At 69.4% G+C, this 225,631-nt stretch carries 188 protein-coding genes and 3 rRNA genes (2 of these 191 cut by a window edge); 93 read left to right on the top strand and 98 right to left on the bottom strand.

Annotated features, from left to right (window positions below; translation table 11 throughout):
* The 5 genes from BKK80_RS24700 to BKK80_RS24720 form a co-directional block, all read right to left on the bottom strand.
* Window positions 1-994, bottom strand: the 5' portion of a protein-coding gene (locus BKK80_RS24700; RefSeq protein WP_071071691.1) for a TauD/TfdA dioxygenase family protein. The gene continues 14 nt to the left of window position 1, outside the view; 994 of the gene's 1,008 nt are visible here — the first part of the coding sequence; the start codon lies at window positions 992-994; its stop codon lies off the left edge, out of view.
* 109 nt (window positions 995-1,103) lie between these two features.
* Window positions 1,104-1,943: an ABC transporter ATP-binding protein gene (locus BKK80_RS24705; protein WP_071021260.1), complete on the bottom strand. Its 840-nt coding sequence runs from the start codon at window positions 1,941-1,943 to the stop codon at window positions 1,104-1,106.
* Window positions 1,944-1,994: 51 nt separating this feature from the next.
* Window positions 1,995-2,834: an ABC transporter permease gene (locus BKK80_RS24710; protein ID WP_083384646.1), complete on the bottom strand. Its 840-nt coding sequence runs from the start codon at window positions 2,832-2,834 to the stop codon at window positions 1,995-1,997.
* A gap of 23 nt (window positions 2,835-2,857) precedes the next feature.
* The gene (locus BKK80_RS24715) at window positions 2,858-3,760 is read right to left on the bottom strand and encodes an ABC transporter permease (RefSeq protein WP_083384645.1); all 903 of its coding nucleotides are present in this window, start codon (window positions 3,758-3,760) and stop codon (window positions 2,858-2,860) included.
* A gap of 4 nt (window positions 3,761-3,764) precedes the next feature.
* Window positions 3,765-4,886: an ABC transporter substrate-binding protein gene (locus BKK80_RS24720; protein ID WP_071071693.1), complete on the bottom strand. Its 1,122-nt coding sequence runs from the start codon at window positions 4,884-4,886 to the stop codon at window positions 3,765-3,767.
* A 318-nt stretch (window positions 4,887-5,204) separates the two neighbouring features.
* On the opposite strand from BKK80_RS24720, the gene BKK80_RS24725 reads away from it, so the two are divergent.
* Window positions 5,205-6,686 carry an amidase gene (locus BKK80_RS24725; RefSeq protein WP_071073285.1) on the top strand — a complete coding sequence of 494 codons (1,482 nt, stop codon included), beginning with the start codon at window positions 5,205-5,207 and terminating at the stop codon, window positions 6,684-6,686.
* Between the two features lie 4 nt (window positions 6,687-6,690).
* On the opposite strand, the gene BKK80_RS24730 is transcribed toward BKK80_RS24725, so the two are convergent.
* From BKK80_RS24730 to BKK80_RS24740, 3 genes are all read right to left on the bottom strand, one after another.
* Window positions 6,691-7,914 (bottom strand): MFS transporter, encoded by a 1,224-nt coding sequence (locus tag BKK80_RS24730; RefSeq protein WP_071071695.1) that lies wholly within the window; start codon window positions 7,912-7,914, stop codon window positions 6,691-6,693.
* A gap of 530 nt (window positions 7,915-8,444) precedes the next feature.
* Complete coding sequence (locus tag BKK80_RS24735) at window positions 8,445-9,317, bottom strand: TauD/TfdA dioxygenase family protein (protein WP_071071698.1); 873 nt, start codon at window positions 9,315-9,317, stop codon at window positions 8,445-8,447.
* A 127-nt stretch (window positions 9,318-9,444) separates the two neighbouring features.
* Entirely contained in the window at window positions 9,445-10,365 is a 921-nt protein-coding gene (locus BKK80_RS24740; protein ID WP_084545743.1) for a tripartite tricarboxylate transporter substrate binding protein, read from the bottom strand.
* 289 nt (window positions 10,366-10,654) lie between these two features.
* Here BKK80_RS24740 and gdhA point away from each other — a divergent pair, with 289 nt between their 5' ends.
* The gene (gene gdhA / locus BKK80_RS24745; RefSeq protein ID WP_418235913.1) at window positions 10,655-12,034 is read left to right on the top strand and encodes an NADP-specific glutamate dehydrogenase; all 1,380 of its coding nucleotides are present in this window, start codon (window positions 10,655-10,657) and stop codon (window positions 12,032-12,034) included.
* Between the two features lie 99 nt (window positions 12,035-12,133).
* Here the strand turns inward: gdhA and fliD are convergent, their stop codons facing one another.
* Together fliD and BKK80_RS24755 are read right to left on the bottom strand one after the other, a co-directional pair.
* On the bottom strand, window positions 12,134-13,600 hold the full coding sequence (gene fliD, locus BKK80_RS24750) for a flagellar filament capping protein FliD (RefSeq protein ID WP_071021247.1): 1,467 nt from the start codon (window positions 13,598-13,600) through the stop codon (window positions 12,134-12,136).
* Window positions 13,601-13,983: 383 nt separating this feature from the next.
* The gene (locus BKK80_RS24755) at window positions 13,984-14,337 is read right to left on the bottom strand and encodes a lysozyme inhibitor LprI family protein (RefSeq protein ID WP_157903334.1); all 354 of its coding nucleotides are present in this window, start codon (window positions 14,335-14,337) and stop codon (window positions 13,984-13,986) included.
* Window positions 14,338-14,505: 168 nt separating this feature from the next.
* On the opposite strand from BKK80_RS24755, the gene BKK80_RS24760 reads away from it, so the two are divergent.
* Window positions 14,506-15,234 carry a haloacid dehalogenase type II gene (locus BKK80_RS24760; RefSeq protein ID WP_071021244.1) on the top strand — a complete coding sequence of 243 codons (729 nt, stop codon included), beginning with the start codon at window positions 14,506-14,508 and terminating at the stop codon, window positions 15,232-15,234.
* A gap of 34 nt (window positions 15,235-15,268) precedes the next feature.
* Here the strand turns inward: BKK80_RS24760 and BKK80_RS24765 are convergent, their stop codons facing one another.
* The 3 genes from BKK80_RS24765 to BKK80_RS24775 are packed head-to-tail and all read right to left on the bottom strand — an operon-like array spanning window position 15,269 to window position 19,246.
* Window positions 15,269-16,651, bottom strand: coding sequence for an L-serine ammonia-lyase (locus BKK80_RS24765; RefSeq protein WP_071021241.1), 1,383 nt, complete (start codon window positions 16,649-16,651; stop codon window positions 15,269-15,271).
* Window positions 16,652-16,671: 20 nt separating this feature from the next.
* Complete coding sequence (locus BKK80_RS24770; protein WP_071071700.1) at window positions 16,672-17,841, bottom strand: M20 aminoacylase family protein; 1,170 nt, start codon at window positions 17,839-17,841, stop codon at window positions 16,672-16,674.
* 55 nt (window positions 17,842-17,896) lie between these two features.
* A complete protein-coding gene (locus BKK80_RS24775; protein ID WP_071021236.1) occupies window positions 17,897-19,246 on the bottom strand; it encodes a DUF3100 domain-containing protein in 1,350 nt (449 codons plus the stop codon).
* Window positions 19,247-19,529: 283 nt separating this feature from the next.
* Here BKK80_RS24775 and BKK80_RS24780 point away from each other — a divergent pair, with 283 nt between their 5' ends.
* The gene (locus tag BKK80_RS24780; RefSeq protein ID WP_071022763.1) at window positions 19,530-20,471 is read left to right on the top strand and encodes a LysR family transcriptional regulator; all 942 of its coding nucleotides are present in this window, start codon (window positions 19,530-19,532) and stop codon (window positions 20,469-20,471) included.
* A 48-nt stretch (window positions 20,472-20,519) separates the two neighbouring features.
* On the opposite strand, the gene BKK80_RS24785 is transcribed toward BKK80_RS24780, so the two are convergent.
* On the bottom strand, window positions 20,520-21,425 hold the full coding sequence (locus BKK80_RS24785; RefSeq protein ID WP_071021233.1) for a MurR/RpiR family transcriptional regulator: 906 nt from the start codon (window positions 21,423-21,425) through the stop codon (window positions 20,520-20,522).
* Window positions 21,426-21,576: 151 nt separating this feature from the next.
* Here BKK80_RS24785 and BKK80_RS24790 point away from each other — a divergent pair, with 151 nt between their 5' ends.
* Together BKK80_RS24790 and BKK80_RS24795 are read left to right on the top strand one after the other, a co-directional pair.
* Complete coding sequence (locus BKK80_RS24790; protein WP_071022760.1) at window positions 21,577-22,722, top strand: M20 family metallopeptidase; 1,146 nt, start codon at window positions 21,577-21,579, stop codon at window positions 22,720-22,722.
* A 50-nt stretch (window positions 22,723-22,772) separates the two neighbouring features.
* Window positions 22,773-23,771 (top strand): Bug family tripartite tricarboxylate transporter substrate binding protein, encoded by a 999-nt coding sequence (locus BKK80_RS24795; RefSeq protein WP_071021230.1) that lies wholly within the window; start codon window positions 22,773-22,775, stop codon window positions 23,769-23,771.
* A 162-nt stretch (window positions 23,772-23,933) separates the two neighbouring features.
* Here the strand turns inward: BKK80_RS24795 and BKK80_RS24800 are convergent, their stop codons facing one another.
* The 3 genes from BKK80_RS24800 to BKK80_RS24810 all read right to left on the bottom strand — a co-directional run bounded on the left by BKK80_RS24800 (window position 23,934) and on the right by BKK80_RS24810 (window position 27,036).
* Entirely contained in the window at window positions 23,934-25,547 is a 1,614-nt protein-coding gene (locus BKK80_RS24800) for a M20/M25/M40 family metallo-hydrolase (RefSeq protein ID WP_084545744.1), read from the bottom strand.
* A gap of 316 nt (window positions 25,548-25,863) precedes the next feature.
* Window positions 25,864-26,616 carry a flagellar brake protein gene (locus BKK80_RS24805; protein WP_071021228.1) on the bottom strand — a complete coding sequence of 251 codons (753 nt, stop codon included), beginning with the start codon at window positions 26,614-26,616 and terminating at the stop codon, window positions 25,864-25,866.
* A gap of 192 nt (window positions 26,617-26,808) precedes the next feature.
* Window positions 26,809-27,036 carry a hypothetical protein gene (locus BKK80_RS24810; RefSeq protein WP_071021225.1) on the bottom strand — a complete coding sequence of 76 codons (228 nt, stop codon included), beginning with the start codon at window positions 27,034-27,036 and terminating at the stop codon, window positions 26,809-26,811.
* 615 nt (window positions 27,037-27,651) lie between these two features.
* On the opposite strand from BKK80_RS24810, the gene BKK80_RS24815 reads away from it, so the two are divergent.
* From BKK80_RS24815 to BKK80_RS24850, 8 genes are all read left to right on the top strand, one after another.
* Window positions 27,652-28,749 (top strand): branched-chain amino acid aminotransferase, encoded by a 1,098-nt coding sequence (locus tag BKK80_RS24815; RefSeq protein WP_071021221.1) that lies wholly within the window; start codon window positions 27,652-27,654, stop codon window positions 28,747-28,749.
* A gap of 628 nt (window positions 28,750-29,377) precedes the next feature.
* Window positions 29,378-30,909, top strand: a 16S ribosomal RNA gene (locus BKK80_RS24820).
* A 330-nt stretch (window positions 30,910-31,239) separates the two neighbouring features.
* Window positions 31,240-34,118: ribosomal RNA gene (locus BKK80_RS24825) — 23S ribosomal RNA — on the top strand.
* A 122-nt stretch (window positions 34,119-34,240) separates the two neighbouring features.
* Window positions 34,241-34,354 (top strand): 5S ribosomal RNA (gene rrf / locus BKK80_RS24830).
* The 16S, 23S and 5S rRNA genes sit together here, the layout of an rRNA operon.
* Before the next feature lie 281 nt (window positions 34,355-34,635).
* Window positions 34,636-35,118, top strand: coding sequence for a hypothetical protein (locus BKK80_RS24835; RefSeq protein ID WP_071039701.1), 483 nt, complete (start codon window positions 34,636-34,638; stop codon window positions 35,116-35,118).
* A 221-nt stretch (window positions 35,119-35,339) separates the two neighbouring features.
* A complete protein-coding gene (locus BKK80_RS24840) occupies window positions 35,340-36,665 on the top strand; it encodes a TolC family protein (protein ID WP_071039702.1) in 1,326 nt (441 codons plus the stop codon).
* Between the two features lie 2 nt (window positions 36,666-36,667).
* Complete coding sequence (locus BKK80_RS24845) at window positions 36,668-37,828, top strand: efflux RND transporter periplasmic adaptor subunit (RefSeq protein ID WP_071071702.1); 1,161 nt, start codon at window positions 36,668-36,670, stop codon at window positions 37,826-37,828.
* 6 nt (window positions 37,829-37,834) lie between these two features.
* On the top strand, window positions 37,835-40,954 hold the full coding sequence (locus BKK80_RS24850) for an efflux RND transporter permease subunit (RefSeq protein ID WP_071071704.1): 3,120 nt from the start codon (window positions 37,835-37,837) through the stop codon (window positions 40,952-40,954).
* Window positions 40,955-40,980: 26 nt separating this feature from the next.
* Here BKK80_RS24850 and BKK80_RS24855 read toward each other — a convergent pair whose 3' ends face one another.
* Complete coding sequence (locus BKK80_RS24855; RefSeq protein ID WP_071071707.1) at window positions 40,981-41,877, bottom strand: LysR family transcriptional regulator ArgP; 897 nt, start codon at window positions 41,875-41,877, stop codon at window positions 40,981-40,983.
* 73 nt (window positions 41,878-41,950) lie between these two features.
* On the opposite strand from BKK80_RS24855, the gene BKK80_RS24860 reads away from it, so the two are divergent.
* Window positions 41,951-42,607: a LysE/ArgO family amino acid transporter gene (locus BKK80_RS24860; RefSeq protein ID WP_418235914.1), complete on the top strand. Its 657-nt coding sequence runs from the start codon at window positions 41,951-41,953 to the stop codon at window positions 42,605-42,607.
* Window positions 42,608-42,633: 26 nt separating this feature from the next.
* On the opposite strand, the gene BKK80_RS24865 is transcribed toward BKK80_RS24860, so the two are convergent.
* Window positions 42,634-43,437: a BPL-N domain-containing protein gene (locus BKK80_RS24865; RefSeq protein WP_071021202.1), complete on the bottom strand. Its 804-nt coding sequence runs from the start codon at window positions 43,435-43,437 to the stop codon at window positions 42,634-42,636.
* 218 nt (window positions 43,438-43,655) lie between these two features.
* Here BKK80_RS24865 and BKK80_RS24870 point away from each other — a divergent pair, with 218 nt between their 5' ends.
* A complete protein-coding gene (locus BKK80_RS24870; protein ID WP_083384637.1) occupies window positions 43,656-44,285 on the top strand; it encodes a nitrogen fixation protein NifQ in 630 nt (209 codons plus the stop codon).
* Here BKK80_RS24870 and BKK80_RS24875 read toward each other — a convergent pair.
* Window positions 44,248-45,072 carry an EAL domain-containing protein gene (locus tag BKK80_RS24875; RefSeq protein ID WP_071071709.1) on the bottom strand — a complete coding sequence of 275 codons (825 nt, stop codon included), beginning with the start codon at window positions 45,070-45,072 and terminating at the stop codon, window positions 44,248-44,250. The genes BKK80_RS24870 and BKK80_RS24875 overlap by 38 nt on opposite strands.
* Complete coding sequence (locus tag BKK80_RS24880; protein ID WP_071021196.1) at window positions 45,069-45,959, bottom strand: EAL domain-containing protein; 891 nt, start codon at window positions 45,957-45,959, stop codon at window positions 45,069-45,071. The genes BKK80_RS24875 and BKK80_RS24880 overlap by 4 nt, the downstream gene beginning before the upstream one ends.
* A 690-nt stretch (window positions 45,960-46,649) precedes the next feature.
* On the opposite strand from BKK80_RS24880, the gene BKK80_RS24885 reads away from it, so the two are divergent.
* Window positions 46,650-47,174 (top strand): copper resistance protein CopQ, encoded by a 525-nt coding sequence (locus BKK80_RS24885; RefSeq protein ID WP_071071711.1) that lies wholly within the window; start codon window positions 46,650-46,652, stop codon window positions 47,172-47,174.
* 249 nt (window positions 47,175-47,423) lie between these two features.
* Entirely contained in the window at window positions 47,424-48,035 is a 612-nt protein-coding gene (locus BKK80_RS24890; RefSeq protein WP_071021190.1) for a TetR/AcrR family transcriptional regulator, read from the top strand.
* A gap of 140 nt (window positions 48,036-48,175) precedes the next feature.
* Here BKK80_RS24890 and BKK80_RS24895 read toward each other — a convergent pair whose 3' ends face one another.
* The 3 genes from BKK80_RS24895 to BKK80_RS24905 all read right to left on the bottom strand — a co-directional run bounded on the left by BKK80_RS24895 (window position 48,176) and on the right by BKK80_RS24905 (window position 51,675).
* On the bottom strand, window positions 48,176-48,973 hold the full coding sequence (locus tag BKK80_RS24895; RefSeq protein WP_071021188.1) for a family 1 encapsulin nanocompartment shell protein: 798 nt from the start codon (window positions 48,971-48,973) through the stop codon (window positions 48,176-48,178).
* Window positions 48,966-50,009, bottom strand: a complete 1,044-nt coding sequence (locus tag BKK80_RS24900; protein ID WP_071022753.1) for a Dyp-type peroxidase — start codon at window positions 50,007-50,009, stop codon at window positions 48,966-48,968. The genes BKK80_RS24895 and BKK80_RS24900 overlap by 8 nt, the downstream gene beginning before the upstream one ends.
* A gap of 235 nt (window positions 50,010-50,244) precedes the next feature.
* Window positions 50,245-51,675, bottom strand: a complete 1,431-nt coding sequence (locus tag BKK80_RS24905; RefSeq protein WP_071071713.1) for an APC family permease — start codon at window positions 51,673-51,675, stop codon at window positions 50,245-50,247.
* Window positions 51,676-52,063: 388 nt separating this feature from the next.
* Here BKK80_RS24905 and BKK80_RS24910 point away from each other — a divergent pair, with 388 nt between their 5' ends.
* The 3 genes from BKK80_RS24910 (at window position 52,064) to BKK80_RS24920 (ending at window position 55,915) form a co-directional block, all read left to right on the top strand.
* Window positions 52,064-53,221: an MFS transporter gene (locus BKK80_RS24910; RefSeq protein ID WP_205683752.1), complete on the top strand. Its 1,158-nt coding sequence runs from the start codon at window positions 52,064-52,066 to the stop codon at window positions 53,219-53,221.
* A gap of 182 nt (window positions 53,222-53,403) precedes the next feature.
* A complete protein-coding gene (locus BKK80_RS24915) occupies window positions 53,404-54,174 on the top strand; it encodes an SDR family NAD(P)-dependent oxidoreductase (RefSeq protein ID WP_071039710.1) in 771 nt (256 codons plus the stop codon).
* An 88-nt stretch (window positions 54,175-54,262) separates the two neighbouring features.
* On the top strand, window positions 54,263-55,915 hold the full coding sequence (locus BKK80_RS24920) for an AMP-binding protein (RefSeq protein WP_083384632.1): 1,653 nt from the start codon (window positions 54,263-54,265) through the stop codon (window positions 55,913-55,915).
* A 44-nt stretch (window positions 55,916-55,959) separates the two neighbouring features.
* Here BKK80_RS24920 and BKK80_RS24925 read toward each other — a convergent pair whose 3' ends face one another.
* A complete protein-coding gene (locus BKK80_RS24925) occupies window positions 55,960-56,589 on the bottom strand; it encodes a LysE family translocator (protein ID WP_071071717.1) in 630 nt (209 codons plus the stop codon).
* A 912-nt stretch (window positions 56,590-57,501) separates the two neighbouring features.
* Between BKK80_RS24925 and BKK80_RS37920 the strand changes: the two genes are divergently transcribed.
* Entirely contained in the window at window positions 57,502-58,587 is a 1,086-nt protein-coding gene (locus tag BKK80_RS37920) for a methyl-accepting chemotaxis protein (RefSeq protein ID WP_418235918.1), read from the top strand.
* Window positions 58,588-58,688: 101 nt separating this feature from the next.
* On the opposite strand, the gene BKK80_RS24935 is transcribed toward BKK80_RS37920, so the two are convergent.
* Entirely contained in the window at window positions 58,689-59,654 is a 966-nt protein-coding gene (locus BKK80_RS24935) for a LysR substrate-binding domain-containing protein (RefSeq protein WP_071039712.1), read from the bottom strand.
* A gap of 105 nt (window positions 59,655-59,759) precedes the next feature.
* Between BKK80_RS24935 and BKK80_RS24940 the strand changes: the two genes are divergently transcribed.
* From BKK80_RS24940 to BKK80_RS36690, 7 genes are all read left to right on the top strand, one after another.
* Window positions 59,760-60,653 carry an MBL fold metallo-hydrolase gene (locus tag BKK80_RS24940; protein WP_071071719.1) on the top strand — a complete coding sequence of 298 codons (894 nt, stop codon included), beginning with the start codon at window positions 59,760-59,762 and terminating at the stop codon, window positions 60,651-60,653.
* A gap of 495 nt (window positions 60,654-61,148) precedes the next feature.
* The gene (locus BKK80_RS24945; RefSeq protein WP_071071721.1) at window positions 61,149-62,330 is read left to right on the top strand and encodes a porin; all 1,182 of its coding nucleotides are present in this window, start codon (window positions 61,149-61,151) and stop codon (window positions 62,328-62,330) included.
* A 136-nt stretch (window positions 62,331-62,466) separates the two neighbouring features.
* Window positions 62,467-63,900: a M20 family metallopeptidase gene (locus BKK80_RS24950; RefSeq protein ID WP_071021167.1), complete on the top strand. Its 1,434-nt coding sequence runs from the start codon at window positions 62,467-62,469 to the stop codon at window positions 63,898-63,900.
* Between the two features lie 2 nt (window positions 63,901-63,902).
* Entirely contained in the window at window positions 63,903-64,619 is a 717-nt protein-coding gene (locus BKK80_RS24955) for an ABC transporter permease (RefSeq protein ID WP_157903335.1), read from the top strand.
* On the top strand, window positions 64,619-65,356 hold the full coding sequence (locus BKK80_RS24960; protein WP_071039714.1) for an ABC transporter permease: 738 nt from the start codon (window positions 64,619-64,621) through the stop codon (window positions 65,354-65,356). The genes BKK80_RS24955 and BKK80_RS24960 overlap by 1 nt, the downstream gene beginning before the upstream one ends.
* Complete coding sequence (locus BKK80_RS24965; RefSeq protein WP_071021161.1) at window positions 65,353-66,144, top strand: ABC transporter ATP-binding protein; 792 nt, start codon at window positions 65,353-65,355, stop codon at window positions 66,142-66,144. The genes BKK80_RS24960 and BKK80_RS24965 overlap by 4 nt, the downstream gene beginning before the upstream one ends.
* 34 nt (window positions 66,145-66,178) lie before the next feature.
* Window positions 66,179-67,051, top strand: coding sequence for a transporter substrate-binding domain-containing protein (locus BKK80_RS36690; RefSeq protein WP_071071723.1), 873 nt, complete (start codon window positions 66,179-66,181; stop codon window positions 67,049-67,051).
* A gap of 37 nt (window positions 67,052-67,088) precedes the next feature.
* On the opposite strand, the gene BKK80_RS24975 is transcribed toward BKK80_RS36690, so the two are convergent.
* Window positions 67,089-67,691 carry a DJ-1/PfpI family protein gene (locus BKK80_RS24975; RefSeq protein WP_071021155.1) on the bottom strand — a complete coding sequence of 201 codons (603 nt, stop codon included), beginning with the start codon at window positions 67,689-67,691 and terminating at the stop codon, window positions 67,089-67,091.
* Window positions 67,692-67,783: 92 nt separating this feature from the next.
* Between BKK80_RS24975 and BKK80_RS24980 the strand changes: the two genes are divergently transcribed.
* Entirely contained in the window at window positions 67,784-68,335 is a 552-nt protein-coding gene (locus BKK80_RS24980; protein ID WP_071071725.1) for a TetR/AcrR family transcriptional regulator, read from the top strand.
* A gap of 263 nt (window positions 68,336-68,598) precedes the next feature.
* Here the strand turns inward: BKK80_RS24980 and pstS are convergent, their stop codons facing one another.
* Window positions 68,599-69,624: a phosphate ABC transporter substrate-binding protein PstS gene (pstS, locus tag BKK80_RS24985; RefSeq protein ID WP_071021150.1), complete on the bottom strand. Its 1,026-nt coding sequence runs from the start codon at window positions 69,622-69,624 to the stop codon at window positions 68,599-68,601.
* Between the two features lie 228 nt (window positions 69,625-69,852).
* Here pstS and BKK80_RS24990 point away from each other — a divergent pair, with 228 nt between their 5' ends.
* From BKK80_RS24990 to BKK80_RS25000, 3 genes are all read left to right on the top strand, one after another.
* Complete coding sequence (locus BKK80_RS24990; protein WP_071071726.1) at window positions 69,853-70,752, top strand: EamA family transporter; 900 nt, start codon at window positions 69,853-69,855, stop codon at window positions 70,750-70,752.
* 147 nt (window positions 70,753-70,899) lie between these two features.
* Entirely contained in the window at window positions 70,900-71,352 is a 453-nt protein-coding gene (locus BKK80_RS24995; RefSeq protein WP_071071728.1) for a tautomerase, read from the top strand.
* A gap of 121 nt (window positions 71,353-71,473) precedes the next feature.
* Entirely contained in the window at window positions 71,474-72,196 is a 723-nt protein-coding gene (locus BKK80_RS25000; RefSeq protein WP_071071730.1) for an SAM-dependent methyltransferase, read from the top strand.
* A gap of 45 nt (window positions 72,197-72,241) precedes the next feature.
* Here BKK80_RS25000 and BKK80_RS25005 read toward each other — a convergent pair whose 3' ends face one another.
* Window positions 72,242-73,228 (bottom strand): LysR family transcriptional regulator, encoded by a 987-nt coding sequence (locus BKK80_RS25005; RefSeq protein WP_231908152.1) that lies wholly within the window; start codon window positions 73,226-73,228, stop codon window positions 72,242-72,244.
* 126 nt (window positions 73,229-73,354) lie between these two features.
* Between BKK80_RS25005 and BKK80_RS25010 the strand changes: the two genes are divergently transcribed.
* The 3 genes from BKK80_RS25010 to BKK80_RS25020 all read left to right on the top strand — a co-directional run bounded on the left by BKK80_RS25010 (window position 73,355) and on the right by BKK80_RS25020 (window position 76,923).
* Window positions 73,355-74,272: a ferritin family protein gene (locus BKK80_RS25010; protein WP_071021139.1), complete on the top strand. Its 918-nt coding sequence runs from the start codon at window positions 73,355-73,357 to the stop codon at window positions 74,270-74,272.
* A gap of 78 nt (window positions 74,273-74,350) precedes the next feature.
* A complete protein-coding gene (locus BKK80_RS25015) occupies window positions 74,351-75,322 on the top strand; it encodes a tripartite tricarboxylate transporter substrate binding protein (RefSeq protein WP_071039720.1) in 972 nt (323 codons plus the stop codon).
* Between the two features lie 2 nt (window positions 75,323-75,324).
* Entirely contained in the window at window positions 75,325-76,923 is a 1,599-nt protein-coding gene (locus tag BKK80_RS25020; RefSeq protein ID WP_071039721.1) for a gamma-glutamyltransferase family protein, read from the top strand.
* A 16-nt stretch (window positions 76,924-76,939) separates the two neighbouring features.
* Here the strand turns inward: BKK80_RS25020 and BKK80_RS25025 are convergent, their stop codons facing one another.
* Window positions 76,940-78,685, bottom strand: a complete 1,746-nt coding sequence (locus BKK80_RS25025; protein WP_071071732.1) for an NAD(P)H dependent flavin oxidoreductase family protein — start codon at window positions 78,683-78,685, stop codon at window positions 76,940-76,942.
* 120 nt (window positions 78,686-78,805) lie between these two features.
* On the opposite strand from BKK80_RS25025, the gene pdxR (BKK80_RS25030) reads away from it, so the two are divergent.
* Window positions 78,806-80,230, top strand: a complete 1,425-nt coding sequence (pdxR, locus tag BKK80_RS25030; RefSeq protein WP_236903956.1) for a MocR-like pyridoxine biosynthesis transcription factor PdxR — start codon at window positions 78,806-78,808, stop codon at window positions 80,228-80,230.
* 38 nt (window positions 80,231-80,268) lie between these two features.
* On the opposite strand, the gene BKK80_RS25035 is transcribed toward pdxR (BKK80_RS25030), so the two are convergent.
* The 3 genes from BKK80_RS25035 to BKK80_RS25045 all read right to left on the bottom strand — a co-directional run bounded on the left by BKK80_RS25035 (window position 80,269) and on the right by BKK80_RS25045 (window position 83,209).
* Window positions 80,269-80,697, bottom strand: coding sequence for a TOBE domain-containing protein (locus BKK80_RS25035; protein ID WP_071021125.1), 429 nt, complete (start codon window positions 80,695-80,697; stop codon window positions 80,269-80,271).
* Window positions 80,698-80,778: 81 nt separating this feature from the next.
* Entirely contained in the window at window positions 80,779-81,795 is a 1,017-nt protein-coding gene (locus BKK80_RS25040; RefSeq protein WP_071071736.1) for a serine hydrolase domain-containing protein, read from the bottom strand.
* A gap of 139 nt (window positions 81,796-81,934) precedes the next feature.
* Window positions 81,935-83,209 (bottom strand): cytochrome P450, encoded by a 1,275-nt coding sequence (locus BKK80_RS25045; RefSeq protein ID WP_071039726.1) that lies wholly within the window; start codon window positions 83,207-83,209, stop codon window positions 81,935-81,937.
* 517 nt (window positions 83,210-83,726) lie between these two features.
* On the opposite strand from BKK80_RS25045, the gene BKK80_RS25050 reads away from it, so the two are divergent.
* A complete protein-coding gene (locus BKK80_RS25050) occupies window positions 83,727-85,268 on the top strand; it encodes a methyl-accepting chemotaxis protein (RefSeq protein ID WP_071021117.1) in 1,542 nt (513 codons plus the stop codon).
* 51 nt (window positions 85,269-85,319) lie between these two features.
* Here the strand turns inward: BKK80_RS25050 and BKK80_RS25055 are convergent, their stop codons facing one another.
* From BKK80_RS25055 to vapB, 3 genes are all read right to left on the bottom strand, one after another.
* Window positions 85,320-85,688 (bottom strand): c-type cytochrome, encoded by a 369-nt coding sequence (locus tag BKK80_RS25055; protein WP_071021114.1) that lies wholly within the window; start codon window positions 85,686-85,688, stop codon window positions 85,320-85,322.
* Between the two features lie 120 nt (window positions 85,689-85,808).
* Window positions 85,809-86,210: a type II toxin-antitoxin system VapC family toxin gene (locus BKK80_RS25060; RefSeq protein ID WP_071021112.1), complete on the bottom strand. Its 402-nt coding sequence runs from the start codon at window positions 86,208-86,210 to the stop codon at window positions 85,809-85,811.
* Window positions 86,210-86,446 (bottom strand): type II toxin-antitoxin system VapB family antitoxin, encoded by a 237-nt coding sequence (gene vapB, locus BKK80_RS25065; RefSeq protein ID WP_071021111.1) that lies wholly within the window; start codon window positions 86,444-86,446, stop codon window positions 86,210-86,212. Before vapB ends, BKK80_RS25060 begins: the two co-directional genes overlap by 1 nt.
* Before the next feature lie 241 nt (window positions 86,447-86,687).
* On the opposite strand from vapB, the gene imuA reads away from it, so the two are divergent.
* The 6 genes from imuA (at window position 86,688) to BKK80_RS25095 (ending at window position 93,867) form a co-directional block, all read left to right on the top strand.
* Entirely contained in the window at window positions 86,688-87,572 is an 885-nt protein-coding gene (gene imuA, locus BKK80_RS25070; protein ID WP_418235915.1) for a translesion DNA synthesis-associated protein ImuA, read from the top strand.
* Window positions 87,573-87,600: 28 nt separating this feature from the next.
* Window positions 87,601-89,148: a Y-family DNA polymerase gene (locus BKK80_RS37240; protein ID WP_071073293.1), complete on the top strand. Its 1,548-nt coding sequence runs from the start codon at window positions 87,601-87,603 to the stop codon at window positions 89,146-89,148.
* Window positions 89,145-92,516 (top strand): error-prone DNA polymerase, encoded by a 3,372-nt coding sequence (locus tag BKK80_RS25080; RefSeq protein ID WP_084085355.1) that lies wholly within the window; start codon window positions 89,145-89,147, stop codon window positions 92,514-92,516. Before BKK80_RS37240 ends, BKK80_RS25080 begins: the two co-directional genes overlap by 4 nt.
* Window positions 92,517-92,692: 176 nt before the next feature.
* Window positions 92,693-93,001: a hypothetical protein gene (locus tag BKK80_RS25085; RefSeq protein WP_071071739.1), complete on the top strand. Its 309-nt coding sequence runs from the start codon at window positions 92,693-92,695 to the stop codon at window positions 92,999-93,001.
* A 108-nt stretch (window positions 93,002-93,109) separates the two neighbouring features.
* A complete protein-coding gene (locus BKK80_RS25090; protein WP_071021103.1) occupies window positions 93,110-93,358 on the top strand; it encodes a GlsB/YeaQ/YmgE family stress response membrane protein in 249 nt (82 codons plus the stop codon).
* 14 nt (window positions 93,359-93,372) lie between these two features.
* Window positions 93,373-93,867, top strand: a complete 495-nt coding sequence (locus BKK80_RS25095; protein ID WP_071021100.1) for a hypothetical protein — start codon at window positions 93,373-93,375, stop codon at window positions 93,865-93,867.
* Window positions 93,868-93,984: 117 nt separating this feature from the next.
* Here BKK80_RS25095 and BKK80_RS25100 read toward each other — a convergent pair whose 3' ends face one another.
* The gene (locus BKK80_RS25100; RefSeq protein WP_071071741.1) at window positions 93,985-94,995 is read right to left on the bottom strand and encodes an AraC family transcriptional regulator; all 1,011 of its coding nucleotides are present in this window, start codon (window positions 94,993-94,995) and stop codon (window positions 93,985-93,987) included.
* 152 nt (window positions 94,996-95,147) lie between these two features.
* Here BKK80_RS25100 and BKK80_RS25105 point away from each other — a divergent pair, with 152 nt between their 5' ends.
* The 3 genes from BKK80_RS25105 (at window position 95,148) to BKK80_RS25115 (ending at window position 98,746) form a co-directional block, all read left to right on the top strand.
* Window positions 95,148-96,617 (top strand): aldehyde dehydrogenase family protein, encoded by a 1,470-nt coding sequence (locus BKK80_RS25105; protein ID WP_071071743.1) that lies wholly within the window; start codon window positions 95,148-95,150, stop codon window positions 96,615-96,617.
* Window positions 96,618-96,706: 89 nt separating this feature from the next.
* The gene (locus BKK80_RS25110; protein WP_071021092.1) at window positions 96,707-97,843 is read left to right on the top strand and encodes an NAD(P)-dependent alcohol dehydrogenase; all 1,137 of its coding nucleotides are present in this window, start codon (window positions 96,707-96,709) and stop codon (window positions 97,841-97,843) included.
* 72 nt (window positions 97,844-97,915) lie between these two features.
* A complete protein-coding gene (locus BKK80_RS25115) occupies window positions 97,916-98,746 on the top strand; it encodes an alpha/beta hydrolase (protein ID WP_071071745.1) in 831 nt (276 codons plus the stop codon).
* A 699-nt stretch (window positions 98,747-99,445) separates the two neighbouring features.
* Here the strand turns inward: BKK80_RS25115 and BKK80_RS25120 are convergent.
* Window positions 99,446-99,964, bottom strand: a complete 519-nt coding sequence (locus BKK80_RS25120) for a MarR family winged helix-turn-helix transcriptional regulator (protein ID WP_071071747.1) — start codon at window positions 99,962-99,964, stop codon at window positions 99,446-99,448.
* A gap of 148 nt (window positions 99,965-100,112) precedes the next feature.
* Between BKK80_RS25120 and badH the strand changes: the two genes are divergently transcribed.
* The 4 genes from badH to aliA all read left to right on the top strand — a co-directional run bounded on the left by badH (window position 100,113) and on the right by aliA (window position 104,843).
* On the top strand, window positions 100,113-100,880 hold the full coding sequence (gene badH, locus BKK80_RS25125; protein ID WP_071039735.1) for a 2-hydroxycyclohexanecarboxyl-CoA dehydrogenase: 768 nt from the start codon (window positions 100,113-100,115) through the stop codon (window positions 100,878-100,880).
* A 106-nt stretch (window positions 100,881-100,986) separates the two neighbouring features.
* Window positions 100,987-101,769, top strand: coding sequence for a 2-ketocyclohexanecarboxyl-CoA hydrolase (gene badI, locus BKK80_RS25130; protein WP_071022734.1), 783 nt, complete (start codon window positions 100,987-100,989; stop codon window positions 101,767-101,769).
* Between the two features lie 138 nt (window positions 101,770-101,907).
* Window positions 101,908-103,059 carry a cyclohexanecarboxyl-CoA dehydrogenase gene (aliB, locus tag BKK80_RS25135; RefSeq protein ID WP_071021081.1) on the top strand — a complete coding sequence of 384 codons (1,152 nt, stop codon included), beginning with the start codon at window positions 101,908-101,910 and terminating at the stop codon, window positions 103,057-103,059.
* Between the two features lie 101 nt (window positions 103,060-103,160).
* Window positions 103,161-104,843: a cyclohexanecarboxylate-CoA ligase gene (aliA, locus tag BKK80_RS25140; RefSeq protein WP_071071749.1), complete on the top strand. Its 1,683-nt coding sequence runs from the start codon at window positions 103,161-103,163 to the stop codon at window positions 104,841-104,843.
* Window positions 104,844-104,924: 81 nt separating this feature from the next.
* Here the strand turns inward: aliA and BKK80_RS25145 are convergent, their stop codons facing one another.
* From BKK80_RS25145 to BKK80_RS25160, 4 genes are all read right to left on the bottom strand, one after another.
* Complete coding sequence (locus tag BKK80_RS25145) at window positions 104,925-105,254, bottom strand: non-heme iron oxygenase ferredoxin subunit (protein WP_071021075.1); 330 nt, start codon at window positions 105,252-105,254, stop codon at window positions 104,925-104,927.
* Window positions 105,255-105,365: 111 nt separating this feature from the next.
* The gene (locus BKK80_RS25150; RefSeq protein WP_071021073.1) at window positions 105,366-105,839 is read right to left on the bottom strand and encodes an aromatic-ring-hydroxylating dioxygenase subunit beta; all 474 of its coding nucleotides are present in this window, start codon (window positions 105,837-105,839) and stop codon (window positions 105,366-105,368) included.
* A 1-nt stretch (window position 105,840) separates the two neighbouring features.
* Complete coding sequence (locus BKK80_RS25155) at window positions 105,841-107,097, bottom strand: aromatic ring-hydroxylating dioxygenase subunit alpha (protein WP_071021070.1); 1,257 nt, start codon at window positions 107,095-107,097, stop codon at window positions 105,841-105,843.
* A gap of 119 nt (window positions 107,098-107,216) precedes the next feature.
* Window positions 107,217-108,209 (bottom strand): FAD-binding oxidoreductase, encoded by a 993-nt coding sequence (locus tag BKK80_RS25160; RefSeq protein ID WP_071039738.1) that lies wholly within the window; start codon window positions 108,207-108,209, stop codon window positions 107,217-107,219.
* 256 nt (window positions 108,210-108,465) lie between these two features.
* On the opposite strand from BKK80_RS25160, the gene BKK80_RS25165 reads away from it, so the two are divergent.
* Window positions 108,466-109,368 carry a LysR family transcriptional regulator gene (locus tag BKK80_RS25165; RefSeq protein ID WP_071039739.1) on the top strand — a complete coding sequence of 301 codons (903 nt, stop codon included), beginning with the start codon at window positions 108,466-108,468 and terminating at the stop codon, window positions 109,366-109,368.
* A gap of 21 nt (window positions 109,369-109,389) precedes the next feature.
* On the opposite strand, the gene pdxR (BKK80_RS25170) is transcribed toward BKK80_RS25165, so the two are convergent.
* Complete coding sequence (gene pdxR / locus BKK80_RS25170; RefSeq protein ID WP_071071750.1) at window positions 109,390-110,865, bottom strand: MocR-like pyridoxine biosynthesis transcription factor PdxR; 1,476 nt, start codon at window positions 110,863-110,865, stop codon at window positions 109,390-109,392.
* A 126-nt stretch (window positions 110,866-110,991) separates the two neighbouring features.
* On the opposite strand from pdxR (BKK80_RS25170), the gene BKK80_RS25175 reads away from it, so the two are divergent.
* Both BKK80_RS25175 and BKK80_RS25180 read left to right on the top strand, forming a co-directional pair.
* Window positions 110,992-111,645 (top strand): FMN-binding negative transcriptional regulator, encoded by a 654-nt coding sequence (locus BKK80_RS25175; protein ID WP_071039741.1) that lies wholly within the window; start codon window positions 110,992-110,994, stop codon window positions 111,643-111,645.
* A 255-nt stretch (window positions 111,646-111,900) separates the two neighbouring features.
* The gene (locus tag BKK80_RS25180; RefSeq protein ID WP_071071751.1) at window positions 111,901-114,360 is read left to right on the top strand and encodes a penicillin-binding protein 1A; all 2,460 of its coding nucleotides are present in this window, start codon (window positions 111,901-111,903) and stop codon (window positions 114,358-114,360) included.
* 132 nt (window positions 114,361-114,492) lie between these two features.
* On the opposite strand, the gene BKK80_RS25185 is transcribed toward BKK80_RS25180, so the two are convergent.
* Together BKK80_RS25185 and BKK80_RS25190 are read right to left on the bottom strand one after the other, a co-directional pair.
* Window positions 114,493-115,374 carry a MurR/RpiR family transcriptional regulator gene (locus tag BKK80_RS25185; RefSeq protein WP_071071753.1) on the bottom strand — a complete coding sequence of 294 codons (882 nt, stop codon included), beginning with the start codon at window positions 115,372-115,374 and terminating at the stop codon, window positions 114,493-114,495.
* Window positions 115,375-115,400: 26 nt separating this feature from the next.
* The gene (locus BKK80_RS25190) at window positions 115,401-116,750 is read right to left on the bottom strand and encodes an aspartate aminotransferase family protein (RefSeq protein ID WP_071021050.1); all 1,350 of its coding nucleotides are present in this window, start codon (window positions 116,748-116,750) and stop codon (window positions 115,401-115,403) included.
* Window positions 116,751-116,948: 198 nt separating this feature from the next.
* On the opposite strand from BKK80_RS25190, the gene BKK80_RS25195 reads away from it, so the two are divergent.
* Both BKK80_RS25195 and BKK80_RS25200 read left to right on the top strand, forming a co-directional pair.
* On the top strand, window positions 116,949-117,974 hold the full coding sequence (locus BKK80_RS25195) for a Bug family tripartite tricarboxylate transporter substrate binding protein (protein ID WP_084545747.1): 1,026 nt from the start codon (window positions 116,949-116,951) through the stop codon (window positions 117,972-117,974).
* Window positions 117,975-117,993: 19 nt separating this feature from the next.
* Window positions 117,994-119,496: a M81 family metallopeptidase gene (locus BKK80_RS25200; RefSeq protein ID WP_071071755.1), complete on the top strand. Its 1,503-nt coding sequence runs from the start codon at window positions 117,994-117,996 to the stop codon at window positions 119,494-119,496.
* A gap of 45 nt (window positions 119,497-119,541) precedes the next feature.
* Here the strand turns inward: BKK80_RS25200 and BKK80_RS25205 are convergent, their stop codons facing one another.
* The 3 genes from BKK80_RS25205 to BKK80_RS25215 form a co-directional block, all read right to left on the bottom strand.
* Window positions 119,542-121,083: a PepSY-associated TM helix domain-containing protein gene (locus BKK80_RS25205; protein ID WP_157903336.1), complete on the bottom strand. Its 1,542-nt coding sequence runs from the start codon at window positions 121,081-121,083 to the stop codon at window positions 119,542-119,544.
* Window positions 121,084-121,208: 125 nt separating this feature from the next.
* Window positions 121,209-123,668, bottom strand: a complete 2,460-nt coding sequence (locus tag BKK80_RS25210; protein WP_071071759.1) for a TonB-dependent receptor — start codon at window positions 123,666-123,668, stop codon at window positions 121,209-121,211.
* An 89-nt stretch (window positions 123,669-123,757) separates the two neighbouring features.
* Window positions 123,758-124,144 carry a DUF2946 domain-containing protein gene (locus tag BKK80_RS25215; protein WP_071021039.1) on the bottom strand — a complete coding sequence of 129 codons (387 nt, stop codon included), beginning with the start codon at window positions 124,142-124,144 and terminating at the stop codon, window positions 123,758-123,760.
* Between the two features lie 428 nt (window positions 124,145-124,572).
* Here BKK80_RS25215 and BKK80_RS25220 point away from each other — a divergent pair, with 428 nt between their 5' ends.
* Window positions 124,573-125,205, top strand: a complete 633-nt coding sequence (locus BKK80_RS25220; RefSeq protein ID WP_071071761.1) for a superoxide dismutase — start codon at window positions 124,573-124,575, stop codon at window positions 125,203-125,205.
* Between the two features lie 32 nt (window positions 125,206-125,237).
* Here BKK80_RS25220 and BKK80_RS25225 read toward each other — a convergent pair whose 3' ends face one another.
* Window positions 125,238-125,993 carry a GntR family transcriptional regulator gene (locus BKK80_RS25225; protein ID WP_071071763.1) on the bottom strand — a complete coding sequence of 252 codons (756 nt, stop codon included), beginning with the start codon at window positions 125,991-125,993 and terminating at the stop codon, window positions 125,238-125,240.
* Between the two features lie 15 nt (window positions 125,994-126,008).
* Window positions 126,009-126,998, bottom strand: a complete 990-nt coding sequence (locus BKK80_RS25230; protein WP_071021031.1) for a tripartite tricarboxylate transporter substrate binding protein — start codon at window positions 126,996-126,998, stop codon at window positions 126,009-126,011.
* Between the two features lie 122 nt (window positions 126,999-127,120).
* Between BKK80_RS25230 and BKK80_RS25235 the strand changes: the two genes are divergently transcribed.
* The 4 genes from BKK80_RS25235 (at window position 127,121) to BKK80_RS25250 (ending at window position 131,173) form a co-directional block, all read left to right on the top strand.
* Window positions 127,121-128,014, top strand: a complete 894-nt coding sequence (locus tag BKK80_RS25235; protein ID WP_071021029.1) for an isocitrate lyase/PEP mutase family protein — start codon at window positions 127,121-127,123, stop codon at window positions 128,012-128,014.
* 47 nt (window positions 128,015-128,061) lie between these two features.
* Window positions 128,062-129,468, top strand: a complete 1,407-nt coding sequence (locus tag BKK80_RS25240; RefSeq protein ID WP_071021026.1) for a 3-isopropylmalate dehydratase large subunit — start codon at window positions 128,062-128,064, stop codon at window positions 129,466-129,468.
* A 9-nt stretch (window positions 129,469-129,477) separates the two neighbouring features.
* Window positions 129,478-130,116, top strand: a complete 639-nt coding sequence (leuD, locus tag BKK80_RS25245; RefSeq protein WP_071071765.1) for a 3-isopropylmalate dehydratase small subunit — start codon at window positions 129,478-129,480, stop codon at window positions 130,114-130,116.
* A 499-nt stretch (window positions 130,117-130,615) separates the two neighbouring features.
* Window positions 130,616-131,173, top strand: a complete 558-nt coding sequence (locus tag BKK80_RS25250; RefSeq protein WP_071022729.1) for a PadR family transcriptional regulator — start codon at window positions 130,616-130,618, stop codon at window positions 131,171-131,173.
* A gap of 187 nt (window positions 131,174-131,360) precedes the next feature.
* Here the strand turns inward: BKK80_RS25250 and BKK80_RS25255 are convergent, their stop codons facing one another.
* The 5 genes from BKK80_RS25255 to BKK80_RS25270 form a co-directional block, all read right to left on the bottom strand.
* Window positions 131,361-132,371: an NAD(P)H-dependent flavin oxidoreductase gene (locus tag BKK80_RS25255; RefSeq protein ID WP_071021020.1), complete on the bottom strand. Its 1,011-nt coding sequence runs from the start codon at window positions 132,369-132,371 to the stop codon at window positions 131,361-131,363.
* Window positions 132,372-132,514: 143 nt separating this feature from the next.
* The gene (locus BKK80_RS25260; protein WP_071021016.1) at window positions 132,515-132,958 is read right to left on the bottom strand and encodes a nuclear transport factor 2 family protein; all 444 of its coding nucleotides are present in this window, start codon (window positions 132,956-132,958) and stop codon (window positions 132,515-132,517) included.
* Window positions 132,959-133,457: 499 nt separating this feature from the next.
* Window positions 133,458-133,613, bottom strand: coding sequence for a DUF2474 family protein (locus BKK80_RS36695; RefSeq protein WP_156811507.1), 156 nt, complete (start codon window positions 133,611-133,613; stop codon window positions 133,458-133,460).
* 23 nt (window positions 133,614-133,636) lie between these two features.
* Window positions 133,637-134,641, bottom strand: a complete 1,005-nt coding sequence (gene cydB, locus BKK80_RS25265) for a cytochrome d ubiquinol oxidase subunit II (RefSeq protein ID WP_071039754.1) — start codon at window positions 134,639-134,641, stop codon at window positions 133,637-133,639.
* Window positions 134,634-136,076: a cytochrome ubiquinol oxidase subunit I gene (locus BKK80_RS25270; RefSeq protein ID WP_071071767.1), complete on the bottom strand. Its 1,443-nt coding sequence runs from the start codon at window positions 136,074-136,076 to the stop codon at window positions 134,634-134,636. Before BKK80_RS25270 ends, cydB begins: the two co-directional genes overlap by 8 nt.
* Window positions 136,077-136,555: 479 nt before the next feature.
* Here BKK80_RS25270 and BKK80_RS25275 point away from each other — a divergent pair, with 479 nt between their 5' ends.
* The 3 genes from BKK80_RS25275 (at window position 136,556) to BKK80_RS25285 (ending at window position 140,501) form a co-directional block, all read left to right on the top strand.
* Window positions 136,556-136,786: a DUF3311 domain-containing protein gene (locus BKK80_RS25275; RefSeq protein WP_071021008.1), complete on the top strand. Its 231-nt coding sequence runs from the start codon at window positions 136,556-136,558 to the stop codon at window positions 136,784-136,786.
* Window positions 136,783-138,333 (top strand): monocarboxylate uptake permease MctP, encoded by a 1,551-nt coding sequence (gene mctP / locus BKK80_RS25280; protein ID WP_071021005.1) that lies wholly within the window; start codon window positions 136,783-136,785, stop codon window positions 138,331-138,333. The genes BKK80_RS25275 and mctP overlap by 4 nt, the downstream gene beginning before the upstream one ends.
* Window positions 138,334-138,863: 530 nt before the next feature.
* Entirely contained in the window at window positions 138,864-140,501 is a 1,638-nt protein-coding gene (locus BKK80_RS25285; protein ID WP_156811506.1) for an EAL domain-containing protein, read from the top strand.
* Between the two features lie 46 nt (window positions 140,502-140,547).
* Here the strand turns inward: BKK80_RS25285 and BKK80_RS25290 are convergent, their stop codons facing one another.
* The gene (locus tag BKK80_RS25290; protein WP_071071768.1) at window positions 140,548-141,480 is read right to left on the bottom strand and encodes a LysR family transcriptional regulator; all 933 of its coding nucleotides are present in this window, start codon (window positions 141,478-141,480) and stop codon (window positions 140,548-140,550) included.
* A 176-nt stretch (window positions 141,481-141,656) separates the two neighbouring features.
* Between BKK80_RS25290 and BKK80_RS25295 the strand changes: the two genes are divergently transcribed.
* Both BKK80_RS25295 and BKK80_RS25300 read left to right on the top strand, forming a co-directional pair.
* Window positions 141,657-142,628: a 3-hydroxyacyl-CoA dehydrogenase family protein gene (locus BKK80_RS25295; RefSeq protein ID WP_071071771.1), complete on the top strand. Its 972-nt coding sequence runs from the start codon at window positions 141,657-141,659 to the stop codon at window positions 142,626-142,628.
* Complete coding sequence (locus BKK80_RS25300; protein ID WP_071039757.1) at window positions 142,625-143,494, top strand: beta-keto acid cleavage family enzyme; 870 nt, start codon at window positions 142,625-142,627, stop codon at window positions 143,492-143,494. The genes BKK80_RS25295 and BKK80_RS25300 overlap by 4 nt, the downstream gene beginning before the upstream one ends.
* A 75-nt stretch (window positions 143,495-143,569) precedes the next feature.
* Here BKK80_RS25300 and BKK80_RS25305 read toward each other — a convergent pair whose 3' ends face one another.
* The 7 genes from BKK80_RS25305 to BKK80_RS25335 all read right to left on the bottom strand — a co-directional run bounded on the left by BKK80_RS25305 (window position 143,570) and on the right by BKK80_RS25335 (window position 153,081).
* Window positions 143,570-145,168: a TerC family protein gene (locus BKK80_RS25305; protein ID WP_071039758.1), complete on the bottom strand. Its 1,599-nt coding sequence runs from the start codon at window positions 145,166-145,168 to the stop codon at window positions 143,570-143,572.
* 255 nt (window positions 145,169-145,423) lie between these two features.
* Window positions 145,424-146,587: an enoyl-CoA hydratase/isomerase family protein gene (locus BKK80_RS25310; protein WP_071022726.1), complete on the bottom strand. Its 1,164-nt coding sequence runs from the start codon at window positions 146,585-146,587 to the stop codon at window positions 145,424-145,426.
* 52 nt (window positions 146,588-146,639) lie between these two features.
* On the bottom strand, window positions 146,640-147,410 hold the full coding sequence (locus BKK80_RS25315; protein WP_071022724.1) for an enoyl-CoA hydratase: 771 nt from the start codon (window positions 147,408-147,410) through the stop codon (window positions 146,640-146,642).
* On the bottom strand, window positions 147,410-148,300 hold the full coding sequence (mmsB, locus tag BKK80_RS25320) for a 3-hydroxyisobutyrate dehydrogenase (protein WP_071020990.1): 891 nt from the start codon (window positions 148,298-148,300) through the stop codon (window positions 147,410-147,412). The genes BKK80_RS25315 and mmsB overlap by 1 nt, the downstream gene beginning before the upstream one ends.
* Before the next feature lie 165 nt (window positions 148,301-148,465).
* The gene (locus tag BKK80_RS25325) at window positions 148,466-149,995 is read right to left on the bottom strand and encodes a CoA-acylating methylmalonate-semialdehyde dehydrogenase (protein WP_071039759.1); all 1,530 of its coding nucleotides are present in this window, start codon (window positions 149,993-149,995) and stop codon (window positions 148,466-148,468) included.
* A gap of 113 nt (window positions 149,996-150,108) precedes the next feature.
* Window positions 150,109-151,812, bottom strand: a complete 1,704-nt coding sequence (locus BKK80_RS25330; protein ID WP_071071773.1) for an AMP-binding protein — start codon at window positions 151,810-151,812, stop codon at window positions 150,109-150,111.
* Between the two features lie 135 nt (window positions 151,813-151,947).
* Window positions 151,948-153,081, bottom strand: coding sequence for an acyl-CoA dehydrogenase family protein (locus BKK80_RS25335; RefSeq protein ID WP_071022721.1), 1,134 nt, complete (start codon window positions 153,079-153,081; stop codon window positions 151,948-151,950).
* Window positions 153,082-153,257: 176 nt separating this feature from the next.
* Between BKK80_RS25335 and BKK80_RS25340 the strand changes: the two genes are divergently transcribed.
* Window positions 153,258-154,271 carry an AraC family transcriptional regulator gene (locus BKK80_RS25340; RefSeq protein ID WP_071039761.1) on the top strand — a complete coding sequence of 338 codons (1,014 nt, stop codon included), beginning with the start codon at window positions 153,258-153,260 and terminating at the stop codon, window positions 154,269-154,271.
* Between the two features lie 33 nt (window positions 154,272-154,304).
* Here BKK80_RS25340 and BKK80_RS25345 read toward each other — a convergent pair whose 3' ends face one another.
* From BKK80_RS25345 to BKK80_RS25365, 5 genes are all read right to left on the bottom strand, one after another.
* Window positions 154,305-155,660 (bottom strand): mechanosensitive ion channel family protein, encoded by a 1,356-nt coding sequence (locus tag BKK80_RS25345; protein ID WP_071020981.1) that lies wholly within the window; start codon window positions 155,658-155,660, stop codon window positions 154,305-154,307.
* A 145-nt stretch (window positions 155,661-155,805) separates the two neighbouring features.
* The gene (locus BKK80_RS25350) at window positions 155,806-157,023 is read right to left on the bottom strand and encodes a GGDEF domain-containing protein (RefSeq protein ID WP_071020978.1); all 1,218 of its coding nucleotides are present in this window, start codon (window positions 157,021-157,023) and stop codon (window positions 155,806-155,808) included.
* A gap of 254 nt (window positions 157,024-157,277) precedes the next feature.
* Window positions 157,278-159,698 carry a TonB-dependent siderophore receptor gene (locus BKK80_RS25355; RefSeq protein ID WP_071071775.1) on the bottom strand — a complete coding sequence of 807 codons (2,421 nt, stop codon included), beginning with the start codon at window positions 159,696-159,698 and terminating at the stop codon, window positions 157,278-157,280.
* Window positions 159,699-159,877: 179 nt separating this feature from the next.
* On the bottom strand, window positions 159,878-160,753 hold the full coding sequence (locus tag BKK80_RS25360) for a FecR family protein (RefSeq protein WP_071020973.1): 876 nt from the start codon (window positions 160,751-160,753) through the stop codon (window positions 159,878-159,880).
* A gap of 2 nt (window positions 160,754-160,755) precedes the next feature.
* On the bottom strand, window positions 160,756-161,280 hold the full coding sequence (locus tag BKK80_RS25365) for an RNA polymerase sigma factor (RefSeq protein ID WP_071071778.1): 525 nt from the start codon (window positions 161,278-161,280) through the stop codon (window positions 160,756-160,758).
* A 593-nt stretch (window positions 161,281-161,873) separates the two neighbouring features.
* Between BKK80_RS25365 and BKK80_RS36700 the strand changes: the two genes are divergently transcribed.
* From BKK80_RS36700 to BKK80_RS25400, 7 genes are all read left to right on the top strand, one after another.
* Complete coding sequence (locus BKK80_RS36700) at window positions 161,874-162,335, top strand: hypothetical protein (protein WP_071039766.1); 462 nt, start codon at window positions 161,874-161,876, stop codon at window positions 162,333-162,335.
* Window positions 162,336-162,549: 214 nt separating this feature from the next.
* The gene (locus tag BKK80_RS25375) at window positions 162,550-164,799 is read left to right on the top strand and encodes a WG repeat-containing protein (RefSeq protein WP_162287358.1); all 2,250 of its coding nucleotides are present in this window, start codon (window positions 162,550-162,552) and stop codon (window positions 164,797-164,799) included.
* Between the two features lie 376 nt (window positions 164,800-165,175).
* Entirely contained in the window at window positions 165,176-166,045 is an 870-nt protein-coding gene (locus BKK80_RS25380; protein ID WP_071071783.1) for a hypothetical protein, read from the top strand.
* Window positions 166,046-166,433: 388 nt separating this feature from the next.
* Window positions 166,434-167,699 (top strand): hypothetical protein, encoded by a 1,266-nt coding sequence (locus BKK80_RS25385; protein WP_157903337.1) that lies wholly within the window; start codon window positions 166,434-166,436, stop codon window positions 167,697-167,699.
* Window positions 167,700-167,861: 162 nt separating this feature from the next.
* Entirely contained in the window at window positions 167,862-170,849 is a 2,988-nt protein-coding gene (locus BKK80_RS25390; RefSeq protein ID WP_071071787.1) for a WG repeat-containing protein, read from the top strand.
* An 88-nt stretch (window positions 170,850-170,937) separates the two neighbouring features.
* On the top strand, window positions 170,938-171,768 hold the full coding sequence (locus BKK80_RS25395) for a VanW family protein (protein ID WP_071071789.1): 831 nt from the start codon (window positions 170,938-170,940) through the stop codon (window positions 171,766-171,768).
* A 508-nt stretch (window positions 171,769-172,276) separates the two neighbouring features.
* Window positions 172,277-173,119, top strand: a complete 843-nt coding sequence (locus BKK80_RS25400) for a substrate-binding domain-containing protein (protein WP_157903417.1) — start codon at window positions 172,277-172,279, stop codon at window positions 173,117-173,119.
* A gap of 44 nt (window positions 173,120-173,163) precedes the next feature.
* Here the strand turns inward: BKK80_RS25400 and BKK80_RS25405 are convergent, their stop codons facing one another.
* The 6 genes from BKK80_RS25405 to BKK80_RS25430 form a co-directional block, all read right to left on the bottom strand.
* Window positions 173,164-174,597 (bottom strand): FAD/NAD(P)-binding protein, encoded by a 1,434-nt coding sequence (locus BKK80_RS25405; protein ID WP_071020954.1) that lies wholly within the window; start codon window positions 174,595-174,597, stop codon window positions 173,164-173,166.
* Between the two features lie 83 nt (window positions 174,598-174,680).
* A complete protein-coding gene (locus BKK80_RS25410; RefSeq protein ID WP_157903338.1) occupies window positions 174,681-175,949 on the bottom strand; it encodes an acyl-CoA dehydrogenase family protein in 1,269 nt (422 codons plus the stop codon).
* A gap of 53 nt (window positions 175,950-176,002) precedes the next feature.
* Window positions 176,003-176,995, bottom strand: a complete 993-nt coding sequence (locus tag BKK80_RS25415) for a type 2 periplasmic-binding domain-containing protein (protein WP_157903339.1) — start codon at window positions 176,993-176,995, stop codon at window positions 176,003-176,005.
* On the bottom strand, window positions 176,992-177,804 hold the full coding sequence (locus tag BKK80_RS25420) for an ABC transporter ATP-binding protein (protein ID WP_071071793.1): 813 nt from the start codon (window positions 177,802-177,804) through the stop codon (window positions 176,992-176,994). Before BKK80_RS25420 ends, BKK80_RS25415 begins: the two co-directional genes overlap by 4 nt.
* Window positions 177,798-178,844 carry an ABC transporter permease gene (locus BKK80_RS25425; protein WP_083384607.1) on the bottom strand — a complete coding sequence of 349 codons (1,047 nt, stop codon included), beginning with the start codon at window positions 178,842-178,844 and terminating at the stop codon, window positions 177,798-177,800. The genes BKK80_RS25420 and BKK80_RS25425 overlap by 7 nt, the downstream gene beginning before the upstream one ends.
* Complete coding sequence (locus BKK80_RS25430) at window positions 178,825-179,874, bottom strand: ABC transporter substrate-binding protein (protein WP_071071796.1); 1,050 nt, start codon at window positions 179,872-179,874, stop codon at window positions 178,825-178,827. The genes BKK80_RS25425 and BKK80_RS25430 overlap by 20 nt, the downstream gene beginning before the upstream one ends.
* A gap of 251 nt (window positions 179,875-180,125) precedes the next feature.
* Here BKK80_RS25430 and BKK80_RS25435 point away from each other — a divergent pair, with 251 nt between their 5' ends.
* Window positions 180,126-181,121 (top strand): GlxA family transcriptional regulator, encoded by a 996-nt coding sequence (locus tag BKK80_RS25435; RefSeq protein WP_071020944.1) that lies wholly within the window; start codon window positions 180,126-180,128, stop codon window positions 181,119-181,121.
* A 275-nt stretch (window positions 181,122-181,396) separates the two neighbouring features.
* Here BKK80_RS25435 and BKK80_RS25440 read toward each other — a convergent pair whose 3' ends face one another.
* Window positions 181,397-182,458 carry an AraC family transcriptional regulator gene (locus tag BKK80_RS25440; RefSeq protein ID WP_071020941.1) on the bottom strand — a complete coding sequence of 354 codons (1,062 nt, stop codon included), beginning with the start codon at window positions 182,456-182,458 and terminating at the stop codon, window positions 181,397-181,399.
* Between the two features lie 132 nt (window positions 182,459-182,590).
* On the opposite strand from BKK80_RS25440, the gene BKK80_RS25445 reads away from it, so the two are divergent.
* Together BKK80_RS25445 and BKK80_RS25450 are read left to right on the top strand one after the other, a co-directional pair.
* Window positions 182,591-184,081, top strand: coding sequence for a flavin-containing monooxygenase (locus BKK80_RS25445; RefSeq protein ID WP_071071798.1), 1,491 nt, complete (start codon window positions 182,591-182,593; stop codon window positions 184,079-184,081).
* 61 nt (window positions 184,082-184,142) lie between these two features.
* On the top strand, window positions 184,143-185,084 hold the full coding sequence (locus BKK80_RS25450; RefSeq protein ID WP_071040484.1) for an alpha/beta hydrolase: 942 nt from the start codon (window positions 184,143-184,145) through the stop codon (window positions 185,082-185,084).
* Between the two features lie 337 nt (window positions 185,085-185,421).
* On the opposite strand, the gene BKK80_RS37035 is transcribed toward BKK80_RS25450, so the two are convergent.
* The 8 genes from BKK80_RS37035 to BKK80_RS25480 all read right to left on the bottom strand — a co-directional run bounded on the left by BKK80_RS37035 (window position 185,422) and on the right by BKK80_RS25480 (window position 191,209).
* Window positions 185,422-185,574: a hypothetical protein gene (locus tag BKK80_RS37035; protein WP_162287350.1), complete on the bottom strand. Its 153-nt coding sequence runs from the start codon at window positions 185,572-185,574 to the stop codon at window positions 185,422-185,424.
* Window positions 185,575-185,606: 32 nt separating this feature from the next.
* Entirely contained in the window at window positions 185,607-185,756 is a 150-nt protein-coding gene (locus BKK80_RS36705) for a hypothetical protein (RefSeq protein ID WP_156811501.1), read from the bottom strand.
* Window positions 185,757-185,879: 123 nt separating this feature from the next.
* Window positions 185,880-186,734 carry an S-formylglutathione hydrolase gene (gene fghA, locus BKK80_RS25455; protein ID WP_071073299.1) on the bottom strand — a complete coding sequence of 285 codons (855 nt, stop codon included), beginning with the start codon at window positions 186,732-186,734 and terminating at the stop codon, window positions 185,880-185,882.
* A gap of 16 nt (window positions 186,735-186,750) precedes the next feature.
* Complete coding sequence (locus BKK80_RS25460; RefSeq protein ID WP_071020936.1) at window positions 186,751-187,857, bottom strand: S-(hydroxymethyl)glutathione dehydrogenase/class III alcohol dehydrogenase; 1,107 nt, start codon at window positions 187,855-187,857, stop codon at window positions 186,751-186,753.
* A gap of 182 nt (window positions 187,858-188,039) precedes the next feature.
* Window positions 188,040-189,305 (bottom strand): esterase-like activity of phytase family protein, encoded by a 1,266-nt coding sequence (locus tag BKK80_RS25465; protein WP_084545752.1) that lies wholly within the window; start codon window positions 189,303-189,305, stop codon window positions 188,040-188,042.
* A gap of 2 nt (window positions 189,306-189,307) precedes the next feature.
* On the bottom strand, window positions 189,308-189,955 hold the full coding sequence (locus BKK80_RS25470; RefSeq protein ID WP_071020933.1) for a LysE family translocator: 648 nt from the start codon (window positions 189,953-189,955) through the stop codon (window positions 189,308-189,310).
* A 119-nt stretch (window positions 189,956-190,074) separates the two neighbouring features.
* On the bottom strand, window positions 190,075-190,638 hold the full coding sequence (locus BKK80_RS25475) for an FUSC family protein (protein WP_071020930.1): 564 nt from the start codon (window positions 190,636-190,638) through the stop codon (window positions 190,075-190,077).
* 76 nt (window positions 190,639-190,714) lie between these two features.
* Window positions 190,715-191,209 carry an Lrp/AsnC family transcriptional regulator gene (locus tag BKK80_RS25480; RefSeq protein WP_071071800.1) on the bottom strand — a complete coding sequence of 165 codons (495 nt, stop codon included), beginning with the start codon at window positions 191,207-191,209 and terminating at the stop codon, window positions 190,715-190,717.
* A 161-nt stretch (window positions 191,210-191,370) separates the two neighbouring features.
* On the opposite strand from BKK80_RS25480, the gene glmS reads away from it, so the two are divergent.
* Window positions 191,371-193,200, top strand: coding sequence for a glutamine--fructose-6-phosphate transaminase (isomerizing) (gene glmS / locus BKK80_RS25485; protein ID WP_071020924.1), 1,830 nt, complete (start codon window positions 191,371-191,373; stop codon window positions 193,198-193,200).
* A 149-nt stretch (window positions 193,201-193,349) separates the two neighbouring features.
* On the opposite strand, the gene BKK80_RS25490 is transcribed toward glmS, so the two are convergent.
* Window positions 193,350-193,751 (bottom strand): hypothetical protein, encoded by a 402-nt coding sequence (locus BKK80_RS25490; RefSeq protein ID WP_071020922.1) that lies wholly within the window; start codon window positions 193,749-193,751, stop codon window positions 193,350-193,352.
* A gap of 265 nt (window positions 193,752-194,016) precedes the next feature.
* Window positions 194,017-194,916, bottom strand: a complete 900-nt coding sequence (locus BKK80_RS25495) for a LysR substrate-binding domain-containing protein (protein WP_071071803.1) — start codon at window positions 194,914-194,916, stop codon at window positions 194,017-194,019.
* A 182-nt stretch (window positions 194,917-195,098) separates the two neighbouring features.
* On the opposite strand from BKK80_RS25495, the gene BKK80_RS25500 reads away from it, so the two are divergent.
* Genes BKK80_RS25500 through BKK80_RS25510 form a run of 3 tightly spaced genes read left to right on the top strand, consistent with a single transcriptional unit; the run spans window position 195,099 to window position 198,105 of the window.
* Window positions 195,099-196,259, top strand: coding sequence for a CaiB/BaiF CoA transferase family protein (locus BKK80_RS25500; protein ID WP_071071805.1), 1,161 nt, complete (start codon window positions 195,099-195,101; stop codon window positions 196,257-196,259).
* Window positions 196,256-197,098, top strand: a complete 843-nt coding sequence (locus tag BKK80_RS25505; RefSeq protein ID WP_071071807.1) for an HTD2 family dehydratase — start codon at window positions 196,256-196,258, stop codon at window positions 197,096-197,098. Before BKK80_RS25500 ends, BKK80_RS25505 begins: the two co-directional genes overlap by 4 nt.
* 35 nt (window positions 197,099-197,133) lie before the next feature.
* Window positions 197,134-198,105 carry a Bug family tripartite tricarboxylate transporter substrate binding protein gene (locus BKK80_RS25510; protein WP_071071809.1) on the top strand — a complete coding sequence of 324 codons (972 nt, stop codon included), beginning with the start codon at window positions 197,134-197,136 and terminating at the stop codon, window positions 198,103-198,105.
* A gap of 393 nt (window positions 198,106-198,498) precedes the next feature.
* Here BKK80_RS25510 and BKK80_RS25515 read toward each other — a convergent pair whose 3' ends face one another.
* Window positions 198,499-199,047, bottom strand: coding sequence for a flavodoxin domain-containing protein (locus BKK80_RS25515; protein ID WP_071039804.1), 549 nt, complete (start codon window positions 199,045-199,047; stop codon window positions 198,499-198,501).
* Between the two features lie 306 nt (window positions 199,048-199,353).
* Here BKK80_RS25515 and BKK80_RS25520 point away from each other — a divergent pair, with 306 nt between their 5' ends.
* The 3 genes from BKK80_RS25520 (at window position 199,354) to BKK80_RS25530 (ending at window position 204,460) form a co-directional block, all read left to right on the top strand.
* Complete coding sequence (locus tag BKK80_RS25520; protein WP_071073304.1) at window positions 199,354-201,381, top strand: 3-hydroxyacyl-CoA dehydrogenase NAD-binding domain-containing protein; 2,028 nt, start codon at window positions 199,354-199,356, stop codon at window positions 201,379-201,381.
* A 19-nt stretch (window positions 201,382-201,400) separates the two neighbouring features.
* Window positions 201,401-202,579 carry an acetyl-CoA C-acyltransferase gene (locus tag BKK80_RS25525; protein ID WP_071071811.1) on the top strand — a complete coding sequence of 393 codons (1,179 nt, stop codon included), beginning with the start codon at window positions 201,401-201,403 and terminating at the stop codon, window positions 202,577-202,579.
* A gap of 231 nt (window positions 202,580-202,810) precedes the next feature.
* On the top strand, window positions 202,811-204,460 hold the full coding sequence (locus BKK80_RS25530; protein WP_162287359.1) for an AMP-binding protein: 1,650 nt from the start codon (window positions 202,811-202,813) through the stop codon (window positions 204,458-204,460).
* 582 nt (window positions 204,461-205,042) lie between these two features.
* On the opposite strand, the gene BKK80_RS25535 is transcribed toward BKK80_RS25530, so the two are convergent.
* The 3 genes from BKK80_RS25535 to BKK80_RS25545 all read right to left on the bottom strand — a co-directional run bounded on the left by BKK80_RS25535 (window position 205,043) and on the right by BKK80_RS25545 (window position 207,854).
* Entirely contained in the window at window positions 205,043-206,146 is a 1,104-nt protein-coding gene (locus BKK80_RS25535; RefSeq protein ID WP_071071820.1) for a porin, read from the bottom strand.
* Between the two features lie 300 nt (window positions 206,147-206,446).
* Complete coding sequence (locus BKK80_RS25540; protein WP_205683743.1) at window positions 206,447-206,857, bottom strand: LIC_13387 family protein; 411 nt, start codon at window positions 206,855-206,857, stop codon at window positions 206,447-206,449.
* Window positions 206,858-207,137: 280 nt separating this feature from the next.
* Window positions 207,138-207,854: an enoyl-CoA hydratase-related protein gene (locus BKK80_RS25545; protein WP_157903340.1), complete on the bottom strand. Its 717-nt coding sequence runs from the start codon at window positions 207,852-207,854 to the stop codon at window positions 207,138-207,140.
* Between the two features lie 274 nt (window positions 207,855-208,128).
* On the opposite strand from BKK80_RS25545, the gene BKK80_RS25550 reads away from it, so the two are divergent.
* Window positions 208,129-208,590 (top strand): hypothetical protein, encoded by a 462-nt coding sequence (locus BKK80_RS25550; RefSeq protein WP_071071824.1) that lies wholly within the window; start codon window positions 208,129-208,131, stop codon window positions 208,588-208,590.
* Window positions 208,590-209,591, top strand: coding sequence for a PaaX family transcriptional regulator (locus tag BKK80_RS25555; protein WP_071071826.1), 1,002 nt, complete (start codon window positions 208,590-208,592; stop codon window positions 209,589-209,591). The genes BKK80_RS25550 and BKK80_RS25555 overlap by 1 nt, the downstream gene beginning before the upstream one ends.
* A 17-nt stretch (window positions 209,592-209,608) precedes the next feature.
* Here the strand turns inward: BKK80_RS25555 and BKK80_RS25560 are convergent, their stop codons facing one another.
* The 4 genes from BKK80_RS25560 to BKK80_RS25575 all read right to left on the bottom strand — a co-directional run bounded on the left by BKK80_RS25560 (window position 209,609) and on the right by BKK80_RS25575 (window position 213,412).
* Complete coding sequence (locus BKK80_RS25560; protein WP_071071828.1) at window positions 209,609-210,775, bottom strand: epoxide hydrolase family protein; 1,167 nt, start codon at window positions 210,773-210,775, stop codon at window positions 209,609-209,611.
* Window positions 210,772-211,728 carry an NADP-dependent oxidoreductase gene (locus BKK80_RS25565; protein ID WP_231908149.1) on the bottom strand — a complete coding sequence of 319 codons (957 nt, stop codon included), beginning with the start codon at window positions 211,726-211,728 and terminating at the stop codon, window positions 210,772-210,774. The genes BKK80_RS25560 and BKK80_RS25565 overlap by 4 nt, the downstream gene beginning before the upstream one ends.
* A gap of 68 nt (window positions 211,729-211,796) precedes the next feature.
* On the bottom strand, window positions 211,797-212,567 hold the full coding sequence (locus tag BKK80_RS25570; RefSeq protein ID WP_071071829.1) for an enoyl-CoA hydratase-related protein: 771 nt from the start codon (window positions 212,565-212,567) through the stop codon (window positions 211,797-211,799).
* Window positions 212,568-212,593: 26 nt separating this feature from the next.
* A complete protein-coding gene (locus BKK80_RS25575) occupies window positions 212,594-213,412 on the bottom strand; it encodes a Phenylacetic acid catabolic protein (protein WP_071020886.1) in 819 nt (272 codons plus the stop codon).
* Window positions 213,413-213,620: 208 nt separating this feature from the next.
* Between BKK80_RS25575 and BKK80_RS36710 the strand changes: the two genes are divergently transcribed.
* From BKK80_RS36710 to BKK80_RS25585, 3 genes are all read left to right on the top strand, one after another.
* Complete coding sequence (locus tag BKK80_RS36710; RefSeq protein WP_157903341.1) at window positions 213,621-213,950, top strand: hypothetical protein; 330 nt, start codon at window positions 213,621-213,623, stop codon at window positions 213,948-213,950.
* A gap of 160 nt (window positions 213,951-214,110) precedes the next feature.
* Complete coding sequence (locus tag BKK80_RS25580) at window positions 214,111-215,952, top strand: acyl-CoA dehydrogenase (protein ID WP_084545755.1); 1,842 nt, start codon at window positions 214,111-214,113, stop codon at window positions 215,950-215,952.
* A gap of 67 nt (window positions 215,953-216,019) precedes the next feature.
* On the top strand, window positions 216,020-216,988 hold the full coding sequence (locus BKK80_RS25585) for an NAD(P)H-dependent flavin oxidoreductase (RefSeq protein ID WP_071020881.1): 969 nt from the start codon (window positions 216,020-216,022) through the stop codon (window positions 216,986-216,988).
* A gap of 74 nt (window positions 216,989-217,062) precedes the next feature.
* On the opposite strand, the gene BKK80_RS25590 is transcribed toward BKK80_RS25585, so the two are convergent.
* The gene (locus BKK80_RS25590) at window positions 217,063-218,064 is read right to left on the bottom strand and encodes a PaaX family transcriptional regulator (protein WP_071071826.1); all 1,002 of its coding nucleotides are present in this window, start codon (window positions 218,062-218,064) and stop codon (window positions 217,063-217,065) included.
* Entirely contained in the window at window positions 218,064-218,525 is a 462-nt protein-coding gene (locus BKK80_RS25595) for a hypothetical protein (RefSeq protein ID WP_071020895.1), read from the bottom strand. Before BKK80_RS25595 ends, BKK80_RS25590 begins: the two co-directional genes overlap by 1 nt.
* A 130-nt stretch (window positions 218,526-218,655) precedes the next feature.
* Between BKK80_RS25595 and BKK80_RS25600 the strand changes: the two genes are divergently transcribed.
* From BKK80_RS25600 to BKK80_RS25615, 4 genes are all read left to right on the top strand, one after another.
* On the top strand, window positions 218,656-218,949 hold the full coding sequence (locus tag BKK80_RS25600; RefSeq protein WP_071020874.1) for a hypothetical protein: 294 nt from the start codon (window positions 218,656-218,658) through the stop codon (window positions 218,947-218,949).
* Window positions 218,950-219,038: 89 nt separating this feature from the next.
* On the top strand, window positions 219,039-220,937 hold the full coding sequence (locus tag BKK80_RS25605) for an AMP-dependent synthetase/ligase (RefSeq protein ID WP_205683744.1): 1,899 nt from the start codon (window positions 219,039-219,041) through the stop codon (window positions 220,935-220,937).
* Entirely contained in the window at window positions 220,934-221,710 is a 777-nt protein-coding gene (locus tag BKK80_RS25610) for an enoyl-CoA hydratase/isomerase family protein (protein ID WP_157903342.1), read from the top strand. Before BKK80_RS25605 ends, BKK80_RS25610 begins: the two co-directional genes overlap by 4 nt.
* Window positions 221,707-222,756: a 2Fe-2S iron-sulfur cluster-binding protein gene (locus BKK80_RS25615; RefSeq protein WP_071020871.1), complete on the top strand. Its 1,050-nt coding sequence runs from the start codon at window positions 221,707-221,709 to the stop codon at window positions 222,754-222,756. Before BKK80_RS25610 ends, BKK80_RS25615 begins: the two co-directional genes overlap by 4 nt.
* 100 nt (window positions 222,757-222,856) lie before the next feature.
* Here the strand turns inward: BKK80_RS25615 and BKK80_RS25620 are convergent, their stop codons facing one another.
* The 3 genes from BKK80_RS25620 to BKK80_RS25630 all read right to left on the bottom strand — a co-directional run.
* Window positions 222,857-223,054 carry a hypothetical protein gene (locus BKK80_RS25620; protein ID WP_071039816.1) on the bottom strand — a complete coding sequence of 66 codons (198 nt, stop codon included), beginning with the start codon at window positions 223,052-223,054 and terminating at the stop codon, window positions 222,857-222,859.
* A gap of 199 nt (window positions 223,055-223,253) precedes the next feature.
* A complete protein-coding gene (locus tag BKK80_RS25625) occupies window positions 223,254-224,858 on the bottom strand; it encodes a hypothetical protein (protein ID WP_156811499.1) in 1,605 nt (534 codons plus the stop codon).
* 186 nt (window positions 224,859-225,044) lie between these two features.
* Window positions 225,045-225,631, bottom strand: partial view of a helix-turn-helix transcriptional regulator gene (locus tag BKK80_RS25630; RefSeq protein WP_157903343.1) — the 3' portion only. The gene runs 259 nt beyond the window's last position; only the last 587 of its 846 coding nucleotides appear in the window; its start codon lies off the right edge, out of view — the gene reads right to left on this strand; its stop codon occupies window positions 225,045-225,047.

Below are 225,631 nucleotides of genomic sequence, written 5' to 3' on the forward strand. Positions count from 1 at the left end.
CCGCGTGGTCCGTGCCGTGCGCGCTGTTGGCGCTGTCGCCCTCCGCACCGGCCTGCGACGGCACCGGCTTGAGCGCCACGCTGCGGCGCCCGTCGACGCTGACCGGCACGTCCCCGGCGATGGTCACGCGCCGCACCACGCGCAGCGCGTCGCCGTAGTCGTTGATGGCGTAGTGCTGGGTGGCGCGGTTGTCCCAGATGGCGACGTCGCCCTCGCGCCAGCGCCAGCGCACCGTGTTTTCCAGCCGGTGCACATGGCCTTGCAGCACGGCGATCAGGTGTGCCGAGTCGACCGAGGTGTAGCCCAGCAGCTTCTTGACGAAGTGGCCCAGCACCAGGGTGCGCTCGCCGGTCTCGGGGTGCACGCGTACCACCGGATGCTCGGTCTCGTACAGGGTCGAGGTGAAGACCTCGCGGTAGCGGCGCAGGCCCTCGTCGTTGTGCACCAGGGTGCGGCTGGCGGCGTAGTCGTAGTCGTTGGTGTGCAGGGCCCACAGCTTGTCGGCCAGCTGCCGCAGGGGCTCGGGCAGGTCGAGGTAGGCGGCCGCGGTATTGGCCCAGACGGTGTCGCCGCCGGCGGCGGGGATGGTCACGCCGCGCAGCACCGACACTTGCGGGTAGGCCACGTCGAAGGTCACGTCGGTGTGCCAGGAGTTGGCGCGGCCGCCGTGGCGCGAGTCGAGTTCGAGCAGGAACTGCGTGCCGTCGCGGACCGGCACGGTGGGGTGGGCCACGGGGGCGCCGAAGCGCTTGCCGAAGGCTTCCTGGCTGGCGTCGTCGAGGTGCTGCTGGTCGCGGAAGAACAGCACCTTGTGGCGCAGCAGCGCGGCGCGGATGGCGGCGAAGGTGCCGGCATCGAGATCGGCGCCCAGGCGCACGCCGCGGATCTCGGCGCCGATGCGCCCGGCGACCGGGTGCAGGTCGAGCGCCGGCAGGTCGGCGGATGCGGTGCCGGGGGCGGCTTGTGCTGTTTGTGCGGCTTGTGCTTGGGTCATGACGGGTCTCCGGGTGGGGAAAGGGCGCTGGGTGCGACCGGGCCGAGGGTTCGTGCCCGGTCGCCGTGACGGGACTGGCGGCGGCGCCGGCGCACGGCGGGCGGCCGCCTCAGATGGCGAAGCGGATGGAAGGCGGCAGCCGGTCCGAAGACTGCGCCGGCTCGGGCAGCACCGGCGCTTCCGCCAGTTCGGCCAGGCGCCCCGTGAATTCGCGCAGCACGTTGTCCTTGACGGTGGCGAAGGGCAGGGCGGCACGGTCGCGCGGATGGGCCAGGCCGACCGGCACAATGCGGCGCACACGTCCGGGGCGCGGCTCCATCACCACCACGCGGTCGCCCAGGAAGACGGCTTCCTCGACGTCATGGGTGACCAGGATCATGGTGATGCCTTCGGCCTGCCAGATGCGGTGCAGTTCCTGCTGCAGGTAGGCGCGGGTCAGCGCATCGAGCGCGCCGAAGGGTTCGTCCAGCAGCAGGATCTCCGGGCGCGTCACCAGCGCGCGGGCGATCGCCACGCGCTGCGACATGCCGCCCGAGAGCTGGTGCGGGTAGGCGCTCTCGAAGCCGGCCAGCCCGACCAGCTCGATGTGCTCCTGCACGTTGCGGCGCTTGTCGGCGTCGCTGCCCGGCGTATTGAGCAGGGCCAGGCGGATGTTCTGCTCGACCGTGAGCCAGGGAAACAGGCGATGCTCCTGGAACACGATGCCGCGCTGCAGGCTGGTGCCGACCACGCGCCGGCCGTCGAGCAGGATCTCGCCCTGGTAGTCCTCCTCCAGGCCCACCACCAGGCGCAGCAGCGTCGACTTGCCGCAGCCGCTGGCGCCGACGATGCTGACGAACTCGCCCGGCGAGATGGTCAGGTGGATGTCTTCCAGCACGGGCAGGGCTTCGCCCTTGACCTGGTATTGCTTGCGCAGGTGCTGGATGCTGAGGGTGCCGGCGTGGCCCATGGATTCTCCTTGTCAGTTTGGCTGGCGTCTGGTTGGCGGCAGGCGGCGCGGTCAGAAGCCGGCCACCGAGCGCCCGCGCCAGGCCAGCAGGCGGTGCTCGATGCGGCCGGCGATCCAGTTCAGCGTGAAGCCGACCAGCCCGACCACGATCACGCCGAACAGCACCAGGTCCATCCAGAAGTTCTCGCGTCCGTCGATCATGGTGTTGCCGATGCCCTTGCCGGCCACCAGCAGGTATTCCGCGCCCAGCGTGGCGAGCCAGGCGTAGATCAGGCCCAGGTGGATGCCGGCGAAGATCGACGGCGAGGCCGCCGGCAGCACCACGCGCCACAGCAGCTGGCGCCGCGAGAACTTGAGCACACGCGCGACTTCGATCAGGTCGGCCGGCACGCCGCGGATGCCTTCGAAGGTATTGAGGACCACCGGGAAGAAGGCGGCCAGCGACAGGAATACCACCTTGGCGGTGTCGCCCAGGCCGAACCAGACCGAGATCAGCGGGATCCAGGCGAACAGCGAGATCTGCTTGACGGTATGGAAGGTCGGCCCGACCAGTTGCTCGAACAGGCGCGACAGGCCGAGCGCGGTACCGAACAGCAGGCCCAGGCTGGCGCCCAGCGCGAAGCCCGCCAGGTCGCGCCACAGGCTGGCCGCCAGGGCGGTGAACAGCGCACCGCTGCGCGCCTGGGCCACGGCGGTGTCCCAGACCTTGGCGGGCGATACCAGCAGCGGCGATTGCGACCAGCCGAAACGGAAGGCGGCCCACCACAGTGCCAGCAGCACGATCGGCAGTACCCAGCCGCGCAGGGCCGGCGGCAGCGCGGGCAGCCGGCCGCCGCCCCGGGTGCCCGGGGCGTTCCGGGCGTCGTCGCGCGAGACGATGGAATCGGACATCGGTGTCTCTCCTCGGATCGGTGTCAGAAGCCGGGCTTGCGCCAGCGCAGCACCGCGCGCTCGGCCAGCGCCAGCACCTTGTCGAGCGCGTAGCCCACGGCGCCCACCACCACCACGGCGGCGATCACCATGTCGAGCTGGAACAGCTGGCGGCCGTACACGATCATGTAGCCCAGCCCTTCCGAGGAGGCCAGCAGCTCCACTACCACCAGGGCCAGCCAGGCGTGCGTGAGGCCGTAGCGGATGCCGTTCCAGATCGGAGCCGCGGCGGCGGGAAAGACCACGCGCCACAGCAGTTGCCAGCGCGTGAAGCGCAGCACGCGCGCCACCTCGATGTAGCGCGTCGGCACGCTCTCGATGCCCTTGTAGGTGTTCATGGCGATCGGCACCAGCGCGGCCTTCGCGATCAGGATGATCTTGAGCGCTTCGTCGATGCCCACCAGCAGCATCAGCAGCGGCAGCCAGCCCAGCACCGGCACCTGGCTGAAGGCCTTGAAGGTGGGGTACACATAGTCGCGCAAACGCGGCGACAGGCCCATGGCGGCGCCCAGCGCGAGGCCGCCGATCAGGCCGACGGCGAAGCCGCCGGCCACGCGCAGCGCGCTGACCGCCAGGTTGGCCTGCAGCTCGCCGCTGTCATAGAGATCGGCCAGCGTGTGCGCCACCGACTCCGGCGTGGGCAGGACCTGCGGCGGGATCCACTCGTAGCGCGCGGCCAGGTACCAGAACGCCAGCAGCGCGAGCGGCACCGGCCACGCCAGCAGCCAGCCGGCGGCATACCGGCGCGCGGCGGGCAGCAGGCGGCGCAGGCCGCGCGCCTCGCGCGCAGTCAGCACGGGGTGCGCATCGTCGCCAGCCTGCAGCGCTGCGGATTTCGGCGCCGCAGGGGCTGCGGGTGCCGTCAGGGACAGGATCTCGGCGGCCATGGCGTCAGGCTCCGAGGATCTTGCCGTTGGGCTGGTAGACCGGCCAGTAGGTCTGCAGGCCGAGGTCGTTCAGCGCGGCCTTCAGGTAGCGCGTGTCGATCCACTGGTCGACGTCGATGCGCGCGCGGCTCAGGCGGAAGCGGTAGGCCTGCTCGGCGGCGTCCTTGTAGCGGCTGACCAGGAAGGGGTCGAAATTGGGATTGAGGCGGACCCGCAGCGGCTCGCCGTCGAAGTCTTCCTTCCAGTGGTCGTAGGGCGTGCCGGCGCGCGCCCAGGTGCGCAGCACATCTTCGCGGTGGCCCTCGTCCGAGGCCCAGCGGGCGGCTTCCACGGCGTTCTTGACCAGTTGCCGGGTGGCCTCGGGGTACTGGTCGGCGAAGGCCTCGGCCACCAGCACGTGGCTCTGCCGCGTATAGATGGGCGACTGGTTCTTGCTCGAGTAGAGGATGCGCACCGCGCCCTTGTCGCGCAGGCGCAGGATGTCCATGGCGCCGATGGCGGCGTCGATGTCGCGCGTGGTCAGCGCGGCCAGGTAGCCGGCGGTATCGAGATTGAGCAGGCGCAGGTCCTTGTCGGTGAGGCCGTTGGCCTCCAGCAGGCGCAGCGCCGGCAGATGCATATTGGTGCCCTTGAAGAGCGAGACGCGCTTGCCGCGCAGGTCGGACACGGTCTTCAGCGGCGAATCGGGCGGCACGCCGATATAGATGTTGGCGCGCACGCCGGTGGCCAGCACCAGGCGGGTCTTGAGCCCGGCGGCGCGCGCCACGATGGCCGGCAGGTCGCCCTGCAAGGCGAAGTCGAGCTGGCGGTTGGTCAGTGCCTCGTTGACGGCCGGGCCGGCGCCCTTGAAGAAATACCACTCCACACGCGTGCCGCTGGGCTTGAAGGCCTCCTCCAGCCAGCCGCGCGCATGCGCGATCGACAGCGAACTGCCGGCAAAGGTGGGCGGCTGGCCGGTGGCGGGCTGCGCCACGCCGATGCGGATCACCTCGGGGCGGGCGCCGCCGCTGGCGGCGAAGGCACTCAGGGGCGACAGCGCCGGCCAGGCGGGCAGCGCGCCGGCCAGGCCGGACAGGCCCAGGCGCTTGAGCAGGGTGCGGCGGGAGAGGGGGCGCGGCGCGGACATCGGGGGCGTTTCCTCTTGGGAGATAAAGGGACGGCTCCCAAGATACGCGGCGCCCCGGGGCGTGCAGAACGAATGTTTTTGCGCTTGCTTATCGCGCGTGTGCATATCGCGCCTGCGCATATCGCGCGAGTGCAGATGCCGGCGGCGTCGCTGGAAAGTGCGCAAACCGTACAGATGGCCGCAGGGGCGGCCGTACAGGCAGCTGCGGCCCGTGCCGGAAGGCACCCTTTGCCGCGACCGCGGCCCGGGCTCACCCGCATTGCCCTGGACGGCATGCTCGGCCAAACTGGGCAATCTCTTCCCAGCATGGATGCCAGCATGACTGCCAAGACAGCCGCTTCCGTCGCCCCGGTCGCCGTTCCCGAACTCTGCCGCCTGCCCGCGCGTGCGCTGGCGCAGCGCATCCGCGCGCGCGAGCTGTCCTCGCGCGAGGTGGTGACGGCCTTCCTCGACCACATCGCGGCGCTGAACCCGCGCTTCAATGCCATCGTCTCGATGCGCCCGCCGGAGCAGGTGCTGGCCGAGGCCGATGCGGCCGACGCCGCGGTGGCGCGCGGCGAGCCGGTGGGCGCGCTGCACGGCCTGCCGCAGGCCATCAAGGACCTGGCGCCGACCCGCGGGCTGCGCTCCACCTCCGGCTCGCCGCTGTTCGCCGAGCACGTGCCGCAGGCCGACGCCATCGTGGCGGCGCGCATGCGCGCCGCCGGCGCCATCTTCATCGGCAAGACCAATGTGCCGGAGTTCGGGCTTGGCTCGCATACCTTCAATCCCGTGTTCGGCGCCACCGGCAATGCCTGGGATCCGTCGCGCAGCGCCGGCGGCTCCAGCGGCGGCGCGGCGGTGGCGCTGGCGCTGCGCATGCTGCCGGTGGCGGACGGCAGCGACATGGGCGGCTCGCTGCGCAATCCCGCCGCCTACAACAATGTGCTGGGACTGCGTCCCTCGCAAGGGCGCGTGCCGCACTGGCCGCGCGTGGATGCCTTCATGAGCCAGCTCGCCACCGAAGGGCCGATGGCGCGCAGCGCCGACGACCTGGCCCTGCTGCTGTCGGTGCAGTCGGGCTATGACGCGCGCGTGCCGCTGTCGCTGGATGGCGCCGTGCCCGACTGGCACGACCGGCTCGACGCCGACCTGTCCGGCGCGCGCATCGCCTGGCTGGGCGACCTGGGCGGCCATCTGGCCTGCGAGCCCGGCATCCTGGCCCTGTGCGAGGCGGCGCTGGCGCGGCTCGGCGAGGCCGGCATCCGCACCGAGGCGATCGCGCCCGCCTTCGACTGGGAGCGCATCTGGCGCGCCTTCGTGGTGATGCGCCAGCTCAGCCTGGGCGCCAGCCTCGGCGGCGCCTATGCCGACCCGGTGCAGCGCGCCGGCATGAAGCCCGAGCTGCAGTGGGAACTGGAGGGCTTCCAGCGGCTCAGCGGTGCCGATGTGGCGCGCGCCGCGGTGGATCGCACCGCCTGGTACGACCTGGCGCTGCAACTGCTGGAGACGCACCGCTTCGTGGCGCTGCCGAGCGCGCAGGTCTTCCCCTTCGCCATCGAGGAGCGCTGGCCGGCCCGCATCGGCGCGCGCGAGATGGACAGCTACCACCGCTGGATGGAAGTGGTGACGCCTGGCACGCTGTCCGGCTGCCCGGTCATCAGCCTGCCGGCGGGGTGGAATGCGCAGGGCCTGCCGATGGGCGTGCAGATCATCGGCAGGCCGCGCGACGAACTGTCGCTGCTGCAGCTCGCGCATTGCCACGAGCGCATCACCGGCCTGCTGCAGGCGGAGCCGCCGGCGCTGGCGCCGGCCGGCTAGCCTGTCATGGGGTGGAGCGGGCAGCCAGGACGACGCCGGCGGCCGACAGCAGGGCCGAGGCGCCTGCCAGAACGATCGACGAGGTGTAGCTCCGGTACAGGTCGAACAGCAGGCCGGCGACGCTGCCTCCGGCCACGGCCGCGATGCCTACGGCGATGTACAGCGCGCCGAGGATGGCGCCCAGGTTGCCGGTACCGAACCACGTGCTGGCGACTGCCGGATACAGCGCAATGCAACCGCCATTGGCCGCACCGAAAAGGAGGGCGAAGGCGGCGAGCGCAAGGAAGCCCTGCGCCGAGCTCCACAGGCCGCACAGGACGGCCAGGCTCAGCGTCACGAGCACCAGGAAGCGTTGTGGTCCCATCCGGTCGCCGATCCGGCCCAGCACCAGGCGGCCGCCGATGTTGCCCACCCCGATCAGGCCGATCAGCAGGTTGGCCTGCGTGACATCCAGGCCCTGTTGTTGCGCATAGGGATTGATGTGGACGAGCGCGAGGAACAGCCCGATCGATCCGAAGAAGATGGCCGAGAAGAGCCACCAGAACCGTGCCTGGCGCGCTGCCTGGCGCAGCGTGACGCCCGTGCCTGCCGGCGCCGCTTTCCTTGAGACGGCCGCGTCGGGGCGGATGCCGTCGGGATGTTGTCCCAGTTCCTCCGGTCTTCCGCGCAGACTGGCGGCCGCGGCAAGGCCAAGCAGGGCGATGGCGCCGGCATAGACCTGCATGGTGCTTTGCCAGGACAGGTGCTGCATCAGCGCGCCGGCGGCCATCGGGCCCATGAGGGTGCCCAGGCCGGTCCCGGCCAGCGCCAGGCCGGAGGCCGAACTGCGGTGGACGATGAACCAGCGCTGGATGGTCGAGACCGCCGGCACATAGACCAGGCCGACGCCCAGCCCCACCAGGATGCAGAACGCGGCGAGGAACAGCGTGAGCGAAGACGAGAGCAAGCTGCTGGCCAGGAAGCCCAGTGAGAGCAGCAGGATGCCGGCGCTGGTCACGGTGCGCACCGGGATGCGGTCGCTCCATGCGCCCGAGAACACTCCGATCACGTAATAGATCAACGCCGTCAACGAGAAGATCGACGCCGTGGAGAAGCGGCCCGCATCGAAGTTCGTCTGCAGGACGGTGAAGAATGCGCCGAAGGAATAGGCTGCGCCGAAGATCAGCGCCAGCAGGAGATGAACCGCTCCTACCATGTACCAACCGCGGAACTGCTGCGTGTTCTCCATCAAGGTCTCCTCGTCCTCTGTGCCGCGATTCCGGATGCGGCCGAATGCCCTGCGGCGACGTCCGCGTTGACGGGCGGCTTCACCGGAGTGCCCGTGGCGTGGAGGGTTCGGCCATGCTTTAGATATCCGCCCTACCTATACCTGTATATACAGATTCGGGTGACGAGTTTGATGCAATTCGGGCCATTGCGTCAACCAGGAGGCAAGCTTTGATCCGCAGCGTTCAGGGCAGGTGGTTCTGCGGCAAGCGCCAAGAAAGCGGCAAGGCCGCGGAGACAAGCCATGGGTCCATTCATGAGCCGGTACGGCGAGGGGGCCGCGGGCGCGCCGCCAAGGCACCCCGTGCCTTCTTCCGCCTGTCTGCCTGCCGTCGAGGCCCGCTGCGCCTGCGCCAGGCCGACCGTCAACTGGGCGGCGCAGAGGCCGGGCAAGCGCTCCGACAAGGAGCGGCTCCTCGGCAGTCTGCATGGCGAGCCGTCCCAGTCGCCATGGCGGGCCGGCTGGCGCGGCAGGTCGCTGCAGCCTACCGCTCAGGCTACGCCGACCGGCCGCGTGCCGGCGATAGTAGTGCGGTGCAGCTCGCGGTCGAAGCCGTCGTAGTCGTTCATCGCCAGGTGCTGGGTACAGCGGTTGTCCCATACGGCCAGCGCGCCCGGCGTCCAGCGGAAGCGGCAGGTGAACTCGGGGCGGGCGGCGTGTTGGTGGAGGTACTGCAGCAGCGGCGCGCTTTCTTCCTCGCTCATGCCATCGAAGCGCAGGGTGTAGGTGCTGTTGACGTAGAGTGCCTTGCGGCCGGTGGCCGGGTGCACGCGTACCACCGGGTGCACGGCTTCGCGCATGGCACGCTCGTCGGTGCGCACGTCCATCTTGTGGGCGGGGTCGCCGTTGTTGACCACGGCGCCGTTGGCGCCATAGGAGCGCACCGGGCTGTGCACGGCATGCAGGCCTTCCAGCACGCTCTTGAGCGTGTCCGACAACGCGTCGTAGGCACGGTACATATTGGTCCACATGGTGTCGCCGCCGTAGGGCGGGATCACGCGCGCGTACAGGGCGGAGCCGAGCGGCGGGATCTCTGCGTAGCTCATGTCCGAATGCCACAGGCCGCCGAAATTGCGCTTGGTCTTTTCCTCCCGGCCTTTCATCACCGGCAGGATCTCCGGGTGGCCGGGCAGCGCGCGCACGAAGGGCACTTCGAGCAGCGGCCCGAAGCGCGCGCTGAAGGCCTTGTGCTGGGCGGGTGTGAGCTGCTGGTCGCGGAAGAAGATGACCAGGTGCTCATGCAGCGCAGCCTCGATCTCGGCGAAGACCGCATCGGGCAGCGGCGCGGCCAGGTCGACGCCGCGGATCTCGGCGCCGATGGTGCCGGCAATGGGTTGGATGTCCAGAATCTGGGTTTGCGACATGGGAGTCTCCTCTTCGGGGTAGGGGGCGTGCCGGATGGGCGGGGTGGAATCGGGGAGGCCGTGCGGCGCCACCGCACGGCGTTCGTTGCAGGGGAGGGCCTGGTGAGCGGTGCACACTGCGCGGTGCTCACTGCACGGTGATATGGGCGCTGCGCACGAGCTGGCCCCACTTGCGCGATTCGCTGTCGATGTAGCGGGCGAATTCCTGCGGGCCGGCACCGGACACGATGCCGCCCATCTCGTCGAGCTGGCGGCGCACCTCGGGCTGTTTCAGGATGGCCTGCAGCGCCTTGTCGAGCCTGGCTACGATCGGCCTGGGCGTGGCGGCGGGGACCAGCACGCCGAACCAGCCGGCGATCTCGTAGCCGCGCAGCCCGGACTCGGCCATGGTCGGCACCTCGGGCAACTGCGGCGAGCGCTGCGCGCTGGTGATGGCGAGCGCGCGCAGCTTGCCCGTCTTCACCAGCTGCAGCGCCGAAGGCATGTTGTCGAACATCATCGGCACATGGCCTGCCATGGTGTCGTTCAGGCCGGGCGCGCTGCCCTTGTAGGGCACGTGCGTCAACGCCACGCCCGCCATCGACGCGAACAGTTCGCCGGCCAGGTGGAGCGAGGTGCCGGCCCCCGGCGTGGCGAACCCCAGCGGCGCGGGCTGGCGCTTCGCATAGGCCAGCAGGTCCTTGACCGAATGCACTGGCAGCGCCGGGTTGACCACCAGCAGGTTGGGCACGGCCATCAGCATGGTGACCGGGGCGAGGTCCCTGACCGGGTCGTAGGGCAGGTCGCGGTACAGCGACGGGTTGATCGCGAGCGGGCCGATATTGCCCATCACCAGCGTATAGCCGTCGGCCGGCTGCTTGGCTGCGAAGTCGGTGTCGGTGTCGGTGCCGCTGCCGGCCGGCGGCTCGCGCCGGCTGTCGCTCGGCATCTCCACCGCGACGGCAGAGGCGCCGCCGGAGCGCATCGTGGCCGAGATCGTGCCGGCGCTGCAGCGGGCGGCGGCCGACGTCAGCCGCATGATCGGCCTGGCGCCGGTCTGAGTGTGCATCGGCGCGTCGGCGCGTCGGCGTGCCGGCCTTGGAGGGCCGAGCGGCGCCACCGGCGGCTATCGCCCATTCTCCCGCGCGGATCCGCTGTTTCGCTCCTTCCTTCTATTTCGCTCCGCACCGAAGTAGTGCTAATCTTCGCCCTTGCCTCAGACATTCATCCACGATCTTGAATGTCTGGACATTGGCTGGCCGGGACACGACCCCGCGCGGCCTGCCGCAGGTGTGCCGGGTTGCCTTCCCGGGGCGCGTTGCGGTGTCAACAGTGGCACGCCGTCCGCACAGGCGTCGATGGCGCGCCTCCTGCCAAGCACAAGCGAGACATCCGTGGCTTCACTCACCCTTGACACCTTCCTGGCCGGCGTCGCCCGGCGCGACCCCCATCAGCCCGAATTCCTGCAGGCCGTGAAAGAGGTGATGCTCACCCTCTGGCCCTTCGTGCAGCGTCATCCCCGTTATGCCGAGCTGGCCCTGCTGGAGCGCCTGGTCGAGCCGGAGCGGGTGATCCAGTTCCGCGTGGCCTGGACCGACGACCAGGGCCGCGTGCAGGTCAACCGCGGCTTCCGCGTCCAGCACAGTTCGGCCATCGGCCCCTACAAGGGCGGCATGCGCTTCCATCCCACCGTCAACCTGTCGGTGCTGAAGTTCCTCGGCTTCGAGCAGACCTTCAAGAACGCGCTCACCACGCTGCCCATGGGCGGCGGCAAGGGCGGCTCGGACTTCGATCCCAAGGGCAAGTCCGACGGCGAGGTGATGCGCTTCTGCCAGGCGCTGATGAGCGAGCTGCACCGCCACCTGGGCGCCGATACCGATATCCCCGCAGGCGATATCGGCGTGGGCGGCCGCGAGGTCGGCTTCATGGCCGGCATGATGAAGAAACTGTCCAACCAGTCCGCCTGCGTCTTCACCGGCAAGGGCCTGGCGTTCGGCGGCAGCCTGATGCGTCCCGAGGCCACCGGCTACGGCACGGTCTACTTCGCGCAGGAGATGCTGCACCGGCGCGGCCGCGATTTCGACGGCCTGCGCGTGCTGATCTCCGGCTCCGGCAACGTGGCGCAGTACGCCGCGCAGAAGGCGATGGAGCTGGGTGCGAAGGTACTGACCGTGTCGGATTCCGGCGGCGTGCTGCACTATCCCGAGGGCATGCGTGCCGGCCAGCTCGAGGAGCTGATGGCCTTCAAGAACGAAGAGCGCGGCCGCCTGAGCGACTTCGCCGCGCGCCACGGACTGCGCTTCGAGGCGGAGCGCACGCCCTGGCACGTGCCGGCCGACGTGGCGCTGCCGTGCGCGACGCAGAACGAGTTGAACGGCGCCGACGCCGAGCGCCTGCTGGCCAACGGCGTGTTCTGCGTGGCCGAGGGCGCGAACATGCCGTCCACGCTGGAGGCGGTCGACCGTTTCCTGGAGGCGCGCATCCTCTATGCACCGGGCAAGGCCAGCAACGCCGGCGGCGTGGCCACCTCCGGGCTGGAGATGTCGCAGAACGCGATGCGGCTGTCCTGGCACCATGCCGAGGTCGACGAGAAGCTGCACGCGATCATGAAGGATATCCACCAGAACTGCATCCACCACGGCCAGAAGGACGGCGGCTACATCAACTACGTCGAGGGCGCCAATATCGCCGGCTTCGTCAAGGTGGCCGACGCCATGCTGGCGCAAGGCGTGATCTGACGCCGGGCGGCGCGCGGCCGGCCCGCGCGCGCCAAGGTAAGAAGGGGCGCCCGCGGGCGCCCCTTCTTCGTTGCCGGCCGCGATCGACGGCCGTCCCGCTCAGTTCTTGTTGTTATTGGTGTTGTTGATGGCGTTGAACTGCTGCGTCAGGTAGCTGCTGGTCTGGTTCATCCGCTGCACCACCAGGTCCAGCTTGGCGAACTGCGCGCGATAGCGCTCCATGTTGGCATTGATGTTGTCCTGCGTCTTGGTGTAGTCCTTCTGCAGGTCCTTCAGCGACTTGTCCAGGCCGTCGGTGGCGAGCTTGAGCGCGCCCTTGTCGCCGTTGAGGTCGTCGATCGCCGTGCTGATCTGCTTGGCATAGCCATCGGCCTTGCCCTCGCCGACGAACAGGCGCGTGACGCCGCTGACATTGTCCTTGAGCGCCTTGCTCAGCTTGGTGTCGTCGATGGCGAGCGAGCCGTCCTTCTGGAACGAGAGGCCGATCTGTGCCAGGTTGCTGATGCCGCCCGCAGCGCTGCCCGCCGAGGCGTTGAGGATGTTGCGCAGCTTGGTCTGGATGCCGCGCAGCACGCCGTCGCCGGTCAGCACCGAACCCGTCTTGGTGGTGCTGTCGACGGCAGTCAGCTTGCCTGCCATGTTGTGCAGGTTGTTGAAGGCGCTGACGAAGGCCTGCACGGCCGACTTGACGTTGTCGAGGTCGCGCGTGACGCTCAGGCTGGTGGTACCCACCTTGTTGAGCGTCAGCGTCACGCCCTGCGCGGCGTCGGCGACGGTGTTGCTGGCGCTGGTGACCGCCATGCCGTTGATGGTCAGGTTGGCGTTGGTGCCGCGCACGGTTTCCCTGACCCCGCTGGGCTGGTTGGCCTGCTCCGGATCGTAGCCGAGCAGGCCCTGCAGTTCGGGCGAGCTGGCGCTGATGCGCATGGTCGTCGCCGCCCCCGTCTTGTCCGAGGTCAGCACGATGCGGTAGGGCGTGTTGCTGCCGTCGTTGGCGATGCTGGCGGTGACGCCGATGCCGGCCTTGTTGATGGCGTCGCGGATGCCCTGCAGCGTGTTGTTGCTGCTGTCGATGGTGACTTTCTTGGTGGCGTCCGCGGTGGCGCTGAAGGCGGGATTGACGTAGGTGCCGTAGGTCGGCGAAGCAGGGTCCTCGTCGTAGCCGCTGACCGAGCCGAAGTCGAACACCAGGGTGCCGGTGCCGATGGCCCGGGTCTGGCTGGCCTGGCCGGCGGCGACCAGCGACTGGGCCTGGGCCAGGCTCTTGACGTTCACGGTGTAGCTGCCCGGCGTCGCATTGGATGCGGTGGCCGCGCCCAGGATCTCCGTCGAGCCGACCGAGGCCTTGGTCACGCTGAAGGTGGCCGTGTCCGCCAGCTTCTTGGCGGACGCCTGGAAGGCGGCCAGCATGCTTTTGACGTTGCCGTAGGCCGATACCTTGGCCTGGTAGGCGGCCTGCTTGTTCTTCAACAGATCGAGCGGCTTGCTTTCCGCCGCGGACAGCTTGGTGAGCAGTGTGTTCAGGTCGAGACCCGACCCGACGCCCAGAGAGGTGATGGATGCCATCGGCGTTACCCTTCGAATTTTGAGTTCTTCACTGTGTAGCCGGCACGCCAGGACCGGACGCCGTGCGGCAATGGCGGCACGCCGGTGACTGGCACCGGCGGCCGGCTTGCGCGTTCATTGGCGGAGCCCGGCCTTCCCCCGTTGCGAGCGCCCGGACCGATCGCGGTGCCGGCTCCAGGCCGGCCGCCGCGCGGGCGCTTCCTTCCCGCCAGGCGGGGGAATGTATGACATGCGGAGAGACTTCATCTGTCTCCATCCTGCATTATCGGACGGGGCCTGGCGATCTTTAGCGGAGAAATGAGGGGGATTCCGGTGCCATGGCGGGCGACCGGGGCGATTCAGAAGGGGGCGGGGGACCGGCGGCGGTCCTGGTGGCGGGAGCCTCAGGGCGCGCGCCGGTCTGCGCGCAGCCGTGCCGCCCGCTGGTTCCATTGCGAGAACAGCGTGTCCAGGCAGGCCACCGTGGTACAGGCATCGCGCCGCGCGAGGAAGGCGTCGATCTCCGCCTGGCGGATCGCGCCGGCCTGCAGCAGGCGCTGCTGCTGGGCGCGGATGCGGCCATTGCCCATGGCCAATAGCGCGTGCTCGCAGATCAGCCGCGCGGCCGGCGTGCCGGGTGCCGCGCAGTCCGGCTCGGCGGCGCGCGCCGTGCCCGGGCTGGCGAGGGCCGCGAGGGTGGCGAGGGTGGCGAGGGTGGAGAGGCCCAGGGCGGCGCTCGGGCGGGTCAGAGGTGGCATCGGATCGGCATCGAAAATGTCCGGCGGCGTCGCGGCGAAGGTCCGGAGCGAGAGGATACACGTCCGGGCCGCGCCGGCGCGTTTCGCCGCGCACGGGTATGATCCGCGCAAGCCTGCGGGCATCGCGGCCCGCATCGGACCCTCTTCCACCACAACAGGAGAACAAGCATGGCAGGCGATCTCAGCCAGACGGTGCGCGCACTGGTGTTCGATGTGTTCGGCACGGTCGTCGACTGGCGGACCTGCGTGGCCCGCGAGGCCGCGCCCTTCCTCGCGCGGCACGGACTCGCGGTGGAGCCGGAGGCCTTCGCCGACGCCTGGCGGCGCGAATATGTGCCGGCGATGGCCGAGGTGCGCAGCGGCCGGCGCGGTTTCGTGCGGCTCGATGTGCTGCACCGGGAGAACCTGGTGCGTGCGCTGGCCGGCCTCGGCGCCGACGTGGCGCGCATCCCGGGCGCGGAGCTCGATGCGCTCAACCTGGCCTGGCACCGCCTCGATCCGTGGCCGGACAGCCGCGAGGGCCTGCAACGGCTCAAGCAGCGCTTCATCATCGCGCCGCTGTCGAACGGCAACATCCGCCTGATGGTGGACATCGCCAAACGCGCCGGCCTGCCCTGGGACGCCATCCTCGGCGCCGAGGTGGTGCGCGACTACAAGCCTTCGCCGGCGGTCTACCTGCAGACCGCGGAGATCCTGGGACTGGCGCCGGCCGAACTGTGCCTGGTCGCCGCGCACAACGGCGATCTCGCCGCGGCACGCGCCTGCGGCCTGTCCACGGCCTTCGTGGCGCGTCCGCGCGAGCATGGCCCGGCCCAGTCCACCGACCTGGCCGCCGAGCAGGACTGGGACGTGGTCGCGGCGGACTTCGGCGAGCTGGCGCAGCGCTTCGGTTGCTGAGCGCGCCGCGCCGGGAGCGCGCGGGCGCCCGCCGTCAGCACTCGACCACGTTGACGGCCAGGCCGCCGAGCGAGGTTTCCTTGTAGATGGCCTTCATGTCCTCGCCGGTCTGCTTCATGGTACGGATCACGGTGTCGAGCGAGACGTAGTGGCTGCCGTCGCCGCGCAGCGCCATGCGCGCCGCGTTGATGGCCTTGACCGCGCCCATGGCGTTGCGCTCGACGCAGGGGATCTGCACCATGCCGCCGACCGGATCGCAGGTCAGGCCCAGGTTGTGTTCCATACCGATCTCGGCGGCATTCTCCACCTGCTGCGGCGTGCCGCCCTGGGCGGCCGCCAGCCCCGCGGCCGCCATCGAGCAGGCCACGCCGACCTCGCCCTGGCAGCCGACCTCGGCCCCGGAGATGGACGCATTGGTCTTGTAGAGGATGCCGATGGCCGCGGCGGTCAGCAGGAAGTCCACCATGCCTTCCTCGTCGGCCCCTGGCACGAAGCGCATGTAGTAGTGCAGGACCGCCGGCACGATGCCGGCCGCGCCGTTGGTCGGCGCCGTGACCACGCGCCCGCCGGCGGCGTTCTCCTCGTTGACCGCCATGGCCCAGGCATTGACCCAGTCGAGCGCCGCCATCGGATCGGCGCCGGCGGCGCCGCCCTGCGCCAGCGCGCGGTAGAGCTCGGGGGCGCGGCGCCGCATGCGCAGCGCGCCGGGCAGGGTCTGCGGTGCCGCGCCGCGCAGGCCGAGGCCGCGCTGCACGCATGCCTGCATGACCTGCCAGATCTCCCGCAGCCCTTCGCGCACCTTGGCCGCCGGCTGCCAGGCGCATTCGCGCGCCAGCATCAGGGCGGCGATGCTGCGGCGGCGTGCCAGCGCCAGCGCGATCAGTTCATCGCCGCTGTGGAACACGCAGGGCGGCACGGGCCGCGCGTCTGCACCGCCTGGCGCGGCGCCCTGCTCGATGACGAAGCCGCCGCCGACCGAGTAGTACTCGGCCTCGCGCAGTGCCGTGCCGCCGGCGTCGAAGGCGGCCAGGCGCATCGCGTTGGGGTGTGCGGGCAGCACGCGCTCGCCGCGGAAGGCGAGGTCGCGGCGGACGTCGAAGGCAATCCGGTGCGTGCCGAGCAGGGGCAGGCTGCCGTCGTGGCGCACCGCCGCCACGCGCGTGGCCACGGCGTCGGGATCGACCGTCTCCGGCGCCTCGCCCATCAGGCCGAGCAGCACGCCGGTATCGGTGGCGTGCCCGCGCCCGGTCGCGCCCAGCGAGCCGTACAGGTCCACCTGCAGCCGCGCCACCGCGGGCAGCAGGTCCTGCGCGTGCAAGGCGCGCGCGAACAGCAGGGCGGCGCGCATCGGTCCCACCGTGTGCGAGCTGGACGGGCCGATGCCGATCTTGAAGATGTCGAAGACGGACAGGAACATGGCTTGAGGAGGATCCGGCTTCAGGCCAGCGGCAGCTGCCGCTCGACCAGCCTGGCCCAGTAGGCGGCGCCCAGCGGCAGGATGCGGTCGTTGAAGTCGTAGTAGGGGTTGTGCAACGGCGGATCGTCGGGCCCTTCGCCGGCGCCGATGCCGATATACGCGCCAGGGCGCTGCTCCAGCATGAAGGCGAAGTCCTCCGAGCCCATGGCCGGCTTGACGTCGGTCTTGACGTTGCCGGTACCGACCAGGCTGGCCGCCGCGGCGACCGCCGCCGCGGTCTCCTCCGGCGTGTTGACCACGCCCGGGTAGCCGGGGCGGAAATCCAGCGCGATGCGTGCGCCGTGCGTCAGCGCCACGCCGGTGCAGATCTGCTGCATGGCCTGCTGGGTGCGCTCGCGCACGGCCGGGTCGAGCGAGCGCGTGGTGCCGCGCAGCACCACGGATTCGGGAATCACGTTCCAGGTGTCGCCGCCGTGGATCTGCGTGATGCTGACCACCACCGCGTCGTTGGCGTCGGTGCGGCGGCTGGCGATGGTCTGCAGCGCCATCACCAGCTGGGCCGAGACCACCACGGGGTCGATGCCGTGGTGCGGCTGGGCGCCGTGCGAGCCCTTGCCGGTGATGGTGATCTCGAAGTTGTCGAGGAAGGCGGTCATGGTGCCGGGGCGGATGGCGAACTTGCCGCGCGGCAGCTGGGGGAAGTTGTGCATGCCGTAGACGGCGTCGGCGGGGAACTTGTCGAACAGGCCCTCCTGCACCATCACGCGGCCGCCGCCCTCGTTCTCCTCGGCGGGCTGGAAGACGAAGTGCACGGTGCCGCGGAAAGGCTTGTGGCGCGCCAGGTGGGCGGCCGCGCCGAGCAGCATGGCGGTGTGGCCGTCGTGCCCGCAGGCGTGCATCTTGCCGGCGCAGGTGGAGGCGTGCGCAGCGCTGCCGAGCTCCTGCATATTGAGCGCGTCGAGGTCGGCGCGCAGCGCGATGCTGGGGCCCTCGCCGTGGCGCAGGGTGCCGACCACGCCGGTGGTGGCCAGGCCGCGGTGGACCTCGATCCCCATCAGTTCGAGCGCATGCGCCACGATATTGGCGGTGCGGTGCTCCTCGAAGGCGGTTTCGGGCGAGGCGTGGATGTCGCGCCGCCAGTCCACCATGCTCTGGCGGATGTCGTCGGCGATGTCAGGGTCGCGGTACATGGCTGCTCGGGCTCCTGGAAGTCTTGGTGTGTTGAAGTCTTGACGTCGATGCGGGTCAGTGGAAGCACTCGGCGATCAGCGTCGCGCCGAGGAAGGTGCCGGCGGTGGCGGTCAGCGAGACCACCACGATGCGCCAGCCGAGCTGGCGGAAGATGGGCAGGTCCTTGGCCACGGAGAAGCCGGCCAGCGCCAGCACGGGCGTGGTGAAGGTCATGAAGTTGAGCTTGTCGGCCAGCGCGACGAGCGCATCGGAGAAGGGGAACAGGCCCGGCACGCCGGCCAGCGTGGCGGCGATGGACAGCATCAGCAGCAGCGGCAGGCGCGGCAGCAGGCGCTTGGCCAGGTGGCACGCCGCCACCAGCGCGACGACGGCCAGCACGCCTTCCAGCGAGACCAGCACCGGCACCTGGTAGGAGAGGCGGTTGCCGACCAGCACGCCTGCGCCGACCACTGCCCAGCCGAGCATGGTATCGGCGCCGGACAGGCCGTGCGCGGGCAGCACGGCGGCGCCCAGGCTGGCGCTGCCGGTGGCGGCCTGGCGCGGCGAGAGGCGGCCCAGCACCGGTTCGAGCTTGCCGTACAGCCAGGAGCACAGCGGCAGCGACAGGAACAGCGTGAAATAGAAGCCGGCCACCGAGGTCAGCAGGTTGGAGGCGGCGGCGATGGCGGTGATGTCGGCCGCGTGCTCGGCGGGGTGCTGGGCCAGGATGGCGCCCACGGCGGCCGCCATCAGGCTGCCCGAACCGACGCCCGCGCCCATGGCCAGCGAGCGCGGGTCGAACACGTGCAGGCTGCTGAGGAAGCCGGCCAGGATGGCGATGAAGAGCGCGCCCAGCACCGTGCCGGTGATGTACTCCGCCAGCACGCCGCGGCCTTCGGGCGAATCCATGCCGTACTTCTCGCTGATGATGGCGATATTGCCCTCGCGCCCCACCGAGAAGGTGGCGCCGACCGCCTCCCGCTTGAGGCCGAGCAGCAGCGCGAGCGGCAGGCCCAGGGCCAGGGTGCCGAGTGCATGGCCGAACTCCTGGAACAGCAGGGCCCAGCCCGCCGCCCTGACCTTGGGCAGCGCCACGCCGACGGTGAGGCCGAGCTTGACCACGAACAGCAGCAGCCCCGCATTGAGCAGGCCGGTGGCCAGCGCCTGCAGGCCGGGGCCGACCGACAGCGGGCGCGGCAGGCGCCGGCTGGCGATGCCGAGGGCGGCGGCCATCAGCAGCGACCACATCATCGGCATCAGCACCACGCGGCCGGGACCGAGCTTGAACTGGAGCGGGCCGATGGCTTCGGCCAGCGCCACCACCGCGAGGGTGACGGCGAACAGGCGGAACTTGGCGAAGGCGGTGACGGCGCCGAGGCCGGGCGCGGACGGCGCGGCGGCGCCGGGGGACAGGGAGTGGGTCATGGCATGTCTCGCTAAGGGGCCCGGCGGGCCGCGGCGGGCGGACTCACGGTCATCGCGGTCCGTGAGCGGACCGCCAGCCGGCGGGCAGTGCACAAGTATTCCGAGCCACGGGCGTTTCATCAATGATCGGGATATGGGAAACTTGTTGCATTCAATGCAACACTCGCGCAGCCGGCGCGACCGGCCCGCGGCACGTGCCGTGCCCGCCGCGCCGGCCGCGCTCGAGAAGACCGCATGACCGCATGACCGGAAGACCCGAAGACGGAGACTTGCCATGACGCTGATGGACGATCGGCTCGACACGCGCCGCGTGCGCTACTTCATGCAGGTGCTGGAGAGCGGTTCGGTGCGCGGCGCGGCCGAGGTGCTGGACATGGATCCGTCGGCGGTGAGCCGGGCCATCGGCGTGCTGGAGAAGGAGTGCGGCACGCGCCTGCTGGAGCGCCATGGGCGCGGCGTGATGGCCACCGAGGCCGGCCACCTGCTGGCGGCCTATGCGCGCAGCCAGCAGGGGCAGCAACAGCAACTGCTGGCCGAGATGGACAGCATCGAGAAGGTGGCGCGCGGGCATATCGACATCGTCGCCGGCGAGGGCTTCGTCGAGTGGATGATGCACCATAGCCTGCGCACTTTCATGCAGGCCCATCCCGGCATCACCGTGGACCTCGACGTGGCCAGCACCGACGACATCGTGCGCCGCATCGTCGACGGCACCGCCCACATCGGCATGGTGTTCCAGCCGCCGCACGATGCGCGGCTGCGCGCTCACCATGTCTATGCCCAGCCGATCGAAGCCCAGGTGCTGGCCTCCCACCCGCTGGCGCGGCAGCGCGGCCCGCTGCGGCTGCAGGATCTGTTGCCCTATGCGGGGGCCACGCTGCACCGCACCTTCGGCGTGCGCCAGCATATCGAGGCCGCCGAGATCAGCGAAGGCGTGCGCCTGCCGTCGATGCTGACCACCTCCTCGTTCAGCGCGCTCGGGCACTTCGTCATGGGCGGGCTTGGCTACGCGCTGTGCACGCGCATCGCGCAATGGTCGTCCTATGGCGACGAGCGGCTGGTGTCGCTGCCGATGGGCAACCCGCTGCTGTCGCAGGGGCAGGTCCAGGTGGTGTCGCGCCAGGGCCGGGCGCTGACGCCGGCCGCGGCCAGCCTGCTGCGGCAGATCGTGGCCGACATGCCAAGGTGGCTGCGGCGGGATGCCGGCCGGTGTTCCGACGCTTGAAGCCCTGATTCAGGACACCGGGCGCCGGTGCGACCGGCGGGTTTCCACTCAGCCTTTGCGCGTGCTTTCGACCAGGTCCGAGGCGAAGGCTTCCCACAGCGCGTCGCGGCGCTGCAGCGCATCGATGGTGGCGGGTTTGCGCAGCTGCACCACCGCCGACACCAGCGCATTGCAGAGAAAGAACGCCGCCGTGTAGGAATCGAAGGGCGAGGCATTGGCGGTGCGCACCAGCAGGTGGTGGTCCGCCAGCGGCACCAGCGGCGCGGCCGGACTGTCGCACAGGGCGACGACGCGGGCGCCCTGTGCGCGGAAGACGCGCGCGATGCTGACCGGAGCGCGCGAATAGCGCCGGATGCTGAAGGCGAGCAGCACGTCGTCCGGCTTGAGCCAGAGCACGCCGTCGGTCGGCGTGACCGCACCGGCGCCGAGCTCGTGCACGTCGGGCCGGCACATGTTCAGGTGCAGCGCCAGCCATGCGCTGACCGGCGCGCTGTTCTTCTGCGCCAGCACGAAGATGCGGCCCTTGGCCGTGGCGAGCAGGTGCGCGATGGCCTCGAAGGCCGCAAGATCCAGCGATTCATGGGTGGCGGCGAGATTGTGCTGGTCGTGGCGCAGGGCATCGTCCAGGCAGTCGCGCAGCGTGCGCTTGGCGCCGATGGCGGCGGGCGCGCGCAGGCCGGCGGTGGGCAGCGCCGCCGTCACGCTGGCGCGCGCTTCGCGCTGCGCGTCGGCATAGCTGGCGTAGCCCAGCTTGGCAAACAGCCTGACCACGGTCGAGGCGCTGGTGCCGTGCTGCGCGGCCAGCGCGGTGGCCGATTCCAGCAGCACATGCGGATAGCCCTGGCCCAGCGCGGCCGCCAGTTCGCGTTCCCGCGCCGTCAGCGTGGCCGCCTCGCGGGCCAGTCGGTCCAGCAGGGTGGCGTCGTCCGGCGTGGCCGGCTTGGAGGATTTCATCGGCTTGACATGTTTGCAATACGTATTGCATGATCGTATCACGTTTGCAATGGTCGAATCATCGACGGGACCCGCCGTCCGGAGCACAAGCCGCATGCAAGAGAACGAAGAGAACGAAGTGAACGAGTTCGTACCGGCCAGGGACAGTGGCATGGATAAAGATGAGGAAGCGGTGCTGGCCTGGCTGGCCGGCCGCGAGTCGGCCATGCAGGCGCTGCTGCAGCGCATCGTCGACATCGACAGCGGCAGCCGCCAGGAGGCTGGCGTGACGGCGGTGGCCGAGGTCCTGGGCGCGCACCTGCGCGAGGCCGGCATGGCCGTGGCCTTCCATGCCGTGCCCGGCTTCGGCGTCTGCCTCGACGCCGGGCTGCCCGGTTCCGGCCAGGGGCGCCCGATCCTGCTGATGGGCCATATGGATACGGTCTACCCGGCCGGCACCGTCGCACGCAGGCCCTTCCGCATCGAGGCGGGGCGCGCCTACGGGCCGGGCGTGGCCGACATGAAGTCGGGCCTGGTGATGAACGTCTTCGTGGCCGAGGCGCTGGCGCGCCTGGGCCGCCAGGCGCCGCCGCTGCGCCTGTTCTTCTCCTGCGACGAGGAGATCGGCTCGGGCGCCACGCGCGAGCGCATCATGGAGGTGGCGCGCGGCGTGCGCACCGTGTTCAACGCCGAGCCGGGCCGCGTCAGCGGCAACCTCGTCACCGGCCGCAAGGGCTCGATGGTGGTGGCGTTCGAGGTGGAAGGGGTGGCGGCGCACGCCGGCATCAATCCGGCGCAGGGTGCGAGTGCGATCGACGCGCTGGCGCGCAAGATCGTCGCGCTGCATGCCCTCACCGACGCCGGGCAGGGCATCACCACCAATGTCGGCTGCGTGCAGGGCGGCATCGTGCCGAACATGGTGGCGCCGCAGGCGCAGGCCCAGCTCGACGTGCGCTTCACCGCCGAGACCGACGTGGAGGCCCTGGTCGAGCGCATCCGTGCCATCGTCGAGGAAGAGTCCATCCCGCGCACGCGCGGCCGCATCACCGAACTGCGCCGCACCATGCCGATGGCGCGTACCCCGGACGCGCTGCTGGCGCTGTACCAGGGCAATGCCGAGCGGCTCGGCTTCCGCGTCGAAGGCGAATTCACCGGCGGCGCGGCCGACAGCGGCCTGACCGCCTCGGTCGGCACGCCCACGCTGTGCGGCACCGGCCCGGTGGGCGGCCACGCACATACCGAACGCGAGTACTGCGAGCTGTCGACCTTCGTGCCGCGCGCGCAGGCGCTGGCACTGACCATCCTCGGCCTGCGTTGAACGGCTGGATCCGGCCTTCCCCCAAGTTTCCTGGCTCTTCCTAATCTCCCATGCAGAAGCTGATCTCTACCCGTCGCCACTTCCTCCGCCTGGGCCTGGGCGCCGTGGCGCTCGCGGCCGCGCCGGCCGCCGTGCTGGCCCAGGGCGCCTGGCCTGCCAAGCCCATCACGCTGGTCGTGCCGTTCCCGCCGGGCGGCTCGGTCGACATCATGGCGCGCCAGTACGCCGACCCGCTGGCGCGCATCCTCGGCGTGCCGGTGGTGGTCGACAATCGGCCGGGCGCCGGCGGTTCGGTCGCCACGCAGTCGGTGGCGCGCAGCAAGCCCGACGGCTACACGCTGGTGGTGTCCTCGCAGAGCAGCCACCTGGCCAATCCGCTGACGCAGCCGCGCATCGGCTACGACCCGATCAAGGATTTCGAGAACATCGCCATCCTGGGGCGCCAGCCCAATGCGCTGGTGGTCCATGCCAGCCTGCCGGTGCGCACCTTCGCCGAGTTCCTCGCCTATGCGAAGAAGAACCCCGGCAAGCTCGACTACGGCAGCGGCGGCGCCGGCAGCATGGGGCAGCTCAATGTGGAGATGCTCAAGGCCAATACCGGCATCTATGCCACGCACATCCCCTATCGCGGCGGCTCGCAGCTCATCACGGCGGTGCTGAGCAATGAGGTGCAGTTCATCCTGGACAACCTGGTCATCATGCTGCCGCATATCAAGGACGGCAAGGTGCGCGCGCTGGCGGTGGCGTCCGAGCAGCGCCTGCCGCAGCTGCCCGACGTGCCGACCTTCGCCGAACTGGGCTATCCGCAGCTCAACCTGAGTTCCTGGACCGGCATCGCCGCGCCTGCCGGCACGCCGGAGCCGGTGGTGCAGAAGCTGTACCAGGCGGTGCGCCAGGCCGCCAGCGATCCCGCCATGCAGGCGGCGCTGCGCTCGCGCGGCGTGGTGCCGCCGGAGGACATGCCGCCGGCCGCCTTCGAGAAGATGATGGCCGAGCGGCTGCAGCGCTACGGCGAGGTGGTCAAGCGCGCCAAGATCTCGGCGGAATAAACGGGAGGACCCCGCCGGGCCATGGCGCGGTAGCGTATGGCGGGGGTGTGGCATCGACGGGCGGCGGCCGGCACGGGAAACCGTGGCCTGCCGCCTTCGCATGGCGCGGCCGGCAAGGCGACGCCGGCGGTGCGCCGGCGATCGGGTCTCAGCGACAGGGTGTCAGCGGTAGGGCGTCTGCAGGATGCCCATCACCGTGCGGATGCCGTCGCGGTAGTTGCCCAGCCGCATGTTCTCGTCGTAGCTGTGCTGGTTGTTGTCGGCATTGACCAGCGGCACGATGACGAAGGGCGACTGCAGCGCCTGCACCGCGGCGCCGGTGGGTACCGTGCCGCCCATCATGCGGATCTGCACCGGCGCCTGGCCGTAGGTGGACTGCATGGCCTGCTGCAGCCAGCGGCTGACCGGGGCGTCGAGCGGTGTCCGCGCCGCCGAACTGGAGGCCGACACCTCGCCGGCGCTGAGCGAAGCCAGCTTGGGATAGCGCGCCCGCTCCTCCGCGCTCGGCTCGCCCTCGACCAGGTGGTAGCCCTGCTTCTGCACGTGTTCCTTGAGGCGGGCGAACAGGTATTCCGGGCTGGTCTCGGGCACCGTGCGGATGTCGATCTCCGCCAGCGCCGACGAGGGCACCACGGTGCGCGCCTTGGCGCCGACGTCGCCGGCGGCCATGCCGCGCACGTTCAGGCTCGGATACTGCATGGCTTCCTGGTAGTTGGCGCCGACCCGCTCGGCCGCGGCGATGCCCAGGCGGCGGCGCAGCGCCGCCTCGTCGTCCGGCACGGCGCTCATGATGCGGCGCGCTTCGTCGTCGAGCCTGACCGGGCTGTAGTAGCCCGGGATGGTGACGCGGCCCTCTTCGTCCTTCATGCTGGCCAGCAGGCTGGCCAGGCGCTGGGCGGGATTGGCCGAGTAGTTGCCATAGTGGCCGCTGTGCAGCTCCTGGCCGGCGCCGAATACCTTGAGCTTGACCAGCAGCACGCCGCGGTTGCCGAACACCAGCGTGGGCCGGTTGCTCTGGTGCATGGGGCCGTCGAAGATCACCATGCCATCGTTGCGCAGCAGCGCCAGGTTCTGGCCGATCACCTTGCCCAGCGAAGGCGAGCCCTTTTCCTCTTCCGAATCGAGCAGGACCTTGATGTCCACGGCCGGCTCGGCGCCGGCGGCCTTGAGTGCGTCGACGGCCGCCAGGAACATCACGATGGGGCCTTTGTCGTCCGAGGACGAGCGCGCGAACAGCCGCCACTCGGGATCGACCCGCTCGCCGTAGAGGTGCTCCAGCGGCAGCGCCTCCCACTTGCCGTCGGCCTGGCGCGCCTTCAGCACCGCCTCCCAGGGACTGCGCTGCGCCCACTGCGACGGCGTCACCGACTGGCCGTCGAAATGCATGTAGAACAGCACCGTCTTGCGCGGCGCCGCGCCGGCCGCCGCCGGCGCCTTGAGCTCGGCGTAGACCATCGGCTTGCCCTCGTTGGGCAGCTCGCGCGCGTTGAAGCCGCGCCGCGCGAAGGCCTGCACCAGCCAGGCGGCATTCTTCTGGATGTCGGCCGGCACGTTGGCGTCGTTCGGCATGGCCAGCAGTTCCACCCACTCGCGGTAGCTGCCGGCGGCGGCTCGCATGGCCGCCTGTTCCAGCGCGGCGCCGTCGAGCGTGGCGGCGCCGGCACCGGTGGCCAGCAGGGCCGCGCCCAGGGCGGCGGCCAGGGGCCAGGCGAGCGGGCGGCGCAGGGCGCGCGGGCGCTGGCGGTCGGTGCGGGGGGCTCGTATCGGGTCGTTCATCGTGTCCTCGTGGATCCAGGTCGGCTGCTGTGGTGCCTTGGTCTTGTCATCGGCCGGCAGGGTGGCCGGTGCAGCGCTCAGATGGTAGCGCGTCCCTTGCCTGCCGGGCGGCCGTTTCCGCGCCGGACGGCCTTCGACGGCGCCGCCGCGGGCGCCTCCACCGGTTGCGCGACGCCTGTGCATTGCGCGACGGCGATGCGCCCCGCTATCACGGCAAGGGCGTGCATCGCGCGGGGGCCGGGGATGGCCGCGCGCCATGCCGGCAGCGATGCCGCGCATCCGCTGCGGCGCGGGGCTTGAGGCCGCGCGCGGGACGTCAGGCGGGCGGGGTTTCCAGCGGGGCTTCCAGCGGGATTTCCGGCGCGACTTCGAGCGCGAACACCAGGCGCTGCAGTTGCCGCCGAGTGCCGGCGTCGAGATCGACGAAGACGCAGCCGACCTTGCGCCGAGCGTCCGCCTGCGGGGTGGCGGGGCCGTGCCGTACCACGCGCAGGCTGGCCTGCACGATGCCGAAAGGGCCGAAGTCCAGCGTGCAGTCCGGCAGCAGCCGTCCGGGCGCGAAGACGGCCAGCAAGCCGAGCGGCACGCGCAGGCCGACGCCGCTCAGCGACAGGTCGCGGATGTCCAGGCTCAGCGGCGGGCCACCAGCCTCATCTTCCCGCCGGCAGCGGAAGCCGCGCGCCGCCGCCAGGCGGACGCGGAAATGCCTGCGCGCCTGCAGGTACTGCAGGCGCGCAGGCAAGGGAATGTGGAAGGCGGGCGTATTGCCCAGGCGGGTCACCTCGGGCGTGCCGGCGGCGAAGCGGATGGGCGTACCGCCCAGCGAGCCGCGCAGGCTCAGGCCGGTGGCGTTCAGCAGCCGTTCCAGTTCGCGCCCGTTGCGGCACCATTCGAGCACGCAGGCGCGCCGGTCCTCGTCGGCCAGCAGCAGGCGGGTCGGGATGCCGGCCGGCTCGAACAGCAGCGGCGTGCGCGTGCGGGCCAGTTCACGCAGCACACGGGCGATGCTTGCCGGCTCGTCGAGCCAGAAGTCGTCCTGCGCGGTGGCCGGCTGCACGGTCGGTGACATGGGGCGGATCGTAAACCATCATTTCGAGGGGATACGGGATTATCGCCTGCCTGTTGGCGGCATGGCGTGGCTGCCAGGCAACGTGCGCGGCGGCGCGTGCGGCGAGGTGCCGGAAGCGGCACTGGAACGGCGGGGAACGGTGGCGCGGCAAGGCCGCGCCCATCCGGCTCGGGCGGGGGTGCCCGTCGGCGCTCAGTGGGGGAAGCGGTCGTCGCCGTTGGCGATGTAGTGGCTGGCTTCCTCGCCCCAGTGGGTCATCTGGCGGGCGCGCGGCTTGATGGCGCCATCGACGTAGACATCGCGCTGGCCGGCATGGGCGGCCGAGTCGAAGGGGCGGGGGCCTTGCTGGGCGAAGACGGGGGTCGACAGCGCGCCGAGGGTGGCGGCCAGGGCCAGGAAGGAGAGTGCGGCTTTCTTCATTTTATTATCGGCGTCAGCGGATTCATGGGTTCGTGACGCCAGCATGTCATCAGGAGTGGCGGCATTATAGGGGTTTTCCCTAGACCGTGCAGGGCGAGTTTGCGGCGGCGCAATAATCCCCGCCAAGGACACCTTGGCTGTGACTCAAAGGCAGCTTTCCATGCGATCAGGGTCGTTCCGGGCGGCCGGGATCGGCCACAGGTGCTGCCATCGCCCTGGTGGGGGGGGGGTGTCTCCGCGCGAGACTTCCGGGCCTCAAAAAAAAGAGAGCCCGCGGGGCGGGCTCTGCGAAGGACCATCGTCACGGTCACTCACGCACGGCATGTCATGCGCTTGACATGGATAGCGGCAGTGCGGGCCTCGCCTTTTCCCCCACCGTAGCGGGGGGGAGGGCGCTAGTCCGGGCGCCGGGTTTGCCCTGGTGTCTTGTCAGGCTCTCGCGCGAAGGGTGGAGTGCCACGGCAGTGCGTTGCGATGGCCGTTTCCACCGTCGATTGTGCGGTGCTGCCCGCCGTCCGCTGCTGCCGGCACCAATACAGCGCCTCAATCTGCCTGCATTGGCGCACAATATCGGTCTCGGGCGTGTGTGAGCGCCTTGCATATTTGGGAGCCGGTATGAGCAGCAATGTCGAAGCAGTCTTTTCCATCGAACCCAGCCAACACCCCGTGGCCGCCGCGGAGCGTGCGCGTTTGCTGGAGAATCCCGCCTTCGGCAGGGTGTTCTCCGATCACATGGCGACCATCCGCTACACCGAGGGCAAGGGCTGGCACGACGCCAGGATCGCCGCGCGCGGCCCCTTCGAGTGCGATCCGGCCATGCAGGTGTTCCACTACGCACAAGAGATTTTCGAGGGGATGAAGGCCTATCGCCTGCCCGATGGCGGTGGTGCGCTGTTCCGCCCTGACGCCAATGCGCGCCGCTTCCGCAACTCGGCCCGCCGCCTGGCCATGCCGGAGCTGCCCGAGGCACTGTTCCTGGAGTCCGTGCGCGAACTGGTGCGCCTGGACCGCGAGTGGATTCCCACCGTGCAGGGCGGTTCGCTGTATCTGCGCCCTTTCATGATGGCTACCGAGGTGGCGCTGGGCGTCAAGCCGGCGGCCGAATACCTGTATTGCGTGACGGCCTGCCCGGTGGGCGCGTACTTCAAGGGCAGCAACCCGGCGGTCACCATCTGGGTGTCGGACAACTACACGCGTGCCGCGCCTGGCGGCACGGGCGAGGCCAAGTGCGGCGGTAACTATGCGGCCAGCCTGCTGGCGCAGGCCGAGGCCTCGCGCGAGGGCTGCGACCAGGTGGTCTTCCTCGACGCGGTCGAGCGGCGCTGGGTGGAAGAACTCGGCGGCATGAATGTCTTCTTCGTCTTCGACGATGGCTCGCTGCAGACGCCGCCGCTCACCGGCACCATCCTGCCCGGTATCACGCGCGAGTCGCTCATCGTCCTGGCCCGAGACATGGGCCTGACGGTACGTGAAGAGCCGTACTCGATCGACCAATGGCAGGCCGATGCCCGGAGCGGCCGCCTGCGCGAAGCCTTTGCCTGCGGCACGGCCGCCGTGGTGACGCCCATCGGCACGGTGAAGGGCCACAAGCACAACTTCACGATCGGCGATGGCGGCGCCGGCAACCTGACGATGCGCCTGAAGAACGCGCTGGTCGACCTGCAGCAGGGCCGCGCGGCAGATCCGCATGGCTGGATGGACCGCCTGTTCTAAGCCAGCTCCGGCCCGCGATCCGCTCGAGGGTTCCCCGTCCTGGTGCTGCGGCCGGCGCGCAAGGCGAGGCGGGGCCGCGGGGAGGGCTTCTGTTCCCGGATAGCCTGGGCCGGTCCAGGGTTCACCAGGGTATGAGCGGAGATGGCAAGCGGATAGAAGAGGCGCTTGGGATTTTTTTCTGAAAAGCCTTGCCAATTGGTTATCGAGGCATTAGTATTCGCCTCCCCGTTCGCAGCGCACCGCGTGACGGGGAGGGAATGGCAGGATTGGAGCGGCTCGAATGAGTGCGGCGTCCGAATAAAAGAAATTCTAGAAATCGCTTGATTGATCTCGAAAAATTCTTTATAGTCTCGTTCCTTCGCTGCAGACATAACGCAGCGGCAACGCAAACCGGCAAAGCCGGATGCGGCCCGAGAGGGTGGTTCTTTAACAAACAAACACCGATAAGTGTGGGTGCTTGATAATGAATGCGGAAGACCCTGGTCTTCTAGCTTGCAAGTTATCAGTGCTCGCACAGTAAACATGTTTGGTTTCGTCTTCGGACGGAGCCAGTCAGTTTTCTGAGAGTGAGCGACCGCTCGAAAGAGCGAGGTTTCAGCAGGCAACTGCGCGGAACCACACAGAGATTGAACTGAAGAGTTTGATCCTGGCTCAGATTGAACGCTGGCGGCATGCCTTACACATGCAAGTCGAACGGCAGCGCGGACTTCGGTCTGGCGGCGAGTGGCGAACGGGTGAGTAATACATCGGAACGTGCCCTGTTGTGGGGGATAACTAGTCGAAAGATTAGCTAATACCGCATACGACCTGAGGGTGAAAGCGGGGGACCGCAAGGCCTCGCGCAATAGGAGCGGCCGATGTCTGATTAGCTAGTTGGTGAGGTAAAGGCTCACCAAGGCGACGATCAGTAGCTGGTCTGAGAGGACGATCAGCCACACTGGGACTGAGACACGGCCCAGACTCCTACGGGAGGCAGCAGTGGGGAATTTTGGACAATGGGGGCAACCCTGATCCAGCAATGCCGCGTGTGTGAAGAAGGCCTTCGGGTTGTAAAGCACTTTTGTCCGGAAAGAAATCCTTTGGGCTAATACCCCGGAGGGATGACGGTACCGGAAGAATAAGCACCGGCTAACTACGTGCCAGCAGCCGCGGTAATACGTAGGGTGCGAGCGTTAATCGGAATTACTGGGCGTAAAGCGTGCGCAGGCGGTTTTGTAAGACAGGCGTGAAATCCCCGGGCTCAACCTGGGAATGGCGCTTGTGACTGCAAGGCTAGAGTGCGTCAGAGGGGGGTAGAATTCCACGTGTAGCAGTGAAATGCGTAGAGATGTGGAGGAATACCGATGGCGAAGGCAGCCCCCTGGGACGTGACTGACGCTCATGCACGAAAGCGTGGGGAGCAAACAGGATTAGATACCCTGGTAGTCCACGCCCTAAACGATGTCAACTAGTTGTTGGGGATTCATTTCTTCAGTAACGAAGCTAACGCGTGAAGTTGACCGCCTGGGGAGTACGGTCGCAAGATTAAAACTCAAAGGAATTGACGGGGACCCGCACAAGCGGTGGATGATGTGGATTAATTCGATGCAACGCGAAAAACCTTACCTACCCTTGACATGCCACTAACGAAGCAGAGATGCATCAGGTGCCCGAAAGGGAAAGTGGACACAGGTGCTGCATGGCTGTCGTCAGCTCGTGTCGTGAGATGTTGGGTTAAGTCCCGCAACGAGCGCAACCCTTGTCTCTAGTTGCTACGAAAGGGCACTCTAGAGAGACTGCCGGTGACAAACCGGAGGAAGGTGGGGATGACGTCAAGTCCTCATGGCCCTTATGGGTAGGGCTTCACACGTCATACAATGGTGCGTACAGAGGGTTGCCAACCCGCGAGGGGGAGCTAATCCCAGAAAACGCATCGTAGTCCGGATCGTAGTCTGCAACTCGACTACGTGAAGCTGGAATCGCTAGTAATCGCGGATCAGCATGCCGCGGTGAATACGTTCCCGGGTCTTGTACACACCGCCCGTCACACCATGGGAGTGGGTTTTGCCAGAAGTAGTTAGCCTAACCGCAAGGAGGGCGATTACCACGGCAGGGTTCATGACTGGGGTGAAGTCGTAACAAGGTAGCCGTACCGGAAGGTGCGGCTGGATCACCTCCTTTCCAGAGCGTGCATTCCGAGTCGAGCACTCACACTTATCGGTTGTTTGTTGTTGCGGCCAGGACATGGCCAAATGCAAGTGCTTGATATCGAGCGCTTGCATTTGGCATTGCCAAGCGAGGAAATTCGGCTGTTCTTTAACAATATGGGATGTAGTAAAGGTGTCACGGCGTGTTGATGAGACGCGCAGTAGTTTAACGTGATACCGGGTTGTGATTGTATCAACCAAAGTATTTAAGTGATCGAAAGATGACTTGGAATACGGCACAAATGCGAGAACTCAACCTGTAATGAAGCGTTTCAAGCGCGAGCTTGAGACACACTCGTTATAGGGTCAAGCGAACAAGTGCATGTGGTGGATGCCTTGGCGATCACAGGCGATGAAGGACGCGGTAGCCTGCGAAAAGCTTCGGGGAGCTGGCAAACGAGCTTTGATCCGGAGATGTCCGAATGGGGAAACCCGGCCCGTATGGGTCATCCCTTGCTGAATACATAGGCAAGGGAAGCGAACGCGGCGAACTGAAACATCTAAGTAGCTGCAGGAACAGAAATCAACCGAGATTCCCAGAGTAGTGGCGAACGAAATGGGAACAGCCTTGTACTCTTTAGCAGCATTGTTAGCAGAACGGGATGGAAAGCCCGGCCATAGCAGGTGATAGCCCTGTATGCGAAAACAGCGTTGTGGAACTAGGTGTACGACAAGTAGGGCGGGACACGTGAAATCCTGTCTGAAGATGGGGGGACCATCCTCCAAGGCTAAATACTCGTGATCGACCGATAGTGAACCAGTACCGTGAGGGAAAGGCGAAAAGAACCCCGGGAGGGGAGTGAAATAGATCCTGAAACCGCATGCATACAAACAGTCGGAGCCTGGAAACGGGTGACGGCGTACCTTTTGTATAATGGGTCAGCGACTTACATTCAGTGGCAAGCTTAACCGATTAGGGCAGGCGTAGCGAAAGCGAGTCCGAACAGGGCGTTCAGTCGCTGGGTGTAGACCCGAAACCAGATGATCTATCCATGGCCAGGTTGAAGGTGCGGTAACACGTACTGGAGGACCGAACCCACTAGTGTTGAAAAACTAGGGGATGAGCTGTGGATAGGGGTGAAAGGCTAAACAAATCTGGAAATAGCTGGTTCTCTCCGAAAACTATTTAGGTAGTGCCTCGTGTCTCACCTTCGGGGGTAGAGCACTGTCATGGTTGGGGGGTCTATTGCTGATTACCCCGCCATAGCAAACTCCGAATACCGAAGAGTGCAATCACGGGAGACAGACATCGGGTGCTAACGTCCGGTGTCAAGAGGGAAACAACCCAGACCGCCAGCTAAGGTCCCAAAGATTGGCTAAGTGGGAAACGAAGTGGGAAGGCTAAAACAGTCAGGAGGTTGGCTTAGAAGCAGCCACCCTTTAAAGAAAGCGTAATAGCTCACTGATCGAGTCGTCCTGCGCGGAAGATGTAACGGGGCTAAGCCAGTCACCGAAGCTGCGGACGCGCGCAAGCGCGTGGTAGGAGAGCGTTCTGTAAGCCTGTGAAGGTGTCTTGTAAAGGATGCTGGAGGTATCAGAAGTGCGAATGCTGACATGAGTAGCGATAAAGGGGGTGAAAGGCCCCCTCGCCGTAAGCCCAAGGTTTCCTACGCAACGTTCATCGGCGTAGGGTGAGTCGGCCCCTAAGGCGAGGCAGAGATGCGTAGCTGATGGGAAGCAGGTTAATATTCCTGCACCGTCGTATGATGCGATGGGGGGACGGATCGCGGAAGGTTGTCCGGGTGTTGGAAGTCCCGGTCCCTGCAGTGGAGAAGGCGCTTAGGCAAATCCGGGCGCGGGATTCAAGGCTGTGGGGCGAGCGACCATGCGTCGCGAAGCAATCGGAAGTGGTTCCAAGAAAAGCCTCTAAGCTTCAGTCATACGAGACCGTACCGCAAACCGACACAGGTGGGCGAGATGAGTATTCTAAGGCGCTTGAGAGAACTCGGGAGAAGGAACTCGGCAAATTGGTACCGTAACTTCGGGATAAGGTACGCCCTGGTAGCTTGACTGGCCTGCGCCAGAAGGGTGAAGGGGTTGCAATAAACTGGTGGCTGCGACTGTTTAATAAAAACACAGCACTCTGCAAACACGAAAGTGGACGTATAGGGTGTGACGCCTGCCCGGTGCCGGAAGATTAAATGATGGGGTGCAAGCTCTTGATTGAAGTCCCGGTAAACGGCGGCCGTAACTATAACGGTCCTAAGGTAGCGAAATTCCTTGTCGGGTAAGTTCCGACCTGCACGAATGGCGTAACGATGGCCACACTGTCTCCTCCCGAGACTCAGCGAAGTTGAAGTGTTTGTGATGATGCAATCTCCCCGCGGCTAGACGGAAAGACCCCATGAACCTTTACTGTAGCTTTGCATTGGACTTTGAACCGATCTGTGTAGGATAGGTGGGAGGCTTTGAAACCGGGACGCTAGTTCCGGTGGAGCCGTCCTTGAAATACCACCCTGGTTTGTTTGAGGTTCTAACCTTGGCCCGTGAATCCGGGTCGGGGACAGTGCATGGTAGGCAGTTTGACTGGGGCGGTCTCCTCCCAAAGTGTAACGGAGGAGTTCGAAGGTACGCTTGGTACGGTCGGACATCGTACCTAAAGTGCAATGGCAAAAGCGTGCTTAACTGCGAGACCGACAAGTCGAGCAGGTGCGAAAGCAGGACATAGTGATCCGGTGGTTCTGTATGGAAGGGCCATCGCTCAACGGATAAAAGGTACTCTGGGGATAACAGGCTGATACCGCCCAAGAGTTCATATCGACGGCGGTGTTTGGCACCTCGATGTCGGCTCATCTCATCCTGGGGCTGTAGCCGGTCCCAAGGGTATGGCTGTTCGCCATTTAAAGAGGTACGTGAGCTGGGTTTAAAACGTCGTGAGACAGTTTGGTCCCTATCTGCCGTGGGCGTTGGAATCTTGACGGGGGCTGCTCCTAGTACGAGAGGACCGGAGTGGACGTACCGCTGGTGTACCTGTTGTCTCGCCAGAGGCATCGCAGGGTAGCTATGTACGGAAGAGATAACCGCTGAAAGCATCTAAGCGGGAAACTCGCCTGAAGATGAGGATTCCCTGGAGGCTTGACCTCCTTGAAGGGTCGTTCGAGACCAGGACGTTGATAGGCTGGGTGTGGAAGCGCAGTAATGCGTTAAGCTAACCAGTACTAATTGCCCGTAAGGCTTGATCCTATAACCAGTGTGTTTCACTGGTTGACGTATCGCGTGTGCCCAGAACGGTGCCGATACCTCACAACCAAGACTACATCCCTATTCGCTGCGACGGCTCAACCCCGGCGCAGCAACCCCTTATGCCTGGTGACCATAGCGAGTCGGAACCACCCCTTCCCATCCCGAACAGGACCGTGAAACGACTTTGCGCCGATGATAGTGCGGACTACCCGTGTGAAAGTAGGTCATCGCCAGGCTCTCTCTCCCGCAAAACCCCTCGACAGCAAACGCTGCGAGGGGTTTTGTCTTTGCGGCGCGCCGGAACGTCGAGATGTCATGACAGTCGTGACCCTGCATGGACGCCTGCCGGGATTGCTCAGGACTCCCTGGGGGCTGACGCGAACGGCAGGCATTGTCGCTTTCCAAGGAACGCAGAAGGGCTAGCGATGGTCTATGCCTTGCATTCCGTTACAATGTTGTCCTGCAGCAAGACGCCATCCCAAGTTCGTCGCAACGTCGGCTGCACCGTCTCTCCTCCATGCGCGCCCTCTACCTGCTGTTCGCCGTCGCCTGCCTTTGCCTGTTGTCTTTCGGGACGACGGTGCCGGCGCACGCTGCCGGCGGGGCCTGCCCGGCTGGCGGCGCGCATGCAGCGACCCGGCCGGCGCTGCCTGAGCCGACCGTCGAGCGGACGGCGGAGCGTGCCATCGACCGCACTGTCGAGCGCGTAGCGCAGGGCAGCATGCTCGAACTGGTGCTCGACGACGAGGATTTTCCCGACTTCGGTGAGCCCGAGATGGCGGCCTCCGACGAGCCGCCGCCCGGTTACTGTGATATCTGGGCGGCCGACCTGCTCGATCCGCTCGACGTCCTCGACGAAATCGAGGAATCCGGTGCGCTGTTCGTGCTGCCCCAGGTCAGCCTGGCACAGGCGCCCGATTTTCCCCCGTCTTCTTGCCCGGGCCGCGCTGACGCGCTGGCTGCGGCCTGCTTCAAGCCTCCCCGAAGCCTTTCCGCCTGAGGCGCCTCGCCGGCGCCGCGCGCTCGGCACCTGCGCGTGCCGCGCGTACCCGCTATTCCCATTCGACTGATTCCGCCGCACGGCCTGAGCGCTTGACCGCCTGAGGCCAGGCCCGTCCGCCCGTCCGCCTGTTCGCCAGTCGGCGAGGGCGGGAGCCGGCTTGCCGTCGCCCCTGGGGCGACGGTGGCTGGCGCACGGCCGTGCGGCCTGTTTGCCTGTCCATGAAGACCACCACCACGCTAGTCTTGACCGCGTCGCTCGCGTTCGCCTTGCCGCCGGCGCAGGCTGGGACGGCCGCCGCCAGCGCGCCCTCCGCGGCGGCTGCTGCCGCCCCGCCGGCCGCCGCGCGCTCCCCCGCCGACACCTTCTCCCTGTCCCGGCTCCTGGCGCTGGCGCAGTCGACCAACCAGGGGGCGCTCGCCGCCCAGGCCGGCGTCGACGCCGCCAGCGCGGCCGTCACCAGTGCCCGCGCCTATCCGAACCCGCAGGTCGAGGTGCTGTACGGCCGCCTGTCGGGGCGCACGGCCGGTGTGGCGAGCGGCAGCGCGCCCACCTATGCCATCACGCAGAAGTTCGACTACCCGCGGCAGCGCAGCCTGCGCGAAGAGATCGCGCGGCGCCAGCTCGATGCCACCCAGGCCGGCCGCCAGGCCTGGCGCGCGGACCTGTCGGCGCGCGTCAAGCAGTCCTTCTATGAGACCCTGCGCCGCGAGAGCGAGCTGGCCGCGGCACGCGAGGACCTGAGCATGATGCGGCAGATCCATGCCCGCGCCCGCCTGCGTGTCGACGTGGGCGAGGCGCCGCGCTATGAGCTGATCAAGGCCGAGACCGAACTGCTGACCGCGCAGAAGACCAGGCAGGCGGCGCAACTGCGCGTGGAGCAGGCGCGCGCCGCGCTGCGCCAGCACGTGGGCGGTGCCATGCCGGCCGATTTCGCACTCAGCGGCTCGCTGGGCGATGCCGTGGCGCTGCCGCCGCTGCCGCGCCTGCGCGAGCAGCTCGGCAGCGAGAGCGCCGAGCTGGCGCAGCGCCGCATGGAGCTGGAACGGGCGCGGTTGGCGGTCGACTACCAGCGCTCGCTGCGCCTGCCCGAAGTGTCGCTGCGCGCGAGCACGGAGCGGCAGCCTGACAACACGGTCACCCAGGTCGGCCTGGTGCTGACCATTCCGCTGTGGGATCGCCGCAGCGGGCCGGTCAACGAGGCCGTGGCGCAGGCCGCCCAGGCGCGCAGCACGCTGGAGGCGCGCGAATTCGAGCTGAGCCAGGAACTGGAGACGGCCTATCACCAGATGGAGGCGGCCCAGGCCCAGGTCACGGCGCTGGAGTCCGGCATCGTGCGCCAGGCCGAGTCCGCGCTGGCCGTGGCGGAGTCCGCTTACCGCTTCGGCGAGCGCGGCATCCTCGACTACATCGACGCGCAGCGCGTGCTGCGCAGCGCCCGCGGCGAATTGATCGCCGCTCAGTACGAGCTGCAGCTCGCCGCCATCCAGATCGAGAAACTGCTGTCGACGGTGCCGTCGACGCCCGCATCCACCGGACTCCAATGACCATGCGCCCGACCTTTTCCCTTTCGCTGCTGGCTTGCGCCGCGGCCTTCGCCGCGCTGACCGGCTGCTCCGACCAAGCGGCCCCGGCGGCCGAGCCGGCCAGGCTGCCGCCGGGCATCGTCAAGCCCGAAGAGACACTGCAGAAGACGCTGAAGGTGGCGCCGGCCGCCACCAGCGCCTTCAGCGAGATGCTGCGCGTGGCCGGCCGCATCGATTTCGACGAGCAGCGCGTGGCGCGCATCGGCGCCAGTGTGACCGGCCGCGTCACCGACCTGTATGCCATGCTCGGCCAGGAAGTGAGGGCCGGCCAGGTGCTGGCGCGCCTGCACAGCAGCGAGCTGGGCACCGCGCAGATGGCCTTCCTCAAGGCCGAGGCGCAGACCGAGCTGCAGGCGCGCAACGCCGAGCGCGCGCGCCAGCTGTACGCCGCCGACGTGATCGGGCGCGGCGAGCTGCAGCGGCGCGAGAGCGAGTATGCGATCGCCTCGGCCGAGATGCGCGCCTACCGCGACCAGTTGCGCGTGCTGGGTATGTCGCAGGGTGCCGTCGCCGAGCTGGCCCGCAGCGGCAGCATCGACTCTTATTCACCGGTGTTCTCCAGTGTCAGCGGCACCGTGGTCGAGCGCAACGTGGCCCAGGGCCAGGTGGTGCAGCCGGCCGACGCGCTCTATACGGTGGCCGACCTGTCGCGCGTCTGGGTCGTGGCCGAAGTGCCGGAGCAGCAGGCCGCGCTGGTGGCGGAAGGGCAGAGCGTGGACATCGAGGTGCCGTCGCTGGCCAATGGCGCCGGTCACGACCGCATCACCGGCAAGCTGATCTACGTCGGCCGGGTGGTCAATCCGCAGTCGCGCACGGTGCTGGTGCGCACCGAGCTGGAGAACAAGGAAGGACGGCTCAAGCCGGCCATGCTGGCCAGCATGCTGATCGCCAGCATGGCGGTGGACCAGCTGGTGGTGCCCGAGTCGGCCATCGTGCGCGACGGCGGCGATGAACTGGTCTACGTGGAGCAGCCTGGCGGACAGTATCGCCTGACCAAGGTCAAGCTCGGCGCCGAGAGCGATGGCATGCGCGTGGTGCAGGGCGGTATCCGCGCCGGCGACCGCATCGTGGTCGAGGGGGCCTTCCACCTCGACAACGAGCGCAAGCGACTCGAACAGGGGTAAGCCGCCATGATCCGATCCCTAGTACAGGCCGCCATCAAGCAGCGGCTGGTGGTGTGCGTGCTCGCCGTGGTGCTGTTCGCGTTCGGCCTGGGCGCGGCCAAGAAGCTGTCGGTGGACGCTTTCCCCGACGTGACCAATGTGCAGGTGCAGATTGCCACCGAGGCGATCGGCCGCTCGCCCGAAGAGGTCGAGCGCTTCGTCACGGTGCCGGTCGAGATGGCGATGACCGGTCTGCCGGGCCTGCAGGAAATGCGCTCGCTGAACAAGCCCGGGCTGTCGCTGATCACCCTGGTCTTCACCGATGCGACCGACGTCTACTTCGCCCGGCAACTGGTGATGGAGCGGCTGATCGAGGTGGGCGGGCGCATGCCGGAAGGCGTGGCACCGGTGCTGGGCCCGGTCTCGACCGGCCTCGGCGAGGTCTACCAGTACACGCTCGACCATGCCGATGACGGCGAGCGCGAGCTGACCCAGGAAGAACTGGCCGAGCGCCGCATCGCCCAGGACTGGGTGGTGCGCCCGCTGCTGCGCTCGATCCCCGGCGTCGCCGAGATCAACTCGCAGGGCGGCTACGTGCGCCAGTACCAGGCGCTGGTCAATCCCGACCGCATGCGCCACTACCAGGTCTCGGTGCAGCAGGTCTACCAGGCGCTGGCGCGCAACAATGCCAACTCCGGCGGCGGCGTGCTGCCGCACTACGCGGAGCAGTACCTGATCCGCGGCGTGGGCCTGGTGCGCGGCCTCGACGATATCGGCAGCATCGTGCTCAAGGAGATCGACGGCACGCCGGTCTACGTGCGCGACGTGGCCGAGGTCAAGATCGGGCACGAGGTGCGCCAGGGCGCGCTGATCAAGGACGGGCGGACCGAGGCGGTCGGCGGCATCGTGATGATGACGCGCGGGGGCAACGCCAAGGAGGTGGTGAGCCGGGTCAAGGCGCGCGTGGCCGAGATCAACGCGCGCGGCATGCTGCCGGGCAAGCTGCAGATCGTGCCTTACTACGACCGCAGCGAGCTGGTGGACGCCGCGCTGTGGACGGTGACCAAGGTGCTGCTCGAAGGGGTGGTGCTGGTGGTGATCGTGCTGTTCCTGTTCCTGGGCGACGTGCGCTCCTCGGTGGTGGTGCTGGCGACGCTGGTGCTGACGCCCCTGTTGACCTTCATGGTGATGAACCAGGTGGGGCTGTCGGCCAACCTGATGTCGCTGGGGGGGCTGGCGATCGCCATCGGCCTGATGGTGGACGGCTCGGTGGTGGTGGTGGAGAACGCCTTCGAGCGGCTCGGCCATCGCGACAAAGCCGGCATGAGCAAGACCGAGATCCTGGTCAAGGCGGTCGGCGAGGTGGCCACGCCGGTGATCGTCGGCGTCGGCATCATCATCCTGGTGTTCCTGCCGCTGATGACGCTGTCCGGCATGGAAGGCAAGATGTTCGCGCCGCTGGCCTTCACCATCTCGATCGCGCTGGCGATCTCGCTGATCCTGTCGCTGACGCTGTCGCCGGTGCTGTCGTCCTACCTGCTCAAGGGCGGGGCCGAGCACGACACCCGCGTGATCGCCTTCCTCAAGCGCCACTACCTGCGCCTGCTGCACTGGGCGCTGGCCAACAGCCGCAAGACTGTTATCTGCGCGGTGGGCGCCTTCGCCGCCGCCATCGCGGTGGTGCCGCTGCTGGGTACTTCCTTCATCCCCGAGATGAAGGAGGGTTCGATCGTGCCGGCGCTGGATCGCGTGCCGAACATTTCGCTGGAGGAGTCGATCAAGCTGGAGAGGGAGGCCAACAAGCTGGCCTTGTCGGTGCCGGGCGTGAAATCGGTGGTGTCCGGCGTGGGCCGTGGCGAAAGCCCGGCTGACCCGCAGGGCCAGAACGAGTCGACGCCGATCGCCAGCCTGAAGGACCGCGACGAGTGGCCCGACGGCTGGACCCAGGACGATATCGCCAATGCCATCCGCGATAAGCTCAAGGCCATTCCCGGCGCGCAGATCGTGATGGCGCAGCCGATCTCCGACCGTGTCGACGAGATGGTCAGCGGCGTGCGCTCCGACGTGGCGGTCAAGGTCTTCGGCGACGACCTCGGCAAGCTGCGCGAGCTGGCCGGCGAGATCGCGCGCGTGGCCGGGGGCATCGCGGGGGCGCAGGATATCCGCATCGAGCGTGTCACCGGGCAGCAGTACCTGTCGATCGAGATCGACCGCCAGGCCATTGCGCGCTACGGGCTGAACGTATCCGATATCCACGACCTGATCGAGATCGCCATCGGTGGCAAGCGCGCCACCGACGTCTTCGAGGGCGAGCGCCGCTTCAGCGCGGCGGTGCGCCTGCCCGAGGCCTTCCGCGGCAATGTGCAGGCGATCCGCCAGTTGCTGGTGACGGCGCCCGACGGCGTGCAGGTGCCGTTGCAGAGCGTGGCGAAGATCGAGGTCAACGACGGTCCGGCGCAGATCAGCCGCGAGATGGGCAAGCGCCGCGTGGTGGTGATGATCAACGTCAACGGACGCGACCTGGGCGGCTTTGTCGGCGAGCTGCAGCAGGCCGCATCCGCCAAGGTCAAGCTGCCGGACGGCTACTATCTCGAGTGGGGCGGCCAGTTCCAGAACATGGAACGTGCCATGGGCCACCTGAAGATCATCGTGCCGGTCACCATCGCCGCGATCTTCTTCCTGCTGTTCCTGCTGTTCAACTCGCTGCGCCTGGCCACGCTGATCATCACCGTGCTGCCGTTCGCCTCGATCGGCGGCGTGATCGGCCTGTTCGTCACCGGCGAGTACCTGTCGGTGCCGGCCTCGGTGGGTTTTATCGCCCTGTGGGGCATGGCGGTGCTGAACGGCGTGGTGCTGGTGTCCTACATCCGCTCGCAGCGCGAAGCCGGCGTGCCGGTGGCCGAGGCCGTGGCACTGGGCGCGACCCAGCGCTTCCGCCCGGTGATGATGACGGCCACCATCGCCATGCTGGGCCTGGTGCCCTTCTTGTTCTCCAACGGCCCGGGCTCCGAGGTCCAGCGCCCGCTGGCGGTGGTGGTGATCGGCGGCCTGATCACCTCGACGCTGCTGACGCTGGTGATGGTGCCGGTGCTGTATCGCTGGTTCGACGACAAGAAGGCGGATCCGGTGCGGGACGCGCCCGTGTAAGCGCAGCCGCCAGCCCTGATTTCCGCTCAGGCCGGCAGCAGCGCGGCACGCGCCGCCGCCAGCACCTCCTCGCTCAAGCGCTCCAGCAGGCCGGACGCCGCGCGTGCGTATTGCCAGTGCAGCGGCACGTCCAGCGGCGTGTCCGGCACCAGTTCGACCAGCGAGCCGTCGGCGAGATGGGGGGCGATCAGCCCCAGCGGATGCAGGCCCCAGCCCATGCCGGCCAGCGCTGCGGTGACGAAGGCCTGCGACGAGGGCAGGGCGTGGCGCGGCAGCTCGACGTGCCGGTGGCACAGGCGCCGCGCCCAGTGCGCTTGCAAGGCGTCCTTGCTGTTGAACACCAGGCTGGGCGCCCTGGCCAGCGTACCGGCGCCGACGCCGCTGGCGAAATGGTGGCGCACGAAGGCGGGGCTGGCCGCCGCCAGGTAGCGCATGGCGCCCAGCGGGCGGCTGTTGCACCCGGCGGCCGGGTGCGCGGTGGCCGTCACCGCGGCCAGCACGGCGCCGCTGCGCAGCCACTCGGTGGTGTGGTCCTGGTCGTCCACCGTCACGTCCATCAGCACGGGGTGCGCCGCCGCGAAGGTGGCGATGGCCGGCGCGGCCCAGGTCGCCAGGCTGTCGGCGTTCACCGCCACCGGCAAGGTCACGCGCGCCAGCCCCTGCGGGGCGAGCGCCGGCAGTGCCCCCTGCAGTTCTTGCTCGAGCAGGCGCACGCGGTCGACGTGCTGGCACAGCCGCCGTCCCGTTTCCGTGGCCCGGCAGGGTTGCTCGCGCACCACCAGCGGGCAGCCGACGCGCTCCTCCAGCTGCCGGATGCGCTGCGAGATGGCCGATGGTGTCACATGCAGCGCGCGCGCCGCCCGCTCGAAGCTTCCTTCCCGAACCACGGCAACCGATGCCGCCAGCGCCGAGTAATCCAGCATCGATGAAGTTCCGCTAATGTTGATGTAGGAAAGATAGTTTGGCTTCATCCATGGAGGCTGGCAAGCTGGCGCCATGATGAGCCTTCCACTTTCCACCACCGCTCCGCTTGCCATGTCCGTCGTGCTGCAGGGCCTTGCCCTCGGCCTCGGGCTGATCGTCGCCATCGGCGCGCAGAATGCCTTCGTGCTGCGCCAGGGCCTGCGCCGCGAGCATGTCGGCAGCGTGGTGCTGTTCTGTGCGCTGGCGGATGCCTTGCTCATCTGCGCGGGTGTGATGGGCATGGCCCAGGCCCTGGGAGAGCGTCCCGGCCTGGCGCGCGTGCTGGCGCTGGCCGGCGCGGTCTTCCTGGCCGTCTATGGCTTGCAGGCCTGGCGGCGTGCGCTGCAGTCCCACCGGCTGCAGGCCGCGGCGGGCGGCATCGGGGCCGGCCGGGGCGCGGTGCTGGCCCAGGCGGCGGCGTTCACCTTGCTCAATCCGCACGTCTATCTCGATACGGTGCTGCTGGTCGGCAGCATGGGCGCGCAGCAGCCGGCGGCGCTGCGCGGCTGGTTCGTGGCGGGCGCGAGCGGGGCCAGCCTGCTCTGGTTCGGACTGCTGGGCTTCGGCGCGCGCCGGCTGGCACCGTGGTTCGCCCGGCCGAAGGCCTGGCAGGTGCTGGATGCGTTGATCGGCGCGACCATGTTCGCGCTGTCTGCGCTGCTGGTGCGCCATGTGGTGCTGGGCTTCTGAGGCGGGGCGCGCGGCGCGCGCGGTGCTCAGCCCAGCTTGAGCCCGCCGTGCGCCAGCAGCTGGCGGAACACCGCCAGACGCGCGTCGCCGGTCTGCGCCAGCCGCTGGCAGACGTGCGCGTGGCTGGCCTTGTCGCTGTGTCCCTGCAGCGCTTCCTGGCACTCCAGCTCCGAGATTTCCAGGTGGACGCCGCTCAGGATCGCGCGGCCCTTGCCGACGCGCGCACTGACGATGGCGGGGGGCGTGCCGCCGAGATCCGCATAGACCGCCAGCACCTGCGTGCCGGCGCCGGGCGCCGCGTCGAAATCGAAACGGCAGCCGCCGTGGTAGTGCGTATACAGCGCCAGCGGTGCCGGCGACAGGTGGTCCGTGGTGCGCAGCGTCACCGCTGCGGTGGTGCGCGGCGTGCCGTCGTAGAGGAGGCCTCCGGTCAGTTCCGGCAGCGAACCCACCGCGACCGCGTCGACGAAGCTCAGCTCGCGCGGGCCGCAGATCGCGCCGCGGGTGCCTGCATGGAAGGCCAGCTCCCGGCAGGCATAGTAGGCCCCCGCGCAGATGCCGAGATAGGTGCCGCCGGCTTCGACGAAACGCCGGATACGCGCGTTGGGCGCGCCATTGAGCGCTGCGCAGTAAGGCAGGTCGGCGCCGCCCGGCATCACGAACATGACCGCGTGGTCGAACAAGGTCGGGTCCAGCCGGATATCGGCGGCCATCACCGTGCGCATCTCATATTCGCCGGGATGCAGCTGCTGTCCGATGGTCCGCATCAGGCAGGCGGTCCAGTCGGATGCGCCGGCGTCGATGTAGGTAAGGATCTGGGGTTTCGGCATGCGGATTCCGGAGCGATCGTGGCGTTGCGGCGCCGGGGTTCCTGCGCAGTCTAAGCCAGATTCCGCCGGCCCGGGCTGCGTCGACACGGCATCGGCGTGTCCGCGCCCTGCACAGGGTTTTGACCCTCGTTATATACCTCTATATATTTCGATCTGTGCTTGCGGTGCGGCGGCCCGGCCCGCCGCACCGCTCCCGCCGTTCCTGCCGCCCGTACCCCATGAACCGTTCGCTGCTGATTCTCGACGCCTTTGCCGCCCATCCGGGCGATCTCGTCGCGCGCGCGCTCGCCGGCGTGCTGGAGAGCGCCGCAAGCGGGCGCCTGCCCGCGTTCGCGCAATGGCTGGGCCTGCCCAGCCAAGAGTTCCGCGTCTTGCTCGACCGGTACTTTCCCGGCGCGGCGGCGGCGGGCTGGGCCCCCGATGCGCCGAACGTGGATGCCGCGGCGCTGCCCTGCGAATTCGCCGACCTGGTGGACATGCTGTGGGACGGGCGCAGTCCCGGCCGCGACGGCGTGGCGGTGCGCTGGACCGCCCATGCGCTGGCATCCGGCTGCTTCGGCGGAGGACATCTGTGGGAGGACATGGGGCTGGGCGGACGCGATGATGTCTCGGACCTGCTGCGCACCCGGTTCGCGCCGGTGTTCGCCGCCAACACCACCGATATGAAGTGGAAGAAGTTCTTCTACCATCGCGTCTGCGCCCGCCTGGACCTGCATCCCTGTCCCGAGCCGTCCTGCAGCCGTTGCGACCACTATGCGCAATGTCACGGCCCGGAAGGCCGGGCGGGGGCCGTGCCGATCCACGGCCCGGCTAGCCAAGCCAGCGCTGCCGCGCCAGCAGTTCGGTAAAGCCCGCCACGCTGAGCGGGCGCGACAGGTAGTAGCCCTGCACCTGGTCGCACCCCATCAGCGCCAGCGCGCGCAGCTGGCGCGCGTTCTCCACACCTTCCGCGACCACCTGGATGCGCAGCCGCTTGGCAAGCCGGATCAGCGCCAGCAGCAGGCGATGCGCCCGCGTGTCCTCGCTCTCCAGCGCGCTGATGAAGACCCGGTCGATCTTGATCTGGTCCACGTCCAGCTCGTGGAGATGGAGCAGGTTGGAGTAGCCGGTGCCGAAGTCGTCGATGGCGACGCCGACGCCGATCGCGCGCAGATGGCCGAGCAGGCCCTTCATATGCGTGGACGCGCCGATGCGGGTGGACTCGGTGACCTCCAGCATCAGGCTGGCGGCCGCCAGGCCATGCCGCGCCAGGGCTTCGTGCAGGCAGCCGGCGAGGTCGCCTTCGCTCAGGTGGCTGAGCGAGATATTGACCGCCAGCGGGGGCGGCGAGAAGCCGGCCTGGCGCCATGCGGCCAGTTGCCGGCAGGCCTCATGGATGACCCAGCCGGTCAGCGGCGCGATCTGGCCGCCGGCCTCGGCGACCGGGATGAACTCGTCCGGCGGGATGTTGCCCAGGCGCGGGTGGCGCCAGCGCAGCAGGCATTCGGCACCGGTCAGCTCGCCCAAGGCCGTGCCGAACTTGGGCTGGAACATCAGGTGCAGTTCGTCCAGCTGCATGGCGCGCGCGAGGCCGGCCTCGATCATGCCCGCGCGTGAGGCGCCGTGCCTGCCGTCGTAGCCTTTGCCGGCGCTCATGGCGCGTAGTACGTGTGGCGGGTTTCGCGCGGCGGATCGGCAGGCGCGGTGCGATCGCCACTCTCGTGCCATGCCGGCGCAGGTTCACCGAGCAGGCGGCGCAGGAAGGCATCCGGCACCAGCGGGGGCGCGATGGCGTCGCCCTGCAGCGCATCGCAGCCGAGCGTGCGCAATGCGACCCGCTGCGGGCGGCTGTCGACGCCGCGCGCGCCGATCTCGAGGTCGAGGGCCCGCGCCACCTCGATTGCCGCCGACACGATCGCCATGCCGCGCGGCTCGGGCAAGGCGAGGGTGCCGACCAGCCGCGGATCGATCCACAGTTCATCGATGGGCATCTCGCGCAGCAGTCCCAGCGTGGAGTAACCATTGCCGAAGCCGGCCAGCGCGATACGTGCGCCGAGCGCGCGCAGGCTGGCGAATCCGGGCTGGCACTGTTCCGCTGCCTGCGCGACCACGCTTTCCGGCAGCGCCAGTACCAGGCGGCCCGCGCCGATGCCGTGCTGGCGCAGCGCGTCGAGCACGCGCTTCTGGGCATGTGGCACGGACAGTTCGCCTAGCGAGGCGCGCAGGTGGATGCGGAATGGTTGCGGGGCCAGGTGGCTCCAGCGCTTCAGGTCGGCCAGCACGGTGTCGAGCAGCCAGTCGCCCAGGGCGGCGCGCATGCCGCAGTGGCGTGCCACGCGCGCCAGCAACGGGGGCGGCAGCACCCCATACAGCGGGTGCTGCCAGACCGGCTCCACCTCCGCCGCGCACCAGCGGCCGTTGCGTCCGGCGACGATGGGCCGCAGCCGCAGCGCCAGTTCTCCTCGCCGCATCGCTGCGGGCAATTCCCGCCCCAGCAGCGTTTCATCGGGCGGCGGCGCGTGGTCTTTCGGCGCATCCTTCATGGCCGGGACGCCTTCCTGTTGGCCACGGCCAGGCCGGAGCGGCAGGTCCGCGCAAGCAGGGTGGACCCGCTCGGTGCGAGGAACGGGACATGCGGGGCGGCGGGGCCGGCAAGGCGGCTGGCGGGAAATGGGCGGAACAATGTCATCGCGCTGGCGATGCAGTGGCAGGAAGCGGTATCGACGTGGATCCGGTTCGCAGACTAAGAGAGGCGGGCGCTTGAACATGCCCCCGGAACGGAGGGATCGTCGGTGCGGCATCTCTCCCGGGCGCCGTGGCGGCGAATACACCCCGCGCGCGAGGGGAGTGTCGAGGCGGTCGGGGAGCGTCCGGGCTGACACATGCACAGCATATGGGCCCATGAGACAGCAGGCGTGTCCGGCACGACACGTGGAGCGGTCGATGGCGGAGGCAGCGTCCTGCTTCTTGTTGCGGCAGCGCAAAAAATTCCTTGACTATCTATCTACCAGTAGATACCATGTGTTCATGGATCGCTGCTTCCCCTCCGCCACCGGCGGCAGGAAAGAAAAAGAGGATCCAGCGCGACATCGGGGATTTCCCCGTTTTTTCAGGACCGGTTCTCTATCTACAAGTAGATGCAAGTAGATACCTAACCGGCCCGGCATCAAGCGCCGCGCCGCAGACCAACCGGATCCCGATCGCGTGGATTCTTGCTAGACAAGGAGAGCATCATGAGCACCAACAAGACCTTCACCAAGACCCTGATCACCGCCGCCGTGCTGGCTGCCGCCGTGCTGGGCGGCCAGGCCTACGCCTCGGGCCCGAAGGACAGCGGCATCTCGGGCGACCGCTACGGCTACGTGTTCCGCGGCAATGACGCGCGCAGCGTCTACACGGACGGGGCCAAGGCGGGCAAGGCCGATCCGTACACGGACGGCGCCAAGGTCGGCAAGTTCGACCCCTACACCGACGGCGCCCGCATCGTGGCGGGCCTGGACCGCAGCGGCGTGTCGTCCGAGCCGGCCCGCAAGTTCGACCCGTACACCGACGGTGCCCGCATCGTGGCAGGCCTGGACCGCAGCGGCGTGTCGTCGGAGCCGGCCCGCAAGTTCGATCCGTACACGGACGGTGCCAAGGTCGGCAAGTTCGACCCGTACACCGACGGTGCCCGCATCGTGGCAGGCCTGGACCGCAGCGGCGTGTCGTCGGAGCCGGCCCGCAAGGCCGACCCGTACACCGACGGCGCGCTGGCCTGATGTGGATGGCGGGGTGGCGGCGGCCCGTGGCCGGCGCCGCCCCGCGTTAGCAGGTGAGTGGAGAAGCGATCATGAGACTGCGGGATAGCGTTCTGATCCTGGCCGGCTGGGTGTTCCTGTGCCTGGCCAGCGGCTCGCTGGTGACCCTGGCGGCGCAAGTGCTGCCGGCGTGAGCGCGGTGCGGGCTGTATGTGCGGATGCACATAGGATATGCTTGAGACTCTATCGATAGATAGATAAGATCGCACCATGAAAACCCAAACCGTCCGTGAACAACTGCTCGAGCACACGCTGGTGCTGATCCGCCGCCGCGGCGTGAACGGCTTCAGCTATCGGGACCTGGCCGAACTGGTCGGGGTCAAGACCTCGAGCATCCACTATTACTTCCCCTCCAAGGACGACCTGGTGCTGGAGGCGGTCAAGGAATACAGCGCCCGCGTGCTGGAGCGCATGAAGGCCGTGGATGCGCTGGAGTCGCCTCAGGAGCAGGCGCGCGCCTATCTCGAGGCCCTGCGCACGGCGGCTTGCGGCAGCGACCAGATCTGCCTGGCGGGCATGCTGGCGAACGAGGCCCTGAGCCTGTCGGACGACGCACAGTCGGTGATCCGCGAATTCTTCCGTACCCAGGAACTCCGCCTGGCGAAGATGCTGGAGCGCGCGCAGCAGCAGTACGGCAAGGTACTGCCGGTGCCGCCGCTGGCCCTGGCGCAGGTGATCTACGCCGCCTTGCAGAGCGCGGTGGTGTCGAACCGCCTGTTCGGTTCGCCGGAGCGGCTGGAGGCAGCGGGCAAGCTGCTGGTGGCCTACGCTTCGCCGGATCCGGTCCAGGTGGCGCGCGCGGAAGTGGCGACGGCATCCTGATCCGCGGCACGCCTGCGCGCGCGGCAATGCGGTGCAAGCCAGAATGAAAGCAACAAAAAGCCGGCCCTGAAAAGGGCCGGCTTTTTGTTTGCCCGGGCGGCACGCGGCAAGGCGGTGGCGCCGCGCGCGCGAGCGGGACCTCAGGGCATGACCGCCACCGCCGCTTCAGGAGTCTGCAGCAGGAAGGTCAGCGTTTCCTGCAGATAGAGGCTGACGGTCGTGTCGTCATGGCGCTGGTAGCCGATCGACAGGTCCTGGCCGAGATGCAGGTCGAAGTCGCCGCCGCGCGTGGAGAGCACGCAGCCGCCACGGATGGCCGGCGCCCAGATGATCTCGCCGTTGACGATGCGTTCGATGTGCTCGCGCACCGGATAGCCGCCGTCGCTGGCCTCGCTCAACGCGGTGTAGGCATCGGCGCCGAGCAGCACCGAGTAGGGGCCGTCCACGCCGGCCAGGCGCAGCTGGCTCAGCGCCTGTGCGATGGCGGCGGGATAGTCGGCCACCTTGGCCGGCAACGGCACCGGCTGGTTCGAACTGCCCGCGCGGATACCGACGATGGCGGCGGCCGCATAGCCGTCGAAGATGGCGCTGTCTTCCGCCAGCGCCATGCGCGTGGCCGCATCCTTGGCGGGTTGCCAGTCGGCATCGTTGGCGCCGTGCTCGACGGCGTCGATCGCATCGCGCGACAAAGTGAAAGGCACGCGCAGTTCGACCACGGCCTTGACCTCGCGCTGCCTGGCCTGCACGCCCTCGCGCGGCGCGGCGATGGCGGCCTGGCGGCCGGTGGCGACGGCACCGAAGGCATTGCCGTTGGGGCCCTTGACGTCGACCACGCGGCGCCCGGCGAGCGCGCGCTTGAAGGTGCGCGCCACTTCTTCCTCGATCTGCGCCCAGGCCTCGCTCGAGATCGGGGCCAGTTCGCGATGCAGGTTATTCATGCTGGGAAGCTCCTTTGAGTGAGCCGATGCGCAGCGAGCCATCGCCGGCGGGCGCGGCCAGCGCATCGGAGGCCGGCAGCGGGGCCGGCGCGGTGGCGGCTTCGCGCTCGGCGAGCGCTTCCAGCAGCGGCGCCGAAGGCACGAAGAACAGGCCGCCGGTCACCGCCGTGCTGAAATCGAGCAGCCGGTCGTAGTTGCCGGGCGGATTGCCGACGAACATGTTCTCCAGCATCGTCTCGGTGGGCGCCGGCGAACGCGCGTAGCCGATGAAGTAGGTGCCGAACTCGCCCGCGCCGGGGCGTCCGAAGGGCATGTTGTCGCGCAGGATCTTGACCTCCGCGCCATTTTCCTCGAGCGTGGTCAGCGAGCTGTGCGACCAGCTCGGCTTCACGCCCTCGGCCAGTTCGATGTCCGACAGCTTGGTACGGCCGATGATGCGCTCCTGCATTTCCACCGGCAGCGCATTCCATGCGGTCATGTCGTGCAGGTATTTCTGCACGATCACATAGCTGCCGCCGGCGAAGTCCGCATCCTCGGCGCCGACCAGGGTGAAGTCGAGCGCTTCCTCGCCTTCCGGGTTCTCGGTGCCATCGACGAAGCCGACCATGCTGCGCTGGTCGAAGTAGCGGAAGCCATGCACCTCGTCGGCGGTGGCGACCGCGCTGCCCAGCCGGGTCATGATCTGCGCGGCGAGCTCGAAGCACAGGTCCATCTGCTCGGCACGGATGTGCAACAGCACGTCGCCGGGCGTGGCCGGCGCTACGCGCGGCGGCTGGCCGACCGCGCGGAAGGGGTGCAGGCCGGCCGGGCGCGGGGCGCCGAACAGCGTATCCCAGGCGTCGGAGCCGAAGCCGCACACGCACGACAGGCGGCCGGCGGGCACCCGCTTGCCGACCGAGCGCACCAGCGCGGCCAGGTCGGCGCACAGCGCGCGCACGGCGGCGTGGCTGGCGGCATCGGGTTGGAGGGTAAGGACGAGGAAGATGGCGGAGCGCGTGATGGGCGCATTGACCGCCTGCGGGGTGCTGCCGTTCATCTGCCGCGTCCCCCGGCTGGCGCGGCGGGCCGCGTGGTGTGTCGGGTGGCGCTGCGGCCGGCGGCGGCTCGCGGCCGGCGGAGCGACCATTTCATGCGCGTCGAATCCATACATTTCCTTGGTGGGCGACGCAGGATATGTAACCCGAACCACGCGCAAAAGGCAAGATACAGCGGGCAAGGTACAGCGCTCACGGCACCGGGCCCTCCACCCTTTGCCCTCCGCCCTCTACCCACTACCCGGTGTCCGCCGCATCCCGCTGCCTCTCGTCCCCCGCGGCGGTGCGCGCGAGACGGCGCCGGCGCCGTCCCAGCAGCAGCGGCACCACGCCGATGGCGATGCCGCCGACGGCGATCACGCGCGCAGTGAAATCGAAGGCCGGCATGCTGTACAGCGCGACGGCCCACAGGAAGGCCGCGCTCGCCGCGGGCCAGGCCACCATCAGCGCCAGATCGGCAGTGCCCGCGGCCGCGCGGTAACTGCGCCAGGCGCAGGCGAAGCCGACCAGGCCGTAGTAGAAGGCCACCTGGAAACTGATGGCGTTGACCGAGTCCTGGATGATCTCGCCGACGCTGTCGAAGGTGGCGGCGGCCAGCAGCAACAGCAGTCCGCAGCCGGAGATCACCAGCGTGGCCACCCACGGCGTGCGCCAGACCGGATGCAGGCGCGCGTAGCGCCCGTGCAGCAGGCCGTCGCGGCCGCTGGCATAGAGCGTGCGGCTGAACTGCAGGATCGACGTCTCCAGCGTGCCGACGGTGCTGAGCATCACTGCCAGCACGGCCAGGTAGTCCCACGGGCGGGGGAACAGCCGCGAGGCGAGCGCGAAGACCACGTTGGTGCCGGCCTGCCGGATCTCGGTATCCGACAGCACCAGCAGGCAGGCAGCGACGAAGGCGATGAACAGCGCCAGCACGATGCCCATGGCGAGCAGCGCGCCACGGCCGGGCACGCGTGAGGGATCGCGCGTCTCCTCGGTCAGGTTGGCGGTCACGTCCCAGCCCCAGAAGAAGAACAGCGCCACCAGCGCCCCGTTGGCGAACAGGTGGGGCGTGAAGTGCCAGGGCGACAGCGCGGACAGCGCGGACAGCGAGGACAGCGCCAGCGCATGCGGCGCGTGCCGCGTGGCATGGGCGAGGGCGGCCACCGAGACCGCCACCAGCACGGCCAGCTCCACCACCGTCATCGCGACCTGGGTGTAGCTGGTGAGCTTGATGCCCTTGATCACCACCGCGCTCACCAGCAGCAGCCAGCCGGCGGCCACCAGGGTCACCAGTGCCGGCCGCGCGGCCAGCGCCGGATCGAGCAGCAGCAGCGTCGCGGTGGCGGCGGGGATGGTGCCGGAAACCATGAACACCGCCGAGGCGACCAGCAGCGCCCAGCCGGCGAGGAAGCCCAGCACGGGATGGAAGGCCGTGCCGACCCAGGCATAGCAGGCCCCCGCGTCCGGCTGCAGGCGGTTGAGCTGGCGGTAGGCCAGGGTCACGCCGAACATGATCAGGCCGCAGTACAGCAGGCTGGCCGGCGCCAGGGTGTGGACGGTGGCGATCAGCGTGGCGGTGGTCGCCGCCAGGCTGAAGGCCGGCGCCGTGCCGGCTACGCCCATCACGACCGATTCGCCCAGTCCGAGCGCGCCCGCCTCCAGCCCTCCTTGCGCCTTCGCCTCCATGGTGGCCCTCCCTTCCGGGACGCTGCCCGGCCCGCTGCGGGGCCCCGGCTCAGGACGGTCGGCCCCCGGCGAACCCGCTCGCTGGAACGGGCCTGATCGCACCGTCTCCAGTTTGGGTCAGGACCCGGCGCGCAACAAGGCGCGCGTATCCGAGCGCCACAACCGAGGGTGACGACGGTGCCGCGTGCGGCTACCAGCTTGCCTGGCCGTCCGGGCTGCCCTCGCTCAGCGGGATCCCTGACGGCACTTCATATGGTTGCAAATTAAAACCGCATTCATTACACTGCGGCGTCACATGGTTTTAATTTGAAACTAAGGAGCGCCCATGCTTCCATCCCGTGTCGCCGCACGGCCCGATGGCCTGCCGCCGTCCGCCCGGCCCGTGCCGATGCCGGCTTCCCTGGTGCGGCTGCTCGCGGTCGCCTGTGCGCTCAGCGTCGCCAACGTCTACTACGCGCAGCCCCTGCTCGATGCCGTCGCCCGGGACTTCGGCATTCCGCCTGCCACGGTGGGCGGCATCATCACCGCGACCCAGGCCGGCTGTGCCCTCGCACTGGTCACGCTGGTGCCCCTGGGCGACCGCTTGGAGCGCAGGCGCCTGCTGGCGCTGCAACTGGTGCTGCTGGCCGTGACCGCGCTGGCGGTCGCCGCCGCGCCCACGCCCGCGCTGCTGCTGGCGGGCATGCTGGGCATGGGCCTGTTCGGCACCGCGATGACGCAGGGGCTGATCGCCTATGCGGCCACGCTGGCCGAGCCGGGCGAGCGCGGACGCGTGGTGGGCGCGGCCCAGGGCGGGGTGGTGATCGGGCTGCTGCTGGCTCGGACCCTGGCCGGACTGGTGGCCGACGCGGCCGGCTGGCGCGCCGTTTATCTCGCTTCCGCGCTGCTGGCCGGCGGCATGCTGGTGTGGCTGGGGCGGCGCCTCCCGGCGGTGGCCGCGCCGCCCCGGCCGCCAAGCTACGCGGCCCTGCTGCGCTCCATGCTGGCGCTGCTGGCGCAGGAGCGCACGCTGCAGGTGCGCGGCATGATCGGTCTGCTGATGTTCGCCGCCTTCAGCGCGTTCTGGAGCGCGCTGGTACTGCCGCTGTCGGCGCCGCCCTTCTCGATGTCGCATGCCGGCATCGGCGCCTTCGGCCTGGTCGGCGCGGTGGGCGCGCTGGCGGCGGCGCGCGCGGGCCGCCTGGCCGATCGCGGCCTGGGGCAGCGCGCTACCGGGTTGGCGCTGCTATGCCTGGCGGTGAGCTGGCTGCCGATCGGCATGCTGCCCACTTCGATGGCGGCGCTGGTGGCCGGCATCGTGCTGCTGGACCTGGGCGGGCAGGCGGTCCACGTGATCAACCAGGCCATGATCCTGCAGGCCCGGCCGCAGGCGCAGGGCCGCCTGGTGGGCTGCTACATGCTGTTCTACGCGGCGGGCAGCGGCTTCGGCGCGCTGGCATCGACGCTGGCCTACGACCGGGCCGGCTGGAGCGGGGTCTGCCTGCTCGGCTTCTCCCTGAGCCTGCTGGCGGCCCTGTTCTGGGCCGCGACCCTGCCGCGCCGGTAACGCCGCACGGCCGTGACCGAAGCGGTCACGGCCGATTCGTCGTTTCGGACGACGCGCTGCCGCGGGGCGTTCGCGACACTGGAACGCACCGTTCGCCAGGGTGCGCCGGCATCGACCTTGGCGCCAGACAGGGCGCCAAACAGGGCGCCAAACAGGGCGACGAACACGGAGAGAGGAGACACATGACCTATCAGGCATTCGATCTGAGCGGCAAGGTAGCGCTGGTCACCGGGGGCAACGGTGGCATCGGGCTCGGCATGGCGGAAGGCCTGGCCCAGGCTGGCGCGGACATCGCGATCTGGGGCACCAGCGCGGACAAGAACGCGGCGGCCGTCGAGCGGCTGGCGCGCCATGGCCGGCGCGTGCACGCGGTGCGCTGCGACGTCGGCGACGAGGCAGCGGTGGACGCGGCCTTCGCCGAAACGGTGGAGGCGCTGGGACGCATCGACGGCTGTTTCGCCAATGCCGGCATCGGCGCGCGCGGCGGCCGCTTCGAGGACATGCGCAGCGAGGACTGGCACCGCGTGCTGCGCGTCAATCTCGACGGCGCCTTCTTCACCCTGCGCGGTGCCGCGCGCCAGATGCTCAAGCAGGGCGACGGCGGCGTGCTGATCGGCACGGCCTCGGTGGCCGCCATCGAGGGGGCGCCGCGCAACGAGCACTATGCCGCGACCAAGGGTGGCCTGATCTCGATGATGCGCGCGCTGGCGGTCGAGTACGCGCGCCACGGCGTGCGCGCCCATTCCATCCTGCCGGGCTGGATCGCCACCGACATGACGGCGCGCGGCCAGGCCGACGCCGCCTTCCAGGAGATGGTCGGCAAGCGCGTGCCGATGCGGCGCTGGGGCGAGCCGGCCGACTTCGCCGGCATCGCCATCTACCTGATGAGCGATGCCTCGCGCTACCACACCGGCGATACGCTGGTGATCGACGGCGGCTACACGCTGTTCTGAGCGCGGTGCCGTGGCGACCGCGCCGCGGCACGCACCGACCGATGACCGCGGCAGCCGGCGCGCCGGCCCGCACCGACAGGCAAGTCCCATGACCGACAGCGCTGCCGCCAGTTCCCCTGCGGACACTTCCCTTGCACCTTCCGGCCAGCCCATCGCGCATTCCATCGCGCCCCCCTTCCCGCATGCCTTCGTGCATCCGTTCGCCGGCTGCGATATCCGTACCCTGATCGATGCCCAGGCCGCGCGCCGCGGCGACCATCCCTTCCTGATCTGGGAGCCCTTCGAAGGCGAGGGCCGGCGCTGGAGCTATGCCGGCTTCGCCACGGCGGTGCGCCGCTTCGCCGCGGGCCTGCAGGCGCGCGGCGTGCGCCCCGCCGAACGCGTGCTGGTGCACCTCGACAACTGTCCCGAAAGCGTCATCGCCTGGCTCGGCTGCGCCTATGCCGGCGCCGTGGCGGTGACCACCAATGCCCGCTCCAGCGCCGACGAACTGGCCTATTTCGCCAGCCACAGCGGCGCGGTGGGTGCCATCACCCAGCCGCGCTTCGCGCAACTGGTGGCCGCTGCCGCGCCCGCGCTGGGCTGGCTGGCGGTGACCGCCACCGACAGCGGCGCCGCGCCGCCGGCCGCGTCCGGCCCCGGCGAGCCCTTCGCCGCCATCGACGCCGATCCGGACGGCCTGGCCGTGCGCGCGCACGACCCGATGGCGCCGTTCGGCATCCAGTACACCTCGGGCACCACCGCGCGGCCCAAGGCCGTGCTGTGGACCCACGGCAATGCTCTGTGGGGCGCGCGCGAGTGCGCCCTGCACGAGGACCTGCGTGCCGAGGACGTGCACCTGGTCCACCTGCCGCTGTTCCACACCAATGCCCAGGTCTACTCGGTGGCGGCCGCGCTATGGGTGGGCGCCACGGTGGTGCTGCAGCCGCGCTTCTCCGCCTCGCGCTTCTGGCCGGTGTCGCTACGGCACCGCTGCACCTGGACCTCGGTGGTGCCGTTCTGCGTGCGTGCGCTGCTGACGGTGCCGCGGCCGGAACATCACCACTACCGCTTCTGGGGCAGTGCCGTGTGCGAACCGCCGACCGATGCCCACTTCGGCGTCAAGACCATCGGCTGGTGGGGCATGACGGAGACCATCACGCATGGCACCGTCGGCTCGGCGCACCTGCCCGATGCGCCGCTGTCGATGGGGCGTCCCGCCAACGGCTACACCATCCACGTGCTCGACGGCGACGGCCGGCCGGTCGCGCCCGGCGCGACCGGCGAACTCTACGTCGGCGGCGTGCGCGGGCTGTCGCTGTTCCTCGAATACGCGGGCGACCCGGCCGCCACGGCGGCAGCCTTCCGCGCCGATGGACTGTTCGCCACCGGCGACCGCGTGCGCCTGGGCGAAGACGGCTTCCTCTACTTCTCGGACCGCGCCAAGGACATGCTGAAGGTGGGCGGCGAGAATGTCGCCGCCTCAGAGATCGAACGCGTGATCGCGCTGGTGCCCGGCGTGGCCGAGGTGGCGGTGGTCGCCCGCAGGCATCCGATGCTGGAAGAGGTGCCGGTGGCCTTCGTGATCCCCGCCGCCGGGGCCGATGCCGCGCTGGACGAGCGCGTGCTCGCCGCCTGCGCGGGGCAACTCGCTGACTTCAAGCGGCCGCACGAGGTCAGGCTGGTCGACAGCCTGCCGCGCTCGACGCTGGAGAAGGTGGCCAAGGCGCAGTTGCGCGCCTTGCTGGCGCAGGCCGGCTGAGGTGCGCCGTGGGCCGGGGGCCCGGCCCCCGGCGTTTCGCCCCGTCAGCGGGTCTGGGCGGCCACGCGCAGGCCCAGCGCGATGAACAGCAGGCCGATGAGCTTGTTCTGCCAGCGCACCAGCCAGCCCAGGCGCCGCGCGAAGCGGCCCAGCGGGCGCACGCTCAGCACCAGCAGCGTGGTGTAGAGCGCGCTCATGCCCACGAAGACCAGGCCCAGCACGGCGAACTGGCCGAAGGACGAGCCATGGCCCGGGTGGACGAACTGCGGCAGGAAGGCCAGGAGGAACAGGGCCGTCTTCGGGTTCAGCACCTCGGCCGGAATGGCCTGCAGGAAGGCCTTGGCGGGCGTCACCGCGGGCAGTTGCGGCAAGCGCGGGTCGTCCTGCGGCGGTTGCCGCAGGGCGCGGATGCCGAGGTAGAGCAGATAGGCCGCACCGAGGTACTTGACCGCGTTGAACGCCAGCGCGGACGTCATCAGCAGCGCCGACAGCCCGACGGCCGCGCACAGCGTATGGATGAAGTCCCCGGCGGCCACCCCCAGGCCGGTCAGGATGCCGGCCTTGCGCCCGCCATGCACGGTGCGCGTCAAAACCAGCAGCACAGCAGGCCCCGGAATCAGGAACAGGCCCAGCACCACGACGACGAACGCTCCCAGGGTAGACAGGTCTGGCATGTTGTTTCCTTGCGGTTCGGTCCGAGAGGCGCCGCACGGCCGGTGGCGCGGGCGCGGGCCTTGCGGCGCGGCCCGCGGGACATTATCGGCGTTTTCATGCCGTTTCGCTCAAGGTCCGCCGAGCGCTGCCGTTGACCATGGATTGAGACGCTGAAGCCGGGAAGTCCGGCCCGCATCCGCCTGGGCCTGCCCGCTTTGCGTGCCGATCGATACATCGCCGTGGCCGGCCCTGCAGGGTGGTGGACCACCGGCGCGAGCGATGGTCGGCGTCAAGCGGGAAGATCAATAGGACAAGGCGGCCGGTCCGGGTTTCCGGCCGGCCGGCGCGGCGCCCGAATCCGTCGCCGCACGGCAGGGAATTCCACAAACAAGAGGGAAGGGGGAGCACGTATGTCGATCGAGAACCTGAGAATCCGCACGCGCCTGGCGATCGGCTTCGGGCTGGTGGCGCTGCTCGCGCTGGCGCTGGCCGCTGTCGGCGCGCTGCGCCTGCAGGACGTCGCGGACGGCGCGCAGCGCATCGCCGCGGTAACTTGGGGCAAGGCAGACGCCGCCGCCGCCGTGGCGACCGCAGCGCGGGCCGACGCCGCGCGCATGACGGCGCGGCTGCTGGGGGTGCAGGCCGGGTTGCCTGACAGCGGCGGCCAGCTCGCGCCCGGCAAGGTGTTCGAGGAGGCGACCGGCGGGTTGCCCGACGCGGCTGCCTCGGACGAGGACAAGGCCGCGCTGGCGCGCCTGCGCGACGCGCAGGGCAAGTACGCCGCCGCCTCGGGACGGGCCGCGGCGCTGCTGCAGCAGGGCGCGCGCGACGAGGCGGTGCGTGTCTTCGCCGTGGAGGTGCTGCCGGCGCTGGACGACGTGCAGGCGCAGGCGGCCGCGCTGGCCGGCCGCTACAAGGCCGAGGCCGGCACCATCGCCGCGCAGACGGCCGCACAGGCGGCTTCCGCGCGCGCCTGGCTGGCCGGGCTGGCGCTGGCCATCGTGGTGCTCGGCATGATCTATGTCTACCGCCTCACGCGCAGCATCGAGCAGCCGCTGGGCGAAGCGGTCCATATCGCCGAGACGGTGGCGTCCGGCGACCTGAGCCAGGAGTTCGCCACCGAGCGTGGCGGCGAGTTCGGGCGCCTGCTGAGCGGGCTGGGCGAGATGGAGGACATGCTGACCGACCTGGTCGGCCGCATCAAGGAATCGAGCGATGCCATCGGCGGTGCTTCGCGGCAGATCGCCGACGGCAACCTGGACCTGTCCCAGCGCACCGAAGAACAGGCCGCCACGCTGCAGCAGACCGCGACGCGCATGAGCGAACTGACCGGCATGGTGCGCAGCAACGCCGAACGCGCCCATGCCGCCAACGAACTGGCGGCCGGCGCCTCGGGCGTGGCCGCGCGCGGCGGAGCGGTGGTGGGCCAGGTGGTGCAGACCATGGAAGCCATCAGCGGCAGCTCGCGCAAGGTGGCCGATATCATCGACGTGATCGAAGGCATCGCCTTCCAGACCAATATCCTGGCGCTGAACGCGGCGGTGGAGGCGGCGCGCGCGGGCGAGCAGGGCCGCGGATTCGCCGTGGTGGCGGGCGAGGTGCGCAGCCTGGCCCAGCGCAGCGCCAATGCGGCCAAGGAGATCAAGACCCTGATCGGCGACTCCGCCGCCCAGGTCGAAAGCGGTTCGGCGCTGGTCGGCCAGGCGGGCGAGACCATGCAGGAGATCATGCAGTCGGTGCGCCAGGTGGCCGGCCTGCTGGACGAGATCGCGCAGGCTTCCGGGCAGCAGAGCCAGGGCATCGAACAGGTCAACCTCGCGGTCGCGCAGATGGACGCCGTCACGCAGCAGAACGCGGCCCTGGTCGAGCAGGCCGCCGCCGCCTCCGCCGCGCTGGCCGAGCAGGCGCAGCACCTGCAGCAGGCGGTCGGTGAGTTCAAGCTGGAGGACGAGGCACCGGGTGGGGCGCAGCAAGCGGTGTCGGCGCCGGCCGCAGGTCTGGCGCTGGCGCGCGGCTAGTGTCCTGAGGCAGTGCATGGCCGAGGCGGGACAGCGGCTATCAGGGGAGAGTGCGGTCGCCGCCCGTGCTCCGTGCTTCGCGTGCCGACACACGACGAAGGCTAGCGCGCCGCCGTCGCTTTCAGTCCCCGTGCCACCGCCCGGAGTGTCGATAGGAAGGATGCAAAGGCCGGCGATTCCGACGCCTCGGCACGCATCGCGATCCCGACCGGAGGCAAACTCCAGTCGGGACGGAAGCGCAGGATCGCGAGCCGGTCGAGCGCCGCATGGTAGCGCGCCATGGTCAGCGGCATGGCGGCGATCATGTCGGTGTCGCGCATCAGCACGGCGTTGGTCATCACCGATACCGATTCGATGCCGGCCTTCGGCAGCGGCAGGCGATGGGCGATGAAATAGTGCTCGATCGTCTGCCGCAGCGGCGCTTCGCGGGGTGGCAGGATCCACTCCTGGCGCGCCAGGCATTCCGGCGTCATCTTGCGCATCCTGGCCAGGGGATGCCCGACCCGGGCGACGAGGCACACCGGCTCGTCATACAGCACCTCCCAGCGGAAACCGCCGGACTCCATCTGCCACGTCATCCGCCCCAGCACGCAATCGAGTTCGCCCCGTCCGAGCGCCGCCAGCAGGACGTCGCTCGCCCCCTCCTGCACCAGCATCGTGATCCCGGGTTGTTCAGCGCGCAGGCGGGCGAGCGTCCGTGGCACCAGCTCCGGCAGGGCGACCTGCAGGGCACCGAGTCGGACGTGGCCCGCTCCGCCGCGTGCCAGGCTTTCGATCTCATCGCGCGCGCCGTCCAGGTCCGCGAGCAGCAGCGAGGCCTTGCTGAACAGGGCGGTGCCGAATGCGGTCGGCGTGATGCCCCTGCGCGATCGCAGGAAAAGCGGTACGCCGAACATTGCCTCGATCTCCCGCAGCAGCTTGCTGGCGGCGGACTGGGTCATGTTCATGCGTTCCCCCGCCTTGTGCAGGCTGCGCAGGTCGTCGAGCGCCAGCAGCAGTTCCAGATGGCGGATACGCAAGGTCGAGCGGATGCGCCGGGCCGGCGGGACCTCGAATTCTGCAGCCATTCGGTGATTCCTCCTGGTGTTCACTGAGCCACGAAACTTCATCAATTGCTCATGGATGCCAGAACTATACTGGGCGTCACCTAAAACGCAGAACCCGGAGACGCCATGAAGATCACGATGCTGGGGACAGGCGCCGCGCTGCCCGACCCGGACCGCGCGCAGTCGGCAATCCTGCTGACGCTGAACAATGGACGCCACTTCCTGTTCGATTGCGGCGAAGGGGCGACCCGGCAGATGGTGCGTGCCAATGTCGATCCGGCATCCGTGGGTTTCGTAGTTCTGACGCACCTGCATCACGACCATATCTGCGACTATCCCTATTTCGTGATCTCGGGCTGGATGCTCAACAAGACCGGTGCGCCGCTGGTGCTGGGGCCGAAGGGAACCCGGCACTTCGTCGAGCATCTGTTCGAGCATGGCGCCTACCAGGCCGACTTCCGGGCGCGCGGCGCCTACCCGATCCGGCAGCAGAATCTCGAGGCGATACGTCCCGAGGTGCGCGAAATCAGCCCGGGCGTGGTGTTCCAGGACGACGACGTGAAGATCTCGGTCGACTGGGTCGAGCATATCCCGCGCGAGGTATGCGAGTGCTTCGGCGTGCGGGTCGAGGCGGAAGGGAAGGTGATCGCGTTCAGTGGCGACACCGCGCCCTGCGAAGCGATGGTGCGCCTGGCGCGCGATGCCGATCTGCTGATCCATGAATGCACCTTCCCGGAGTCCTTCATCGCGCACCGCGCCAAGACCGGCGTGGGAACCTTCTCGCATACCAGTCCGACCGAGCTGGGCAGGATTGCGGCGCGCGCCGAGGTCAAGAGTCTTGTCGCCACGCACTTCGGTCACTTCGATTCGACCAGCCCGGTACTGAAACGCGCGGCCGCCAAGCACCTTCCGGTGGAGCTGATGGGGCCGCACCTGCTGGACGAGGTCGTGACCGATATCCGCAAGCACTACGGCGGCCCGCTGCGGCTGGCGCATGACTTGATGCGGATCGACTTGTAGGGCGACGCCTCGCGGCGCGCGGGCGCCGTTATTCACCATCATGCCGGCGGGCGGAGCGTCTGCTTTGCTCTGCGCCGCCGCCGGATGCCGGTGCCACCTGGATCGGGAGCTTGTGGGGGTGTTCTCTCGACGACGAGCGCATCTGGTGCGCTTGGTGCAATCCGGGACTCCTGCGGCAGCGTCCGGCGCCAAGCCTTGCCACGGCCGCCTTCGTGAGGGCGTGCAGGAGCGGGTCGCCGAAGCCGATTGATCCGGTCGGGCCCTGCTTGCCGATCGACGCGGCAGGCCTGCCTCCGCGTCTTCCTGCCGGAGTTGCCGGATCGGCGAGCCACAGCCGGCCGGTAAGCGCAGTCTTCACCTCCGCGATGGCGTGTCCCCTTCGACGCCAGGATGGTGATTTTTCTGGTCTATCAATATTAAAAGTCGGAGCTTATTTTTTGCGGATCTAATTAGTATTTTTTAAATAAAAAAATAAAAAACCAACGGAGACAATCGATGAGAAAAGGATCGCTATATGCCGTCGCCGCGCTGGGCGCATTGTCCGATGTGGCACATGCCCAGAGCAGCGTGGCGCTGTACGGTGTCGTCGACGAAGGCTTGAACTACAACTCCAATGCCGGTGGTTCCCGCCTGTACAACCTGACGAGCGGCGGCCTGCAGGGCAGCCGCTGGGGCCTGCGCGGCAGGGAGGACCTCGGCGGCGGCCTGGCGGCGCTCTTCGCGCTGGAAAGCGGTTTCAATGCAAGCAACGGCAAAGCGGGACAAGGCGGTCTCGCGTTCGGGCGCCAGGCCCTGGTCGGCCTGGCGGGGGACTTCGGCACCGTGACGCTGGGCCGTCAATACGATGCCCTCGTCGACTCGGTGGGCGCATTTGCCGCCGCCGGACAGTGGGGCACGGCGATGTCCGCTCACGCTGGCGACATCGACAACTTCAACAATTCATACCGGGCCAACCATACCGTCAAATACAGGAGCGCGGCCCATGCCGGCCTGACGTTCACGGGTACGTACAGCCTGGGCGGGGTCGCGGGAGACGTCGCGGCAAACCAGGTCTGGTCGCTGGGCGCGCGCTATGGCGGCGGGCCGCTGGCGTTCGGTATGGCCTACCTGAACGCCCGTACGCCGGCCGCGAACGCCGGCAGCCTGTTTGGCAACAATACCTCTACCGGCACGCCGTCCGCTGTCACGTCGCCGGTCTATCGCGGATTCACGTCGGCCAACACCTACCAGGTGATCGGCATCGGCGCCGCCTATGCCATCGGCGCGGCAACCATCGGTGCGACGTACTCGAATATCCGGTTCATGCATCTCGGGGCGGTTCCCGGCCTGAACGCCATGCGCTATGCGGGCACCGTGGCATTCGACAACGCCGAGATCAACGTCAAGTATCAGGTGACGCCGGCCCTGCTGTTGGGGGCGGCTTTCAGCTACACGAAGGGCAGCCCGGTCCGTGACACGAGTGGCGCGAGCCGCTCGGGCGCGAACTATCTCCAGGTGGCCGTGGGCGCGGATTACTTCCTGTCGAAGCGTACCGACGTGTATCTGGCCGGCGTTCATCAGAAGGCTTCCGGCACCGACTCGACCGGCGGCCCGGCCGTCGCGGCGATCCGGGCATTGCCGGCTTCGAACAGCAATCGCCAGACCATGGTTCGCGTCGGGATCCGACATCGGTTCTGAGGTTCGGCGGTGCCGGCGTGGCATCGGCATGCCGCGCATCCATTCCGTCGCCGTGCGTTGCGTGGCCGCGCGCGGGCAGAAAGAGGCAATGGCGGCGCGTCGACGGTAGTCAACCCATCCAGGCAAGGAGCGTGTCATGCAAGTGAACGAGGTGGAGACGATGCGGGACGTGTGGGCACGCATCGATGCGATGCGGGATCAGTTCACCGCATTGAGCAACGCGGTCTGGGAGACACCCGAACTCAACTACGAGGAATACCAGTCCGCCGCGGCGCATGAACAACTGCTGCGCAAGCTGGGGTTCCGCGTCGAGACGGGCATCGCCGGCATTCCTACTGCGATGGTGGGAGAGGCCGGCGAAGGCGGGCCGGTCATCGCCATTCTCGGCGAGTACGACGCGCTGCCGGGCCTTTCGCAGAAGGCCGGCGTGGATGAACGGGACCCGGTACACGAAGGCGGCAGCGGACATGGCTGCGGGCACAACCTTCTCGGCGCCGGGTCGATGCACGCCGCCGCGGCAGTCAAGAGCTACCTGGAAGCACACGGCCTGCCGGGCCGGATCCGCTACTACGGCTGCCCGGCCGAGGAGGGCGGTGCCGGCAAGGGCTTCATGGTCCGGGCCGGTGTGTTCGACGATGTCGACGCGGCGATCTGCTGGCATCCCGCGGCATTCTCCGGCGTCGCCAATCCCGTCTCGCTCGCCTGCAACGAGATCAACTATCACTTCTCCGGCGTCGCGTCGCATGCTTCCTCGGCGCCGCATCTCGGCCGCAGTGCGCTCGATGCGGTGGAACTGATGAACGTTGGCGTCAACTACATGCGGGAGCACATGCCTGCGAGTGCACGCATCCACTATGCGGTGACCGATAGCGGCGGTATTGCGCCGAACGTGGTGCAGGCGCGCGCCACCGTGAGATATCTGGTCAGGGCCGCGGACCTGGACGGTCTCCGTACCCTGCGCGCCTGGGTGGACGACATCGCCCGGGGCGCCGCGCTGATGACCCAGACGACCGTGCGTTCGCAGATCGTCAGCGGCGATGCGAACGTGGTCGGCAATACGCCGCTCGAGGACCTGATGCAAGCACAGTTCGCCGAACTCGGGCCGCCGGACTTCGACGACGCCGATCGCGCGCTGGCCGCCCGCTTCCAGGCTACGGTCGGCGAGGAAGCCGTTCTGTCCGCATTCCGCCGTGCCGGCCTCAAGAGGGCAGAGGGCCTCGTCCTGTGCAATGCCATTGCGCCCCGGTACGCCGGGGATGAATCGCAGCTTGCGTCCACCGACGTGGGAAGCGTCAGCTGGGTGACGCCCACGGTGCAGGCGCGCGGGGCCACCTACGCGATCGGTACGCCGGGCCATTCCTGGCAGCTGGTGGCCCAGGGGAAGTCGAGCATCGCCCACAAGGGCATGGTGCACACGGCCAAGATCATGGCCAGCACGGCCGTCCACCTCTACCTGCGCCCGGACATCCTGGAAATGGCAAAGGCCGAGCATCGCGCACGCGTGGGGGACGGGCCCTTCCAGAACCCGATCCCCGACGACGTGCGGGTTCCGCTCCCTGCCTCGCATTGATCATGGAACCGTCCATCTTCGACGTTTTCGGCTTTTCGAGCCAAGGGTGGGGGCCGCTGCTCATGGCCAGTGCCGCAACGACGTTCGCCGTCGCCGTCTGCGGCCTGCTGGCCGGTGGCGTGTTCGGTGCGCTTGGCTGCTGGGCCAAGGTCGGCGGGCGCCAACCGCTACCGGCGCTGGCGACGGCGTACACCACAGTGCTGAGGGGGATTCCCGAACTGCTGGTCATCTACCTGTTCTATTTCGGCGGCAGCGCGGCCTTGACCCGGATCGGAACGTGGATGGGCGCCGGCGGTTTCGTCGGCATCCCGGGAGCCGTCGCAGGCGTGCTGGCGATCGGGATCACGTCGGGCGCCCAGCTGACGGAAGTCTTCCGCGGCGCCTGCAGCGCCGTGAGCCGGGGCGAGCTCGAAGCGGCGGTGGCATGCGGCATGCCGCGCCTGCTGCGTCTGCGCCGGATCCTGGTCCCGCTGACCTTGCGCCACGCCATGCCGGGCATCGGCAATGTCTGGCAGATGGTGCTGAAGGCCTCGGCGCTGATTTCGGTCACCGGCGTGGCCGATCTGCTGGGCCGGGCGCAGGTCGGCGCCAACGCCACCGGCATGCCCTTCGATTTCTTCTTCGCGGCGGCGCTGCTGTTCCTCCTGATCTCCGCATGTACCGGACGCGCGCTCCGCGCCACGGAACGTTTCTATGCGCGCGGAGTGAGGCAGAGATAATGGACGTTCCATTCATCCATGACAGCCTGGCCGCGCTGCTCGAGGGCGTGCCGCTGACCTTGCAGCTCGCCTCGCTCAGCCTGGCCGCCGGGCTGGTGCTTGCCGTGGTGCTCGCGGCCATGCGCGTCTCGGGGAACGTTGCGCTGAACGCACTGGCCAGCGCCTATATCTTCGTCTTCCGCGGTACGCCCCTGCTGGTGCAGATCTTCCTGATCTACTACGGACCGGGGCAGTTTCCATGGATACAGGAGAGCATTCTCTGGCCCTTTCTGCGCGAACCGTACTACTGCGCGCTGCTCTCGCTCAGCCTGTGCACCGCTGCCTATTCCGGCGAGATCCTTCGCGGCGGACTGCTGTCGGTACCGCATGGACAGGTCGAGGCGGCTCAGGCGTGCGGCATGCCGTTCCTGCTCCGATGGCGCCGCATCGTGCTGCCGCTGGCCTTGCGCCAGGCCTTGCCGGCATACGGAAACGAGGTCGTGGCGATGGTCAAGTCGACCTCGCTCGCCTCCGTCATCACGTTGATGGAGGTCACCGGCATCGCCGCGCGCCTGATCGGCGAGACCTACCGGACGCTGGACGTGTTCGTCATTGCCGGTGCGATCTACCTCACATTGAATCTGCTGCTGACCGCGCTGATCGCGCGTCTCGAGATGGCACTGCGCCCGGATTCTCGGCCGGCGCGCCATTCCCCCAACCAGGCGGCCGCGGTCGCGAAACCGGAGAAGCGAGCATGAACGGGACATCGACCAGGGAGGCGGCGCAGGTGGCGCTGCGTGTCGATCAACTGAAGAAGAGCTTTGGCGGACACGAGGTCCTGAAAGGCGTCTCGATGGATGCCCGCGAAGGCGAAGTCATCTCGATCCTGGGTTCCTCCGGATCCGGCAAGTCCACCTTGCTGCGGTGTATCAATCTGCTCGAGATGCCGGATCAGGGACGGATCACCGTCGGCGGCGAGTTGATCCGCATGCGCCAGGTTCCCGGCAAGCCGCTTCGGCCCCTGGACCAGCGCCAGGTCGACCGTATCCGGGCGTCCCTCGGCATGGTGTTCCAGGGCTTCCATCTGTGGTCGCACAAGACGATTCTGCAGAACGTCATGGAAGCGCCGATCCATGTGCTGAAGCGACCGCGTGCCGAGTGCGAGGACGAAGCCCTGGCGCTGCTCAGGAAGGTCGGGATCGTGGAAAAGCGCGACTGCTATCCCTCGCAGCTGTCGGGGGGGCAGCAGCAGCGGGCGGCCATCGCGCGCGCCCTGGCGATGCGGCCGAAGGTCATGCTGTTCGACGAGCCGACGTCGGCGCTCGATCCGGAGCTGGTGGGCGAGGTCCTGAAGGTCATGCGCGAGCTGGCCGCGGAGGGGCGCACGATGCTCGTCGTCACGCACGAGATGGGATTCGCGCGCGAGGTCTCCGATCGCGTGATCTTCCTGCATCAGGGTGGCATCGACGACGAAGGCGCGCCCGAGCAGTTGTTCCGGCACAGCCAATCCGCGCGCTTCCGGCAGTTCATCTCCAGCCACCGATAGCCGGTGGTCCATCCGCCCGCAGAGAGGACGTTACATGAAAGCGAAAGCGACATTTGCCGCCGCGGCATCCTTGCTGGCCGCCGCGCTGTTCAACCCTTCCACTGCTGCCTTCGCATCGGCCGACGGCCATGGCGGGAAGACCATCACGATCGCCACGGAAGGGGCATTCAGGCCATACAACTTCACCAACCCGGACGGCTCGCTGGCCGGGTACGAGATCGATTACTACAAGATCCTGTGCGCGAGGATGAAGGTCGAGTGCAAGCTGGTCGTCATCCCGTTCAACAGCCTGATTCCTTCGCTACTCTCCGGGAAGGTGGACGTGCTGATGTCCGGCTTGTCAGCGACGCCGAAGCGGCGCGAGACCATCGCCTTCTCGGCGCCCTACAGCGCGGTCGGAAGCCGGTTCGTCACCTTGAAGTCCAGTCCGCTGGCGAAACTGCCGGGAGAAGGAAGCGTCCTCTGGCTGGACAAGGACGCGGCGGGCCTGCAGCGATTCATCGCGGCAATCAAGCCGCAGCTCGCTGGCAAGGTCATCGGCGTGCAGACGGCCTCGGTGGCGAGCGCCTTCATCGACAAGTACCTGAAGGGTGTCGCCACCGTTCGCGAGTACAAGACCCCGGAGGAAGCCGACCTGGATCTGCTGTCCGGGCGCATCGACATCACGCTGGTGTCGATGAGCTATATGCAGGGCGCGAGCCGGAAGCCCGCGAACGCCCGCCTGGCGATGGCCGGGCCGCAGTTGTCCGGAGGGGTATTCGGAGCGGGTGCCTCCCTCGGATTGCGCAAAGGCGATACGGCCCTGCTGGAGCGCTTCGACCAGGCGATCAAGGCGACCATTGCCGAAGGCGTGACCCGGCAGCTGTCCCTGCAATGGATAGGATTCGATACGACTCCGGCGCCGTGAAGCGATGGCAGGGTGAAGGCACCCGGCACGCCCTGCCTTACGCTCCGCCCTCCACCAGGCTCGCCTCGACCAGCCGCCCGAACAGGGCTTCCTGCCCCGCCGGCAGCAATTCCCGCAGGACCTCGCGATGCCGGCCGCTGCCCAGCAGCCGCTCGGCGATCCATGCGACCAGGTACAGGGCCGACAGGCAGCCGCCCGCGGTGGCGACGTTGCCGTCGCAGACGAAGGGACGTTCGTCGCTTGTCACGCCCATGGCGCTCAAGGCGGCGCGGGCGTCGGGATGGGTGGTGGCCCGGTTGTGCGGGAGCAGGCCGAGCCTGGCGAGGAAGAAGGAGCCGGCGCAGATGGAGCCGATCAGCTGGCGTCGCGGGTCCAGGCGGAAGCTGCCGAGGAAGGCGGCATCGGCCAGCGCCGCCGGCACGCCTTGCTTGCCGCTGGCGAACAGTACGGCATCGGCATGGTTGGCTTCGTCCAGCCGACCGTGGGGCCGCAGCGCCAGGCCGTTGGCGGAGCGCAGTTCCGGCTGGCTGCCGAGGATGCGGACCTGCCAGTGCTGGCGCTGGCGGCCGAGGATGTCCCACATCAGGAAGAGATCGATGTCGGTGAACTGCTCGAAGGCGATGAGTGCGATGGTCTTCATGGCGTCGTCGGGTGGCTATGCGAGAATCGCACTCTAGCGACGCAAGGGAGGCCATACACAGCCTGTATGGCGGCAAGCATGGCGGCAGACGCATGGCGGCATTGACACGGGACCGGTGGATCCGGGCGGGGCTCGAGGCACTGGACCAGGAGGGATTCCAGGCCGTGTCCGCCGAGCGCCTGGCGCGCCGGCTGAACGTCACGCGCGGGTCCTTCTACCATCATTTCGACAGCCGGGAGGCCTTCGTGCGCGCGCTGCTGGCCGAGTGGGAGGCCGACTACACCGGGCGCATGCTCGCCCACGCCGCGCAGGGGCGCGGCGCGCAGGATATCCTCGCGCGCTACCTGGAGATCGCGGCGCAGAAACGGCCGGGGCGCGAGGTCGCGATCCGCGCCTGGGCGCTGCAGGACCCGCTGGTGGCCGAATTCCAGGACCGCGTCGACCGCACGCGGCTGTCCTTCGCGCTGTCCGTGTGCCGCCCGCTGGTGCGCAGCGAAGCCGAAGCCGAGCGGATCGCCCGGGCGGTGCATCTCTGCCTGATCGGCGGCCAGCAGGCGGGCGACCGCCGCGATCCCGCCGCCTTCGGCGCGCTGCTGCAAGGCGTGGCGGCGCTGGTCGGCGCCGGCCTGGATCCCCGGGACTAGCTTCCCCGCAGCGGTCACCACAGGGCAGGGCCCTCACCACACCTCACCACACCCGGTACACGCGCCCGCTCTGCACCTTCGTCGAATTCCTGCTGGAGCAGGCGGCGCCGCTGCTGGCTTGAGCGGCGGCCTGGCAACAAAGAAAACGGGGCAACCTTGCGGTTGCCCCGTGGCTTGGCCGCCGCCGGCCTCACGCACCGGCCGGGCGGCCGGGCGTCAGGCGTGCACGGCGCGCGTCAGGCTTGCCTCAGCGCGGTGCCGGCTCAGCGCATCACCGGCTTGCCGGCTTCGTCCTTGATCTTCGCGGCCCATTGCGCGCGGATCTCCGCGACCACCGACTTCGGCAGCGAGATGTAGTCGAGCTCCTGCGCGGCCTGTTCGCCGTTCTTGAAGGCCCAGTCGAAGAACTTGAGCGTTTCCGCGCCTTGCTCGGCCTTGTCCTGCTTGGTGTGCAGCAGCACGAAGGTCGCGCCGACCACCGGCCAGGCGTCCTTGCCGGGTTCGTTGGTCAGGATCTGGTAGAAGGTCTTCGACCAGTTGGCGCCGGCGGCGGCGGCCTTGAAGGTCTCCGTCCTGGGCTCGACCACGGTGCCGGTGGCGTTCTTCATGGCCGTATAGACCATGTTGTTCTGCTTGGCGTAGGCCCACTCGACGTAGCCGATGGCGCCCGGCAGGCGCTGCACGAAGGCGGCCACGCCGTCGTTGCCCTTGCCGCCGGTGCCGGTCGGCCAGTTGACGGTGGTGCCTTCACCGATCTTCGACTTCCACTCCGGGCTGACCTTGGACAGGTAGTTGGTCCAGATGAAGCTGGTGCCCGAGCCGTCGGCGCGGCGCACCACGGCGATGTCGAGGTCCGGCAGCTTGGCCTTCGGGTTCAGCGCGGCGATCTCGGCGTCATTCCACTTCTTGATCTTGCCGAGGTAGATGTCGGCCAGCACCGGGCCCGACAGCGTCAGCTCGCCCGACTTCACGCCCGGCACATTGATCGCCGCCACCACGCCGCCGACCACCGTGGGGAACTGGAACAGGCCTTCCTTGGCAAGTTCCTCGTCCTTCAGCGGGGCGTCCGAGCCGGCGAAGTCGACCGTCTTCGCGATGATCTGCTTGATGCCGCCCGAGGAGCCGATGCCCTGGTAGTTTACCTGGGCGCCGTTGGCCTTCTGGAACGAAGTGGCCCACTTGTTGTAGATGGGGGCGGCGAACGTGCTGCCGGCGCCGGTGATGTCGGCGGCTTGGGCGGCACTGCTCAGCAGCGCGACGGCGAGGGCGGCGATGGTCGTGAACTTCATGTCTTGTTTTCTCCGGAATGAGACCCGTTGGGACGGGTGACGGCACGATAGAGGCGCACGATGACGGAAACATGACGGACACGGCGCCGGCATCACATGCGCACCGGGAATATCCGCGTCCGCGCTGCGGCATTCTGTCGCAGCGCATCCGGCCGGCCGGGCCGGCTGGTGATAGGCTTGCGCCTTTGCCCGGCCCCCGTCGCGTCTCGTCTCGTTTCGTCTCCCGCCATGCAAGCCAAGGATCGTCTGCTCGCCCTCGCCATCGTCCTCGTCTGGGGAATCAATTTCGTCGTCATCAAGGTGGGGCTGGCCGGCATGCCGCCGATGCTGCTGGGCACGCTGCGTTTCCTGCTGGTGGCCTTCCCGGCGGTGCTGTTCGTGCCCAGGCCGCGCCTCCCGCTGCGCCTGCTGCTGGCCTACGGGGCCACCATCAGCCTGGGGCAGTTCGCCTTCCTCTTCTACGCCATGGCGGTGGGCATGCCGGCCGGGCTGGCGTCGCTGGTGCTGCAGGCCCAGGCCTTTTTCACGCTGGCCATCGCCGCCTGGCTGGGCGAGCCGCTGCGCTGGTTCAACCTCGCCGGCATGGCCATTGCCGCCGCGGGACTGGCGCTGATCGGCACGGGCGCGGCGACGGCGTCCGGCGGAGCGCATGGCGCCATGAGCGTGGCCGGCTTCGTGCTGACCCTGTGCGCGGCGGCGTGCTGGGCCACCGGCAATATCGTCAGCAAGCGCATCGGTCCGGTCGACCTGGTCGGGCTGGTGGTGTGGGGCGCGCTGGTGCCGATCGTGCCGTTCGCACTGTTGTCGCTGGCCTTCGAAGGGCCGGCACGCATCGCCGCGAGCCTGTCGCAGGTGTCCGGCGCGGCCGTGTTCGCGGTGTGCTACCTGGCCTTCGTGGCGACGCTGTTCGGCTATTCGATGTGGGGCCGGCTGCTGACGCGCTACGCGGCCAGCAAGGTGGCGCCGCTGACGCTGCTGGTGCCGGTGGTGGGCCTGGTCTCGGCCCATTGGCTGCTGGGCGAGGACCTGGCACCGGCGCAATGGGCGGGCGCGGCGGTGGTGATGGCGGGGCTGCTGGTCAATGTGTCCGGCGCGCGGCTGGGGCTGCGCGCCGCGAAGCGGGCCTGAGCAAGGCAGGGCGGCAGGGCCGGGAGGCCAGCGGCTGCCCGGCTTGGCCGGATCGGCTGGAAATCTGTCGGCTCGGGCGCTGCCAGGCGGCACCGCGCTGCGCTGTAATGTCCACCTGATCCACAGCGCAGCGCGCGAGGCCGGTCCATGCCCAATCTCCTGATCCGCATTCCCCAAGGCACCTTTCCCGGCACCCATCGCGCCGACCTGGGCCGCTTGCTGAGCGACGCCGCGGCCACCGCCGAACGGATTCCCGATGACCCGCGCCGGCGCGCCCTGTGCTGGGTGCAGGTCGAGGAGGTGGCGGCGGGCGGCTGGACCTGCGGCGGCGCCGATCCCGGGGCCGGCCTGCTGCCCTGCGTGGTGCAGGCCTGCGTCCCGGCGGGCGTGCTCGACGACGCGGCACGCGCGGAGTTCGTGCGCCTGGTGCACGAAGCGGTCCAGGCGGCGCGGCCGGCCGGTGACACGCGGCCGCTGGTCACCTCGGTGCTGCTGCAGGAAGTGCCCGACGGCACCTGGGGGGTGAACGGGCGCATCTGGCGCCTGGCGGACTTCGCCGCGGCGGCCGGCTACGCACACCTGCAGCAAACGTCGAGCTAGCACTCAGCATGGCAGTCCGGATACCAGGATGGTTTGCCAACTGGATCTCCCCGCCGGCGTCCCTAGAATGGCCGCAGGCGGCAAGCCTGCCGCATCGCCCGCAGACAAGGAGACCTCACCGATGCCATCCCGCGCGACCGACGCCGTGCAGAAATTCGATTCCTCCCGTGCCGCCGAGTACGGCGAGCAGAGCCGCATCGCGCTGGCTGGCTACGATGCCTGCCATGAACTGGCGGCGTGCATGCTGGCCGCACGGCTCGGCAGTGGCGGCGCGGCCAGCATCCTGGTGGCCGGGGCCGGCGGCACCGGCCAGGAGGTGCTGACGGCGGCCCGGCTCGAACCCGGCTGGACCTTCACCGCTGTCGATCCGTCGCCCGAGATGCTGGCGCTGACCTCGGCGCAGGTGGCGCAGGCCGGGCTGTCCGGGCGCGTGCGCAGCGTGCCTGGCTATGTGGCGGACCTCGACCCCCTTGAACGCTTCGACGCGGCGACCTTGATCGGGGTGCTGCACCACCTCCCGGGCGAGGCGGACAAGGCCGCGCTGCTGGCCGGCATCGCGGCACGCCTGCCCGCCGGCGCGCCGCTGATCCTGGCCTGCAACTACCGGCCCTACGCCTCGCAGCCGCTGTTGCTGAAGGCATGGGGAGAGCGCTGGCGCATGCAGGGCGCGGACGCGGCCACGGTGGCGGCCAAGCTGGGGCGCATCCAGCAGGGCGCCGAGCCGCCGGCATCGGAGCAGGTGGTGGCCGATCTGCTCGGGGAGGCCGGCTTCGAGGCGCCGCTGCGCTTCTTTTCCAGTTTGTTCTGGGGCGCCTGGATCGCCTGCCGGCGGGCGCCGGACTGAGGCGCACGCCGCCGCCGGCGCGCGTGAGGCCGCGCGCGGCTGGCGTCAGGCCGCCGCGCCGCCGCTCCTGCCGTCCTTGCCGCGCAGCCCCGCCAGGGTGCGGCGCGCCACCGCCACGAAGGCACCGACCAGGGCGTTGTCGGTGGCGGCCAGCGAGGCCAGCACCAGCGGATAGCGCAGCGTGGTGCGCGCTTGCGCCACCTCCACGTAGACCACGCCGCGGGCCTGCACGCGCGTCATCGCGCGCGGCACGATGGCCACGCCGAGATGGCCGGCCACGAGCGTGACGATGGACTGCATCTGCGCGGCTTCCTGCACCACGCGCGGGAAGAAGCCGGCGCGCTGGCAGGCGGCCAGGATCACGCCCGAGTAGCCGGGCCCTTCGGCGAACGGGAAGGCGACGAAGGCTTCCGCGCGCAGCTCCTCCAGCCGCACCCGCTTGCGGCGCGCGAGCGGGTGCTCGGCCGGCACCGCCAGCACCAGTTCCTCTTCGCACAGGATGTCCAGGCTGAGGTCGCGGGCCTCGTAGACCGGCGGCACCACCAGCGCCAGGTCGGTGTCGCCGCGGCGCAGCAGTTCGAGCTGGCGGCCGCTGGTCTCGCCGCTGAGGATCAGCTTGACCGCCGGGTACTCGCGCTGGAAGGTGCGCAGCACCTCGGGCAGCAGGTCCAGCGCCGCGCTCGGCACGAAGGACAGGCGCAGCGTGCCGAACATGCCGCTGGCGGCCCGGCGCGCGGATTCGATGGCGATCTCGGCCTGCGCGATGGCGCGCCGGGCCTCCACCAGGAAGACCTCGCCGGCCGGTGTCAGGCGCACCGTGTGGCGGTTGCGGTCCAGCAGGCGCGTGCCGATGGTCTCTTCCAGCTTCTGGATGGCCACCGTCAGCGGCGGCTGGGACATGTGCAGGACCTCGGCCGCGCGGCGGAAGCTCAGCAGCTCGGCCACGGCGATGAATTGCTGGAACTGGCGCAGGTCGGTCATGGTGCGGGGCAGGGCGGTGGCGCGCGCCGGGGTCCGCGCGCCGTGATTCATTACATGTATTACGAATGCACACGAATAGTATTTGGAATATCACGGCCCGGCAATCTAGAGTAAGCAAAACGCCAGCCGGCCCGGTCCTTGCGCCGAGGCCTGCCGCCTGCCCCCACGGAGAACCCGATGCGCCCCTCGCTGCTGGAAGAACTGACCCCGGTCCCCAATCCCTATCCCATCGTCTCGACCCTGGCCTACCAGGATATCTGGGGCCTGTGCGAACAGGCGCGCGCGCTGGCCTGGGATCCGGCCCGGATCGACTATTCCGACCTGGAGCGCGCCGACCTCCCGGCCGAGGTGCGCGAGGCCGGCGCCGAGTGGTGGAGCCTGCGCGCCTGGATGGAGCATGGGGCGATCCCCTACGGCGCGGAGCGCCTGCTCGATGCCATCTTTTCCCACCAGCCCTTCGAGGTGAAGCAGCACGTGGTCAACTTCATCGCCGAGGAACTGCGCCACCACGAGGCCTCCTTCCGCGTGGCGGGCGCCATCGGCGGCTACCAGCCGTCGCCGCGCTCGGACTACTTCCGTTCGGTGATCCCGCGCTTCCACGACGAGCGCGAGGAGAAGCAGATGAGCTTCTTCGCCGGGCTCGCGGTCAACACCCTGTTCGAACAGTTGTCGGGCGAACTGCTGCAGGCCCGCTACGAGAATGCGCGCTTCGAGTCGATCCGCACCGCCTGCCGGCTGATCCTGCGCGACGAAGCGCGCCACATCCAGTTCGGCCGCATCATCATGCGGCGTTTCTTTGCCGAGATCTCGGCGGACGACAAGGCCATGCTGGGCCAGAAGTTCGCCAAGAAGCTGCGCGGCAGCCTGCTCAACGGTGTCTATGCAGTGGTCAACCTGCCGCCCGACGAGCAGCGGCGCGCGGCGCGCGCGCGCGCCCTCGCCGCCGAGCACGGCCTCGGCGCCACGCATCCGGAGGAGGAGATGGCGATCATCCGCCGCGCCTTGAACGAGATCCGCGAGGATGTCGGCGCCCACGGCGTGGAGATCCCGCCGATCGCCGAGGTGGACGAGGAGCGGGCTCCGCTGCTGTCCTGAGCGGGGCCGTCGCCTGCCTCCACGCTGTGCGCCGCCGCCGCGGCGGCGCTTCCGCACCCGACTCCGCACCCGCCCAGCATGCCCTCCCTTTTCTCCCGCCTGTGCGCCGGCCTGGCCGCCGCGCTGCTGCTGTCAGTACCCGTGGCCGCACAGGTCTTTCCTAACCGGCCGCTGCATCTGGTGGTGCCCTATCCGCCGGGCGGCACCGCCGACGTGCTGGCGCGCCTGCTCGGCCAGCGTTTGTCGGAGCGCCTGGGCACCCCGGTGGTGGTCGACAACCGCGCCGGGGCGGGCACCGCCATCGGCAGCAAGTACGTGGCCCAGGCCGCGCCGGACGGCTACACGCTGCTGCTCGGCACGGTCAGCTCGCACGCGATGAATCCGGCGCTGACGCCGGTGGGGTACGACCCCGTGCAGGATTTCACGCCGATCACGCGCGTGGCCTCGGTGCCCTTCGTGGTGCTGGTCAATCCGGCCCTGCCGGTGAAGACCATGGGCGAGCTGGTCGCGCTGGCCAAGGCGCGCCCGGGGCAGATCACCTATGCCTCGGCCGGCACCGGCACCTCCAACCACCTGGCGGGCGAGCTGCTGGCGAAATCGGCCGGCATCCAGCTGCTGCACGTGCCCTACAAGGGCAGCGCGCCGGCGCTGGCCGACCTGCTGGGCGGCCAGGTCAGCCTGATGTTCGACCTGCAGGTCACGGCCAAGGCGCAGATCGAGGCCGGCACCGTGCGCGCGCTGGCCGTCACCGGGGCGCACCGCAGCAGCCTGCTGCCCAGGCTGCCCACCGTGGCCGAGTCCGGCCTGCCGGGCTTCGAGGTCAGCGCCTGGTTCGGCATCTTCGGCCCGGCCCGGCTGCCGCCCGCGGTGGTGGAGACACTGAACCGCAACCTGGTGGCGATCCTGAAGTCGCCGGAGATCCAGCAGCGTTTCAGTGCGCAGGGTGCCGAGGTGGAGTGGAGCAGCCCCGAGGCCTTCCGCACCTTCGTGCAGGCCGAGCACGCCAAGTGGGCCGGCCTGATCCAAGGCCAGAAGCTGGCCGCGCAGTAGCCATGGCGACGTCATTCCAAGCAATCGCCCCGGCACGCTGCCCGGCGGCCCGGGCCACCGTCCACGGCGACGAGATGGTGGTCGCCTCGCAACCGCTGGCGGCCCAGGCCGGCCTGGAGATGCTGGTGCTGGGCGGCAATGCCGCCGACGCCGCGATCGCTGCGGCGGCCGCCATCGCCGTGGTCGAGCCGACCAATAACTCGCTGGGCGGGGATGCCTTCGCGCAGGTCTGCCACGGCGGCCGCCTGCATGGCCTGAACGCCAGCGGCCGCGCCCCGCTCGCGCTCGACACCGCGCGGCTGGCCGGCCTGGCGGCGATGCCGCAGCGCGGCTGGGACAGCGTGACCGTGCCCGGCGCCGTGTCGGCCTGGAGCGCGCTGGCGCGCCGCTTCGGCCGGCTGCCGCTGTCGACGGTGCTGCTGCCGGCCATCCGCTATGCGCGCGACGGCTTCCCGGTGTCGCCGGGGGTGGCGCAGAAATGGCGCGAGCAGGTGGCCAAGCTGCAGGACCAGCCGGGCTTCGCCGCCTGCTACCTGCCCGGCGGGCGCGCGCCCGTCGCGGGCGAGCGTTTCGCCTTGCCGGCGCTGGCCGCCACGCTCGAGCGCATCGGCCGCAGCGGCGGCGAGGACTTCTACCGCGGCGAGACCGCATCCCTGCTCGACGCGCATGCGCGCGCGACCGGCGGCAGTCTGCGCCTGGCCGACCTGCACGCGCACCAGGCCGAGTGGGTCGAGCCATTGCAGGCACGTTACCGGGCGCTGTCGCTGGCCGAGCTGCCGCCCAACGGACAGGGCGCGGTGGCCTTGTTCGCGCTGGGCGTGCTGGCGCATCACGATCTCGCGCGGCATGGGCCGGACTCGGTCGCCTCCCTGCACCTGCAGATCGAGGCCATCAAGCTGGCCTTCGCGGAAATCGGCCCGCTGATCGGCGACGGCCCGGCGGCGCTGGCGGCCGTGCAGGCCGGTCTCGCGCCGGCGCGCCTGGCGGCGGCGGCCGCGCGCCTCCGCAGCGACGCCGCCGCCGATACCGGCCACCGTTTCGGCCCGCTGGCGGGCACGGTGTACCTGGCGGCCGGCGACCGCGACGGCATGATGGTGTCGCTGATCCAGTCCAACTACATGGGCTTCGGCTCGGGCGTGGCGGTGCCGGCGGCCGGCGTGTCGCTGCAGAACCGTGGCGCCTGCTTCAGCACCGATCCCGCCTCGCCGGCCTTCATCCGCGCCGGCGCGCGGCCCTTCCACACCATCCTGCCGGGCTTCGCTTTCGACGCGGACGGCCAGCCCATGGCCTTCGGCGCCACCGGCGGCACCTTCCAGCCCCAGGGGCATGTCCAGATGATGGTGCGGCTGCAGGACCATGGCCAGGACCTGCAGGCCATCGTCGACGCGCCGCGCTTCAAGGTCGGCGCCGGGCGCGCGGTGCACCTCGAGCCCGGCTTTCCGCCCGGTGTGGCGCAAGGGCTGGCCGCGCTCGGCCACGACGTGGTGGAGATGGACCGCAGCACCTGGGACTTCGGCGGCATGCAGATGCTGCGCCGCGCCGGCAATGCCTACGCCGGCGCCTGCGACGCCCGCCGCGACAGCCACGCGGCGGTGCGCTGAGCGCAGGGAGCATCCCTCAGGCGCGCACCAGCACATCCTCGAAGAAGGCGCCGATCGGCCGGGCGCGGTCGCGCACCTGGATCTCCAGCACCCAGATGCCGTCGTCCGGCACGAACTCGACGTCGGCCAGGCGGTGCTTGCCGTACAGCGCGTGCGGGAATTCCGAGACGCGGTGGCCGGGCACGTCCGCCACCAGTTCGCAGCCGTGCGCGTGCGCGAGCGTCTCGGCGTAGGCATACAGCGCCTTGCCGCTCATGCCGCCGAGCCAGGCCTGGCGCGCCGCGTCGAACACCGCGCGCGCGGCCTGCGCGCAGCGCCGGTGGTCGGCATCCTCGCCGAGCACGAAGGTGTCGCCATAGTCGCCTTCGTAGCCATCCCAGACCGGGCCCACGTCGATGACCACGATGTCGTCCGCGCGCAGGCGCCGCTCGCGTTGCGAGGGTTGGTGCCAGGTGTTGACCGAGTCGGCGCCGAAGCGCACATAGGTGGGATGCCAGTTGTAGGCGGAGCCCATGGCCTGCAGTTGCCGGTCGATCATGGCGATCGCTTCGCCGGTGGTGATGCCGGGGCGCAGCATGGCGGCGGCGGCATTGACCGCCTCGATCGAACGGCGCCGCGCCTCCAGCAGGGCCGTCATGCTGAAGCGCGGCCCGACCCGTTCCCAGGGATGGCGCGGCGCCGCCGCCGGCACGAAGGCCTCGGCGTGGAAGCGTGCCGGCGGCAGCCCGGCGGCGTGCAGGGCGGCACGCGCGTCGCGCACCATGCCGGGATGGCCGCAGGCGTAGACCCGTGCGCGCGCCCAGTCGTGGCGCCCGGCCAGGGCGGCATCCTGGACCCGTCCCGGCGTGGCGGCGCCGGCGGACAGCACCGGCTGCCAGCGCAAGGCGGGGTGTTGTGCCTGCAGCCGGTCGAGCCAGTCGGCGGCGTAGCAGTCCTCCGCCTCGCGGTTGCCCCAGTAGAGCGTGACCGAGCGGCAGGCGCCGCTGGCCAGGGCGGTCAGCAGGATGGGGCGCACGCCCGCGAAGCCGGTGCCGGTGGCGAGCAGGACGAGGTCTTGCCCGGCGTCGGCGCCATTCCTGGCTTCCCTGTCCGCCGCCTGCGGGGCAGGCCAGACGCAGTCGCCCTCGGGGCCTTCGAGGTGCAGCGTGTCGCCGGGCGCCAGCGTGCCGAGCGCGCGGTCGGTGAAGGCCCCGCTGGGAAGGCGGCGGATGTGGAATTCCAGCCGGCGCTTGCCTGCCGGTTCGCCAGCCGACTCACTCGCCGACTCACTCGCCGGTTCGCCCGGCACGTTGGCGATGGAAAAGCAGCGCAGGCTGCCGGGTTCCAGGCCGAGCCGCACATGCTGGCCGGCCTGCCAGTCGAACGGCGTCCCGCCCTGCACCTCGACCACCAGCCGCGCGATGGTGCGCGCCACGTACTCCAGCGAGACGACGCGGGCCGTGCGCGGCGCAGCCGCTGCGGCCGGCGCCTGCCAGTGCGGGAAGCGCAGCGTCAGGTCGCTGAGCGCGCGGCACTGGCACAGCAGCAGTTCCTGCTCCTGCACCGGATACGCGTACTCCGAGGGCGGGGCGATCCGTTCGTGCTGTCCGGCCATGACCTGCGCGCGGCACGAGCCGCATTCGCCGCGGCGGCAGGAGAAGGGCACGGCGAGGCCGGCGGCCAGCGCGGCATCCAGCAGGCTGGACTGGCTGTCGGCCGGGAAGCGGCGCGCGTCGGGCGCCAGGGTGCAGAGGAAGGCAGGACGGGTTGGCGAGTTGGCCATGCTTGACTCCGGTGGGGTTCGCGATGGCGCTCAATGTAGGGATAATGTGGACTTGTCAGAAGATCCATATTACAGAAATTGACCAGTCCACTTTCCCGGCGGACGCGCGGTGTCTCCAGCGTGGACCTCGCCACTGACGGGCCGCATCCGGGCGAGGTGAAGCAAGCCTGGGTCTACCGGCAGATCCGTGACGGCATCCTCGGCGGCGCGCTGCCGGCGGGCGCGCGCCTGCCGTCCACGCGCAGCCTCGCCGAGCGCTGGCAGCTGGCGCGCATGACGGTCGAGGCGGCCTACGACCAGTTGCGCGGCGAGGGCTACCTGGTCAGCGCGGTCGGTTCGGGCACCTATGTGAGCACGACGCTGCCGGACCGCTTCGTCACAGCCGCCGCCGCGTGCCCGCCGGCGCGCAGCGGCACGGCCGCTCCCGCTCCCGCTTCCGCCGCAGAGGCGCCGCGCGCGGCGCCGTTCGGCGCGCGGCTGGCGGATGCCGCCCTGTTCCCGCTGGACGAATGGCGCCGCCTGCTGGCCGGCTGCGCGCGCCGCATCACGCCAGCGCAGCTGTCGGCCGACGAGCCGCTCGGTGCCTGGCCGCTGCGCGAGCAGATCGCGCACTACCTGGGTACGGCGCGCGGTATCGCCTGCGACGCCGGGCAGGTGATCGTGCTCAGCGGCATCCGCCATGCGCTGGACCTGAGCGCGCGCCTGCTGCTGTCGGCGGGCGACCAGGTGCTGATCGAGGATCCCGCCTACATGAACGCCGAGCCGATCTTCCGCCAGTACGCCGCGCGCGTGGTGCCGCTGCCGGTCGACCAGGACGGCTTCGCGCCCGCCGCGGCGCGGCGCTACCGGCGCGCGCGCCTGGCCTACGTGACGCCGGCCCACCAGTCGCCGCTGGGCATGGCCATGCCCGCGGCGCGCCGCATGGCGCTGCTCGACTGGGCCGGGCAGAACGACTGCTGGATCCTGGAGGACGACTACGACAGCGAGTTCAACTATGAACGCCTGCCGCTGCCGGCGCTGAAGTCACTGGACGAGGGCGATCGCGTGATCCACTGCGGCAGCTTCAACAAGACGCTGTTCGCCGCGCTGCGCATCGGCTATGCGGTGCTGCCGCGCCGGCTGGTGCCGGCCTTCTCGGAGCTGCGCCGCATCACCGGGCGCTCGAACAGCGTGATCGAGCAACTGGCCCTGGCCGAGTTCCTGCGCAGTGGGGCCTTCGCGCGCCACCTGCGCCGCGCCCGCGCGGCCTACCAGCAGCGGCGCGACCGCGTGCTGCAGTGCCTGCGCGAGGCGGTGGGCGAGGCGGCCTTGCGTGTCAGCGGCGAGCAGGCGGGCTTCCATTTCGTCTGGTGGCTGCCGCCGGGCCTCGACGAGGCGGCCGTGCTGGCCGCCGCGCGGGCGCACGGCCTGCGTCTCGAGTCCCTGTCCGCCTTGTGCCACCGCGTGTCCCTGCCGCCCGGCGTGCTGGTCGGCTTCAGCGCATGGCAGGACGAGGAGGTGGTCCGCCTGGGCGAGATGCTGCACGGCTTGCTGCGCCGGCGCTGAGGTCCCGACCGGCCGGGCGGGAATTTCCCGGGCGCGGATCAGGTCCGCACCGCCAGCAGGACGCTGGAGGCCTTGAAGATGGCCACGGCGGCGCTGCCGGCGGCCAGGCCCAGGCTGGCTACGCTGTCGTTGGTGATGATGGCGACGACCTCGCCGCCCTGGGGCAGGGCGATGCGCACCTCGCTGTTGACCGCTCCGGTGGCGACATGGCTGACGGTGCCGGCGAGCTGGTTGCGGGCCGACAGCAGCATGCCCGGATCGGGCACGCCGACGATCACCGACGATGCTTTGACCAGGGCCACCACGTCCTTGCCCGTGGCCAGCCCGAGGCGCTCGGTGCTGCTGCGGGTGATGGTGGCGACGATGCGTGCGCCGCCGGGGATCTCGACCTCGATCTCGTCGTGGACCGCGCCCTGGTGCAAGGCGGCGACCTTGCCGTCCCACTGGTTTCTTGCGCTGGTTTTCATCTGGCTTGTCTCCGCAGGGTAGGGGCGCCGCATGGCGCGGCACGGTCAACGATAGCAGAGGAGGGGGGTGGCACCCCACGTTCATTCGCTGACGCAGGCCTGCAGCCAGCGCACCGCCGCATGCTCGCCGGGCAGTATCCATTGCGCTGCATCGTGCATCAGGCGCAGTCCGCGGTTACTGTTGCTCAGCAGCACCACGGCACGCCGCTCGGCCGGGCTGCCCATGACGAAGGCGCGCACGCCCGGCATCTTGCCCCACTGGAAGAAGGCGCCGCGCGCCGTCTCGATGCCCCAGCCCAGCCCCCAGCCGATGCCGGAGCCGGCAGTGGGCGCCGCTTCCGTCTCGAGCGACAGCACGCTGTCGCGCGGCGCCGGCAGGACCGGCTCCAGCCATTGCCGGTGCGTGGCCGGGCGCAGGCGCTCGCCACGCAGCGCCGCCTGCACGAAGCGCGCATAGTCGTGCGCCGTGGTGTGCAGCGAGTACGAGGCATGCGCGCCCGGCGGGTAGTGCTTGGCGGTGCGCTTGTCGTGCTCGTGCGGATGGACGAAGTTGCCGGCGAAGCGCGGCTGCCATTCCAGGCTGGACGAAGCCATGCCGAGCGGGGCGAACACCAGGCGCCGCGCCAGGGCTTCGAGCGGCTCGCCGGTGACGGCTTCGAGCGCGGACTGCAGGTAGCCGAAGCCGACGCTGGAATAGCTGAAGCGCTCGCCCGGGGCGAAATAGGTGCGCAGCGGCTCGCTGCCGCGCAGGTTGGGCAGGCCGCCGGTGTGGCTCAGCACGTGGCGGGCGGTGATGGCCGCGGCGCGCGCATCGCCGGCGACCAGCGGGGGCGTGAAGGCCGCCAGCGGCGCATCGAGGTCCAGCACCCCGGCGTCGGCCAGCTGCAGCACCGCGTAGGACACCAGGGGCTTGGTCAGCGAGGCCACGTCGAACACGGTGCCGGCATCGACCGGCGTGCCGTCGTTGCGGTCGCGCACGCCGCCGCAGGCCAGCAGGATGTCGTCGTCGCGGATGCAGGACAGCGCGGCGCCGGCCACGCCGGTCTCGTGCAGACGGTGGTTCAGGCGGTCCTGCAGGACGGTGGCGGTGAGGGTCATCGGGAGGGGACGGGAACGTGGTGCGGGGCGGCCAGGGCGTGGCGGATAGCGGGACGGAAGCCTGCGGCGGGCCGGGGCGGCCGCCGCCGAAGGCTGGCATGGGACGCGGCGGCAGGGCGCTGGCGCGCCCCGTGCCGGCTCAGCCCGGGATCCGCACCGGCAGGTGCGAGAAGCCGTGCACGAAGGACGAGCGCACCCGCGTCGGCGGGCCCATCACCTCGATCACCGGGAAGCGCGGCAGCAGTTCTTCCCACAGGACCTTGAGCTGCAGCTCGGCGATGCGGCTGCCCACGCAGCGGTGGATGCCGAAGCCGAAGGACAGGTGCTGGCGGGCCCGCTCGCGGTCGACCAGGAAGCGGTCGGGCTCGGCGATCATGCTGTCGTCGCGGTTGGCCGACAGGTACCACATGGCCAGCTTGTCGCCCTTGCGGATGGTCTTGCCGCCCAGCTCGGTGTCCTCGGTGGCGGTGCGGCGCATATAGGCCAGCGGCGTCTGCCAGCGGATGATCTCGGGCACCAGGCTGTCCACCAGGTTGGGATCGGCGCGCAGCTTGGCCATTTCCTGCGGGTTCTGGTGCAGGGCCAGCAGGCCGCCGGTCATGGAGTTGCGCGTGGTGTCGTTGCCGCCGACGATCAGCAGCGCCAGGTTGCCCATGAATTCCATCGGGCCCATCGCGCGCGTGGCCGGGCTGTGGGCCAGCATCGATACCAGGTTCATGCTGGGCGGCGCGTTGACGCGCTCGTTCCACAGGCGCGTGAAATAGGCCAGCATCTTGTGCAGCTCGGCCATGCGCACCTCGGGATCGGGCGCATCGGGGTTGGTGCGCTTGTTGGAAGTGATCATGTCCGACCAGTGCGTCAGCAGGCGGCGGTCCTCCAGCGGGAAGTCGAACAGGGTGGCCAGCATCAGCGTGGTCAGCTCGACCGAGACCCGCTCCACCCAGTTGAAGGTTTCATTGCGCGGCAGGCTGTCCAGCACGCGGCAGGTGCGCTCGCGGATCAGGCTTTCCCAGGCGCCCAGGTTGCCCGGCGAGGCGATCGGGCTGACCACCTTGCGTTCTTCGTCGTGCTTGGGCGGGTCCATGGCGATGAACATCTGCAGGCGCTCCTCGCCCGGCGGGAAATCCATCAGCGTGATGCCGCCGCGTGTCCAGTCGGACGAGAACAGCTCGTGGTGGGTTTCCACGTGCATGATGTCGCGGTAGCGCGTCACCGACCAGTAGTGGCCGATGCCCTCGATCGGGCTGCAGGAGCGGTGGACCGGATCCTCGCGGCGCAGGCGCGCGAAGATGTCGCCGATGGTGTCGTCCACGAACCATTGCGGATCGGCCGGATCGATGCCGTCGAGCGGCATGGTTGCGATGTGCGCGCGTGCATCCTGCGCGGCGGGGTCGGACAGCAGGTTTCCCGTCATGGGCTGGTTCCTCGTGTCAACCTGGATCGATGGCTCCCCCGCTGCAGGATGGTCGAGCCGAAGCCTGGCCGGGAGCCGCCTTGTGCTGCGCCTGCAATTGCGATGGCCGGAGGCGACGCGCGCCGTTCCTGTCCGCCGTTGTTGTCCGCCGTTGTTGTCCGTTCTGGTCGATGGCAGGGATGCGCGGGGGCCGGACCGCCAGCCAGAATCTTCCGGCCCGCATCTCTTGTCAAGGCGGGCAAGTGCGGACGGGGGCCGCCTGCCGGCATCGGCAGGCGGCGCGTCGCGCTGCGTCCAGGCGGCTGATTTCGTTAGGCTTCCCGCACTTTGTGCATACATTTTCAGCAATATATCGGGGCTAACCCCTAAGGTATTCCCCGGATTCGTCGTTAACCCTGATGCGCCGTAGGCACGCCCATGAGACTGCCTGCCGCGGCCGGGGGAACGGGCGGAAGGCGGCCTCGCCGATCTTCGCAGCCCGTCGCTGTCAATGTTCGGGTAAGAAGGTAAGAAGAAAATGAAGAATCTTGGAATAGGCGTGCGTCTCGGTATCGGCTTCGGTGTCGTCCTGCTGTTGTCGATGCTGATGACCGGCCTGGGCATCTTCCGACTGCACCAGGTGGCACGGCACACGGAAGAGATGATGCAGGTGCCGCTCGCCAAGGAGCGCATCGTCAGCGACTGGTACCGGCTGATGTACGCCAGCGTGCGCCGCACCACCGCGGTGGCGCGCAGTTCCGACCCGGCGCTGGGCGCGTTCTTCGCCGACGAGACGAAGTTCTCCGCCGACTCCATGGCCAAGCTGCGCGACCAGCTGGGGCCGATGCTGTCGACGGACGATGAGAAGGCCGCACTGGCCAGGATCGTCGAAGTGCGCAATCCCTACAACGCTTCGCGCGACAAGATCACCAAGCTGAAGGAAGCGGGCCAGGCCGACGCCGCCAACGAAGTGCTCGCCAAGGAATTCGTGCCGGCCGGCGAGGCCTACCTGGGCGCGCTGGAAAAGCTGCTGGACATCCAGCGCCGCAGCATCGACGCGACCGCGCGCGACATCAACGGTATCTACGAGTCGGCGCGCAACGGCCTGATCGTGCTGGGCGTCTTCGTGCTGGCCATCGGCGCCGCGCTCTCGGCCTGGCTGACGCGCGGCATCGTGCGGCCGCTGCATCGCGCGGTCGGCGTGGCGCGCACCGTGGCCGCGGGCGACCTGACCAGCCGCATCGAAGCCGAAGGCAAGGACGAGACCGCCCAGCTGCTGCACGCGCTCGGCGACATGAACGAGAACCTGCTGCGCATCGTGCATCAGGTGCGCAGCTGCACGGACTCGATCGCCACCGGCACCGGCCAGATCGCCGCCGGCAATACCGACCTGTCGCAGCGCACCGAGGAGCAGGCCTCGTCGCTGCAGCAGACCGCCGCCAGCATGGAAGAGCTGACCGGCATCGTGCGCCAGAACGCCGACAACGCGCGCCAGGCCAGCGGCCTCGCCGTCAATGCCTCGCAGATCGCCGTGCGCGGCGGCGAGGTGGTGGGCGAGGTGGTCGACACCATGGACCAGATCAACGGCGCCTCGAAGAAGGTGGTGGACATCATCGCCGTGATCGAGGGCATTGCCTTCCAGACCAATATCCTGGCGCTGAACGCGGCGGTGGAAGCGGCGCGCGCGGGCGAGCAGGGCCGCGGCTTCGCCGTGGTGGCGGGCGAGGTGCGCAGCCTGGCCCAGCGCAGCGCCACCGCGGCCAAGGAGATCAAGGCCCTGATCGGCGATTCGGCCGAGCGCGTGGAAAAGGGTTCGCAGCTGGTGGCGCAGGCCGGCCAGACCATGGCCGGTATCGTCGACGCGGTCAAGCGCGTGACCGACATCATGGGCGAGATCAGCGCCGCCTCGCATGAGCAGAGCGCCGGCATCGAGCAGGTCAACCAGGCCGTCACGCAGATGGACACCGTCACCCAGCAGAACGCCGCGCTGGTGGAGCAGGCCGCCGCGGCCGCGGGCTCGCTCGAAGAGCAGGCCAGCCGGCTGACCCAGGCCGTATCGTCGTTCCGCCTGGCCGCCTGAGGCCGGGGCAGGCAGGGCGGGCCGCCCGCAGCGCGTGCCCGCCCGCCAGGGCTAGCGGAAGGTCCGCAGGTAGGCCAGCAGGTTCTCGATCTGCTGCGCGTTGCCGATGCCCCAGAAACGCATGCGCGTGCCCGGCACCACCTTGTCCGGCGACTGGATGAACGCGCTCAGCGTGGCATCCGTCCACACGATGCCCGAGGCCTTCATGGCCGCCGAGTACTGGTAGTCGGTGGTCGAGCCCGCATGCCGGCCGAACAGGCCGTTGAGCTGCGGGCCGAAGGCGCCGCGCGCCGAAGGGCCCACGCTGTGGCAGGAGGCGCAGCGGGTGGTGAACAGGGCTTTGCCGGCCAGCGCGTCGCCGGCGGCGTGCGCGGCGGGCGGCAGGGCCAGGATCAGGGCGCAGAGGAGCGCGTGTCTCATGTGACGGAGAGGAGGAAGGCAGGGGATCACGCGCCGTATTGTAGACGGGCGTGGCCGGGCGGCTTCCCGTCGCCATCCCCGTCGCCATCCCCGTCGCCATCGTCGTCGCCATCTCCGTCGCTATCCCTGCAACCAGTTCTCCAGCCGCAGGCCCGGATAGTGCGCGAAGTCTCTTTCGTTGTTGGTGACCAGGACCAGGTCCAGTGCCAGCGCATGGGCTGCGATCAGCTTGTCCAGATGGTCCTTCCTGCGCTCGCGCGTCGCCTGCCGGACGGGGCCGTAGGCCCGCGCCGCGGCCGCCTCGAAGGGCATCACCGGAATGTCCTCGACCAGCGAGGCGAGGTGCAGGCGTTCCCGGGCGGGGTCGGCCGACACGGCGACGCCGTATTCCAGTTCGGCATAGGTGATGGCAGACATCACCACGTCACCGACATAGCATTGCGCAAAGCGTCTCGCCACCTGCTCGGGCTGGTCCCGCATCAGGTAGATGCACATATTGGTGTCGAGCATGAAGCGCGGCATCAGAGGGCCTCGCGCTCGTCCTGGCCGTGCTCGTCGCGGCCCTCGGCCATGAAGTCCGGGCCGAATTTCGCGAACTTCTCCAGAACCCCGGCCAGCGGCCGGCGCGCCGGGCGGATGCGGATCTCGTCGCCGATGCGCTCGATCTCCAGTTCCACGTCGGTGCGGTCGTAGGCCAGGTCGGCCGGAATACGCACGGCCTGCGAGTTGCCGTTCTTGAAGAGGCGTGTGGTGTGCATGGGATGCCTGCTCACGGATGTGCGGTGGATGTACTGGATGTACTATAGGCCGCCGCCTGCCTGATGTAAATCCATGTGTGTACATTGAGGCGGCCGAGCCGGCAGGGACGACGGGCGAACGACGAGCATGCGCGCGTGAGCCCGGCCTGGCCCCCGCTTGCCTCTATCCAGAAATACTGTATAAATATACAGTATCGGATTTTTCCAGCCACCGGCATCAGACAGGTGGCGCACAGCAGACATGATTTCGCCATCGCACGCCATGCCGGCCACCGCCGTCCCCACGCCGGCGCCGGCGCAGGAGGACTGGCTCTCCGCGCCGCCACGGCCGTCGCTCCCATCGCCATCGCTTTCCCCGGCGCAGCGGATGCAGGCGCTGGACGCGCTGGAACGGCGCTATCCCGGCCTGTGGCGGGCCGGGCAGCTCGGCCAGGCCGCCCGCCTGCCGGTCTGCCCCTGCGGCCATGCCGCGCTGGCGGCCGAGCTGCCCGGTGGCGGCTGGCCGCTCGGTGCCTTGAGCGAGTTGCTGCTGGCCGAGAGCGGGGTGGGGGAACTGCGCCTGCTGCGGCCGGCGCTGCAGGCGCTGGCGGCGCAAGGACGCGCGCTGGCGCTGGTGGGGGCGCCGCACGTGCCCAATGCGGCCGGGCTGGCAGCCTGGGGCCTGCCGGCGCAGCGCCTGTACTGGGTGCGCGCCGGGCGCGGCGCCGACCTGACCTGGGCGGCCGAGCAGATCCTGCGCAGCCAGGCTTTCGGCGGCGTGCTGCTGTGGTTGCCCGGCGCGCGGCCCGAGACCATCCGCCGGCTGCAGGTGCTGGCGCAGGCGGGCGATGCGGCGGTGTGGGTGATGCGGCCGGCCGCGGCACAGCGCGAATCGTCGCCGGCGGTGCTGCGGCTGCTGCTGTCGCCGCTGCCGGGCAATGCCTTGTCGATCGCCTTCCACAAGCGGCGCGGACCGTTGCGCGAGGCGCCGCTGGTGCTGCCGCTGGGCGGCATGGAGGCGGTGCCGTCCGGGCTCGCCGCGGCGCTCGCGGAGGCCGCGCCGGGCCAGCCGGAGGCAGCGGCCGAGCCGGGCGCGCCGGCGCCGGCTGTCGTGCGGCAGGGCGCGGTGCCGGCCGCGGTCGCGTGAGAGCCGGTCGATGTCGCCGATGTCGTCGATGCCGTTCTGGATCGCGGTGCACCTGCCGCGCCTGCCCCTGGATGCCTTGCAGCCGGCCTGGCCCGGCGCGCAGGTGCGGGCCTTGCCCGGCCTGCTGGAGCAGGCCGCGCCGGTGGCCGTGCTGGAGCAGGAGCGGGTCGTGCTGGCCAACGCCGCGGCCATGGCGCTGGGCGTGCGCTACGGCATGCGGCGCGGCGGCGTGCAGGCGCTGTCGGCCGAGGTCGTGCAGCTCGAGCGCGAGCCGGCCGCCGAAGCCGAGCTGATGGCGGCGGCGGCGCTGGCGCTGCTGCGCTTCACGCCGCAGGTGGCCTGCGATGACGAGGGCGCCACCCTGATGCTCGACGTCAGCGCCAGCCTGCGCCTGTTCGGCGGCCATCGCGCGCTGTGCCGCGCGGTGCGGGCCTGCGTGCGGCGGCTGGGCGCGGTGCCCCAGCTCGGCTGCGGCAGCAGCGCGCGGGGCGCGGCCTGGCTGGCCGCGCAGCCGCTGCGGCGCGGCCGGCACGGCGCCGTGGTGCGGCCGCCGCGGCGCGCGCTGCGTCCCGCCCGCATGGCGCGGCTGCTGGACCGGCTGCCGGTCGAGGCCCTGTACCGGCTGGCCGATCCCGCCTGGCTCGACGGCATCGGCTGCCGCACCGTGGGCGAGGTGCGCGCGCTGCCACGCGCCGCGCTCAAGCGGCGCGTTGGGCCGGGCCTGCTGGAGGGGCTGGACCAGGCGTATGGCGAGGCGCCGGACAGCCTGCCCTGGTTCGTCGCGCCGCCGGTCTTCGCCCGCCGCATGGACCTGCCGGGCCGCATCGAAGGTGCCGAGGGCGTGCTGGCCGGCGCGCAGCGGCTGCTGCTGGCGATGGCCGGCTGGCTGGCCGGGCAGCAGGCGGGCGCGACCCGTTTCGTGCTGGTGCTGGAGCACGAGCGCTACCGCGCCGGCGAGGCGCCGCAGGGCACGCCGGTGGAGGTGGCGCTGGCCCAGCCCAGCCGCGATCCCGAACACCTGTCGAAGCTGCTGCAGGAGCGCCTGGGCCAGTTGCGCTTCGGTGCGCCGGTGGTCGGCCTGGGTCTGAAGGTGGAAGCGATGCAGGAGAGCCTGCCGCGCAGCGCCTCGCTGTTCCCCGAGCCCGGCGCCGAGGCGGCCGCGCTGGGGCGTGTGCTCGACACGCTGGTGGCGCGGCTGGGCCGCGACGGCGTGCTGCAGCCGCGGCCGCTGGCCGACCACCGTCCCGAACGCGCCAGCCGCTGGTGCGCGCTGGACGAGGACGCGCCGGGGCCGGCGCTGCCGGCCGGCATCCCGCTGCCCGAGCGGCCGCTGTGGCTGCTGGCCGAGCCGGTGCCGCTGGCGGCGCGGCAGGAGCGGCCCTGCCATGGCGGTCCGATGCGGCTGCTGACCCGCCCCGAGCGCATCGAGTCCGGCTGGTGGGACGGCGCGCTGGCCTCGCGCGACTACTACATCGCCGAGCGTAGCGACGGCGTGCGCTGCTGGGTCTATTGCGTGTACCTCGGCCACGGCGCGGACGTCACCGCGCACTGGTACCTGCACGGCCTCTTCGCATGACGACCGCCGGCGCGCGCGGGGCCGGCGGCCCCGCATCCCCTGCATGGCCCGGCATCGCCGCCGGCGCCGGCGCGGTGGTGGCGCTGCCCGACTACGTCGAGCTGCACTGCCTCTCCAATTTCACCTTCCTGACCGGCGCCTCCCATCCCGCCGAACTGCTCGAACGCGCCTTCGCGCTCGGCTACCGCGGGCTGGCGCTGACCGACGAATGCTCGGTGGCCGGCACCGCGCGCGCCTACCAGGCGCTCAAGGACCTGCGCCGGCGCGAGCAGGAACGGGCGGAAGCCGGCGAGGCGGCGGAGGCCGGGCGCGCGGCCGCCTTCCAGTTGCTGATCGGCAGCCGCTTCACGCTGACCCCGCCTGCGGGCGCGCCGGACGATGGCGGTATGCCGGCGCTGCGCCTGGTGCTGCTGGCGACGGATCGCGCCGGCTTCGGCAACCTGTGCGAACTGATCACGCTGGGCCGCCGCCGCGCGGACAAGGGCAGCTACCGGCTGCACCCGCAGGACCTGGCCGCGTCGGTGGAAGGCGCGGCGGAGGGGGCGGCGGAGGAGGGGGCGGCGGACTGGCAGCACGGTTTGCGCGGCATGCCCGGCTGCCTGGCGCTGTTGCTGCCCGACTACTGCGCCGACCCCGAACGGCTGCTGGCGCAGGCGCAATGGTGCCGCGCGCAGTTCGGCGCGCGCGCCTGGATGGCGCTGGAACTGCACCAGGGCCATGCCGACAACCTGCACCGCGAGCGGGTGCTGGCGGCGGCCGCGCGCAGCGGGCTGCCGCTGGCGGCCAGCGGCGCGGTCACCATGCACGTGCGCTCGCGCAAGCCGCTGGCCGACGTGCTGACCGCGATCCGCCTGCGCCAGCCGCTGTCGGCCTGCGGCCTGGCGCTGGCGCCGAATGCCGAGGCGCGCCTGCGCCAGCGCCAGCGGCTCGGGCGCCTCTACCCGCTGGAGGCGCTGGCGCAGACGGTGCATATCGCCTCGCTGTGCCATTTCTCGCTGGGCGACCTGCGCTACGAGTACCCGGAGGAGCTGGTGCCCGAGGGCCGGACGGCCATCGATTACCTGCGCGAGGAGGTGGACAAGGGCCGGCGGCAGCGTTTTCCCGAGGGGATGCAGGAGTCGTGGGCGAAGCAGCTCGAGGAAGAGCTCAAGCTGATCGAGGCCAAGCAGTACGAGCATTTCTTCCTGACCGTGCATGACATCGTGCGCCAGGCGCGCCACCTGGGCATCCTGTGCCAGGGGCGCGGCTCGGCGGCCAACTCGCTGGTCTGCTACTGCCTCTATATCACCGAGGTCCATCCCGAGCAGACGCAGATGCTGTTCGGCCGCTTCCTCTCGGCCGAGCGCGACGAGCCGCCCGATATCGACGTCGACTTCGAGCACCAGCGGCGCGAGGAGGTGATCCAGTACATCTACAGCAAGTACGGCCGCGACCGTGCCGCGCTGGCCGCCTCGCTGATCACCTACCGCTCGCGCAGCGCGCTGCGCGACGTGGGGCGCGCGCTCGGCATCGACGCCGGCGTGGTCGAGCAGGTGGTCAAGGGCCAGGCCTGGTGGGACGGCGACCAGGCCTTCCTGGAGCGCATCGCGCGCCACGGGCTCGACCCCGGGTCGCCGGCGGTGCGGTCGTGGGCCGAACTCGCCGGGCAGCTGCGCGGCTTCCCGCGCCACCTGTCGCAGCACGTGGGCGGCTTCGTGATCGCGCGCGGCCGGCTGTCGCGGCTGGTGCCGATCGAGAACGCCGCCATGCCGGACCGCAGCGTGATCCAGTGGGACAAGGACGACCTGGAGTCGCTGGGCCTGCTCAAGGTGGACGTGCTGGCGCTGGGCATGCTGTCGGCGATCCGGCGCGCGCTGGCCATGATCCAGGACTACAGCGGCGCGCACGGGCGCATGGAAGAGCTGCCGCGCGAGGACACGGCAACCTACGACATGATCTGCCGTGCCGAGACCATCGGCGTGTTCCAGGTCGAGTCGCGCGCGCAGCAGACCATGCTGCCGCGCCTGCGGCCGCGCAATTTCTACGACCTGGTGGTGGAGGTGGCCATCGTGCGCCCCGGCCCCATCCAGGGCGGCATGGTCCATCCCTACCTGAAGCAGCGCGAGGCGGCGCGCCGTAACGGCAAGCCGCCGCACTACCTCAACGCGGTCATCGAAAAGGTGCTGGGGCGCACGCTGGGCGTGCCCATCTTCCAGGAGCAGGTGATGCAGCTCGCCATCGATGCGGCCGATTTCACGCCGGGCGAGGCCGACCTGCTGCGCCGCTCGATGGCGGCCTGGCGGCGCAAGGGCGACCTCAAGCGCCACCAGGACAAGCTGGTCGCGGGCTTCGTCCGGAACGGCTACCCCGAAGCGTTCGCGCAGCGCATCTGCAAGCAGATCGAGGGCTTCGGCGAGTACGGTTTCCCCGAGAGCCATGCGGCCAGCTTCGCCAAGCTGGTCTATGTCAGCGCCTGGATCAAGCGCCACCATCCGGCGGCCTTCCTGTGCGCGCTGCTCAACAGCCAGCCGATGGGCTTCTATTCGCCGTCGCAGCTGGTGCAGGATGCCGGCCGCAACGGCGTGCGCGTGCTGCCGGTGGACGTCGGCGAGAGCTGCTGGGACAGCACGCTAGTCCTGCGCGACGGGCAGCCGTGGCGGGAGGGCGCGCCGCCGCCGGACGTGCGGCTCGGCCTGGGGCGGGTCAAGGGCATGCGCAAGGAGGCCGCCGCGCGCATCGAGGCGGCGCGCGCCGCGCGCCCCTTCGCCAGCGTGGAGGACCTGGCCCTGCGCGCCGCGCTGGACCGCCACGACATCGACGCGCTGGCCGCCGCCGACGCACTGGCCAGCCTCGCCGGCCACCGCCGCCAGGCGCGCTGGCAGGCGCGCGCGGCCGCGCTGCAGTCGGCCCACCGCGACCTGCTCTACGAAGCGCCGCCGGCCGAGTCGGCGCTGGCGCTGCCGGCGCCGCGCCTGGGCGAGGAGGTGGCGGCCGACTACACCAGCCTGGGCCTGTCGCTCAAGGCCCATCCGCTGGCGCTGCTGCGCCGCCGCCTGCAGGCCATGCGCTTCGCCACCGCGCGCGAGCTGGCCGACTGCCCCGACGGCCGCCGCGTGCGTGCCTGCGGCATCGTCACCGTGCGCCAGCGGCCGGCCACCGCCAGCGGCACCATCTTCACCTCCATCGAGGACGAGACCGGCGCCGTCAACGTGATCCTGTGGCCGGACCTGATCGAGCGCGAGCGCAAGACCGTGCTGGGGGCCCGGCTGCTCGGCGTCAGCGGGACCTGGCAGCGCCAGGGCGAGGTCCGCCACCTGGTGGCCGAGCAGCTGGTGGACCTGAGCGGGCTGCTCGGGCGGCTGGCGGTCAGCAGCCGCGATTTCCACTGAGCGCCGGCCTTATCGATTGCAAACGATTGTCAGCGGCCGCGCGGCTCACCCCGGCATGGACCAGTCCGCCGATACGAACTGTTACACCGATGTGGGCGTTCCGGGTCAACACGCTCTGCAATCCGGCCGTTCTGGCAGATAACGCGCAAGCAAGCGCGTACAACCTGGAGCCTGACATGAAGAAAGCACTCGCCACCCTGACCACCCTGAGCCTTGGCCTGTTCGCCGCCGGCGCTTTCGCGCAGGCACCCGCCACGCCCGCAGCGCCGGCCGCACCCGCAGCGCCCGCGGCAGCCGCCGCACCGGCCACGCCCGCGACAGCGGACAAGACCGCCACGAAGACGGCAAAGCCTGCCCACAAGGCGCACGCCAGCCACACCAAGCACACCAAGCACGCCAAGCCGATGACGCCGGCGAAGGCGGCGGCACCGGCACCGGCGCCGGCCGCAGCCACGCCGGCCGCACCGGCCAAGCCTGCCCAGTAAGCCGCGAAGCAATGAAGCAATGAAGCAGTGAAGCAGTGAAGCAGTGCGCGACACGATAGACCGGGGCGTGCCAGGCGGCACGCCCGACCTTGCTAGCGAGATTCTTCCATGCACCTGATATGGACCATCCTGATTGGCTTCATCGCCGGCCTTGTCGCGCGGGCCATCACGCCGGGGCGCGGCCCGAGCGGCTTCTTTCTCACCGCCGCGCTGGGCATCGGCGGCGCGCTTGCCGCCACCTTCATCGGGCAGGCGCTGCGCTGGTACCGGCCCGGTCAGTCGGCCGGCTTTCTCGGCGCGGTGGTCGGCGCGGTGCTGCTGCTCGTTCTCTATCACCTCTTCAACAAGAAAGACTGAGCCAGGAACACACGATGGGATGGACAGATCTGTTGCAGCAGGCCGCGGGCGCGCTCGGCGTCGACGGCGGCCAGTCATTCGAGCAGGCAGCGCGCGAGGCGGCGCCCGGTGCGCTGGGGCAGGGCCTGGCCGATGCCTTCCGCTCCGGCCAGACCGCGCCATTCTCCGAGATGGTCGGCCAGTTGTTCGGGCAGTCCAACGGCACCCAGCAGGCCGGCATGCTCAATGAACTGCTGGCCCTGGTGGGGCCGGCCGTGCTGTCGCAGGCCGCCGGCGGCGCGCTGGGCAGCGTGATGGCGCCGGGTGCCACGCAGGTGAGTGCCGAGCAGGCCGGCCAGCTCACGCCGGAACAGGTGCAGGCCATTGCTGCCCATGCCGAGCAGGCGCACCCGGGCGTGGTCGAGCGGCTGGGGCATTTCTATGCCGAGCATCCGACCCTGGTCAAGACGCTGGGCAGCGCCGCGCTGGCCATCGCACTGGCCAGGCTGAAGGAGCGCCAGCAGGGCTGACGCCGACACGATGCCACAGGAAGTGGAGTCCCGGCCCCCGCAAGGCCGGGGGCTCCGTTCGCAACGGTGCCCGGGGGCACCGTTTTTTTTGCCCTGTCTTGCTCTGTCGCCGCGCACTCAGCGTCGCGCGCGCGTGTCCGACGGCCGTTCGCCGAATGCCTGCCGGTAGTCCGCGGCGAATTGTCCGAGATGGCCGAAGCCCCAGCGTGCCGCGATCTCCGTGACCGAAGCGGGATCATCCGGCGCCTGCAGCGCCGCCCTTGCGCGCTGCAGGCGGACCTCCTTCAGGTAGCGCATCACGCCGATGCCGCGCCATTGGTGAAACGCGCGCTGCAGCGTACGCGCGCTGCAGCGCGCGGCGGTCGCGATGGCCGAGACCGTCAGCGGCTGGCCGGCGCATTCGTCGATGAAGGCGGCCGCGCGCTTCACGCAGGCAGGCGCGATGCCGCCGCCCGCGGGCATCGCCTCGGCGAGCTGTTCGCCGAACAGGCTCATGATCAGCATCTCTTCCGCCAGCGGCAACTGCATCGCCTTCAGCGCCGGTGGTGTGTCGGGATGCAGGAGCTGCCGGAGCGCCTGCACCGACGCAAGCCAGCGCTCACGGCGCCGCGCTTCCAGCAGCGCGCACGATGACAGCGCGCCCGGCGGCTCGCGGCCACACACGCGGCGCCACAGTTCGGCGATCCGCTGCGTGTCGATGCGCACGCCCATCTGCACGTTGTCTTCGCTGTAGTGGAATTGCGCGCGTTCGTTCGAGGCGACCAGCACGGTCGAACCGGGGCCACCCGCGTGCGCGAGCCCGCCGCTACGGATGTCCGCATGCCCGGCCAGCGTGGTGAGCACGAGCACGAAACTGCCGAAGATCTCGGGCCGGATGGTGATCTCCGTCCCGTACGCGAACCACGAGAGCGCGCTGCTGTCGCCCTCCAGGTTGAACAGGGTGGCCGGCTTCGCGCGGTGGCGCGCCGCGGTGAAGCGATAGGGGCGGTAGATCCTGCCGATCTCGCGGCGGGCGTGTTCCAGATCGTCCGATTCGAACAGCAGCGCGCCGGGAGGGATGTCGCTGGCAGACAGCAGCGGTGCAAATGGCAGTGGGGGCATGCCGGAGCGGGAGAGCAGGTCGTTCACGTTTGTCCCTCCTGGCGGAAGCAGGCACGGGCAGCGGCGGTGCGATGAAAAACGGCGCGTTTCGGATGCCCGTGGCACGGAATCGATAGCTGCCCGGAAACGCGCCGGCGATCATGGAGCCGTGTTGAACCTTGGACGGAGCGTGCGCAGCCATGAAACTTTCGATAGGCAGGAATTATACGGCGTACATCAACGGCGGCTTCGCGCGGCAGGGCGGCGCGACCTTCGCCGCGCTCAACCCTGCGACGGGGGAACACCTGGCGGATATCGCGCGATGCGGTGCCGCCGATGTCGCCGCGGCGGTCGAGGCCGCGCGACGGGCATTTCCCGCCTGGAAGGCGACGAGCTACGAAACGCGGGCCGCGCTGCTGAACCGGCTGGCCGATGCACTGGAGCAGGCGCTGCCGCGCCTCGCGACGATCGACGCGATGGATATCGGCCGGCGTATCGCCGAAACACGTCTCGATCACGAAAAAGCCATTGCTCAATACCGATATTTCGCCGGAGCGATTCTGACGCATGAAGGCTACGGAAGGCCGATTCCCGACGGCTACCTGATCGCGAAGCGTGAGCCGATTGGCGTCGTCGGCCAGATCATTCCCTGGAACGTGCCGGCATTGATGGTTGCCCTGAAGGTGGCGCCGGCCGTGGCGGCGGGCAACACCGTGGTGCTCAAGCCGGATGAGAACGCCTCGCTGTCGACGCTGGCGTTCGCGGAAATCGCCGGCAGCATTTTCCCGCCGGGCGTGATCAATGTCGTGCCGGGGTTTGGCGACGAGGTCGGTGCCGCGCTGACTTCGCATCCGGGCGTGGCGAAACTTGCCTTCACCGGCAGTCCGGAGGTCGGGCGGATCATCGGCCGCGCCGGCGCCGACCGACTCGTGCCGGTATCGCTGGAGCTGGGCGGAAAGAGTCCCAACATCGTGTTCCCGGACGTGGGCAATCTCGACGCGGTCGTCGACGACGCGCTGTTCGCGGCGATGTACTGCAACGGGCAGTCGTGCCTCGCCGGCACGCGGCTCTTCGTGCATGACGACATCTATGCCGCCTTCGTCGACAAGCTGGCGGCCGCCGCGGCAAGCATGAAGGTCGGCGCTCCGCTCGACGAGACGGTTCACCTGAGTTGCCTCGTGTCCGCGAAGCAGGGCGAGCGGGTACTTGACTACATCCGCATCGGCAGGGAAGAGGGCGCGAAGGTGCTGTTCGGCGGCGAGCGCGTGCAGGTGGCCGATTGCGATGCCGGTTACTTCATCGCGCCGACCTTGCTGGAAGTGCGCAACAGCATGCGTGTCGCGCAGGAAGAGATCTTCGGCCCCGTGCTGAGCATCATCCGCTGGAGCGATGTCGACCGCATGCTGGCGGAGGCGAACGACGTGCCGTACGGGCTCGCCGCCGGAATCTACACCACGGATCTCGAACAGGCGATGCGGACAGCCGATGCGCTGGAGGCGGGCTCGGTGTGGATCAACCAGTATTTCAACCTCGCGAGCGGGGTGCCGTTCGGCGGCATCAAGGAGAGCGGGATCGGGGTCGAGCATTGCCACGAAACCCTCAAGCTCTATTCGCAGCTGAAATCCATCACGATCCGCAACCGCATCGGCGAACCGTGGTTCGTCGCCTAGCTTGTTTGTGATGTGACACAGGACGCCAACGACAGACGCGGCCCGTTCCTCCGGTTCAGGGTCGCGCAGATCACTGAGGAGACACGCCAATGAACACGCCCCCTTATCGCGAAATCGTCGCCGCCGTCACCCGTTCCAAGGGTGCGCCATTCCTGCTGGAACCGGCCCGCCTGCGCGCGCCGGTGGACGACGAGGTGCTGGTACGTATCGTCGCGGCGGGCATGTGCCATACCGACCTGATCATCCGCGACCAGTACTATCCGGTGCCGCTGCCCGCCGTGCTGGGGCACGAAGGCGCGGGCGTCGTCGAAGCCGTCGGCCCTGGGGTCAGGTCGCTGGTGCCAGGCGATCACGTGGTGCTCAGCTACGGCCATTGCGGACATTGCCTGACCTGCGCAGCGGGACGGACGTCGTATTGCGCGGACTTCTACGCGCAGAATTTCGGCGGTGGCGGGCAGGATGGGCGCGGCGCGATCACGGCGCCGGACGGGACGCCGATCCACGACCACTTCTTCTCCCAATCCTCGTTCGCGACGTTCGCGCTGAGCCGTGAACGCAGCGCAATCAAGGTGCCCAGGCATGCGCCGCTGCAATTGCTGGGGCCGCTCGGCTGCGGGATACAGACGGGCGCCGGCGCGGTCATCCATTCACTGAAAGTGACGCCGGGCAGCCGCTTTCTCGTGCTTGGCGCTGGCGCGGTCGGGATGTCCGCGGTGCTCGCCGCCCGGCTCGCCGGCGCCGCAACCATCATCGCGCTCGACATCGTGCCCGGCCGCCTGGCGCTCGCACGCGAGATCGGCGCGACGCATGCGCTCAATAGCCGCGACTCCGGCTGGGTCGATGCCGTTCGCGCCATCACCGGTGGCGGCGTCGATTTCGCGCTCGAGTCAACCGGGCGGCCGGAGATCCTCGCGCAAGGCGTCTCGGCGCTCGCGCCGCTGGGCGTGCTCGGCGTCGTCGGCGCCTCCCCGCTAGGGACCAAGGCGGGATTCGACCTCAACGAGCTGATGATCGCCGGCAAGCGCATTCAAGGCATCTGCGAGGGAGATAGCGTACCCCTCAGATTCATTCCCGAGCTGGTGGAGCTGCATCTGCAAGGCCGCTTCGCCTTCGACAAGCTGGTAACGTTCTACCCGTTCAACGACATCAACCGGGCCGCGGCGGACAGCGAAGCCGGCACGGCGCTGAAGCCGATCCTGCTCATGGATAGCGCCGCCGAGCTTTGAAGCTTTGAGGCCCTGAAGCTCGGGCGCCGGGCAGCACGCTCTTTTCTTGCAAGCAACGATACGCATCCAAACATGACGACCACACTCTATCGCGGCATGGACCGCCCCGCTCTCGACGCCGCCTACGACAACACCAAGGCCATCCCCGACTTTCCCGCCGTGCTGGCGGACTTCCGGGCGCGCAGCGCGGCGCTCTACGCGGCCGCGCCGTGCCGGCGCGACCTGCGCTACGGCGATCGTCCCCGCGAGCGCTACGACTGGATCGCCTGCGGCCAGCCCGACGCGCCGACCTTCGTCTTCATCCATGGTGGCTACTGGCAGAACTGTGACAAGGAGGACTTCGCCTTTATCGCCGGCGGGCCGCTCGCGCGGGGCTTCAACGTGGTCCTGGTCGAGTACACGCTCGCGCCCGAGGCATCGATGACGCGGATCGTCGGCGAGATCGGCCGCCTGCTCGACCACCTGGCGGCGGATCGCGATGGTCTCGGCACCGCTGGCCGCCCGCTCGTGCTGAGCGGGCATTCGGCGGGCGGGCACCTGACGGCGCAGTTCCGCGCGCATCCGGCCGTGACGGCCGCGCTGCCGATCAGCGCCCTGGTCGACCTGGAGCCGATCGCGCTGTCGTGGCTCGATGACAAGCTGAGGCTGTCGGCGCAGGAGGTCGATGCCTACAGCCCGCTGCGCCATGTCGGCAAGGGCGCGCCGACCGTGGTCGCGGTCGGCGGCGCGGAGCTGCCCGAGCTCGTGCGTCATTCGGACGAGTATGCGGCAGCCTGTGCCACGGCCGGCGAAGCGGTCGAACTGATCCACTTGCCGCATTGCACGCACTTTTCGGTACTCGACGACCTGGCGCGTCCCGACGGCCGCTTGCTGCAGGCGCTGTCGGCACGCCGGGTGGAGTGAAGGATGGCGTGATCGGTGCCGGGCGCCACCGGGCGCCACCGGGGTGAACGCCGTGCCGGCAGGGCCGGCGCTGCTGCAATGCGATGGACGGCAGGTGGAACGCCGGCCATGGCAAGGCCGGCGATTCCGTTCGGAACGGTGCCCGTGGGCACCGTTTTTTTCTTGCATACTCGCCAGGCGGACTTCGCGGCACGCACGAGAGACGCTGTGTGTGCCGCGCGCCCGTCCTGGCGCGCCGCCGGTGCCGATGGCCGGCAGCCGGCGGCGCGGGGGCTCAGCCTGGTGCCGGGTCAGAACGCATAGCGCACGCCCAGGGTGCCCTGCAGCGAGTGACCGCTGCCGCCGAACACCTGCATCGGCCGGATGCAAGGCGGTGGCGGCGGAAGGGGAAGGGAAGGGCATGGACATCGCGGAAACTCTGGAGCGGGTGTTGGACGGAGATGCCTGCGGGGGCAGGAGCGGTCCTGGGGACGGCGCGTACGCGCCAAGCCGGACCTGGCGGGAAAGTCCGGCACGCCGCGCGGCTTCGTCGGTCGCCGCCCGTTTCTCTCGCGCCGGGCGGGGTTTCCCCCCGGCTTTGCGCGCGTCGGCTGCCGTGCGTGGACGCGCGCGCATGCCGCCTTCAGTCAGCCAGAAAGTCAGCCAGGGCGGGATGGCCCGCCCGCGCCATCGGCCCCGCCCGCTTCGCCTACGTGGGTCCTACTCCGCATCGGCCTCCGCCGTCTCGGCTGCTCCCGTCTCGCCGTCGATCCGCTTCATGTTGTCCAGGATCTTCAGCAGGTAGTGCAGGGCGTGCGTCAAGTCCTCCGTCGAGAAGCCCACCAGCAGTTCGCGGTAGAAGTCGGCGATCTTGGGCTGGGCCAGCACCAGCCAGACGTGACGCCCGGACTCGGTCATGGTCACGATGCGCGAGCGCCGGTCGGCCGGGTCCGGCGCGATGCCGACATGGCCATCGCGCTCCATGCGGCTGATCAGTCCGGACAGGTTCTGGCGGCTGACCATCAGGTAGCGCGCCAGGTCGCCGATGCTCATGCCCGCCTTCGCCTTGTCGCGCGAGAGCGCGCCGAGCACCGCCCACTGCTGGGTGGTCAGTCCTTCCTCTTCGACGGCACGCGATCCGGTTTTATGCAACATATTTGCACATTGGTAGAGCCGGAAGAACAGGTTGTTGGCCAGCGTCAGCTTAGCGTCTAGCGTCAATTTATTAGGGTTATCCATGGGAATTCCAAAGGCGAGCGACTTGCAATCGGGCGTGGCTATGCCTAATATACGTCAACATATTTACGTTAATGGCTTATCTCACCGACCTGCGATGACGCGCAGGCCGGATCACATCCAGCAATCCGACAAGTCACAAGGAGGCATCATGCAACGATTCGAGGGCAAGACGGTAGTGGTTACCGGCGGTGGCGGAGGCATCGGCGGCGCCACCTGCCGCCGCTTCGGCCGGGAGGGCGCGCGCGTGGCAGTGTTCGACCGCAACGCCGAGACCGCCGAGAGCGTGGCGGCGGCGATCCGCATGGACGGCGGCAGCGCCGAGGCCTTCGCCTGCGACATCACCGACCGCGCCAGCGTGGATGCCGCCGTGGCGGCGACCGCCTCGCGCCTGGGCCCCATCGACGTGCTGGTCAACAACGCCGGCTGGGACGTGTTCAAGCCCTTCACCAAGACCGTGCCGGCCGAGTGGGAGCGCCTGATCGCCATCAACCTGGTCGGCGCGCTGCACATGCATCACGCGGTACTGCCCGGCATGGTGGAACGCAGGTCCGGCCGCATCGTCAACATCGCCTCCGACGCCGCCCGCGTGGGCTCCTCGGGCGAGGCCGTGTATGCAGCCTGCAAGGGCGGCCTGGTGTCCCTGTCCAAGACCCTGGCGCGCGAGCATGCGCGCCACGGCATCACCGTCAACGTGGTCTGCCCGGGCCCGACCGACACCGCGCTGTTCGCCGAGTTCAAGGAGGGCGCGGGCGACCCCGACAAGCTGGTGGCGGCCTTCGCGCGCTCGATCCCGCTGGGCCGCATCGGCCAGCCCGACGACCTGCCCGGCGCCATCCTGTTCTTCGCCGGCGACGATGCCGCCTTCGTCACCGGCCAGGTCCTGAGCGTGTCCGGCGGCCTGACCATGAACGGCTGAGGGCCGCACGCGCCCCCAACGCCATCCCGACTCCATCCGCAAGCCATCCGCGCGTAACCCAGCACAAACCGAAGCCACCGCAGGCAAGGAGACGACCATGAGCACCATTCCCTTCGAAGACATCCTGTACGAGGTCCGCAACGGCGTGGCCTGGATCACCATCAACCGGCCGGAGAAGATGAACTCCTTCCGCGGCCAGACCTGCGATGAACTGATCCGGGCCCTGAACAAGGCCGGCTATGACAAGAGCGTCGGCGCCATCGTGCTGGCCGGCGCCGGCGAGCGCGCCTTCTGCACCGGCGGCGACCAGTCGGCGCACGACGGCAACTACGACGGCCGGGGCACCATCGGCCTGCCGATGGAGGAGCTGCACGACGCCATCCGCAACGTGCCCAAGCCCGTGATCGCGCGCGTGCAGGGCTTCGCCATCGGCGGCGGCAATGTGCTGTGCACGATCTGCGACCTGACCATCTGTTCGGAGAAGGCGATCTTCGGCCAGGTGGGGCCCAAGATGGGGTCGGTCGATCCCGGCTATGGCACGGCCTTCCTCGCACGGGTGGTCGGCGAGAAGAAGGCCCGTGAGATCTGGTACCTGTGCCGCCGCTATTCGGGACAGGAAGCCGTGGCGATGGGCCTCGCCAATGCCTGCGTGCCGCACGAGCAGCTCGACGCCGAAGTGCAGAAGTGGGGCGAGGAGCTGTGCGAGCGCAGCCCGACCGCGCTGGCCATCGCCAAGCGCAGCTTCAATATGGACACCGCGCACCAGAGCGGCATCGCCGGCATGGGCATGTACGCGCTGAAGCTGTACTACGACACCGAGGAATCGCGCGAAGGCGTGGCGGCGCTCAAGGAGAAGCGCAAGCCCGAGTTCCGCAAGTACGCGAAGTAGGCGTCGATACAGGCGCCGATACAAGCAGCGGAACCAGCGCCCGAGCCGGCGCGACCGCTGCCCGGATCTCACCATGCGGCGCGGCGCGTCCCCGCGCGCCCGCTCCTTTGTGCCCCGCCTTGCCCAGGAGACAAGCCGATGAACCCCTATCTCAATGAAGACCTCGTCACGCTGGGCGACCACGCCCGGCGTTTCGCCACCGAGCGCATCGCGCCGGGCTACCAGGAGCGCGACGACACGCGCGTACTCGACCGTACCCTGATGCGGGAGATGGGCGAGATGGGTTTCATCGCCCCGGAACTGCCGGAAGCGTATGGCGGCCAGGGCCTGGGCTGCCTTGCCGCCGGCGTGATCCACGAGGAGGTGGCCCGGGCCGACCTGAGCCTGTCCTATATCAACCTGCTGGCTTCGCTCAACGGGCAGATCCTGGCGCACCACGGCAGGCCGGAGGTGGTGCGCCCCTGGCTGACGCGGCTCACGCGCGGCGAAGTGCTGCTGGCGATCGCGCTGACCGAACCGCGCGGCGGCTCCGATGCCGCCAACCTGCGGCTGCGGGTCGAGCGCGTCGGCGACGAGTACGTCATCAACGGCGAGAAGACCTCGATCTCGGCGGCCGACCAGGCCGATGCGGCGGTGGTGTTCGGCCGCACCGGCAGCATCGAATCCGCGGCGCACGGCGTGACCGCGCTGCTGGTGCCGATGGACCTGCCCGGCATCACGACCAGCCGCTTCGACTGCCACGGCCAGCGCGCCATCGGGCGCGGCTCGATCTTCTTCGAGAACGTGCGCGTGCCGCTCGACCACCGTCTCGGTGACGAGAACAAAGGCTTCGTGCAGGTGATGCAGGGCTTCGACTTCTCGCGCGCCCTGATCGGCCTGCAGGTGCTGGCGGTGGCGCGCGTGGCGCTGGAGGAGACCTGGGCCTACGTGGCCGAACGGCAGGCGTTCGGCAAGCCGCTGTCGGCCTTCCAGGGCGTTTCGCATCCGCTGGCCGATTTCGACACCCAGGTGGTGGCGGCACGCCTGCTGTGCCTGCAGGCGCTGTGGCTGAAGGACAACGGCGCGCCGCACAGCGCGGAGGCCGCCATGTGCAAGTGGTGGGCCCCGAAGCTGGCCTACGACGTGGTCCACCAGTGCCTGCTGATGCACGGGCATGGCGGCTATGACCGCGGCCTGATGGAGCAGCGCCTGCGCGATGTGCTGGGCTTCCAGATCGGCGACGGCACCGCGCAGATCATGAAGACCATCATCGCCCGCGACCGCGCCGGCCGCGCCGCGGTGCCGGCCTGAGCCGGCGCGCGTTCCCGCGCGGCCTGGCGCGGCCTGACCACGTCATCCCGCCACCCGCCGACACGCGCCACCAAGCCACCACACAAGAAGGGAGACAACACATGGAATTCGATGCCGTCCTGCTGCCGCCGCGCCGTGCCGCGAGCATTGCCCGGGGGGAGTGGCTCGACCGCACCATCAACGACGCGCTCGACGCCTGCGTGCGCGACTGCCCGGACCAGCGCGCGCTGTGCGCGGTCAGCCTCGACCGCGGCGAGACGCGCGCCTTCACCTACCGCGAGCTGGCGGCCCTGGCCGACCGCATCGCCGTGGGCCTGGCACGGCTGGGCGTGGGCCGCAACGACGTGGTGGCCATGCAGCTGCCCAACGGCTGGCACTTCACGCTGCTCTACCTGGCCTGCTCGCGCCTCGGCGCCGTGCTCAACCCGCTGATGCCGATCTTCCGCCAACGCGAGCTGTCCTTCATGCTGCGCCATGGCGAGGCCAAGGTGCTGGTGGTGCCGCGCCGCTTCCGCGGCTTCGACCATGAAGCCATGGCGCGCGCCCTGCTGCCGGAGCTGCCGGCGCTGCGCCGGCTCGTGGTGGTGGATGGGGAGGGCGCCGACAGCTTCGATGCGCTGCTGGCGGCGCCCGCCTGGGAGCGCGAGCCCGACGCGGCCGCTATCCTCGCCGCCGGCCGGCCCGGCCCGGACGACATCACCCAGCTCATCTACACCTCGGGCACCACCGGCGAGCCGAAGGGGGTGATGCACTCGGCCAATACCCTGTTCTCGAACATCGCGGCCTATGCGCAGCGGCTGCATCTCGGCCGCGACGACGTGATCCTGATGGCCTCGCCGATGGCGCACCAGACCGGCTTCATGTACGGGCTGATGATGCCGATCCTGCTGCAGGCCGGCGTGGTGCTGCAGGACATCTGGGACCCGGTCCGGGCGGCGGCGCTGATCCGCGCGCATGGCATCACCTTCACCATGGCGTCGACGCCTTTCCTGACCGACCTGACCCGCACCGTGCGCGAGGGGGGCAGTGAAGGCGGTGAAGGCGATGAAGGCGATGAAGGCGCCAAGGGCCTGCCCAGCCTGCGCACCTTCCTGTGCGCCGGCGCGCCCATTCCCGGCCCGCTGGTGGAGCAGGCGCGCCGGGCGCTGGGCGCGAAGATCGTCTCGGCCTGGGGCATGAGCGAGAACGGCGCCGTCACGCTGACCCGTCCCGAGGACGACGACGTGCGGGCCTCGACCACCGATGGCTGCCCGCTGCCCGGGGTGGAAGTGGCGGTGGTCGACGCCGCCGGCGAGCGCCTGCCGCCCGGCGAGGCGGGCCGGCTGCTGGTGCGCGCCTGCTCGAACTTCGGCGGCTACCTCAAGCGGCCGCAGTGGAACGCCACCGATGCCGACGGCTGGTTCGACACCGGCGACCTCGCCCGCCTGGATGCCGAGGGCTACCTGCGCATCAGCGGGCGCAGCAAGGACGTGATCATCCGTGGCGGCGAGAACATCCCGGTGTTCGAGATCGAGGCCCTGTTGTACCGGCACGAGGCGGTCGCGCAGGTCGCCATCGTCGGCTATGCCGACGAGCGCCTGGGCGAGCGCGCCTGCGCCGTGGTGGTGCCGAAGGCCGGCTGCCGGCTCGACTTCGCCGGGATGGTGGATTTCCTCAAGGCGCAGAAGGTGGCCATCCAGTACATCCCGGAGCGGCTGGTGCTGTGCGAGGCGATGCCGGCCACGCCCGCGGGGAAGATCCAGAAGTTCCGCCTGCGCGACATGCTGCGCGATGGCACCCTGTAGCGCCGCGCCGGCCCGCCGCCCGCGGCGGCCGGCGATCTGCAACGCGTATCACGGCGCAGTGAAGTCGGGGCGGCCGCCCGTCTAGGCCCGGCCTTCCAGCGCCACGAACACGCTGCCGTCCTCGATACGGATGGGGAAGGTGCGCAGGTCCTCGCTGAGCGGCGCGCACATGGCCTTGCCGCTGCGCACGTCGAAGCGTCCCTGGTGCAGCGGGCATTCGATCTCGTGGCCTTCGAGGAAGCCGTCGCACAGCCTGGCGTTGCCGTGCGTGCACAGGTTGTCGGTGACGTAGACGGCGCCGTCCACGCCGTAGACGGCCAGTTCGCGGCCGCCGGCCTGCACCGCGACGACATCGTCGGCGGGCACGGCGGCGAGTTCGATCAGCCTGGTCCATTGGGTTGTCGTAGTCATGGCGATTTCCGCGGGTGCGGTGGGTGATGGATGGTGGGTGGCAATCCGGTGCGGGGCGGTCCGGGGCGGGACGGCGCGCTTGCGGCCGCCACGCGTCCCGGCGCGGCGGCTTCAGATCGGGTAGATCAGCGAGTTGGGGATCAGCTCGCTGTCGAACACGCACAGGCGCGCCGCGAACTTCAGGCCGGCCCCGGTGCGCACGATGGTGTCGAGATAGCGTCCCACGTTGAACACGGTGGTCAGCGCGTCCGGCTTGGTGCGGAACACCGCGTAATTGGCCTCGGCGCGGATGCGCTCGCCGTCGTCGGCGAGGATGCGCGGCACGCCGACCACATGGCGCTGGTAGTAGGGGTCATGGAAGATGGTCTCGGTGGCGCCGTAGACCCGGTCCTTGAGCATGCCCTTGCTCTCGAAGGCGAGGGTGGCCAGCGGCAGGCCGCGCTCGTGGTTCTCGCGCGGCTGGACCCGGTAGACGCAGTCCTCGGTGAAGAACTCCGGCCACTGGTCCCAGTCGCCGTTGTCGAGCGCGGCGGCGTAGTCGGCGTAGAGGGCGAGCAATTGCTGGTAGGTGGGGAAGTCGAGCATCTCAGGCCTCCATCACGCGGCGCCAGTAGGCGTACATGGAACGGATCAGGGTTTCGGTGACCATGTGGTCGGCCTCGGCGCTGTCGCGCCCGCCCAGTTCGGCGACGGTGCGGTGCCAGGGCTTCTGCGCGAAGCCTTCCTGCGAGAACTCGATCACCTCGCCGTCGTCGGCGGAGACGAAGCCGGCCGGGCCGAACAGGTTGGCCTGGCGCAGGCGGCGGCGCGTCATGGCCTCGTCGTCGCCGGCAAAGCCGAAGTGGGTCCAGACGAAGTCGAAGGAGCCGTGCCCGTCGGGCTGGATGTGGCGGGTCGAGACCGAATTGACCTGCTGCTGGAGGATGACGCTGGGAAACAGCGTCATCATCACCGCGGTGGGGCCGCCCCACCAGTCCTCCTGCACCACGTCGAGGAAGCGGTCGTCATGCAGCCGCATCTGGTCCTTGAAGCTGGACACGCCGCTGGTCACTTCGCCCTGGCCGCCGCTGCCGCGCGTGGAGATCATGGCGGCGTGGCGGCCGTGCCCGTCCATCTTCAGCGCGGAGCGGTTGTCGGCGCGCCACAGGCCGAAGGTGACGAACCAGGTATGCAGCAGGCCGGGATGGTAGGGGTCCTTGATGTTCTCCTGCATCAGCTTCCAGTTGCCGGGAATGCGCTGCCGGCTGTAGCCGAGGATGGTGAGCGCGCGGCCGTCGAAGACGCGGTCGAAGTAGTGCAGCATGGTGGGGCCGAGGTAGTCCTCCAGCGGCGGTACCGTGTGGTCGAAGGAGGCGAACACCACGCCGTGGCGCGTCGCCACCTTGAGCCGGGTCAGGCCGTGCTCCTTGGGGTCGAAGTCGGCCGGCATGCCGCCGTTGACCTTGCCGTCGAGCTTGACGCCGCGGCGGAACGGCACGCCGACCAGGTTGCCCTTGAGGTCGTAGTTCCACTGGTGGTAGGGGCAGGTGAAATCCTTGCGGTTGCCGAAGCGCTCGCGGCAGAAGCGCACGCCGCGGTGGGCGCAGACGTTTTCCACCACGTGGATTTCGCCGTCGGCAGCGCGCGTGACGATGACCGAGCGCTCGCCGACGACGGTGCGCTTGAAGTCGCCCGGATGGGGAATCTCGGCCTCCAGCGCCACGTAGCACCAGTGGCCGGCATAGAAGAAGCGCTCCAGTTCGCGCTGGTGGATGGCCTCGTCCGTGTAGGCCTGGAAGGGCACGCGGCTGGAGCCGTCGCCTTCCCAGGCGGGCGGGTGGAAGCGCAGCGGGGCTTCGTTCATGTGTGTCTCCTGTGGTCGGCCCGCGTCATGGCAAGGCGTGCGGGCGGGATCGCGAAAGGGAAGGGGAACAAGGCAAACGGGAACGGGACACGCGGCGGGCGGGCCCCGGCCCCGGGCGTTCAGTCGCCGCTGGCGTGGAAGGCGTCGGCGTGGATGCTGGCCGGCGCCACCCCCTTGCGCTGCAGCAGCGCGCTGGCCGCCTCGACCATCGCGGGCGCACCGGCGAGATAGGCGGTCCAGCCCGGCAGCGCCGGCCAGTCGTCGTCGACGGCCTGCGTGACCAGGCCGCCGCGATAGCCGTCGCCGGGTGCCGGCGCGCCGTCGGCGACCACCACGTGGCAGGCCAGGCCGGGCAGTTCGCGCCGCAGCGCCTGCAGCCATGGCTGGCCGTAGACATCGCGTTGCGAGCGCGCGCCGAAGTAGACGTGGACATCGTTGTCCATGCCGGCCTCGGCCATGCCGCGCAGGATGGACAGCACCGGCGCCAGGCCGGTGCCGCCGGCCACGCACAGGATCGGGCCGGTGGTCTTGCGGCGCAGGTAGGCGGTGCCGAGCGGCCCGCCGACGCGCACCGCGTCGCCCACCTTCAGCGCGCCGGCGATGTAGGCGGTGACGCGGCCGCCGGGCACCAGGCGCACGTGGAACTCGATCTCATCCGGGTTCGGCGTGACCGCCATCGAGTAGGGGCGCGCGTGCTGCGGGGTGAACTGCAGCATGGCGTACTGGCCCGGCGAGAAGGCGAAGGGTTTGTTCAGCCGCAGGCGCAGCCGCCTGATGTCGTGCGTCAGTGCCTCGATGGCCGTCACCGTGGCCTTGAGCAGGCGGGCAGGGTGGACCACCACCTCGTCGATCTCGGGCAGCTCGACGGCGCAGTCTTCGACCAGGGTGGCCTGGCAGGCCAGGATCTGCTGTCCGGCGCATATCTCGGCCGCCGCGCCGGCGCCATCGGCCACGCGCACCTTGCCGGCGGCGAGGCGGCAGCGGCAGGTGCCGCAGCGGCCGGCCATGCAGCTATAGGAAACGGGGATCTCGTGGGCGCGCAGGGCCTCGAGCAGGTTGGTCCCGGCGGGAACCTCGAGGGCGCGCTGCAGGGGCTGCAGGGTCAATCGCATGCCAGTGTCTCCGGTCTGGTCTTGGGTGGGGGCTGCCGCGCCGGCGCTTGCCGCCGTGCGCCACCGGGCACAGCCACATGCCGTGACGTGCCGCGATGCGTTGCTATGTGTCGCTATGTGTCGCTATGGTGCCGCGCCCTGGGATATAAATAAATCGAAGATCATTGATACGTCATATCACCAGGAGTGATAATGCGAAGCCGCCGGGCACCGCCGGGCACCGCCGACAACCGCCGGCAACCTGAAGGAGGGCAGCATGGAACTGCAGGATGTCGACCTGAACCTGCTGGTGGTATTCCACGAACTGCTGCGCCGGCGCCGCGTGTCGGCGGTGGCGCAGGCGCTGGGCATGTCGCAGCCGGCCGTCAGCAATGCGCTGAACCGCCTGCGCCGCCTGCTCGGCGACGAGCTGTTCCTGCGTACCGCCAAGGGCATGATCCCGACGCCGCTGGCCGAGCGCCTGGCCAGCCCGATCGGTGAGTCGCTCGATGCCATCCACCACACGCTCAATGCCAGCGCCGGCTTCGAGCCGGCGGCGAGCCAGCGCGCCTTCACCGTGGCCATGACCGATATCGGCGAGATCTATTTCCTGCCGGCCCTGATGCAGAAACTCGGCGAGGTGGCGCCGGGCGTGACCCTCAGCACGGTGCGCAACCAGGGCGACACGCTGCAGGGCGAGATGGAGAGCGGCCGGGTCGACCTGGCGATCGGCTTCCTGCCCGACCTGCAGAGCGGCTTCTTCCAGCGCCGCCTGTTCCGCCAGCGCTATGTCTGCCTGTTCCGCCAGGGACATCCGCTCGAGGCCGGCGGCATCACGCTGGCGGCCTTCCGCGCCGCCGAGCACGTCTCCATCGTGGCCGAGGGCACCGGCCACGGCATGGTCGACCAGGCCATCCAGCGCGCCGGCGTGGCGCGCCACGTGCGGCTGCGCGTGCCGCATTTCGTCGCGGTCGGGCACATCCTGCAGACCACCGACCTGATCGCGGTGGTGCCGGAGGCCTACGCGCAGCGCACGCTGGCGCCGTTCGGCCTGCAGACGGCGCCTTGCCCGGTGCGCATTCCCGACATCGCCATCCATGTGCTGTGGCACGCCAAGAACCATCGCGAGCCCGGCAACCAGTGGCTGCGGCAACTGGTGGTGGAGACCTTCGCGCGCTGAGCGCGGCCTGGGCGGCGCCGCTCAGCCTGGCTGTTCGAGCACGGCGCGCAGCTTGCGTACGCCCGCTTCCAGCGCTTCGGCGGGGAAGCCGCCGAAGCCCAGCACCAGGCCGGGCCGCCCCGGCCGGCTGCCGTACATCGGCGAGACCGGCCGCACGGCCACGCCGGCCGCCAGCGCGCGGCTGGCGACGGCGACGTCGTCGCGGCCGTGCGGCAGCCACAGCAACAGGTGCATGCCCTGGTCGCTGGGCTGCAGCGTGGCCAGCCCGCCGAGCTGGTCGCCGATGGCGCGCACCAGCGCCGCCCGGCGCTCGCCATAGAGCGCGCGGATGCGGCGCAGGTGCAGGTCGAACGCGCCCTCGCGCAGGTAGGCGGCCACCACGTGCTGGTCGGCCGTGGGAGCGTGCCGGTCGAGGATGGTGCGCGCGCCGGCGAAGGCATCGGCCAGCGGCGGTGGCACGATGGCATAGCCGAGCCGCAGCGCGGGAAAGAGCACCTTGCTGAAGGTGCCGAGATAGATCACGCGGGACGGATCCAGGCCCTGCAGCGAAGGAAAGGGATGGCCGGCGTAGCGCAGCTCGCTGTCGTAGTCGTCCTCGACGATCCAGGCTTCCTGCTCGCGCGCCCAGGCCAGCAGGGCGAGCCGGCGCGGCATGCTCATCGGCATGCCGAGCGGATACTGGTGCGAGGGCGTGACGAAGGCCGCGCGGGCCGCCGGGCAGTCGGCGGCGGCGCGCGCGACGTCGAGGCCGCCGTCGTCGAGCGCGGCGCGGTGCACGCGCACGCCGGCATCGTCCAGCACCGCGCTCAGGCCAGGGTAGGCCGGATCCTCGGCCCGCACCGTGTCGCCGGGTTCCAGCAGCACCCGTGCCGCCAGGTAGAGTCCCTGCTGGGTGCCGGCGGTGACGATGACCTGCTCCGGTGCGCAGGCGACCGCGCGCGCCTTGCGCACATGTTCGGCGATGGCCTGGCGCAAGGCCGCCACGCCGCGCGGGTCGCCATAGCCGGCCGCTCCGCCCTCGAGCGCGCGCACGCGCCGGCTCAGGCGCCGCCAGCCCTCGTCCGGCGCGGCGGCCGCGTCCGGCGTGCCGATGGCGAAGGGCGCCGGCGGCAGCGGTGCCAGGGCGCGCGCGATGGCGGCGTAGCGTTGCGCCCGCGCCCCCGCAAGCGGTGCGGCGGCCGGCGCGCGCGCCGGCTGTGGCGGGACGGCGTCGGCCGCATGGCCGGCCAGCAGCCGCGCCACGCGCGTGCCGGCGCCGACGCGCGCTTCCAGGTAGCCTTCCGCCGCGAGCTGCTCGAACACCTCGGTGACCGTGCCGCGCGCGATGCCCAGCCCGGCCGCCAGCGCGCGGGTCGAGGGCAGGCGTTCGCCGGCCTGGAGCGCGCCCCGGGCGATGGCCTCGCGCAGCAGGCGGGCCAGTTGCTGGCCGACGCGGCCGGCGTTGCGGTCGAGGGCGCCCAGCGCCGGCAGGTCGAGGGTGGTGCGTTGCCTGGGCATTGGAAAGTGGTCCACATCCGGTGGTGTAAATGGACCTCAAATATAGGCCACTTCTGCGCGAGAATGGCGTCTGCGGCAGGGCCGGAGCGGCCCGCCCGAGACGATTCCACCCCACAGGAGTGCCTTATGTACCGCCCGGCCATGTTCCGCGAGGACCGCCCCGAGATCCTGCACGCGCTGATGCGCGCCCATCCGCTCGCCACCCTGGTGACGGCGGGCAGCCAGGGGCTGGAGGCCAACCTGCTGCCCTTCCTGCTGGCCGAGGTGGACGGTGCCTGGGTGCTGCGCGCACACCTGGCCCGCGCCAACGGGCAGCTCGCCGCGCTGCGTGAGGGCGGGCCGGCGCTGGTGATCTTCCAGGGGCCGGATGCCTATGTCAGTCCGGCCTGGTATCCGTCCAAGGCCGAGCACGGCAAGGTGGTGCCGACCTGGAACTACGCCACGGTGCAGGCACGCGGCACGCCGCGCGTGATCGAGGACGCCGCCTGGCTGCGCGCCCAGATCGAGGCGCTGACCGGCCAGCAGGAGGCCGGGCGCGAGGCGCCGTGGCAGGTCGGCGATGCTCCGCAGGATTTCATCGAAGCCACGATGCGCGCCATCATCGGCCTGGAGATTCCCATCGACAGCCTCGAAGGCAAGTGGAAGGTCAGCCAGAACCGTGGCGAAGCCGACCGGGCCGGCGTGGTGGCCGGGCTGCGCCGCGAAGGCGCGCGCACGGGAGACGGCGAAGCGATGGCGATGCTGGTGACCCAGGGCGGCGGCGCGGCGCCGGCGGCCTGAGGCGTTCCGGCCCGGCGCCTGGGAGCCGGGTCGCCGGCAAGCCGGGAAGGCTGCGCGCCGGGTCAAGCGTTTTACCGGCCGCGGGCGCCGCAAGCGGCGCTGGCGTGGCGCTTGGGCGACAGAGCGGGCGGCGCGGGCGCCACCGGCACGGCGGCGGCCCGCCAGCACGGTCGGTTTTGGTAGCATTCAGGGTTTTCCGCTACCCGGCGCCGCACGGGGTGCCGCCCGGCATCCAGGTTCGGCGGCGCCAGTGCCATGACTCCGGCCCAGATCAAGACCTTTTTCGCCGCCCGGCTGCAGCGCCTGCGGCGTCCCACCCGCCGTGAACTGGCCCTGGGCATCGCCGCCGTGCCGGCGCTGTTCCTGCTCTATGTGCTGGTGCTGATCCCGTTCACGCCGGGCATCAGCGACATCCGCAAGGCCAAGCAGGACCGGCCCGCGCAGATCCTGTCGGCGGATGGCAAGGAGCTGGCGCTGTTCAAGTGGGCCAACCGCGAATGGGTGCCGCTCGACGAGATCTCGCCCGAGGTGGTCAAGGCCCTGGTCGCCACCGAGGACCACCGCTTCTACCAGCACCACGGCATCGACTGGCGCCGCCTCGCCTCGGCCGCCCTGCGCACCGCCTCGGGCGACCGCCAGGGTGGCTCCACCATCACCCAGCAGCTGGCCCGCAATCTCTATCCGGACGAGATCGGGCGCGCGCCGACGCTGACGCGCAAGCTCAAGGAAGCCATCACCGCGCTCAAGATCGAGGCGCTGTACAGCAAGAACGAGATCCTCGAGACCTACCTGAACACGGTCCCCTTCCTGTACAACGCCTTCGGCATCGAGATGGCGGCGCGCACCTATTTCGGCAAGTCGGCCGACAAGCTCGACGTGCTGGAGAGCGCCACGCTGATCGGCATGCTCAAGGGCAACAGCTACTACAACCCGGTGATCAACCCCGAGCGCTCGCTGCAGCGGCGCAACACGGTGCTGGCGCAGATGGTCAAGCGCGGCGTGCTGGACCCGGCCAGGTATGCGCAACTGCAGAAGCGCCCGCTGCGCATCGACTTCGAGCGCCAGGACGAGGAGCCCGGCCCGGCGCCCCATTTCGCCCAGCAGCTGCGCAAGTGGCTGATCGGCTGGGCCGACCGCAACGACTACAACATCTACACCGACGGCCTGGTGGTGCGCACCACCATCGACTCGCGCCTGCAGGCCTTCGCCAACCAGGCGCTGGCGCGCCAGACGCGCCAGCTGCAAGGCATCGCCGACGCGGCCTGGAACGGCCGCACCGGCTGGCGTCCCGAGCAGGAGCTGGTGCGCGCCTTCGTGCGCGAGACGCCGCAGTACCGCGCCGCGCGCGATGCCGGCGCCAGCGCCGACGATGCGCTCAAGCACCTGCTGGCCGACCGCGCCTTCATGCAGGACCTGCGCCAGCAGAAGACCATGATCCAGGCCGGCTTCATCGCCATCGATCCGCGCGACGGCGCCATCAAGGCCTGGGTGGGCAGCCGCGACTTCGCCCTCGACGCCTTCGACCATGTCCAGCAGGCGCGGCGCCAGCCCGGCTCCACCTTCAAGCCCTTCGTCTACGGCGCAGCCTTCGCCCAGGGCGCGCGGCCGGAGGACACCTATCCCGACCAGGCGGTGTCCATCCCCATGCCCGGCGGCGAGGTCTGGAGCCCGAGCGACGAGTCGCCGCCCACCGGCATGCCGATCTCCCTGCGCGATGCCCTGGCGCAGTCGCGCAACCGCATCACCGCGCAATTGATGCAGAGCGTCGGCCCCGACCGGGTGGCGCGGCTGGCGCGCGCCATGGGCGTGCGCCAGAGCCCGCTGGAAGCGGTGCCGTCGCTGGCGCTGGGCACCAGTCCGGTGAGCCTCAAGGAGATGGTGTCGGCCTATGCCACCATCGCCGACGGCGGCGAGTACATCGCGCCGATGATGGTGACCCGCATCGAGGACGCCAAGGGCGAGGTGCTGGCCGAATTCCAGCCGGCGCGCGCGGAGCGGGCGCTGTCCTTCGATGCCACGCAGACCCTGCTCGACGTCATGCGCGGCGTGGTCGACCGTGGCACCGGTACCGCCATCCGTACGCGCTTCGGCATCCGTGCCGACGTGGCCGGCAAGACCGGCACCACGCAGGACAATGCCGACGGCTGGTTCATCCTGATGCATCCGGAACTGGTGGCGGGGGCCTGGGTCGGCTTCAACGACAGCCGCGTGACGCTGCGCAGCGACTACTGGGGGCAGGGAGCGCACAGCGCGCTGCCCATCGTCGGCGATGTCTTCCAGCGCGCGTTGCGCACGCGCCTGGTCGACGCCCGCGTGCGCTTCCCCGAGGAGCAGGAGCCCGGCTTGTTCGGCGCCTGGTTCGCCAAGCTGCGCGAGCGCCTGCGCCAGCTGTTCGCGCCGGCCCCGGCGCCCGAGGCAGCCGCGCCACGCGCGGCGCGGCCAGCGCGCAGCGCGCCGGCCGAAACGCCGGTCCAGGCCGCCAGCGAGGCCGCTTCGGCGCCCGTTGCCGGGCCGGCGCCGGCGCCGGCATCCGATGCCGCGGCCACCGATGCCGGCCAGCCGGGCCCGGCGGCCGGTGCCATCGCGGCAAGTGCCGCCGCCGCCGCGCCGCCCCAGGCGCCGCCTGCCGTGACCACCGCACCGCCGCCTGGCGCGGGCGCCACCATGCCGGCGCCGGCGGGGACGCCGGCATCGGCTCCGGCTTCGATGCTCTAGGACCTAGGACCTAGGCCCCAGGACCTAGGCTCCGGGCGCCGGCTTTCAGGCTTTCCGGCTTCCGGTCCCAGGTTCAACACCAGCCGGCGCCGCGGCGCTCCCCGCGCCCGGACGGGTAGGGCGACGGTCGCGTCAGGCGGGCCGCCGGCCCGCTGCATAGACGTGGAAGCGTTCCAGCTGCGCCTCGCTGTCGGCGATGGCGCGCGTGCCGGCCGCGCCGCTATGCTTGACCAGCAAGGCCGCCAGCGTCTGCGCCACCGCGAGGGCGGGCACCACGGAGGGCAGCAGCGATGGCGTGGCGGTGGCGGCCAGGACCAGCGCGGCGGTGCCGGGCGCGATCGGCGAGACCGGGCTGTCGGTGATGGCGACCACTTGCGCGCCCCGTTCGCGGGCGAACTCGACCGCCGTCACGGCGGCCTGCGCATAGGGCGCGAAGCTGAACGCGGCCAGCGCATCGTCGGGGCCGATCCGCCGCAGTTCGTCGGCCAGCGTGCCGCCCACGCCTGACAGCAGGGTGACGTTGTCCAGGCACATGCCGCAGGCGTAGCTGAAGTAGTAGGCCACCGGATACAGGCTGCGCAGTCCCAGCACGTAGATACGGCGAGCGCGCGCCAGCGCCGCGTGCGCGCGCTTCAGCGCGGGCAGCGCCGCGGCGCCCAGGGTCTGCTCGAGGTTGCCGGCCTCGGCTTCGAGCAGCTGTGCCAGCAGGCCGGCATCGCTGTCGTCGCGCGCCTGCGCCCGCAGCGCGGTGGCGCGGCGCGAGAAGCCGGGCTCGCCGGCGGCCAGCCAGCGGCGGTAGGGCTCGCGGAACGCCTCGTAGCTGTCGAATCCCAGCTGGCGCGCCAGCCGCAGCATGACGCCCGACTGCAGCGCGGCCTTGGCCGCCACCGCGCGCATCGACAACAGGGCGATGTCCTGGGGATGGTCGATGGCATGGCGCGCCGCCTGCTGCAGCTTGGGGGGGAGTTGAGCGAACTGCTGTTCGATCCGTTGGTCGATGTCGGCCTTTTCCATCAGGGCTCCGTGGCTGTCGCGGCAGATTATGGCCGATCGCGCGGCGCCAGCGCCCCGGCCACGGCCAGGTCGATGGCGCGCGCCAGCGTGGCGACGGCCTGTTCCAGCTGTTCCGGGCTGCTGAGATAGGGCGGTGCCAGCAGCACGTGGTCGCCGTGTTCGCCATCGATGGTGCCGCCGCCCGGATAGCACAGCAGGCCGAGCTGCTGCGCCTGGTGCTTGACCGCGGCATGCAGCCGCAGCGCCGGCGCGAAGGGCGTGGCGCCGTGGCGCTCGCGCACCAGTTCCACGGCCCAGAACAGCCCGCGGCCGCGCACGTCCGCCACATGCGGATGGCCGTCGAATTGCCGCGCCAGCAGCGCGCCGAGCGTGTCGCCCAGCCTGGCCACCCGTTCCACCAGGCCGTCGCGCGCGACGATGCGCTGCACCGCCAGCGCGGCCGCGCAGGCGACCGGATGCCCCACATAGGTGAAGCCGTGCTGGAAGGCACCGGAGCCCGCCCGGATGGCCTCGACCACGCGGTCGTGCGCCAGCACCGCACCGATCGGCTGGTAGCCGCCACCCAGGCCCTTGGCCAGCGTGAGGAGGTCGGGCTGCACGCCTTCCTGCTCGAAGGCGTGATAGCTGCCGGTCCGGCCCAGCCCGCACATCACCTCGTCCAGCAGCAACAGCACGCCGTGGCGATCGCACACCTGGCGGATCTTGCGGAAGTACCCGGGCACCGCCGCCACGGCACCCGCCGTGGCGCCCACCACCGTTTCCGCCACGAAAGCCGCCACCGTGTGCGGGCCGAGGCGCTGCAGCGTGGCCTCCAGCTCCGCGCCCAGGCGGTCCCCGTAGGCGGCGTCGGTCTCGCCGGGCTGCCGGTGGCGGAAGGGGAAGCAGGGCGAGACATGATGGCTCTCGATCAGCACGGGTTCGTACCAGGCGCGCCGCGCGGCATTGCCGCCGATCGCCAGCGCCGCCAGCGTGTTGCCGTGGTAGCTCTGGCGCCGGGCGATGTAGCGGTAGCGCTGCGGCTCGCCCCGCTCGACATGGTATTGGCGGGCCAGCTTGAGCGCGGTCTCGATCGCCTCGGAGCCGCCCGCGACGAAGTAGGCGTTGCCCAGCCCGGGCGGGCTGCGCTCGGCCAGCAGCGCGGCGAGGGACTCGGCCGCCTCGGTGGTGAAGAAGCTGGTGTGGGCATATTCGAGCCGGTCCATCTGTTCCCGCACGGCGGCGCGCACTTCGGCGTGGGCGTGGCCCAGGCAGGACACGGCGGCGCCGCCGGAGGCGTCGAAGTAGCGCTTGCCGTCGCGGTCGACGATATAGGCCCCGTCGCCGTACGCGGCCAGCGGCAGGGGCGAGCGGGGATTGCGGTGGATGATGTGGGTCATGGCGGTGGCGGTGGCGGTGGCGGTGGCGGAAAGGGGAGGCGGCTGGACTCGCGGAAAGATCAAATGGTATATTTTGTGTGTAAATAGATCAAATGGTCTTTCTGGGGGCGGCAGGCCATGCGCATCATCAGAATGCGCAGCACCCTTTCCCCCTTTCTGCCCTTCCCCTTCCAACCTTGGGATTGCTGGAGACTTGCCATGCCTGGATCGAAGCTTCTGCGCTGCCTCGCGGTCGGCGCCCGACTGGGGCGCGCGCTGGCGCGGCCGCTGCAGGTGGCGCTGCTTGCGTCAGCGTTGCCGTTGTCGGCGGGCGCCGCACCGCCGCCGGCCTGGCCCGAGCGCCCGTTGCGGCTGGTGGTGCCGTTCGCCGCCGGGGGCACCACGGACCTGCTGGGGCGCCTGGTCGCGGAAGGGCTGCGCCAGCAGCTGGGCCAGAGCGTGGTGGTGGCCAACAAGGCCGGCGCCGGCGGCAGCCTCGGCGCGGCCGAGGTCGCGCGGGCCGCGCCGGACGGCTATACCTTGCTGCTGGGCACGCCCGGCACGCAGGTCATCAATGCCCTGGTCTACAAGCACGTCGGCTATGACCCGCGCAAGGACTTCGTTCCGGTGGCCTGGCTGGCGGATGTGCCGAACGTCGTGCTGACCCGGCCCGGTTCCGGCCTGGACAGCATGGATGCGCTGCTGCGGGTGGCGCGGGCCCGGCCCGGCGCTTTGCACTGGGGCTCTCCCGGCATCGGCAGCTCCGGCCACCTGGCGCTGGAAATGGTCAAGCGCATGGGCGGGGTGGAGATCGCCCATGTCCCGTACAAGGGCGCGAGCCAGGCCACTGGCGACCTGCTGGGCGGACAGATCGAACTGTCCGCCGACAACCTGCCGACCGCGCTGCCGCTGATCCGCTCCGGCCAGCTGGTGGCGCTGGGCGTGACCAGCCGGGCCGCGGTGCCGGCGGCACCGGGCGTGCCGCCCGTCGCGGCGACCTTGCCCGGCTTCGAGCAGACTTCGTGGTTCGTGCTGATGGCGCCGGCCGGGACGCCGGCGCCGGTGGTGGCCGCACTCAATGCGGCGGCCGAGCGGGTGCTGCGCGATGCGCGCATGCAGCGGCGCCTGGCGGACCTGGCGGCGCAGCCGGTCGGCGGCCCGCCCGAGGCGCTGGCGCGCCACCTGCAGGCCGAGCAGGACAAGTACCGGAAGATCGTCGAAGGCGCCGGCATCCAGCCCGAGTGAGCGTCCAGGGGAGCCGATCATGCCGCAGGAAAAACGCCGCCGCCTGGCCGTGGCCAGGTTCTGGTACGAAGGCAATGCCTTCAGCCCCCTGCCGTGCCGGCAGGCGGATTTCGACCGGCGCGAATGGGCGGCCGGGGACAGCGCGCTGGACGCGGCGCGCGGGACGGCGACGGAACTGGGCGCCGTGGCCGCTTTCGCCGAGGACCGGCCTGACTGGCAGGTGGTGGTGCTGCGCTGTGCCTCGGCCGTGCCGGGGGGGCCGATCGACGACGCCGTCTATCGCGCCTTCTTCGACGAAGTGATGGCGGCCCTGCGCGCGCAGGGCCCGTGGGACGCGGTCTATCTGTCGCTGCACGGCGCGGCCATCACCAGCCGGCGCCAGGCGCCGGACCTGGAGTTCGTGCGGGCCGTGCGCGAGGCGCTGCCCGGCGTGCCCCTGGGCGCCAGCTTCGACCTGCATGCCAACCTCAGCCCGCAACTGGGCCCGCTGCTCGACTATGCCAGCGGCTACAAGACCTATCCGCACATCGACATGCGCGAGGCGGCGCAGCGGGTGCTGCAGGGGCTGAGCGATATCGTCGAGCGCGGGCGGCGCAGCCGCGTCACCGTGGCCAGGCCGGGACTGGTCCTGCCGAGCTTCAATATGCGCACGGACGCGGGGCCCATGCGCACCCTGCAGGAACTGGCCGCGGCCCAGGCCGGCGCCGCCATCCTCGAGGCATCCGTGTTCGGCGGCTTCCCCTATGCCGACACGCCGGATACCGGGGCCGCCGTGGTCGTCGTCAGCGATGCCCGCGCCGATGGCGGGGGCGCAGCGGCCCGGCGCGCCTGCGAGATCCTGCTGGCGGCGCTGCGCGAGCACGCGCCGGCGTTCGCGGCCAGCTTGCCGGCGCCGGCGCAGGGGCTGGCGCAGGCCCTGGCGATCGCCGCGCGCACGCCGGGGCTGGTGGCGGTCACCGATCCGGGCGACAACCCGCTGTCGGGCGGCGCCTGCGATACGCCGGGGCTGTTCGCGGCCTTGCTGCAAGCGCGGCCGTCGGTGCCCACCGTGTTTGCCAGCTTTGCCGATGTGCCGGCCGTGCGCCTGGCGCACGAGGTCGGCGTGGGCGGCGTCTGCGCGCTGGCCCTCGGGGCACGCTGGTCGGACCGTTTCGGCGCGCCGGTGGCGGTGAAGGTGCGGGTGGAGCGGCTGACCGATGGCGTCTTCGTCAACAGCGGGCCGATGGAAACGGGCAGGGTCACGCGCTGCGGCCGCACCGCCCTGCTGACGGTGCTGGGACAGCACGACGTCCGGGTGATCGTGACAGAGGCGGTGGCGCCGGCCAACGACCCGGCCTTCTTCGCCTTGCACGGCATCGACCTCGACGCCTTGCGCCTGCTGTGCGTCAAGGCCAAGAACCACTTCCGCGCGGCCTTCCTGCCACGCTGCGCCGCCATCATCGACGTCGACGCGCCGGGACCGGCCAGCCTCGATCTGCGCCTGCTGCCCTTCCGCCATGTCCGGCTGGCCGGGCCGGACTGACGTCAGGCGCCGGCGGGGCCGGCCGCACCGGTCGCGCAGGGGGGCTCAGTCCGCGCGCAGGGTGCCCGCAGGCCCGTGCTGCCTGCCGGCCCGGGCGATCACCAGGCGGTCGAGCCCCCACACCGCGACCAGGGTGGCGCCCATCAGCGGGAACACCAGTCCCAGCAGGCCCAGGCCCACGGCCCAGGCGCGCATCGGCGGTACCGCGCGCGGCAGCGCGGGCGCGCCCAGCGTGCCGGCGCGCCGGCGCTTGAGCCACATCAGCAGGCCGCTCACGGCGAGCGCCATCAGGCCCAGCGAGATGGCCGCGCACAGGATCTGGTTGGCCAGCCCGAAGTAGCGGCCCATGTGCAGCGAGGTGCCGTAGGAGATGGCCTTGGCCACCGGGCCGTAGTCGCGGTAGCCGGTGTCGCGCAGGACCTGGCCGCCGTACTGGTCGAGATGCAGGGTGCGCTCGCCGGTGGGGTCGGCGGGATAGACGGAGGCGGTGAAGACGCCGCTCGGCGAATTCGGCAGTACAAGCTGGTAGCCGCCGGCGATGCCGCGCGCGGCGATCGCTGCGACGACGCGGTCGAGGTCGGCGGGGGGCGACGGTACCCGCGGCGCCTGGCCCGATGGCACGGGCGCCAGGCCGGCCGCCCAGGGCACGTCGGCCAGCGGCAGCGACTCCATGGTTGCTGCCGGGGCGGCCGCCGCGGCTTGATGGTCGCCATGGCCGCCATGGCCGCCATGTCCCTCGTGTTCCGCACGTTCCGCATGGTCTTCGTGGCCCGGCATGGCGGCGGCCTCCCCGGGCGCCGCCGCCATGCCGCCGGGCGGCAGCGAGCGCGGCGGCGCGCCCTTGCGCGGCGCCCCGAGGTCGGCGGCGGTGGCGAGCGCCTTGAACTGGCGTCCCCAGGAGGCGGTCCAGGGCAGGCCGGAGAGCACGAAGACGAGCGCGCCCAGCGCCAGCCAGGCGCCCAGGAAGCGGTGCAGTGCCTTCCAGCGTCCGCGCGCGCCGCTGCCGCGGCCGAGGCGCAGGGCGGCGGCGCCGCGCTCGCGCCAGTGCGGCCACCACATGGCCAGGCCGGTGGCGATCATCACCAGCGTCCAGCAGGCCGCCAGCTCCATCAGCAGTTCGCCCGGCTTGCCCAGCATCAGCGCGCGATGCAGCCGGCGCACCTGCTTCATCAGGCGGTCTTCCACGCTCAGGCTGCCGAGGTAGTCGCCCGTGTACGGATCCAGGTAGAGGCTCTCGCTCTTGCCCGAGGCGAGGCGGAAGACGAACTCGGCGCTGGCCGCCGGCGCGCTGTTGACTGTGTAGGTGGTGGCCGTGGCGCCCGCCGGCGCGGCGGCGCGCGCGCGCTCCAGCAGCGCCTGCGCCGGCAGCCGCGCCGGCCCGGGGGCGACGCGCAGCAGCTCCGGATAGAGCAGCGGCTCGATCTGCGGCTGGAAGCAGTACAGCGTGCCGGTGACCGCCAGCACGATCAGCCAGGGCATGACGAACAGGCCGGCATAGAAGTGCCAGCGCCACAGCATGCGGTAGGCCGCGGCGGATGGCGGGCCCGCCGGCGTGGCGGGGCGGGACGGGGAGGGTTGTGGTGCCATGGTGGGTCGTTCCTGCATGAGCGGGACAGGTGCCGGGGCGCGCCCGGAAGCGCCCGCCCCGCGCGCGGGGGGGCACGGCGGACGGGGCGCGCCGGCCCGGGCCGAGCGGGCTCGGATGGTGTACCTCAGATGGTGTACTTCAGGCCCAGGTAGAAGGTGCGCTGCGGGAAGGGGTGGTAGAGGAAATACTTGCGGTTGTTGAGGTTGTCCACGCCCAGCGACGCGCTCCAGTGCTGGTCGATCTGGCAGTTCACGCGCGCATCCATCACGAAGAAGCCCTGGAAACCCTGGTAGGTGGCCGGATTGATGTCGGTGTTGTCGACGGTGGCGTAGACGCGGCCGCTGTAGCGCGCGGCCAGCGTATAGGCCCAGCGGTTGTCCGGCCGGTAGGTGGCGGCCAGCGTGCCGCGCCAGGCCGGCACGTAGGGCACGCGCTTGCCGACCGCGCTGGCGCCCGGCGTGGTGGCCACGTAGCCAGGGTCGGACAGGATGGTCGCGTCGACGTAGGTGACGTTGCCCGACAGCGTCAGGCCGCGGATGCCCACATTGTCCTGCTGGCCCGCCAGTTCGACGCCGAGCTGGCGCGTCTTGCCCACGTTCTGGGTGAACGAGACCGGCGTGGCGAAGCCCGGGATGGTGGAGGTCTGCGAGATCAGCGCGTTGCTCACGTACTCGTTGAACAACGACAGGCGCAGCTTGCCGCTATCGGTGTGGCGCTCCAGCGCCAGCTCGCCCGCGAGAACGCTCTCCGGCTCCAGGTAGGGGTTGGCCTGCAGGTAGGTGGCACCCGTCTGCACGCTCTGGTACAGCTCGCCCACGGTGGGGAAGCGCAGCGCCTTGCCGAAGGAGCCGGTCAGCGACCACATCGGGGTGGCATCCCAGGTCAGCGAGGCCTTGGGCGAGAAGCCGGACTTGTCGATGCCCGGCTGGTGGATCGCCACGCCGGCGCCGTTGCTGCCGAGGTTGTAGTTGTAGCCGTCGTAGGCGCGCCAGGTCTCGTAGCGGCCGCCCAGCGTGGCCTGCAGGCGCGGGGCGAAGCGCCACACGTCCTGCAGCCACAGCGCGGTGGTCCGGGTCTTGCCCAGCGAGTTGCTGTACAGCGCGCCCGCGCCGCCCGAGAGCCAGTCGCCGGTGTTGTAGGTGGGGCTGTTCAGCTTGTACTGGTCGAAGTGGGCGCCGAAGCTGGCGATGTGCGCGCCGGCCACGCCCTGCGGGCGCCAGGTGCCCTTGAGGTCGAGCGTGGTCCAGCCGGTGCCGCCCATGTCGGTGATGCGGCCGGCGCCGCCGCCGATGGCGGCCGGGTAGAGGCCGGTCGACTGGCGGTTCTGGTCCTGCAGGTAGTAGAAGTTGCTGAGCACCGCTTCCCAGTCGAACACGCCCTGGGTATGCGTCTCCACCTTCAGGCTCTGCATCAGGTGCTGCTGCTCGACATGGCTGCTGGAGAACTGGCCGGCGATGGTGCCGGCGCTGTAGCTGTAGCCGCCGATGTTGACGTTGCCGCTCGCGGCGCCGTAGTAGGGGGTGCCGGCGGCCGTGCTGAGGTAGCTCTGCGCGCCGGCCTTGGCGCTGTTCTGCCAGTAGCCGAGCGCATAGGTGGCGCGCAGCACGGGGGTGAAGTCATAGGCCAGCTTGAGCGCGGCGTTGTCCTGCAGCGTGTGCACGAAGTTGCCGGCGCCGATCACCTGGATCGCGCCGCCGCTGCGGTTGCGGTCGGCGAAGGCACCGCCGATGACCGGCAGGCCGGGCCCGGCGACGGTGGTCGACTGGCTGAGCGTGCCGAAGGTGATGGGCTGGCTGAAGCTGTTGAGGTGGCCGGCGTTGAACCACCAGGACAGCTTGCCGACGCGGTCGCCCAGCGTGACGGCATATTGCTGCGACGGCTCGGTGTCGCTGGTGCCGTACAGCTTGAAGCGCTGGATGGCGGCATTCATCTCGATGCTGCCCTCGAACTTCTGCGGCATGCGCGTGGTGATCTGCGCCACCGCGCCGTAGGAGTTGCCCGGGTACTGGGCCGCGAAGGGGCCGTACATCACGTCGACGCGCTCGATCTGCTGCGGCGCCACCATGAACCACTGCGGCGAGCCGTTGCCGTTGTTGTTGTTGACGAGGGTCGACAGCAGCACGTCGTCGGCGTAGATCAGGCTGCGCGCGCTGGCGTTGACGCCGGTGGTGCGGGTCGCCATCGGCGCCTGCGTGTCGCCGATGTAGCGCTTGCGCACCAGCACGTCGGGCAGGTACTTGAGCGTGTCCTCGGCGTTCATCACGTTGATGGTGGCGGTGGCCTCCTCGCGCGTGATGCCGGCGGTGGTCTGCGGCAGCAGCTGCTTCTCGGCGAAGCTGCGGGTCTGCGTCACCGAGACGGCCGGCAGGCTCGGCGCGTCCTGGCCATCCTGGCCGGGCGCGGCGGCCCGGCTGCCATCGGTGCCGGTCTCGTTTGCCTTGTTTGCCTCGCTTATCTCGTTGGCGCCGCCGGCGGCATGGGCAATGCCGCCGATGCCCATCAGGGCCAGGGTGAGCAGGGTGGGAGCGAAGGCGGGTGCGGCCTCGCGCAGGGCGGCCGCGCCCTTGTTCAACATCGTTCGCATCGGAAGAAGTGCCTCGTGGACAGGCCCGCCGCGCGGCGCCCGTCGGTCAACGTCCGGCCGCGGCGGCAACGCGTGCGCGCAGCGGCAGTTCAACAGGAAAGAGAGAAAGGGACGGAACGAGGCGAGGCGGGCGGGCCCCTGGGGCGGCCCGAAGGGAAGGCGCCGAGCGGCACCGGGGCGAGCGGCGGCAGCATGACCGCGGCAAACAGCAGCACCAGCGCCAGCACCGGCAGCGCGGCCGGCAGCGGCGGCGCCGCGGCATGGCCCGCGAGCAGGTCGCAATAGCCACAGGCCGACAGCGGCGCGTGCTGGCCGCTGCCATCCGCCTCCGGCTGGGCGGCCGAACAGATGAAGCCGGACGGGTCCGCGGCATGGCGGGCGGCCACCCACTGGCTCACCAGCGGCGCGAGCACGAGCAGGCACATGGCGAGCAGGCCAAGCCAAGCGGTGCGGTGGTTGCGTTGCCGGGAAGTCATGGTGGGGTGCGGGGTAGCGTTGCAGTCTAACCGACGTGCCCAATCCGCCGGATGCGCGGGGGTGCGGCATTTTGACGCGCGGGGTGGCGGGAACCGCTGGGCGGTGGCGCCGGCGCCGCACCGGCGCGGTCAAGCGCGGTCAAGCGTGGCCACGTGCGGTCAAGCGCCGCCTGCGCGGCCGGCGCCGCTATGATGAAGAACGAGGCATGGGAAGTCCCTGCGCGGACGCATGCTCCGCGCCTTGCCCCGGGGCCGTGCCGCCCCGCGCCGCGCCGGCGGCTGTTTCCCGCGCCCGGCCGGCTGGCCGTGGGCATGCCCGCCTTCGCTTACTCCCACCAGGAGGTCCTATGGCACTCCAGCAAGCTCCCGGTCGACGGGCATTCCTCGGGACGGCGGCCGGCGCGGCCCTCTGGCTGGCGCTGGGTGGCATGCCTGTCCGCGCGCGCGCCGCTCAGCCGGCGCCCGCCTTCGTCCTGCCGCCGCTTCCCTATGCCGAGAATGCGCTGGAACCGGTGATCTCGGCCAGCACCATGGGCTACCACTACGGCAAGCATCACCGCGCCTATATCGACAACCTGAACCGGCTGGCGGCGGGCACCGGACTGGCTGGCCTGCCGCTGGAAAAGATCATCGCGGCGAGCGCCGACCGCGCCGATGCGGTGGCGATCTTCAACAACGCGGCTCAGGCCTGGAACCATGCCTTCTACTGGCACAGCCTGCGCCCGGGCGGCGGCGGCGCCCCGCCGGCGGCGCTGCGGCCGCACATCGAAGCCGCCTTCGGCTCGGTCGATGCTTGCAGGAAGTCGCTCGCCGCCGCCGCCGCCACCGGCCAGTTCGGCAGCGGCTGGGCCTGGCTGGTGATGGACGGCGGCAAGCTGCGCGTGGTCAAGACCACGAACGCCGACCTGCCGCTCACCAAGGGCATGCAGCCCTTGCTGACCATCGACGTGTGGGAGCACGCCTACTACCTCGACTACCAGAACCGCCGCGCGGACTACGTCGAGGCCGTGATCGACAAGCTGCTCAATTGGGACTTCGCCGCGCAGAACGCGCGGCTGTGAAGGCTGTCGCCGCGGCGATGCCGCCGCGCGGCTCAGCCGAACACGGCGTGTCCGGCGCGCACGGCGAGGCCCGCGGCATCGGAAGGCCCCGCGCCGAGCGCGCGCACCAGCACGTCGCGATTGGTCAGGATGTGTTCGCGCATCAGCGCCTCGGCGCGCCCGACTTCGCGCTGCGCCAGCGCGTCGACGATGCGGTAGTGCTCGGCGAGCGCCTGGCGGCTGTGGTCGCGCTGGAAGAGCAGCGCCAGCGCAGCCTGGTCGTGCGGGCGCGACTTGCTGTCGAAGATGATCGGCAACTGGCGCGCGCGCCGCACCGCGTCGGTGAGCCAGTCGTTGTCGGCCAGCTCCAGCAGGGTGTAGTGGAAGTCCAGGTTCATGTCCTGCCAGCGCAGCGCCTGCTGCGCGTCCCACTCCTGCTCGTGCAGCACCTGCCGCTGCGCCTCGAGCTGCGCGGCCAGCCGTTCCTGCTCGGGGTGCAGCAGGCCGCGTTCGCCGATCAGGCGGCAGCCCAGGCTTTCCAGCGCGGCCCGCACCGTGAAGGCATCGCGCACGTCCTTGGGCTGGAAGCGGCGCACCAGGAAGCCCCGGTTGGGCTGGTAGGTCAGCAGTCCTTCGTCGGCCAGCCGTGCCAGCGCATCGCGTACCGGCGTGCGCGACACCCCCAGCTCCTGCGCCAGCGTGACCTCCATCAGGTGGGAGCCCGGCGGGATCTCGCCGTCGAAGATGCGGTTGCGCAGCACGTCGGCGACGGAGAGCGCGCGCGTGCGGGAAGACTCGGGGGATGCCATGGCTCGTTACGGGGTTCAGTCAGCGTGGATGTGGCGGCTGCGGATGAGATTACCCCATAAAGTCCGCTCGTCCGCAAGGAAGCGCGCCGTCTGCGCGGGCGGGGGCGAGAAGGTCTCGGCGCCGCTGGCGGCGATGGCCTGCGCCAGGCGCGGGTCGTCGAGCGCCCTGGCCAGCGCCGCGCGCAGCCGCGCGGCGAGGTCCGGCGCGGTGCCCGCGCGCGTGAACAGGCAGGTCCAGCTGTAGATCTCCACCGGCACGCCGGACTCCGCCAGGGTGGGCACGTCCGGCAGGGCCGCGACGCGCGTGCGTGAGGTCACCGCCAGCGCGCGCAGCGCGCCGCTGCGGATGTGTGGCAGCACCGTGGCCGGGTTGGAAAACATCATCTGCACCTGGCCGCCGATGGTGTCCGCGATGGCCGGCGCGTTGCCGCGATAGGGAATGTGCGTCAGCGCGATCCCGGCCGTCTGCGCGAACAGCTCGCCCGACAGGTGGGAGGTATTGCCGTTGCCCGCGCTGGCGAAGTTGATCTGCGCCGGCCGCGCGCGCGCCAGGCGCAGCAGCTCGGCCACGTTGTGCGCGGGCAGCGACGGGTTGACCACCAGCACATTGGGCCCGCGGCTGACGCAGCCGACCGGGCTGAAGTCGCGCGCCGCGTCATAGGGCGGGCGCGACAGCATCAGCGGGGCATTGATCTGGTCGGCCGGCGTGCCCAGCAGCAGGGTATAGCCGTCGGCCGGCGCGCGCAGCACCTGCGCCGCGCCGAGCGTGCCGCCGGCGCCGCTCTTGTTTTCCACGATCACCGACTGGCCCAGCTGGCGCGACAGATTGTTCGAGAGCAGGCGGGCGATGGTGTCGGTGGTGCCGCCCGCGGGAAAGGGCACCACCAGCGTGAGCGGCCGCGCGGGCCAGGTTTCGGCATATGCGCAGGGGCCGAAGGTGAATGCGGCGGCCATGCCGAGCAGCAGGCAACGGGTGGCGCGGCGGGCTTTTCCAAACGGATGCATCACAGGTCTCCTTTGTCTGTATGCATGCATGATAGCCTTAAACTGGCATAAAACACGAATTATCCGATTGTAAATTCCCAATCATGTATGCATACTGTTCGCAGTTCGATCAGGAGACGGAAATGCGAAAGACCACCAGGTTGTCCCAACTCATCCATGCCCCGGAGCTGCTCGTGATGCCGGGTGCATTCGATGCGCTCTCGGCGCGCATCGTCCAGGAGGCCGGCTTCGCGGCCGTGCAGTGTTCCGGCTTCGGTATTTCGGTGAGCCGGCTGGGCCTGCCGGATTACAGCTTCCTGGCCTTCTCGGACATGGTCGAGGCCACCCGCCGCATCGTCGATGCGGTCGAGCTGCCGGTCATGGCCGACGGCGATACCGGCTTCGGCAATGCGGTCAACGCCTGGTACGCGGTGCGCGCCTTCGAGCGCATCGGCTGTGCCGGCGTCAACATCGAAGACCAGCTCATGCCCAAGCGCTGCGGCCACCTGGAGGGCAAGTCGCTGATCCCGCTCGACGAGGCCGTGCAGAAGATCCGCGCCTGCGCCGAGGCGCGCACCGATGCCGATTTCGTCATCAATGCGCGCACTGACGCGCTTGCCGTGGGCGGCATCGGCGAAGTGATCCGGCGCGGCAATGCCTACCTGGAGGCGGGCGCCACCATGGTCTTCATCGACGGCATGACGTCCAAGGCGCTGGCGCGCGAGGCGGTGGCCGGCATCCGCGGCCCGGTGGCGATCAATGTGGTGGAGGGCGGCAAATCGCCCGAGGCCTTCACTTTTGCCGAGATGGAGGCGATGGGCATCGCGCGCGTGAGCCTGCCGGGCACGCTGATGCTGGCCGCGATCCAGGGCATGCGCGATGCCCTGGCGGCGGTGCGCGCCAACGGCTATGCCGGCGGCCCCGGGGCGCGGCTGGCGGATTTCCGCGCGCAGCTCGACCTGGTCGGCTTCGCCGAGGTGTTCGCGCTGGAGCAGCGCTACCTGTCCGCGCTGGCGGCGCCGGCCGCGGTGCAATGAAGGCGCCGCGCGCGCTGGCTGACCGGCACCCGCCGAGGAGGAATCCCATGCAGGCAAGACCCCGCAACATCATCGAGAAGATCTGGGAGCAGCACGTGGTGGCCGAGCTCGAACACGAGCAGGCGCTGCTGCACGTCGACCGCATCCTGCTGCACGACCGCGCCGGCCCGCGCGTGCTGGCGGCGCTGCGCGAGGCGGGCCGCGCCGTGGCCCGGCCCGGCCTGGTGTTCGGCACCATGGACCATATCATCGACACCCAGCCCGGGCGCGGCGACGACACGCTGGTGCCCGGCGGCCGGGCCTTCATCGAAGGGCTGCGCGCCGAGGCGCGCGGCGCCGGCATCCGGCTGTTCGACCTGGGCGATCCGCAACAGGGCATCGCCCACGTGATCTCGCCCGAGCTGGGCATCGCGCTGCCCGGCACCACGCTGGTCTGCTGCGACAGCCATACCTGCACCGTCGGCGGCATCGGCGCGCTGGCCTGGGGCATCGGCACGACCGAGGGCGAGCATGCGGTGGCCACCCAGTGCCTGGTGCGCGCCCGTCCGCGCACGCTGCGCGTGACGTTGCACGGCCGCCCCGGGCCCGGCGTCTCGGCCAAGGACATGGTGCTGGCGCTGATCGCCCGCTTCGGCGTGCGCGGCGGCGACGGCCACGCCATCGAGTTCGACGGCGAGGCCGTGCGCGCGCTGGAGGTGGAGGGCCGGCTGACGCTGTGCAATATGGCGGTCGAATTCGGCGCCTGGACCGGGCTGGTGGCGCCCGATGCGCGCACCGTCGAATGGCTGGCCGGGCGCCCCTACGCGCCGGCCGGCGCGGACTGGGAGGCGGCCGTGGCGGACTGGGAGGCGCTGCGCTCGGACGAGGGCGCGCACTGGGACCGCGTCCTCGAACTCGACTGCGCAGGGCTGGCGCCGCAGGTCAGCTGGGGGACCAATCCCGGCCAGGCCGGCGCCATCGACGCGGCGGTGCCGCAGCCGGCCGACGCCGACGCGCGGCGCGCGCTGGACTACATGGCCGTGCAGCCGGGCCGGCCGCTGCAGGGCATCCCGATCGACGCGGCCTTCATCGGCTCCTGTACCAACAGCCGCCTGCCCGACCTGCGCGCGGCCGCTGCCGTCGTGCGCGGCCGCCGCGTCGCGCCGGGGGTCAAGGCCATCGTGGTGCCGGGCTCCAGCGGGGTCAAGCGCGCGGCCGAGGCCGAAGGGCTGGACCACGTCTTCCGCGCGGCCGGTTTCGAATGGCGCGAGAGCGGCTGTTCACTGTGCTTCTTCGCCGGCGGCGACCACTTCGACCAGCCGGACCGGCCGGGGCGGCGCGTGATCACCAGCACCAACCGCAATTTCGAGGGCCGCCAGGGGCCCGGCGTGCGCTCGCACCTGGCCAGCCCCGCCACGGTGGCGGCGTCGGCCCTCGCCGGCTGCATCGCCGACCCGCGTCCGCTGCTGTCCTGAGGAGACATCATGGAACCTTTCGTCACACTGCGCGGGCTGGCCGCGCCGCTGCTGCGCGCCAATATCGATACCGACCTGATCATCCCCTCGCGCGAGATCACCTCGCCCGGGGCCGATGGTTACGGCGACAAGCTGCTGTCGCCGTGGCGCTACCAGACCGGCGCGGACGGGCAGCGCCGCGAGCGCCCGGAGTTCGTGCTCAACCGCGCGCCGTTCCGGCAGGCCACCATCCTGCTGAGCGGCGAGAACTTCGGCAGCGGCTCCTCGCGCGAGGCGGCGGTATGGGCGGTGCGCCAGTTCGGCTTCCGCTGCGTCATCGCACCCTCGTTCGGCGCCATCTTCCAGAACAACTGCTACCGCAACGGGGTGCTGCCGGTGGTGCTGGCGGCCGATGTGGTCGGCGCGCTGGCGCAGGAGGCCGAGGGCGGCGCGCTGTGGCTGGAGGTGGACCTGCGGGCCTGCCAGGTGCGGCATGCCGACGGGCGCGGCTGGACCTTCGCGGTGCCCGCCAGCGAGCGCGCCATGCTGTTGGAGGGGCTGGACGCGATCGGGCTGACGCTCAAGCGCCATGCGCAGATCGAGGCCTACCAGGCCGCGACACGCGCCGCGCGGCCGTGGATCTGGGCCGTCGAGGCGCGCGGGCGGTGAGGTGATGCGACGCAGGCGGGCGGATGCCGGGCGCGGCTCTCGCGCAGGCCGATGCCGAAGGCGATCGCGCCGCTGCCGCCGCCGCTGACCTGGTGGTCCGGATGGCGGACCGCCCTCCATCCACTGCAAGCGGCAGCGGCATTCGCTCGGCCCGCTCGGCCCGCTCGGCCGGCAAAAAAAAATGCGCCAGGCGGGTTGGCCTGGCGCGAGTCGGGAGGATTGCCATCGAGGGGTAGGTTCGATGGTGTGTGAAGCCTAAGGCATCGGCACCGGGCCTGTGTTTCAGAATGTAAGGCGCAGCGCCGGCGTGCGGATGCCCGTGCGCGCACCAGCGTCGCTGGTGGCGTGGGGAACGCGCTCGCATCGGGTTCGCCAAAAATGACAAGAAATGTTACGAAGATAAAAAATACTGAATTCAGCAATGCATGGCATCGATGGCCGCCTGCCGCCCGGCCACGGCGCATATCCAGGGACCAAGGCCTCAGGTATATTTCGGCGCATGTCCGTCCAACATGCCCTCCTTACCTCGCTGCTGGAACAGCCGTCCTCCGGTTATGACCTGGCCCGTCGCTTCGACCGCTCCATCGGCTATTTCTGGCAGGCCACGCATCAGCAGATCTATCGCGAACTCGGCCGCATGGCCGAAGCCGGCTGGGTCGCGGCGGAGGACGATGAAGAGGGCGCGGGCCGCCGCAAGAAGGTCTATCACGTGCTGCCCGCCGGCCGCGCGGAACTGGCGCGCTGGGTGCTGGAGCCGGCCGCGCCGGGCGAAGGCCGGCGCGCGCTGCTGGTCAAGCTGCGCGCCGAGGCGGCCATCGGCCCGCTCGGCCTGGACCAGGAGATGGAGCGCCAGATCGCCGAGCACCGCGCAACGCTGGAGCTGTACCTGGCCATCGAACAGCGCGACTTCTCCGCGCCGGACCTGAGCGTGCCGCAGCGACTGCAGCATGCCGTGCTGCGCTCGGGCATCCTGGGCGAGCAGGTCTGGCTGCAATGGGCGCACGAGGTGCTGCCGCTGCTGCGCCGGGCGGCGCCGCAGGAGGGCGGCGCCGCCTAGTCCACTGCGCTTTTTCTGATGCAGTGGTGCTCTGACGCAGTGGATTCGTGCCCTGAATTCAAGGCCCCGGGGCGCTGGCGGGCGCGCCACAACGAAAGCGAAAACGAAAACAGGCCGCTGCCTGTCCGGCGCGGCCTGTCGGCCGCCACGGCGCGGCCGTGGCGGGTCATGCGTGTGCGGCGTGCCGTCAGGCCTGCGCCGCGGCCGTGCGGCCGGTGCTGCGCGTGGTGCCGGCAGCCAGGCCCAGCCGATGCCGCGCGGCTTCGTACTCCTCGCTGAAACGCTGCACCAGTTCTCCTGCCGGCACGATGCGCTTGATCGCGCCGATGCCCTGGCCGGCGCCCCAGATATCGCGCCAGGCCTTGGCCTTGGTGTTGCCGCCCGAACCGAAGTTCATCTTCGACGGATCCGACACCGGCAGGTCGTCGGGATCGAGGCCGGCGTTGACGATGCTCTGGCGCAGGTAGTTGCCGTGCACGCCGGTGAACAGGTTGGAGTAGACGATATCGCCCGCGCCGCTGTCGACGATCATCTGCTTGTAGCCCTGCGCCGCGTTGGCTTCCTCGGTGGCGATGAAGGCCGAGCCGATGTAGGCCAGGTCCGCGCCGGCCGCCTGCGCCGCCAGGATGGCGTTGCCGTTGCCGATGGCGCCCGACAGCAGCAGCGGGCCGTCGAACCACTCGCGGATCTCATGCAGCAGCGGGAAGGGCGACTGCACGCCGGCGTGTCCGCCGGCACCGGCCGCCACCGCGATCAGGCCGTCCGCGCCTTTCTCGATCGCCTTCTTGGCGAACTTGTTGTTGATGACGTCGTGCAGCACGATGCCGCCGTAGCTGTGCACCTGCTGGTTGACCTCCTCGCGCGCCCCCAGCGAGGTGATGGTGATGGGCACCTTGAACCTGGCGCAGACCTCCAGGTCGTGTTCCAGCCGGTCGTTGGACTTGTGCACGATCTGGTTGACCGCGAAGGGCGCGGCCGGGCGGTCGGGATGCTTGGCGTTGTGTTCGGCCAGTTCGGTGGTGATGCGGTCCAGCCACTCTTCCAGCACCGGTGCCGGGCGCGCGTTCAGCGCCGGGAAGGAGCCGACCACGCCGGCCTTGCACTGGGCGATCACCAGGTCGGGATTGGAAATGATGAACAGGGGCGAGCAGACCACGGGCAGCGACAGGCGGCCTTCGAGGATGGCGGGCAGGGACATCGGGTTCTCCGGTAAGGCTGGGCGGACCGTCGACGACGGTCGGCAGAAGTCAACAATCAACAGCGGTCAAAAACGAACTGCAGTCGGAAGCAGATGGGGAAGCCAGGTGGCAAGCGCGGGCGCCCCCGCTCGCCTGCCCGGCATCATGCGGCGGGCGCGGCGCCGGCGAGCAGGTCCTTGTACTGGGCGAGGCGGGCGCCCATTTCGGCGCCCAGCGCCTGCAGGCCGCTCATGGGCCGCACCATGACCTCGAATTCCTCGATGAGACCCGCCTCGTCGAGGCGCAGCATGTCGATGCCCTTGAGGGCCTTGCCGGCGACGTTGGCGCTGAATTCCAGCACGATGCTGCGGCCGTCCTCGCTGACGAAGCTGCGGTGGTAGCGGAAATCCTGGAACACCGTGTTGACGGTCTTCAGCACCAGCTTGATGGCGGCGCGGCCGGGATAGGGGGTGTGAGCCACCGGCGAGCGGAACACGATCTTGTCGGACAGCAGCGGATCGAGCTCTTCCATGGCATTGCGCTCGAGGATCTTGTGCCAGGCGGCCAGGGTGCGCTGCGCGGCGTCCGACAGGGGTTTGGCTTGCATGCGGGTCTCCATTTCCGGCGGTGCGGCGGCTTGCCGCGCCGTGTCCTTGATGTCGCGTCTTGCGATGAGGATATGCAACGCGTTGCATAAGAATAGCAGCGGCCTTTTTGATATGCAACTGGTTGCATGCCCACTGCATGGTCGCCGCGTGATCAGGCGCGCGAGGTCATCCGGGAGGGGAGGCCGCCTGAGACGTCGCCTTCAGGGCTCGTGGGTGACGTAAATAGCCCTTTCGGGTTCGGGAGATGGCGCTGGCAAGAGCGGGAAGAGGCAGGGAAGAGGCAGGGAAGAGGCAGGGAAGAGGCAGGGAAGAGGCAGGGAAGAGGCAGGGAAGAGGCAGGGAAGGGGCAGGGAAGGGGCAGGGAAGGGGCAGGGAAGGGGCAGGGAAGGGGCAGGGAAGAGGCAGGGAAGGGGCAGGGAAGGGGCGGCAGCGGTGGCTTTCTCCTGGACGGCAGGGGGGAAGGGGACCTTCCCCCCCGCCCGGGAGCCTTGGCGCCGCTCAGCGCACGAACCGCATCGCGCAGCGCATCAGCGTGGCGAGCAGGCCCAGCGACAGCACGCCGGCCAGCCACAGGCCGGCAAACCACAGCGCCTGGCGCAGCCGGCCGGGCCTGGCGGCCGCCGGGCCGGCGGCGGGCGAATCCTGACAGGACATGATGGTGCTCCGTGCTGCCGTTTTCAGTGGTAGCCCGCGTCGCCCGCGCGCACCTTGCCGCGGAACACCCAGTAGCCCAGCGCGGTGTAGGCGAGGATCACGGGGAGGATGAGCAGCGCGCCGACCAGGGCGAAGGCCTGGCTGCTGGCCGGTGCCGCCGCCTGCCACAGCGTGACCGAGGGCGGGATCATGTGCGGCCAGATACTGATCAGGAAGCCGGCGTAGCCGAGCGCGGTGATCGCCAGCGCGAGGAAATAGGGCGCGCGCTCGCGGCGCTGCGCCACCGCGGCGCAGATGCGCCAGGCGCACAGCGCCACCGCCGCCGGCACCGGCAGGAACCAGAACAGGTTGGGCAGGCGGAACCAGCGCTGCGCGATGGCCGGGTCGACCAGCGGCGTCCACAGGCTGACCACCGCGATCATCGCCAGCAGCAGGCCGGTCAGCGGCCGCATCAGCGCGAACATGCGGCGCTGCAGTTCGCCTTCGGTCTTGATCAGCAGCCAGCCGCAGCCCAGCGTGGCATAGGTCGCCAGCAGGCCGAGGCCGGTGAACAGGCTGAAGGGGCTCAGCCAGTCGAAGCCGCCGCCGGCGAACTCGCGCCCGGACACCGGGATGCCCTGGATATAGCCGCCCAGCGCCACGCCCTGGAAGAAGGTCGCGGTGGCCGAGCCGGCGATGAAGGCCAGGTCCCACAGATGGCGCGTGCGCCTGGCCTTGGCGCGGATCTCGAAGGCCACGCCGCGGAAGATCAGGCCGACCAGCATCAGCGTCAGCGGCAGGTAGAGGGCGGACAGCACCGCGCCGTAGACCACCGGGAAGGCGGCGAACAGTCCCGCGCCGCCCAGCACCAGCCAGGTCTCGTTACCGTCCCAGACGGGGGCGACCGTGTTCATCATCACATCGCGGTCCTGCTCACCGGGGAAGAAGGGGAAGAGCAGGCCGATGCCGAGGTCGAAACCATCCAGCATCACGTAGAGGAACACGCCCAGGGCGATGATGGCGGCCCAGATCAGCGACAGGTCAAGCATGGCCGGCCTCCTCGGCAGGGGTGGAATCGATGCGGTCGTCCGCGCCCGCGAGCGGACGGCGGCCGGAATAGGTGGTGAGCGTGCCGAGCGTCTCGCGCATGCCGGGCGGCGAGTGCTCGCCGGCATGGGGCCCCTTGCGCAGCAACTTCAGCAGGTAGTGGATGCCGGTGCCGAACACCAGCAGGTAGACCACGACGAAGATCAGCAGCGAGACGCCGACCTGCTGCCGGCTGACCGGCGAGGCGGCTTCGGCGGTGCGCAGCAGGCCGTACACCACCCAGGGCTGGCGGCCCGCCTCGGTGGTGATCCAGCCGGCCAGCAGCGCGACGAAGCCGGCGGGACTCATGGCCACGCAGAAGCGGTGGAACCAGCCGGCCTCGTACAGCCGCCGGCGCCGCTGCAGCAGCAATGCCAGCGCGGCCAGCAGGATCATCAGCAGGCCCAGGCCCACCATCACGCGGAAGGACCAGAACACGACCCGCGCATCGGGGCGGTCCTGCGGCGGAAAGTCCTTCAGGCCGCGGATCTCGCCGTCCCAGCTATGGGTCAGGATCAGGCTGCCGAGGTGAGGCACCGAGAGCGTGTAGCGGGTCGTCTCGGCCGCCATGTCCGGGATGCCGAACAGCTTGAGCGCGGTGCCGCCGGCCTCCGTTTCCCACAGGCCCTCGATGGCGGCGATCTTGGCCGGCTGGTAGCGCAGGGTATTGAGGCCGTGCGCGTCGCCCACCAGCGCCTGCAGCGGGGCGAGCACCGCCAGCATGCCGAGCGCCATGGCGAAGCTGGTCCGGATGGCCGGGTCGCGGCGCCGCCGCAGCAGGTGCCAGGCGGCCGTGCCCGCCACCAGCAGCGCGGTGCAGAGGAAGGCCGCCAGCGCCATGTGCGCCAGGCGGTAAGGGAAGGACGGGTTGAAGACGATGGCGAACCAGTCGGTCGGCACCACGCGGCCGTCGACGATGGCATAGCCGGTGGGCGTCTGCATCCAGCTGTTGGAGGACAGGATCCAGAACATCGAGATCAGCGTGCCGACCGCGACCATCACGGTGGCGCCGAAGTGGGCGCGCCGGCCCACCTTGTCCCAGCCGAACAGCATGATGCCGAGGAAGCCCGCCTCCAGGAAGAAGGCGGTCAGCACCTCGTAGGCGAGCAGGGGGCCGGTCACGCTGCCGGCGAAATTCGAGAAGGCGCTCCAGTTGGTGCCGAACTGGTAGCTCATCACCACGCCGGACACCACGCCCATGCCGAAGGCGACGGCGAAGACGCGCGACCAGAAGCGGCACAGGTCGAGGTAGACCTGGCGGCCGGTCTTCAGCCACAGCCCTTCGAGCACGGCGATGAAGCTGGCCAGGCCGATGCTGAGGGCGGGAAAGATGATGTGGAAGGATACGGTGAAGGCGAACTGGATGCGGGCCAGCGCGACGGCGGAGAGGGCTTCCATCTAGCGCTCCCGCCGGGCGCCGGCCAGGCTGGCGGCGCAGGGTGGACGGGTGGCGACGGCGGCGCGCGCGGGCGCTTCGGCAGCGGACGGATACATGGCAAGACACATGGCAAGACACGGGCTGGTGACGATGCAGTCAGTGTGCGCTGCAACACAAATGCATAACAGCATCAGAAATGGACAGTTTTTGCGTATCAGTTTGGCGGGGTGGGAAATCCCGGTCCACGCTGGCGGCAAGGGTCCTGCCCGAACGGGGTGGAGTGCGCCACAGTGCGCACGCAGGCAGGACGGGCCACCCCCGGCCTGCCATCGGCTGCACGCCGGCGTGCCCTTTGCAGCCGTAGCGCGGCGACTGCGTGTGCAGCGACATCCCCGCCTTGACCCTGCAATATGCGGTCCTATACTCGCGATGGACGGATTGCGACAGATGCGTCGCCCGCGCCGCCCGCGCCGGACAGGTGACGGGACAGGAGACAGCCATGACGGATCGCGACGCCCCGCGACGGGGCAACAGGCACTGGTTGTGGCTGCTGGTGCTGCCCTGGATCGCCATGCTGTGGGTGCCTTCCTACAACGCCGCCGAGCCGGCGTTGTTCGGTTTCCCCTTCTTCTACTGGTACCAGCTGCTCTGGGTGCTGCTCAGCGCGGTGATCACCGCGCTGGTCTACTTCAAGACCCGGGGCGTGCATGGCGCAGGAGGGCCGCAATGAACCCCGTCGCCACCACGGTCTTCGTCTTCTTCTTCGCCCTGGTGACCGTGCTGGGCTTCGTTGCCGCGCACTGGCGCAAGGGCGATCTCAACCATCTCGACGAATGGGGCCTGGGAGGGCGGCGCTTCGGCACCATCGTGACCTGGTTCCTGCTCGGCGGCGACCTGTACACGGCCTACACCTTCGTCGCCGTGCCGGCGCTGGTGTTCGGCGCGGGGGCGACCGGCTTCTTCGCGCTGCCTTACACCATCCTGATCTATCCCTTCGCCTTCGTGGTGTTCCCCAAGCTGTGGAGCGTGGCCAAGCGGCACGGCTACGTGACCGCGTCCGACTTCGTGCGCGCGCGCTACGACAGCCGCGCGCTGGCGCTGGCGGTGGCCGTGACCGGCATCGTGGCCACGCTGCCCTACATCGCGCTGCAACTGGTCGGCCTCGAAGTGGTGATCGGCGGGCTCGGCTTCAACACCACCGGACTGGTGGGCGATCTGCCGCTGGTCATCGCCTTCGCCATCCTGGCCGCCTACACCTATACCTCCGGCCTGCGCGCGCCCGCCATGATCGCCGTGGTCAAGGACCTGCTGATCTACATCACCATCGCCGTGGCCATCGTGGTGATCCCGCTGCAGCTCGGCGGCTTCGGCCATATCTTCGGCACGGTGCCGCCGGCCAAGCTGCTGCTCAAGGCTCCCGACGCCACCAGCCTGAACGGCTACAGCGCCTATGCCACGCTGGCGCTGGGCTCGGCGCTGGCGCTGTTCCTCTACCCGCATTCGGTCACCGCCATCCTTTCCTCGTCGTCGGGCAACACCATCCGGCGCAATATGGCGCTGCTGCCGGCCTATTCGCTGGTGCTCGGCCTGCTGGCCCTGCTCGGCTACATGGCGCTGGCGGCGGGTGTCAAGGACATGCCGGAGTTCGCGCCGTACTTCAAGGCCTACGGCGCCAATTTCGCCGTGCCGGCGCTGTTCCTGCATTTCTTCCCCCCCTGGTTCGTCGGGCTCGCCTTCGCCGCCATCGGCATCGGCGCGCTGGTGCCGGCGGCGATCATGTCGATCGCGGCGGCCAACCTGTACACGCGCAACATCCACAAGGAGTTCATCAACCCGGGCATGACGCACAGCGAGGAGACCGCAGTGGCCAAGCTGGTGTCGCTGGTGGTCAAGCTGGGCGCCGTCGCCTTCGTGCTGGGCCTGCCGCTGACCTACGCCATCCAGCTGCAGCTGCTGGGCGGCATCTGGATCATCCAGACGCTGCCGGCGGTGGTGCTGGGACTCTACACGCGGCTGCTCGATCCGCGCGGGCTGCTGCTCGGCTGGGTTGCCGGCATCGCCGCCGGCACCTGGATGGCGGCCTCCCTCAAGCTGGCCAGCTCGATCTTCCCGATCCATCTCGGCGGCCTGGCGGTGCCGGGCTACGCGGCGGTGTGGGCGCTGCTGGTCAACCTGGCCGTGTCGATCGTGGTCAGCGCCGTGCTGCGCATGCTCGGCATGGCCGACGCCGCCGACCAGACCCGGCCCTCGGACTACCTGGACGTGGTGGAAGGCTAGCTAGACCAATTGCGTCAGAGAATGCGCACCCGAGCGGCGGAGCCTTTCGCATGACGCCTGACAACTCGTGCTCTGCATCACAAGTCGTGCAATGCGTCGTCACGACTGCCCGCAAGGCTCCAGTCTTGCTGCGCTTCGCTCCTGGCCTCGCACGACTTCCCGGCAGACTGAGTGATTCCACGAATTGAAGAATCAGGACACCAGGTGGTCCGCTGCGTCGCCAAGGCGTCGCCCCGGGCCGCCGGGAAGCCGCGCGCCCGCTTCTTTCCCGGCTGGCTTACCTTCTGAACGGATTCCAGGCTCGGGACAGCAGGCGGTTGCCGTGACGCTTCGCGCCGGCGGCGCACCAGGCGGGTGGCTTTGCCGAAGCACGGCAAGGGCAGGTACTATCTCGTCTCAGAAGCGGTGGCAGTTGCGCCGCACAACTGGGTCAAGAATTCTCTCCCGCCCGCGCAAGCGTGCGCGAGACCGGATGCCGGGACGGGAAGGTGTGTCCGGCGGCGCCGCGAGGTGGCGGTCAGGAGTATCCATTGGGTAGTCGATTCCTGCGTGCCAGGACCTTGCTCCTGCACGCCTTGCTCGTGCTGCTGGCGGCCTTGCTGCCGGTTGCCATCGCGCTGCTGCTGATCCGGGCGGAGGCGGACCAGCTCGCGCACGAGAGCAGTGACGAGGCCGCGCAGGTGGTGATCCGGCAAGCGGACGCCATCCTGGCGCAGGCCATGGCCGTGTCGGACCACCTGCTGCCGCTGGCGGGGCGGCCGTGCGCCGAGACCGCGCCCAGGCTGCGCGAGACCAGCGGCCTGCTGCCGCACCTGCACGCCGTCCTGATCGCCCCCGCGCATCCCTACTATTGCTCCGGCCAGGGCGCCATGCCGCGCGCACCGCTGGATGCGCTGCTGCACGACGCGCTGCCGGCGGAGAGCGATGGCCATGCCTTGCTGGTGGTGCAGGATTCGCCCATCGTGCCGGGGCAGCCTGCCCTGCTGGTCGTGCGCAGCCAGGCCGACGGGCGCCGCGTGCTGGTCGCGCTCGACGGCCGCTACCTGCTCAACTTCCTCGGCGCCGCGGCGCCGGCCGAACGCTACCGCTTGGCGGTCACGGCGCGCGGGCATGACGGCGCGCTGCGGCGCGGCACCGGCGGCGCAGAGGCGGCAGGCACGAGGGGGCGCCTTGCCTATGTGGCAACGATCGATTCCCAGCGCTTTCCCTATGCGGTCCAGGTCGGCGTGCGCGCGTCCTTGCTGGCCGAGCGCAGCGCGCGGCTGCTGCACAGCTACGCGCCGGTGATCGTCCTGTGCTCGTTGGGCCTGGGCCTGCTGATGCGCCGCGTGCTCAAGCGGCAGCTGTCGATGGCCGCCGAGATCCGCCGCGGCATCGCGCGCGGCGAGTTCCACGTGCAGTACCAGCCAGTGGTGGCGCTGGACTCGGGCCGCTGCGTCGGCGTGGAGGCGCTGATGCGCTGGAACCGGGCCGGCATGAGCGCGGTCCGGCCCGATATCTTCTTCTCCGTTGCCGAGACCAACCATCTGGCCGTGCCGCTGACGCGCCACCTGTTCGAGCTGGTCGCGCGCGACCTGCACGGGCGCTGGCTGCCGCTGGATTTCCACGTCGGTGTCAACATCACGTCGGAACACCTGGAGAGCCCCGAGATCCTGGACGACGTCGCGCGCCTGTCGCAGGCACTGGCGCTGCAGGCGCCCCGGCTGACCCTGGAGGTGACGGAACGCCAGGTGCTGCCCGGTACGCCGGCCGTGCTGGAGCATATGCGACGGCTGCGCGCCGCCGGGGTGCGGCTGGCGATCGACGATTTCGGCACCGGCCACAGCGCGCTGGCCTACCTGGAGCGTTTTCCGGTCGACTACCTGAAGATCGACCGCCTGTTCGTCTCGGCCATCGGCACCGGCGCCGTCAATGCGCCGGTGCTCGATCTGATCATCGCGCTGGCCGCGCGCCTGGGCGTGGCCCTGGTGGCGGAAGGCATCGAGGATGCGTCGCAGGCCGCCTACCTGCGCGCCGAAGGGGTCGGCTTCGGACAGGGCTTCCTGTTCGCGCCGCCGATGCCGGCCGACGCCCTGGTCGCGTGGCTGGAATCGCAGGCCGCGGCCAGCGGTGGCGCGGCGCCGCCGGGACACGCGACCGGGCCGGCGGTGGTCCCGCCGCTGGCCTGAAATAGCGGGGCGGCAGGGCGTCGCCCCGGTGCTCCGGCCGGCGGCGTCAGCCGGCCCCGGCGGGGGCGGCCGCCTCGCCGGCCGCCGCCAGGTGGCGGCGTACCGCCTCGGCCAGTTCGGCCGCCGCCGGCGACAGGCTGCGGTGGCGCAGCGTGACCAGGCCGATCGAGCGTTCCGCCACCGGGCCGGTCAGCAACCGCTCGACGATGCCCGGCTGGCGCACCGTGCCGGCCGCGATCTCCGGCAGCGCGGCCACGCCGAAGCCGCACTCGACCATGGCGGCGATGGTGGCCAGGTGCTCGGCCTCGAACACCGGCTGGAAGCGGATGCGGTTCTGCAGGAAGGCCCATTCGGCGTACTGGCGCACGCTGCTCGGATGGGTCATCGAGACATGCGGCGCGTTGGCCGTGTCGCTCCAGCGCAGCGGGCCGACGGCGCGCGCCAGCGGGTGCCCGGCCGGGATCAGCAGCACGAAGCGGTCCGACAGCAGCGGCTCGTAGTGCAGGTCGGCCTGCTGCGGATCGGCCGCCGTCAGGGCGAAATCCACCTCGCCGGCGCGCACCAGGTCGAAGGCCGGCCCCGACAGCGTGTCGAAGACCTTGAGCGCCACCTCCGGGCGCTCGCGCCGGAAAGCCATCAGCACGCGCGGCAGGATGCGCGCGGCCAGCGAAGGCAGCGCCGCCACCGCCACCTGCCCGCGCTCCGCGCTGGCGATGCCGCCGACCGCGTCGATGGCGTCGCGGAAGGCCGACTGCAGCAGCGCCGCCTGTTGCAGGAAGACCTTGCCGGCAGCGGTCAGCCGCACCGTGCGCGTGGTGCGGTCGAACAGGCGCACACCCAGCGTTTCCTCGATGCGCAGCACCTGGGTGGACAGCGCCGACTGCGACAGGTGGAGCTGGCCGGCGGCCTGGCGGAAGTTGAGCGTGCGGCCGAGCACCAGGACGGTCTCGATGTCGCGCATGGACAGGTTGATCTTCATGGCGGGGGGCTCACAGGGCCCAGGGTGCGGGCGATTGATCTGGTTTGTCGATCATTCTATAGAGAAAATCGACTTCCTCTATCAAAGCGCCTTCTCTACACTGCGCCGGTCATCGCGTCGCCGCCGCCGTCTCCGCCTTGCCGGCCGGCGCCGCGCCCCTTACCCGAGGAGACTTCATGCAGAACCCGAATCCGGCCGCCGCCGTGCTGGCCCGCCCCGGCGCCGCGCACGCGGTGGTGGTGGGTGGCGGCACCATGGGCGCCGACGTGGCCGTGGTGCTGACGCGCGCCTTGTGCCGTACCACCGTGGTGGAACCCGACGCGGCGCGCGCCGCCGCGCTGCCGGCGCGCGTCGCCGCAAACCTGGCCGCGATCGGCCGCGAGGATGGTGCCGCGGCGCTGCAGGTGGCCGCGGACCTGGACCAGATCGACTGGAGCACGGTCGACCTCGTCATCGAGTGCATTCCCGAGCGGCTCGACCTCAAGCAGGCCCTCTTTGCCGAACTGGTGCGCCGCGCGCGGCCCGATGCGGTGCTGGCCAGCAACAGTTCCAGCTTTCCCATCAGCGCCATCGGCGCCGGCCTCGACACGCGCGCGCGCATGCTCGGCCTGCATTTCTTCATGCCGGCGCACCTGGTGCCGCTGGTCGAGGTGGTGATGGGCGAAGGCAGCAGCGAGGACGGCGCCGACGCGCTGATCGCCTTCATGCGGCGCTGCGGCATGGTGCCGGTCAAGGTGCGCCAGGACCTGCCCGGCTTCCTCGCCAACCGGCTGCAGCATGCGTTGTCGCGCGAGGCCTTCAGCCTGATCGACCGCGGCATCGCTTCGCCCGGGGACGTGGACGCGGCGGTGCGCTTCGGCTTCGGCTTCCGCTTCCTGGCGGCCGGCCCGGTGCTGCAGCGCGACCACGCCGGCATCGACGTGCACGCTGCCGCCGGCGCCACCATGTACCCGAGCTTCTGCAACGACGCCGAGCCCGCGCGCTGCCTGGCCGAGCGGGCCGCCGACGGCCGCCACGGCATGAAGCGCGGCGAGGGCTTCTATGCCTGGACGCCCGAAACCATCGCCGCCGAGCGTGCCCGCTACGACCGCCTGCTGCGCGCCGGCCTCGACCTGATCGCCACCGAACTGCCCGCCATCGAACCATGAACCCGACCGAGCAAGCCCCCGCCGCGGCCCGCCCCGCGGCGCTGGCAGAATCCCCGCTGATCGTCACGGTGGCGCCCAACGGCGCCTACAAGCGTGCCGCCGACCACCCGGCGGTGCCGCTGACGCCGGCGGCGCTGGCGGCCGAGGCCAAGGCCTGCCTCGATGCCGGCGCGGCCATGATGCATATGCATGTGCGCCATCCCGACGGCAGCCATTCCCTCGACGTCGAGGCCTACCGCGCGGCGCTGGCCGCGGTCCGCCAGGCGGTGGGCGAGGCCCTGCTGGTGCAGGTGACCAGCGAGGCCGCCGGCGTCTACCGTGCTCCCGAGCAGATGGCCATGGTGCGCGAGCTGCGTCCCGAGGCGGTCTCGATCGGCCTGCGCGAGATCGCCGTGCCCGAGATCCCGGAGGGCGAGCTGGCGGCCTTCCTGGCCTGGCTGGCGCGCGAGCGCATCCTGACGCAGATCATCCTGTACGACGCGGCCGATGTGTCGCGCTGGCAGTCGCTGCGCGCGCGCGGACTGGTGCCGCCGGGCGCCTGGTCCGAACTCTATGTGCTCGGCCGCTACGCGGCCGGCCAGCAGTCCTCGCCGCACGACCTGCTGCCCTTCCTGGACCTCGCCGACGGCTCGCTGCCGTGGGCGGTGTGCGCGTTCGGGCGGGAAGAGAATGCCTGCGTGACGGCGGCGGCGGCCTTCGGCGGCCACGTCCGCGTCGGCTTCGAGAACAACCTGCTGCTGCGCGACGGCAGCACGGCGCCGGGCAATGCGGCGCTGGTGGCCCAGGCCGTGCAGGGTGGCCTCACGCTGGGCCGGCCGCTGGCCGACGCGGCCGCGGCGCGCCGCATCTACGGCGCGGTGCGCTGAGGCGGGGGCCGCCGGGAGCGGCACCCGGGTAGCGTGGAGGTCGTGCCGAGGCAGCAGGCAGCGCCCAGGTAGTGCTCAGGCACTGCCGCCGGTGGCCGCCGTCGCCTGGGCGTCGCCGTGATCCGCCGCTGCCGCGCCGGTGGCGATGCGGCGTACCTCGACCCGCTCGATGCGCCGCTCGGAGACCTCGCTCACGGTGAAGCGGAAGCCGGCCAGTGCCAGCGCGGCGCCAACCTGCGGCAGCGCGCCGAAATGCGCCAGCAGCAGCCCGCCGAGCGTGGCGTAGGGGCGCTCGGGCCCGGCCAGTTCCAGGCTCGCGTCGAGCGCTTGCTCCACGCTGTGCAGGTCGGCCGCGCCGTCCATCAGCCAGTGGCCGGGGCCGGCCGTCACGATGTCCGGGGTTTCGTCCTCGTCGGGGAACTCGCCCGCGATGGCTTCCAGGATGTCCACCGGCGTGACCACGCCGAGGATGGCGCCATACTCGTCGCTGACCAGCACGAGCTGCCCGCGTGAGGCGCGCAGGGTGTCCATCAGGCGCAGGATGCCGATCGATTCCGGCACGATGATGGGCGGGCGCAGGCTGGCCGGATCGATCGCGCCCCGGTCGGTCAGGTCGAGGATCAGGTCCTTGGCGCGGCCGACGCCGGCGATCTCGTCGAGCTGGCCGCGGCAGACCGGGAAGAGGCTGTGCGGCGCGGCCAGCAGGCGCTCGCGCTGCGCCTGCGGCGGCTCGTCCAGGTCGACCCAGGACAGCTCGGTGCGGTTGGTCATGACCGAGCGCACCGAGCGCTCGGCCAGCTTCAGCACGCCGCTGACCATATTGCGCTCCAGCGGCGCGAAGGCCGGGGTGCCGGCGGCGGGCGACGGCGCCTGGTCCTGCCCGTCGTCGGCGGCGCGGCGCGCGCCCAGCAGGCGCAGCACGGCGTCGGCCGTGCGCTCGCGCCGCGGGCGCCGGGCCTCATGGCGCAGGGCATTGCGCTGCGCCACCTGGTTGAAGAACTCGATCAGGACGGAGAAGCCGATGGCGGCGTAGATGTAGCCCTTCGGGATATGGAAGCCCAGGCCTTCGCATACCAGGCTCAGGCCGATCATCAGCAGGAAGCTCAGGCACAGCACCACCACGGTCTGGTGGGCATTGACGAAGCGCGTCAGCGGCTTGGAAGCGAACAGCATCACGCCGATCGAGATCACCACCGCCGCCATCATCACGCCCAGGTGGTTGACCATGCCGACCGCCGTGATGACCGAATCCAGCGAGAACACCGCGTCGAGGATGACGATCTGGGCCACCACGGTCCAGAATCCGGCGTGCGCGCCCTTGTTGCCGCCGGCGTGCGGCAGACCCTCCATGCGCTCGTGCAGTTCCATGGTGGCCTTGAACAGCAGGAACAGGCCGCCTGTCAGCAGGATCAGGTCGCGCGCCGACAGTGATAGCGGTCCGAGCGTGAACAGCGGGCGGGTCAGCGTGATCAGCCACGAGATGATGGACAGCAGGGCCAGCCGCATCAGCAGCGCCAGCGACAGTCCCAGCACGCGCGCCTTGTCGCGCTGGGCCGGCGGCAGCTTGTCGGCCAGGATGGCGATGAAGATCAGGTTGTCGATGCCGAGCACGATCTCGAGCACCACCAGCGTCGCCAGGCCGATCCAGATCGACGGGTCAGTCAGCCATTCCATGGTCGGGTTCCGGTTGGGGAGAGGGGGCGGGCCGGCGCGGCCGTTGGCGATGAGAGGCCACCGGCGCCGGCGGTCCGGCTACTTTACCGGAAAGCAGGTCGCCGCCGGCCATGCATCGGCGCACGGCGGCGGGCAGGAGAGGGGTGGCAGAGCCGGGGAAGAGGGAGGAGGGAGGCCGAAGGCAGAAGAGAGAGAAAGAGAGAGAACAACCGGCGCCGGCGGCATCGCCGCCGCGCCGGCGTCGCTACGCTTGCCTCAGGCCGGCTTGCCGAGATCGGCCAGCGGATCGGCGCCAGCGGCCCAGGGTGCGTCGAAGAAGCGCTGCACCGCCGCCGGATCGACCGCGTCGGCGCCGGCCACGCGCCAGCGTGGCGCATTGTCCTTGTCGACGATCAGCGCGCGCACGCCTTCGATGAAGTCGCCGTCGGTGAAAGCATGCGAGACGGCCACCAGCTCCATGCGGAAGCAGTCGGCCAGGTCGAGCCGGCGTCCGCGCAGCAGCAGTTCGCGCGTCACCGCGGTCATCAGCGGCGAGCGGCTGCGCAGGGTGTCGAGGGTGCGCGCGGCCCAGGCGCCGGCCTCGCTGTCCGTGGCGGCTTCGGCCGCCAGGCTGTCCAGCAGCTGCGGCAGCGTGCGGTCGGCGCGGAAATGCCGCAGCAGCGCGGGCAGGGCCGGCAGCAGCGGCGCCTCGGCGGCGCCCAGCGTGGCCTGCGGCGCGAGCGCGGCGCGCAGCGCGTCCAGCGGCGCGCGCGCGCCATCGTCCCAGCGGATCGCGGCGAGCCGCTGGCCGGCGTCGGCCAGGGTCGCGCTCTCCACCGCGACGTCCGCCAGGCCGCACAGCAGGGTGTCGGCCGCGCCCAGCGAGACGCCCGTCAGGCCGACGTAAAGCGCCAGTTCCACCGGCATCTTCGACAGGAAATGGCTGGCGCCGACGTCCGGCACCAGGCCGATGCCGGTCTCGGGCATGGCGATGCGCGAGCGTTCGGTGACGATGCGCAGGTGCGCCGCCTGGGCCAGGCCCATGCCGCCGCCCATGACGATGCCGTCCATCAGCGCCACCACCGGCTTGGGGTAGCGGTGCAGCGCGTAGTCGAGGCGGTATTCGTCGACGAAGAAGCGCTGGCGCAGCGGCGTGCCGGCGTGGAAGCTGTCGTACAGTGCGCGGATGTCGCCGCCGGCGCAGAAGGCCTTGGGGCCGGCGCCGCGCAGCAGCACGGCGGCGATGTCGCCGCGTCCGGCCCATTCGCGCAGGCGGGCCTCCAGCAGGCCGATCATCGGATAGGAGAGCGCGTTGAGCTGGCGCGGACGGTTCAGCGTGATCACGCCGACCCGGTTGATTTCCTCGAACAGCACCTCCGGTTCGGCGCCGGACGCGCCGGCATCGCCCGCGGCGGGGGCATTATCGGTCTGGTTTCGCATGGTCATGATTGGCTGGGACGGGCGCGGCAGCGGCGCCGCCGCGCCCGTCCGGTCAGTCTCCGCGCCACTGGGGCGCGCGTTTCTGCAGGAAGGCGCTGACACCCTCGCGCTGGTCCTCGCCGTCGAACAGGTCGACGAAGCGCTCACGCTCCAGCGCCAGCGCCGGCGCGCGCGCCACGCCCTCGCGCGCCAGGTGCACCAGGCGCTTGCTGTCAGCGGCCGCGCGCGGGCGCAGCGTGGCGGCACGCTCGGCCAGGCGCAGCGCGGCCTGCAGCGACTGTCCCGCCGGCACCACTTCTTCCACCAGGCCGATGCGCAGCGCGGTGGCGGCATCCACGCGCTCGTTGGTCAGGATCATGCGCTTGGCCCAGCCCTCGCCCACCAGCCAGGGCAGCGTCTGCGTGCCGCAGCCGCAGGGCAGCAGGCCCACGGCGGCCTCGGGCAGCGCCATCTGGGCATGCTCCTCGGCGATGCGGATATCGCAGGCCAGCGCGCATTCGAGCCCGCCGCCCATGGCATAGCCGTTGATGGCGGCGATCACCACCGGGCGGGCGTTCTGCAGGGCCTCGAAGGCCGCGCCGAAGCGCTGCGCCATATGGCGCGCGTTGGCGCGGTCGCCGTCGGCGAAGCCGTTCAGGTCGGCGCCGGCGCTGAAGAACTTGGGGCCGTCGCCGGTGATGACGATGGCGCGCACGCGCGCATCGTCGTTCAGCGTGGCGACGAGCTGGCGCAGCTGCTCCAGCCCTTCGGCATGGAAGGCGTTGGCCGGTGGCCGCTTGAGGGTGAGACGGGCGGTGTGCCCGTCGATGAGGTGTTCGATCATCATGCCTGCTTGCCGCGGTACTGGCGGATCACGCCGGAGAAGTCGAGCGCGCCCTCGCCGAGCTGGGTCATGGACTGGTAGACCTGCTGGGCCTGGGCGCCGAGGAAGAGCGGCTGGCCCACGCTGCGCGCCGCGTCGGCGGCGAGGCCGAGGTCCTTGAGCATCAGCGCCGCGCCGAAGCCGCCGCTGTAGCCGCGTCCGGCCGGCGCGGTCTCGATCACGCCAGGGAAGGGGTTGCAGGTGTCGGATGCCCAGCAGCGGCCGGTGGAGGTATTGACGATGCCCGCCAGCACCTTGGGATCGATGCCCAGCTTCTCGCCCAGGGCCATGGCCTCGGCCACGCCCACCATGGAGATGCCGAGGATCAGGTTGTTGCAGATCTTGGCCACCTGGCCGGTGCCGGTGCCGCCGCAGTGGACCACGTTGCGGCCCATGCCCGCCAGCACCGGCTTGATCTGCTCGAACAGCGCCGCTTCGGCGCCCACCATGAAGGTCAGGGTGCCCGCCTGGGCGCCGCCGGTGCCGCCGGAAACCGGGGCGTCGGCCATCGGGTTGCCTTGCGCCGCCGCGGTCTTGGCCAGTTCGCGGATGGTGGCGGGATCGATGGTGGACGAATCCACCAGCGGCACGCCGGCGCGCACGCCGGCGAGCACGCCGTCGCTGCCCAGGTAGGCGCTGCGCACGTGCGCGGCCGCGGGCAGCATGGTGATGACGAAGTCCGCCTCGGCGGCGGCCGCGCGGGCGCTGGCCGCGCTGGCAGCGCCGGCGTCGCGCAGGTCGGCGACGGCCTGCGCGTTGAGGTCGAACACGGTCAGGGCATGGCCGGCCTTGAGCAGGTTGCGCGCCATGGGCGCGCCCATGTTGCCGAGGCCGATGAAGGCGATGTGCATGGGGTCTCCTCTTTCGGGGGTGTCAGGTTTCGGCGCAGGCTGGCGGCCTTGCCGTGCGGGATGGATGGTGGCGGGGAGGGCAGCTTGTCGCGCCGGCGGATGCCATGGCGACGCCCTGCCGTTGCCCGCGGGAGCATGGGCATCATCCGCCGCCGCCTTGCGTCCTTACTTCAGGCTGATCGTCGTATTCACCCCGTCGTTCACCGTGGCATCGTCGAACCAGCGCGCGGTGACCGTCTTGGTCTGGGTGTAGAACTGCACCACCTGCTTGCCGTAGGGGCCGAGGTCGCCCAGCTTGGAGCCGCGCGAGCCGGTGAAGCTGAAGTAGGGCACCGGCACCGGGATGGGAATGTTGATGCCGACCTGGCCGACGTCGATCTCGGTCTGGAACTTGCGCGCGGCGGCGCCGCTCTGCGTGAACACGCCGGTGCCGTTGCCGAAGGGGTTGCGGTTGACCAGGGCGATGGCCTCGTCGAGCGTGTCGACGCCGATCACCAGCAGCACCGGGCCGAAGATCTCATTGGTATAGATGCTCATCTCGGTGCCCACGTCGGTGAACACGGTCGGGCCGATGAAGTTGCCCTGCGCATAGCCCGGCACCTGCACGCCGCGCCCGTCCAGCGCCAGCGTGGCGCCTTCGCGCTCGCCGGCGGCGATCAGGCCCAGGATGCGCTCCTTGGCCGCCACCGATACCACCGGGCCGACGTCGGTGCCCGGCTCGGCGCCGGCGCCCACCTTCAGCGTGCGGGCCTTGGCAATCAGCTCCGGCACCCACTCGCGCGCCGCGCCCACCAGCACCGCCACCGAGGTCGCCATGCAGCGCTGGCCGGCGGCGCCGAAGCCGGCGCCCACCAGCGCGTTCAGCGTCTGTTCCTTGTGCGCGTCGGGCAGCACCACGGCATGGTTCTTGGCGCCCATCATCGATTGCACGCGCTTGCCGTGCGCGCCGGCCAGGTTGTACACGTGGGTGCCCACCGCGGTCGAGCCGACGAAGGAGACCGCCTTGATGTCAGGGTGGGTGCAAAGGGCGTCGACCACGTCCTTGGCGCCATGCACCACGTTCAGCACGCCGGCCGGGATGCCGGCCTCGATGGCCAGCTTGACCAGCTCCATGGTGGACAGCGGATCCTGCTCGGAGGGCTTGAGGACGAAGGTGTTGCCGCACACGATGGCCATCGGGAACATCCACAGCGGGATCATGGCCGGGAAGTTGAACGGCGTGATGCCGGCGCAGACGCCGATCGGCTGCTGCAGCGTGTAGGTGTCGACGGTGGCCGCCACGTTCTCGGCGAAGCCGCCCTGCTGCAGGGTGCCGATCGAGCAGGCGTGCTCCACCACCTCCAGGCCGCGGAAGATGTCGCCCTCGGCGTCGGCCAGGGTCTTGCCCTGCTCGGCGGTCAGGATGGCGGCGATGCGCTTGCTGTGCTCGCGGATCAGTGCCTGGTAGCGCAGCATGATGCGCAGGCGCGCGCCGATCGGCGTGTGGCGCCAGGTGGCGAAGGCCTGCTGGGCGGCGCCGACGGCCGCGTTGACCTCGGCAGCGGTGGCCAGCGGCACGCGCGCCAGCACTTCCTGCGTGGCCGGGTTGACGACCTGGCGGAACTCGGTGGCGGCGGACTCGACCCACTCGCCGTTGATCAGCAGCTTGACGGTCGGCGCCGGCTGGCCGGCGGCGGGGGTGGTGGTGGCGTTCATCTGGCTTGTCTCCTTCGATGGGCGATGGGTCGTATCGGAATCGATATCGGGATCGGATTCGGTGCGGATTCGGTGCGGATTCAGGGGGCGGTGCCGGCGGCGGGCCCGGGGGCTCAGGGCTTGAGGTCGGCGAAGTCCTCTTCCCAGTATTCGCCGGGCATGCGCTGCGCGGTCTCGTCGCCGCGCGCCATCTCCTGGCGCCGCAGCTCCACGCGGCGGATCTTGCCGGAGATGGTCTTGGGCAGCTCGGCGAACTGCAGCCGGCGGATGCGCTTGTACGGCGCCAGCCGCTCGCGCGAGAAGCGGAAGATCTCGCGCGCCAGCTCGGCGCTGGCGACGTGGCCCTGGCGCAGCGAGACATAGGCCTTGGGCACCGACAGTCGCACCGGGTCGGGGCTGGGCACCACCGCCGCCTCGGCGATGGCGGCGTGCTCGATCATCACGCTTTCCAGCTCGAACGGGCTCAGGCGGTAGTCGGAAGACTTGAAGACGTCGTCGGCGCGGCCGACGTAGACGTAGTAGCCGTCCTCGCGCCGCAGCGCGATGTCGGAGGTGCGGTAGTGGCCGTCGCGCATGGCGTGCGCGGTGGCGTCCGGGTTATTGGCATAGCCGCGCATCAGGCCGGCCGGGCGCGTGGCGCCGCCGTCCAGCGGCAGCGCGATCTCGCCTTCCTCGGCCGGCTTGCCGTCGGGGTCGAGCAGGGCGATGCGGTAGCCCGGCAGCGGCCGGCCCATCGAGCCCGGCACCACCGGCTGCCCGGGCGGGTTGCCGATCATGCAGGTGGTCTCGGTCTGGCCGTAGCCGTCGCGGATGGTGATGCCCCAGGCGTGGCGCACGCGCTCGATGATCTCGGGGTTGAGCGGCTCGCCGGCGCCGACGATCTCGCGCAGCGCGGTGCGGTAGTCGGCCAGCGGCTGCTGCACCAGCATGCGCCACACCGTGGGCGGCGCGCACAGGGTGGTGACGCCGCAGCGCACCAGCGTGTCGAGCACCGCCTGCGGCTCGAAGCGGGCGTAGTTGTAGGCGAACACGCAGGCCTGGGCGTTCCAGGGCGCGTAGAAGCAGCTCCAGGCATGCTTGGCCCAGCCCGGCGAGCTGATGTTCCAGTGCACGTCGCCGGGTTGCAGGCCCACCCAGTACATGGTCGACAGGCTGCCGACCGGGTAGGTCCGGTGGGTGTGCTCGACCAGCTTGGGCTTGGAGGTGGTGCCCGAGGTGAAGTAGAGCAGCATCGGGTCGTCGGCGTCGGTGGCGCCGTCCGGCACGAAGTCGGCGGGCGCGGCGTAGCCGTCGCCGAAGGTGTGCCAGCCGGGGCGCGGCGCGCCGGCCACGAAGCGGGTCAGCGGCAGCTCCAGGCCGTCGAACTTGGCGGCCTCGTTCTCGTCGACGATGGCGAAGCGCGCGCCGCCGAGCTGCACGCGGTCGCGCACGTCCTCGGCCGACAGCTGCGTGGTGGCGGGCAGCACCACCGCGCCCAGCTTCATCGCCGCCAGCATGGCGTCCCACAGCTCGACGCGGTTGGGCAGCATCAGCAGGATGCGGTCGCCGCGGCCGACGCCGGCGCCGCGCAGGTGGTTGGCGACGCGCGCCGAGCGCTCGGACATCTGCGCGAAGGAGTACTGCGTGCCCGCGCCGCCCTCGGCGCCGACGATCCACAGCGCAGGCTTGTCGTTGCCGCGCGCGATGGCGTCGAAGTAGTCGAGCGCCCAGTTGAAGGCGCCGAGCTGCGGCCAGCGGAAATCGCGGCAGGCGGTGTCGTAGTCGGTACGGTGGCGCTGCAGGAAGTCGCGCGCCGCGAGGAATGCCTGTGCAGTCATGGTGTCGTCTCCATCCGTTCTGCGGCCGGGCGGCCGCGGCAGCGCGTGCCGCTCACCGGTGCATTGCCGGTGCGTCGTCGGGGTATCGTGGGGAATCGCCGGTGAACCGTCGCTGTTACGCTTGCGCGCGGCGCATCACAACTGCCGCGCGATCACCATCCTCTGCACTTCGCTGGTCCCCTCGTAGATCTGCGTGATCCGGGCGTCGCGGTAGTGGCGCTCGACGTCGTAGTCGGCGAGATAGCCATAGCCGCCATGGATCTGGATCGCATCCGAGCATACCGCTTCGGCCATCTCGGAGGCAAACAGCTTGGCCTGGGAGGCCTCCGACAGGCAGGGGCGGCCGGCGCTGCGCAGCCGCGCCGCGTGGTGCACCAGCAGGCGCGCGGCGTTCAGGCGGGTGGCCATGTCGGCCAGCTTCTGCGCGATCGCCTGGTGCTCCATCAGCGGCTTGCCGAACTGGGTGCGCTCGGTGGCGTAGACCTTCGCCTTCTCGAACGCGGCGCGGGCGATGCCGACCGCCTGCGCGGCGATGCCGATGCGTCCGCCCTCCAGGTTGGACAGGGCGATGCGCAGGCCGTCGCCGCGCGCGCCGAGCAGGGCGTCCTCGGGGATCGCGCACTGGTCCAGGGTGATCGGACAGGTATCGGAGGCGCGGATGCCCATCTTGTTCTCGGGCTTGCCGACCACGAAGCCCGGCGTGTCGGTCGGCACCAGGAAGGCCGACAGGCCGCGCTTGCCGGCCTCGGGGTCGGTCACGGCGAAGACCACGGCCAGGCCGGCGCGCGCGCCGTTGGTGACGAACTGCTTGCTGCCGTCGAGCACCCAGCGGCCGTCCTGCAGGCGGGCGCGGGTGCGCAGGTTGTGCGCCTCGGAGCCGGCCTGCGGCTCGGTCAGGCAGAAGGCGCCGACCAGTTCGCCGCGCGCCAGGCGGCCCAGGTAGCGGTCCTTCTGCGCTTCGGTGCCGTAGTGCAGGATGGGACCGCAGCCTACCGAGTTGTGCACGCTCATCAGCGTGGCGCAGGCCGCGCAGCCGGCGGCGATCTCCTCGATGGCGAGCGCGTAGGCCACGTAGTCGGTATAGGTGCCGCCCCACTCCTCGGGCACGATCATGCCCAGCAGGCCGAGCGCGCCCATCTCCTGCACCACCTCCGGCGGCAGCGCGCCCGCCTCGTCCCACTGCGCGGCGCCGGCGGCCAGCCGCTCGCTGGCAAAGGCGCGCGCGGTGTCGCGGATCATGATCTGTTCTTCGGTGTAGTCGTGGGGCATGGTGGAGCGCTGGGCAGGTTGGCGCGCGGCGGCGCGCATCGATACGGGGCAGTGTAGGAAGCGTGGCCTGCCGCTCCTATGCCAAAATCCGCCAATCTTGCTGAACTCCCAAGCCACTGCCCCGCGCCCGGCCGCCTCCGCCGGGCGGCGGCCGGCCCGGCTCTGCTCCGCCACCCATGGAAAAAGGCACCGTTGCCATCTGTTTCGTCCATCAAGCCATCGCCGGCCTGCGCGCGCGCGGGCTGCCGCCCGAGCCCGTGCTGCGGGCCGCCGGGATCGCCCCGGCCCTGCTGGAGGCGCCCCAGGCGCGCGTGTCGGCCGACAGCTACAGCGCCCTCTGGCTGGAAGTGGCGCGCGTGCTCGACGATGAATTCTTCGGCCAGGACTCGCGCCGGATGAAATGCGGCAGCTTCACCATGCTGTGCCACGCCGTGGCCGGCAGCCAGACGCTGGGACAGGGGCTGGAGCGCGTGGCGCGTTTCTTCGGCCTGCTGCTGGACGATATCGGCGTGCGCCTGGAGCGGCCGAGTGCGGCGGCAGGCGCGGCCGCGCTGGTGCTGACCACGCCTTCGGCGCGCCGGCCGGGCGTGTTCGCCCAGGAGACGCTGCTGATCATGCTGCACGGGCTGATGAGCTGGCTGGCGCGCCGGCGCGTGCCGATCCAGCAGGCCAGCTTCGCCTACCCGGAACCGGACTACAGCGCCGAGTACCGGGTCATGTACTCGCGCCGCCTGGCCTTCGGCGAACCGAGCACGGCGCTGTGGTTCGATGCGGCCTGGCTGGCGCACCCGGTGCGCCACGACGAGCGCAGCCTCAAGGTGTTCCTGCGTGCTGCGCCGCACAACCTGGTGGTCAAGTACTCGGACCGCGCCGGCATCGTGGCGCGCATCCGCCGCTTGCTGCGACAGTCGCGCCCGGAGGCCTGGCCGACCTTCGAGCAGCTCGCGCAGGACATGCACCTGTCGGCCTCCTCGCTGCGGCGCCGGCTGATGGACGAGGGGGCGACCTACCAGCAGCTCAAGGACGAACTGCGCCGCGACCTCGCCATCGAGGCGCTCAGCCATTCGACGCAGCCCATCGTGGCCATCGCGGCCGAGCTGGGCTTCGCCGAGCCGGGCGCCTTCCACCGCGCCTTCCGCCGCTGGACCGGCTCGCGGCCGGGGGCCTATCGGGCGGTACCGGCGCCGTAGCGGCACCGTAGCGGCGCGGCGCCAGCCCTGCCGCTACAGCGGCGGCCGGCCGGCGGGCTCGGGGAAGGCCGGAGAGGCCGGGGAGGCCGGGGAGGCCGGAGAGGGGGACGGCCGCGGCGACGCCTGCTGCGCGGCGGCGTCGGCCAGCCACTGCGACCGCATGCCGCCCAGGTCGGCGCCGGACGGCGCCTGGTACAGGCGCAGGCCCATCTCCGGCAGGATCGCCAGCAGGTGGTCGAAGATGTCGCCCTGGATGCGCTCGTACTCCATCCACGCCGTCACCGCGGTGAAGCAGTAGACCTCGACCGGCACCCCCTCGGAACCCGGCTCCATCATGCGCACGTTGAGCAGCAGGTCGTGGCGGATCTCGGCATGCTGGCGCAGGTAGGCCATGGCATAGGCGCGGAAGGTGCCGAGATTGGTCAGGCGGCGCCGGTTGACCGGCTCGTCGGCCGAGGCGCCCAGTTCGCGGTTGGTGCGCTCCACCTCGGCCTGCTTTTCTTCCAGGTAGTCGTGCAGCAGGCGCAAGCGCATCAGGCCGGCGATCTCGTCGTCGCGCAGGAAGCGCACGCCGCTGGCGTCGATGCGCAGGGTGCGCTTGATGCGGCGCGCGCCCGACTCGAACATCTGGCGGTAATTGCGGTAGCTCTCCGAGAACAGCTTGTAGGTGGGCACCGTGGTGACGGTGTTGTCCCAGTTGCGCACCTTGACCGTGTGCAGCGCGATGTCCTGCACGAAGCCGTCGGCATTGGACTGCGGCATCTCGATCCAGTCGCCGATGCGCAGCATGTCGTTGGACGTGAGCTGGGTGCTGGCCACCAGCGACAGCAGCGTGTCCTTGAACACCAGCAGCAGCACCGCCGACAGCGCGCCCAGGCCGGACAGCATCCACAGCGGCGAGCGGTCGAGCAGGATGGACAGCACCAGCACGCCGCAGATCAGGGCGAGCGCCAGCTTGCCCATCTGGATATAACCCTTGATGGAACGGGTCTGGGCCCGCGTGCTGCCGGAGTAGACGTCCTGCCAGGCGCTCAGCAGGCTGTGCAGCGCCATGAAGACGCAGATCCAGGCGCCGGCATGCGCCACGCGCTCGATCAGGTGGGCGCTGTGGTCGAGGTGAGGTACCTCGCCGATGCCCAGCGCCACCACTGCGAACGGCGTGGCGAACCACAGCCGGTGGTAGGCGCGGTGGCGCAGCAGCGCCACGTTCCAGGCGCCGTGGCCGCTCAGGTCGAGCAGGCGGTGGGCCAGGTAGAGGATGGTGCGCGTCACCACCCATTGGGCCAGCACGGCGGCCAGCGCCAGCAGGCCGAGGTTGAGCGCGAGTTGGGCCCACGGATGGCGGGGCACCAGGTTCGTCAGGGTATCGAGCAGGACTTCCGGATTCATTGACCTTGCGAAGGAACGGCGGAGATGGCGGGAAGGGCCGGGCCGGCACGCGCCGGTGGCGCACGAGGTGCAGCGGGCGCGCAAGGCACGCCAGGCGCACCCCGGGATTCTAGCCGGTGGCGGCAGCCGCCCTCCGCCGGGCAGCTCAGTGGGGCTGCGGCGTGCGCGGCTGCGCCGGCGCGGAGCCCGCCGTGGCCGGGCGGGCCGCCGCCGGCGTGGCGCTCGCCAGCATGCGGTTGCGGCCGGCCAGCTTGGCGGCGTAGAGCGCCGCATCGGCGCGCCCGGTCAGGCGCGCCAGCGACTCGCCCGGCAGCCAATGCGCCACGCCGCCGCTGATGGTGTAGTGCAGCGAGCCGAAGCTGCCGTCGACGCGGCCGGCCTCCGCGCGCGCGCGCAGCCGCTCCGCCACCAGCAGGGCGTCTTCGAGCGCGGTGGCCGGCAGCAGCACGGCGAACTCTTCCCCGCCCAGGCGGCCGATGCGGTCGCCGGGGCGGACGGCATCGCGCGCCATGGCGGTGAAGGCGCGCAGCACCTCGTCGCCGGCGGCGTGGCCGTGGTTGTCGTTGACCGCCTTGAAGCGGTCGATGTCGAGCAGCAGCAGCGCCGGCGCGCTGTCGCCGCGGGCGGCGCGCGCCAGCTGGCGCGTGGCTTCGTCCTCGAAGGCCTTGCGCGACAGCACGCCGGTCAGGAAGTCGGTGTTGGCGATGAGTTCGAGCCGGTGCACCAGGCGGTCGTGGACCATCAGCACCGCGCCCATGGTCAGCGCCGGCACCGCCAGCGCGCCAAGCAGCAGGAACAGGATGTGCATGCCCGGCGGGCTGGCGCCGGGCGGGCCCTGCAGGGCCGCCTGCAGCGACAGCGCGCCGCGCAGCGCATGCGCCGCGGCGAAGAACAGGGCGAAGACGGCGGTGGTGACATAGTGGCCGCCGGCCCGCCCCGGCAGGCGCGCGCGCAGCAGGGTCCATCCGCAGGCGGCGCACAGGGCCGCGTGGAAGACCGAGACGATCGCCACCCGCACGTTGAAATCGTCGAAGTGGAAGTGCCACAGCGCCACCGCGGCAGCCAGCGCCAGCACGCCCGCGACCAGCGCGCGCCAGGGTGGCGCGCGGCCGCAGAAGCGCTGCACGCCTGCGTACATCTGCGCCATCGCCCACGCCAGCAGGGGATTGCCGAGGCCGATCACCAGCCCGTCGGGCAGCCGCCCGCGCAGCGCGAACAGCACCAGCGCCAGCGCGGCGGCCAGGTTGGCGTAGAACCAGTGCCCCACCCCGGGCAGGCCGCAGCGCCGCAGCGACCAGATGATGGCCAGCATCATGGCGCCGAGTGCGGCGGTGACGATCTGCATGGCAAGCGCGGCTTGCATCGGCGCGGGGATTCTCCGGATGGGGCGCGGGCGGCCGCGCGGCGGGACAGGGAAGCGGCGGGCGCGCGGCGGCGCATCGCCGGGCTCCATGATACGGCGCGGCCCGGCGATGCGCGAGCGGCCGGGGGATTGACGGGCGGTAAAAGGACCGCCGCGGTGGGGGGAAAGAAGAGGGGTAAGGCAGAGGGGATGCCGCGCGGGGCCGGCTGGCCGGCCCGCTGCACGCATGCCCCCTGGCGTGGTCCGCCGCGCGCTTACCAGCTGTAGCGCGCGCTCGCGATCACGGTGCGGCCGTTGCCGTAGATGCAGCGCGTGGCGTCGTAGCAGCCCGAGATGTACTCGCGGTTGCCGAGGTTGGTGCCGTTGAGGGCGAAGCGCCAGTGCGGGATGCGGTAGGTGATGGCGGCATCGAACAGCGCGTAGCCGGGCACGTGCAGCGAGTTGTCCGGGGCGCCGGCGGTCGGGCTCACGTAGCGCACGCCGGCACCGAAGCCCAGGCCCGCCAGCGGCCCGCCGCGCAGCCGGTAGTCGGCCCACAGCGCGGCCATCTCGCGCGGGATGGGAATGGCGATCGGCCACTTGTTGAGCGTGTCATCGTTGGCCTTGGTGTTGCGCACGTCCTGGTAGGTGTAGCTGGCGATCAGGTTCAGCCCCGGCACCACCTCGGCGATGGCCTCCAGTTCGACGCCCTGGGAGCGCACTTCGCCCGCCTGCGTGCTGTGCGCGCCGGTGGGATCGGCCAGATCCGGGGTCAGCACGTTGCGCTGGTGGATCTGGAACAGCGAGGCGGTCACCGAGAGCTTGCCGTCCGGGCGCGTGTACTTGACGCCGGCCTCGACCTGCCGGCCCTGGGTGGGCTTGAAGGCCTGGCCGTTGCGGTCGGTGCCGGAGGTGGGATTGAAGGAGGTCGAATAGCTGAGGTAGGGCGCGAAGCCGGACGGCATCAGGTAGACCAGGCCGACGCGGCCGGTGAAGGCGCTGTCGCGCTGGCTGCTGGAGCTGCCGGCGAGCTGGTCGGTGGTGCGGGTCTCGGTCCAGTCCTGGCGTCCGCCCAGCGTGACCACCCAGCGCTCGGCCAGCTTGATCTGGTCCTGCAGGTAGAGGCCGACCTGGCTCTGCGTCTGGCGCACGTCCTGCGGATAGGCGCCCGCGCCGGTGAAGATGGACAGGTCGGTGGGGGCGTAGACCGGGTGGTAGAGGTCGAGCGAGGAGGTCAGCGCGTAGTTTTCCGGGTCGAGCGTGCGCTGGCGCTGGTAGTCGAGGCCCAGCAGCAGGGTGTGGCGCAGCGCTCCGGTGTCGAATTTCGCCTGGGCCTGGGTATCGACGTCGAAGCGACCGTAGCTGGGCTGGGCGATGCCGGCATAGCGCAGCATGGTGCGCTGGGTCGGGTCGGACGGGTCGAGGCCGACGCCGTAGCTCATGCGGTCATCCAGGCGCAGGTGGTTGTAGCGCAGGTTTTGCCGCACCGTCCAGGTATCGTTGAAGCGGTGTTCGAACTGGTAGCCGAACGAGTACTGTGTTTTCTCGTAGCTGTCGAAGTCGGGCGAGCCGGTGAACAGGCGCGACGAGATGTGTCCGTTCGGATTGGGCAGGATGGTGCCCTGGGCGGGCAGGAAGTTGTCCGAGGAATTGGTCTTGTCGCGCAGGTAGCTCGCCATCAGCGTCAGCGAGGTGTCGGCATCGGGGCGCCAGGTGAGCGAGGGCGCCACCATCAGCCGCTGGTCCTTGAAGGGGCCGAAGGGGAGGTTGCCGTCGCGCGCGAGCGCGGTCAGGCGGTAGGAGAACTTGCCGTCCTCGTCCAGCTTGCCGCCGAAGTCGCCGGCGATCTGCTTACGCGCGTGGGTGCCGTACTGGACCTCGAGCTCGCGCACCGGCTCCAGCGTGGGCAGCTTGGAGACCATGTTGATGGTGCCGCCCGGATCGCCCTGGCCGTACAGCACCGAGGCCGGCCCGCGCAGCAGCTCGACCCGTTCCAGCTGCCAGGGGTCGACGCGCCAGCTGGCGAGATTGATGGTGTTGGGCAGTTGCAGCCCGTCCAGGTAGGTGCTGGGCACGAAGCCGCGCACCGCGGTGTACCAGTCCGAGCGCGTGCCGGCGCCGTACGACGATACCGAGGCGGTATAGCGCAGGGCCTCGTTGACGCTCTGCGCGCCCTGGGCCTCGAAGCGGTCGCGCGTGACCACGCTGATGGACTGCGGCACTTCGTCGAGCGACGCATCGGTCTTGCTGCCGGTGGCGCTGCGCGTGGCGATGTAGCCGATCACCGGGCCGTTGGCGGTCTCGCGCTGGGCCGCGGCGCTGACCGTCACCACCGGCAGTTCGGCCTCGCTGCGCGGTGCCTCGGCCGGGCCGATGGTGAAAACGTGGTCGGCCTGCCGGCGCGCGGCCAGGCCGCTGCCGGCCAGCAGGCGGTCGAGTGCCTCGCCGACGGTGAAGTTGCCGTGCAGGCGCGGGGCCTGCTTGCCGTCGGTGATGGCGCTGGCGAAGACGATCTGGGTGCCGGACTGGCGGGCCAGCGTCTTCAGCGCCTGCTCCAGCGGCGCCGCCGGCAGGTCGAGCGCGACCTGCCCGCCCTGCGCCAGCGCCGCGCCGGCCAGCAGCATGGCGGCGGCCAGGGCGGACAGGCGCGCCAGCGGCCGCAGCGCGGTGCGCCGGGGCCCGCTTGCGGCGGGCATGCCGGTGCGCCTGGCGGCGTGGTGTGTCGATCGATGTGTCGTGTCGTGCTGCGTTGCGTCCGTGGCGGCGCCCGCGCGGTGGCTGCGATTCACTGCGTCACTCCCCTTCATTGTGTGTGGCTGTCGAAGGGAATGACGAGCGGGCGCGGCAGGTCCCCTACCTCGCCACGCAAAAAAGTTCAGGGTTCGGCGCGGGCGCGCACCGTGACCGTGTCGTCGGGCGCGCGTGCCACGGTGACCGGCAGGATGGCGGGCAGCAGGTCGAGCAGGACGTCGGTGCCGGCGCTGTCGAACACGCCGGAAATGCGCAGGTCCGCCAGGCGCGCATCGGCCAGCGTGACCGGTGCGCGCCGGTAGCGGGCGATTTCCGCCAGCGCCTCGGCGAGCGGGGTTTGCGTGAAGACCAGCTTGCCGTCCTTCCATGCCAGGCGGCTGGCGGCCTGCTCGGCGCCGACCGCGGCGACGGGCTCCAGGCGCCCGGGCGCGGCCCAGGTCGCCTCGCCGGCGCCCAGCAGCACCGAGTGGCCGCCCTCGCTGACCTGCACGCGTCCGCGCAGCACGGTGACGCCGACGCGCTCGCGCTCGCGCCGCACGTCGAAGGCGGTGCCCACCACGCGGATGGCGGTGCTGCCGGCCTGCACCAGGAAAGGCCGCCAGGCGGCGTGGGCGACGTCGAACAGCACCTCGCCCTCCTGCAGCGCCACGCGGCGCGAACGCAGGTGCCAGCCGACCTCCAGCGCGCTGCGCGTATTGAGCACGAGCTGGCTGCCGTCGGGCAGCGTGACGGTCTTGCGCGCGCCGGCGGCGGTGGCGTAGCGGGCGCTGTGCAGCGGCGGATCCAGCCACAGCAGGCCGGCGGCCAGCGCGACGGCGAGGCCGGACAGGCCCGCCAGCGTGGCGGCGCGCGCGCGGCGCGGCCGGCGCGGCGGCGCGCCGGCGCCGGGGCGCGCGAAGCGTTGTTGCAGCGCCGCGCGGTGGCGGGCCAGCGCGTCTTCCTCGCGCTGGAAATCGTCTTGCTGGCTGTCGGGCTGAACGTTCTGCTGGGGAGGGGACATGCTCAGGATCCGAGCTCGCGCTGCAGGGCCGCCCGGCAGGCGGCCAGGCCCAGGCGGACATGCTTCTCCACCGCCTTGCGCGAAATGCCCAATGTTAACGCCACCTCGGCCTGCGGCAGTTCGTGGACCTTGTGCAGGACGAAGACTTCGCGGCAGCGCGGCGGCAGCGTCTCGATGGCCGCCGCCAGGCGCTCGAACTCGCGCGCCGCGTCGAGCCGGCGCGCCTGGCCGGGCGCCTCGCTGACACCGTCCGGCAACTCATCCATGGACAGCACCCAGGCCGCGCGCGCGCGTTCCACGCGATGGCGGTCGATGGCCAGGTTCAGCGTGGCGCGCCGCAGGTAGGCGATCGGGGTCAGCACCGGCTGGCGCGGCGGCTCGGCGAGCAGGTTGACGCAGACATCGTGGACCACGTCGCGCGCGAAGCCGCGGTCGGCGCCGAAGCGCCGGCGCAGGTGCTCGACCAGCTCGTCGTAGTGGCGCACCAGGGCGGCTATCAGGGGCGGGTAAGTCTGCTCGCGGGGCACCGGTCGTCGCCTTGGCCGGGATCCGGCAACGGGTTGGGAGATGAAAGTGTTGAATTGTAAATGAGAATGATTGGTATTTGCAATAATAGAGAGAGTACCAGGGCCGGCGAGCCCATTCGCCTCGGCCCCCACGCCTGCTCATCCATCGGGCTTAGGGCCATGCCGGCATTGCGTCCCGCCTCGAACCGTGCGGCGCCGAGCCTTGAAGAGGGGGGCCGGGTTCAGCGGCTGCTACCGCGTCGAGAGCATCTGGCCTTGGATCTTGGCCAGGTGGTCCGGTCATCGTCCTGATGCCCCTGAGGCGGTCCTCTGACGGGCACGTTGAGCGCCTTTCCTGCAGAAAGACCGGAAACCTCCTGTATCACCGGCAAGGGCGGCCATGCAATATGAAGAGGTAGCAAGTCCAGGGAAGTCCGCAGCGATTGCTGGAGGGGCCGCACCATGCGTCGTTTGCACAGAGATTTCCAGCCTGCTAAAAAGGAGAAGCGTCACTTGGATCTGGCCATCGGCGGGTTTATCGCATCTAGCATTGCCATACTGGCAATTTTCTCCAATCCTCGACGCCAATTTCGGCAGATTCGTCGGGGGGCGTGATGGCTGACAATGTCTCGTCCCCGGTCTCGACTGCTCTCGAGTTCTACGCCGACCGTCTAGCCAAGAAAATGATCGGAATTGGCTGCGCGCTCATCGTGGTGGCGCTTGTGCCAGCGCTCAAATTCGGCGGAGTCGGTCTGGGCGGCGGCGTATTCTCGGCATCTCTCATGCTCATTGCGACGGGAAAATCCAGGCGGTCAAACGCTTATCTCCGGTTCGATGCGGGCCACTTCGAAACGAAGCTGACGCTTGCTTCCGGGCGGCAGAAGGTGCTTTACAGCGCAGTCACCAGCTGTGATGTGAGCGATAAGCTGGTTGTCGTTCACTATCGCGAGCACGGCCAACCCGCCGGTTCGAAGCCGAAACGAATCTACATCCCTCTTGGCGAACTTCGCGCCGACGATCGTCCCTTGTGTATCGATGCGTTTCGTACGCGTTTGCGGTCGGCCTCATCCGCCTGACGTGTGTCCGATGAACGGGGTGGGTCCAGATCTGACATGGTGGCGGATCAGGAAGTCGAGTTGGTTGGTCCTCGCAGGCACCTGCCGGCGCGTGCTGCCAGGACGGAGCGCTTCGGCCGCATTGCTCTGGCTGGCGCTGGCCAGCGGCCCTGCACGGGCGGAGTCTTGCGAGGCGCCATTGAGCGATCATTCGGCCGTCCAATACTCATGCGACATGCATGAAGGCATGGCGCGCTTCAGGATCGATGGCGCATGGGGTTTCATCGACAAGTTCGGCAAGCTGGCGGGGGCGCCTCCATTCGACCATGCGGATGACTTTTCGGAAGGCTTGGCCGCCGTCAAGTTGGGGGAGCACTGGGGCTTCGTCGACAAGACCGGTGAACTGGTCATTCCTCCCAGGTTCGGCTCCGTCCATCGCTTCTCCGCCGGCCTGGCCGCCGCAATGGGGGAAGGCGGCAACTGGGGCTACATCGACCGCCATGGCCAGTGGGTGATCGCGCCGGCCTACGAGCAAGCCGGCCGCTTTCAAGATCGGACCGCGATGGTCAGGGAACGTCGCCAGGGCTCTCTGCTGATCGACCGGCGTGGACAGGTGGTCAAGCGTTTCGAGGCCGGCCTGTCGGTCGACCTGGACCCGGATGCCCGGGGGCTCTACAGGGCCGAGCGCCAAGGCGCGCGCTGGCTCTGGCATCGCGAAGGCGGGCTGTTCCCGATGCCGGAGGCGTTGCAACGCTACGTGCAGATCGACGGCGACGGCCTGATTCCAGTCAGCCACGAGTCGAACGGCGGCGATGTGCTGTGGGGGGCGATGGATATCCAGGGGCGCTGGGCCGTGCCCGCGCGCTTCGCATCGATCGGGCCGTTTCAAGCGGGTCTGGCTGTCGCACAGCCGGCAGAACCAGCTGGCGGGGATGTCGAAGGCGGCAGCCTGGCGGGACGTCGCCTCGGACTGATCGACCGGCAGGGCCGGTTCGTAGTCCCCCCGCAGTATGAGCGGATCACGCGGCAAGCCTGGGGCGGCTACCAGGCCACCCACGCGGGAGAGGCTGGCAGCGACATCATTGGCCGGGACGGACGGGTGCTGTTGGCCGCCGCCACGTGTCCAGGCTTGCGCGAGGTGTTGGTCGCCCTGTCGGTGGAGAAGGCGCAGTGGAGCGTCGTGGCGGGTTGCGGGCGGAGCTGGGCATTTCATGCCCGTGCGGGCATGGTCCGCAGCCGTATCGCGAAGCCCGCGGCCTATGCCACCGGCACCCATCTCATGCTCGAGGGCGCCCTCAGTGGTACGCAAGCGCCGCTGCCTTTTGACATTTTCGACGCGGCGGGCCGCCGGGTGGTTTCGAGCGAAGACCGGGCGTTACAAGGCGATCAGGCATTGACGCGCGGGGATCTGGTGCTCCTCGTGCCGTCTGGCGAGGCCACTGCCGAGCACAGCCGCCTGGATCTGCTGCCTCTGGCCGTGGTGGTACGGAAGCGCAACGAGACGCAGATCATCACCCGGGACGGCAAGCTCATTTCCAATCCCGGCTGGCACTATCGCGCCGAAATGAACCAGGGTCACTTTGTCTTGAGCGGGCCCGGCGGTCCTGGCGGCAAGCCGCTCGACGGGCCGCTGGTGATGTCCACCCCTGGCGAACCGTTCGATGAGCCGTCTGTGTGGCTCTTCTCGGGTGACGCCCCGCCGGACCGCACCCGCTGGGGCGCCATCGACGGGCGGGGGCGGTGGGTCGTCCAGCCACAGCATGGCCACTATCTATCTTCTTTCCGGGATGGCGCAGTGGTTGACTGGGACGGCACGCAACCGATGGTGGTGGAGCGCGATGGCAAGCGCCACCTATGGCCCCAGGATGTGCAGCGAATCACGCGCGTGAGCCAGCGTGCTTTCATCGGCTCACCCCGCGATCCCGGGGACCCGCTTGTGCGCCTGGAACTGGGTACCGGGAACATAACCCGGATCACTTTCCCCGCCAAGGTGAACCTCGAGGATTTCCACGATGGCCTGGTCAGCGCCGGTGATCCGGAGGGCCTGCGGTGGGGGCTGCTGGACGACCAGGGCGAATGGGCCGTGCCGCCACGTTTCGACAGTCGCCTCGATCCGGTCCGGGACGTGCAGGGCCGTCTGCTCGGCTGGCGAAGCGCCAGCAGGTTTTTCGACGGCGACAGCTCCCGCCTCCGGCTCGGCTGGCTCGACGCGGAAGGCCGGGAACTGGTGGCGCCCGGCTACAGCGCTATCGAGTATGACGCCAAGCACGGCATGTTGCTGCTGACCAAGGATGAAGAGTATAAGGGGCTGATGGCGCCGGACGGCCAGGTCCTGCTTCCCGTGCAGTACGAGGACATTCGGCAGTTGGGGGAAATCTTCGTGGTGAAAGAGCCCACGCAGTACGGCCTGCTCGATGCCCGGGGAGAGTGGTCCGCACCGCTGGCACCGCCGGTAAGGCCGCGGGGGGGATGGCCTGTCCCATGAGGAGACGCGCTCAGGCGCGGAGCGCGTGCTGGCCGGCCTCCGCGGCGCTCCATGGCCGGCGCGCAGTTGCCGCTTGCCATTGCGCATGAAGATCCGTCGCAACGCTGGCGACCCACGCACCGAGGCCCCGGGGGGGCGTCACGTTCTACGGCTGCGACTTCAAGGAGCGCGTGCGTCTTCAATGTGCGCAGCGCTCCGCCAACCGCGGAAGCCCTGGCAAGCGCAAGGCATCGCAACGTCCCGCTAAGCGAATTCATTGCTTATGAATCAACGTCCTATCCCTTGGGCCGAACTCAGCCTGTTCGCCAGACGCGTTGCCGCGTTGCACGCAAGTGATCCTCCCTTGGGCGTTGAGCCTGCCGCGGATAACAACGTGATGAAGGTCACCGACGACTGCCTGTTCATGCGGACATCCTCGGGCAGAGCGTGGGGCGGAAGAGGTAGTTGGAGCTGGATATGCACGCTGGCGATGCCTCTTGTCTTCGCTCTACTCTCCCTTGTCGAAGATTCGACCCGCATGGACGATTGTGAGCACAGGGGAGACGCCGCCGGAGCCCTGGCGCACTATCTGGAGCACCTCGGCAATGCGCTGGGCATGACCGCTGTGCTCTTCCTGGGTTCCGCCTGGACCTTCTTCCTCTGGCGACTGCAACTGCCCATCATCTTCAACCGCAAGACGCGTAAGGTCGCCTGCATCCTCCAGGGAAAATGGGTCTACCAGTCGTGGGATCACCTGCAAGCCTCGATCGAGGACCGAATCCGTTTTGCAGCAGGTCGCGCACCGGCAGTCGATATCGAGCTGACACTGCTTCTGCCCTATGCCAATCCCGACCGCCCGTATGCCGATGGCCGCCTGCGCATCGGCATCGCCGCCACCCGGGATCACCCGGATGCCATCGCCAGGCCGGGTATTTATGGCGCGGCCCAGGTCTGGGAGTACATCCGCTTGTATATGCAAGAGGGGGCCGCGGCATTGCCGCCGAACAGTTCACGCCGGCCATATCGCCTATCTCGGGTAGGCGAGGCTGTACGCTACTTCAACCCCTTGAAGGCGCTGAAGGTCAGCCACCCGGCCTGGCTCCTGCTTGCCGTTCCCTTCTTCGTACTCGTCGCGTTGCCGGTTGCGCCGCTGCTGATGCTGGGCGACGTCTTTTACATGGGACTGGAGCGCATTCTGCCCCGCCGCAGATGGCCGAAGGAACTCATCGACGCTTGCGATGGCATATGGGACGGGAGGGAGGATTGAGTCAATCCCGGTAGTGCTGCGCCGGCAGCAGAGGTCTTGGTAAATATCGGCATTCTTTTCAGATTCCTCTCATAGGGAGACTGGCGAGGCGGGCCCTACACTGCGGCGGGTCTGCAGGTTGCCGCGCATTACTCTGCGGCGCCGATGGGCATGGCGCCGATCCGCCGCACTGTCCGCCGGCCGCAGGATGCATTGCGCAGATGCATCGCAGATGCCATCCCCACGCGAAGATCGGGCGGCTGGACGACCGGCTGACATCCCACGTGCCAGGTGCCAGGTGCCAGGTGCCAGGTGCCAGGTGCCAGGTGCCAAGTGCCAGGTGCCAAGTGCCAGGTGCCAGGTGCCAGGTGCCTGGGACCTGACGAGACGAAGTGAACTGCTCCAAGCTATGAAAAGCACCCTCCGACGCTGGCTGACAGCAAGCAGCCTGCTGGCACTGATATGGGGCCCCAACGCGGCAGCCGGCGAGACGGATTGGCTCCACTTCCCGATGTACGCGAGGGATACGGCGCACGCGGTGGATCTGCAGGCGCTGCGGTGGCGGCCCGATGGCCTGCTGGCGTCGGCGACACGCTACCCGCGCCATTCCGGGGAGCCATGGACCGAAGAGGAGTCCAGCCGCGGCTGGTACAACTACGAACGGCGGCTGATCGACTGCAGCCTGGGCTTCTATGTGTCGACAGACATTCAGTTGCTCGCGCGCGACGGCACCGTGATCGCCTCGCGTTCCTATGCACCTGCGGAGTGGGTCGACCGTCTGGAGGGACAGTTGCTCGAGAGCCGGCAGAATTCCTGGCCGCAAGGCAACGAGATCCTGCTCGCCTGCGCGGCGGCGTCGAGCCCCGACTTGAAGGCGCGGCGTGCCAGGATGGCGCGCAAAGTGTCGCCGCTGATCACGTTCAAGCCCATCACGCAGGATCTTGCCGCGGAAAGCGCGGACCTGATGGGCCTGGCGCGTCCAAACCTCACCCGCGAGGCGTTGCGCCTGAAGCCGGGCATGACGGCGGCAGCCCTGTTCGACCGCATGCGCCGGCAGTATGCCGACTGGCGGCGCTCGGTTGCCGGGCCGCATGCAGGGCCGGCAGATCCGACGACTGCGCGCCGCAGCGAGGTCGAGCGCCTGTTCGGCAGCTATCTGCAGCAAGCGACGGCTGGCCGCATCAGCGCCATGCGCCTGCTGCCTTCCGACGTCCTGGAGTATTCGCGGGCGCTTTCCTTCTACGAGTTTCCCGAATTGCGTCCCGGCGAGGCGGTACGTGTCGGCGACGCGTACCGTGTGGCACGGACCGAGCGCCTGGATTGCCAGAGTGGCGTGGTGCTGCCCGTGGCATGGGTCTGGCGAGGCCGTGACGAGCAGGTGCTGCTCACAAGACGCGCTTCGGCCGAAGAGGCGTTCGGCCCGATTGGCGCTGGTTACCGCGATGCCGGCGGCGGGTGGGACTTGCGCTGGGGGGGCTGGAGCGATGCGACATTGCCGGGTGCGCTCTGTCAGGCGCTGTTCCGCCTGAAGGCTGGCAGGGAGCCCGCTGGTGAGCCCACCGAGGAGCGGACGTCAGCCCCGTTCGGGCTGACGGCGCAACGTCTCATGCAGCAGGGCACGCCCGAGGCGATGCTGCTGGCGATCCGTGCCGCCTGGCGCGCGGACTTGCCTTGACCATCGGCCGGCCTGCCGCAGGCTCGTTTTCACATTCCCCGGATACCTATGTGTATGACCTCATCGCGATCTTCATGGCTGGCTCTCCTGCGTGTCTGTCATAGCCACCGTATCCGTCGTATCCGTCGTAGCCGCCCTGGCCGTCGGCGTGCGGGGGCTTCGATGGCGCTGTTCTGGCTGGCGCTGGCCGGTGGCGTGGCGCAGGCGGCGCCGTGCGAGATGCCGTCGAGCGATGACTCGGCCATCCAAGCCTTGTGCGCCGTGCAAGAGGGCATGGCGCGCTTCGAGATCGGCGGCGGGTGGGGCTTCTTGGATAAGTCCGGAAAACTGGCCGGCGAGCCGCGTTTCGATGATGCGCGTGATTTTTCGGAAGGTTTGGCGGCAGTCAAGCTGGAAGGGCTCTGGGGCTTCGTCGACAAGACCGGCGAACTGGTCATTCCTCCCAGGTTCAGCTACGTCCACGATTTCTCCGGCGGCTCAGCCGCTGCCATGGGGGAGGACGATGCCTGGGGCTACATCGGCCGCCACGGCCAATGGGTCATCGCGCCGGCCTACGAGCAGGCAGGGCCCTTCCGGGGGGAAACGGCCGTGGTCAGCGAGCGTGGCCAAGGCTACCTGCTGATCGATCGGCAGGGACAGGTCGTCAAGCGCTTCGAGGCCGGCCTGGAGGTCGACTTGTTTCCGGATGCCCGGGGTCTCTACCGGGCCAAGCGCGAAGGTGCGGGCTGGATCTGGCGTCGCGATGAAGGGCGGTTGCCGGTGCCGCAGGCCATGCGTGCCTTCTACGACGAAGGCGAGGACCTTTTTCCCGCGGCGCAGCCTGGACAGAGCGGCGCCGATGCGCTCTGGGGCGCGGTGGACATCCAGGGACGCTGGGTGGTGCCCGCGCGTTTCGCCGCGATCGGGGCGTTTCAGGATGGCCTGGCCATCGCACAGGCAGCCGCCCCGGCGCACGCGGGGGCCGATGGCAGCAGCCAGTCCAGGCCAAGCGTCGGGCTGATCGACCGGCATGGCCGCTTCGTACTGCCCCCGAAGTACGAGCAGATCACGCGGGACACCTGGGGCGGCTTCCAGGCCAGCTATGCCGAGGAGGGCGGCAGCGACATCATCGGCCAGGACGGACGGGTACTGTTGTCGGCCGCCACCTGCCCGCGCCTGCAGGCGGTGCAGGTCCAGTTCCCCGTGGGGCCGATGCAATGGCATGTCGTGGCGGGCTGCGACCGGAGCTGGGCATTCCATGCCGCGGCGGGCATGGTTCGCAGCCGTATCGCCATGCCGGCTGCGTATGCATCGGGCACGCATCTCCTGTTGGTCGAGAAGGTGTCCGAAGACGAGTCGGCCGCCACGGACGAGGACGACAAGCGCGCGCCGCTGCAATTCGAAATCTTCGACACGGCAGGCCAGCTGGTCTTTTCCAGCGAAGCCCCCGCCTTGCAAGGCGATCAGGCGCTGACGGGGCGGTATGACCGCGTGTTCCTGATGGCTTCCGGCAAGGCGGCGACAGCAACAGACGGCAGCCGACCCGAACTGTTGCCTCTGGCCCTGGTGGTCAGGGGCTACAGCGAAATCCAGGTCATCACCCGGGACGGCAAGCTCGTTTCCGATCCCGAGTGGACCTACGACAGCGATGTGCTCGATTACCGCCAGCCTTCCTCGGGAGGCGAGGGGGTCGAGGGGCCGCTGGTGATGTACACGATGGGAGGGTGGGGTGCCATCGACGGGCGCGGCCAGTGGGTCGTCCCGCCGCAGTATCGCCGCCTGTCCCCGTTTCACGATGGCGCCGCGCTCGCCCGCGAGGGCGAGCGGCTGGTCGTGGTGGAAGACGATGGCAAGCGCCACCTCTTGCCCGAGGATGTACAGGGAGTCAGGCGAGCGAGCCAAGGTGTCTTCCTGGGGCAGGCCGGCCATGACGACGACGGGCTTGTCCGCTTGGATCTGGCGACTGGCGAGATCACCCGGATCACCATGGCCGGCGTGGCGGAACTCAAGGATTTTCATGATGGCCTGGCCAGCGCTCGCGCTCCGGACGCCCGACGCTGGGGGCTGTTGGACGACAAGGGCGGGTGGGTCGTGCCTCCGCGTTTCGACAACCGCCTGGAGCCGGTCCTCGACACCGACGGCCGCCTGGTCGGCTGGCGTAGCGAGGCCAACTTCACGGATGGCGAAACCCACGGTCGCCTGTTCGGTTGGCTGGACCCGAAAGGCCGGGAGCTGCTGGCGCCCGGCTACAGTGCCATCGAGTACGACGACGAGCACGGCATGCTGCGCTTGACCCAGGATGAAAAGTACAAGGGGCTGATGGCGCCGGACGGCCAGATGCTGCTTGCGGCGCAATACGAAGAGATTCGGCCCGCGGGAAAGATGTTCACGGTAGTCGAGCCCGCGCAGTACGGCCTGCTCGATGCCCGGGGCGAGTGGTCGTCGCCACTGGCAACGCTGGTGCTGTCGGGGGAGGGGGATTTGCCCTACGAGCAGACGCGTTCGGGGGCGGAGCGCGTGCTGGTCGACATCCACGGGCGCCGTTCGACGGCCAGCGCGCCGCTGCCGCTCGCTATCGCGCACGATGATCCATCGCAATGGTGGTGGTCGCGTACCGAGAACGCGTACCTGGACGATGAAGTCACCGTGTTCTACGGCTTTGACTTCAAGGAGCGGATACGCCTGCCCGGCCAGGTGCCTTGGTACAGCCGTTTTTCCGAGGACGTCATCACTTTCACGCCCCGCAACGCCCGGGAGAAGAATGCGGTCGCCCTGGCCGATCGATTCGGCAACGTGCTGGGTCAGTATCCCTACAAGAAGATTGACGCCATGAGCGAAGGCCTTGCCGCGTTCGAGCAGGTGGCTGGCCGCCATCCGTCGGAGCGGCGCAATCGCGCGCGACAGGGAGACGATGCGGAAGACCCGCCGATCCGGATGGGCTTCCTGGACCGCCGGGGCAAGGTCGCCATCCCGCCGGTGTTCGAGCAGGTGCAGGCTTTCTCTGAGGGACGGGCGGTCGTGCTGCGCCAAGGCAATATCGGCCTGATCGACACGCGCGGCAAGCTGGTCGCGCACAGTGCCTGGCTATGCGGGCGCGTGCCTGTGATTCTCGACGCCGGCGGCCGCGTGCAGTGGCCTGCCGCCGCAGTGAAGATCCGGAAGTGTGGTTAGCGCGCGATGGAGGGCACAGGCATCCGCGCACGGCGCGCTTGTGGCGGGCGCGCGCCGTCCGCAGGTCGCACCGGCACCAGGAAAGTCCATGCGTAAGCCCCTGTCTCTATACCATCCCGCCTTGTACGCGCTGCGCGTCTGGCAGCGGAGACTCTTCCGCACCTTTGGCTGGCATGTTTCCCGGCGCCGCTACGCCCGGCTGGGAGCCTGCCGGGAACACCTGCCGTACCGCCACATCAAGCACACCTCCAAGCTGATTCGCCGCCTCGGCGACAGCGACCTGGCCCTGCAGTACAACAAGGTCGTGAACCTGCGCCTGGCTGTCGCCTGCATGGATGGTGTGACCATTGCGCCAGGCGAGTATTTTTCCTTCTGTCGCCTGCTCGGCCGGCCGAGCAGGGCGCGCGGCTTCGTCGACGGCATGGAACTTTCGTTCGGCAAGGCACGCCAGGGCGTCGGCGGCGGCATCTGCCAGTTGAGCAACCTGATCCACTGGATGGCGCTGCATTCTCCCCTCCAGCTGGTCGAACGGGCCAATCACAGCTTCGACCCGTTTCCCGACGAAGGACGGGTGCTGCCCTTCGGTTCCGGCGCAGCCATCTTCTACAACTTCGTCGACCTGGTGCTCTACAACCCGACGCAGGCATCCTTCCAATTGCGGCTCAAGGTGGCCGAGCATCAACTGGAGGGCGAATTGCTATCGGACACGGAGCGGGCCGTGCGTTATCACGTCTACCAGAAGCATCACCGCTTCGTGCGCGAAGGCGGCGAGGTGCTGCGTATCAACGAGATCTGGCGCGATATTCGTGAGAAGGGACATCAGGGAGCGCTGCTTGTCGCCCAATGTCTTTATCGCAATCGGGTCCGGGTGATGTATCCCGTGGCAGAAGCGCAGATCGAGGAGCCCTGTGCGCCATGACACAAGGAAATCCCAACGCCATGACGCCGGTCCCGGTCGCCGGCAGATCGCCGATTCTTGCACCGCGCATGCGCCGGCAGCGTCGCTCTCGCTGCGGCTTATCACGATCTTCTTGAAGGCGACCATAGTGTGTGGCTGGCCGCGCAGCAGACCTTCTTTCGGGCGATGTGAGCGCGGCCGGCATGATGCTCAGTCCCCCGCCTCTCGGTGATTTACCATCGGACCAGCGTCGGCGAGCTTTCGCTGCCGGGCTCTTCCTTGCCGGCCTGGCGGTCGAGCATCCCGATCGTGTCCCGGCCCCGTCACGCGCCTGGGGCGCACCGTTTTCCCTTAGGCTGGCGGCATCGGTCGGCGGGTTCACCGTGTACGTCTTCTGTGCATCGTGTTGCTGGCGGCCGGCGGCCAGTCGTGGCACGATAGACGGCTTCGCTGCGAGTGCCGCCGCGGCGTTCCGCGCGTCCTTGCGCGCCGATACCAAGACCAAAGCCAACACGGAGACAAGATGACAATGCCGACCACCCGCGCAGGGCAATGCCGCCATGACACGATCCCCTCCCGCGCGCGGCGTACCGCCGTGGCCGCCCTTGCCGCGCTGGCTGCCGCCGCGGCGCTGGGCCTGCCGGCCGGCGCGGCCCGGGCAGGGGAGGTCAAGGTGATGAACTCCGGCGGCTTCACCGCCGCCTACAAGGCGCTGGCGCCGAAGTTCGAGCAGGCCAGCGGTGACAAGCTGGTGACCGAGTGGGGACCGTCCATGGGCCAGTCACCCCAGGCCATCCCCAACCGCCTGGCGCGCGGCGAGAAGGCCGATGTGGTGATCATGGTGGGCGAGGCGCTGGACGACCTGATCCGCGCCGGCAAGGTCGAGCCGGGCAGCAAGGTGGACCTGGCCGATTCCCGCATCGGCCTGGCGGTGCGCGCCGGAGCGCCGCGGCCAGACATCGGCACGGTGGATGCGCTGCGCGACACCTTGCTGCGCGCCCGCTCGATCGCCTATTCGGACAGCGCCAGCGGTGTCTACGTGGAGCGCGAGCTGTTCAAGCGGCTCGGCATCGAGGACCAGGTCAAGGGCCGCGCGCACAAGATCGAGCGCATTCCGGTGGCCAGCGTGGTGGCCAGCGGCGACTACGAGGTCGGCCTGCAGCAGGTCAGCGAGATCCTGCCGGTGGCCGGCGCGCAGTATGTCGGCAAGATCCCGGAGGCGGTGCAGAAGGTGACCACCTTCTCCGCCGGCATCCCGGTCGGCGCCGAGCATCCCGAGGCCGGGCGCGCGTTGATCCGCTTCCTCGCCTCGCCCGAGGCGCGCGCCGATATCGAGCGCAGCGGCATCGACCCGCGCGCGCCGGCGCGCTGAGGCTGGGGCGCCGGGGCGCCCCGGGTCTTCTGCCCTGCCATCCTTCAGGCCGCCTGCGCCTCGTCGGCGCCGGCATGCAGCTGCAGTTCCCGCGCCAGCCGCGCGGCCAGCGCGGCGGCCTGGTTGCGCACGTCGATGATGGTGCCGGACTCCCACAGCGCGCCGCGCAGCGGCGCGCCGATGGCGCTGAGGCCGGGCACGATGCGTCCGCCACGGTCGAACACATGGCCGTGCGCGTCGCCATCGATGCCGGTGCCGGCCGCCGCCTGGCGCACCAGGCCGCCGGCCAGCAGCTGGCGCACCAGCGGGCGCGGGCTGGCGGCATTCCAGCCATAGTCGGCGCCGGTGCAGTTGACCGCCGCGTCGACCGCCGGCGGCGCGTCGGCGAGCGGACGCGACAGCGCCAGGCCGACGCCGCCGTCGCGCTCGGCGAGCGCGCTGACCCGCGCCGGGTGCAGGTGCAGCCGGCCTTGCGCGCGCACCTGTTCCAGCACCGCATGGGTGGGCGCGGCGGCGCGATGCAGCAGGTTGTCCCAGAAGGGCCGCACGTGGCGCAGGAAGCGGCGCCGCTCATCGGGCGAAGCCGCCGCCCACAATGGCGCGATATGGTTGCGCAGGGCGCCGGGAATGGCCTGCCAGTCTTCGCCGCGCGCCACCAGCGCGTCGCGCTGGCGCCGCACGCGCCGCACCAGGTCGCGCGCACGCGGGGCCGCCAGGGCCGCCGCGCCGGCCGCGGCGAGGAAGTCCTCGCCGGGACCGACCGGATGGCGCAGCCAGGGCAGCAGGGCGCGCCGCGAAAAGGCATGGTACTGGCCGCGGAAGCCGTGGCGTTCCAGGGTCGCCACCACGTCCAGCATGGTCAGGCTGCTGCCCAGCAGGGCGACGCTGCGCGCCGCCGCCAGCCGCGCCAGCGCGGCCGGCTGCCAGGGATCGGGCACGTAGCGGCCGTCGGCGGCGAGCGTCTCGCCGTCGCCGAGCCGGGGGCGGGCCGGATGAATGCCAGTGGCCAGCACGATATGGTCGGCCTCCCAGGCGCGGCCATCCACCGCCTGCACGCGATGGGGGGCGCCGATGGCGATGCCGCCGATCTCGGCGCGCACATGCTCGAAGCTGGCGTTGCCGGCGGCACGGGCGCTGGCGCGCGCCAGCATGTCGCGGATGTAGTCGCCATAGGCATGGCGCGGCACGAAGGCATCGGCGGCGCCGGCGGCGTCGGCCAGTCCGCGCTGCACCAGCCACTGCGCGAAGTGCTCCAGGTGCTCGGGATACAGGCTGAAGTTTTGCGCCGGCCCGTTCAGGTAGTGGGCCGGGTCGGTGGTGCCGTAGGCCAGGCCGCGCCCGGCTTCGGCACGCGGCTCGAACAGGCGGATGGCCAGCGCGGCCTGGCTGGTCTCGAGCAGGCGGATGGCGGTCAGGGTGCCGGCCATGCCGCCGCCGATGATGGCGACGCGGCGTGGCGTGTTGGGATGCAGGCTCATGTTGGTCCTCGCAGGGTATCGGTGACGGGCGGGGTGGCAGGCGGAGGCTGGCGGGGGCTGGCGGGGTGGCCGGCGCCGCGCCTTCAGGCCGCCCGCGCGGCGGCGCGCTCGCGCAGGGCCTGGGCGCCGGCGGTGGTCAGGATGACGTCGTTCTGCGGCGTATGGATGCGGCTGCACAGCACGTCGCGGTAGTGGCGCTCGAGCGGGTTGCCGCGCGCCAGCGCCGGATTGCCGGCCAGCCTGACCGCCAGCTCGACGGCGGCGATGGCGTTGTCGGTCACGTTCAGCTTGAGCAGGTGGCCCTGGGCCAGCGGCGGCGGCTCGCCGCGGTCGGTGTCGGCGGCGCAGCGTTCCAGCAGCAGGCGGCTGGCGAGCTGCCAGCCGTCGATGCGGCCCACCGCTTCCTGGAAGCGCGGCAGCGTCGCCAGCGGCGCGCCCAGGCTGGCCGGAGCGCGCTGGTTGAGCCAGTCGACGAACCAGTCGCGGGCATTGCCGGCCACGGCGTGATAGAGCGTGCCCAGCAGGGTGGCGGTCCAGGCAGCGTGCACCGGATCCTGGTGCGCGGCCCAGGCGGCCGGGGCGCGCAGGTCGACCGCCGCATCGGCGTCGAGCGGCGTCGCCTCGAACAGCACGTCGTGGCTGCCGGTGGCGCGCATGCCGAGGTGGTCCCAGGTCGGCACCACGCGCACGCCCGGCGCCTCGCGCGGCACCAGGAAGACGCCGGTGCGCGGCTGTGCTTCGTCGGTGCGGGCCCACACCGCCAGCCAGCGCAGGGCCGGGATGCCGGTGGCGTAGATCTTGTGGCCGTCGAGCCGCCAGCCGCCGCCGGTGCGGCGGGCCACGGTGGCGGGCAGGCCGCCGCGCGAGGGCGAGCCCAGCTCCGGCTCCACCCGCAGCGAGTTGATCAGGGCGCCCGCGCTGACGGCGCTGCGCTGCACCTGCTCGCGCTGCGCGGCCGGCCAGTGCGTGTCGCGCGCCAGGCCGTGATGGCTGAGCAGTTGCATCACCAGCACCAGGGCGGTGGCGGCGTCGCCGCCGGCCACGTGGTGGACCACGCGGCGCGCATCGTCCAGGCCGGCGCCCGCGCCGCCCAGCGCGCGCGGCACCGTCAGCGCCAGCAGGCCGTGCCGGTGCAGGTCGGCGAAGTTCTCGTGCGGGAAGCTGCCCTCGCGGTCATGGGTGGCGGCGCGGCGGGCGAAACGCGCCGCCAGCTCGCGCAGCGTGTGCTCGGACGGGATGGCAGCGGGCGGCGTGCCGATGGCGCCGGCCGTGCCGGGGGCGGCCGGCGGCGCGGCAGGGTGGCCGTAGGCGGAAGCGGGCGAGGACGCCGGGGCTGGGGAATGGCGGGTCATGGGTGGCGAAGGTTTCCTGTGGAGTCGGAGGGCGGCGGGTTGGCGCGCCGCGTTCAATGGCAGATCAAGCCGCTCTCGACCAGCATCACCTGGAAGGCGGTGTCGGCCGCGCCGTCGCGTGCCAGCGCCGCCAGCCGGCCGCTGCGGGCCAGTTCCTGCAGGCGGGCTTCCAGGTAGCGCACCGAGCCGGCATCGGGCGCGCGCAGGCGCAGCGGCACCGGCGGCGCGCTCAGCAGCAGCGGGGCGGCGCGGAACACGCGCCATTCCGGCAAGGCCAGCAGCCGCCGCGCCAGCGCGCCGTCTTCGGCCGCCACCGCGCACTCGCCGCGGCGGAAGGCGAGCAGCGCCTGCAGTGGCGAGGGATAGCGCCGCAGCGTGGCACCGGCGTCCTGCAGCAGCGTGGCGTAGGGACTGGCGTGCGCCACGCAGGCGGTCTTGCCGGCCAGCGCGTCGAGCCGGAGCACGGGGGCGAAACGCAAGGACAGCAGTGCCCCGCGTGCGCGGCCGGGCGGAGTCGCCAGGGTGGCGCGCGGCGGCGCCGCGCCTGCCGCCGGGGGCGGCCCGCCCAGCACCAGGTCGACGCCGGGCGGCAGGGACTCGCCACCGGCGTGGCGCCCGGCGGTGGCAGAGGCCGGCATGGCGCGCAACTCCAGGCGTACCCCCAGCGCGCCGGCCAGCCATGCCGCCAGCGTGGCCTGGCGGGGGTCGGGTTCGGGCGCGAGCGGTTGGCCGGGCGGCACGGGGCGCGGATAGGCCGGCACGCCCACCACCAGCACGCCACGTGCCTGCGCCTGCCGCAGCAGGGGACCAGGGCCCGGCAGGCGCGGCGGCGGCGCGACGGTGGCAGCGTGCGCGGCCCGGCCTCGGCTTTGGTCTCGGCCCGGGTCCGCCAGGCCGCGCGGCGGCAGCCAGGCCAGTGCGGCGAGGCAGGCCAGCATGGCGACGGCGGCCAGCGCCAGGCGCGCGTCGGCCGGCCAGGCAGCCGCCGGGCGGCTCAGGCGCGCGCTCATGCGCATCGCGGCGTGCATGCCCGGACCATGGCTCACCAGCCCCGCTGCAGGCCGAGCAGGCCCAGGATCTCGCGCCGCAGCCGGATCAGCTCGGGATCGTCGCGGTGGCGCGGGTAGGGCTGCGGCACCGGCAGTTCGGCGGTGACGCGGGCCGGCCGCTCGCTGAAGACGATCACGCGCGTGGCCAGCAGCAGCGCTTCTTCCACGTCGTGGGTGACCAGCAGCGCGGTGAAGCCGGCGCGTTGCCACAAGGCCAGCAGCTCGCCCTGCATGCTGAGGCGGGTCAGCGAATCGAGCTTGCCGAGCGGCTCGTCCAGGATCAGCAGGCGCGGCTCGTTGACCAGGGCGCGGGCCAGCGCCGCGCGCTGGGCCATGCCGCCGGAGAGCTGGCGCGGGTAGGCGCGCGCGAAGTCGGACAGGCCCACGCGCGCCAGCGCGGCATCGACGCGCTCGCGCTGGCTGGCCAGCAGCCCGCGTGCTTCGAGGCCCAGCGCCGCGTTGTCCCAGACCGTGCGCCACGGATAGAGGGTCGGGTCCTGGAATACCACCACGCGGCTCGGATCGGGGCCGTCGATCGGCGCGCCGTCCACCTTGAGGCTGCCGCGGCGCGGCGCTTCCAGTCCGGCCACCAGCCGCAGCAGCGTGGACTTGCCGCAGCCGGAGGGGCCGAGCAGGGCGACGAATTCGCCGGGCTGCGCGCTCAGGCTGACACGGTTGAGCACCGGCAGCACCTGGCTGCCGAGGGCGAAATGATGGCTGACCTGCTCGATGTCGAGACGCACGCCGGCCTGGGCGGGCGCGGTGTCCTGCCGCGCGGCGGCCGTGGCGGAGGCGGTGCTCACCATTTGACCACTCCCTTCTGCCAGGCCAGCAGGCGGTCGCGCGAGCGGAACAGCAGCGTGATCAGGCCTGAGAACAGCACCGCCATCACCAGCAGCGCGGCGTACATGCTGGCGTAGGCGGCCCAGCCCTGGGCCCACTGCAGGTACCAGCCGAGGCCGGATTTCACGCCCAGCATCTCGGCCACCACCAGCACCGAAAAGGAGGCGCCCAGGCCCATGAAGAGGCCGACGAAGACGCTCGGCAGCGCCGCCGGCACGGCCACCTTGAGCACCAGGAAGCGGCCCTTGGCGCCCAGCGTGCGGGCCACGTCGTAGTAGGCCGGGTCGACCGCCGCCACGCCGGACCAGGTCAGCACCGTGACCGGGAACCAGGTCGCCAGCGCCACCAGGAAGGTGGCCGCGCTGGCGCTGCTGGGAAAGGCGAAGAAGACGATCGGCAGCCAGGCGGTGGCGGGCAGCGGCCCGAGCAGGCGCAGCACCGGATGGACCCAGTAGCCGGCGCGGCTCGACCAGCCGATCGAGACCCCGGTCAGGAAGCCCGCCAGCGCGCCGAGCAGGTAGCCGCTGGCGAGCAGCCGCAGCGAATGCGCCACCGCCTCGGCCAGGCGGCCGTAGTCCTCGCCGAAGACCTCCAGCAGCGATTGCGGCGGCGCGAAGAAGGGACGGGGCAGCAGCAACAGCTTGGCGGTGACGATCTCCCAGGCGATGGTCAGCGCGGCCAGCGCCACCAGCCACGGGCCGGCGCGCCGCAGCGCGGCGCCGAGCGCGCCCAGGTGCTGGTGGGCGACGGCCAGCACCAGCAGCGCCAGCGCGAAGGCGGCGAACAGCAGCGCGGTCTCCTGCGTCAGCGGCCAGTCTTCCGGCTCCGGCCAGTAGCGCACCACGGCGGCGGCGGCCAGCCAGGCCGCGCCGGCGAGCAGGCCGCCGCGCCACAGTCGCGGCACCGGCGGCGCGTCGGCGGCGGCGCTGGCCGGGAAGTCGTCGAGGCCGTCCAGCGGCACGGTGCGGCTGGCCGCCAGGGCGTCAGCTGAGAACGTCGGCATAGATGCGCTCCGCGAACTTGGTGGAATCGGTGCCGGGGCGGATCACGGAGACCAGCTTGAGTTCGTCCGTGTACAGCGCCAGCTCCTTCTTCAGGTCGCCGCCCACCGGGTGGTGGCCGTGCGTATGGCTCTTCAGCATGGCGACCACGTCGGCCTGGCTGGTCTTGGCGAACTCGGCGAAGTGCCGCGCCGCGCCCTCGGGATTGGCCACGGTCCAGTCCTGGGCCTGCAGGACCGCATGCGTCAGCGCGGCGGCGGTGGCCTTGTCCTCGCGCACCAGGCTGCCGCGGATGCCGAGCACGCAGCAGGCGCGCCTGGCGTACTCGTCCGACAGGTTGGTCGCCACTTCGACCAGGCTGCGCTCCTTGCGCAGCAGGTAGGTGCGGGGATCGCCGTCGGCCGCGGCCTGCGCCTCGCCCTTCTCCAGCGCGATGCCGAGCAGGTCGGCCGGATATTGGCGCCACTGCACGTCGCGGACCGGGTCGATGCCGCGCTTGGCCAGCAGGATGGAGAAGAAATTCTTGGCCGGGCTGGCCATGTCGCTGACCGCCACCGTCTTGCCCCTCAGGCTCTTGAGGTCGGTCACGCCCGAGTTGCGCGTGGTCAGCAGGCGCATGCAGCCGCCGTGCGTGGCCGCGGTGAGCTTGACGTCGAAACCCTGTTCCAGCGGCTTGAGCCAGCGCAGCGCCATGCCCACGCCAGCGTCCGCCTTGCGCGTGGCGATGGCTTCCAGCAACTGGTCGGTCGAGCCGCCGAAGTTGATCAGCTCGACGTCGAGCCCGTGGTTGCGGAAGATGCCCTCCTTGAGAGCCGACGCCACCGGCGACAGGCACACCGAGCTGGCGTTCCAGGCCAGCTTGATGGGCTTGGGCTGGCCGCTGGCGGCGCGCGCCCCGGAGCTCAGCACGAAGGGCGCGGCGCCGCCGGCCAGGGCCAGCGCGCCGGCGGCGCGCAGCCAGCCGCGGCGGCTGGTGCCGGCGGGCGGGGATGGTGGTGGCGGGGCGGCAGCGGTGTCGGCATCGTCATGCATGGCAGTCCTCGATCGTCGGGGTGGGCTGGTGTCCTGAATCACGAATTCCAGGACACCAGAGTGGTGGCAGCGGAGGGCGATGCACCATGCTAAGAACTGGCCGAGGCCGATTGAACGAATTGTTTGGTACAAGCTTGCACGCGGTCCGACTAAGGCGCTGGGCGCATAAGAACCGGCGGCGATGGCGGGGCGGTGGCGGGGGTGGGGACGCCGCTGCGGTAAACTCGCCCGGTTTCCTTCCGCTCAGATCGATGCAAGCCCAGGCAGAAACCGCGCTCCGGCGCGTGGACATCGTGGTGTACCCCGGCTTCAAGGCCATGGAGGCGGTCGGCCCGATGACGGTGTTCGACTACGCCAACCTCCAGCTGGCGCGGCGCGGCCTGCCGCCGGCCTATGCCGTGCGCGTGGTCTCGCTCGAGACCGGTCCGGTGCGCTCCGACACCTTGATGACGCTGGAGGCGACCGGCCGGCTCGATACCGTGCTGCTGCCGGATATCGCGCTGATCGTCGGCGCGCGCGACATCGAGCGCGCGCTGGCGCAGGCGCCCGCCATCGTGCCTTGGGCGCGTGCCGTCGCGCCGCGCATCGGGCGCCTGATCGCGCTCTGCTCCGGCACCTTCTTCCTGGCCGCGGCGGGACTGCTGGACGGGCGCCGCGCGACCACGCACTGGAGCGTCGCCGGCCTGCTGCACCAGCGCTTTCCCGCCGTCGAGGTCGATGCCGACGCCATCTTCATCCGCCAGGGCAACCTGTGGACCTCGGCGGGCGTCACCGCCGGCATCGACCTCGCCCTGGCCGTGGTGGAAGAGGACCTCGGCCGCGAGATCGCCCTGGACCTGGCGCGCGAGCTGGTGGTGTTCCTCAAGCGGCCCGGCGGGCAGTCCCAGTTCAGCGTGCACCTGGCCAGCCAGGCTACCGCCCATGGCGGCATCCGCGGCGTGCAGGACTGGATCCTGGCCAACCTCGGGCGCGATTTCACGCTGGCCGAGCTGGCGGCGCGCGCCGCCATGAGCGAGCGCAACTTCCGCCGCGTGTTCACCCGCGAGACCGGCAGCAGCCCGGCCGCCTTCATCGAGGCAGCCCGCGTGGAAGCCGCGCGGCGCCTGCTGGAACAGGGCGGCATGGCGCTCAAGGGCATCGCCGCGCAGGCGGGCTTCGGTTCGGACGAGGCGCTGCGGCGTGCTTTCGTCCGCCAGGTCGGCGTGACGCCGCGCGAGTACCGGGAGCGCTTCGGCGCCGGGCGCTGAGGGGCTGGTGCCTGCCGGCCTTCCTGCCGACGCGGGCGATCCGGGGGTAAGCACCGCCCGCTCCAGGCGTGCCAGGTGCTTCAGGTGCTTCAGGTGCTTCAGGTGCTTCAGGTGCTTCCAGCGCTTCGCCGTACCGCCGCCGGGCCGGCGTTCCCAGCGCGATGCCCGCGAGGAACATCGTCATCGCCGGCCGCAGCGTGCCGTCCGGGCGCTCGCCCGATACGGGCCGGGCGCGGCCGCGGGGTTCGACCGGGCTGTGTTTCGCATGGCGGCCATTACCTGGTGAGGGACGCCGCCCCCTGGCGCAAGCGCCTGGGGGCGGCGCCGAACCAGCGCCGGCAGGCGCGCGTGAGCACCGATTGGTCCGAGAATCCCAGCAATTGCGCGATATGCGGTAGCTTGAGACCGGGCTGGGCCAGCAACTGGCGCGCCCACACCATCCTGGCCGCGTCCCGCAACTGCTCGAACTGCACGCCTTCGGCATGCAGCCTGCGCTGCAGGGTCCTGGGGTGCTGTCCCACCGCGCGCGCGACGGTCGCCAGGTCTGTCATGCCGATGCGGACCAGGTTGCCCAGCACATTGCCGACCTGTTCGGCGACCGAAGCCTCCTGGCCGGACGACGGTCCGAGCAGGAAACGCTCGACGAAGTCCTGCAACAGCCGGTTGTGCCGCGGCAGTTTCTGGCGCCAGGCGAGGGGATCGATCGAGATGCCGTCGAACTCGGCGTGGAAGCGCGGGACCTGGCCCAGGTGCTGCCGATAGCGGGCGCTGCCGGCGATCGGGCCATGGCGGAAATGGATCGCGGCGGGCTGCAGCTTGCCATCGGACAGCATGGCGATCAGGCGGCACTGGTAGGCCACGCAGATCTCCGTGACCTGCGGCAACTCCGGCAGCTCCGGCAACTCCGGCAGGCCCGGCTGGGCCTGCATGCGCTGGAACACCTCCACGCATTCCAGCCCGCTGGCCGGATCCATGAAGATCCGGTACCCCAGCCCGGCGTTGTGGAAGTGGACGTACTTGGCGCCCAGCATGAGTCCCTCGCGCACGCTGGAGGCGGATTGCATGATCAGCACCAGCAGGCCCAGGGCCTCCAGCTCCTGCGCGGCCGACAGGCGCAGGCCGAAATCGCCCACGCCCAGCGTGGTGGCAGCGGCTTCGATCGCCTGCGCCACATGGCGGCCGGGGAGGTAGCGGTCGGGATCGGCGAGGTCGCGCGGATCCAGCGCGCAAGCGCGCAGGATGGCGTCGGGATCACCGCCGAGATCGCGGACCAGCCGCTGGAAGCCGGCCAGCGCGGCCGCGCGGACGAGATTGGCGTGTGGCGAATCAGGGGCCATCGCGGGATGCCTGTCGTGGAACATCAAAATCTTGTCGCGTAAAGCCAAAATCGACCAGAGGTTTAACCCTAGCATTGGCTCGGTCGGCAGCGCTCGACACAGAACAGACAGACCAGACAGGAGACAGATCGCATGGACACGCAAACCGGCCGGCAGGATGCCGCGGAGCACTTCGACTTCCTTATCATCGGCGCCGGCATCTCAGGCATCGGCGCCGCCTGGCACCTGCGCCGGCGCTTTCCCGCAAGCCGCTTTGCCGTGCTGGACGCCATGGACGGGTTTGGCGGGACCTGGTGGACGCATCGCTATCCGGGCGCCCGCTCGGACAGCGACCTCTATACCTACGGCTATGGCTTCAAGCCCTGGCGCGGCCGCTCCATCGCCACGGCCGAGGAGATCCGCCGCTACCTGGGCGAAGTGATCGAGGAAAACGAGCTGGCGCCGCACATCCGCTACGGGCACAAGGTCACGGCGGCGGACTGGTCGTCGCAGCAGCGGCGCTGGACGCTGGAGGTCGCGCGCAAGGCCGCGGGGGACACGGTGACGATCACCGCGGGCATGCTCTGGATGTGCTCGGGTTACTACGACCATGGCAAGGGCCACACGCCGCAATGGCCGGGCATGCAGGACTTCAAGGGCCAGGTGGTGCACCCGCAGCACTGGCCGCAGGACCTGGACTGCACCGGCAAGCGGGTGGTCGTGATCGGCTCGGGTGCCACCGCGGCCACGCTGATTCCCGCCCTTGCCGATGACGCAGCGCACGTGACCATGCTGCAGCGCTCGCCGACCTTCTTCTCGGCCGAGCCGTGGTCCCACCCGCTGGAAGCGCCGCTGCGGGCGCTGGACCTGCCCGAGGACTGGATGCATGAAATCCTGCGGCGCGCGCATATTGCCAAGTCCGCCGAGGTGGTGCGCATGTCGTTCGAGCAGCCCGAAGACCTGCGCCAGTTCCTGCTCGAGCAGGCCCGCAGCCGCCTGCCCGGCGATTTCGACGTGGACAAGCATTTCAACCCGCGCTACCGCCCCTGGCAGCAGCGCGTGGCCGTGGTGCCGGACGGCGACCTGTTCACGGCGATCGGTGGCGGCAAGGCGTCGGTGGTCACCGATACCATCGAATGCTTCGACGACACCGGCATCCGGCTGAGCAGCGGCGAGCACCTCGATGCCGACATCGTCGTCACCGCCACGGGCTTCAATATGCGCTTCTTCGGCGGCGTGCCCTTCCGCGTCGACGGCGCGCCGGTGGACTTCACGCAGCGCGTCACCTATCGGGGCCTGATGATCGAGGGCGTTCCCAATATGGTCTACACCCTGGGCTACTTCCGCGCGAGCTGGACCTTGCGCTCGGACCTGGTCTGCGACCTGGTGTGCCGGGTGATCGCGCACATGCGGCAGCATGGCCTGACCATGGTCGAGCCCGCGCTGCGCGCCAGCGACGCCGGCATGCCGCGCCTGCCCTGGATGGACGCCACCAACTTCAATGCCGGCTACGTCATGCGGGCGCAGCACCACCTGTTCCGCCAAGGCGACCGCGCCCCGTGGACGCACCAGATGGAGTACGCCGAAGAGCGTTCCATCCTGCCCGCGGTGCAGCCCGACGACGAAGCGCTGAGGTATCGTTGAGCGCCGCTGCGCCTGCTTTTCCTTCCCCAGAAAAACCATCCGATCCAAGGAGACAATGACCATGGCCCTCGATCCCCACCTCGCCGGCGCCCTGCAGATGATGACCGGCGCAGGCGCCAGGCCCCTGCACGAAGGCTCGCCCGAAGAAGGGCGCGCCGCCTACCTGGCGCTGACCATCGGCACGCGCACGCCCGAGCAGCTGGTGCCGGTCGGCAGCGTGCAGGACACCACCGTCGACGGCGCCGCCGGCCCGCTGAAGGCGCGTATCTATCGCCCCGAGGGCGCCGGCCCGTTTCCCACCGTCGCTTTCTTCCATGGCGGCGGCTTTGTCATCGGCGACCTCGACACACATGACAATATGTGCCGCGACATCTGCCGGGGCGCACGCGCGGTGGTGGTGGCGGTGGACTACCGCCTCGCGCCCGAGCATCCGTTCCCCGCCGGCATCGAGGACGCGCTGGCTGCCGCCCGGTGGGTCGTGTCCCACGCCGCCGACCTCGGCGGCAGCAGCACCGTCGGCGTGGCGGGCGACAGCGCGGGCGGCAACTTCTCGGCCGTGGTGGCGCAGCAGCTGCGTGACCAGGGCATCCGGCTGGCCGCGCAGTTCCTCATCTATCCGGCGGTGGACCACGTCGGCGCGGTCTACCCCAGCATGGAGCGGAACGCCAAGGGCTACTTCCTCGAAGCCGACACCATGGCCTGGTTCTACGGCCACTATGCGGGCGGCTTTGGCCAGACCCTGGATCCGCGCCTGGCACCGTTGCAGGCCGCGAGCCTGGCCGGCTTGCCGCCGGCCGTGGTAGTGACGGCCGAGTTCGATCCCCTGCGCGATTCGGGGGCCGCCTACGCCGAGGCCCTGCGGGCCGCCGGTGTCGAGGCCGACTACATCGCCGGCCCCGGCATGATCCACGGCTTCTTCGACATGGGGCGCTGGTCGCCCGGCGCGCAGGCCATCATCCAGCACGCCGTCCGCCGCTTCGGCGAGGTGCTGCGCGGCGACTGAGGGTTGCGCGGCCGTCGCCGGGGCGGCAGACGTCCTGATGAAGCGAAGGCGCCTCCGGCGGCGGTGCGGCGGGAGACGTTGGCATCACCTCCGGGGCCGGCGCGTACGCGCGAGCGTGGCGGTGTACGGCGGGGGCATGGACTTCGCCGCGCGCCGCGTCCGACCGTCCGCGCGCGATTTTCGTCACGCCATCGCACCAGTATCCGAGCGGCGTGCCGATGCCGGTGGCGCGCCGGCACGCCCTGCTGCGCCGCACGGCTTCTTCCTGGGCCTCGGGCCAGGGCCGGAACCAGGGCGGGGACTAGGGCGGGGACTAGGGCGGGGACTAGGGCGGGGACTAGGGCAGGTCCTGTGCAACCCGCCGCGCCCACCAGTAGCGCAGCGGATGGTCGAGGTCGGGGTAGAGCACGGGCTGGCTGAAGCAGCCGGCCTGCACCATCAGGCGGTGGGCGCCGAGGATGGTTGCGGCGTAGACGATCACTTCGAGCATGGCGGCCACCGTGAAGCGCGTGCGTGGCGGCGCTACTGCCTGTGATGGATCAGCCGGTTCCACCAGTAGCGGACGGGGTGCTCGTGCTCGGGATAGAGCAGGGACTTGTGGAAGAACTCGGCCCGGATGGCGAACACGTAGAGCGCGACGATGACCGCCGCAAGAACGAGCGCGGTAAGCATGGCGGTCTCCTGTACGAGCGACCATTTTCATTCTAGGCACGCGCGCGCCCAACCGCCAGGCGGGTGCCTGGCGGATGGGCGATCAGGATCGGGATCCGGGGCCGGCGCCCGCGCCGGCCGGGCTCAGGCGGCGAGCTGCGCCGCGTGGTGGCGCAGGTGGTCGTCGATGAAGGTCTCGATGAAGTAGTAGCCGTGGTCGTAGCCCGCATGGCGGCGCAGCGTCAGCGGCTGCCCGGCCGCGGCGCAGGCGGCCTCGAAGGCCTCGGGATGCAGCTGCTCGGCGAGGAATCTGTCGGCCAGGCCCTGGTCGACCAGGATGCCGAGCGGGAAGGGCGCCGCCGGCTGCGCCTGCATCAGCGCGCTGGCATCGTGCCGGGCCCAGCGCGCGCGGTCGGCGCCGAGGTAGCCGGTGAAGGCCTTCTCGCCCCAGGGGCAGCGCGACGGCGCCGCGATCGGCGCGAAGGCCGACACCGAGCGGAAGCGCTGCGGATGGCGTTGCGCCAGCACCAGTGCGCCGTGTCCGCCCATCGAGTGGCCGCACAGGCCCACGCGCTCGCGGTCGGCCGGCAGCACGGTGGTGGCCAGCGCGAACAACTCGTCCACGATATAGCTTTCCATGCGCCAGTGGCGCGACCAGGGCGCCTCGCTGGCATCGAGGTAAAAGCCAGCGCCCACGCCGAAATCCCAGCTGTCGGCCTCGCCCGGCACGCCGGCGCCGCGCGGGCTGGTGTCGGGCGCCACCAGCATCAGGCCCAGCTCGGCGGCCAGGCGCTGGGCGCCGGCCTTGATGGCGAAGGTCTCTTCGGTGCAGGTCAGGCCGGCCAGGTAGAACAGCGCCGGCACGCGCGGCGCGCCGGCGGCGAGCGCCTGCGGCGGCAGGAAGACCGAGAAGCGCATCGGCAGTCCGATGGTCTCCGCGTCATGCCGGTAGAAGCGCTGCACGCCTCCGTGGCAGCCGTGCTCCGAGATCAGTTCCAGTGCCACGGCGGCCTCCTCAGTACAGCACCACCGAACGGATCGATTCGCCGCGCTTCATCAGGTCGAAGCCTTCGTTGATGCGTTCCAGCGGCAGCGTATGGGTGATCAGGTCGTCGATGTTCAGCTTGCCTTCCATGTACCAGTCGACGATCTTCGGCACGTCGGTGCGGCCACGCGCGCCGCCGAAGGCCGAGCCTTTCCACTCGCGTCCGGTCACCAGCTGGAAGGGGCGGGTGGAGATCTCGGCGCCGGCCTCGGCCACGCCGATGATGATGGACTTGCCCCAGCCCTTGTGGCAGCACTCCAGCGCCTGGCGCATGACCTGGGTGTTGCCGATGCACTCGAAGGAGTAGTCGGCGCCGCCGTCGGTCAGCTGCACGATGTGGTCGACCACGTTGTCGACTTCCTTCGGGTTGACGAAGTGGGTCATGCCGAACCGGCGCGCCATGGCTTCGCGCCCCGGGTTGATGTCGACGCCGATGATCTTGTCCGCGCCCACCATCTTCGCGGCCTGGATCACGTTCAGGCCGATGCCGCCCAGGCCGAACACGACCACGTTGGCGCCCGCCTCGACCTTGGCGGTGAAGATCACGGCGCCGACGCCGGTGGTCACGCCGCAGCCGATGTAGCAGACCTTGTCGAAGGGGGCATCGGGGCGGATCCTGGCCAGCGCGATCTCCGGCACCACGATGTGGTTGGCGAAGGTGGAGGTGCCCATGTAGTGGAAGATGGGCTTGCCGTCGAGCGAGAAGCGCGAGGTGCCGTCGGGCATCAGGCCCTTGCCCTGGGTGGCGCGGATGGCCTGGCACAGGTTGGTCTTGCGCGACAGGCAGAACTTGCACTGGCGGCACTCGGGCGTGTAGAGCGGGATCACGTGGTCGCCCGGCTTGAGCGAGGTCACGCCCGGGCCCACGTCGGTGACGATGCCGGCGCCTTCGTGGCCGAGGATGGCGGGGAAGATGCCTTCGGGATCGGCGCCGGACAGCGTGTAGTAGTCGGTGTGGCAGATGCCGGTGGCCTTGATCTCGACCAGCACCTCGCCGGCGCGCGGGCCGTCCAGGTCGACGTCTTCGATGGTCAGCGGGGCGCCGGCTTTCCAGGCGATGGCGGCTTTGGTCTTCATCTCGGGCTCCTTCGGGGGTAGGGCGGCACGCCGGCGGCGCGCAATGGACTAGGACTATACGCGCGTGCCGCCGCGCCGGGACCGCCGCGGCGCCGACATTGGCCCGGCCTGCGGCAAAGTTGGCCGGCCGCGCGGGCCGGCCGCGCCGATGCCCGGATGCCCGGATGCCCGGATTGCCGGCGCTAGCGCGGTGCAGCCGGTGCGCCGGCGCGGCACAGTCCGCTGGCCGGCAGTACATCGAAGGCCAGCAACTGCGTCACCTGGGCCGGGTTGAAGTTGTCGTCGGAGACCAGTACAAGGGTGGCGCAGCCGTCGCCCACGCGCGGTCCCCAGGCCATGCCCTCCAGGTTGTCCAGCCGCGCCAGCGGCAGCTCCGACAGGTCGAGCACCAGCCGCTTGCGCACCGGCCGGTAGGCGGCGCCCTGCAGGGCGGGCAGTGCCTGGATGTCGCTGGCCTCGCGCAGGTCGAGCTCGTACAGGCGCAGCGACATCAGGTAGCGGCCATCGGGCTGCCGCACCGCGGCGCGTTCGAGCGTGAGCAGGTGGTCGTCGTCGACGGCCAGGATCTCGCTGACGCCGTTGACGGCGGACGGGTCTTCGGCCGGTGTGTCGGGCAGCGCGTCGAGCGGGTAGGCCACCTGGCGCAGCACACCGCCGGCGCGCGTGAACTGCGTCAGCCGCGTGACGCTGCCCTGGCCGCGCGCCGGCACCGGGCCGTCCTGCCACAGCGGGCCTTCCATCGACACCCACAGCGAACGGCCGTCGCGCGCGAACGTCAGGCCTTCGAAGGCCAGGTTGTCGCGCGTGCCGGTGCCGGCGCGGCGGCACAGGTCGAACATGGCCGGGCCTTCGAAGCGCGACAGCGTGCGGCCGTCGCGCGCCAGGTGCAGCAGCGCGGGATTCTCGCGCACCGCGCAGCCGCCCTCGCTGCCGATCCACAGGCTGCCGTCGGCGGGATCGATCCGGATCGACTCGAAGTCGGGCACCTCGCCGCCGCGCGCCGCCTGCTGGCGGCGATCGGGAAAGAGGCTGCCGTCGGGCTGGCGCAGCAGGGTGACGCCCTCCAGCCGCAGCCCCGTGAAACCGTGGCTGCCGTAGTCGAGCGTGGCGGTGTAGAAGCGCGCCGGGGAGAACACCGAGCGGTCGTCGCTGACCATGACCCAGGTGCCGCTGCGCGCATCGTAGTCGATGCCGGACAGGCCACCGACGACGGTGTCGCCGAAGGCCTGGCGCCAGGCGAGGCGCTGTTCGCCGAGCAGGCGCAGGCCGCCGCGCTCGGGCGCCGGACCCTGCTGCGCGCCGGCGCAGGCACCGAGCAGCAGCGCGGCCGCCAGGGCGGCGAGGGGGGCGATCGAACGGGCGATCGAACGGGCGATCGAACGGGCGACCCAGGGGCTGATCAGGCGGGACCAAGCGCGCGCCGGCGCGCCGGCCAGGCGGCGGCCCATGTTCAGGCCTGCGCGCGGCGGAACAGGGCGAGCGAGGCGGCCAGGCCGATCAGGGCCGCGCCGGAGATACGGTTCAGCCAGCGCATGCCGCTGGCGCGCAGCCGGCGCATCATGTGCGCGCCCAGCATGGCGTAGCCCAGCATCGCCAGCACATTGAGCAGGGCCAGCAGGCCCATGATCAGCGCGTACTGCGGCAGCAGCGCGGCGCGCGTGTCGATGAACTGCGGCAGGAAGGCCGACATGAACAGCAGGGCCTTGGGATTGGTCGCCGCCACCAGGAAGCTGCGCAGGAACAGCGCATGCGCGCGGGCGCCGTCGCGGGCCTCCGCCAGGCCCGGCTGCGGCGCCAGGGCGCCGGCCTCCGGCGCGGGGGCGCGCAGCAGTTTCCAGCCGACATAGGCCAGGTAGGCCGCACCCGCCCACTTCAGCGCGCGGAAGGCGAACTCGGAGGCCGCCAGCAGCACGCCCAGGCCGGCCGCCGTGATGGTTACCAGCATCACGTCGGCGGCGACCGCGCCGGCCATGCCCCAGCAGGCCGCACGCACGCCATAGCGCGAACCGTTGTTGAGCGCGAGCAGGACGGTGGGGCCGGGCGTCACGATGGCGAGCGCGGAGGCGAGCACGAACAGCAGCAGGGTGGAGAGCGTCATGATGGGTCGTGAGTCGTGGAGCGTGGAGTGGGCAGCGGCGGTCCGGGCGGGGCAGCGCGGCCGGCGGGCACAGCATGCCGGCCAGCCGGATGTGGCGCCGGCGTGGCACGGACGTGACGCTATTGTTGGGCCAGCAGCCGCTTTTCCGCAAGGCCGATCAGCCAGCTCACGGCCAGCGCGGAGAGCGTGCCCAGCGTGACCTGGCCCAGCCGCAGCAGCGCGATCTCCCAGGCCGGGCCGGCGCTCGGCACCAGCAGCATGATGGTCGCGGTGACCCCGCCCAGGCGCGCCGCGCTGCCGATATTGATGATCCAGCAGATCAGGATGGCGGCGGCCACCGCCGCCCCGTAGGCCAGCAGGCTGCCATGGCCCAGCACGGTGGCGCCGAGTCCGCAGAAGGCCCCGATCATGGCGCCGACGAACTGGTCGCGCGACAGGTGGCGGGTATCGGCATAGTGGTGCTGGGACACCGCGATGGCCGTGATGGCCGCCCAGAATGCCTGCTCCGTGTGCAGGTAACTGCCGACCTGGTAGGCGAGGCTGGCCCCGCCCACCGCCTGCAGGGCCATGATGCCGCCCTCGGCGAGGCGGTCGTGCAGCGGCAGGGACTTGAACAGGTCGAGCAGCGTGGTCGCCGCCGCCGTACGGCGCTGGCGCTGTGCCTGGCTGTCCGGTGTGGGCATGGCGCGGGATCTCCTGGTAACGGGTCGGCGCCCATTCTGTCGGCGCGTGCCGCACGGCGCAAGCGGCGGGCCGCCCTCAGTCCGGCGCACCGCGTCCGGCAACCGGCGCATTGCCTTCGAACTTGGCGCGGTGGGTGGAAAAGAAGGTGCGCACATTGCGCACATTGGCCATGGCAGTGAACAGCCGGCGCGCCAGCGCATCGTAGGCCGGCATGTCGGCCAGTTCGGCCATCACCACGAAGTCCGGCCCCGGCGAGACCCGGTAGCACTGCGTCACCGCCGACTCGGCGCAGATATAGGCTTCGAAGGCGGCGTAGTCCTCCGCCGCCTGGCGGTCCAGCGTGATCTCGATGATGGCGGTCAGCGTGGCGCCGAGGCGGGCGGCGTCGAGCAGCGCGATCTGGCGCTGGATCAGGCCAGCCTCGCGCAGCCGGCGCACGCGCCGCAGGCAGGTCGGCGCGGAGGCATGCACGTGCTCGGCCAGCGCCGCGTTGGACAGTGAGGCGTCGTGCTGCAAGGTGCGCAGGATGCGCAGGTCGAGGTCGTCGAGCGGGAATGCCGGCTGGCTCATGGCAATCGGGAGTGGCGTCGATGTAGTGAAAGAAAATTTCACTGCAGTTCGGATGGTACCAATGATTTCATGAATAAAAGAATAATGAAAGAAAATATCATCTGGTCGCACATAAGATCCTCGCAACGCCCCAAGCCCGGGGCCATCGAGAGGAAAGAACCATGTGTGGAATCGTCGGTGCGGTCGCGCAGCGGGACATCGTCCCGGACCTGGTCAATGGCCTGAAGCGGCTGGAGTACCGTGGCTATGACTCCTGCGGCGTGGCCGTGCACCAGGACCGGAGCCTGGCGCGGGCCCGCAGCGTGGGGCGCGTGGCGGGGCTGCAGCAGGACGTCGCCGCGCGCGCCCTGGCGGGCGCCACCGGCATCGCGCACACGCGCTGGGCCACCCACGGCAAGCCCGTCACCGACAACGCCCATCCCCACTTCTCGCCGCGCGAGACGGGCGCGCGCATCGCCCTGTCGCACAACGGCATCATCGAGAACTATGAGGAACTGCGCGCCGGCCTGGAGCGCAGCGGCTATGTGTTCGCCAGCCAGACCGACAGCGAGGCCATCGCCCACCTGATCGACCACCTCTACGAGGGCGACCTGTTCGAGGCCGTGCGCGCCGCGGTGGCACGCCTGCGCGGCAGCTTCGCCATCGCCGTGCTGTGCCGCGACGAGCCCCACCGGCTGGTCGGCGCGCGCGACGGCATGCCGCTGGTGGTCGGCGTCGGCGCCGGCGAGAACTTCCTCGCCTCCGACGCCATCGCCCTGGCCGGCGTGACCGACCGCATCGCCTACCTGGAGAACGGCGACGTGGTCGACGTGCAACTGCACCGGCACTGGATCGTCGACGCCGCCGGGCAGCGCGTCGAACGGCCGGTGCAGCAGGTAGCCGCGCACGGCGCCAGCGCTGAACTGGGCCCCTACCGCTACTACATGCAGAAGGAGATCTTCGAGCAGCCGCGCGCGGTCGCCGACACCCTGCAGGACGTCACCGCGGTGATGCCCGAACTGTTCGGCGACACCGCCTGGCGCGTCTTCGACGCCTGCGACCGCGTGCTGCTGCTGGCCTGCGGCGGCAGCTACCACGCCGCGCTCACGGCCAAGCACTGGATCGAAAGCCTGGCGGGCGTGCCTGCCGCCGTCGAGATCGCCAGCGAATTCCGCTACCGCGAAGGCGTGGCCGACCCGCGCACGCTGGTGGTGGCGGTGTCGCAGAGCGGCGAGACGGCCGACGTGCTGGGCGCGGTGGCCGAGGCCAGGCGGCAAGGCATGGCCCACACCCTGGCCATCTGCAACGTGCCCACCAGCGCCCTGGTGCGCGAATGCGCGCTGCAGTTCATCACGCGCGCCGGCGTGGAGATCGGCGTGGCCTCGACCAAGGCCTTCACCACGCAACTGGTCGCGCTCTTCCTGCTGGCCCTGGCGCTGGCCCAGCAGCGCGGCCGTCTCGACGAAGCCAGCGAGCAGGAACACCTGCGCGCGCTGCGCCACCTGCCCGACGCCATGCGCCAGGTGCTGGCGCTGGAACCGCAGATCATCGACTGGTCGGAGCGGCTGACGCGGCGCGAGAACATCCTCTTCCTCGGACGCGGCATGCACTACCCGGTGGCGATGGAGGGCGCGCTGAAGATGAAGGAGATCTCCTACATCCACGCCGAAGCCTATGCCGCCGGCGAACTCAAGCACGGACCGCTGGCGCTGGTCAGCGACGCCATGCCGGTGGTGGCCGTCGCCCCCAACGACCGCCTGCTGGAAAAGCTCAAGAGCAATATGCACGAAGTCAGCGCGCGCGGCGGCCAGCTCTTCGTCTTCGCCGACAGCGACTGCGGCATCGCCCCCAGCGCGGGCGTGGAGGTGCTGCGCATGACCGAATACTACGGGCCGCTCTCACCCATCCTGCACACGCTGCCGATGCAGTTGCTGGCCTACCACGCGGCGCTGGCGCGCGGCACGGACATCGACAAGCCGCGCAACCTGGCGAAGTCGGTGACGGTGGAGTAGGGGTGATCCCTGGTTGTGCCGCCGCGCAGGTGCTTCACATGACGGGCGTCGCTTCGGCAAGGGTGGGGCAGAAACTGACGTTGCCGACCTACTGCCCTGTATGCGCTCGCCTCGCCGTGGGAACTCGATAGGAAGATGCCGTAGGGCGACTACTCCGAAAGCGGCGCATCGACGAGAACCCGGTTCCTCAGCCTGCGGATGCGCGGGTCGACGAAGTATCCTCCGCCTTCCACGTAGCGCAAGTACACCCGCCCGCAAGTGCGGCACTGCCACACGGTGCATCGATTGCAGGGATAGTAGCGCGGTGCAATCGGTGCCTCGACGGACCAGAGGCCGGTGTCCTGCGGGTGGTATTCCTCGAATGTCGCCTCGGTGTAGAGGTCGCGAACAAGGGTGCCGAGTTCGCTGAGCTGCTGCTCGGGGAAGGAAACCGGCAGGCTCGTCCAGGCATCCAAGGTGGGCGCGCTGCAGGCGCAGTCGGTGGTGACGGCATCCGTCTGACGGGCAAGGGCCTGCAATGCGTCAAACGAGAGGTAGGCGTTGTCTTCCATGGTGTTTCGAGGTCTTGGCGCGGGCTCGCGGCCGGATGTACCGCATCTTACAGAGGCGGCCGTGAGCCGGCCACCCGGAGCGCTGGCCACGCTCGGCGCGGTGACAAAGGTCTCGATCCGCCGCCACATTGCCACCGGATCGAGGTCCATCGGGGAGTGGGCGCAGTCGCTGGTTTCGGCGAGTTCCGTAACAGTGAACAACGGCGAAGAACGGCGAAGAACGAGCGGACGGTCATGGCCGAGACCGGTACCGGTACCGGCCCCGCTACACCTTGCCGGCATCGGCGAGCAATGCCACGAGATGGTCGCGGATGATGTTCGGCACGACGGGATCGCGCTGGATGCAGATATGCAGATGGCGCATCGACCAGGGTTCGTCGATGGTGACGGCCGCCAGCTCGCTGAGGTCGTCAGGCTGCAGTGCCGAGCGCGGCACGATGCCGATGCCTGCGCCGGAAGCCACCAGCCTGGCGATCGCGCGATAGCCCGAGACCTGGATCATGACATCCAGGCGGCCGCCCAGGGCCGTTGCATGGTTCATCAGGAAGGTATGCAAGGCCGCGCCGTGCCGGAGGCTGATGAAGGGCTGTTTGAGGCAGGCGGAAAAATGGGCACTTTTCTGCCTGGATAGCTCGGTGCCCAGCGGGGCGAGGATGATGAGTTCGTCATCGCGGTAGGGGATGAACTCGAGGTCCGTGTGCCGCGGTGCGTCCACCGCGACGATGCCGATATCCGCGCGTCCGGCGGCGACGGCTCCGATGATGTCATGGCTCATTCTTTCCTCGAGCGTCACCCGCGCGTTCGGATGTGCCTGGAAGAACCTGGACAGGTCATCGGGCAGGAAAGAGCTGATCGCATTGTTGTTCGCAAAGAGCGTGACGTGGCTCGGCAGGCCGTTGCCAAAGGGCAGCAGGTCCGCGTGCATCTGCTCAAGGTGTGCGAGACAGCGCCTGCAGTGTTCAAGCAAGACCTGCCCTGCGGGGGTGATTCCCACGCCACGCGCCTGGCGCGTCAAGAGCGGGGCGCCAATGGTGCCCTCGAGCGCCTTGATGCGCAGGCTGACGGACGACGGGGCGAGATGGACCCTGGCGGCGCCGCGGGTCAGGTTACCTTCCTCGGCCACCGCGAGAAAGACCCGAAGGTCGGTGAGGTCGTAGTGAAACATCGTTGCAGGTTGACAAAGTCTTGCTAATTCTAGCCCGCATCAGGGCCGGATTCCGGCCAGAAGTGCCGTCGCTCCCCGATCTTCGTTTGTAGCAGGCAAACGGTAAGTTCGGGACATCTCAATTCTCCAGGGGGCGCCCCTTGGCCATACTGCCCGGCATCGAAGGCAAGCAACGAAGGGCTATGGAAACGGTTGAAGAGACGAAAAAGCCGCTGGAGGGCATCCTGGTGGTGGCAATCGAGCAAGCGCTGGCCGCGCCGCTCTGCACGAACAGGCTCGCGGAGATGGGGGCCCGCGTCATCAAGGTGGAAAGGGCGGAGGGCGACTTTGCGCGAGGCTACGACAGCGCAGCGAACGGGGAGTCTTCCTATTTCGTCTGGACCAACCGTGGCAAGGAATCCATCGTCATCGATTTCAAGCAGCCAGACGATGCGGCGCTGCTCCATCGCATCATCGGCGCGGCCGACATCTTCATCCAGAATCTGGCGCCCGGGGCATTGAAACGTGCCGGATTCTCTAGTGCTTCGCTTCGCGAGCGCAATCCGCGCTTGATCACCTGCGACATCAGCGGCTACGGTGAAGGGGCCGAGGTCAGCCATCTCAAAGCCTATGACATGCTGGTGCAGTGCGAGAGCGGGCTGGCGGCCATCAGTGGCGCCCCCGAAGCCTACGGCCGCATCGGCGTATCCATCTGCGATATCGGCGCCGGCATGAACGCCACGATCGGAGTATTGAGCGCTCTCGCGCAGCGTGAACGCACGGGCCAGGGACTGGGTATCGAGGTCTCGCTCTTCGACGGCGCCGCCGACTGGATGACGATTCCCTACCTGCACGAGACAGTTGGCGCGGGGGCTCCGACGCGGCAAGGCCTGCGCCATCCCTCGATTGCGCCCTACGGGGCCTTCGCCACGGCGGACGGCGGTGAGATTGTCATCAGTATCCAGAACGAGCGCGAGTGGACGGCTTTCTGCCGGGTCTTCCTGCGACAGCCCGAACTCGCAAGCTGCGCAGAGTTTTCCAGTAACAACGCGCGTGTCAGGAACCGGGACGCGTTGGAAAGCAGGATTGGCCAGGTTTTCGGTGCGCTCAGCACCGAGCAAGCGCTGCAACGGCTGGCCGAGGCCCAGACGGCTTTCGGACAGGTACGGAGCGTGGCTGAGTTCGGGGCGCATCCGGCGCTTCGCACCTGGCCGATGCCTGTGAACGGCAGGATGCTGGAGATGATTGCTCCTGCCGTACGCACGCCGTGGGACGAAGGATTCTTCCGCGGCGCCCCCGCACTCGGTAGCGATACCGCTCGCATTGCGGCCGAGTTTGCCGCTGCCACAGAGGAGACAGCATGACCCAGCTTGATCTGGCCCACCTGGAACAGTGGATTGGCAAAGTGCAGAAGGACCAGGACCTGCTGTCCGCTCGCCACGCGAGGTTGATGGCCGCCACGGTCGGCATTCCCGGCGAGGGGCTTGTCGGTGGCGCACCACTTCCCCCGTTGTGGCACTGGATTTTCTTCCTGGAAGGCCAGCCGCCACAATCGCTCGGCCGTGACGGTCATCCGGCCCGCGGTGGATTCTTGCCACCGGTGCCCCTGTCCAACCGGATGTGGGCGGGAGGGCGTCTCGAATTCCATGAGCCTTTGCGCATCGACTGCGTTGTCGAGAAGACGTCGCAGGTCGTCTCGATCCAGCACAAGCAAGGTCGCAGCGGTGACCTGGTCTTCGTCAGCGTTCTGCACGAACTGAGCGCGGGCGGCAAGCTGGCCATTCGTGAGATACACGACATTGTCTATAAAGAGGCGACCCCGCCCGGCGCGAAGAAGGAGAAGCTGATTGCGCCGGGAATCGCGACGCACAGCCGCCGGTTCAAGCCCGACTCCACGACACTGTTTCGCTATTCCGCATTGACCTTCAACGGTCACCGTATCCATTACGACGCCGACTACTGCCGGCAAGTCGAAGGCTATCCGGACCTGGTTATCCATGGGCCGCTTCACGCCACGCTTCTCGCGAACTACGCGGAGGAGGTGGCGGGCAAAGCGCTGAAGCGGTTCGAATACCGCGGGCTGCAGCCCAGTTTCCTGGGCGAGCAACTCTCCATCAACGCCCGACCTGGCGACGAGGGCCTGCTGCTCTGGACGGCGCTGGCCGACGGTCAACCGGCAATGAAAGCCGAGGCCAGCTTCTAAGCATCCGCGGACTATTCAAAACCAGGAGACATGCAATGTGGGGAAAAGGCATCACCGTGGCCGCTGCCATGCTCATCGGGACCGGCGCGTCGCCGGTCAACGCTCAGTCATATCCGTCAAAGCCCATCACGCTGGTTGTGCCTTTCGCCTCCGGAGGGACGACCGACATCGTCGGGCGAATCGTCGCGGATGGACTTGGCAAAAGGCTTGGCCAGCCGGTCATCATCGACAACCGCGGCGGTGCGGGCGGCAATATCGGTGCCGCGCTCGTCGCCAATGCCAAGCCAGACGGCTACACCCTGCTGATGGGCTACAACGGCACCAACGCGGTCAATCCCTCTCTGTACAAGCACCTGGCCTGGGACCCGGTCAAGAGCTTCGACCCCATTGGCATGGTCGCTCGCGTCAACAATGTCGTGGTCGTGAACCCGTCCCTGCCGGTCAAGACGCTGCCAGAACTCGCAGCGTATGCAAAGGCGCATCCGAACCAGCTGAACTACGGGTCTGCAGGGCCAGGCAGCATCTTCCACCTCGCTGGCGAACTGTTCGCCAGTCAGGCGGATGTCAAGATGTCGCACGTGCCTTACAAGGGGGCGGCGCCGGCGCTCAGTGACCTGATGGCTGGCCAGGTCCAGCTCATGTTCTCCACCATTCCCACCGCATTGCCGTTCATCAAGGCCGGGAAGTTGCGCGCCATCGCGGTGACCGGCTCCGAGCGTTCGCCGGTCTTCCCGCAGCTTCCAACGGCCAAGGAGGCGGGTTATCCCGGGATGGTGGTCGACTCGTGGTTCGGTGTGTTCGGTCCGAGGGGCGTCCCCGCCGAAGTGCGAGCCCGGTTGGAAAAGGCCGTGAAGGACGTCGTCAACGACCCATCGGTGGCAGACCGGCTGCGCGCCCAGGGTGCGGAACCGAGGAGTTCCACCTCCGGCGAGCTTGGGGCAACGCTGGCGGCGGATCTGCGCAACTGGAACAAGGTGATCGCTGCCGCCAAGGTCAGCCTGGAGTAGGGCTTCCGGTTTCCGTTGCCTGCCGGCTCAGCGGCCCCCGAGTTTCCCGGTGTCGAATCCCGTCACGAAGAAGTCAATGAGGCCATAGCCGAAGATCCACTGGTTCCGCTCAAAGAAGACCTGCCGTGGCGCCTCGCCGCCTTTGACGCCCTTCGTCGTCTTCGCCTGTTCAATGAACGCGGGACCCCTCCAGAAACTACCGAAGGCCGCCGACTGCCCGCCGGTTGCCGCTTGAGGTAGCCGAGCGCAACGGCGTCTTCTTTTGAGATCCCCTGCCTGGCCTCGTGGCCCATGGCGCCGAGGGTGCGTTGCGTTGGCGCGCTCTCCAATGTGTGCCGGCCCCGTTCATCGACGAACGGGGCCAGCCTTGTGCCGGTGGGCGGTGCTCGCCGTTCAGGCCTGGATCGCCACAGGACTGCCAATGCTCCCAGGCGGATCGCTCTGGCTTAGCGCGCCTGTCGCTGTGCCTTGCGCCGTGCCTTGCGCCGCAGTCAGCAATGCCGGTACCCACTCTTCAAGCCAGGCCAGGGCTGGCTCGTCAGGGAAGGACGTTCTGGATGCATCGATCTCCAGGCGGCTTCCGATTCGCACGGCCCCCTTCGCCGCCAGCGCTTCGTCGATCCTGCGGCCTCCCCCGCAGAACGTCTCAGCATAGGTCCGGTCGCCCAGCGCAATCACGCCGTAACGCATGTGGCCCAGCTCAATGGTGGCGTCCAGCAACTGTGCGTAGAAGCTGCGAATGGGATCCGGTACATCGCCCGCGCCGTGGGTGGCGCAACAGACGAGCAGGGCCGAGGCCTGGGCAAGGATAAGGGGGGTGTCCCGCTGGGGATCGACGAAGTGGCTGGCCAGGCCGAGCTCCTGTAGCCGCTCCGCGGCGAGGTCGGCAACGAGGGAAGCGTTGCCGGATTGAGAGCCTGCAAGGATGAGAACGCCTGCCATGGGTGAGGTTCCGTAGTTCACTGAGTTCTTGCAATGTAATACAAAAACAGATAACGTGGAACTTAAATATGTATTGCATTATCGGGTCGATCGATTGGGGGAGGCAGATGGAATCACGAAGCCATGCCGTGCCGGGGCTCGCGTTGTCGGCCGTCCTGCCATGCGTCGGTCGATCTCGGCATATGCGACGAATGGTACGGGAGTGCCGTGTGTGATCTATCTGCTAACGCATTGAGAAAGGAGCGCGTGCCTGTGTTGAAAGAAATCCTGGATGGGGTGGCTATCGTCGAGTTGGACAATCCGCCGATGAACAGTCTCAACCTTGCGTTGAGGCGCCGGCTGATCGAAACGATCGGGCGTATCGCCGGCATGCCGGAGGTGTCGGCAATCGTTCTGGTTGGCGCGGGAGGCGTGTTCAGTGCCGGCGCGGACATCGGCGAGTTCGATACGCAGCAGGCCTTCGTGGAGCCGTCGATCCATGCCGTGATGGCAGCTGTCGAGTCCAGCACCAAGCCTGTGATAGCGGGTATCGAAGGGCTGGCCATGGGCGGTGGGCTGGAACTGGCCATGGCCGCGCACTGCCGCGTGGCGATGGCGGGGAGCCGTATCGCGCTGCCGGAGATCAAGCTCGGTCTGATTCCCGGCGCCGGCGGCACGCAACGCCTTCCGCGTGCGATCGGCCTTGAGGCGGCCGCGCGGATGATCTGCAACGGGGATCCCGTCAGGGCCGATGCGCCGAGCCTGGCCGGCCTGTTCGACCTGGTGGTCGAGCAGGATCTGCTGGAGGCTTGCCTGGGCCTGGCGCAGCGGATCGTGCGCGATGGCATGAAAGCGTCTTTGTTGCGCGACCGCGCCATGCCGGCGCCGGCGTCGCCGCTGTTCTATCAGGAGTTGGAGCAGCGGGCCGGCAGCAAAGGACAGTGGCCCACGGCCGTGAATGCGTGTATCGCCTGCCTGCGGGCGGCGGAGGCCATGCCAGTGGAGGCTGGCCTGGCATTCGAACGCGAAGCGTTCATGAAGCTGTTCGACAGCCCGGTTTCCGGCGCACTCAGGCATGCGTTCATCGCCGAGCGGACGGCCGCGAAGATTGCCGGCCTGCCGGCGCAGACCGGGATCCGCCCGCTTCGCGCGGCAGCCGTCGTGGGCGCCGGCACCATGGGCGCGGGTATTGCCATGACGTTTGCCAACGCCGGCATTCCGGTCCGTCTGCTGGAGATGAAGGAAGACGCGCTGGAGCGCGGATTGGCGGTGATCCGTGCGAACTATGAAGGGTCGGTACGGCGCGGCAAGCTCTCGCGGGCCGATTGCGACCAGCGCCTGGCGCTGATCCGGCCCACGCTGTCCTATGAAGAACTGCGCGATGCCGACGTGGTGGTGGAAGCTGTCTACGAAGACATGGATGCAAAAGCCGGTGTCTTCCGGCAGCTGGATACGTTTTGCAAGCCTGGTGCCATTCTTGCCAGCAATACTTCGACGCTGAACCTCGACAAGCTCGCCGCGGTAACGTCGCGGCCGGCCGACGTGGTGGGCATGCACTTCTTCGTGCCAGCGAACGTGATGCCCCTGTTGGAGGTAGTCAAGGCAAGGGAGACCTCGGCGGAGGTCCTGGCGTCAGTGATGAAGCTCGCCAAGCGTCTGAAGAAGACAGGGGTCGTGTCCGGCGTCTGCGACGGCTTCATTGGCAACCGGATGATCGACCCGTATCTGCGCCAAGCCTATTTCCTGCTGGAGGAAGGGGCGCTGCCCGAGCAGATTGACCGCGCGCTCGAAGCCTGGGGGATGGCAATGGGACCGTTCCGCGCAGGTGACCTGACCGGCTTGGACGTGTTGTGGAGTGTACGCAAGCGCCGCTACGTCGAGGTGCCCGGCGTGGTGTATTCCCGCTTGCCGGATCGCCTGTGCGAGCTGGGGCGTTTCGGCCAGAAGACCGGGGCTGGCTATTACCGCTACGAGCCGGGCGCCCGGGAAGGCAAGCCGGACGACGCTGTCCGCGCACTGGTGGAGGGTTACTCCGCGGAGATCGGCAGGGCCCGCAGGCAGATCTCCGACGAGGAGATCGTCTCGCGTTGCATGCTTGCGCTCGTCAATGAAGGCGCGGCGATCCTGGACGAACGCATCGCGCAGCGGGCTTCGGACATCGATGCCGTCTATCTGCTCGGATACGGATTCCCGGCATTCCGCGGTGGCCCCATGTACTACGCGGACACGCTGGGCCTGCGCGAAGTCATCGCATCGATGGCGCGATTCCAGGAACAGGCCGGCTCGGACCCGGCGTTCTGGCAGCCGCACCGCTTGCTGCTCGAATTGGCCGAAAGCAACGGCACTTTTAACTAAACGAAGGGAGACAGTGAACATGAAGGATGCAGTGATCGTTTCGACCGCACGCACGGGTTGGGGAAAGGCATGGCGCGGCGCTTTCAATATGACGCACGGCGCGACCATGGGCGGGCACGTGGTCAGGCACGCAGTGGAGCGCGCCGGTCTCGACCCGGAGGAAGTGGAAGACCTGGTTCTCGGATGCGGCAATCCGGAGGCTGCCAACGGCCTCAATATCGCACGGCAAAGCGCGCTGCGCGCGGGCTTGCCGGTCACGGCCAGCGGCGTCACGGTCAACCGCTTCTGCTCCTCCGGCTTGCAGGCCATTGCGATGGCCGCGCAGGGCATCGTGACCGATGGCGTACCGGTGATCGTGGCGGGGGGCGTCGAATCGATCTCTTGCGTGCAGAACCAGTTGAATACGCACATGCTGCACGAAGCGTGGATCGCGGAGCACAGGCCGTCGGCCTATCTCTCCATGCTGCAGACCGCGGAGATCGTGGCGAAGCGATACGGCATCTCGCGCCAGCGCCAGGATGAGTATGGTGTCAGCAGCCAGCTCCGCGCCGCCGCCGCGCAGCGGGCTGGAAAGTTCGCCGACGAGATTGTCCCCATGACAACCGTCAAGCAGCTGACCGACAAGGACACTGGAGAAACGGAGCAAGAGTCGGTCACGATCTCGGCCGACGAGGGCATCCGTCCGGATACCACCTATGCCAGCGTTTCCGGTATCAAGCCGGCCTTCGAGGGGGGCGTCGTGGCGGCAGGGAACGCCAGCCAGTTTTCCGATGGCGCCTCAGCGTGCGTGATGATGGACGGGGTGCTGGCGCAGAGAAAGGGCCTTGAACCGCTAGGTATCTACCGCGGCTTCGCAGTCGCGGGGTGCGAACCTGACGAAATGGGGATCGGGCCAGTGTTCGCCGTGCCGCGCCTGCTCCAGCGTGCGGGCCTCAAGATGGACGACATCGGCCTGTGGGAGTTGAACGAAGCGTTTGCGGTTCAGGTGCTGTATTGCCAGGATCGACTTGGCATTCCGGAGGAGCGCCTGAACGTCAATGGTGGCTCGATCGCCATCGGCCATCCCTATGGCGCCACGGGCGCGCGCCAGGTCGGGCATGCGCTGATTGAAGGCAAACGACGTGGCGTGAAGTATGTCGTCGTCACCATGTGCGTCGGCATGGGCATGGGTGCCGCGGGTCTTTTCGAAGTCTGCTGACCGCGCAAGGCAAGGCACCGGGCCGGGCTCAGCACAGGAGACGTGGAGCGCCTCCGCAGGCTGATGGGACGGAAAGGCCGCTGCAATGCGAAAGAAAAGCCATGGGCCGCGGCAACGACGGATCGGCGGATTGCCGACTCGCACCGGCCGGAAGCGGAGGCATGAGTTTGCGCGTGGTCCCATGGCTTCATGAGAGCGGGAATGGAAAAGTAAAAAATGGAGACATCGCAAATGGAACAGAATGCCTGGAACAGGTACTATCCAGCCGGCGCCTTGGCGTCCTATCGGGAGGAAGCAGGATCGCCGGTGACATTGTTCACCCGTTCGGCGAGCCGGTATCCGGAGCGGAACTGCCTGAGCTTCGGCGGTCTCACCCTAAGCTATGCGCAAACGCTGGATCTCGTGCAGCGCGCGGCGGCAGGGCTGCAAGCGCATGGCCTGCGCAAGGCCGACCGGATCGCCCTGCTGCTGCCTAATCATCCAGGTTTTGTGATCGGATACTACGCCGCGCTTCAGATAGGGGCGGTAGCGGTAGCGATCAATCCGCTTTATCCCACGCGCATGATCGCTACGCAGCTGCACAATAGCGGCGCGCGCGTCCTGGTCGTGGCGGATCTTCCCGGCTTGCTCGAGACGGCCTCGGCGTGCCTGGAGCAGGGCGTGGTCGAATCGGTGATCGTTGTCCGCATGGATGCTTCGGATCTGCGGTCCGGTGCCGACTCGCCAGCGCCCGCCTTGGCGCCGCGCATGGTCTCGCTGGCTTCGATCCTGGCGAACGCAGGCCATCCGCAAGCCGTTGCGATCGATCCGCTGGAAGACCTTGCCGCCTTGCAGGCAACCGGAGGCACCACCGGAACGCCGAAGTTCGCGATGCTGACGCACAACAACTTCTGGATCAATACCCAGCAGGCCAGGCTGATGATGAGCGGGCTGAGAGAGGGCAAGGAGGTCTTCCTTGTCCCGCTGCCGCTTTTTCATATCACCGGCACGACCTTGCTGATGCATCTCGGCCTCGCGGTTGCCGCCGAGCTGGTGCTGATGCCGAAGTTCGATATCGGCGCGGCCATCACGCTATGCATCGAGCGCGGTGTGACCAATCTCGCGGCCGTCCCGACTATCTATACGGCTTTCCTGGATCACCCCGACGCGGACAAGGTCAACTGGCGCGGGATGACCCAGGTGATGGCGGGCGGTGGTCCACTTCCGCCCGAAACAGGCGTGCGCTTCCTGGAGCGCTTCGGTGTGCGTATCCGCCAAGGTTACGGCCTGAGCGAATGCAGTCCAGGCCTGACGATGATGCCTGACTGCGCAGATGGCCCGGTGAACTCCATCGGGATTCCGATTCCGGGCACGCAGATCCAGATCCGCGATCCTGCCGATCCTGCGCGAGTGCTGCCAGCGGGGGAGGCAGGTGAGATCTGCGCCACAGGGCCGCAGGTCATGAAGGGCTACTGGAATCTTCCGGAGGAGACGCAGGCAGTGATGACAGCGGACGGATTCCTGCGCACGGGCGACATCGGCAAGATGGATGCCAATGGATTCATCGAGATTGTCGACCGGTTGAAAGACGTCATTATCGCTAGCGGCTACAAGCTGTTTCCTACCGCGATCGAAGCCGCGGTCTGCGAGCATCCGGCGGTGAGCGAGGTGGCCGTGATCGGCGTTCCCGATCCCTATCGCGGCGAAACCGCAAAGGCGTTCTATAGCTTGCGTCCCGGGGCGGCGCTGGATGCCGACGAATTACGTATCTTCCTGTCCGGCCGCCTGTCGCCGATGGAAATGCCGAAGCTCTTCGAGATGCGGGAGGCCTTGCCGAAGACCGCCGCAGGGAAGATCTCCCGTCTTGCCCTGCGCGAGGAGGAGCGGGAGAAGGCCAGGTAAGCAGCCAGGTAAGCACGTTGCCCGTCAAGTGCAACGCCACGCAGGCGGCGACGGCGCGTTGTCGCCTGCTTTCCACGTTTGCCATCATTCGGGCGCGGCCGCGCGCTGCGGCATACGCGGTCGACCGGCAGGAAGCTGCGGGCCGGCAGCCGACGTCTGCGAACTGCTGAGCCGGTTAAACGTGCTCGGGCAATTCTTGCCGTGGGCTCGCCGGGCGAGCCGGCGGGACCAAAGGCCGCACGCGCCTGACCGAGCCGGCAGCAGCGCTGCCGGCGGCAATCACCCAGGGCATGGCGGAGGAGCATTCTGGCTTCCAGGCCGCGGACGTGCGCCCTTTTTCCATCGATCCGTGCCATTTCCTGCGCGTCATTCCCTGTGTGTCATTCCCTGCGTGCCGATGGCGACGTCGTGAAGACAGGCTCTCCCAAGTAGCACGCTGCGCCCTCGGTCAGATGACGTGGGTGGCCGGTCCGCCGCAGCGTAGCGAATCCGGAGCCGGCACGCCTGCCGGATGACGGAAATGGCCACCCGAAAGGCTGCGCCGAGGACGGGCGCAGGCGAGTCGGGCAGCCATCCCTGCCGTCAGAATTGGTGCTTGATACCGGCGTAGTACATGCGCACCCGTGCGCCGGCGTCCTGCAAGGGCAAGGGAGACGAGCCGTTGAGCCCGCCCAGCCAGAAGTTGTAACGGCCATTGCTCTGGTTGCGCAGCTCAACCGCTGTCACATCCAGCCAGGTGCGCTTGCTCAGGGTGTATTGATAGCTGACCGACAACATGCGCGCGCCGGTTTCGGCCAAGGTGCTGCCGTTCTGGTGCACCGGCAGCGCCTGTCCGTATGTCAGGGAGAACAGATGCGGGCCTGTCGCGTAGCTAAGCGGAACCGCGAAGGCAATGCGATCCTGCCTGCTGCCGGTCACTTTATCGTCGACGCGATTGCGATCCACCACGGCCCCGAGGCGCAAGCCGTTGTATGTGTAGCCAAAGGCGAGCTTGTCGGCCATCTGGTCGAGCGATCCCACGGTTTGCAAGGGCAGGATGCCCTGGCTGTTTCGCTGCATATGGTAGAAGCCGATATTCAAGGGGCCTTTGGTGTAGCTGGGGCTGAGGTACCAGGTACGATTGCGGCCCGCGCCGGGCTGCTCGGCATCGAACGAGTACGATGCCATCACCGCGAAGCCGCCGAAATCCGGCGTTTCGTAGCGTACGGTGTTGTTGAGGTAGTTGCCCGCGAAGTTGGCGCCATTGATGGAGCCGATCACATTCAATGAGTTGGCGGCGCTGGGCGCCGCGTCGAATGCGCCGTGGGTGTCGGTAATGAACCAGTGATGGCTGAAGTACACCGACTGCCGGCCTAACTGCAGACGTCCGAACGTTGCGCTATCCACGCCGACATAGAAGGCCCGGCCCGCGCCCTGCGCGCCGGTGTCGGCGGAGAAGTCCCATTCGAGATGGTAGAGCGCTCTCGCGCCGTTGCCGAGATCTTCCTTTCCGTCGAGAAAGAAGAAGCTGGTCTGGTTGCTTTCCCGGAATACGCGCGACGCCGTGCCGCCGGGATTTGCCGCTCCGCTTACCGACGTGGCATCCAGCCCCAATTTGATCTGACCGCCTAGCAGGACATTCTGGGCGTGGGCGAGGGCAGGGGTGCACAGCGCGGCCGACGCGCAGATTCGTGCAAGGATTCTCATGGTCTCCTCCGTCATTTGTATGATCGATTTCTGGTTGAAAGACTTGGAGCAAGGCGCGCACTCTGTTGTCAGGAAAGTGTTCGCGATGCGCCTGTGCGGATCCGTCGCCTGGTTGTCGCGAGCGTTCGGGGGCGCTCCGAAGCGGGTCTGCTATGGAGGCTGATCGGTCATTCCCTGGTGGGGAACCGGCGTGTCTGCGCGGCGGTCGCAGCGCAGTGGACACATTGCATGACGAGCGCCGGCGGACCGCCGCAGGCGCTGCCCGAGAGAACGGATCCGCGCGTGCCGAGTTGCGTCGGCTTATGACGCCAGCGCAATCGCGCCAGCGAGATACAGGGAAAAGGCGAGCAGTATGCCGAGCAGTGGCGTACGGAACCAGTAGCGCTGGGCGACGGCGGCATAGGCCGCCAAGGCCGATGCGCCGAGCAGCTGGAGAAACAGGGATGCCCTCAGTAGCCCGGGAGCAGCCTGCGCCAGGTACAGGTAGAACAATCCGAACAGGATCGCGCCGAAGCTATGGCTGGCGTTGAATCCGATCCATGCATTCCACATGGTTGTCCGGCCGGAGATGACCGGAGAGGAAGCCTGCATCTTTGCGGCCGCGTCCTGTTCTTTGGGGTGGAGTTTACGTGAGGCGAAGGTGTATGCCAGGTGCACGGCGCCGAGCGCCAGCATGATCGAGGCACTGACAGAGATCAGTATTGCTCCCAAGATGTCTCCTTTCAACGAATGGCTGGATTGCCGCAGTGCCGGATCTGACGCCGCGCCGGTGTCCTGATTCTTGAATTCGTGGAATCACTGAGTCTGTCGAGAAACCGAGCGAGGCGAGGCGCGAAGCCGGGCAGGGCTGGGACCTTGCGAGCATTCGTGACGACGCGTCGTGCGGACCATCGGCGGACTCAGGACGGATCCAGGGCGGACTTGGTCCACGAACTCGTGATCCAGGACACTGGAGGGCTTCCGCTGCGGGACACCGAAAGCGTGTGGCGCATCAGGCCGTGCGGGCGCGTTGTTGAAAAGCGCGGAATCTGTCCTGTGCGTCCGCGCTTTTCATGAGGCGCTGGAACTCCTTTGCTTCCGCGGCGAGGGCTGCCTTGACAGCTGGTGCGGCATGGCTTTTAACGAGCTTCTTCGTGGCCATGGCGGCTTGCAGCGGGAGCGACGCCAGCCTGGCGGCCAATGCCTTCGCGGTTGCGAGCAAGGCGTCGTCATCCACCACCTTGTAAACCAGACCGGCTTCGGCCAGCTGCGTAGCGGACATGCTTTCACCAAGCAGAAAGCTCGCCATCGCGCGCTGGTGCCCCAGCGCTGCTGGCAGCAAATAGCTGGAGGCGGCTTCGGGGCAGAGACCAAGCTGCACAAAAGGCACGCTTGCCCGGATCGACGGCGCCGCCAGCACAAGGTCGCAATGCAGCAGGAAGGTCATGCCAACGCCAATCACATGTCCCTGCGCCGCGGCCAGCAATGGCTTCGGAAATGTGCTGATCGCGTCCAGGAAGGCAAATGCGGGTGAGGTGGCCAGGTCTTCCGGCGCGTCGATAAAGTCGGCGAGGTCATTGCCGGCAGAGAACGAGGTGCCGGCGCCGGTCACCAGCACCGCGGCTATCTCCGCGCTGTTTGCCGCGTGCTTCAGATGCTCTGCGATGGCGATGTACATCTGCCTTGTCAGCGCATTCTTCTTTTCCGGGCGATTCAAGGTGATGTGCATTACCCGATCCGATACCGCAACTGTGATGTGAGATGTCTCGACTGCCATGATTGCTAGCTCACCTTTGATGGTTGACCGCGGGGACGCATGCCCCTTCGGGTCGTTTCAGGAGGGAATGCCTGCTCAGGTCTGCTGTGCCACGCCTCCGCGTTGCCGGGCATCTGGAGCCGCGGATGGCGGTCAGGCCGGCGCAGAGAGTACGCAAAGTGCGCGCCCCCAGTATAATACGAATTCTACTTCTTAAAACAATCTATTTGTATTGCATGGAGACGGCATGAACCACCCAGGCTGGAACGAACACGGACGTCGGCAGCAACTGGCGCGCTTCGGCTACCGCACCGATGCGCAGGCGCCGGCGCCACTCGCCTTCGACGCCGAATGGAGTCGCCTGCAGGCGGACTTCCCTTGCCCCCCCGGGCAGCGCGTGCCCACCTATGCGGCCCTCGACACCGCCGCCGCCGAACTCGCCAGGCAGTACATGCGCGACCGCTTCCAGCTCGACAGCCTGCTCAACCAATGCGACGCCATCCATGCCGACATCGTTGCCCTGGGGCCGCACCCGGAGGTGGTCGAACGCTACGCCAGCGCGCGCGACGCCTTCGAGGACGCGGTCGAGCGCTTCGGTGTGCTGCGGGGCCGGCTGCAGTCGGCTCTGGCCGCCGCAGCCACCGCCGGTGACGCGCCTGGCGCCGGTGCGCCGGCCGATATAATCCGCCCATCCAAGGAGGATTCGTGATGGCGAAGGCGGCAACGACCAAGGCCCGGCAAGTCAGCTGGGAAGAGTTGAGCGCAGGGCTGGCCGGGCAGGTTCCCTTCTCGCCGAAGGCGATCATCAGCACGGTGTTCGGCGACATGCTCTCGCCCGGGCGCGGGTCGGTCTGGCTGAGCAGCATCGTGCAGCTGGTGAGCGCGTTCGGACTGGAAGCGTCCCACGTGCGCACCGCCGCGCTCAGGCTGGTGTACGACGGCTGGCTCGATGCGGTACGCAGTGGCAAGTACAGCTACTACTCGCTCAGCAAGGAAACGTTCGAGAACACCCGGGACTACTTCGAACGCGTCTATGGTGAGCCCAGGTCCGCCTGGGACGGCAGCTGGCAGATCGTGCTGTTCGAACCCGACAACCTTGACAAGCGTGTCGTGGCCGATCTCAAGCTGCGACTGCAATGGCTCGGCTTCGGGCCGTTCGCGCCCAATCTCTACGCGGCGCCGGGTAACGACCCCGGCGCCTGCCAGCACCTGGTGCGCGAGCTGAAGATCGAGGGCAAGGTGCAGATACTGAGCGCGACGCCGGCAAGCCAGATGGCGCCGGCGCCCATGGAGGCCACCATCCGCAAGGCCTGGCGCCTGGACGCGGTGGAGGCCGGGTACCGGGACTTCATCGCGCTGTTCGGACCGGTGCAGGCGGCGCTGTCGGACGGGGCGATTCCCCCGGCAGCCGCTTTCCAGGTGCGCACCCTGCTGGTGCTGGCCTATCGCCGCATCGTCTTGCAGGATCCCAAGCTGCCGCTGCAGCTGCTGCCCTCCTCATGGGCCGGCACCGAAGCCCATGCGCTGTGCCGCGCGCTGTATTTCCAGCTCCTGCCGCCCTCCGAAGTGTTTCTCGCCGAGACGGTGCAGACCAGCGAAGGCGTTCTCGCCCCCGTCTCGGACGAGGTATTGCGGCGCTTCGGCGGCGCGCCGTCCGCGGCGCCGGTCTTGCAGGGCCGGCGCCGGGCCGCAAAGGCGCCTGCGGCGTAGCTGGCACAGTGGCAACTTCAGGTATTCAGCGCAATAGTGAAACGCTGGAGTTCATCCGCCAGTGCCGCGCTTGCCATCCACCCCGGAAAGTGTCCGCCAACCGGATGCTCGTTGCGATAGATCAGCCGGTGCGCCCGTTCGATCCAGCGGCTGGGCGGAGGCGGGAAGAAGCCGCCGCCGAAGCCGGAGTATCCGGTAGGGACCACGCAGCGCTCGCCGCCAGCCAGCGCTTGCGGCGCGTGGCGGTCGGCCCAGTAGATCCACGCGGCGGAGCCCAGGCTGCCGGTCAGCCAGTAGCTGGATGCAAGGGTCAGGATTGCCGACTGGAGACGCTCGGGATCCTGCTGCGCAGCGGGGCCGGACCACTGGTGCAGCTTTTCGGCGATCCATGCCAGCACGAATGCTGGCGAGTCGGCCAGCCCCACCGACAGCGTGGATGGCCGGCTGGCCTGCAGTTCGCGGTAACCGCCATCCACGGCAAGCCGTTTCTGGGTGTGGCGAATCCAGGAGCGCTCGGCGTCGTCAAGCGGGTCTGACGCGTCGATATCCGGCTTCAACCCCATCATCGTCAAGTGCAGGCCTGCAACCCGTTCCGGTGCATCGACCGCCAGCCAGCTGGAGACCACGGCACCCCAGTCGCCGCCGTGCGCAATCACGGGACCGAGTTCAAGCCCTTCGTCGATCAGCAGCCGCCATAGGCGAGCGATGTCCCGGGCATGCATCGGCCTGGACGGCGCAGACGACCAGCCGAACCCGGGCAGCGAGGGGGCCACCAGCGTAGGGCTTCCCCTGCCGCCGCCGTGGCGCTCCCGCGCCCGCAACTGCTCGATGACCGGGACGTACTCGACCGGCAGGCTTGGCCAGCCATGCGTCATCAGGATGGGCCGGGCATCACCGCTGCCGCCGGCAACGAAGGCATGGACGTGCAAGGTGCCGAATCCTTCCGTCTCGACCTCGAAGAACACGGAAGGCACGGCGTTCAGCGCCTTCTCCAGCAGGGCGAAGCCGTCCCCGGCTTCCCACCGGGCAGACAGGGCGCGCAACCACTCCTGGTCCACGCCGAAGGACCACCCCGCGCCCGGGCTGGCCACCGGCCAGCTGGTGGTGCGCAAGCGCGCCCGCAACGCCTCCAGGCGCGCTGCCGGCACGGTGAGCGCAGAGGCATACCGTCTGATGATTCTCACGACTCTCCTCCTGTCGCGCCATGCAGCCGCAGCAGTTGCTTGCCGGTGTTGCTGCCCTCGAACACGCGCGCGATCGCCTGCAGTGCATGCTCGATCCCGTCGACGATGTCGACACGCTGGCGTAGCGCTCCGGAACGATGCCAGTCCCAGAGCCGGTGCTCCGCCATGGCAAACTGAGACTCATAGTCGAAATAGACGAAGCCGCGCATGGTGGCGCGCTGCCCGATCAGTGCAAGGTAGTTGGCGGGTCCGACCGGCTTGCGTGCGTTGTATTGCGAAATGCCGCCGCACAGCACGACGCGCCCGCCGGTATTGATCCGCTTCAGTGCCGCGTCGAGCACCGCGCCACCGACGTTGTCGAAGTAGATATCGATGCCCTGCCTGCACAGGGCCTTCAGCCGCTGGTCGACATCGCCGCCGGTGTAGTCAACCACCTCGTGCGCGCCATCGCCGAGCACCGCTTCGCGGCGCCGGGAACTCGCCACTCCAATCACGTGGCATCCGGCCAGTCGCCCCAACTGCACGACGGCCGAGCCCACCGAGCCCGCCGCTGCCGACACCACAAGCGTATCCCCGGGGGCCGGGCGGCCGACGTCGAACAAACCGAAGTAGGCGGTCATTCCCGCCAGACCGCAAGTGCCGAGCGCGACCTCATCCGGGATATCGTCCGGAATGCGGCGCACGCCGACACCTTCCATAAGCCCATCCGACAGCGCATGCTCGCGCAAGCCGAACAGGCCGGTAACCCGCGTGCCTTCCGGGAACTCCGCGTGGCGGGATGCGATGACGACGCCCGCCGAGATTGCCCGCATCGGCTGGCCGAGCGCCACCGGCGGGATGTAGGAGCGCAACGGGCTCATCCATCCCCGCATGGCAGGATCAATCGACACGGTGGTCACGCGAACAAGGAACTGCCCTCGGTCCGGCATGCCGATCTGGCTGTCGTGAAGCACGAGGTCTGTGGAGGAGACCGCTCCTTCCGGCCGACGCTCCAGGCGCCACTCTCTATTTCGCATCATGTTCACCGATGAAGGAAGACAGGTTTGCGCCGGTCAGCGAAAGCGCGCATGGCTTCCTTCTGGTCATCCAGAGCAAAGGTCGCGTGCAGAAGGCGGCGCTCGAAGCGAAGGCCGCCGCTGAGGCCCGTATCGAAGGCCGCGTTGACGCTTTCCTTGATCATCTCGACAATGGGTAGCGAGTATCCGGCGATACGCGCCGCCATTTCCAGGGCTGTCCGGATATGGTCCCCGGCTGGAACCAGGATCGAGACGATGCCGATGCGCTCCGCCTCATCCGCGCCAAGCAGCCGCCCCGTCAGGCAGAGCTCCATCGCTTTTGCCTTGCCAATGGAGCGGGCCAGGCGCTGAGTGCCACCGCCGCCGGGAATGGTGCCGACCGAGACCTCCGGCTGCCCGAAGCGCGCGCTAGCGTCGGCCACCACGATATCGCTCATCAGCGCGAACTCGCAGCCGCCACCAATGGCGTAGCCGGCAACCGCCGCGATGACGGGCTTGCGGCAATACGACAGCACTTCCCAATCACGGCTGACGAAATTCCGCACATAGGCTTCGGCGAATGTCTTCTCGGTCATCTCCTTGATATCGGCGCCCACGCTGAAGCAGGATTCGCCGCCGGTCACGACGATCGCACCGATTTCCGGGTCTTCGTCGAGGGCACACACAATGCGGCTAAGCTCGAGAACCAGTGCTTCGTTCAGCGCGTTCTTTGCTTCGGGCCGGTTCAACGTGACCAGCCCGACGCGCCCGATGCGCTCAGACAATACCAATGACATCTTTGCTCCTTTCGGGTTCTCTCGTCTTACTCAGCGGCAAGCCGTGAATCGAGTTCCTGATCGTCCATCGCATAGCCCATGCGCTGGTCATAGTCCGGCTGAACGTCGTCGACCCACTCGAGGCCGGCCTCCTGAATGCGCTTTCTGACGAGTTCAAGGTACTGTGCCTGGCACGCTTCCGGCCGCAGGATCTTCAGACCCATGTCGTAGTAGCGCTCGAAATTGGCAGACTGCGTTTCCCCTGCCAGGGAAGGACGGCCGTACATGCCCATCCCCATCGCCAGAAACTTTGGCACGCGCCGTTGCAGCCGCTCCCACGCTTGCGAGCCGCCGAATTCGATCGCACGTTTGACGGCCCACAGGCCGAAGCCCATGTGCCCCACCTCCTCGCGCGCGATCCGTTCCGAGGCGCGGGCCCAGGGGAGGTAAGAGCATTTCGTGTACTGCCCCAGGAAGATCACCGCGCCAGGGGTTGCGACGCACGACATCATCGCCACGTCCTCCCAGCACTGGAACTGGTCGCGCCAGTAGGACCGGCGAAACCCGTTGATCACGTTGACCCGCGCCGGGTCGGGGTTCTCAGGATGGTCGCGCAGTTCCGCAAGCCTGGGCTTTACGTCGATGCCAAGGTCCTCCAGCACGGTCCACAGATAGAAAGCATGGCCGTATTCCTCCATCGTCTTCTTGGCGAGCCGATAGGCCTCCTCCGGCCGCGGCGCGAAGCAGAGGTTCTCGCCGACCCGCTGGGCGCCGGCATACTCGGAATCCGCCTGGAAGCTGAGCAAATGGATCAAGGCTTTCCGATAGTCCGCAGGAAGGGTATCTCCCTTGTCGTAGTACTTCATGTTGTTCTCCTGTTGAAAAAAAAGAAGGGGCAGATCGCAGGTCTACGGCGCGTTGTCTGCCGGTTTGGCAGACTGGGTTCGGCTTGGAGTCAAAGCGGATCGGCGCCAGGCTCGGACGCTCTGGCGTCATGCGGAAGATCGCTGGATCCCGGCGCGCATGCCACTTGCCGCGTCACGGTTGGTCCACCACCGGTATCCGGCAACCACCATGCACCTGCTGAAGAATCAGTTGGCGGGTACCGGTGTGCCTGCCTTGACCGAAGCCGGGGCGCGGACCGCCGGACGGATCGCGCCCCCTCGCATCGACCTCGACCAAGCCCAGACGCACGGCATTCGCGCTGGTGCTTCTCCAGGAAGCACCGATGCCGCTGAGAGCACCGTAGCCGCCCAGCGCAATCTCTTTGTCCGATACACCTCTTACCTGCGTCCTCCCAACGCATGGCAGCAATGCGCGGAACGCAGGCCACCGTGCGACCAGGCCTCGTGGTTTCATCTGGCTCCTCCAGTCGATGCGCTCGACTTGGTAATACAAATTTAAGATGTAAGTTAGATGATTTTGTATTACATTGCAAGAGCTCAGTGAGCGACGAAATCTCACTTCCGGCGGGCATCCGCATCCTCGCAGGCACCCGTTCCTGCATTGCGGGCTGGACAGCGCCGAGGGGTACCCGCCGAGTCAACCCAGAAAGGGAAGAAGAATGAAGAACGGAATGACACCCTATGTAGCCCCGCTTGAAGCGCTCGCCTTTGCCGTTGCCACCGCGACGAATGGCAACCCGCGATTGGCAGTAAAGGAAGACCTGGATTGGGAGACGTTCCAGGGCATCCTTGCCGCAAACGCCCGCCTGACCGAAGACATCCTGCTGCCGTTGAGCCGCCATTCGGACACCACGCATCCCGTACTGCACGCCGACGGGAAGGTCACCACCTCCGAAGCCGCGCGCAGCGCGTACAAGCAATTCATCGACGGTGGCTGGCCGGGCGCCCCGCTTCCCGTTGAGCTTGGCGGCTTGGGACTTACGCGCCTGGCGTGGGCGCCTCTTGCCGAAATGTGGAATGCAGCCAATCCCGCTTTCGCGCTGTGCCCGGTGGGCAACGTCGGCGCGGTCGACGCACTGCTTGCCTCGGCGTCGGCCACGATCATCGAACGGTATGCGTCGAAGATGGTGACGGGAACCTGGCCGGGCACCATGAACATCACGGAGCCGCAAGCGGGCTCGGATCTATCGCTGATCCGCGCGAGGGCCATCCCGGACCCCAGCCGTGGTCCCGGGCATTACAGGATTTCCGGGCAGAAGATCTTCATCACATTTGGCGAGCATGATCTCGCCGAGAACATCGTCCACCTTGTACTTGCCCGTTTGCCGGATGCGCCCGCCGGTGTGAAAGGCCTATCCTTGTTCCTCGTGCCGAAGTTCCTGGTCGGCGGCAGCGGGGCGATCGGCGAGCGAAACGATGTCAGATGCGTAGCGCTGGAGAACAAACTCGGCATTCACGGCAGCCCTACGGCGGTGATGGTCTACGGCGAGATGGGCGGGGCCCAGGGCTTCTTGATCGGCGAAGAGAATCAGGGCCTCAATGCGATGTTCGTGATGATGAATCTGGCGCGCTTCAGTCTCGGCCTGCAGGGCACGGGCATAGCCGAACGTGCCAGCCAGGCGGCCTTCTCCTACGCCGCCACCCGCATCCAGGGGCGCCATAAGGCATCCGGCGGGAAAGCAGTCGCGATCATCCATCATCCGGGAGTCAGGCGCGCGCTGCTGAATCTACAGGCCAATACTCATGCCGCACGCAATCTGACCTACTACAGCGCTTCGCTGATCGATGCGCTCGGCTCCCCCGCGTCAACCGCTGAACAGCAGGAGGCACAGCGCTTGCTCGGTTTCCTGACCCCCATCGTAAAGGGCTGGATTTCGGAAATGGCGGTCGACTCCACCAATGCCGCGCTGCAGATCTTCGGCGGGGCCGGGTATATCGAGGACACCGGCGTAGCACAGCTGGTACGCGATGCACGGATCACCACCATCTACGAGGGAACCACCACCATACAAGCGAACGATCTGGTGCATCGCAAGGTAATAGGAGATGGGGGAGCGGCATTCGCACTGATGGCCAGAAAGGTAATGGATACCGCCTCACGCCTGCAAGCTTCGCCAGCGCCGCGCCTGTGCCGTGCCGGCGCCCAGCTTGCCGCGGCGCTGTCGCAGGTCACCGCAGCCACGGACTGGATCGTCAGGCAGGGCGAAGACCGGAACGAGAGCGCGCTCGCGGTGGCCGAAGCCTATCTCGAGGCCTGCGGCAGGCTCTTCGGTGGTTGGCGCTTGCTTCATGCCGCGTTACTCGCCCAAAGCGGCACGGCTGCGTTCCGGTGCCCGCCCTCGCTGGCCGACGAACTGGAAGCCTGTTCGTCCTACTTTGCCGACTGGCAGCTGAGTCAGGTCGAAGGCCTGAGCTCGGCTGTCATGCGGGCCGGTGCCAGCGTGACCGATGCAGACTCCCTGTTCGAGGAAGCCGTCCGCAGACTCGGCCCTGCCGCATGAAGCCGACCGCAGCAGACCTCCAGCCTTGAAACCGTTGATATCGATCATCCCCAAGGAAACAGAGCCCATGGCCCTTCCCTCAATCCTGCAGAATCTGGCGTTGCCCGTGATGGCCTCTCCCATGTTCATCGTCAGCTATCCGGAACTGGTTCTCGCACAATGCAAGGCGGGCATCGTCGGCGCCTTTCCGACGCTCAACGCACGCCACCCGGAGTTGCTCGACGAATGGTTGACCCGCATCGCCGAGGAACTGAGCGCCTTCAGAGCGGCTAACCCTGGCCAGCCCGTCGGGCCGCTCGCGGTCAATCAGATCGTGCACCAGTCGAATACCAGGCTGGAACGTGACGTGCGCGTCTGCATCGATCACAAAGTGCCGATCTTCATCACCAGCTTGCAGGCACCGGTAAAGGAGATCCTCGACGCGGTGCATGGCTACGGGGGCATCGTCCTGCACGATGTCATCAGCGTACGCCATGCGCGGAAGGCGCTGGAAGCCGGAGTGGATGGTCTCATCGTGGTGGCTGCCGGCGCAGGCGGCCACGCGGGGACCCTGTCCCCCTTCGCACTGGTCGGCGAAGTCCGGAAATTCTTCGACGGCCCGCTGGTGCTGTCGGGCGCGATTGCCAACGGTGAAGCCATCCTCGCCGCGCGCGCCATGGGCGCCGATCTCGCGTACATCGGCACGCGTTTCATTGCCTCGCAGGAAAGCAATGCCGCCGAGGGCTACAAGCAGGCCATCGTGGGGGCCAATGCTGCCGATATCGTCTATACCAACCTGTTTTCCGGTGTCCACGGCAACTATATGCGGCAGAGCATTCTGAACGCCGGGCTGGATCCGGACAACCTGCCGCTATCCGACAAGAGCAAGATGGATCTCTCGGGCGGCGCGAGCAAGATCAAGGCGTGGAAGGATATCTGGGGGGCCGGACAGGGCGTCGGGTTGATGGATGAGATTCGGCCGACAGCGCGGATCGTTGCGCAACTGCAGGCCGAGTATCAGGCCGCGCGTCACCGGCTGCTGGCGCAAGACGCTTGACGAACCTTCCGGACTTTAGCGGATCGGCGCCAGTGCGGCCCGCGCATGGACCGCACTGGCGACGCCATATTGCGCTACGCCGCAGGCGCCTTTGCGGCCCGGCGCCGGCCCTGCAAGACCGGCGCCGCGGACGGCGCGCCGCCGAAGCGCCGCAATACCTCGTCCGAGACGGGGGCGAGAACGCCTTCGCTGGTCTGCACCGTCTCGGCGAGAAACACTTCGGAGGGCGGCAGGAGCTGGAAATACAGCGCGCGGCACAGCGCATGGGCTTCGGTGCCGGCCCATGAGGAGGGCAGCAGCTGCAGCGGCAGCTTGGGATCCTGCAAGACGATGCGGCGATAGGCCAGCACCAGCAGGGTGCGCACCTGGAAGGCGGCTGCCGGGGGAATCGCCCCGTCCGACAGCGCCGCCTGCACCGGTCCGAACAGCGCGATGAAGTCCCGGTACCCGGCCTCCACCGCGTCCAGGCGCCAGGCCTTGCGGATGGTGGCCTCCATGGGCGCCGGCGCCATCTGGCTTGCCGGCGTCGCGCTCAGTATCTGCACCTTGCCCTCGATCTTCAGCTCGCGCACCAGGTGCTGGCAGGCGCCGGGGTCGTTACCCGGCGCCGCGTAGAGATTGGGCGCGAACGGCCCGAAGCCGAGCCATTGCAGTCGCAGCTTGAGATCGGCCACGACACGCTTGTCAAGGTTGTCGGGTTCGAACAGCACGATCTGCCAGCTGCCGTCCCAGGCGGACCTGGGCTCACCATAGACGCGTTCGAAGTAGTCCCGGGTGTTCTCGAACGTTTCCTTGCTGAGCGAGTAGTAGCTGTACTTGCCACTGCGTACCGCATCGAGCCAGCCGTCGTACACCAGCCTGAGCGCGGCGGTGCGCACGTGGGACGCTTCCAGTCCGAACGCGCTCACCAGCTGCACGATGCTGCTCAGCCAGACCGACCCGCGCCCGGGCGAGAGCATGTCGCCGAACACCGTGCTGATGATCGCCTTCGGCGAGAAGGGAACCTGCCCGGCCAGCCCTGCGCTCAACTCTTCCCAGCTGACTTGCCGGGCCTTGGTCGTTGCCGCCTTCGCCATCACGAATCCTCCTTGGATGGGCGGATTATATCGGCCGGCGCACCGGCGCCAGGCGCGTCACCGGCGGTGGCTGCGGCGGCCAGAGCCGACTGCAGCCGGCCGCGCAGCACACCGAAGCGCTCGACCGCGTCCTCGAAGGCGTCGCGCGCGCTGGCGTAGCGTTCGACCACCTCCGGGTGCGGCCCCAGGGCAACGATGTCGGCATGGATGGCGTCGCATTGGTTGAGCAGGCTGTCGAGCTGGAAGCGGTCGCGCATGTACTGCCTGGCGAGTTCGGCGGCGGCGGTGTCGAGGGCCGCATAGGTGGGCACGCGCTGCCCGGGGGGGCAAGGGAAGTCCGCCTGCAGGCGACTCCATTCGGCGTCGAAGGCGAGTGGCGCCGGCGCCTGCGCATCGGTGCGGTAGCCGAAGCGCGCCAGTTGCTGCCGACGCCCGTGTTCGTTCCAGTCCGGGTGGTTCATGCCGTCTCCATGCAATACAAATAGATTGTTTTACGAAGTCGAATTCGTATTATACTGGGGACGCGCACTTTGCAGGACAGAGAACTACAGAGAACTACGGAGACGTGTGCGTAGAGGAAGGAGACAACTCATGTCGATCCGGTCCCGGTTCATCTTCGCGGGAAATTCGGTCGGCAGTATCCACGGCCTGATGGGGTTGCCGGGCTTGAGACTGGCCGCCACCTGTCTTGCCGTTACCGCGCTCGCCTTTGCAGGGATTGTCGAGCAGTTGATCAGCAAGATGGAGTCGGTGACGGGCAGATTCAACGGCCTTGTGGTGCTCCGGCGTCTGCATGGTTGTGCTCGCGGCCTTCGCTGGCTGGGTGTGGCCGGGTGTCGGCATCCTGCGCTCACCGCTTGGACGAGCACTACGCGCGAAGCGTGAACATATCGGGGATTTCTATCTGGGAGCGCAGGATGTCATGGCGAGGGAAGGCTGGGGCTGGAAACGCAGGCAGATATGGGGATAGCGAATTGAGCACTCTCACCTTAGTCCCCGGCGAGGGAACGCCGGAGAGACAGCGGCAGGACTACCGCCTCCAGAAGGAGGAGATTCGTCGGGACGCCAGCATCGGTTCGACGGTTGCCACGATGTTCCAGGCTCTGGTTGGCAAGTGGGGCGATCGCGTAGCGTTGCGCCGCAAGCAGGGCGGGACCTGGGAAGACATAAGCTGGCGGCAATTCGGCGACGCCGCACGCCAGGTTGCGGCGTCCCTGGCGGCTAGCGGATTCCGTGGCGGCGAGTCTGCCTGCATTCTCAGCAGCACGCGTCCGGAATGGATGTACTGCGACATGGGACTGCTCGGCATCGGGATGGTGGTCGCGGGCATCTATCCGACTGATTCCAGCAGCCAGGTGGCCTACCTGGCGGGAGACTGCAATGCCTCCATCATCTTTGTCGAGAACGACGCGCAACTCGACAAGGTACTGGCGATCAGGGAGACGTTGCCCGCATTGAGACTCATTGTTGTCTTCGACTTGGCAGGGCTGCGCGACCTTGCCGACGACATGGTCTGCAGCTTTGCCGATTTCCTGCTCCGCGGCGCCGCGTTCTCGCGTGCCCAGCCAGACTGGTTCGCGCGCCAGACAGGGAAGGTCCTTCCGGATTCGCTGGCAATTCTGGTGTACACCTCGGGCACCACAGGTCCGCCGAAAGGGGCAATGGTCAGCCATGCCAACCTGGTGTTCCAGGTGGTCAACAGCGCTCCGCTCTGGGAGATGCATGAGGGCGATGACCGTCTCGCGTTCCTTCCCCTGTGCCATATCGCAGAGCGGTATTTCACCTACTTTTCCATGTACCGCGGTGTTGTCTCCAACTTCGTGGAGAGTCCTGCGACGGTCCTTGATGATGTCCGTGAAGTTCAGCCGGAATTCATGCTGGCGGTTCCGCGCATCTGGGAGAAGCTGTACTCACAGGTAGACATGTGGTTGAAGGAAGGCACGCGCTTGCGGCGTTGGGCTTTTGGTTGTGCGATGGCGCTAGGCATGCGTCGGGAAAGGCTGGCTGCGAAGGGGGTTTCCCCTCCAGCGTGGCTGAAACTTGCGCTCTCCATTGCGGATCCGGTGGTGCTGCGTGGCGTCCGAACCAGCATGGGACTTGAGCGGGCGCGTTCGATTGCAAGCGGCGGCGCGCCCATCTCGCCGGAGCTCGTGCAGTGGTACGGGGCGCTTGGCATTGTCTTGCTCGAGCTTTACGGCATGACCGAATGCGGCACGATTTCGGCGAACCTGCGGCATGCCCGGCGCCTGGGCTCGGTAGGCCGCCCTGCGGGAGGCTGCCGGGTTCGCATTGCTGAGAATGGCGAGATTCTGGTTCGCGGGGCCAATGTCTTCGTGGGCTATCTGAATCAGGAGTCCAAGACAGCCGAGGTACTACGGGATGGCTGGCTCCATACAGGCGATGTGGGCCGCTTCGACGATGATGGCTATCTCTATATCACCGATCGTCTCAAGGACATCCTGATCACATCCGGCGGCAAGAATATTACGCCAAGCGAAATTCAGAACGCCCTCAAGTTCTCGTCGTATATCAGTGATGCGCTGGTCATCGGCGACCGGCGGAAGTACCTGACGGCCATCATCATGATCGACCGGGAGAACGTCGAGAAGTTTGCGCAAGAGGCGCAGCTTGCATATACGGATTTCGCCAGTCTTGTGGCCGTGCCTCAGATCCGCATGCTCATCGGCAAGGTGGTCGAAGCCGTCAATGCAAAGTTTGCCCGCGTCGAGTCGATCAAGGATTTTCGCATCCTGCCGGTCGAACTGACGCCGGCCCATGAGGAGGTCACGCCAACCATGAAGCTCAAGCGGCGCGTGATCGAGCGCAAGTGGGAATCCCTGATCGAGAGCATGTACGAAGGAGCATCATTGTGAGCGAGTTGGAAGTTGTCGAAGTCGGCGGGGTGCTGAGTGTTACCCTGGCCCGCCCTGCCAAGCGCAACGCCTTGACGACGCAGATGGTGCGGGCGCTGCGCACGGTTCTTGATGAAGCCGGCCGGAGCCGCTCCGTGCGAACGGTGCTGCTGCGCGCGCAGGGCGCCGCGTTTTGCGCGGGGCGTGATCTTTCGGACGCCGTGGCGGGCGAGGATGCTGCGGCCATCTTGCACGAAGAGATCAATCCGCTTATCGAATCCTTGAGCAAGGTTCCGCAGCCGACCATCGCTGCAGTGGGCGGCGCGGCGATGGGCGTGGGCCTCGGCCTGGCTCTCGCTTGTGATCTCGTGATGGCCAGTCCGTCTGCAGCCTTCGCTTCGCCATTCGCGCGCCTTGGCGGCATCCTGGATTCCGGTGGGCATTGGCTTCTGGCGCGGCGCATCGGCGGGAGCCGGACGTTTCGCTTGATTGCGACTGCCGAGCAGATCGGCGGGGAGGATGCCTATGACTGGGGGCTGGCCGATCTGCTCGTGCCCGACGAGGAACTCGATACGCGCGCGCGCGCGCTGGCGGAAGTGCTCGCCAACGGGCCGCAGGATGCGCTGCGCGAGGAGAAGCGGTTGCTTGCGGCAGCCATGACTTCGACGTTGGCGCAAACGCTGGCACTCGAGGCTACGGCCCAGGGCTGGGCGGCGGGTACTGCCGATTACCGCGAGGGGATCGCAGCGTTCAAGGAGAAGCGCCGACCGGCATTTCGCCTGGAGCGGCCATGAGCTATGCGGTAACGCTGGAGCCGGGCGGCGCTATGTTCTTCGCGGAGGCCGGAGAGATGTTGCTGGATGCCGCCCTGCGGCAGGGTGTAGCACTTGCGCACAGTTGCCGCCAGGGCATATGCGGGGCTTGCCGGGTCCAATTGATTTCCGGGCAGATCGATCGAAGCGCGGAGGAGCCTGTGGCAATGGATGGCGCCGAGTCCGGCGAGGTCCTGTGCTGCAGGGCGAGCGCGCGCAGTGACCTGGTGCTGTCGAGCACATTACCCACGGGCAGGCAACCACTGCCGGTCCGCAAGCTGCTCGGGCGCGTTGCCGGGATTCGGCGGACAGGGGCGGCGGATGTACTGATCCTCAGCATCAAGCTGCCGCGCGAGGCGGAGCTTGATTTCCGCCCGGGGCAGTACGTCGATCTGACGACCAGGGAGGGCGTTCGCCGCAGCTACTCCATCGCGCAGGCTTCAGGCAGGGGAGATTGCCTGGAGTTTCACATCCGGCATTGCCCAGGCGGCCGCTTTACCGATGGCCTGTTCAATGAGCGGGAGTCGCGGCCCGGCACCGGCCACATCGTGCAGGTGGAGGGGCCGTACGGCAGTATGTGGTTGCGGGAGGCGGATGCGCCGGTCATCCTGCTGGCAAGTGGCACTGGATTCGCCCCTATCAAGGCCATGGTCGAGGAGGCCATGCGTCTTGGTATCCACCGGCCGATGCGCCTGTATTGGGGGGGGCGTCGACCCGCTGACCTGTACATGGATGCGCTTTGCCGGCATTGGGCAGCGGCATGGGACGGATTTTCCTATATCCCTGTCGTGTCGGACGCTTGCGATGCGGATGCCTGGCAGGGGCGCACCGGATGGGTCCATCGCGCAGTGATGGAGGACATCGCCGATCTGGCGGCCTACCACGTCTATGCTTGCGGTGCGCCGATCGTGGTGGAGAGCGCCCGACAGGACTTCTCCCGGATCTGCGGCTTGCCGCGCGGCAGCTTCTTTGCCGATGCATTCGTTACGGCGAAGGATCTGTCAAGCGGGGTATGCGCTGCGGCTTGATGGCGCGTGCTTGAAGCGGGTAGCTGGCGGCGGGCCGTCGCGGCGCCGTCGGTACCGCGTTCATCGGGAGTCGCCGCTTGCGTGAACAATCGCGTCGAGCTCATTCGTCAGCCGGCCGCGAACGGGGGCGGCGGCGAAGCAGCAGGAATGCAGCGGGAATCAAGAACAAGGAGAGCAGTGGCGCTGTGACCATGCCGCCGACCATGGGAGCGGCGATCGCCTCCAAGCCGGTGCCGCCTGTCCTCATGATGGGCAGCAGGCCCGCCAGGATGACGGCGTTCGAGTCGAGGCCACCCATCAGGCGTAGGCCGGCGCTGCCCGGCTGGTCGACTGGATGCAGGCATGGTGGACGTTGCTACGGTGGGAAGGTCAAGGGGAAATGTGCGGGGCCGCACTGTCGATCTCCTGGACGCTTGCCTCGCGGTGCGACTCCCTCTTATCGAGAGCCGCACCGGACCTGCCAGCGCCGCCCGCGCGTGCGGGCCGGCATCGCCCGCCTACATGCCGCAGAGGGTCTCGCGCAACGGCGCTGCCTTGCGCGTGAAGTGGCGCAGCGTCGCGGACGGGTTCCAATCGTCGCCGTCGATGCTGTAGCTCTCGTCGAACGGCTTGGCATTATTGGTCTGCGCGTACAGCGGCGTGGTGTACGGCGCCACCACCATCAGGTGCATGGTGCCGTCCGGGCCGAATGCCAGCCCTTCGGCTTCGGTGCGGTTCGGCTCGTCGTAGGTCAGCAGCTCGATCACGCTGCCGCTGACCGTGTCGACCTTGTAGATGCGCTTGCGCTTGAGGCCGTTGACGGTGTCCTTGGTATCGGCGGAGGCGTACAGCATGCCCTGGTAGATCTTCGCCCCTTGCACCCGCTTGCCATTGAACGAGGTCTGCAGCGGCACTGAGCGGATCAGCTTGAAGGTCTCCAGGTCGAAGACATTGAGCTTGTCGGCCGCCGCCGTGCTCCACGTGACGGTATAGAACTGCTTGCGTGGCGCGTCCACCGCCACCCAGGGCACGCCGTCGGCATGCTCGGCGAGCGGCAGCGCGTGCTTGACGCCGGTGTACTGCAGGGTCTTGGCGTCGAACACGGCGATATAGGATTGCTGGGACGAATCGTCTTCGTCTTCGATCGGTGCGTAGAGTTTGCCGTCGGCGATATCGATGTCGCCGATATGGCCCATGTGCGGCCCGCCCGGGGATGCGCCGTAGATGGCCTGGATATCGGCCGGCAGCGCCAGCGGCCGGTTCAGCGCGGGCGCATAGCCGGCGTCGGTGCGCTGCAGGCCGTAGCGCCAGGAGAACACCGGCGTGGCGCCGTCGAAGGCCAGGCCCTGGCTTTTCAGCGTGGCGGGGATGCTGGCCGCCTGCTCGTCGGTGAGGTAGGAGAATCCGGTCAAGGTCTTGGCGTCCAGCGCCAGCTGCGTCAGCACGCGGTCCAGGTATTGCTGCAGCACCGACATGTCGTTGACGAAGGAGGTGCGTTGCGCCGTGGCTTCCGACCAGGTTTCCTGGTCCAGTGCGCTGTTGACGGCGCGCAGGGCCGCCACGACCGGCATGCTGCGGCCGACCAGCCTGGTTTCCAGCGCCAGCAGATCGGCTTCGGACAGCGCGGCGAGCTTGACGCCCGCGGCGGATGCGGTGAGCGGTGGAATGGAAATACCGTTGCCGGGATCCTGGTCGGAGTCGAGGCTGAGCAGCAGGCTGGCCAGCTTGCCCAGAGCCGGCGTGCTCTGGCAGTTGCGCTCGGGCTGCAGGTCGAAGAGGGTGATGACGGGCTTGGGCTTGATCGCCGCCAGTTCGATGCCGGCGACTTCCAGCGTCAGTGTGCTGGCGCTGTTGACGGAGAAAGTGCCGTTGTCGGTCTTGACCGGCAGGCCGTCGGCCTTCACCGTCAGTCCGCTCAGCCCGGGCCAGCCGGCCAGCTTGACCTGCATGATGGTCGCGGCGGGCGACGTGGCCGGAGGCGGCTGCACAGAGCTGCCTGCTGCGGGAGTGGCGGGGCTTTCCGCGCCATCGCCACCGCAAGCGGCAAGGGAGCCGACGACGACGGCAAGCAGCGGGATGGCGTAGCGGTGGGTAACCGGCAGGGCGGGACGGCGAATCTTCATGATTCCGGAGCGGACGTACTGCGGTGGGCAGCCCGAGTGGGAGCACTCAGGGACGGGAGCGGGCGGTGATTGCCGCCCGCCGGAGCCCCGCATTGTTGGCCCGCCGTGTGGCACGCCTGTGACGCAATGTCATGACATCAAGGCATGGCAATGCGCCATCGCCCGCCTCGCACCGGCGAGGCGCTCTTACGTCGACGTCAACGCATTCGCCGGCGGCCTGGCGCGCAACGCCGTCGGTTCGATGCCGAACATGCGCTTGTGTGTCCGGGTCAGGTGCGCGGAATCCGCGAAGCCCGCCAGATGCGCGGCCTCGGTCCAGGTCGCGCCGGACAGCGCGGCTTCGACGGCGAGGTTGATGCGCAGCCAGAGCACGTAGGCGCGGAAGGAACTGCCGGTCTCGGCGACGAACAGGTGCCGGAAGCGGCTTTCCGACAGCGCGACCGCGGCCGCCACGTCACGCAGCTGGACGGTATCGGCGAGATGCGCGCGGATGTAGTCCAGCGCCGGGCCCAGGCGCGGGTCGGGCTGCCGTTCGAGGCCGGGCGTGCTGCCGCTCAGTTCCGCGATGGCGGCCGTGGCGGCACCGGCCAATGCCCTGGCGCCGTGGCCCGCCTGCAGGCCCTGGCGCAGCAGCCGCGCGGCGGCGCGGACAGCATCCGGCGGCAGTTCGGCCACGGCAGGGGTCGGATAGCGTGCCGTCAGCGCACGTCCGGCGCTGCTCTCGGGTTCGACGAAGAGGTGGGCCACGGTGGCGCTGCCGTCGATCTCGAACT

This window comes from Cupriavidus malaysiensis, assembly GCF_001854325.1.
GTDB classification, from domain to species: Bacteria; Pseudomonadota; Gammaproteobacteria; order Burkholderiales; family Burkholderiaceae; genus Cupriavidus; species Cupriavidus malaysiensis.

What these genes read in the sequence shown, in the direction of transcription:
- BKK80_RS24705 (WP_071021260.1), bottom strand. Translation starts at nt 1,943, where the DNA reads ATGGGCCACGCCGGCACCCTCAGCATCCAGCACCTGCGCAAGCAATAC.
- BKK80_RS24710 (WP_083384646.1), bottom strand. Translation starts at nt 2,834, where the DNA reads ATGTCCGATTCCATCGTCTCGCGCGACGACGCCCGGAACGCCCCGGGC.
- BKK80_RS24715 (WP_083384645.1), bottom strand. Translation starts at nt 3,760, where the DNA reads ATGGCCGCCGAGATCCTGTCCCTGACGGCACCCGCAGCCCCTGCGGCG.
- BKK80_RS24720 (WP_071071693.1), bottom strand. Translation starts at nt 4,886, where the DNA reads ATGTCCGCGCCGCGCCCCCTCTCCCGCCGCACCCTGCTCAAGCGCCTG.
- BKK80_RS24725 (WP_071073285.1), top strand. Translation starts at nt 5,205, where the DNA reads ATGACTGCCAAGACAGCCGCTTCCGTCGCCCCGGTCGCCGTTCCCGAA.
- BKK80_RS24730 (WP_071071695.1), bottom strand. Translation starts at nt 7,914, where the DNA reads ATGGAGAACACGCAGCAGTTCCGCGGTTGGTACATGGTAGGAGCGGTT.
- BKK80_RS24735 (WP_071071698.1), bottom strand. Translation starts at nt 9,317, where the DNA reads ATGTCGCAAACCCAGATTCTGGACATCCAACCCATTGCCGGCACCATC.
- BKK80_RS24740 (WP_084545743.1), bottom strand. Translation starts at nt 10,365, where the DNA reads ATGCACACTCAGACCGGCGCCAGGCCGATCATGCGGCTGACGTCGGCC.
- gdhA (WP_418235913.1), top strand. Translation starts at nt 10,655, where the DNA reads ATGGCGCGCCTCCTGCCAAGCACAAGCGAGACATCCGTGGCTTCACTC.
- fliD (WP_071021247.1), bottom strand. Translation starts at nt 13,600, where the DNA reads ATGGCATCCATCACCTCTCTGGGCGTCGGGTCGGGTCTCGACCTGAAC.
- BKK80_RS24755 (WP_157903334.1), bottom strand. Translation starts at nt 14,337, where the DNA reads ATGCCACCTCTGACCCGCCCGAGCGCCGCCCTGGGCCTCTCCACCCTC.
- BKK80_RS24760 (WP_071021244.1), top strand. Translation starts at nt 14,506, where the DNA reads ATGGCAGGCGATCTCAGCCAGACGGTGCGCGCACTGGTGTTCGATGTG.
- BKK80_RS24765 (WP_071021241.1), bottom strand. Translation starts at nt 16,651, where the DNA reads ATGTTCCTGTCCGTCTTCGACATCTTCAAGATCGGCATCGGCCCGTCC.
- BKK80_RS24770 (WP_071071700.1), bottom strand. Translation starts at nt 17,841, where the DNA reads ATGTACCGCGACCCTGACATCGCCGACGACATCCGCCAGAGCATGGTG.
- BKK80_RS24775 (WP_071021236.1), bottom strand. Translation starts at nt 19,246, where the DNA reads ATGACCCACTCCCTGTCCCCCGGCGCCGCCGCGCCGTCCGCGCCCGGC.
- BKK80_RS24780 (WP_071022763.1), top strand. Translation starts at nt 19,530, where the DNA reads ATGGACGATCGGCTCGACACGCGCCGCGTGCGCTACTTCATGCAGGTG.
- BKK80_RS24785 (WP_071021233.1), bottom strand. Translation starts at nt 21,425, where the DNA reads ATGAAATCCTCCAAGCCGGCCACGCCGGACGACGCCACCCTGCTGGAC.
- BKK80_RS24790 (WP_071022760.1), top strand. Translation starts at nt 21,577, where the DNA reads ATGGATAAAGATGAGGAAGCGGTGCTGGCCTGGCTGGCCGGCCGCGAG.
- BKK80_RS24795 (WP_071021230.1), top strand. Translation starts at nt 22,773, where the DNA reads ATGCAGAAGCTGATCTCTACCCGTCGCCACTTCCTCCGCCTGGGCCTG.
- BKK80_RS24800 (WP_084545744.1), bottom strand. Translation starts at nt 25,547, where the DNA reads ATGAACGACCCGATACGAGCCCCCCGCACCGACCGCCAGCGCCCGCGC.
- BKK80_RS24805 (WP_071021228.1), bottom strand. Translation starts at nt 26,616, where the DNA reads ATGTCACCGACCGTGCAGCCGGCCACCGCGCAGGACGACTTCTGGCTC.
- BKK80_RS24810 (WP_071021225.1), bottom strand. Translation starts at nt 27,036, where the DNA reads ATGAAGAAAGCCGCACTCTCCTTCCTGGCCCTGGCCGCCACCCTCGGC.
- BKK80_RS24815 (WP_071021221.1), top strand. Translation starts at nt 27,652, where the DNA reads ATGAGCAGCAATGTCGAAGCAGTCTTTTCCATCGAACCCAGCCAACAC.
- BKK80_RS24835 (WP_071039701.1), top strand. Translation starts at nt 34,636, where the DNA reads ATGCGCGCCCTCTACCTGCTGTTCGCCGTCGCCTGCCTTTGCCTGTTG.
- BKK80_RS24840 (WP_071039702.1), top strand. Translation starts at nt 35,340, where the DNA reads ATGAAGACCACCACCACGCTAGTCTTGACCGCGTCGCTCGCGTTCGCC.
- BKK80_RS24845 (WP_071071702.1), top strand. Translation starts at nt 36,668, where the DNA reads ATGCGCCCGACCTTTTCCCTTTCGCTGCTGGCTTGCGCCGCGGCCTTC.
- BKK80_RS24850 (WP_071071704.1), top strand. Translation starts at nt 37,835, where the DNA reads ATGATCCGATCCCTAGTACAGGCCGCCATCAAGCAGCGGCTGGTGGTG.
- BKK80_RS24855 (WP_071071707.1), bottom strand. Translation starts at nt 41,877, where the DNA reads ATGCTGGATTACTCGGCGCTGGCGGCATCGGTTGCCGTGGTTCGGGAA.
- BKK80_RS24860 (WP_418235914.1), top strand. Translation starts at nt 41,951, where the DNA reads ATGATGAGCCTTCCACTTTCCACCACCGCTCCGCTTGCCATGTCCGTC.
- BKK80_RS24865 (WP_071021202.1), bottom strand. Translation starts at nt 43,437, where the DNA reads ATGCCGAAACCCCAGATCCTTACCTACATCGACGCCGGCGCATCCGAC.
- BKK80_RS24870 (WP_083384637.1), top strand. Translation starts at nt 43,656, where the DNA reads ATGAACCGTTCGCTGCTGATTCTCGACGCCTTTGCCGCCCATCCGGGC.
- BKK80_RS24875 (WP_071071709.1), bottom strand. Translation starts at nt 45,072, where the DNA reads ATGAGCGCCGGCAAAGGCTACGACGGCAGGCACGGCGCCTCACGCGCG.
- BKK80_RS24880 (WP_071021196.1), bottom strand. Translation starts at nt 45,959, where the DNA reads ATGAAGGATGCGCCGAAAGACCACGCGCCGCCGCCCGATGAAACGCTG.
- BKK80_RS24885 (WP_071071711.1), top strand. Translation starts at nt 46,650, where the DNA reads ATGAGCACCAACAAGACCTTCACCAAGACCCTGATCACCGCCGCCGTG.
- BKK80_RS24890 (WP_071021190.1), top strand. Translation starts at nt 47,424, where the DNA reads ATGAAAACCCAAACCGTCCGTGAACAACTGCTCGAGCACACGCTGGTG.
- BKK80_RS24895 (WP_071021188.1), bottom strand. Translation starts at nt 48,973, where the DNA reads ATGAATAACCTGCATCGCGAACTGGCCCCGATCTCGAGCGAGGCCTGG.
- BKK80_RS24900 (WP_071022753.1), bottom strand. Translation starts at nt 50,009, where the DNA reads ATGAACGGCAGCACCCCGCAGGCGGTCAATGCGCCCATCACGCGCTCC.
- BKK80_RS24905 (WP_071071713.1), bottom strand. Translation starts at nt 51,675, where the DNA reads ATGGAGGCGAAGGCGCAAGGAGGGCTGGAGGCGGGCGCGCTCGGACTG.
- BKK80_RS24910 (WP_205683752.1), top strand. Translation starts at nt 52,064, where the DNA reads ATGCCGGCTTCCCTGGTGCGGCTGCTCGCGGTCGCCTGTGCGCTCAGC.
- BKK80_RS24915 (WP_071039710.1), top strand. Translation starts at nt 53,404, where the DNA reads ATGACCTATCAGGCATTCGATCTGAGCGGCAAGGTAGCGCTGGTCACC.
- BKK80_RS24920 (WP_083384632.1), top strand. Translation starts at nt 54,263, where the DNA reads ATGACCGACAGCGCTGCCGCCAGTTCCCCTGCGGACACTTCCCTTGCA.
- BKK80_RS24925 (WP_071071717.1), bottom strand. Translation starts at nt 56,589, where the DNA reads ATGCCAGACCTGTCTACCCTGGGAGCGTTCGTCGTCGTGGTGCTGGGC.
- BKK80_RS24935 (WP_071039712.1), bottom strand. Translation starts at nt 59,654, where the DNA reads ATGGCTGCAGAATTCGAGGTCCCGCCGGCCCGGCGCATCCGCTCGACC.
- BKK80_RS24940 (WP_071071719.1), top strand. Translation starts at nt 59,760, where the DNA reads ATGAAGATCACGATGCTGGGGACAGGCGCCGCGCTGCCCGACCCGGAC.
- BKK80_RS24945 (WP_071071721.1), top strand. Translation starts at nt 61,149, where the DNA reads ATGAGAAAAGGATCGCTATATGCCGTCGCCGCGCTGGGCGCATTGTCC.
- BKK80_RS24950 (WP_071021167.1), top strand. Translation starts at nt 62,467, where the DNA reads ATGCAAGTGAACGAGGTGGAGACGATGCGGGACGTGTGGGCACGCATC.
- BKK80_RS24955 (WP_157903335.1), top strand. Translation starts at nt 63,903, where the DNA reads ATGGAACCGTCCATCTTCGACGTTTTCGGCTTTTCGAGCCAAGGGTGG.
- BKK80_RS24960 (WP_071039714.1), top strand. Translation starts at nt 64,619, where the DNA reads ATGGACGTTCCATTCATCCATGACAGCCTGGCCGCGCTGCTCGAGGGC.
- BKK80_RS24965 (WP_071021161.1), top strand. Translation starts at nt 65,353, where the DNA reads ATGAACGGGACATCGACCAGGGAGGCGGCGCAGGTGGCGCTGCGTGTC.
- BKK80_RS36690 (WP_071071723.1), top strand. Translation starts at nt 66,179, where the DNA reads ATGAAAGCGAAAGCGACATTTGCCGCCGCGGCATCCTTGCTGGCCGCC.
- BKK80_RS24975 (WP_071021155.1), bottom strand. Translation starts at nt 67,691, where the DNA reads ATGAAGACCATCGCACTCATCGCCTTCGAGCAGTTCACCGACATCGAT.
- BKK80_RS24980 (WP_071071725.1), top strand. Translation starts at nt 67,784, where the DNA reads ATGGCGGCATTGACACGGGACCGGTGGATCCGGGCGGGGCTCGAGGCA.
- pstS (WP_071021150.1), bottom strand. Translation starts at nt 69,624, where the DNA reads ATGAAGTTCACGACCATCGCCGCCCTCGCCGTCGCGCTGCTGAGCAGT.
- BKK80_RS24990 (WP_071071726.1), top strand. Translation starts at nt 69,853, where the DNA reads ATGCAAGCCAAGGATCGTCTGCTCGCCCTCGCCATCGTCCTCGTCTGG.
- BKK80_RS24995 (WP_071071728.1), top strand. Translation starts at nt 70,900, where the DNA reads ATGCCCAATCTCCTGATCCGCATTCCCCAAGGCACCTTTCCCGGCACC.
- BKK80_RS25000 (WP_071071730.1), top strand. Translation starts at nt 71,474, where the DNA reads ATGCCATCCCGCGCGACCGACGCCGTGCAGAAATTCGATTCCTCCCGT.
- BKK80_RS25005 (WP_231908152.1), bottom strand. Translation starts at nt 73,228, where the DNA reads ATGAATCACGGCGCGCGGACCCCGGCGCGCGCCACCGCCCTGCCCCGC.
- BKK80_RS25010 (WP_071021139.1), top strand. Translation starts at nt 73,355, where the DNA reads ATGCGCCCCTCGCTGCTGGAAGAACTGACCCCGGTCCCCAATCCCTAT.
- BKK80_RS25015 (WP_071039720.1), top strand. Translation starts at nt 74,351, where the DNA reads ATGCCCTCCCTTTTCTCCCGCCTGTGCGCCGGCCTGGCCGCCGCGCTG.
- BKK80_RS25020 (WP_071039721.1), top strand. Translation starts at nt 75,325, where the DNA reads ATGGCGACGTCATTCCAAGCAATCGCCCCGGCACGCTGCCCGGCGGCC.
- BKK80_RS25025 (WP_071071732.1), bottom strand. Translation starts at nt 78,685, where the DNA reads ATGGCCAACTCGCCAACCCGTCCTGCCTTCCTCTGCACCCTGGCGCCC.
- BKK80_RS25035 (WP_071021125.1), bottom strand. Translation starts at nt 80,697, where the DNA reads ATGAAAACCAGCGCAAGAAACCAGTGGGACGGCAAGGTCGCCGCCTTG.
- BKK80_RS25040 (WP_071071736.1), bottom strand. Translation starts at nt 81,795, where the DNA reads ATGACCCTCACCGCCACCGTCCTGCAGGACCGCCTGAACCACCGTCTG.
- BKK80_RS25045 (WP_071039726.1), bottom strand. Translation starts at nt 83,209, where the DNA reads ATGACGGGAAACCTGCTGTCCGACCCCGCCGCGCAGGATGCACGCGCG.
- BKK80_RS25050 (WP_071021117.1), top strand. Translation starts at nt 83,727, where the DNA reads ATGAAGAATCTTGGAATAGGCGTGCGTCTCGGTATCGGCTTCGGTGTC.
- BKK80_RS25055 (WP_071021114.1), bottom strand. Translation starts at nt 85,688, where the DNA reads ATGAGACACGCGCTCCTCTGCGCCCTGATCCTGGCCCTGCCGCCCGCC.
- BKK80_RS25060 (WP_071021112.1), bottom strand. Translation starts at nt 86,210, where the DNA reads ATGCCGCGCTTCATGCTCGACACCAATATGTGCATCTACCTGATGCGG.
- vapB (WP_071021111.1), bottom strand. Translation starts at nt 86,446, where the DNA reads ATGCACACCACACGCCTCTTCAAGAACGGCAACTCGCAGGCCGTGCGT.
- imuA (WP_418235915.1), top strand. Translation starts at nt 86,688, where the DNA reads ATGATTTCGCCATCGCACGCCATGCCGGCCACCGCCGTCCCCACGCCG.
- BKK80_RS37240 (WP_071073293.1), top strand. Translation starts at nt 87,601, where the DNA reads ATGCCGTTCTGGATCGCGGTGCACCTGCCGCGCCTGCCCCTGGATGCC.
- BKK80_RS25080 (WP_084085355.1), top strand. Translation starts at nt 89,145, where the DNA reads ATGACGACCGCCGGCGCGCGCGGGGCCGGCGGCCCCGCATCCCCTGCA.
- BKK80_RS25085 (WP_071071739.1), top strand. Translation starts at nt 92,693, where the DNA reads ATGAAGAAAGCACTCGCCACCCTGACCACCCTGAGCCTTGGCCTGTTC.
- BKK80_RS25090 (WP_071021103.1), top strand. Translation starts at nt 93,110, where the DNA reads ATGCACCTGATATGGACCATCCTGATTGGCTTCATCGCCGGCCTTGTC.
- BKK80_RS25095 (WP_071021100.1), top strand. Translation starts at nt 93,373, where the DNA reads ATGGGATGGACAGATCTGTTGCAGCAGGCCGCGGGCGCGCTCGGCGTC.
- BKK80_RS25105 (WP_071071743.1), top strand. Translation starts at nt 95,148, where the DNA reads ATGAAACTTTCGATAGGCAGGAATTATACGGCGTACATCAACGGCGGC.
- BKK80_RS25110 (WP_071021092.1), top strand. Translation starts at nt 96,707, where the DNA reads ATGAACACGCCCCCTTATCGCGAAATCGTCGCCGCCGTCACCCGTTCC.
- BKK80_RS25115 (WP_071071745.1), top strand. Translation starts at nt 97,916, where the DNA reads ATGACGACCACACTCTATCGCGGCATGGACCGCCCCGCTCTCGACGCC.
- BKK80_RS25120 (WP_071071747.1), bottom strand. Translation starts at nt 99,964, where the DNA reads ATGGATAACCCTAATAAATTGACGCTAGACGCTAAGCTGACGCTGGCC.
- badH (WP_071039735.1), top strand. Translation starts at nt 100,113, where the DNA reads ATGCAACGATTCGAGGGCAAGACGGTAGTGGTTACCGGCGGTGGCGGA.
- aliB (WP_071021081.1), top strand. Translation starts at nt 101,908, where the DNA reads ATGAACCCCTATCTCAATGAAGACCTCGTCACGCTGGGCGACCACGCC.
- aliA (WP_071071749.1), top strand. Translation starts at nt 103,161, where the DNA reads ATGGAATTCGATGCCGTCCTGCTGCCGCCGCGCCGTGCCGCGAGCATT.
- BKK80_RS25145 (WP_071021075.1), bottom strand. Translation starts at nt 105,254, where the DNA reads ATGACTACGACAACCCAATGGACCAGGCTGATCGAACTCGCCGCCGTG.
- BKK80_RS25150 (WP_071021073.1), bottom strand. Translation starts at nt 105,839, where the DNA reads ATGCTCGACTTCCCCACCTACCAGCAATTGCTCGCCCTCTACGCCGAC.
- BKK80_RS25155 (WP_071021070.1), bottom strand. Translation starts at nt 107,097, where the DNA reads ATGAACGAAGCCCCGCTGCGCTTCCACCCGCCCGCCTGGGAAGGCGAC.
- BKK80_RS25160 (WP_071039738.1), bottom strand. Translation starts at nt 108,209, where the DNA reads ATGCGATTGACCCTGCAGCCCCTGCAGCGCGCCCTCGAGGTTCCCGCC.
- BKK80_RS25165 (WP_071039739.1), top strand. Translation starts at nt 108,466, where the DNA reads ATGGAACTGCAGGATGTCGACCTGAACCTGCTGGTGGTATTCCACGAA.
- pdxR (WP_071071750.1), bottom strand. Translation starts at nt 110,865, where the DNA reads ATGCCCAGGCAACGCACCACCCTCGACCTGCCGGCGCTGGGCGCCCTC.
- BKK80_RS25175 (WP_071039741.1), top strand. Translation starts at nt 110,992, where the DNA reads ATGTACCGCCCGGCCATGTTCCGCGAGGACCGCCCCGAGATCCTGCAC.
- BKK80_RS25180 (WP_071071751.1), top strand. Translation starts at nt 111,901, where the DNA reads ATGACTCCGGCCCAGATCAAGACCTTTTTCGCCGCCCGGCTGCAGCGC.
- BKK80_RS25185 (WP_071071753.1), bottom strand. Translation starts at nt 115,374, where the DNA reads ATGGAAAAGGCCGACATCGACCAACGGATCGAACAGCAGTTCGCTCAA.
- BKK80_RS25190 (WP_071021050.1), bottom strand. Translation starts at nt 116,750, where the DNA reads ATGACCCACATCATCCACCGCAATCCCCGCTCGCCCCTGCCGCTGGCC.
- BKK80_RS25195 (WP_084545747.1), top strand. Translation starts at nt 116,949, where the DNA reads ATGCCTGGATCGAAGCTTCTGCGCTGCCTCGCGGTCGGCGCCCGACTG.
- BKK80_RS25200 (WP_071071755.1), top strand. Translation starts at nt 117,994, where the DNA reads ATGCCGCAGGAAAAACGCCGCCGCCTGGCCGTGGCCAGGTTCTGGTAC.
- BKK80_RS25205 (WP_157903336.1), bottom strand. Translation starts at nt 121,083, where the DNA reads ATGGCACCACAACCCTCCCCGTCCCGCCCCGCCACGCCGGCGGGCCCG.
- BKK80_RS25210 (WP_071071759.1), bottom strand. Translation starts at nt 123,668, where the DNA reads ATGCGAACGATGTTGAACAAGGGCGCGGCCGCCCTGCGCGAGGCCGCA.
- BKK80_RS25215 (WP_071021039.1), bottom strand. Translation starts at nt 124,144, where the DNA reads ATGACTTCCCGGCAACGCAACCACCGCACCGCTTGGCTTGGCCTGCTC.
- BKK80_RS25220 (WP_071071761.1), top strand. Translation starts at nt 124,573, where the DNA reads ATGCCTGTCCGCGCGCGCGCCGCTCAGCCGGCGCCCGCCTTCGTCCTG.
- BKK80_RS25225 (WP_071071763.1), bottom strand. Translation starts at nt 125,993, where the DNA reads ATGGCATCCCCCGAGTCTTCCCGCACGCGCGCGCTCTCCGTCGCCGAC.
- BKK80_RS25230 (WP_071021031.1), bottom strand. Translation starts at nt 126,998, where the DNA reads ATGCATCCGTTTGGAAAAGCCCGCCGCGCCACCCGTTGCCTGCTGCTC.
- BKK80_RS25235 (WP_071021029.1), top strand. Translation starts at nt 127,121, where the DNA reads ATGCGAAAGACCACCAGGTTGTCCCAACTCATCCATGCCCCGGAGCTG.
- BKK80_RS25240 (WP_071021026.1), top strand. Translation starts at nt 128,062, where the DNA reads ATGCAGGCAAGACCCCGCAACATCATCGAGAAGATCTGGGAGCAGCAC.
- leuD (WP_071071765.1), top strand. Translation starts at nt 129,478, where the DNA reads ATGGAACCTTTCGTCACACTGCGCGGGCTGGCCGCGCCGCTGCTGCGC.
- BKK80_RS25250 (WP_071022729.1), top strand. Translation starts at nt 130,616, where the DNA reads ATGTCCGTCCAACATGCCCTCCTTACCTCGCTGCTGGAACAGCCGTCC.
- BKK80_RS25255 (WP_071021020.1), bottom strand. Translation starts at nt 132,371, where the DNA reads ATGTCCCTGCCCGCCATCCTCGAAGGCCGCCTGTCGCTGCCCGTGGTC.
- BKK80_RS25260 (WP_071021016.1), bottom strand. Translation starts at nt 132,958, where the DNA reads ATGCAAGCCAAACCCCTGTCGGACGCCGCGCAGCGCACCCTGGCCGCC.
- BKK80_RS36695 (WP_156811507.1), bottom strand. Translation starts at nt 133,613, where the DNA reads ATGTCCTGTCAGGATTCGCCCGCCGCCGGCCCGGCGGCCGCCAGGCCC.
- cydB (WP_071039754.1), bottom strand. Translation starts at nt 134,641, where the DNA reads ATGCTTGACCTGTCGCTGATCTGGGCCGCCATCATCGCCCTGGGCGTG.
- BKK80_RS25270 (WP_071071767.1), bottom strand. Translation starts at nt 136,076, where the DNA reads ATGGAAGCCCTCTCCGCCGTCGCGCTGGCCCGCATCCAGTTCGCCTTC.
- BKK80_RS25275 (WP_071021008.1), top strand. Translation starts at nt 136,556, where the DNA reads ATGACGGATCGCGACGCCCCGCGACGGGGCAACAGGCACTGGTTGTGG.
- mctP (WP_071021005.1), top strand. Translation starts at nt 136,783, where the DNA reads ATGAACCCCGTCGCCACCACGGTCTTCGTCTTCTTCTTCGCCCTGGTG.
- BKK80_RS25290 (WP_071071768.1), bottom strand. Translation starts at nt 141,480, where the DNA reads ATGAAGATCAACCTGTCCATGCGCGACATCGAGACCGTCCTGGTGCTC.
- BKK80_RS25295 (WP_071071771.1), top strand. Translation starts at nt 141,657, where the DNA reads ATGCAGAACCCGAATCCGGCCGCCGCCGTGCTGGCCCGCCCCGGCGCC.
- BKK80_RS25300 (WP_071039757.1), top strand. Translation starts at nt 142,625, where the DNA reads ATGAACCCGACCGAGCAAGCCCCCGCCGCGGCCCGCCCCGCGGCGCTG.
- BKK80_RS25305 (WP_071039758.1), bottom strand. Translation starts at nt 145,168, where the DNA reads ATGGAATGGCTGACTGACCCGTCGATCTGGATCGGCCTGGCGACGCTG.
- BKK80_RS25310 (WP_071022726.1), bottom strand. Translation starts at nt 146,587, where the DNA reads ATGCGAAACCAGACCGATAATGCCCCCGCCGCGGGCGATGCCGGCGCG.
- BKK80_RS25315 (WP_071022724.1), bottom strand. Translation starts at nt 147,410, where the DNA reads ATGATCGAACACCTCATCGACGGGCACACCGCCCGTCTCACCCTCAAG.
- mmsB (WP_071020990.1), bottom strand. Translation starts at nt 148,300, where the DNA reads ATGCACATCGCCTTCATCGGCCTCGGCAACATGGGCGCGCCCATGGCG.
- BKK80_RS25325 (WP_071039759.1), bottom strand. Translation starts at nt 149,995, where the DNA reads ATGAACGCCACCACCACCCCCGCCGCCGGCCAGCCGGCGCCGACCGTC.
- BKK80_RS25330 (WP_071071773.1), bottom strand. Translation starts at nt 151,812, where the DNA reads ATGACTGCACAGGCATTCCTCGCGGCGCGCGACTTCCTGCAGCGCCAC.
- BKK80_RS25335 (WP_071022721.1), bottom strand. Translation starts at nt 153,081, where the DNA reads ATGCCCCACGACTACACCGAAGAACAGATCATGATCCGCGACACCGCG.
- BKK80_RS25340 (WP_071039761.1), top strand. Translation starts at nt 153,258, where the DNA reads ATGGAAAAAGGCACCGTTGCCATCTGTTTCGTCCATCAAGCCATCGCC.
- BKK80_RS25345 (WP_071020981.1), bottom strand. Translation starts at nt 155,660, where the DNA reads ATGAATCCGGAAGTCCTGCTCGATACCCTGACGAACCTGGTGCCCCGC.
- BKK80_RS25350 (WP_071020978.1), bottom strand. Translation starts at nt 157,023, where the DNA reads ATGCAAGCCGCGCTTGCCATGCAGATCGTCACCGCCGCACTCGGCGCC.
- BKK80_RS25355 (WP_071071775.1), bottom strand. Translation starts at nt 159,698, where the DNA reads ATGCCCGCCGCAAGCGGGCCCCGGCGCACCGCGCTGCGGCCGCTGGCG.
- BKK80_RS25360 (WP_071020973.1), bottom strand. Translation starts at nt 160,753, where the DNA reads ATGTCCCCTCCCCAGCAGAACGTTCAGCCCGACAGCCAGCAAGACGAT.
- BKK80_RS36700 (WP_071039766.1), top strand. Translation starts at nt 161,874, where the DNA reads ATGGCTGACAATGTCTCGTCCCCGGTCTCGACTGCTCTCGAGTTCTAC.
- BKK80_RS25375 (WP_162287358.1), top strand. Translation starts at nt 162,550, where the DNA reads ATGCATGAAGGCATGGCGCGCTTCAGGATCGATGGCGCATGGGGTTTC.
- BKK80_RS25380 (WP_071071783.1), top strand. Translation starts at nt 165,176, where the DNA reads ATGAAGGTCACCGACGACTGCCTGTTCATGCGGACATCCTCGGGCAGA.
- BKK80_RS25385 (WP_157903337.1), top strand. Translation starts at nt 166,434, where the DNA reads ATGAAAAGCACCCTCCGACGCTGGCTGACAGCAAGCAGCCTGCTGGCA.
- BKK80_RS25390 (WP_071071787.1), top strand. Translation starts at nt 167,862, where the DNA reads ATGGCGCTGTTCTGGCTGGCGCTGGCCGGTGGCGTGGCGCAGGCGGCG.
- BKK80_RS25395 (WP_071071789.1), top strand. Translation starts at nt 170,938, where the DNA reads ATGCGTAAGCCCCTGTCTCTATACCATCCCGCCTTGTACGCGCTGCGC.
- BKK80_RS25400 (WP_157903417.1), top strand. Translation starts at nt 172,277, where the DNA reads ATGCCGACCACCCGCGCAGGGCAATGCCGCCATGACACGATCCCCTCC.
- BKK80_RS25405 (WP_071020954.1), bottom strand. Translation starts at nt 174,597, where the DNA reads ATGAGCCTGCATCCCAACACGCCACGCCGCGTCGCCATCATCGGCGGC.
- BKK80_RS25410 (WP_157903338.1), bottom strand. Translation starts at nt 175,949, where the DNA reads ATGACCCGCCATTCCCCAGCCCCGGCGTCCTCGCCCGCTTCCGCCTAC.
- BKK80_RS25420 (WP_071071793.1), bottom strand. Translation starts at nt 177,804, where the DNA reads ATGGTGAGCACCGCCTCCGCCACGGCCGCCGCGCGGCAGGACACCGCG.
- BKK80_RS25425 (WP_083384607.1), bottom strand. Translation starts at nt 178,844, where the DNA reads ATGCCGACGTTCTCAGCTGACGCCCTGGCGGCCAGCCGCACCGTGCCG.
- BKK80_RS25430 (WP_071071796.1), bottom strand. Translation starts at nt 179,874, where the DNA reads ATGCATGACGATGCCGACACCGCTGCCGCCCCGCCACCACCATCCCCG.
- BKK80_RS25435 (WP_071020944.1), top strand. Translation starts at nt 180,126, where the DNA reads ATGCAAGCCCAGGCAGAAACCGCGCTCCGGCGCGTGGACATCGTGGTG.
- BKK80_RS25440 (WP_071020941.1), bottom strand. Translation starts at nt 182,458, where the DNA reads ATGGCCCCTGATTCGCCACACGCCAATCTCGTCCGCGCGGCCGCGCTG.
- BKK80_RS25445 (WP_071071798.1), top strand. Translation starts at nt 182,591, where the DNA reads ATGGACACGCAAACCGGCCGGCAGGATGCCGCGGAGCACTTCGACTTC.
- BKK80_RS25450 (WP_071040484.1), top strand. Translation starts at nt 184,143, where the DNA reads ATGGCCCTCGATCCCCACCTCGCCGGCGCCCTGCAGATGATGACCGGC.
- BKK80_RS37035 (WP_162287350.1), bottom strand. Translation starts at nt 185,574, where the DNA reads ATGCTCGAAGTGATCGTCTACGCCGCAACCATCCTCGGCGCCCACCGC.
- BKK80_RS36705 (WP_156811501.1), bottom strand. Translation starts at nt 185,756, where the DNA reads ATGCTTACCGCGCTCGTTCTTGCGGCGGTCATCGTCGCGCTCTACGTG.
- BKK80_RS25460 (WP_071020936.1), bottom strand. Translation starts at nt 187,857, where the DNA reads ATGAAGACCAAAGCCGCCATCGCCTGGAAAGCCGGCGCCCCGCTGACC.
- BKK80_RS25465 (WP_084545752.1), bottom strand. Translation starts at nt 189,305, where the DNA reads ATGGGCCGCCGCCTGGCCGGCGCGCCGGCGCGCGCTTGGTCCCGCCTG.
- BKK80_RS25470 (WP_071020933.1), bottom strand. Translation starts at nt 189,955, where the DNA reads ATGACGCTCTCCACCCTGCTGCTGTTCGTGCTCGCCTCCGCGCTCGCC.
- BKK80_RS25475 (WP_071020930.1), bottom strand. Translation starts at nt 190,638, where the DNA reads ATGCCCACACCGGACAGCCAGGCACAGCGCCAGCGCCGTACGGCGGCG.
- BKK80_RS25480 (WP_071071800.1), bottom strand. Translation starts at nt 191,209, where the DNA reads ATGAGCCAGCCGGCATTCCCGCTCGACGACCTCGACCTGCGCATCCTG.
- glmS (WP_071020924.1), top strand. Translation starts at nt 191,371, where the DNA reads ATGTGTGGAATCGTCGGTGCGGTCGCGCAGCGGGACATCGTCCCGGAC.
- BKK80_RS25490 (WP_071020922.1), bottom strand. Translation starts at nt 193,751, where the DNA reads ATGGAAGACAACGCCTACCTCTCGTTTGACGCATTGCAGGCCCTTGCC.
- BKK80_RS25495 (WP_071071803.1), bottom strand. Translation starts at nt 194,916, where the DNA reads ATGTTTCACTACGACCTCACCGACCTTCGGGTCTTTCTCGCGGTGGCC.
- BKK80_RS25500 (WP_071071805.1), top strand. Translation starts at nt 195,099, where the DNA reads ATGGAAACGGTTGAAGAGACGAAAAAGCCGCTGGAGGGCATCCTGGTG.
- BKK80_RS25505 (WP_071071807.1), top strand. Translation starts at nt 196,256, where the DNA reads ATGACCCAGCTTGATCTGGCCCACCTGGAACAGTGGATTGGCAAAGTG.
- BKK80_RS25510 (WP_071071809.1), top strand. Translation starts at nt 197,134, where the DNA reads ATGTGGGGAAAAGGCATCACCGTGGCCGCTGCCATGCTCATCGGGACC.
- BKK80_RS25515 (WP_071039804.1), bottom strand. Translation starts at nt 199,047, where the DNA reads ATGGCAGGCGTTCTCATCCTTGCAGGCTCTCAATCCGGCAACGCTTCC.
- BKK80_RS25520 (WP_071073304.1), top strand. Translation starts at nt 199,354, where the DNA reads ATGAACAGTCTCAACCTTGCGTTGAGGCGCCGGCTGATCGAAACGATC.
- BKK80_RS25525 (WP_071071811.1), top strand. Translation starts at nt 201,401, where the DNA reads ATGAAGGATGCAGTGATCGTTTCGACCGCACGCACGGGTTGGGGAAAG.
- BKK80_RS25530 (WP_162287359.1), top strand. Translation starts at nt 202,811, where the DNA reads ATGGAACAGAATGCCTGGAACAGGTACTATCCAGCCGGCGCCTTGGCG.
- BKK80_RS25535 (WP_071071820.1), bottom strand. Translation starts at nt 206,146, where the DNA reads ATGAGAATCCTTGCACGAATCTGCGCGTCGGCCGCGCTGTGCACCCCT.
- BKK80_RS25545 (WP_157903340.1), bottom strand. Translation starts at nt 207,854, where the DNA reads ATGCACATCACCTTGAATCGCCCGGAAAAGAAGAATGCGCTGACAAGG.
- BKK80_RS25550 (WP_071071824.1), top strand. Translation starts at nt 208,129, where the DNA reads ATGAACCACCCAGGCTGGAACGAACACGGACGTCGGCAGCAACTGGCG.
- BKK80_RS25555 (WP_071071826.1), top strand. Translation starts at nt 208,590, where the DNA reads ATGGCGAAGGCGGCAACGACCAAGGCCCGGCAAGTCAGCTGGGAAGAG.
- BKK80_RS25570 (WP_071071829.1), bottom strand. Translation starts at nt 212,567, where the DNA reads ATGTCATTGGTATTGTCTGAGCGCATCGGGCGCGTCGGGCTGGTCACG.
- BKK80_RS25575 (WP_071020886.1), bottom strand. Translation starts at nt 213,412, where the DNA reads ATGAAGTACTACGACAAGGGAGATACCCTTCCTGCGGACTATCGGAAA.
- BKK80_RS36710 (WP_157903341.1), top strand. Translation starts at nt 213,621, where the DNA reads ATGCACCTGCTGAAGAATCAGTTGGCGGGTACCGGTGTGCCTGCCTTG.
- BKK80_RS25580 (WP_084545755.1), top strand. Translation starts at nt 214,111, where the DNA reads ATGAAGAACGGAATGACACCCTATGTAGCCCCGCTTGAAGCGCTCGCC.
- BKK80_RS25585 (WP_071020881.1), top strand. Translation starts at nt 216,020, where the DNA reads ATGGCCCTTCCCTCAATCCTGCAGAATCTGGCGTTGCCCGTGATGGCC.
- BKK80_RS25590 (WP_071071826.1), bottom strand. Translation starts at nt 218,064, where the DNA reads ATGGCGAAGGCGGCAACGACCAAGGCCCGGCAAGTCAGCTGGGAAGAG.
- BKK80_RS25595 (WP_071020895.1), bottom strand. Translation starts at nt 218,525, where the DNA reads ATGAACCACCCGGACTGGAACGAACACGGGCGTCGGCAGCAACTGGCG.
- BKK80_RS25600 (WP_071020874.1), top strand. Translation starts at nt 218,656, where the DNA reads ATGTCGATCCGGTCCCGGTTCATCTTCGCGGGAAATTCGGTCGGCAGT.
- BKK80_RS25615 (WP_071020871.1), top strand. Translation starts at nt 221,707, where the DNA reads ATGAGCTATGCGGTAACGCTGGAGCCGGGCGGCGCTATGTTCTTCGCG.
- BKK80_RS25620 (WP_071039816.1), bottom strand. Translation starts at nt 223,054, where the DNA reads ATGGGTGGCCTCGACTCGAACGCCGTCATCCTGGCGGGCCTGCTGCCC.
- BKK80_RS25625 (WP_156811499.1), bottom strand. Translation starts at nt 224,858, where the DNA reads ATGAAGATTCGCCGTCCCGCCCTGCCGGTTACCCACCGCTACGCCATC.